We start from the raw sequence: 230,686 nt of genomic DNA on the forward strand, positions 1-230,686 counted from the left end.
TCGCTCGCCGCTCGCCGCTCGCCGCTCGCCGCTCGCCGCTCGCCGCTCGCCGCTCGCCGCTCGCCGCTCGCCGCTCGCCGCTCGCCGCTCGCCGCTGTGGCCGGACCACGTCCTGATCCCCGTGCGCATGGGTGTGGTCCGGCCGGTGCGCGGCTGTTTCGTGACCGTGCCGTCAGCCTCCGGCGGCGGGTCCGGCCGTGCCAGAGAGGGCTTCCAGGTCGCTCTTGCGGACCCTGATCACCAGGAGGGCGGTGGCCAGGGCGAGCACGGCCATCGCGACAGCCGGTATGAAGGCCGTGGAGATGCCCTGGGAGAGCACATCGTGGCTCCAGGGGGCCGGCAACTGCTGGGTCTTGGCGAACTCGGCCTTCTGTGCGTCCGTGGCCTGGGCCATGAAGAGCTGGACCTGCTTCTCAGCCTCGTCGCGGCTGGCCGTACCGAAGACCGTCGTGAGGATGGACAGGCCGAGCGAGCCGCCCACCTGCTGTGTGACGTTGAGCAGACCGGACGCCGCGCCCGCCTCGTGCGGGGCGACCCCCGAGACCGCGGTCAGGGTGAGGGTCACGAAGTTCAGGCCCATGCCGAAGCCGAACATCACCATCGGACCGAGCACGCCACCGACGTAGGAGCTGTCGGGGCTGATGAAGGTCTGCCAGGTCAGACCGAGCACCACGAGCGTGGAGCCGACCACCATGAACGGTTTCGGGCCGAGCACCGGCAGGAACCGCTGGGACAGACCGGCACCGGTGACGATCGCGACGGTCACCGGGAGGAAGGCCAGACCGGCCTCGATCGGGGTGTAGCGCAGCACGTTCTGCACGAACAGCACGATGAAGAAGAACATCCCGAACATCGCCGCAGCGAGACTCAGCATGATCACGTACGTGCCCGAGCGATTGCGGTCGGTGAACATCCGCAGCGGGGTGATGGGCTCCTTGGCGCGCCTCTCGATGAGACCGAACACCAGCAGCAGGACCACCGCGGCCGTGAAGGAACCGATGGTCAGGCCGTCGCGCCAGCCGTCCTCCGCCGCGCGGATGAACCCGTAGACCAGCGCGGCCATACCGGCGGTCGAGGTGAGCGCGCCCGCGATGTCGAACCGTCCCGGGTGTCGCTCGGACTCGCTGATGTACATCGGGGTGAGGACGGCGATCAGCACACCGATGGGCACGTTGACGAACAGCACCCACCGCCAGTCGAGCCACTCGGTGAGCATGCCGCCCGCGAGCAGACCGATGGCGCCGCCACCGGCGGAGACCGCGGCGAAGACACCGAACGCGCGATTCCGCTCGGGCCCCTCGGCGAACGTCGTCGTGATGAGTGCCAACGAGGTCGGCGACGCGATCGCCCCGCCGACGCCCTGCAGAGCGCGGGCGGCGAGCAGCTGCCAGGGCTCCTGGGCGAGCCCGCCGAGCAGCGAGGCGAGCGTGAAGACGAGGATGCCGGTCATGAACACCCGGCGGCGGCCGAGGATGTCACCGGCCCGCCCCCCGAGGAGCAGCAGACCGCCGAAAGTCAGCGTGTAGGCGCTGACCACCCATGTCAGGTCGGTGGTGCTGAACTTGAGCGCGTCTTGAATGTGCGGGAGGGCGATGTTCACAATCGTCGCGTCGAGTACCACCATGAGTTGGCAGGCCGCGATGACGGTGAGTGCGATGCCGGGGCGCCCCTCCCGGCGGGCGGCTCCCGGCTTCTGATTCTGAATCAACGGAGAGGTTGTCACTATGGGTCCCCCACAAGTGCCTTAGTGAACGCTCGCGTTCACTGACGCGTCCACGGTAGTGAGTCCCCCTTAGTGAACGCAAGCGTTCATTGAAGTCGCCGCCGCGGTCCGCGTCGTCCGTCCGCTTCCGCTTTCGGCACCTCGCCCCCTGGCTCAACGGAGAAACACAGATGGTCACTTCGCGCTGGACGACCGCTCCTGCCCCGACGGTCTCCCCGCGTCGGCGCGGCGCCGTGCTCGAGCGTGCGATCCTCGACGCCGCGCTGGAGCAGCTCAGCACGGTCGGCTGGAGCGGCCTCACCATGGAGGGGGTCGCCGCCGGCGCTCAGACGGGCAAGGCCGCGGTCTACCGTCGCTGGCCCTCCAAGGAGGACCTCGTCGCCGACGCCCTGCAGGCCGGGCTGCCGCGCTTCGAGGAGGCGCCCGACCTCGGGAGCGTGCGCGACGACCTGCTGGCGCTGTGCCGTCAGGCGCGCGAGGCGATGTTCTCCCGCCCCGGGTTCGCGCTGCGGTCGGTGATTCACGAATGCGACACCATTCAGGCCGAGCGCTTTCACGGCGTGATCATCGAGGGCGTCGTGGAGCCGACGGTCAAGCTGCTGCGCGAGGTCGTGGAGCGTGGAATCCAGCGAGGTGAGGTGCGTCCGGACGCGGCCAACGGCTATGTCTTCGACGCGATTCCGGCCATGATGATGTACCGCTCGAAGATGTGCGGGAGCGAATGGGGTGAGCGGGACATCGAGGAGATGGTCGACCAGCTGATGGTTCCGCTGCTCCGTCGTTGACGTGCCCGGGCGGCGTCTGCGAGAGGGGTGGGGTTGCCCCGGGAAACCTGGGTGTCGCGCGGGGGCGCGGGCGGCGTAGGCTAAGGGCGCCATGCCGTACGAACCACCTACTCACACCGTCGAGCGCTCCCTGCGCGCCACGACCGGAGCGAAGGTCATTGCCGGTGTCGACGAGGTGGGGCGCGGAGCGTGGGCCGGTCCCGTCACCGTCTGCGCGGCGGTCACCGGACTGCGCCGACCGCCCGAGGGCCTCACCGACTCCAAGCTCCTGACGATCAGGCGACGCGAGTCGCTCGCCCGGGAACTGCTGACGTGGGTCACCTCGCACGCCCTCGGTCATGCCTCTCCGGAGGAGATCGACGACCTGGGCATGACGGCCGCGCTGCGGCTGGCCGCCGTGCGGGCCCTGGAGGCGCTTCCGGTGCGGCCCGACGCGGTCATCCTAGACGGCAAGCACGACTACCTGGGGTCACCCTGGCGGGTCCGTACGGTGATCAAGGGCGATCAGTCCTGTGTCGCCGTCGCGGCCGCCTCGGTGATCGCCAAGGTTCAGCGCGACAAAATGATGGCCGAACTGGGTGTCGACCATGCAGACTTCGGTTTCGCGGCCAACGCCGGGTATCCGTCGCCTGTCCACAAGGCCGCGCTGGCGGAGCGGGGCCCCACCCCGTACCACCGGTTGTCGTGGGCGTATCTTGATGCGCTGCCCCAGTGGCGGCACCTCAAGAAGGCCCGCAACTGGGCGAACGGAAGCGTTCCGGAGATCGAGGGTCAGCTCGGCTTCGATTTCTGACGGATTCGTTCGCACTCATGTACCACCCGCCGACGCGAGTCGCACCGGCGTTTGATAAACATCAGCTCATGCCTCTCATTCCCGAGGAGCCTCAGATTCACGAGAGTGCCCAGGGCCCGCGTGCCACTCCGGCCAGCGGCCGGGTCGCGCCGACCCCCCGTCCCGTACCCGGTCCCCGTCCCGCGGCTCCGCCGCGTCCCGGTCGTCCGGGTCCTGCCCGGCCGGTGCCGGCCCAGCGCGCGGCTCACACCGCGGCCAAGCCCGGGCCGTCCGCTCCTGCCGCAACCCCGCAGATCCAGCTGATCCCGGCCTCGGCCGAGGGTGCGCTGGACGCCGCCGAGGAAGCCGTCGATCTGCTGTTGGAGTCGGGCCGTGCCCCCGGCGACGTGCTGGTGATCACCACCGGCCAGTCGCACCCGTGGGCCGACCACGAGCTCTCCTTCGGCGAGGCGGCCTACTGGGCGCAGCACGACGCGGGCGACGACGTCTTCTACGCCGATGCCTCGGCCGCCGACCGGGCCGCGCCGCGTCCCGTCGTCGTGGTCGCCGTCAACGGTGGAACCGATGCCGCCACCGCCCATGCGCTGCCGAAGGCCCTCGGCCGGGCCCGGGCCCTGCTGATCGTGTGCGGTGACCCGCAGACGATCAACTCGGTGCTGGGCGCCGGGGTCTGAGCGACTGCGGACCCGGCCCCGGTCGGCCCGCCAGGGCCCGCCGGGGAGCCGTGCACGCCCCGGAACGACCTGGGCAGGACTGCGGCCACACCCCGTGCAGGGGCGCTTCGGCGTGCCCGCGGGGTGTTTCGGCGTTCCCGGGGAGGCTTCGAGGGCGTCGTGGGGGTGGCCTGCGATGCCGCCGCTCAGTTGGGTGAGGTGGGGAGCCGCGCCGTGCCGTGGAGTGGGGTGAGGAGCGGTGTCGTGCCATGCCTCGCTCGCGTCGAGCTGTCCACGGGGCCACGGCGGCAGCGTGTTGCCGCACCCCCGCGGGCCGCGCGGGGGTGGGTGCGGGCGTATTCGCCGTGGTCCGGGCGGGTGCCGAAGCGGCTCGGAACGGCTTCGGACCGGAGCGGCTGTGACCGGACGTCTGCGGACCGGAGCGGCTACGGACCGGAGCGGCTGTGACCGGACGTCTGCGGACTGGAGTGGTTGCGGCTCAGCGCGCGGCGGCTCGGCGCAGTACCTCCGACGCGACGCCACCGGTGCGCGGCATGGGCGGCGGCGCGACGGCTGTGGCGAAGGGCTCGGCCGGTGAGTCCGCGTGCGGGCGTCGGCCACCTCTGCCCTCGCCGAGGACCTGCCAGCCGTCACGTGTCAGCGTGATGTACGCCCCGCAGCGCAGCCCGTGCAGCGTGCAGGCGTCCCGCAGCCCCCACATCCACGCCCCGTCCTCCTCCGTCCAACGCGCGTCGCCCTCACGGCAGTAGAGCAGCACGGCCGTCCGCACCGGGGTGCGCCGGCGCAGATCGTGCGGAATGACCCGGCGCAGCTGGGCGAGGAGGGCGTTGCGGAACATCCACCCGTCGGCCGGCGCGGGACGCCGGACGAACGAGGCGCTCGCCAGCAACCGCTCGTCCGGATCCAGGACGGCGATGACCGCCGTCGCGGGCCGGGGCTGATGCCGCGCGTGCAGCCCGTTGACGACCTCCCGGGGATTGCGCAGCAGCGGAATCCCGGCGGCGGCCCATTCCGCGGGCTCGAGCAACCGGTTGGCGGAAGTGGCGGACAGGTCGGCAGAGGTCGACACGGAAGCCGCCGACGACGGAGCGAATCCGAAGGTCACGATCCTCCCTTCGGCTACGCGCCCACACAGCGGGGCGAGGGTCGGACTTGGGGGAGCGCACGCCGCAGCAGAAGCCCTACCGATTCACGAGTGGGCCGTGCGGGGAGCGGACTCCAATTCTTCCTGGCGAACTTGGTTGCGGCAACGAGCAATTGGGGCCACTGACAGTTTTGTGGTGATCCACCGCTTATATCCCTGCGCATGGGACGGCGTCGACAACGCCCAAGCGGCACGGTGTTCACGCGTGGTTGACGGACGGTCACCCCCGGACCGCGAGCACGAGGGGCAACACCCCCTGTGCGCCCGCGCGCCGGAGTACGCGCGCGGCGACCGCGAGGGTCCAGCCGGTCTCCGTGGCGTCGTCTACCAGGAGCACGGGCCCGTTCGCCTCCTCGAGGGCGGCGGCCAGCTCGGGGGGCACGGTCAGTGCCCCGTCGAGCGCCTTGAGGCGTTGCGCGCTGTTGCTACGCGTGACCTGGGAAACCGCGCCGGTGTACGCAACCGAACCCAGCAGCGGCAGACGGCCGATCTCGGCGATCCGGGCACCGAGAGAACCGATCAACTGCGGCCGGCTGTGGGATGCCATGGTGACGACACCCACCGGACGCGGCTGTGCGTCGGGCTGCCCTGTGGCCCAGCCGCCAGGGCCCTTCGCCCAGTCGGCCAGTACGCCCACCACCGCCTTCGCGACATCGTCCGGAACCGGGCCGTCCGGGGCCTGGGGCGAGAGCATCGGCCGCAGTCGGTTGCCCCAGCCGATGTCCGACAGCCGCCCCAACGCTCGTCCCGGAGCCGCCAGTTCACCGGCCGGAATACGTCCTTTCAGATTGACGCCGACCGCCGGCAGCCCGGTCGGCCACATCTTGCGGGGCTCCACCTCGACTCCCGCCCGCCCCAGCTCGCCGCGCGCCGCGTCCAGCGCCGCCGAGGAGACGGAGTCCGCGAATCTGGGCTTCGTGCAGGTGTCGCAACGCCCGCAGGGGGCGGCCTCCTCGTCGTCCAACTGCCGTCGCAGGAACTCCATCCGGCAGCCCGACGTCGTCACGTAGTCACGCATGGCCTGCTGCTCGGCCGCGCGCTGCTTGGCTACCCAGGCGTAGCGCTCGGTGTCGTACGTCCAGGGGACCCCGGTGGAGACCCAGCCGCCCTGGACGCGGCGGACGGCGCCGTCCACGTCGAGGACCTTCAGCATCGTCTCCAGACGGGACCGACGCAGTTCCACCAGCGGTTCGAGGGCGGGCAGGGACAGCGGTCGCTCCGCGTGCGCCAGCACGTCCAGGGTCCGGCGCACCTGTTCCTCCGGAGGGAAGGCGACCGAGGCGAAGTACTCCCAGATCGCCTGGTCCTCCTTGCCGGGCAGCAGCAGCACCTCGGCGTGCTCGACACCACGACCGGCGCGGCCGACCTGCTGGTAGTAGGCGATGGGGGAGGACGGTGAGCCCAGATGCACGACGAACCCCAGGTCGGGCTTGTCGAAGCCCATCCCCAGCGCGGAGGTGGCGACCAAGGCTTTGACCCGGTTGGCGAGGAGGTCCTCCTCGGCCTGCTGCCGGTCCGCGTTCTCCGTCTTGCCGGTGTACGACGTCACGGTGTGCCCGCACTGGCGCAGGAACGCGGTCACCTCCTCGGCGGCGGCCACGGTCAGCGTGTAGATGATCCCGGAACCCGGCAACTCGTCCAGGTGGTCGGCGAGCCAGGCCATCCGGTGGGCGGCGTCCGGCAGTTCGAGCACCCCGAGGCTCAGGCTCTCGCGGTCCAGCGGCCCTCGCAGGACCAGGGCGTCCGTGCCGCCGCCGGTGCCCAGTTGCTCCGCCACGTCGGCCGTCACGCGCGCGTTGGCCGTCGCGGTCGTGGCGAGCACCGGAACCCCCGGCGGCAGATCGGCCAGCATGGTGCGCAACCGACGGTAGTCGGGGCGGAAGTCGTGGCCCCAGTCCGAGATGCAGTGCGCCTCGTCGACCACGAGCAGCCCGGTCGCGGCCGCCAGCGCGGGCAGGACCTGGTCGCGGAAGTCGGGGTTGTTGAGCCGCTCCGGGCTGACCAGGAGCACGTCGACCGTGCCCGCGGCGACCTCCTGGCGGATCGTGTCCCATTCCTCGGTGTTCGACGAGTTGATCGTCCGCGCGTGGATGCCCGCGCGGGCGGCCGCCTCCACCTGGTTGCGCATCAGGGCGAGAAGCGGGGAGACGATGACGGTGGGGCCCGCGCCCCGCTCGCGCAGCAGCGCGGTCGCGACGAAGTACACCGCGGACTTGCCCCAGCCCGTGCGCTGTACCACCAGGGCTCTGCGCTGCTCCGCGACCAGCGCCTCGATGGCGTGCCACTGGTCCTCGCGCAGTCGCGCGGCGCCCGCCGGCGCGCCGACGAGGCGGGCCAGCACGGCGTCGGCGGCCGTACGCAGGTCTTGGCGGTCCGTGGGGGGCAGGTCTTCGTCGCTCATGGCCCCATGCAACCTGATGCCTCCGACATCGCGCGAACGAGAGGAGCGAACTGTGGACAGGTTCTGACGTGGTCATGGTCGGACTTATCCACAGGCCAAAGCGGAATCTCAAGATCCGCGAGATGGTCGCCGCATGACGAATCACAGCGAAGCGGCCGGGACCTCCGGCAACAGTGACATCAGCGGCCAGAACGGATGTGGCCGCGAGGGCGAGCCCACCGCCTACCTGGGCCACGGCGCGACCACCGGACCCCTCGACGGACAGCAGGTCACCCTCCGGACCCCGGCCGAACTCGCCGACGCCCTGCCGTACCTCCTTGGGTACCGCCCCGAGGACAGCATCGTCCTCGTCGCACTGCACGACCGGGACGCCCGGGGACGGTTCGGCGGGCGCGCACGACTGGGCATCCCGGCCCAGACGGATGACTGGCCGGCGGTGGCCCAACAGCTGGCCCGGGGGCTGGTGACCGGAAGTGAGCGTCGAGGAGCCAGGCCGGAGAGCATGGTCGCCTTCCTCTGCCAGGACCCGGCGAGCGATGAGTCGCCACGTGACGTCATGGAACGCCTGCGGCCCCTCGCGCAACTGCTGCGCAGGGCCTGCGGCACCCTCGACGTGCCGGTGGTCGAGGCCCTGTGCATCTCCGACGGCCGCTTCTGGTCCTACTGCTGTCCCGGCAACGGCTGCTGTTCCCCCGAGGGAGAGTCGATGGGGCTGCCGGGCACCTCGGTGCTGGCCGCCGCCGCGACCTACGCGGGCCTCCAGGTGCGCGGCACCCTGAAGGAGCTGAGGGCGAGGCTGCTGCCCTGGGAGACCGCTGCCGCGCTGCAGCAGGAGGCCGCCCTCGACGCGGCGCAGTCCGCGCTCGTCCCACGCATTCTGCACGCGGAGAGCCGCGCGGACGTGGCCGAGGAGACCCTCGCCGTGGCCCAGCGCGCCATCGAGCGACTGGCCGCCGCTCCGGCCGTGCCCGGCACGCTGGACGCGGACCTCCACGACGACGAACTCGTGGGACACGAGGATGCGGCCGCCCTGATCCTCGGACTCCAGGACCGAGCCACTCGCGACCGCGCAGCGGAGTGGATGGAGGGCGACGAAGCCGGCCCGGCCCTCCGTCTCTGGCGCGCCCTCGCCCGCCGCTGTGTCGGTCCGTACGGTGAGCATGCCGCCGCCCCGCTGACGCTCGTGGGCTGGGTCGCCTGGTCCTCGGGGGACGAACTGGAGGCCCGCGAGGCATTGGCCATGGCCCTCGCCGCGGATCCGGACTACCTCTTCGCTCGTCTTCTCCACCAGGCCTGCAACGAAGGCCTCGACCCCGAATCCATTCGCCGCTGCCTGCGCGCCGAGCGCAGGGGACGGGGCGTGGCGGCGGCTTCTGTCCCTGTCCCTGCCCCCGCGGGTGCGGGTGCGGGTGCGGGTGCCGAGGACGAGGTCAGGGCCGGTGCCGGAGCTGGTGCCGAGGTTGATGTCGAGGGCGTGGAAGTGGGCGTAGGCGTGGGCGAAGAGACCCCTTCCGGCCAGCGTCCGGCCGCGCAGGCGACCCCGGCTGAGCCCTGCATCACGACCAGCCCTCGGCGCCGCCGCAGGTCACACCCGGACGGTAGCGCCGAGACCCGCACCATCCGGCGATCATCCGGTGCCGCTCATGCCCGGCGATCACGCTCGGGAGCCGGGAAGGCACCCGCCGGTCGACGCCCGGGGAGCCCGGCCAACGGCGCGAGCGCTCGCGCGCGGGCCCGCCGTGGTGGCGGTGGGCAGCCCACCGAGGGGGAGAGCTGAGCGCGGCGAACGGGGACGGGGCAGGCAGGGCGCTCCTGTCCCGGATCGGGACCTACCTGAGCACCATCTCCCGGATCGGGCCGCACCTGAGCATGCTCTTCTGGATCGGGGCGCACCTGAGCGTGCTGTTCCCTGTCGGGGCCGTCGCAGCCTGCTCGCCGGGCCGAGGGGCGCTCGGCTTCCCGGGCCCGGGGCGTGACCCTGAGCGGAGCCGCTCCGTTCACCTGAGTGGCGGTACCCGTGGCCTGGCCTCGCCGCCGTCGCACCCCGTCCCGCTCCGGTGCCCCACCTGGTTCCGGGCGCACCCCGAGCGCGCCGTAGACAGAAGAAGCCACCCCATGCCCCTGCCGTCCATGTCCGATGCCGACGACGTCCCGTCGTTCCTCAGGCCGTCCCAGCCCCCTGCCCAGGTCCGGGCAGGGGCCCGTGGGGAGGCAACCGGCGCCTCACGCACCGACATCCGCAGCCCGATGCCCCGCGTCACGGGCTCACGCCCAGCGGTCTGGGGCGGCCGGGCACCAGCCGCACCCGCCGCACCCCTCGCGCCGGCCGTACCCGCCACGCCCACAGCGCCCGGCGCGAGCGGCTCCGCCGGGCTGCCCCGCACCGCCGCCGGAAGCGCTTCGCCCCCACAGGTGTCGGTGCCTGCTCCCCGCCGCCCCGTGGAGCTGCCACCGGCCCACACGACGCTGATCTGCGTCGCCCTGCCGGGCCTCGCGATCTCGACGGAGCAGGGCCAACTGAACGGCCGAGGACTGGAGGGGTTCTACCGTGCCGGCCGGCGCGTACTCTCCCGCTGCCAGGTGAGGGTGGCCGGACGGGAACCGCTCGCCGTGCAGGCGCGGATGATCTCGGCCGACAGAGCCCGGTTCATGGCGACGCTGCGCATGTCCGCCGAGGCCGGGCCGGACCCGGACGTCATGGTGGAGCGCACGCGGTATGCAGACGGTACCGAGCGGATCACCCTGTACAGCACAGCCCGCCGCCCCCTGCGTCTGCCCGTCGAGGTGTCCCTGGGGACGGACCTCGCGGAACTGGGTGCCGTCGCCTCCGGCAGCGCAGGTCCGGAACTGCCGGCGAGTGTGCACGACTCCGGCCTTCGCTGGTCCAGTACGCACGGGCACGCCACGGTGACGGCACATCCACCGCCTGCCGACGCCCTGGCCTCCGCGGGGCTGCTGCGCTGGGAGTTGGAGCTGCCGCCGGGCGGCACCCGGAGCGTGGAGCTGCGGGTACGGCCGGACGGCGCGGGCCCCATCAGGCCGGTGGCACGAGGGGCCACGAGCCCGCTGTCCCAGGTCGGAGTCGCGGGCGACGACCCGACGGCACAGCCCTTGCTGCGCACCTGCCTGGAGGACCTCGAAGCCCTGCTGCTGCGGGACCCGCAGAACCCGTCCGACACCCACCTCGCGGCGGGCGCACCCTGGCGTTGCGGCATGGCCCCGGCCGACGCGCTGGTAGCGGCCCGGATGACCCTGCCGCTCGGCACTCGTCTCGCCGCGGGCACCCTGCGCACCCTCGCCCGCACCCAGGTCGTGGGCCGAAAGGCCGAGTCCGGCATGATCCCGGGCCTGCGGCGGGACGCGGGCCCGCATCTGCCGCCGGGCTGCACCGGTACCGAGGCGACCCTCCTGTTCCCCGTGCTCCTGGCGGAGGCCAGGAGGTGGGGACTCCCCGAGCAGGAGACCGAGGAACTGCTGCCCGCGGCTGAGCGCTGCCTGCGGTGGCTGCGGGGCGCTGTGGGCAGCGGTGCCTATCTGCCCGACCCGCGCCCAGGGGGCCCGCTGCGTTGCGAGACTCAGGCGCACGCCCACCGGGCCGCGCTGCTGGGCGCGGATCTCCTCGACGCGTACGGCAGGCCGGGCGGGGCGGAGCTACGAGGCTGGGCGCGAGAACTGCGAGTCCGGTTCGCGGCGGATTTCTGGGTCGAGGACCGGGGCGGTGGCAGACCCGCGGCCGCCCGAACCCCGGACGGGCGCCTCGTGCCGCAGCTGGGAGCCGGTGCCGCCCACCTCCTCGACACCGGGCTGCTCGGCGGTGGGGAGCAGGCCCCAGGACTCCTCGACAGGGTCCGGACCGAACAGCTCGCGCGGCTGCTCGGAGGGCCGGCCATGGATTCCGGGTGGGGGCTGCGGAGCCTGGGGGCGAAAGAAGCGGGATACAACCCCTTCGGCCATCGCAGCGGTGCGGTGCGTGTGCAGGAGACGGCGATCGCGGTCGCGGGGCTGGCGGCCGCCGGGTACGAGAAGGAGGCGAGCGCGCTGCTGCGCGGGGTGCTGGCCGCAGCCGAGAGCTTCGACCGCCGGCTGCCCGAGATGTACGCGGGGGAGCAGCGGACGGCGGGGAGTGCCCCGCTGCCCCACCCCGCCTCCTGCAGACCGGCTGCGACGGCGGCGGCCGCAGGGGTGCTGCTGCTCACCACGCTCGTCGGAATCCGTCCCGATGCCCCCGCCGGGACGGTGACCCTGCGTCCGGTGCGCAGTGCGCCACTGGGAGAGATCGGTATGACGGGCCTGCGCGTCGCGGGCGCTCCGTTCGCCGTACGTGTCAGTCGGCTGGGGCTCGCGATGGTCGAGGAGGCGGCTGACGGACTGCAGTTGGGCGTGTGACCTCCCGTGACATGACGAGAGAACGGCAGGCGGCGCACGGTGCGCGAGGGTGGAGGTCGATCCGCGACACCAGGCACGGGCAGAAGTGGATCAAGTGGGGAAGCGACGACGAAGGGAGTGTTTATCGTCAGGCAGACGACTATGATCGCGACATGCCCTACGACCCGTCGGACTATCCGCCCTTCGCTGTCACCGTGGACCTTGTCGTGCTGACCGTCCGTCGCCATGCGCTCTGCGCGCTGACGGTACGGCGGGGCGAACAGCCGTTCCAGGGACGGTGGGCGTTGCCCGGTGGCTTCGTCCGGCCGGACGAGGATCTGTCGCAGGCGGCGGCGAGGGAGCTGGCGGAGGAGACCGGGCTCACCGCCCACGAACCGTCCGAGCCCGCGCAGGACAACGGCGCGCACCTGGAGCAGTTGGCGACCTACGGCGACCCGAAGCGCGACCCGAGGATGAGGGTCGTCAGTGTCGCCCACCTCGCCCTCGCCCCGGACCTGCCCGCACCCAGGCCGGGCGGGGACGCCAACAGCGCACGCTGGGCGCCTGTCGAGGAGCTGCTGGAGCAGGGTGGCTACGGGCGTGACGGCGAGCCGGTGGCGCCGTTGGCCTTCGATCACGCGCAGATCCTCGCGGACGGGGTGGAGCGCGCCCGTTCCAAGATCGAGTACTCCTCGTTGGCCACGGCCTTCTGCCCGCCGGAGTTCACGGTCGGCGAGCTGCGGCGCGTCTACGAGGCTGTCTGGGGGGTGGCCCTCGACCCACGCAACTTTCATCGCAAGGTGACGGGTACGCCGGGCTTCCTGGTGCCCACCGGCGGCACCACCACGCGGCAGGGCGGCCGTCCCGCCCAGCTCTTCCGCGCCGGCGGTGCCACCCTCCTCAACCCGCCGATGCTGCGCCCGGAGGTCTGACGCACGCGGGGTCGTAGGTCTGGCGCATGCGCGCCTGGAGGCCCGGCGGGCGCGCGCCGGAGGTCTGACGCGCGCGTGGTCGGAGCCTTCTCCGTCGCGTTCGGCTGTCATGGCCGTGTGGTGAGCCCCAGGGTGCCCGAAAAAACGGACATACCGCGCTATCTTGCCTAGGGTGATCCAGGCCATCGGATTGACCAGCAATCCTCGCAAGGACTTTCCGCCCGCCGTCGACGATGTGTCCTTCGAGGCGCACTCCGGCCACGTCACCGCACTCCTCGGGGCCCCCGGAGCGGGTAAGTCGACAGTGCTGAAACTCATGCTCGAACTCCAACAAGGCCGTGGCGTCGCCTACTTCAGAGGGCGCCCCCTGCACCGCATCGCCCACCCCTCACGCGAGGTGGGAGTGCTGCTCGGCGAGGTGCCCGGCCACCCGGCCCGCACGGTCCGCGGTCATCTGCGAATGCTGTGCGCCGCCGCGGGACTGTCCACGCGGCGGGCCGACGAAGTCCTGGAGGTCGTGGGCATGGTCGGTCTGCGCGAGGCGCGGCTGGGCACGCTCTCGCGGGGCATGGATCGCCGCCTCGGTCTGGCCTGCGCGCTGCTGTCCGACCCGCACACCCTCGTGCTGGACGAGCCGGCCCACGGGCTGGCCGTCCGCGAGGGCCGGTGGCTGCACGGGATCATGCGGGCGCACGCCGAGCAGGGCGGCACGGTCCTGTTCACCACCGCCGACCCCAAGGAGGCCGCGCGGACCGCCGACCGGGTCCTCACCCTCGAACAGGGCAGGCCCGTCGCCGACCAGGACGTCGCCGACTTCTCCCGGACCAGGCTCCGGCCCAGGGTCGCCGTGCGTACGCCCTACGCCGCCCGCCTCGAGGCGCTGCTGACCAAGGAGGCCCGGACCGCGCGGCGTTCCGTGGAGATCGTGCCGGAGGGAGGCAATCGGCTCTCGGTGTACGGGAGTACATGCGCGGAGATCGGCGAGGTCGCGTTCCGGCACGGCATCCTCGTGCACCAACTCGCCGACGAGATCGGCGACATGGGCCCCGTACCGCAGATGCCCACGGAGGCGGTCGAAGACGATCCGGAGGAGTGGGCCGACGCGTCGCACGAAGCGGCCCTGGAGGCCAGGGTGCTTCTCGCGGCGCACGAGACGGTCGCCGGGATGCCTCGGGCGAGCGGGTTCGCGACGGTGGCCGAGCCGCGCACCCCGGCGTCGGCCCACAGCGCGGCGGAGGGCGATGCCGAGCCCGGAACCGCCCGCGCCGCCGCCTTCGCGGCCGATGCCGAGCCCGGAACCGCCCTCGCGGCCGATGTCGACCCCGTGGCCGATGCCGACCCCACGGCAGCACCCGAGGCCGACCCGTCCGAGACGGACCCGCTGTCGCACTCCCGGGCGACGGAGCCCGAACCAGTACCGACGCCGCCCCTGCCGGCGCTCCCGCCGCCCATCACCGTGCGGTCGGCGCCGAGCCCGCTGCGTCCGCTGCGGTACGAGCTGCGGCGGGCCTGTGGTGTCGGCACCGCCTACGTGACCGCCGCGACCGTGCTCGTCACGTCCGCCGTCATGGCGGTGGTCCTGGCCAGGATCGGACACACCCCGCAGCCGCGACTGCTGGCCGCGTGGCCGCGGGAGCTGCCGCTGCCGCCCGCCGCCATCGGCGCGGGGCTGCTGGGGGCCATCGCCTTCGGCGACGAGTTCCGCCACCCCGCCCTGGCAGCGGACCGTGGCACCGTGCCGCGTCGCCTGGGGCTGCTCGTCGCGAAGCTCCTCGTCGCAGCGGCCACCGCGCTGCTCCTAGCGGTCCTCGCCGTCGGCTGCGACCTCGAAGTGCTCTACCTCGTCTACGGGCCGGAACTCATCTCCGTCCCCGCCGACTGGCGCCCGCTCGGCGCGAGTTGGGTCGGACTCGTCGTGGGGTGCGCCTGGGCGGGGGTGCTCGCGGCGGGGGTCTTCCGGTCCACCTCTGCGGGGCTCGCCGCCGTGGTCGCCGTACCCCTCCTCGTCGTACCCCTGGTGCAGAAGGCGCTGGAGGGGGCCTCCGTGCGCAGTGCGATCGGGTTTCCGGTGCGGCTGCGCGAGCTCGTGCTGGTGCAGTGGCCGTTCGGGGGAGAGCGCTATCTGGAAGTGCTGGTGCGGGCGATCGTCCAACCCGTGGGCGGGGCGCTGCTGTTGTCGTTGACCGCGCTGCTGGGGGCCTACGTGCTCACGAACCTGCGTGGCAGGGTCCGCGGATGATCGTCGTCATCCTTTCGTGCTCACCGTCCGTGCTCTTCCGCCGACGCAATGCGCACAACTCCTCGTAGAACGCCCATTTCTTTCCGATAAGGCGTCAATTGCGACGGGGTGAGCGATCACCCTTTCGTGTGCTTTTCACCAAAGACCTCAAGGGAGTTGAGAACGCAGCCGACAAAGGATGCGTGAGTACCCTTGCGCACACCATGATGACCGCCGCCCGCTCCGCCGACTCCGGCCTCGCAGGACCGGGCGAACTCGACCGCTACCCCTACGCCGAGCACCCCGCCGTGGACCGCGTAGGCCTCCCCGCCTGGGACGGCGCGGACCCCGAGCTGGGGCGCGTGGGCCGACGCGCCGCCGGGAGCCGCGGGCGCGGACTGCACGGCCAACTCGTCCAGCAGCTCGGCCAGATGATCGTCTCCGGGGACCTGGGCGCGGATCGCCCCCTCGTGCCCGAGGAGATCGGCCAGCGGTTCGAGGTCTCCCGCACCGTCGTCCGTGAATCCCTGCGCGTCCTGGAGGCCAAGGGCCTGGTCAGCGCCCGGCCGAACGTCGGCACGCGCGTACGTCCCGTCAGCGACTGGAACCTGCTCGACCCCGACATCATCGAGTGGCGGGCCTTCGGTCCGCAGCGCGACGACCAGCGGCGCGAGCTCAGCGAACTGCGCTGGATGATCGAGCCGCTCGCCGCCCGCCTCGCCGCCGGACACGGCCGTGACGACGTCCAGCAGCGTCTCGGCGACATGGTCGAGCTGATGGGCCACGCCATGGCCCAGGGCGACCCGCTGACGTTCTCGCGCGCGGACGCCGAGTTCCACTCGCTGCTGATCCAGGTCGCGAGCAACCGCATGCTGGAGCACCTCTCCGGGATCGTCTCGGCGGCCCTCCAGGTCTCCGGCGGACCGGTCACCGCATGCGACCGGCCCACCGAATCGACGCTGACGCACCACGCCCGGGTCGTCGACGCCCTCGCCGCGGGCGACGGAGGAGCGGCCGAGGCGGCCATGCGGCAACTGCTCACCGTCCACCCCGAGGTGGAACGTGTGGTGCCCGCGCCGCGCGAGCACTGAGGGCGCGCGGAGCGGGACAGGTGTGACGCGGCCGGGGTGTAGGCCCCTCCCGTGGCGTCGCTCGCCCGGCGGACCCGTGCCGCCGGGCCCCATCGGATCCTCCCGGGATTCGGCGGGGTCCGGCGGCACGACGCCAGGGGCGAGCGGACGACCCGTCGTGCCGCCCGACCCGGCCGGGACGAGACGCGGTGTCCCCGGCCGAGACAACGATCCCCGTCAAGGCGAACTCGTCGAGGCGTCCTCGTCGAGGCGCTCCGTCGGGGCGGTGATCCACATCGAGGAGTTCATTCCGGAATCGTCCGGGTACACGTCCGAACAGAACCGGTTGTGGCCTTGATCGATTATGTCTGGCAGTATCTGATCGCTTTTGGCCGCTTACGGGGTGTGACTCGGGCCACGCAGATTGGGCGTAACGCTCGTGGGAACAGCGCGATGACCTAAGAGGTGACAGCCGCGGAGGGAATACGGACGCCGTTCACGGCGCTGTGCCTCTTCCCGGCCCCCGCCCGCACCGTCGGCCCACTCCCAAGCCGGTGGTCGGCTCCTGTCCGCAGTGGACGGGGCCGGAAGCCGTTTTCCAACGTTCCGAGAGGTTGTTCGTGTCGGCCAGCACATCCCGTACGCTCCCGCCGGAGATCGCCGAGTCCGTCTCTGTCATGGCGCTCATTGAGCGGGGAAAGGCTGAGGGGCAGATCGCCGGCGACGATGTGCGTCGGGCCTTCGAAGCTGACCAGATTCCGGCCACTCAGTGGAAGAACGTACTGCGCAGCCTCAACCAGATCCTCGAGGAAGAGGGTGTGACGCTGATGGTCAGTGCCGCGGAGCCCAAGCGCACCCGAAAGAGCGTCGCAGCGAAGAGTCCGGCCAAGCGCACCGCCACCAAGACGGTCGCGGCGAAGACGGTGACCACCAAGAAGGCCACCGCCCCAGCCGCTCCCGCGGTGCCCGCGGCCGACGCCTCCGCCGAGGACGTCGCCCCCGCCAAGAAGGCCGCCGCCAAGAAGGCTGTGGCCAAGAAGGCGGCCCCCGCCAAGAAGACTGTCGCCGCCAAGAAGACGGCGGCCAAGAAGACCACCGCCAAGAAGGACGACGTCGAGCTGATCGACGAAGAGGTCATCGAGGAGACCCCGGGCGGCAAGCCGGGCGAGGAGCCCGAGGGCACCGAGAGCGCCGGCTTCGTGCTGTCCGACGAGGACGAGGACGACGCGCCCGCCCAGCAGGTCGCCGCCGCCGGTGCCACCGCCGACCCGGTCAAGGACTACCTCAAGCAGATCGGCAAGGTCCCCCTGCTCAACGCCGAGCAGGAGGTCGAGCTCGCCAAGCGCATCGAGGCCGGTCTGTTCGCCGAGGACAAGCTGGCCAACGCCGACAAGCTCGCCCCCAAGCTCAAGCGCGAGCTGGAGATCATCGCCGAGGACGGCCGCCGCGCCAAGAACCACCTGCTGGAGGCCAACCTCCGACTGGTGGTCTCCCTGGCCAAGCGCTACACCGGCCGCGGCATGCTCTTCCTGGACCTGATCCAGGAGGGCAACCTCGGTCTGATCCGCGCGGTCGAGAAGTTCGACTACACCAAGGGCTACAAGTTCTCCACGTACGCCACCTGGTGGATCCGCCAGGCGATCACCCGCGCCATGGCCGACCAGGCCCGCACCATCCGTATCCCGGTGCACATGGTCGAGGTCATCAACAAGCTGGCGCGTGTGCAGCGTCAGATGCTCCAGGACCTGGGCCGCGAGCCCACCCCGGAGGAGCTGGCCAAGGAACTCGACATGACCCCCGAGAAGGTCATCGAGGTCCAGAAGTACGGCCGCGAGCCCATCTCCCTGCACACCCCGCTGGGCGAGGACGGCGACAGCGAGTTCGGTGACCTCATCGAGGACTCCGAGGCCGTCGTCCCGGCCGACGCGGTCAGCTTCACGCTGCTGCAGGAGCAGCTGCACTCCGTCCTCGACACGCTCTCCGAGCGCGAGGCGGGTGTCGTCTCCATGCGCTTCGGTCTCACCGACGGTCAGCCGAAGACCCTCGACGAGATCGGCAAGGTGTACGGCGTCACGCGTGAGCGCATCCGCCAGATCGAGTCCAAGACGATGTCGAAGCTGCGTCACCCGTCGCGCTCCCAGGTGCTGCGCGACTACCTCGACTAGGCAACAGCGCACCGGCACGTCCGGTCGGTCCGAAGGCCCGGTTCCCTCGAAGGAGCCGGGCCTTCGGCGTGTGTGCGGCATGCGAAAGCCGATCCGGTGGATCACTCTGGGTGTGCCATCCAAGACCCGGAGTGAGGAGCCCGCATGCGTCGATCGTTCGCCCGACTGCTGGCCGTCGCGGCCACCACGGCCGTCATACCGCTGGTGTCGCCGCCACCGGCGACGGCCGAGGTCGTCATCGGCGGTCATCCGGTCGAGATCTCCCAGGCGCCCTGGACGGTGGCTCTGTCCAGCCGTGACCGGTTCGGGGGTACGCGGGCCGGGCAGTTCTGCGGCGGGGTCGTGGTGGGCCCCACGACCGTGCTGACGGCCGCCCACTGCCTCAGCGAGGGTGTGCTGGGCGGTCCGCCGGAGAGCGTCCCCGATCTGCGGGTCATCGCCGATCGTGCCGAGCTGCAGTCGACCGAGGGGCAGGAGATCCCGGTGAGCGGCGCCTGGGTCAACCCCGAGTACGACCCCTACACGAACGCGGGCGACTTCGCGGTGGTCACGCTCGCCGCACCGCTGCCCGAGACCTCCGTCATCGGGCTGGCGGGCGCCGGGGATGCGGCGTACACGCCGGGCACGCCGGCCGCGGTCTACGGCTGGGGGGACACCACGGGCGCCGGGGACTACACACAGGGCCTGCGGGCCGCCTCGGTGGAGGTACTGGCCGACGCCGTCTGTGAGCGGGCCTATCCGGGCAGCGCGGAAGGCCGGTACCAGTCCGGCTCCATGGTGTGCGCGGGGGAGCAGAACGGCGGCCGGGACGCCTGCCAGGGGGACAGCGGAGGACCGCTGGTCGCCCGGGGGAAGCTGATCGGCCTCGTCTCGTGGGGCAGTGGCTGTGGGATCGCCGGGAATCCCGGCGTCTACACCAGAGGTTCGTACGTCGCCCGGGTACTGGTGGAAAGCCGCTGAGCGGGCGCTGAGGCGCCCTGTGCGGCCGAACCCCTTGTGGGTGCGGGACGAGAGCGGGCGGCCACCCCGTGGGTACGGGAGTGGCCGCCCGGTCACCGGCCTCGAGCCGGTGGCGGCTCGTCGTCAGGTGCGAAGCGTCAGCGCTCGTCCTCTTCTGCGGTCGCGGGAGCGGCCGTGAGTCGCTCCGTCTCGTCCTGTATCTCCGCGGCGATCTTCTTGAGCTCCGGCTCGAACTTGCGGCCGTGGTGGGCGCAGAACAGCAGCTCTCCACCGCTCAGGAGGACGACGCGCAGATAGGCCTGGGCGCCGCAGCGGTCGCATCGGTCAGCGGCCGTCAGCGGGGTCGCGGGGGTCAGAACAGTAGTCACGTCGCCTCTTCTCTAGCTCGACGAGCTGTCGTACCAGGGTCAACATCCAACCAGGCCGAAAACGTTCCCGCTCGCGGCTTTAACTCGAAAAAATCTTTCCGGGCCGGCTGTCTGCTGCCGGTTGGCGGCGAATGAGCCGTAGTGCGTGTCTTCGTGTCGTACGGGTTCGCGCTGTCTGTCAGGGGTTCTTCGGTGGTTCTGGCGGTTGTTCTTTCGGTTGTACGGTCCTCCCGGCTGGGTTGCCGGTTGTTCATGAGGACGTGCCCGGAGCCTAAATGGTTCATGCCTCGAAGGGAACGTGATATGTACTTCACCCCATCGAGGGATCGAACGTGTATGCGACGCTGGACTACTCTGAGTTTCGGACGAGGGTGGCGTCACAACGGCTCTACCAGGCCTCGGTACCCTCGGACCGGCAACAGAGCCCGGCCCCTTACCCCAATGGGCCGCACCTGAAATTCAGCGAGGAGCGAACCGCGTGACCGCCGATACGTCCGTGCCGTCCACAGCGCTGCTGACCGGAGCAGACCGGGACGGTTCCAACTACACCGCGCGGCACCTGCTCGTCCTCGAGGGGCTCGAGGCCGTGCGGAAGCGCCCCGGCATGTACATCGGGTCGACCGACAGTCGAGGCCTGATGCACTGCCTCTGGGAGATCATCGACAACTCCGTGGACGAGGCCCTCGGGGGCTACTGCGACCACATCGAGGTGATCCTCCACGACGACGCCTCCGTGGAGGTGCGGGACAACGGCCGCGGCATCCCGGTCGACGTCGAGCCCAAGACCGGCCTGTCCGGCGTCGAGGTCGTCATGACCAAGCTGCACGCCGGCGGCAAGTTCGGAGGCGGCTCGTACGCGGCCTCCGGCGGTCTGCACGGCGTGGGCGCCTCCGTGGTGAACGCCCTCTCCGCCCGCCTGGACGTCGAGGTCGACCGCAACGGGGGCACGCACGCCATCAGCTTCCGGCGTGGTGTGCCGGGCGCCTTCGCGGGCAACGGCCCGGACGCCAAGTTCGAGGCGACCAGTGGCCTGCGCAAGGGCAAGCGGATCCCGAAGACGCGCACCGGCACGCGCGTGCGCTACTGGGCCGACCGCCAGATCTTCCTCAAGGACGCCAAGCTCTCCCTGGAGAACCTGCACCAGCGCGCCCGCCAGACCGCCTTCCTCGTGCCCGGGCTGACGATCGTCGTCCGGGACGAGTTCGGTCTCGGTGAGGGCGGCAGCAAGGGCGAGGAGTCGTTCCGCTTCGACGGCGGCATCAGCGAGTTCTGCGAGTACCTGGCCTCCGACAAGCCGGTCTGCGACGTCCTGCGCTTCTCCGGGCAGGGCACCTTCAGGGAGACCGTGCCCGTCCTGGACGAGCACGGTCAGATGACGCCCACGCAGGTCACCCGCGAGCTCGGCGTCGACGTCGCCATGCGCTGGGGCACCGGCTACGACACGACGCTCAAGTCCTTCGTGAACATCATCGCCACCCCCAAGGGCGGCACCCACGTCGCGGGCTTCGAACAGGCCGTGGCCACCACGATGAACGAGGTGCTGCGCGCCAAGAAGATGCTGCGCGTGGCCGAGGACGACATCGTCAAGGACGACGCCCTCGAAGGCCTCACCGCCGTCGTCACCGTGCGCCTCGCCGAGCCGCAGTTCGAGGGCCAGACCAAGGAGGTCCTCGGCACCTCGGCGGCCCGCCGCATCGTGACGCAGGTCGTCGCCAAGGAGCTCAAGGCGTTCCTGACCTCCACCAAGCGGGACGCCGCCGCCCAGGCGCGGGTCGTCATGGAGAAGGCCGTCGCCGCCGCGCGTACGCGTATCGCCGCACGTCAGCACAAGGACGCGCAGCGTCGTAAGACGGCGCTGGAGTCCTCGTCGCTGCCGGCCAAGCTCGCCGACTGCCGCAGTGACGACGTGGAGCGCAGCGAGCTGTTCATCGTCGAGGGGGACTCGGCGCTCGGTACGGCGAAGCTCGCCCGGAACTCCGAGTTCCAGGCGCTGCTGCCGATCCGGGGCAAGATCCTCAACGTCCAGAAGTCGTCCGTGACCGACATGCTCAAGAACGTCGAGTGCGGCGCGATCATCCAGGTCATAGGGGCGGGCTCGGGGCGCACCTTCGACATCGACGCGGCCCGTTACGGCAAGATCATCATGATGACCGACGCCGACGTGGACGGGTCGCACATCCGCTGTCTGCTGTTGACGCTCTTCCAGCGGTACATGCGGCCGATGGTCGAGGCGGGACGCGTCTTCGCGGCGGTGCCCCCGCTGCACCGGATCGAGCTGGTCCAGCCCAAGAAGGGGCAGGACAAGTACGTCTACACGTACTCGGACCGTGAGCTGCGCGACAAGCTGCTGGAGTTCCAGAGCAAGAACATCCGGTACAAGGACTCCATCCAGCGCTACAAGGGCCTCGGCGAGATGGACGCCGACCAGCTGGCGGAGACGACGATGGACCCGCGGCACCGCACGCTGCGGCGGATCAACCTGTCGGACCTGGAAGCGGCGGAGCAGGTCTTCGACCTGCTGATGGGGAACGACGTCGCACCGCGCAAGGAGTTCATCTCCAGCTCCGCGGCGACGCTGGACCGGTCACGCATCGACGCGTAGCCCCCGTCGCCGGGCCGGAGGCGGGTGCCTTCGGCCCGGCGGGGTGGGCCCGGAGGGCGCCTCTTCAGCGCTTACGCGGGCGCCGGTTGGTCTCTTCTGCCGCAAGTGCGGGAGGCTGGCCGGGGTTTCACCTGATGGGGTGAACAATCGTGAAGAGGTGCGCCAGGGGTCTTTCCGTTCTGTCCATGCTTGGGCATGCAGTCAAGCACCGGCCGTCCCCGTCGACGCGGGGGTGGTTCTGAGAGCCCGGTTGAGCAGCACGAGGGGCACGGCCTCGCCAGCGCGGACGTGCGGTTCGACGATCCCTGGTACGACGCGTTGGCCTCCGGCTGGGGGGAGTTGGACGGCACCGGCGGACCGGCCCCGGTCGTGGCCGACGCCCGGGAGAGCCGGAGCGAGGGCGCGGCGGACGTCTATCTGGAGGTCCAGCGGAGCGCGGCCTTCCAGGAGGTGCGCAGCCGTTACCGCAGGTTCGTGATCCCGGGTGTCGCTGTCTTCTTCACCTGGTACGTGGCGTACGTCGTGGCGGCGACGACCGCCCCCGACCTGATGGCACGGCCGGTGGCGGGCGCGGTGAACGTGGCGATGCTCGCGGGGCTCGGGCAGTTCCTCACGACGTTCCTGTTCACCTGGGCGTACGCGCGCCACGCGAGGCTGCGCAGGGACCGGGCGGCGCTCGATCTGCGCTGGGACACCCAGGAGTTGACGCGCGGCATCACAGGGGGTGCGCGGTGACAGTCGACCATCAGACGCTGGCGCTGGTGCTGTTCAGCGCGTTCGTGGCGGTCACGTTGGGCATCACGACGTGGGTGAGCCGCAACCGGCACGGCTCCGCAGAGGAGTTCTACGCCGGCGGACGGCTGTTCTCGCCGATGGAGAATGGTTTTGCCATCGCGGGCGACTACATGTCCGCCGCTTCCTTCCTGGGCATCTCCGGCCTCATCGCGCTCTTCGGTTACGACGGGCTGCTCTACTCCGTGGGATTCCTGGTCGCCTGGCTCGTGGTGCTCTTCCTGGTGGCCGAACTGGTGCGCAACTGCGGGCGGTTCACCCTCGCCGACGTCGTCGCGGCACGGATGAACGAGCGGCCGGTGCGGATCGCCGCGGGAACTTCCTCGGTGACCGTGTCCGTTCTGTACCTGGTGGCGCAGATGGTGGGAGCGGGCACGCTCGTCGCGCTGCTGCTGGGGGGAGAGAGCGAGGCGGCGCAGGCCTGGACGGTCATCGGGGTCGGCGCGCTCATGGTGGTCTATGTGTCGCTGGGAGGGATGCGGGCCACCACCTGGATCCAGATCGTGAAAGCGGTCCTGCTGATGGGCGGGGCGATCGCCCTGACCGTGCTCGTCCTGGTGCGGTTCCACGGCGACTTCGACCAGTTGCTGCGGACGGCCGCCGAGCGCAGCGGACACGGAGACGCGTTCCTCGCACCCGGACTGAGGTACGGCGGGGACTGGACCGCGCGGTTCGACTTCATCAGCCTCGGGCTCGCCCTGGTGCTGGGCACGGCCGGGCTGCCGCACATCCTGTCGCGCTTCTACACCGTGCCCACCGCGCGGGCCGCACGGCGCTCGGTCGTCTGGTCGATCGGCCTCATCGGCGGCTTCTACCTGATGACGATCGTGCTGGGCTTCGGCGCGGCCGCCATCGTCGGCCCGGAGGCCGTGCGGGGCTCCAACGCGGCCGGGAACACCGCGGTGCCGCTACTGGCCCTGGACCTGGGCGGCGGCGCCGACTCCACCGGTGGAACGGTTCTGTTCGCGATCGTCGCTGCCATCGCCTTCGCCACGATCCTCGCGGTCGTCGCCGGGATCACCCTCGCGTCGTCGGCGTCCGTCGCCCACGACCTGTACGCGTCGCTGCGGCGCAGACGTTCGAAGCCGTACAGCGAGGTCGCGGTGGCGCGCACGGCCGCCGTCGGTGTCGGCGTGGTCGCGATCGCTCTCGGGCTGCTGGCCAAGGACCTCAACGTGGCCTTCCTGGTCGGCCTCGCCTTCGCGGTCGCCGCCTCCGCCAACCTGCCCGTCCTGCTGTACTCGCTGTTCTGGCGAGGGTTCACCACCCGGGGGGCGGTGTGGTCCGTGTACGGCGGACTGGTCCCCTCCGTGATCCTCGTCATGCTGTCGCCCGTGGTCTCGGGGAGCGCCGACTCGCTGTTCCCCGGCGTCGACTTCCAGTACTTCCCGTTGCAGAACCCCGGCCTCGTCTCCATCCCGTTGGGCTTCCTCGCCGGCTGGCTCGGCACGGTCACCTCGGCCGAACCGCCGGACGAGGCGAAGCACGCGGAGACCGAGGTGCGCTCGCTGACGGGAGCGGGAGCGGTGTGAGCGCCCGGGGCGCGGCCGCAGGCACGGCACGCCCTGCGGCTGCCACGGAGAAGCGTGTGCGCACGCCGGAGGTCCCTCAGGAGCGCGTCGCCCACTCGTAGCGGTGTTCCGGGCGGCCGGCGTCGCCGTACTTGAGGGTCAGCCGGGCCCGTCCCGTGCGTTCCAGGAGCTTCAGATAGCGCTGCGCGGTCTGACGGCTCAGGCCCGTCCGCTCGGCGATCTCCTGGGCGGACAGCGCGCCCTCGGCGGTCATCAGGGCGCGGCGCACCAACTCGGTGGTGGTGGGGGAGTGCCCCTTGGGCAGGTCCGGTTCGCCGCCCGCCGACAGCGCCCCGAAGATCCGGTCGACCTCGGCCTGTTCGGCCTCGCCGCCGCCGTCCAGGGTGCGCCGCAGCTCGGCGTACGCCTCCAGCTTCGCCCGCAGCCCGGCGAACGCGAACGGCTTCACCAGGTACTGGAGCGCGCCCTGCCGCATCGCGGCCTGGACGGTCGAGACGTCACGGGCCGCCGTCACCATGATGACGTCGGTCTCGTGACCCCGGCGACGCATCTCCTGGACGACCACGAGTCCCGTGTCGTCCGGCAGATAGTGGTCCAGGAGGATCAGGTCCACGTGGGGCAGCGTCTCCAGCAGCCGCAACGCCTCTGTCGCGCTGTGGGCCACACCGGCAACGTGGAAACCGGCGACCTTCTCCACGTAGGCGGCGTTGACGCGGGCGACCCTGATGTCGTCGTCCACGATCAGGACCTCGATCATCGCGACTCCTTGTCGGCGGCGGTGACGGTGGCGGCTTCGGTTTCCTGTGGCGGACCCGGCTCGGCGAGCGCGTCGGGCAGGACGACGGTGAACTCCGCGCCCCCGCCCTCCGCCTCGCCGACCGTGGCGCTGCCTCCCTGCCGCTCGGCGAGCCGGCGCACCAGGGAGAGCCCGATGCCGCGTTCGCGATGGGCCGGGCGCGTCTTGGTGGACCAGCCGTCCGTGAAGATCAACTCCTGCTTGTCGGACGGGACTCCGGGACCCGTGTCCCGTACCCGGAGGACAGCGGTACGGCCCTCGGCGCGCAGATCGACCTCCACGCGCGCGTGCGGTGTGCCCGCGACGGCGTCCAGGGCGTTGTCGACGAGGTTGCCGACCACGGTCACGAGCCCCCGGGGGTCGATCAGCCGGTCGGGCAGCAGGGTGCCGCCCGCGAGCGACAGGGCCACTCCGCGCTCGGCCGCGACGGTCGCCTTGCCGACCAGCACCGCGGCCAGCAACGGATCGTGGATCTTCTCGGTGACCTGCTCGGCGGTCGCGCGATGATCGCCGACCACCTCGCCGACGAACTCCACGGCCTCGTCGTACATCTCCAGTTCGAGCAGACCGAGGAGTGTGTGCATCCGGTTGGCGTGCTCGTGGTCCTGGGCGCGCAGGGCGTCCGTCAGACCGCGCGTGGAGTCGAGTTCACGGCCCAGCTGCTCCAGCTCGGTGCGGTCGCGGAGGGTGGCGACGGCGCCCCCGTCGTCCGTGGGCATGCGGTTGGCGACCAGTACGCGGTTCCCGCGCACGGTCAGCAGGTCGGTGCCCGTGACGCGGCCGGCCAGCACATCGGTCGTACGGCCGGGGCCGAGCGCGTCGTCGAGCGACCTGCCGAGCGCCTCGTCGCCGATGCCGAGGAGCCGCCGGGCCTCGTCGTTGAGGAGGCGCACGCGTCCGGCGCGGTCCAGCGCGACCACGCCCTCCCGGATGCCGTGCAGCATCGCCTCGCGCTCCGCCAGCAGCCCCGCGATGTCGGAGAAGGCCAGGTCACGAGTCTGCCGATGAACCCGCCGGGAGATCAGATACGCGGCCAGCGCCCCGACCGCCATGGCCCCGCCGGCGTAGGCCAGGAGGCCTGGGATGGCGTGGATCAGCCGGGCGCGCACATTGTCGTACTCGATCCCCACCGAGACGGCGCCGACGATCCTCCCGCCCGCGTCGCGCAGCGGCACCTTGCCCCGGGCCGAGCGTCCGAGGGTCCCCGAGTCGATCTCCATGACCTCGTTGCCGGCCAGGGCGCGGCGCGGGTCGGTGGAGACGAGCCCGCCGATCTCCGCCGGGTCGGGGTGCGACCAGCGCACGCCGTCGCGGTCCATGACCACCACGTACTCGGCTCCGCTGGCCTTCCGGATCCGCTCCGCCTCGACCTGCACGGGGCCGTTCACGGACGGCTTCGTCGAGACGAGGTCCTCCGCGATCTGCGGCTGGGCCGCCGTGGTCTGCGCTATGGCGAGGGCCCGGCGCATCGCCTGGTCGTCCAGCTGGTCGCTGAGCGGTGCGAGGAAGAGCCCGGTCGCGAGGACGGCGACACCGGCGGCGATCGCCACCTGCATCAGCAGGACCTGCGAGAACACCCGCCGCGGCATACCGAGACGCAGGCGGCGTGCGGGGGGAGTGGGGCTCATACCCATGACGGTACGTGGACGGGGTGGGCCGGTCGTAGTGGGGTGTGACGCGGATCTCACCCGCCCGGCGTTTGCGCGACGGGTCGAGGCCTGGGTGTTTCCGGGCGGGCGGCCTCGGAGGTCAGCTCGTCGGGGGTCGGCTTGCGTGGTGTGGTGTCAGCGTGCGTACGGCCAGCACGTCCATGCGTGTCGGGGAGCCCAGCGTGGAACCGCAGCTCTCCTGGCGGGGCGGCTCGGCGGTGCCCTGGGCGACGGCGACGGTCCAGTGGCGGCCGTCGGTGTGGGCGACGACGACGTCCCAGCGGGGAGCCGTGCCCTCCGTACGGACGACCGTCAGGGCGCCGGCGGTGTCCTCGCCGTACTCCGTGCGCACCGCCAGCTCGGCAGCCTGACCGGGGCGTTCCCAGGCGGAGTTTCCCCGGCACCCTTCGGTGACCACACGGCCCTCCCGTACGCCTTGGAGGACCTCCTTGACGTGGTGGGCCTCGGCGCGGCCGTAGACGTATCCGAAGGGCAGCACGAGCAGCGTCGGGGAGAAGCGGTGACCACCCAGATGGGTGACTTCCCAGGTGCCCTCGACCCCGGAGGCGGCCAGTTCGGCGGCGAGCGGTCGGCCGAGGAGCGCGCAGCAGCGGTCGCGCTTGCCGTTGGTGCAGACGAGCGCGAGAGGGTCACCGGTGTGGGGCCGCCCGCCCAGAACCGTCCCGAAGGTGTGGTGCTCGCCCCGGCCGAGCGCGGCGAGATCCAGGTCGAGCAGTCGGCGGGGGTCGGACGTCGTGGCGCTGTGCAGCCAGACGTTCCCGGGAGCGGTGTGGGCCACGTACACCTGGCGCTCGCGCACCTCGCGGCAGTCCGCGTGGCGGCCGGGGCGCCGGATGAGCGCCACGCGTACGCCGGTGCCCTCCGTCGCGGCTTCCAGGGCGCGGCCGAGCGCGGGGTCGAGATGGCTGGAGGTGAGCGCCTTGACGCCCCAGGGGCCCGGCTGTTCCAGCAGCAGCCATGTCCTCGCCGTGGCGGCGGTCCCCGCGAGAGGCTCGTCGAGGTGTCGGGACGCGGATGTGCACGTACTCACAGAGGTGAGCCTAACCTGACTTCCTCGCGACCGAATTCCGGCTGGGCCGAAGGAGGGTGGAAGCCTCTGGCTCGCTGTCGCGGGGTGGCGGCCGTGCGGGGCGGCGGCGCGCGGTGGCGACGCGAGGGGCCCGCGCTGTAGTGCAGGCGAGCCCCCGTTCAGGATCAGGCGTCGGGGATGTCCGACTTTGCCCGGATGAGAGTCTCGCGGCTGATGACCACGATCCTCTCGTAGTCAGCGCGCGAGGCGTCGGCGGGAAGCTCGGGGTCGAGTTTATCCGTCCGATCTGTCCCGATTACTGCGAAGTTACCGTCCTGCAGTTCGAAGATGTCTGGGCACGTCTGCCCCGCGGCGCTGCCCCTCTCGCGGGGCGAGGCACCGATGCGGCGCACGATTTTCAACGGGTTCGATCCTTGGGTCATGAGTAGTGATACGAGCGGGCCAATTTTGCCCCATGAGCCCGGTTGATGCGTATGCATCGAAGGTGCGATGGAGTGAAGCGTGGGGCAGGGGTCGCACCGCGCGAGACGAGCGCCGTGGGGAGTGAGGAGAGCGGGGGCGCGCCCTCATTCAGCGGGCGGTTCGCCCACGACCCACCACTCGTCGGTGTTCGCTTCCTCCAGGTCGTTGATCAAGGTGTCGACCATCCTGCCGATCTCCGACTCCTCCGAGCCCTCCTTCAGGCTCGACCGGTGGTGGCGCGTGGCGGCCCAGTAGTCGCGCATCAGCGTGCTCTGGAAGATGCCACGCAGGTGCCCGTACAGCTCGGCCCGGCTGAAGACGCCCACCCGGTACCCCTGGAGGACGTGGGTGTACAGCAGGTTGGCGAAGAGGTACTGCCGTTGCCGGTCGGTGGACAGTTCCTCCTCGTAGGCGTTCAGGACGGGCAGCAGGGTCGGGTCCGCGGCCGCCTTCATGACCAGGTCGAAGTTGTGCCGCTGGTAGGCGATCAGTGCCGCGCGCTGTTCCGTCTCGCGTTCCAGCCGTTCCAGGCGCCGAAGCAGGATGCCGACGCGCCGCTCCACGACGAACGCGCCCAGCGCGCCCACCGCGAAGGCGAGACCCGCTGCCGCGGCGGGGCCGAGTCCCCGCGCCCCATGATTCTGTGTGGCCATGTCAATCCCCGATTCAGGCGGCCGTCCGCCGGTCGTCGGGTGTGGATCGACAGGTTGGGGACCGGCGAGCGGTGGGCGGCGCTTGCCGTCTCCCAGTGTCGCCGAGAGGCGCTGGTCCACCGGGAGGCGGAGAGGAGGCGCACGGAGGGATGCGTGGGTCGCGCGACCCGGCGCCATGCCCATCGTGTGCCCCACGGGCGCCGCTGACAATCTCGCCCCCGGCGGGGTGGGGTGCCCCTCGTATCCTGGTGCCGCATGCGGTCGACGCAGGAGAGCGACGGGGTGGGAGAGGGCGCGTGGTGAGTCAGTCGTCGAGCCGGGGTCAGGGGCCGAGTCCACAGCACGCGCCGCAGATCCCCGTCGTCGTCCTCGCCGGATTCCTCGGATCCGGTAAGACGACCCTGCTGAATCACCTGCTCCACCGCAGCGGCGGCAGCCGGATCGGCGCCGTGGTCAACGACTTCGGCGCGATCGAGATCGACGCGATGGCCGTGGCCGGGGCGCTCGGGGACTCCACCGTGTCCCTGGGCAACGGTTGTCTGTGCTGTGCCGTCGACGTCGAGGAGCTGGATCGGTTTCTGGAGCGGCTCGCCGATCCCGCCACCGGGATCGACGTCATCGTCATCGAGGCGAGCGGGCTCGCCGAGCCGCAGGAACTCGTCAAGATGGTGCTCGCCAGCGAGAACCCGCGCGTGGTGTACGGCGGGCTGGTCGAGGTCGTCGACGCGGCCGAGTTCACGCGGACCCGGCAGCTGCACCCCGAGCTCGACCGCCATCTCGCGATCGCCGACCTGGTGGTGGTCAACAAGCTCGACCGGGCCGAGGACGGGGCGGGAGTTCTGGCGCTGGTCCGCTCGCTCAGCGACCGTGCCGCGGTCGTGCCCGCCACCTACGGGCGTATCGACCCCGAGTTCCTGTTCGACTGCAGGCCCTCCGAAGAGCGCATCGGCCAGCTCTCCTTCGACGACCTCCACCGGCACGACGAGGCCGGGGAGGAGCACGGGGGCCATGCCGGGCATCTGCACACCGGCTACGACAGCGTGTCCTTCGTCTCCGACGTGCCGATCGATCCCCGGCGGCTGATGGAGTTCCTGGACGGCAGGGCCGAGGGGCTCTACCGCATCAAGGGGTACGTCGACTTCGGGCCGTACGACCCCCGCAACCGCTATGCCGTGCACGCCGTCGGGCGCTTTCTGCGGTTCTATCCCGAGCCCTGGACGCCCGGCGAAGCCTCCCGGCTCACCCAACTCGTCCTCATCGGGGCGGGGATCGACGTCCCGGCCCTGACCAAGGAACTGGACGCGTGCAGGAGCGAGAAGGACGCCCCGCACACCGACGAGCACGGCATGTGGGGCGTCCTGCGCTATGTCCGGCAGACCGGGACCGGGACCGGGACTGAGCCCGGGACCGGGACCTGGGCCGAGATCGAGACCGAGATCGACATCGAGACCGGCGAACCCGACGTCACCTACGACACCTACGACGACGACGTCTGACGCGTCGCGCTCACACCGGCCCCGCCACCGCGGACACCGGCTTGCCCACGGACACCCCCGAGCCGTCGCGGCGGGGGTCCATCTCCGGGAGGTCGGCCGGGGTGCCGTTCTTCTGCGCGGCCCGAGCCGGGGCCGGTCCCGCCCAGGCGACGGACAGGCAGTCCTCGCCCTTGAGGAACCGCTGGCAGCGCACACCGCCCGTGGCGCGGCCCTTGCGCGGGTACTGGTCGAACGGGGTCAGCTTGGCCGTGGTCTGGACGGAGTCGTCCAGGGTGCCCCTCGAACCGGCGACGGTGAACACCACCGCGTCCACGGCCGGGTCGACGGCCGTGAAGGAGATCACCTTCGCGCCCTCGGTGAGCTTGATGCCCGTCATACCGCCGGCCGGACGGCCCTGCGGGCGGACCTGGGCGGCCTGGTAGCGCAGCAGCTGGGCGTCGTCGGTGATGAAGACCAGGTCCTCCTCGCCGGTGCGCAGCTCGACCGCGCCGACGATCCGGTCGCCCTCCTTGAGGGTGATGACCTCCAGCTCCCCCTTGTTGGACGGGTAGTCGGGGACCACCCGCTTGACGACGCCCTGCTCGGTGCCGATGGCCAGGCCGGGCGACGACTCGTCGAGCGTCATCAGACAGATGACCGTCTCGCCGTCCTGGAGGGAGAGGAACTCGGCGAGCGGGGCGCCGCCCGAGAGGTTGGGGGCCGCCGCCGTGTCCGGCAGCTGCGGCAGGTCCACCACGTTCAGGCGGAGCAGGCGGCCGGTCGAGGTCACCGCGCCCACCTCGCCCCGGGCCGTCGCGGGGACCGCGGAGACGATGACGTCGTGCTTGACGCGCTTGGCGTCCTCGTCGGCCGTGAAGGGCTCGCCATTGGCCGTACGGGCCAGCAGCCCCGTCGACGACAGCAGCACCCGGCACGGGTCGTCCGCGACCTGGAGCGGCACCGCGGCCACCGCGGTGCCCGAGGACTCCATCAGGACCGTACGGCGCTCGGTGCCGAACTTCTTCGCCACCGAGGCCAGTTCGCCGGAGACCAGCTTGCGCAGCTCCGCGTCGGACTCCAGGATCCGGGTCAGCTCGGCGATCTCGGCGTTCAGCCGGTCCTTCTCGGACTCCAGCTCGATACGGTCGAACCGGGTGAGACGGCGCAGCGGGGTGTCGAGGATGTACTGCGTCTGGATCTCCGACAGGGCGAAGCGCTCCATCAGGCGCTCCTTGGCCTGCGCGGAGTTGTCGCTGGAGCGGATCAGACGGATGACCTCGTCGATGTCGAGCAGCGCGGTGAGCAGACCCTCGACCAGGTGGAGCCGGTCGCGCTTCTTGCCGCGGCGGAACTCCGAGCGGCGTCGGACGACCTCGAAGCGGTGGTCGAGGTAGACCTCCAGCAGTTCCTTCAGGCCCAGGGTGAGGGGCTGGCCGTCGACCAGCGCCACGTTGTTGATGCCGAAGGACTCCTCCATCGGCGTCAGCTTGTAGAGCTGTTCCAGGACGGCCTCCGGCACGAAGCCGTTCTTGATCTCGATGACGAGACGCAGGCCGTGCGCGCGGTCGGTGAGGTCCTTGACGTCGGCGATGCCCTGGAGCTTCTTCGAGCCGACCAGGTCCTTGATCTTCGCGATCACCTTCTCCGGGCCGACGGTGAAGGGCAGTTCGGTGACGACGAGGCCCTTGCGGCGGGCCGTCACGTTCTCCACCGCCACCGTGGCACGGATCTTGAAGGTGCCGCGGCCCGACGCGTACGCGTCCTTGATGCCGGAGAGCCCGACGATCCGCCCGCCGGTCGGCAGGTCGGGGCCCGGGACGTGCTTCATCAGCGTGTCCAGGTCGGCGTTCGGGTACCGGATGAGGTGGCGGGCGGCGGCGATGACCTCGCCCAGGTTGTGCGGAGGCATGTTGGTCGCCATGCCGACGGCGATCCCGGACGCGCCGTTGACCAGCAGGTTCGGGAAGGCGGCGGGCAGCGCCACCGGCTCCTGCTCCTGGCCGTCGTAGTTCGGCGCGAAGTCGACCGTGTTCTCCTCGATCGACTCCGTCATCAGGCTCGTCGCGTCGGCCATCCGGCACTCGGTGTACCGCATGGCGGCCGGCGGGTCGTCGTTGCCCAGGGAGCCGAAGTTGCCGTGGCCGTCGACCAGGGGGAGCCGCATGGAGAAGGGCTGGGCGAGGCGCACCAGGGCGTCGTAGATCGAGGAGTCGCCGTGCGGGTGCAACTTACCCATGACCTCGCCGACGACGCGGGCGCACTTCACATAGCCGCGGTCGGGGCGCAGACCCATCTCGTTCATCTGGTAGACGATCCGGCGGTGCACCGGCTTCAGGCCGTCGCGGGCGTCGGGCAGGGCTCGGGAGTAGATGACCGAGTACGCGTACTCCAGGAAGGAGCCCTGCATCTCGTCGACGACGTCGATGTCGAGGATCCGCTCCTCGAACGCGTCGTCGGGCGGCGGGGTCTTCGTGCTGCGGCGGGCCATCGCTGCCGGCTCCTCTTTTTCTGGTCGCTCACCTACGGGCGCTCACGTCTCCAGCTCACTCTCACCGAGAGGTGAACGGGATCTGACGCGCACCATTGTGGACTGCCGCACTGACAAGCCCGACACGACCCGGCGCCGACCGCCTGGCACGCCTCCCCGAGCCGCCGCGTCAACAGCGTGCGCCGACTTTAACCAGTGACCGTCCGGCGCAACCCCCGTCTCGCTCTCGGCGTACGAGCCCCGGGAACTTCTCCGGGCGTCCGCGCGCTTGCATACAGTGGCAGGACCGGCAGGAAAACAGCGGTTTCCGCGACGATCCACGACGGACAGACCACGGATTCCGCGACCACAGCACAGCGATCGAAGGGACGTACCGCCCATGGGTCACACGGCCACAGCCGAGGCCGGCTCCGAAGGCCTGACAGTGAGGGAGCACCGCCTGGCCAACGGCCTGCGCGTGGTGCTCTCCGAGGACCACCTGACCCCGGTCGCCGCCGTGTGCCTCTGGTACGACGTCGGTTCGCGGCACGAGGTGGAGGGCCGCACGGGCCTCGCCCACCTCTTCGAGCACCTGATGTTCCAGGGCTCGGGCCAGGTCAAGGACAACGGCCACTTCGAGCTGGTCCAGGGCGCGGGCGGTTCGCTGAACGGCACCACCAGCTGGGAGCGCACCAACTACTTCGAGACCATGCCCACCCACCAGCTGGAGCTCGCGCTGTGGCTGGAGGCCGACCGGATGGGCAGCCTGCTGCTCGCGCTCGACCAGAAGAACCTGGACAACCAGCGGGCCGTCGTCAAGAACGAGCGCCGCCAGCGGTACGACAACGTGCCCTACGGCACCGCCTTCGAGAAGATCTTCCGCCTGGCCTACCCGGTGGGCCACCCTTACCGGCACACGCCGATCGGCTCGATGGACGACCTGGAGGCGGCCAGCCTGGAGGACGCCCAGCAGTTCTTCAGGACGTACTACGCGCCCAACAACGCCGTCCTGTCGATCGTCGGCGACATCGACCCGGAGCAGACCCTCGCCTGGGTCGAGAAGTACTTCGGCTCCATCCCCTCCTACGACGGCAAGCCGGCGCCCCGCGACGGCGCGCTGCCCGACGTCATGGGCGCGCAGCTGCGCGAGGTGGTCGAGGAGAACGTGCCCGCGCGCGCGTTGATGGCCGCCTACCGTCTCCCGGAGGACGGCACGCGCGCGTGCGACGCGGCCGACCTGGCCCTGACCATCCTCGGCGGCGGCGAGTCCTCCCGCCTCTACAACCGGCTCGTCCGCCGCGACCGTACCGCCGTGACGGCCGGCTTCGGCCTGCTGCGGCTGGCCGGCGCGCCCTCCATGGCGTGGATGGACGTGAAGACCTCGGGCGACGTCGAGGTGCCCGTCATCGAGGCCGCCGTCGACGAGGAGCTCGCCCGGTTCGCGGCCGAGGGCCCCACGGCGGAGGAGATGGAGCGCGCCCAGGCCCAGTTGGAGCGCGAGTGGCTGGACCGGCTCGGCACGGTCGCGGGCCGCGCCGACGAACTGTGCCGGTACGCGGTCCTGTTCGGCGACCCCAAGCTCGCCCTGACGGCCGTCGACCGGGTCCTGGAGGTGACGGCCGACGAGGTCCAGGAGATCGCCAAGGCGCGCCTGCGGCCCGACAACCGCGCGGTGCTCGTCTACGAGCCCGTCGCCAGCGAGGAGGACGCCGAAGAGGGCGCCGAAGACGAGACCGCCGCGGCCGAGGCCGCCGGAACCACCGACGAGACCGAGGAGTCGGCGAAGTGACCGAGCTCGCGACCATGGACTTCCACCCGCAGCCCCAGGCCGGCGAGGCCAGGCCCTGGGCGTTCCCGGCGCCCGAGCGCGGCACCCTGGACAACGGCATGACCGTGCTGCGCTGCCACCGCCCCGGCCAGCAGGTCGTCGCCGTCGAGGTGCTCCTCGACGCGCCCCTGGACGCCGAGCCCGCCGGCATCGAGGGCGTCGCCACCATCATGACCAGGGCCTTCTCCGAGGGCACCGACAAGCACACGGCCGAGGAGTTCGCCGCCGAGCTGGAGCGGTGCGGCGCCACCCTCGACTCGCACGCCGACCACCCGGGCGTACGCCTGTCCCTCGAAGTGCCCGTCTCGCGGCTGGAGAAGGCCCTCGGCCTGCTCGCCGACGCCCTGCGGGCCCCCGCGTTCGAGGACGGCGAGATCGAGCGGCTGGTGGCCAACCGGCTCGACGAGATCCCGCACGAGACCGCCAACCCCGGCCGCCGGGCCGCCAAGGAGCTCTCCAAGCAGCTGTTCCCGGCCACCTCCCGGATGTCACGGCCCCGCCAGGGCAGCGAGGAGACCGTCGAGGGCATCGACTCCGCGGCCGTTCGCGCCTTCTACGAGCGGCACGTGCGCCCCGCGACGGCCACCGCCGTGGTCGTCGGCGACCTCACCGGGGTCGACCTCGACACGCTGCTCGCCGACACCCTGGGCGCCTGGACCGGCTCCCCGGCCGCGCGGCGACCCGTGCCGTCGGTGAGCGCCGACGACACCGGGCGCGTGATCATCGTGGACCGACCCGGTTCCGTGCAGACCCAGTTGCTCATCGGCCGGGTCGGCGCCGACCGGCACGACCGGGTGTGGCCGGCCCAGGTGCTCGGCACCTACTGCCTCGGCGGCACCCTCACCTCCCGCCTGGACCGCGTCCTGCGCGAGGAGAAGGGCTACACCTACGGCGTGCGGGCGTTCGGCCAGGTGCTGCGGGCCGCGCCCGACGGTTCGGGCATCGCGATGCTCGCCATCAGCGGCTCCGTCGACACCCCCAACACCGGGCCCGCGCTGGACGATCTGTGGACGGTGCTGCGCACCCTCGCCGCCGAGGGCCTGACGGACGCCGAGCGCGATGTCGCCGTGCAGAACCTGGTCGGGGTCGCCCCCCTCAAGTTCGAGACGGCCGCGGCCGTGGCGAGCACGCTGGCCGACCAGGTCGAGCAGTACCTGCCGGACGACTACCAGTCGACGCTGTACCGCCAACTCGCCGCCACCGGCACCGTGGAGGCCACCGCGGCGGCCGTGAGCGCCTTCCCGGTGGACCGTCTGGTGACCGTCCTCGTCGGGGACGCCGCGCAGATCGAGGAGCCGGTCAGGGCCCTCGGAATCGGCGAAGTCACCGTCGTCCCGGCCGAGTAGGGGCGGCCGGACGGACGCGTGTCAGTGGGGCCCTGGTGACGGAAGAGTCACCAGGGCCCCTGTTTGTCCGTATTGATGGCGGAGGTTGTGTGTCTGACCTGTGGCGTAGTTAACAAATCCCGTGATCCGTTTGTTATTTCGAAGACGGCCCACTTAGCGTCGGTCCGGCTGTTCGTCAGAAGTTCGCCGCAGCCGCGGCACCGGACAGTCATCGCCGAGTCCCCATGGCGTGAGCCAGGGGAGCCGGGGACCCACCGAAGTCCCTGGGGTGAATCGGGTGCCCTTCGCGAGCGACGCGAAACGAGGGGTAGCCGTAGGAGACCTTCCTGCTCCGAACCCGTCAGCTAACCCGGTAGGCGAGAAGGAAGGAAAGGACCAGCCACTTCATGGCGTTCACCCGCGCCCCCGGGAAGCACCGCCGTCCCGGCCGTGTGCAGCGCACGACCACGAGGAACGTGGGCGTTGCCGCTCTCACCACCACCGGTGTCCTCGGCACCCTCGCCGGCCCCGCGCTCGCTGCGGAGGAGCCCGCCGTCGAGCAGACCGGCCTGAACCAGATCATCATCCTCGGCGACACGGTCGCCGACCAGGTCGACGCCCAGGCCGTGGCCCAGCAGCAGGCCGCCGAGGTCGCCGCCGTCAAGAAGAAGGCGCAGGAGGAGGCCAGGAAGGCCGCCGCCGAGAAGGCCGAGCAGGAACGTGCCGCCGCCAAGGAGCGCGAGGAGATCAAGGCCCGTGCCGCCCGCGCGGCCGAGCGCGAGCGCCTCAACGCCTACGTCGCCCCCATCAGCGGCTCCTACATCTCCACCGGCTACAAGGCCGGCGGTGCCGTCTGGTCCTCCGGCAGCCACACCGGTGTCGACTTCCACGCCGCGTCCGGCACGGCCGTCCACGCGGTCGGCTCCGGCACCGTCGTCGAGGCGGGCTGGGGCGGTGCCTACGGCAACAACATCGTCATCAAGATGAACGACGGCACGTACACCCAGTACGGCCACCTGTCGTCCATCGGCGTCTCCGTCGGTCAGACGGTCACCCCCGGCCAGCAGATAGGCCTCTCCGGGGCCACCGGCAACGTCACCGGCCCCCATCTGCACTTCGAGGCCCGGACGTCGGCCGAGTACGGCTCGGACATCGACCCCGCCGCGTACCTGCGCTCGCACGGCGTGAACGTCTGACGCGCGCCCCCGCTTCCCAGGAGGCCCCGGCTCACCGAGCCGGGGCTTTCCTTGTTGTGGTGACCCACCACTTGTGACGCACCTCCTGTCCAAAAAATATCCCTGGATTCCGGTCCGCCGTCGGAAATTCCGTCTTCCTGCAATAGAGTCGCTGGAACACACGTCAATCATCGACGTTTCACGGGGATTAAGGCGGAGGTCGGTCATGCGTATTCCGGCGCACTCGGTATGCACGGCGATCCGTGATGACATCGTCGCGGGTGTCTACGAGCGCGGCAGCCGGCTCACCGAGGAACTGCTCGCCCGCCGGTACGGCGTCAGCCGGGTGCCCGTGCGCGAGGCGCTGCGCACGCTGGAGGCCGAGGGGTTCGTGGTGACCCGCCGGCACGCGGGCGCGTGCGTCGCCGAGCCGACCGAGCAGGAGGCCGCCGACCTGCTGGAGATGCGCATGCTGCTGGAGCCCCTGGGGGCCGCCCGCGCCGCGCAGCGCCGCACAGAGGCGCACCTCAAGGTGTTGCGGGGACTGGTCAGGTTGGGCCAGGAGCGGGCCAGGAGGGGCAACAGCGAGGATCTGCGCTCGCTGGGCGGCTGGTTCCACGAAACGCTCGCGCAGGCCTCCGGCAGCCCCGCCCTGACCTCGACACTCGCCCAGCTCCGGCACAAGATCGCCTGGATGTACGTGGTCGATGCGCCGGCCGACCCCGGGGAGTCCTGGGCGGAGCACGGCGGCATCGTGGACGCGGTCGCGCGCGGCGACGGCGACCGGGCCCGCGCGATCACGTCCCTGCACACCGAGCGGGCCACCGCCGCGCACCGGCTCCGATTTCCGGCCGGGTCCGGCGGGGCGGAGCGCCCGGAACGTGTGAGGACTTCGCAACACCCCGTAAACATGCCGAGCCTGCGGCATTAACACGGGCGCCGTATACAAAGAGGGAAGAATTCCGAGGGGCATTTTTCCTGCTGCCCGCAGAACGGAAAAATGATGGAATGCGAAGGGCCCGCCCGATAAATCGGACGAGCCCTTCGATGTGTGTGCGGGGCGGCTTTTCAGGCCTTTCCGCTTCGGTGGTCCGCTCGCTCTCAGACCGTCTCGGGGAGCTCTTCGAGCCCCTCGGCGACGAGCTTCGCCAGACGGTCGAGCGCGGCGTCCGCGCCCTCGGCGTCGGAGGCGAGCACGATCTCCTCGCCGCCCTGGGCGCCGAGGCCCAGGACCGCGAGCATGGAGGCCGCGTTGACGGGGTTCCCGTCGGCCTTGGCGATCGTCACGGGGATACCGGAGGCCGTGGTGGCCCGGACGAAGATGGATGCGGGTCGGGCGTGAAGGCCCTCGGCCCAGCCGACGTTGACGCGGCGCTCAGCCATGTGATGCTGCCCTTCAGGTGTCTCGGGTGGTGCAGAGAGGTCTAGACCGGTTGTCTAGACCAGTTTTCCATATGGCGCGACGCACCGGAACGGGCCCACGGCCTGACCGCGAACCGGCTGTCGAGCTTGGGGTCGTGCTTCAGTTGTGCCTCCCCAGACTGCCCCGCGCCGTTGTCGGACGCGAGCCGTACTCTGGGGCCCATGCAGACCTCGTCGGACCGGCACGAGTACCCCGCCCACTGGGAGGCCGACGTGGTGCTGCGCGACGGCGGCACCGCACGCATCAGGCCCATCACCGTCGATGACGCCGAGCGTCTGGTCAGCTTCTACGAGCAGGTCTCGGACGAGTCGAAGTACTACCGCTTCTTCGCGCCGTACCCTCGCCTGTCCGCCAAGGACGTCCACCGCTTCACGCACCACGACTTCGTGGACCGGGTGGGGCTCGCCGCCACGGTCGGCGGCGAGTTCATCGCCACCGTACGCTACGACCGCATCGGCGCCGACGGCATGCCCGCGTCCGCCCCCGCCGACGAGGCCGAGGTCGCCTTCCTCGTGCAGGACGCCCACCAGGGCCGCGGGGTCGCCTCCGCCCTGCTCGAACACATCGCCGCCGTGGCCCGGGAGCGCGGCATCAGACGCTTCGCCGCCGAGGTGCTCCCCGCCAACAGCAAGATGATCAAGGTGTTCACCGACGCCGGGTACCAGCAGCAGCGCAGCTTCGAGGACGGCGTCGTCCGGCTGGAGTTCGACCTGGAACCCACCGACCGTTCCCTCGCCGTCCAGCGCGCCCGGGAGCAGCGCGCCGAGGCCAGGTCCGTCCAGCGGCTGCTCGCGCCCGGCTCGGTCGCGGTCGTCGGCGTCGGGCGCGCACCGGGCGGAGTGGGCCGCAGCGTGCTCGCCAACCTCCGCGGCGCGGGCTTCACCGGGCGGCTGTACGCGGTGAACAGGGCGCTGGGGGAGGACGAGAAGGAACTCGCCGGGGTGCCCGCGCACAGGTCCGTCACCGACATCGAGGGCCCCGTCGACCTCGCGGTCGTCGCCGTCCCCGCCGCCCACGTCCCCGAGGTCGTCGCCGAGTGCGGTGAGCACGGGGTGCAGGGCCTCGTGGTCGTCTCCGCCGGGTACGCCGAGAGCGGACCGGGCGGGCGCGAGCGTCAGCGCGAACTGGTGCGCCAGGCCCGCACGTACGGCATGCGCATCATCGGGCCGAACGCCTTCGGCATCATCAACACCGCCCCCGACGTACGGCTCAACGCCTCGCTCGCCCCCGAGACCCCGCGTTCCGGGCGCATCGGCCTCTTCGCCCAGTCCGGCGCCATCGGGATCGCCCTGCTCTCCCGGCTGCACCGGCGCGGGGGAGGGGTCACCGGGGTCACGGGCGTCTCCACGTTCGTCTCCTCCGGCAACCGTGCGGACGTGTCCGGGAACGACGTCCTCCAGTACTGGTACGAGGACCCGGACACCGATGTGGTGCTGATGTATCTGGAGTCCATCGGCAACCCGCGCAAGTTCACCCGCCTCGCCCGGCGCACGGCGGCGGTCAAGCCGCTCGTGGTGGTGCAGGGCGCGCGCCATGGCTCCGCTCCCCTGGGCCACGCCGTGCGCGCCACCCAGCTGCCGCACACCACCGTGTCCGCGCTGCTGCGGCAGGCCGGGGTGATTCGGGTCGACACGATCACGGAACTGGTCGACGCGGGGCTGCTGCTGGCCCGGCAACCGCTACCGGCGGGGCCGAGGGTGGCGATCCTGGGCAACTCCGAGTCGCTGGGGATGCTCACGTACGACGCCTGTCTCTCCGAGGGGCTGCGGCCGCTGCCGCCGCTGGACCTGACGACCGGCGCCTCGGCGGAGGACTTCCACGGGGCGCTGTCGCGGGCGCTGGCGGACGACGCGTGCGACGCGGTGGTGGTGACGGCGATACCCGCGCTGGGGGAGACGTCGCCGGGGGACGCGGCCTTGGCGGAGGCGCTGAGGTCGGCCGCCGCCGCGAACCCGTCGAAGCCGGTGCTGGTCGTCCACGTCGAGCTGGGCGGGCTCGCGGAGGCACTGTCGGCCGCGGCGAGCACCGCACCGCGGGTCGCGGAGGCGGCACCCGACACCGGCCCCCGCCACCCGGCGGAACGCTCGGCCACGACGGGGGAGGCTACGGGCCCGGGCGGGCCGACCTCTGGCATGCCGATCTCAGGAGTGCCGATCTCGGACATGCGGGGCCCTGGTGTGCCCGGCGCCGGCGCGGCAGGCCCCAGCGGACCGGCGGCCCAAGTCGTCGAGGGGGCGCAGCGCGGGCCGGCAGCCCCTGCGGAGCCGGCCGGCGCCCGGCTCATCCCCGCCTACCCCGCCGCCGAGCGAGCCGTCCGGGCGCTGTCCGAGGCCGTGAACTACGCCCAGTGGCGGCGGGACGCGGCGGAGCCGGGGCGCGTCCCCGAGTACGAGGACATCGACGAGAAGGGCGCGGCCGAGCAGATCGACGCGCTGCTGGCCAGGGGCGAGGGGCTCACCCTCGGGGCGGAGGAGACGGGCGCGCTGCTCGCGCGGTACGGCATCCACCTGCGGCAGGCGCGCCCCGCGCCGACGCCCGACGAGGCCGCGAGAGCGGCGCGGCTCATCGGCTATCCCGTCGCGCTCAAGACCACCGCCCCGCACCTGCGGCACCGGGCCGACCTGGGCGGCGTACGGCTCGACCTGGCGGACGAGGAACAACTGCGGCGGGCGTACGCGGAGTTGACGGAACTCTTCGGAGGGCCCGACGAACTGCGCCCGGTCGTGCAGGGCATGGCTCCGCGCGGGGTCGACACGATCGTGCGGACGGTGGTGGACCCCGCGGCCGGAGCGGTGCTCTCGTTCGGGCTCGCCGGGCCCGCGTCGCAGCTGCTCGGGGACATGGCGCACCGCCTGATCCCGGCCACCGAGCGGGACGCGGCCACACTGGTCCGCTCGATCCGGACGGCCCCCCTCCTCTTCGGCTGGAGGGGCTCGGCACCCGTCGACACGGAGGCGCTGGAGGAGCTGCTGCTCAGGGTGTCCCGGCTGGTCGACGACCACCCCGAGGTCGTGGCGGTCTCCCTGGAGCCCGTGGTCGTCGCCCCGCAGGGTCTCAGCGTGCTCGGCGCCACCGTCCGGCTCGCGCGCCCGCCCGCCCGCGACGACCTCGGCCCCCGGACCCTCCCGGTGTACTGAGCGCGCCGCTCCCGGCCCACCGGAGGCGGCGCGCGGTCACCGTACGGACGGCGCACGAGCCCGTGCATTGAGCCGTCCACGACAGAACAGAGACCGCAGAGCGGTCCCTCGCAGTCAGTGCGCCCCCGTAGGATGGACGTCATGGCCAAGACCAGTACGACGACCCAGGGGCTGCGTGCGGCGATCGAGCGCAGCGGCTACTACCCGGCCCTCGTGGCCGAGGCGGTGGAGGCCGCCGTCGGCGGCGAGGCCATCAAGTCGTACCTGGTCCACCAGGAGACGACGTTCGACGCGAACGAGGTGCGGCGGCACGTCACCGTCCTCGTCCTCACGGCCAACCGCTTCATCGTGAGCCACACCGACGAGCAGGCCGCGGACAGCACCTCCCCGACGCCGTACGCCACGACGTCGACCGAGTCGGTGAAGATCGGCCGGATCTCCTCGGTCGTCCTCAGCCGGGTCGTGGCCAACCCCGAGTCGTACGCTCCGGGCACCCTGCCCCGCGAGGTCGTCCTGACCATCGGCTGGGGCGCCGTCTCCCGCATCGACCTGGAGCCCGCCGCCTGCGGCGACCCCAACTGCGAGGCGGACCACGGGTACACCGGCAGTTCGACGGCGGACGACCTCAGCCTGCGGGTCAGCGAGGCCGGGGACGGCCCGGAGACCGTGCGCCAGGCTCTCGCCTTCGCGCAGTCCCTCTCCGAGGCGACCGCGGACACCGCCCGCTGATGGCGCTGCCCACCTGGGACCACCCGGAACCCCTGGCCCTCGGCTCCGCCCCCGTTCCCGAGTACGGCGTCGGCTCGCTCGCCGACCTGCTGCCCACCCTCGCGGCGGGCATGGGGGTTCCCGGTACGACCGCCTCGATACCGGAACTGACGGCGACCGACCGTGCCTGTGTGTTCCTGGTCGACGGCCTGGGCTGGGAGCAGCTGAAGGCGCACCCCGACGAGGCGCCCTACCTGACGGCCCTGCTGGCGTCCTCGCGCGGTGGCACCGGCCGCCCCATCACCGCGGGGTACCCCGCCACCACCGCGACCTCCCTCGCCTCCGTCGGCACGGGTCTGCCCCCCGGCGCACACGGCCTGCCCGGCTACACGGTCCGCAACCCGCAGACCGAGGAGCTGATGAACCAGCTCCGCTGGCAGCCCTGGACGTCGCCGCAGGTATGGCAGCCGTACCCCACGATCTTCCAGCTCGCCGACCGGGCGGGTGTGCACACCGCCCAGGTCACCTCCCCGGCCTTCCAGAACACGCCCCTCACCCAGATCGCGCTGAGCGGCGGCACCTTCCACGGCCGCCTCTCCGGCGAGGACCGCATGGACCTGGCCGCCGCGCAACTGGCGGCCGGGGACCGCGCGTTGATCTACACCTACTACTCCGAGCTGGACGGCGCGGGACACCGCTTCGGGATCGACTCCGACGCCTGGCGCGGCCAGCTCATGCACGTCGACCGGCTGGTCCAGCGGCTGGCCGAGCAACTCCCGCCGCGCACCGCCCTGTACGTCACCGCCGACCACGGCATGATCGACATCCCGTTCGACGAGCAGCACCGCATCGACTTCGACGAGGACTGGGAGCTGCGCGCCGGGGTCGCCCTGCTGGGCGGCGAGGGCCGGGCCCGCCATGTCTACGCGGTGCCGGGTGCCGCGTCGGACGTCCTGACCTGCTGGCGCGAGGTGCTCGGCGAGCAGTTCTGGATCGCCTCGCGCGACGAGGCCATCGCGGCGGGCTGGTTCGGCCCGCACATCGACGAACGCGTGTACGCCCGCCTAGGCGATGTGGTCGCGGCCGCCCATGACGACGTCCTGATCGTCGCCTCGGAGCGGGAGCCCAAGGAGTCGGCGATGGTCGGCAACCACGGTTCGATGACCCCCGTCGAACAGCTGGTGCCGCTCCTCGAAGTACGCTCCTGAGAGGTCCCGCCGCCGCTCGCCCCATCCTCCCGCCGGACCCGCCGTCCTCGTCCTCCTCGCCGAAAGGTGCTCAACTCCACATGCCCGAGCTCGTGTTCTTCTCCGGAACCATGGACTGCGGGAAGTCGACGCTGGCGCTCCAGATAGAGCACAACCGCTCGGCGCGCGGCCTTCAGGGCATGATCTTCACGCGTGACGACCGTGCCGGTGAGGGCAAGCTGTCGTCGCGGCTGGGCCTGGTCACGGACGCCGTCGAGGTCGAGGACGGCCAGGACCTCTACGCCTATCTCGTCGACCACCTCTCCCAGGGCCGCCGGGCGGACTATGTGATCGCCGACGAGGCCCAGTTCCTCGCCCCCGGGCAGATCGACCAGCTCGCCCGCGTCGTGGACGACCTGGGCCTGGACGTCTACGCCTTCGGCATCACGACCGACTTCCGCTCCAAGCTCTTCCCCGGCTCCCAGCGTCTGGTCGAGCTGGCCGACCGGGTCGAGGTCCTCCAGGTCGAGGCCCTGTGCTGGTGCGGCGCCCGTGCCACCCACAACGCCCGCACCATAGGCGGCCAGATGGTCGTCGAGGGGGCCCAGGTCGTCGTCGGCGACGTCAACCAGCCCGACGACATCGGCTACGAGGTCCTCTGCCGCCGTCACCACCGCCGCCGGATGACGGCCGCCACGGCCCACGCGGGCGCCCTCTCCCCGGACGTCCTCCCGGTCGAGACGGTCTGACCCCTACGTCGGACGCCACGCTCGGCCCCCACGCTCGGCCCCTGTGCTGCCCGACGCGTGTCTGCGCCCTGCCCCTGGTGCCCCGATCCCGGGCCCCGGTTCCGCGCCCCCGGTTCACTCGACCGAGCGACCGTCCCCGCCCGCGCTCCGGTGTTCCGTGCGCACCACCGCGAACTTCGCGCCCTCCGGGTCGGCCAGGGTGGCCACCGGACCGTGCGGGGTGTCGTGGGCCGGTTCGAGGACATGGCCGCCGAGTTCGATGACGCGGTTGGCGGCCTCGTCGGGGTCGCTCACCTCGAAGTAGGTCAGCCAGTGGGGGCCCCGGTCCCGGGGGAGCGCGCTGCCGACGCCGTGGATACCGGCCACCGGGCGGCCCCCGACGCGCAGGGTGACGTAGTCGAGGTCGGCGGAGACCACCGGCTCCTCCTCGTAACCGAAGGCCGTCTCGTAGAACTTGGCGACCAGGGAGCTGTCGACGGTGAGGAGTTCGTCCCAGGCGGGCGTGCCGGGGACGCCGGTGATGTCCGCGCCGAGGTGCTCCGCCGCCTGCCAGATGCCGAAGACGGCGCCCGCGGGGTCGGAGGCGATCACCAGCCGGCCCGCCTCACCGGCGTCCAGCGGACCCACGCCGACGGTGCCCCCGCAGTGCCGCACGGTCTCCGCCGTCCGGTCCGCGTCGGGCGAGGCGAAGTACGGCGTCCAGGCGATGGGCAGATGACGGTCGGGCGGCAGCTGGCCGATCCCCGCCACCTGGCGCCCGTCGAGCAGTGCCCGCACATACGGGCCGAGCTGCTGGGGGCCGGGCTGGAACTCCCAGCCGAACAGCGCCCCGTAGAACTCCTGGGTCGTGGCCATCCCGTGCACCATCAGACTCACCCAGCAAGGGGTGCCCGGTGGAAACACCGCGCCGTTCAGGCCGGTCGACCCCCGTGCCTCGGTCATCGTCACTCTCTCCTCGGCCCCTCGCGGTGGCCGTGTCCGTCGCCCTCGGTACGCGTGTACCGCGTCCACGCGCGATCACGCCCCGTGCCGATGCTCGCACCACCGGTAGCGCGACGGGCCCGCGCCGCACCGCCGCGCGACGCGTACGTGTGCGAGGGTGCCCGGGTCGCCGGTCCCGGTCCCGTCCGCGCCGCTGCCGTGTGGTGTCCGTCCGTTGTACGGCTCGTGCCCGACCCCGTACGCCCGGTGATCGGCACCGCCCGGCGGGCAGAGTAGCCCGAGCCGGGCGAGGCGGCCACCCCGTGCGCGAGGATGGGGCCATGAACGCCATCATCTCGGCCCCCGACCTCGTCAGCGAGCTGGCGGGAGCCCGCCCGCCGGTGCTCCTGGACGTCCGCTGGCAGTTGGGCGGCCCGAACCTGCGCACCGAGTACGAGAAGGCGCACATCCCGGGTGCCGTCTTCGTCGACCTGGACGCCGAACTCGCCGGTCCCGCGGGTTCCGGCGGCCGCCATCCGCTGCCCGACCTCGACACCTTCGGTGCGGCGATGCGCGCGGCCGGCGTCTGCGCCGACCGCGCCGTCGTCGTGTACGACGGCGGGCTCAACTGGGCCGCGGCGCGTGCCTGGTGGCTGCTGCGCTGGTCCGGCCACCCCTCGGTACGGGTCCTGGACGGCGGCCTGGCAGCCTGGGAGGGCACGCTGACGGCCGAGATCCCGGAGCCCGACCCCGGCACCTTCGTGCCCGTCCCCGGCACGCTGCCGCTGCTCGACGCGGACGGCGCCGCCGCGCTGGCCCGCACCGGACTGCTCCTGGACGCACGGGCCGCCGAACGCTACCGGGGCGACGTGGAACCCATCGACCCGGTCGGCGGGCACATCCCGGGCGCGGTGTCGGCCCCGACCACGGAGAACGTGGCCGAATCCGGTCTCTTCCGGACCGCCGCCGAACTGACCGACCGTTTCAAGGGACTCGGCGCGACCGCCGACTCCGAGGTCGGCGTGTACTGCGGCTCCGGTGTCTCCGGCGCCCACCAGGTGCTGGCGCTGGCCGTGGCGGGCATCCCGGCGGCCCTGTACGTGGGCTCGTGGTCGGAGTGGTCCCGGGACGCCGACCGTCCGGTGGCCACCGGACCCGACCCCCAGTGATCCGGCGCTGACGACAGCCGTGGGGCCCGTGTCTGAACGACGCGGGCCCCACACACGTATGAATGACCGATCCTGCACCCGAGAGAAACGGAACCGCTGGACGGAGTGGAACGAGTGACCGCTCCGATTCCCCGCCACCGTGGGGCCGTTACTCCTGCTTCTTGCGTCTCGTCCCGAACACGATCTCGTCCCAGCTGGGTACCGCCGCGCGCCGCCCCGGCCGGACGCCGTCCGCCTCGGCCTGGCGGTCGGTGGCGCCGATCAGCCGGTCGCGGTGGCCGTTGACCGAGCGCGGCATGAGGACGTCCGCGTAGGCGGAGCCGGCCGAGGCCGCGGGGGCCGCCGACTCCTCCTCCGCCACCTCCTCGACGGAGGCGGACTCCTCCTGCGGTTCGGCGGACGGCAGTTCGGGCACCACCAGGTCGCCCCGGTAGCTGGGGACGGCCTCCAGGATGCTGGTGAGCGAGTCGCGCTCGCTCACGATCTCCTCATCGGCCTCGGGCGGCGCGGGCAGGACGGGACGTTCCGCCTGGCGGTCCAGGGGGCGGTCACGGGGCAGCCGCGCGATCCTCGGCACGAACGGGAAGCTCGGCTCGGGCGTCCCGAGGTCGTCGGACTCGCCGATCAGGGAGCGCGCCTCGTCGTCCACGGCCTGGACGAGCCGCCGAGGCGGGTCGTAGGTCCAGCTCGCCGAGTGCGGTTCACCCGCGACGCAGTACACCAACAGCACTTCCCAGGTGCCGTCGTCGCGGCGCCACGAGTCCCACTGGACGGTGTCCTTCTCGGCGCCGCGCAGCAGCAGGCGCTCCTGGACGGCCTCCCCGAGCTGGGGCCCCGCGGCGTTCTCACCGGGGCGGCGGACCGGGGTCTTGCGTGCCCGCTCGGCCATGAAGGCGCGCTCGGCGAGGACGGGGCCCTCGAACCGGCGGACCCGGTCGACGGGAATGCCGGCGAGCTGCGCGACCTCCTCGGCCGTGGCACCCGCGCGTATCCGCGCCTGGATGTCACGGGGGCGGAGATGGCTCTCCACCTCGATCTCGATCTGGCCGAGGCGGGGCCGGTCGCCGCGCACGGCGGCACGCAGCCGCTCGTCGATCGGCAGCGTGTACTCCGTGGAATCGGCAGCCTTCAGCACCAGCCGTGTGCCGTCATTGGAGACGGCCACGACACGCAGTTCGGGCATGGGGACCTCCCGGGTGGTGCCTGCCGACGTCACGTGCGTCGCTGCTTCCGCTAGTCGAGTGTGGCCTGCCCGGGTGCAGCCTGCCACAACCTTGCCGAGTTGCCCGGCGTGTCGGGCCTGAGCCCGAGGCCGCCGTTATGGCACGGTTATCAATTCGCAACGCTAAGTGACGAACCTCATCACCCTGTGCAACGATCCCCCTCCCGGCGGTCCTCTAAGGCCCCGGACACCCTGGCGGGAGTCCGGACCCAGGGCTCGCAACAGTACTCCATTCGGGCCACTTGCGTGGATCGGCACGCCGCCCAACTTCTCATGGGAGACGTCGATCCGCTGCCGGAACAGACCTTTTCGCGACCCCGGGACGGGGGTGCTTCACATGATCACCAGAACCGCCCGCCCGGCTACGCCCCGAGCACCCGGCGCAAGTAGTCGTTCTGGAAACGCCGTTCGGGGTCGAGCCGGTCACGCAGCGCGGTGAACTCGCCGAAGCGCGGGTAGACCTTGGCGAAGTAGTCGGTGTCGCGCGTGTGCACCTTGCCCCAGTGCGGCCGTCCCTCGTGCGCGGTGAAGATCCGCTCGGCGGCGGTGAAGTACGCCTGATAGGGCGTCCCCTTGAACATGTGCACGGCGACATAGGCGCTCTCGCGGCCGGAGGCGGTGGAGAGCGTGATGTCGTCGGCCGGCGCGGTGCGCACCTCGACGGGGAAGCTGACGCGCAGGTTCGACCGGTCGACCATCGCCTTGAGTTCACGCAGCGTGTCCACCACGGCCTCGCGCGGGACGGCGAACTCCATCTCCACGAACCGGACTCGGCGCGGAGAGGTGAAGACCTTGTAGGGGATGTCGGTGTAGGTCCGCGCGGACAGGGCGCGGCTGGAGATCTGCGCGATCGTCGGGATGGTGGCGGGGACCGCCTGGCCGACCCAGTTGGCCACCTGGAAGACGCCGTTGGAGAGGAACTCGTCCTCGAACCAGCTGTTGAGCTGCGGCACCGGCTTCTCGGGTCCCGCGCTGCGGTTGTTGCGCTTGGTGTTGGTGTTGCCGGTGTGCGGGAACCAGTAGAACTCGAAGTGCTCGTTCTCGGCGTGCAGTTCGTCGAACTCGGCCAGCACCCGCTCGAACGGCATCGGTTCCTCGCGCGCCGTGAGCAGGAAGATCGGCTCCACGGCGAAGGTGATCGCGGTGACGATGCCGAGGGCGCCGATGCCGACGCGGGCGGCCGCGAAGACGTCGGGGTTCTCCGTGGCGGAGCAGGTGAGGATCGAGCCGTCGGCGGTGACCAGTTCGAGCCCTCGGATCTGGGCGGCGATCGACGCCGAGTCGCGGCCGGTGCCGTGGGTGCCGGTGCTGGTGGCGCCGGAGACCGTCTGCTCCATGATGTCGCCCATGTTCGTGAGCGAGAGCCCCTCGCGCGCGAGGGCCAGGTTGAGCCTCTTGAGCGGAGTGCCGGCGGCGACCGTGACCGTCATTGCCTCACGGTCGATCTTGCGTATGCCCGTCAGCAGTTGAGGGCGGATCAGCACGCCGTCGGTCGCGGCGGCCGCGGTGAACGAGTGGCCCGTCCCCACGGCCTTCACCCGGAGGTCGTCCTCGGCGGCCTGCCGTACGGCCGCGGCGAGTTCCTCGACGGTGGCCGGGGTGACCTCCCGTACGGGGCGGGCGGTGACGTTCCCCGCCCAGTTACGCCACGTGCCGCTCTTCCCGATCACTGTGGTGCTCATGGGGCCCTCCCCGCCTTGGAGCCGGCCTGCGCAGCCGGCGGTACCCGAGAAAACCGACCGCGACCGCGACGGCTCCGGAGGCCGCCGGAACCACGTACCCCGCCTTCGCCCCGGCCGCGTCGATCACCCAGCCGGAGACCGAGGACCCGAGCGCGACCCCGACCGCGAGCCCGGTGCCCACCCAGGTCATGCCCTCGGTCAGTTGCGTGCGTGGTACGTGCTCTTCGATGAGGGACATCGTCGTGATCATCGTGGGTGCGATGGACAGTCCCGCCACGAAGAGCGCCACGGCCAGAAACGGCAAGTTTCCGACCAGTAGGAGGGGGATCATACTCACGGCCATGCCGCACACGCCCAGCAGCCACCGGCGTTCCGCCGCACCGGAGAAGCGCAGCAACCCGAAGACGATGCCCGCGGCGCACGAACCGGCCGCGTAGAGGGCCAGGACCACGCTCGCGGCGGCCTTGTGGCCCCGCTCCTCGGCGAAGGCCACGGTGACCACGTCGACGGCTCCGAAGATCGCTCCGGTCGCCACGAACGTGGCCACCAGGACCTGTAGTCCGGGCGAACGCAACGCGGAGCGGCCCTTGTCGTGGCGCGCACGCGGATGCGGCGCCGGCTCGGTGGCGCGCTGGGCGGTCAGCCAGAAGACCCCGGCCGCCAGGAAGCAGGCGGCGAGCAGCGGACCGGCCTCCGGGAACCACGCCGTGGACAGCCCGATGGAGATGATCGGCCCGAAGATGAAGCACACCTCGTCGACGACGGACTCGAAGGAGTACGCGGTGTGCAGTTGCGGGGTGTCCCGGTAGAGGGCCGCCCAGCGCGCCCGGGTCATCGCCCCGAGGCTCGGCACACAGCCGATGCCCGCCGAGCAGAGGTACAGCACCCAGTCCGGCCAGCCGTAGTGCGCGGCGACCAGGAGTCCCGCGGCGGCGGCCAGTGCCACGAGCGTCGCCGGGCGCAGCACCCGCCGCTGCCCGTACTGGTCCACCAGACGCGAGATCTGCGGGCCGAGCACGGCGGCGGACAGGGCGATGGTCGCCGAGAGCGCGCCGGCCAGGCCGTACCGCCCGGTGAGCTGGGAGATCATCGTGACCACGCCGATGCCCATCATGGACAGCGGCATCCGGCCGAGGAGACCCGCGGCGGTGAAGCCCTTGGTGCCGGGGGCGGCGAACAGGGCGGTGTAGGGGCTGGGCACGGGGGCTCCGGTCGTTCCGGGAAGCGGAGGGATGAGTTCCGCGTAAGGCGCGAACTCGGTCGGTACAGCTTACGAGTGAGGTCACCCTAAGTCATCCTCGGGCATGGGCCGGGATCCCGCCCGTCGGTGCCGGGTGGCAGGATCGACGACATGCCACACGCGCACGACGCCACCCCCTACGACGCCCTGCTCCTGCTCTCCTTCGGCGGCCCGGAAGGCCCGGACGACGTGGTCCCGTTCCTGGAGAACGTGACACGGGGTCGCGGCATCCCCAAGGAGCGCCTCAAGGAGGTCGGTCAGCACTACTTCCTGTTCGGCGGGGTCAGCCCCATCAACGACCAGAACCGCGCCCTGCTGGACGCCCTCCGCAAGGACTTCGCCGAGCACGGCCTGGATCTGCCGGTCTACTGGGGCAACCGCAACTGGGCGCCCTACCTGACCGACACCCTGCGGGAGATGGTCGGCGACGGCCGCCGCCGCATCCTGGTCCTCACCACCAGCGCGTACGCCTCGTACTCGGGCTGCCGCCAGTACCGCGAGAACCTGGCCGCCTCGCTCGCCGCCCTGGAGGCCGAGGGCCTGGAGCCGCCGCGGATCGACAAGATCCGGCACTACTTCAACCACCCCGGCTTCCTGGAGCCCATGATCGACGGCGTCCTGGAGTCGCTCGCCGACCTCCCCGAGGACGTCCGCGACGGCGCCCACCTCGCCTTCTGCACGCACTCCATCCCCGTCGCCTCGGCGGACACCTCCGGCCCGGTCGAGGACCACGGGGACGGCGGCGCGTACGTCGCCGAGCACCTGGACGTCTCACGGCTCATCGCCGACGCCGTGCGCGAGCGGACCGGCGTCGAGCACCCCTGGCAGCTCGTCTACCAGTCCCGTTCCGGCGCCCCGCACATCCCCTGGCTGGAGCCGGACATCTGCGACCACCTGGAGGAGCGGCACGCGGCCGGCGTCCCGGCCGTCGTGATGGCACCCATCGGGTTCGTCTCGGACCACATGGAGGTCCTGTACGACCTCGACACCGAGGCCATGGCCAAGGGCGAGGAACTGGGCCTGCCCGTCCGCCGCTCGGCCACGGTGGGCGCCGACCCCCGGTTCGCCGCCGCGATCCGCGACCTGGTCCTGGAGCGGGCGGCGGCCGAGCGCGGCGAGGACGCGGTCACCCCCTGCGCCCTCGGCGCCCTCGGCGCGAGCCACAACCTGTGCCCGGTCGGCTGCTGCCCGGCCAGGACCCCGCAGCCCGCCGCCGCGGGCGCCGACAGCCCGTACGCGTGAGGAGCACCGTGACCGACCAGCCCGAGCGACCGGACGGCCTGAAGGCCGAACTGCTGGAGATCGCCCTGGACGCCGCCCGCCGCGCGGGGGACTTCCTGCGCGACGGCCGGCCCGCCGACCTGGGCGTCGCCGCCACCAAGTCCAGCGCGGTCGACGTCGTCACCGAGATGGACATCGCCTCCGAGAAGCTGATCACCGGCCTGCTGGCCGAGCGCAGGCCGCACGACGGCGTGCTCGGCGAGGAGGGCGCCAGCGTCGCGGGCACCAGCGGCGTCCAGTGGGTGATCGACCCCCTCGACGGCACCGTCAACTACCTCTACGGGCTGCCCAGTTGGGCCGTGTCCATCGCAGTCCGGGTGGACGGCGAGACGGTCGTGGGCGTGGTCCACGCCCCGGTGCGCGGCGAGACCTTCCGGGCCGTCCTCGGCGAGGGGGCGTTCCTGAACGACCGTCCCGTGCGCGTGAGGCCCGCCCCGGAGCCGGAGCTGGCCCTCGTCGGCACCGGCTTCGGCTACCTCGCCGAGCGCCGGGCCAGGCAGGCCGACGTGCTGCGCGAGCTGATCCCCCACGTCCGGGACATCCGGCGCGGCGGCTCGGCCGCGATCGACCTCTGCGACGTGGCCGTGGGGCGCCTGGACGCGTACTACGAGCGCGGCCTGAACGCCTGGGACTACGCGGCGGGCGACGTCATCGCCCGGGAAGCGGGCGCCCTGACCGGTGGCCGCCCCGGAGAGCCCCTGTCGACCGACCTGACCATCGCGGCCCCACCCGGCCTCTTCGAGGCCCTCCAGACCCGCCTGGACGCCTTGGGCGCCTGGCACGACTAGGACCACCACAGCGTCACCCAGCCACAGCAGCAGGCGGCGCCCCTGAGGCGAACCGAGCCCCAAAAAAAGCAGCCCCCGGACTGGATCTGCCGGGGGCTGCTGTCATGCGTATGCGCTGGATCAGACGCTGAACGCCCCGACCTCCACACCGTGGTCGGCGGCGAGGCGGCGCAGGTCGTCGAGTTCGCCCTGCTCCACCTCGACGAGGAAGTCGTCGCCCTCGTCGAGAGCCCTGGTCAGGTCGCTCTCGGTCGCCCTTATGCGCTGCAGAAGTCCTGCGGTGAATGCGTCCATGCTGCGCCCCCTCGTCCTGGGTCGTGGGTCGTTGGCACGGGGGTGTGCCGTTCGGAAGGGGCGATCACGTCTCCTGGGATGCCCAGCGCCACCCTGGCCGGGCGGCGACGGTGCCGGACACCCACGCCCACTCTGCGGAAAAGCGGTTGGCCCGTACCGCATGGTGGTGCGGCACAAGCAGAGCGTGATCGCGGGGTGTAAAGCCGTCCTCCCCCCGCTCTCTCTGACGGAAACCTCAACCGGACGAAAAACTCCCGCATTCCCGGTTCCCCGCCCTCGCTCTTCCTGCCCGGGGGTCGTCTTACAGCCGACTTACGGCCGAAAAAGGCAGGATGGAGGTCACACACCCACGAACACCCTGCCCGTGCGCGCCTGTGACGCGCTACGCGGGTGGACAGAGGAAGGACAAGCGACGTGCGCGTACTCGTCGTCGAGGACGAGCAGCTGCTCGCCGATGCGGTGGCCACCGGACTGCGCCGGGAGGCCATGGCCGTCGACGTCGTGTACGACGGTGCGGCCGCCCTGGAACGCATCGGCGTCAACGACTACGACGTGGTCGTCCTCGACCGCGACCTCCCCCTGGTCCACGGCGACGACGTCTGCCGCAAGCTGGTCGAGCTGGGCCTGCCCACGCGCGTGCTGATGCTCACCGCGTCGGGCGACGTCAGCGACCGCGTCGAGGGTCTGGAGATCGGCGCCGACGACTATCTGCCCAAGCCCTTCGCGTTCAGTGAGCTGATCGCACGCGTGCGTGCCCTCGGCCGGCGTACGAGCGTGCCCCTGCCGCCCGTCCTGGAGCGCGCCGGCATCAAGCTCGACCCCAACCGCCGCGAGGTCTTCCGCGACGGCAAGGAGGTCCAGCTCGCGCCGAAGGAGTTCGCGGTCCTGGAGGTGCTGATGCGCAGCGAGGGCGCGGTCGTCTCGGCGGAACAACTGCTGGAGAAGGCCTGGGACGAGAACACCGACCCGTTCACCAACGTCGTACGCGTGACGGTCATGACGCTGCGCCGCAAGCTGGGCGAACCGCCGGTCATCGTCACCGTGCCCGGTTCCGGCTACCGGATCTGATCCGCCATGGCCACGACCCCCGCGCCCCCGCTGGCGCCCCCGAAGCCCACCTGGGACCCCAGGCGGCCCCAGAACCCGCTCCCGTGGCTGCGCCCGACCATCCGGATACGGCTCACGCTGTTGTACGGCGGCATGTTCCTGATCGCCGGGATCCTGCTGCTGTCGATCATCTATCTGCTGGCCGCCCAGGCCGTGAACACGGGAAACGCGCCGCTGTTCAAGATCGTCGGCGGTACGGACATCAGTGTCACCAGCGAGAAGTGCCCGGCGGTCGACGCCGGCTCGACCAATGTGCGGCTCTCGGACTTCAACGCCGCGATCTCCGCCTGCATCGACGCCCAGCGCCAGGTCGCTCTGGACACCCTGCTGAGCCGGTCGCTGCTGGCCCTGCTCGGGCTCGCCGTGATCGCCTTCGCCTTCGGGTACGCGATGGCGGGCCGGGTGCTCGCGCCGCTGGGCCGGATCACCCGCACCGCGCGCGCGGTGGCAGGCTCGGACCTGTCGCGCCGCATCGAACTGGACGGTCCGGACGACGAGCTGAAGGAGCTCGCGGACACCTTCGACGAGATGCTGGAGCGGCTCCAGCGGGCCTTCACGGCCCAGCAGCGCTTCGTGGGGAACGCCTCGCACGAGCTGCGGACCCCGCTCGCGATCAACCGCACGCTCCTCGAGGTGCACCTCTCCGACCCGAACGCGCCGACCGAACTGCAACAGCTGGGCAAGACGCTGCTGGCCACCAACGAGCGCAGCGAACAGCTCGTCGAGGGTCTGCTGCTGCTGGCCCGCAGCGACAACCAGATCGTCGAGCGCAAGCCGGTGGACCTCGCCGAGGTCGCCTCCCGGGCCATCGACCAGGTGCGCTCCGAGGCGGATGCCAAGAAGGTGGAGCTCCGCGGTGAGCGGGCTCCCGCGGTCGTCCAGGGCAACGGCGTCCTGCTGGAGCGGATCGCGCTGAACCTCGTCCAGAACGCCGTCCGGTACAACGTGCAGGGCGCGGGTGGCTGGGTGGAGGTCACCACGGAACTCCAGCACGGTCACGCCCTGCTGGTGGTCACGAACACCGGGCCGGTGGTCCCGGCATACGAGATCGACAATCTTTTCGAGCCGTTCCGGCGGTTGCGCACGGAACGCACGGGCAGCGACAAGGGGGTGGGCCTCGGCCTGTCGATCGTCCGGTCCGTGGCCCGCGCTCATGGCGGTCACATCGCCGCCCGCCCACGTGAAGGAGGCGGGCTGGTGATGCGAGTGACCCTACCCGTCTGAGAAAATGACCCCCGGTTCCGGGACGTGTTCGCTTTGCGCGGAATTTCCCGGCGCCTGATCGAAACGGTCGTGCACGACCGATGTGTGATCGATCACAGGGGCGATTTTCCAGCCATCTACCGAGCGTGATCATGTAGCCGCCCTAAAGCCGGGAAAATCCGGGTTTTCGGGGGTTGAGATCACGGGAAGTACATGCTGAGGCGCCTTTGAAATGCAGCCTCAGGACCGTGTACGGTCCCGTTCGCCATCCAAGCCGATCACTCTTGAGGAGTCCGGTTGGGTGTCGATTGAGTAACAGACCTTGATGTGAGGCAAAATCTCCGCCTCAGGTCGGGCACAAGTCCGGCCTCTCACGCGTTACGTGCGCTGGAGACACCGCAGACACCCAGAGGGGGAGAGCGACATGGCAACGGATTACGACACCCCACGCAAGACCGACGACGACGTCGACTCGGACAGTCTTGAAGAGCTCAAGGCTCGCCGGAACGACAAGTCGACCTCCGCCGTGGACGTCGACGAGTTCGAGGCCGCCGAAGGCCTGGAACTGCCCGGGGCCGACCTCTCGAACGAGGAGCTGGCCGTCCGGGTGCTGCCCAAGCAGCAGGACGAGTTCACCTGCATGAGCTGCTTCCTGGTGCACCACCGCAGCCAGCTGGCCCGCGAGAAGAACGGTCAGCCGATCTGCCGCGACTGCGACTGAGGCAGGGTCGGCCGTGACTGGCTCGACCCCTCCTTGGAAGCGCCGCTCCCGCAAGGGGGCGGACCAGGGGCCGCAAGGCCCCGACGGCGTGCGTGACGACGAGCGGGGCTCCTCCGAACAGGGAGCGGCCTCGCTCGAGCGTGCGTCCGGCACGGCGTCGGGGAGTGCCACGGACGAGCAGGGACGCCTGCCCGTCCCGGTGCAGAATCCGGCGCCGGTCGCCAGACGGCGTGCGGCCGCCGTCGCCGCCGTCCGGGACGGAGTGAGACAGGGCCTCAAGGTCGGGGCCCGCAAGAGCGGTGACCGGGCCCGAGCAGGGCTCGCGTACATCACCGACCGTGTCATCGAGATCGCCCCGCGGATCCCCGTACGCGATCTCGGGACCCTGCGCGCCCAGTTCCCGGGGCTGGGGCCCGAGCAGATCGCCGACAGGCTGGTGGCGGGTGCCGCCAACGCCACCTCGACGGTCGGCGCGGGCGTCGGGGCCGCAGCGATGCTGCCGGCGCCGCCCGCCATGCCCGCGGAGCTGGCCGCCGAGATCACCGGCGTCGCCGCCATCGAGCTGAAGCTCATCGCCGAGCTGTACGAGGTGTACGGGGTGCGGCCGCCGGGGAATCTGCGCCAGCGCAGCACCGCGTATCTGGACTCCTGGTCCGGTGAGCGCGGGATCGACGTGATGAAGCCGTCGACGATCAACTCGGCGCTCGGCGGGCAGATGAAGCGGCAGCTGCGGCAGCAGATCATGAAGCGGATGGTGCGGAATCTGCCGAACCTGATGCCGTTCCTGGTCGGCGCCGCGGTCGGGGCGGTCATGAACCGCCGGGACACCAAGCACCTCGCCGAGCGGATCCGTAAGGACCTGCGGCGGATGCAGGTGCCGTGGGAGGCGCTGCCGGAACTGCCACCGCTGGAGAAGCCGACGGACCCGGTGCCGGTGGGGGAGCTGCCGGAGGAACTCGGCGGGGGCCGGGACGAGCCGTAGCGCCGCCGGACCGGATCGCCGGGGCCGGGCGTCGATCGATGGTGCGGGCGGGCCCGGGTGAGTGGTGACCGAGCGCGCCTGAGTTCGGCACCGCCGGGTATGAGCCGCTGCGGCTGATCGCCGTCGCGGCGGGAGGAAGCCGCTCGGCGGCGAGCAGCTGGGGCGCCGGCTCGGCAGCGCGGAGCCGGTGAGCGGTAAGAGTTCAGCTAGAGAACCGGGCCGCCGCCGGACGGGTGCGCCGCCCGCATCGGCTCCGCCGCAGCGGGTGGTTCAGCGCCGCCGAGCGCCGCCGAGCGTCGCCGACCGAGAGGCCGTACCGCAGCGGGGCTGTCTCGCGGCGCAGTGCGGCTGACCGCGTGCTCCGTCGCCGGTCGAAGGCGCACGTCGTGTCGGCGTGCGTGGCCGTCGGGCCGCGCTATGCCGTCGTCTTCTTCGCCGCTTCCAGGGCCGCTGCCACGCGTTCCGGGGAGCGGGTCGACAGGTAGACGTACGGGGTCGGGTCCGCCGGGTCGGTGACCGGGATACGGAGGGCCGTGGGGATGTAGGCGCGCAGGAGCATGAAGGCGTGCGGGTTGGCCTTGTGGGTGCGCCAGGCCTGGGCCTCCTCCCGGTCCAGGATCTCCGGCTCGCCGAGGGCGGTCACCGGGATCTTCGCCTCGCCCGCGATCAGGGAGTCACCGACGACGCGGATCCGGACCGAGCCGTACGAGCTGGTGACGACCGCCGCGACCGCGGTCCCGCCGACGAGACCGCCCAGCAGGGGGAGCGTGCCGAACGGCAGCAGGATGAGGGCCATCGAGACGCCGACCAGGAAGCACACCAGCCACCACGTGCGGGGAGCGGTGAGGCGTTCTTCGTACGGCGGGACGGAGAGCTGCATGGCGTCAAGCTTGGCATGCGGACCCTCCGGCCCCCGAGGTAGGGGCGTCCGAGGGGAAACCCTGTCCGCAGGGGCGATGGCCGGACGCTGACGGACGGGTAAGGTCTGCGGCTGTGAGAGGTACTTCCGCGGCCCTGCGGCCCCCGGCGGACGCCACGGCGCCCGTACGCCATCCCGAGGCACCCGCCCCCGGTGAGCTGCTCGGCGCGCACTACGGGCAGTGTTTCGGCTGTGGTGACGAGCAGCCCCACGGGCTGCACCTGGAGGCGAGGGCCGGTGAAGGCGTCACTCTCACCGCCGAGTTCACCGTGCGGCCCGCGCACCAGGGGGCTCCGGGGCTCGCCCACGGCGGGATCCTGGCCAGCGCCCTCGACGAGACCCTCGGCTCCCTCAACTGGCTGCTGCGCACCATCGCGGTGACCGGACGGCTGGAGACCGACTTCATGCGGCCCGTCCCCGTGGGCGCCGTGCTGCATCTGAGGGCCGAGGTCACGGCGGTGGCCGGGCGGAAGATCTTCGCGACCGCCGAGGGGCGCATCGGCGGCCCCGACGGACCGCTCGCCGTCCGCGCCGACGCCCTCTTCGTCGAGGTCAAGGTCGACCACTTCATCGACCACGGCCGCGAGGAGGAGATCCAGGCGGCCATGAACGACCCCGACCAGGTCCGGCGGGCCCGCGCCTTCGAGGTGAACCCGTGAGCGGCGGCCGTCCCCCTCTCGACGTCCTGATCCGGCGCGTCGACCCCGACGTGCCGCTGCCGGACTACGCGCGGCCCGGCGACGCGGGCGCCGATCTGCGCACCACGGAGAGCCGGGAGTTGAAACCCGGCGAGCGGGCCGTGCTGCCCACGGGAGTGTCCATCGCGCTCCCCGAGGGGTACGCGGCCTTCGTGCACCCACGGTCGGGGCTCGCCGCCCGCTGCGGCGTCGCCCTGGTGAATGCCCCGGGGACGGTTGATGCCGGGTACCGTGGGGAGATCAAGGTGATCGTGGTGAATCTCGACCCGTATGAAGCCGTACGGTTCGAGCGCTTCGACCGGATTGCCCAACTGGTCGTCCAGCAGGTCGAGAAGGTGCGCTTCCAGGAGGTGGCGGAGCTTCCCGACTCGGCGCGGGCCGAGGGGGGCTTCGGGTCCACCGGCGGTCATGCCGCCGTGGACGGCGCAAGAGGCACAAGCAGCACAAGCGGCACAACGGGTGGGAATCGATACGCTTCGGTCGTATCCGACCGGGAAGGACAGTGACGTGTTCGGACGTCGCAAGAAGAAGGGTTCCGCTGAGGACGCGGCGGACGCGGCGAGCGAGGCCGAGCAGGTCGACGGCGTTGCCGGGGAAGCCGACGACGAGGCGGGCGTGGAGCGGGAGCGCGTGCGGCTCGAGCCCGAGCCCCGGCCGGACGGGCCGTGGGACAGCACCGAGGTGCGCGAGCCCGGCGAGGGCCGGGTGGATCTCGGCGGCATCTTCGTGCCCGGAGTCGACGGCATGGAGCTGCGGGTCGAGGTCGCGGGTGACGCGATCGTCGCCGCCACCGTCGTGCTGCGCGACAGCGCGGTCCAGCTGCAGGCCTTCGCCGCGCCCAAGCGTGAGGGCATCTGGGGCGAGGTCCGTGAGGAGATCGCCTCCGGCATCACCCAGCAGGGCGGTGTCATCGACGAGGTCGAGGGCCCGCTGGGCTGGGAGCTGCGCGCGCAGGTGCCGGTGCAGCTGCCGGACGGCACGGGCGGCTTCCAGGTGGTCCGCTTCGTCGGTGTGGACGGGCCCCGCTGGTTCCTGCGCGGAGTGATCTCCGGGCGGGGCGCGGTGGAGCCGCAGACCGCCGGGCTGCTGGAGCAGATCTTCCGGGACACGGTCGTCGTCCGCGGCGAGGGCCCCATGGCTCCGCGCGACCCGATCGTCCTGAAGCTGCCGAACGACGCGCAGATGGTCCCCGAGGGGGTCCAGCAGGAGGAGCAGGCCGGTTCCCGCTTCTCCGGCGGCATGGGGCAGCTGCAGCGCGGACCGGAGATCACCGAGGTCCGCTAGCCGTTCCGGCCGAGGCCGTACGGGAACCGCGTCGGCCCCCTGGCTGGTTGCGCGGTTCCCGGTGCCCTCGCGGGGCGTCGGCGTCAGGGTTCTGTCAAAGAGGCGGCCTCCGGTCGCCTCTGCCCGTTTTGCCGTGATTATTGGCCGTAAGGTCGACGCCGCGTAGGCAGTGGTCACGGGAAGACAATGGGGACATGGGACGCGGGAAGCTTCGGATCTACCTCGGTGCGGCGCCGGGCGTCGGCAAGACGTACGCGATGCTGTCCGAAGCGCACCGCCGGATCGAACGCGGCACCGACTGCGTGGTCGCCGTGGTCGAGCACCACGGCCGGCCGCGCACCGAGGTGATGCTGCACGGGCTGGAGCAGATCCCGCGCCGGACGCTGGAGTACCGGGACACGGTCTTCACCGAGATGGACGTGGACGCCGTCCTCGCCCGGCGGCCCCGGGTGGCCCTCGTGGACGAGCTGGCCCACACCAATGTGCCCGGCTCCCGCCACGACAAGCGCTGGCAGGACGTCGAGGACCTGCTCGCCGCCGGCATCGACGTGATCTCCACCGTCAACATCCAGCACCTGGAGTCGCTCGGTGACGTCGTCGAGTCGATAACCGGCGTACGGCAGCGCGAGACCGTCCCCGACGAGGTGGTGCGGCGGGCGGACCAGATAGAGCTGGTCGACATGTCGACGCAGGCCCTGCGGCGGCGGATGGCGCACGGCAACGTCCACCAGCCGGACAAGGTCGACGCCGCGCTGTCCGACTACTTCCGCCCCGGGAACCTGACCGCGTTGCGGGAGCTGGCCCTGCTCTGGGTCGCGGACCGGGTCGACGAGTACCTCAACGCCTACCGCAGCGAGCACCAGGTGTCGCGGATCTGGGGCTCCCGCGAGCGGATCGTGGTCGGCCTGACCGGCGGCCCCGAGGGGCGGACCCTCCTCCGAAGAGCCGCCCGGCTAGCCGAGAAGGGCGCCGGCGGCGAGGTCATGGCCGTCTACATCGCACGCAGCGACGGGCTGACCTCCGCCTCGCCCAAGGAACTCGCCGTCCAGCGCACCCTGGTCGAGGACCTCGGCGGCACCTTCCACCACGTCGTCGGCGACGACATCCCCGCCGCGCTGCTGGCCTTCGCGCGCGGGGTGAACGCCACCCAGATCGTGCTGGGCGTCTCGCGCCGCAAGAGCTGGCAGTACGTCTTCGGGCCGGGCGTCGGCGCCACCGTCGCCCGGGACTCGGGACCCGACCTGGACGTCCACCTGATCACGCACGACGAGGCGGGCAAGGGACGCGGACTGCCCGTCGCCCGGGGCGCGCGGCTCGGCCGGGCCCGCACGATCTGGGGCTGGTCGGTCGGGACGGTGGGGCCCGTCCTCCTCGCGCTGCTGCTGGCTCGCTCCGGGGCCGACCTCGGTCTCGCCAACGACCTGCTGCTCTTCCTGACGCTGACGGTGGCCGCGGCCCTGCTCGGCGGTCTGCTGCCCGCCCTGGCGGCGGCCGTCCTCGGTTCGCTGCTGCTCAACTGGTTCTTCACCCCGCCCGTGCACACCCTGACGGTCGACGACCCGACGAACATCGTCGCCATCGCGGTCTTCATAGGGGTCGCGGTGGCGGTGGCCTCCGTGGTGGACCTCGCGGCCCGGCGCACCCACCAGGCGGCCCGGCTGCGCGCCGAGTCGGAGATCCTGTCCTTCCTCGCGGGCAGCGTGCTGCGCGGGGAGACCAGCCTGGAGGCACTCCTCGAACGCGTGCGCGAAACCTTCGGGATGGAGTCCGTGGCCCTGCTGGAGCGCGAGAGCGATGTCGCCCCGTGGACCTGCGCGGGCAGCGTGGGGCCGCGGCAGATGGACCGCCCCGAGGCCGCGGACGTGGACATGCCGGTCGGGGACCACATGGCCCTCGCCCTCTCCGGCCGCGTCCTGCCCGCCGAGGACCGTCGGGTACTGGCCGCGTTCGCCGCCCAGGCCGTCGTCGTCCTGGACCGCCGCCGTCTCCAGCAGGAGGCCGACCAGGCCAAGGCGCTGGCCGAGGGCAACCGCATCCGCACCGCGCTGCTCGCCGCCGTCAGCCACGACCTGCGCACCCCGCTGGCCGGGATCAAGGCCGCCGTGTCGTCCCTGCGCTCCGACGACGTGGCCTGGTCGCAGGAGGACGAGGCGGAACTTCTCGAAGGCATCGAGAACGGCGCCGACCGGCTCGACCACCTGGTCGGCAACCTCCTCGACATGTCCCGGCTCCAGACGGGCACGGTCACCCCGTTGATCCGCGAGATCGACCTCGACGAGGTCGTGCCGATGGCGCTCGGCGGCGTCCCCGAGGGCAGCGTCGGCCTGGAGATCCCCGAGAGCCTGCCCATGGTCGCCGTCGACCCCGGGCTGCTGGAGCGCTCGGTCGCCAACATCGTCGAGAACGCCGTCAAGTACAGCCCGCCCGGCACACCCGTCCAGGTCTCCGCGAGCGCGCTCGGCGGCCGCGTCGAGGTCCGGGTCACCGACCGCGGCCCCGGCGTCCCCGACGAGGCCAAGGAGCGCATCTTCGCCCCCTTCCAGCGCCACGGCGACGCCCCGCGCGGAACCGGTGTGGGCCTGGGCCTCGCCGTCGCCCGCGGTTTCGCCGAGGCCATGGGCGGCACGCTCGCCGCCGAGGACACCCCCGGCGGAGGACTCACCCTGGTGCTCACCGTGCGGGCCGCACGGAACGGCTCCGGGCCCGGTACGACCCCGTCCTCGGGCACCGCCCCGGCCGCGGACACGTCTACGTCGGCAGAGGCCGCCCCGTCGGCGGAGACGGCCACCGTCGCACCGGCCGGCACGGCCACCACGGCAGAGAGGCGAACCACATGAGGCGGACCCCATGACCAGGGTGCTCGTGGTCGACGACGAGCCGCAGATCGTGCGCGCGCTCGTGATCAATCTGAAGGCCCGCAAGTACGAGGCCGACGCGGCCCACGACGGGGCGAGCGCGCTCGCCCTCGCCGCCGCCCGGCACCCCGATGTCGTCGTCCTCGACCTCGGACTGCCCGACATGGACGGCGTCGAGGTGATCAGGGGACTGCGCGGGTGGACCCGGGTGCCGATCATCGTGCTCTCCGCCCGGCACACCTCCGACGAGAAGGTCGAGGCCCTGGACGCCGGCGCCGACGACTACGTCACCAAGCCGTTCGGCATGGACGAGCTGCTCGCCCGGCTGCGGGCCGCCGTCCGTCGCGCGGAACCCGTGGGCGGGGAGGAGGGCGACGTCATCGTGGAGACGGACGACTTCACCGTCGACCTGGCCGCGAAGAAGGTGAACCGGGACGGCAGGGACGTCCGGCTGACCCCCACCGAGTGGCACCTCCTGGAGGTGCTGGTCCGCAACACCGGGCGCTTGGTCAGCCAGAAGCAGCTGCTCCAGGAGGTGTGGGGGCCGTCGTACGGGACGGAGACCAACTACCTGCGGGTCTACATGGCCCAGCTGCGGCGCAAGCTGGAGGGCGACCCGTCACGGCCCAGGCACTTCATCACCGAGGCGGGGATGGGGTACCGCTTCGAGAAGTGAGACGACGCCCGGGGTGCGCGCGGGCTCGTGGCGATGTGGGGCGTGCGCACCCCCGTGCACGGACACCCGTGCACGGGGGTGCGGGACTGTCGGCGGGCCCCGGTACGCTTTTTGTCATGAGTGCTGTTCCTCGTTCCGAGAAGCCGGCGGGCCGGTTCCGGCGCATGCTCGACCGGCTCTCCTCCTCCCAGACGGACCTGGAGTCGGAGGAGCTGCGCGAGGACGCGGTGACCGCGGGCTGCACGCGTATCTGTGACTGCCACGACCGACAGATAGTGACCGTTACTGGTACCTTGCGCACGGTCACGCTGCGCCCCAGGGCTGGAGTCCCGGCCCTGGAGGCAGAGCTGTTCGACGGTTCGGCCGCCCTGGACGTGGTGTGGCTGGGCAGACGCTCCATCGTCGGCATAGAGCCGGGGCGCAAGCTGATCGCGTCCGGGCGGATCTCGATGAGCCGGGGCCGTAGGGTGCTGTTCAATCCGAAGTACGAACTCAGACCGCTCGGACGGGAGTAGCCGGTGACGTCGCTCGACAAGCCGACGGAAGACGCCCAGCGCGGCGTCCAGGACGCCCAGGGCGAAGAGGACGGCTCGCACGACTCCAGGGCGGTGACCGAGGCCGCGCTGTTCGAGGCGTTCGGCGGCGTACGCGGCATGGTCGAGACCGTGCTCCCGGGCCTGCTCTTCGTCTCCATCTTCACGATCAACAAGGACCTGCACTCGGCGGCCCTCGCGGCCCTCGGCGTCTCCGTCCTGCTGGTCGTGGTGCGGCTGGTCATGAAGGACACCGTCAAGCACGCCTTCAGCGGTGTCTTCGGGGTCGCCTTCGGCGTGGTCTTCGCGATGATGACCGGCAACGCCAAGGACTTCTACCTGCCGGGCATGCTCTACACACTCGGCCTCGGATGCGCGTACATCATCACGACGCTGGCCGGTGTGCCGCTGATCGGTCTGATGCTCGGCCCGGTCTTCAAGGAGAACCTGTCCTGGCGGACCCGCAACCCCGGACGCAAGAAGGCGTACGCGAAGGCGAGTTATGCCTGGGGCGCGATCCTGCTCGGCAAGTGCGCGATCCTCTTCCCGCTCTACTGGTGGGCCGACACCACACAGCTGGGCTGGGTCCTCATCGCCCTGAAGATCCCGCCGTTCCTGCTCGCCGTCTGGCTGACCTGGATCTTCCTGGCCAAGGCGCCGGCCCCGATCGACGTGTTCGCGGAGATGGAGGCGGAGGAGCGCGCGGAGGAGGAGCGGAAGGCCGCCGCTCGGGCGGGCGAGTAGGCACAGGCACCCCGCACGTGACACGAAGGGGCGCCCCGCATCGCGGGGCGCCCCTTCGCTGTCGTACCGTCCCGCGTCAGCTCGTCGCGTCCTCGCGGCGGACCGACAGCAGGTCCTCCAGCTGCTCCTCGCGGGCCTGGGCGGCCACGAAGAGGAGCTCGTCGCCCGCCTCCAGGGAGTCGTCCGCGGTCGGGGTGAGGACCCGGGTGCCGCGGATGATGGTGACCAGGGAGGTGTCCTCCGGCCACTCGACCTCACCGACCTGGGTGCCGGCCAGCGCCGACTCGGGCGGCAGGGTCAGCTCGACCAGGTTGGCGTCTCCGTGGCTGAAGCGCAGCAGCCGGACCAGGTCGCCGACGCTGACGGCCTCCTCGACCAGCGCCGACATCAGCCGGGGGGTCGACACGGCCACGTCCACGCCCCAGGACTCGTTGAACAGCCACTCGTTCTTGGGGTTGTTGACGCGGGCGACGACCCGCGGAACGCCGTACTCCGTCTTCGCCAGCAGCGAGACGACCAGGTTGACCTTGTCGTCGCCTGTCGCGGCGATGACGACGTTGCAGCGCTGGAGCGCCGCCTCGTCCAGCGACGTGATCTCGCAGGCGTCGGCCAGCAGCCACTCCGCCAGGGGGACGCGCTCGACCGAGATGGCGGTCGGCGCCTTGTCGATGAGGAGGACCTCGTGACCGTTCTCCAGCAGTTCACCCGCGATGGAGCGGCCGACCGCTCCGGCTCCGGCAATGGCGACCCTCATCAGTGACCGCCCTCCTCGTCGGGGCCCTCGGCGAAGGACGCCTCGACCTTCTCCACGTCGTCCGTCCGCATCATCACGTGCACGAGGTCGCCCTCCTGCAGCACCGTCTGCGAGGTCGGCAGGATCGCCTCGCCCAGGCGGGTCAGGAAGGCGACACGGACACCGGTCTCCTCCTGCATCTTGCTGATCTTGTGGCCCACCCAGGCCGACGAGGCGTGCACCTCGGCGAGCTGCACCCCGCCGGTGGGGTCGCGCCACAGCGGTTCGGCACCGGACGGCAGCAGCCGGCGGAGCATCTGGTCGGCGGTCCAGCGGACCGTGGCGACCGTCGGAATGCCCAGACGCTGGTAGACCTCGGCGCGGCGCGGGTCGTAGATCCGTGCCGCCACGTTCTCGATGCCGAACATCTCGCGGGCGACCCGGGCGGCGATGATGTTGGAGTTGTCGCCGCTGGAGACGGCCGCGAACGCGCCCGCCTCCTCGATGCCCGCTTCCCGCAGGGTGTCGCGGTCGAAGCCGATCCCGGTGACGCGCCGGCCGCCGAAACCCGAGCCCAGACGACGGAAGGCCGTGGGGTCCTGGTCGATCACGGCGACCGTGTGCCCCTGTTGCTCCAGGGTCTGGGCGAGGGTGGAACCCACTCGCCCGCAGCCCATGATGACGATGTGCACGACCGTCCTTCCGGTGTCAATAGCTACTGTTCAGCCGAAACGTCGAAAACAGGGTCTCAGACCGTGGCCCAAGCTACACACGCGCGGTCCGCCGGGGGCACCCCCGTGCACTCCCGGGTCACATCGTGGGACGTCGACGACTGATCCGGCGGACGCTGATCCCCGTCAGCAAGCCGAGTCCGACGAGGGAGGCGAGAGCGCCGATCAGCTCAGCGGTCGCGGCCTGCATGGGGCCTCCAGGAAGTGAGAGGGGTGAGAGGGCAAGAACGTCACGGGTTCCGTCGGGCGCCCGGTGTACACGCGGCACGAGCACGGGATCGACGGGATGTGTCATCGGGATGCGTCATCGGGATTCGTCATATAGACGTGAGGACGCAGCCCATCACACCGGAGGATGCGTGACGTGACGCACTTCGCAGTCGTCGGCTGACCGATTTCACCCCGGGGCCCGCCGGGATTTCACCCGGATGTGCCCAGAACCAGTCGGGGGCTTACGATCCTCTGCGTGTCCAAACTGACCGACGTGCCCAAACGGATTCTGATCGGGCGCGCTCTGCGCAGCGACCGGCTGGGCGAAACGCTCCTGCCGAAGCGCATCGCACTCCCCGTCTTCGCCTCCGACCCGCTCTCGTCCGTGGCGTACGCACCCGGCGAGGTACTGCTGGTCCTCTCCATCGCGGGCGTGTCGGCCTACCACTTCAGCCCCTGGATCGCCGTCGCGGTCGTCGTGCTGATGTTCACCGTGGTGGCGTCCTACCGTCAGAACGTGCACGCCTACCCGAGCGGCGGCGGCGACTACGAGGTGGCGAACACCAACCTCGGCCCCAAGGCCGGCCTCACCGTCGCCAGCGCGCTCCTCGTCGACTACGTCCTCACCGTCGCCGTGTCGATCTCCTCGGGCGTGGAGAACCTCGGTTCGGCCATCCCCTTCTTCGTCGAGCACAAGGTGCTGTGCGCGATCGGCATCATCGTGCTGCTCACGCTGATGAACCTGCGCGGGGTGAAGGAGTCCGGGAAGCTCTTCGCGATCCCGACGTACGTCTTCGTCGTCGGCGTCTTCCTGATGATCGCGTGGGGCGCGTTCCGGGGCCTGGTCCTCGACGACACCATGCGGGCGCCGACCGCCGACCTGGAGATCAAGCCCGAGCACCAGGGACTGGCCGGGTTCGCGCTGGTCTTCCTGCTGCTGCGGGCCTTCTCCTCCGGCTGCGCCGCCCTCACCGGCGTCGAGGCGATCTCCAACGGCGTCCCGGCCTTCCGCAAGCCCAAGTCGAAGAACGCGGCCACCACGCTCGCCGCGATGGGCCTGCTCGCCGTCACGATGTTCTGCGGCATCATCGGCCTCGCCATGGCCACCGATGTGCACATGGCCGAGAACCCGGCGGTCGACCTGGTGCGCGACGGCACCCCGGTCGGCGACTCCTACGTCCAGAACCCGGTGATCTCCCAGGTCGCGGCGGCCGTCTTCGGTGACGGCACCTTCCTCTTCGTCGTCCTGGCCGCCGCCACCGCGCTGGTCCTGTTCCTGGCCGCCAACACCGCCTACAACGGCTTCCCGCTGCTCGGCTCGATCCTCGCCCAGGACCGCTACCTCCCGCGCCAGTTGCACACCCGCGGCGACCGCCTCGCCTTCTCCAACGGCATCGTGCTCCTCGCGGGCGCCGCCGTGCTCCTGGTGTGGATCTACGGCGCCGACTCCACGCGCCTCATCCAGCTCTACATCGTGGGTGTGTTCGTCTCCTTCACGCTCAGCCAGACCGGCATGGTCCGGCACTGGAACCGGCACCTGCGGACGGAGAAGGACCCGGCCAAGCGCCGCCACATGATCCGCTCGCGGGCGATCAACACCTTCGGTGCCTTCTTCACGGGCCTGGTGCTGATCGTCGTCCTCGGCACCAAGTTCACGCACGGCGCCTGGGTCGCCCTGCTCGGGATGGTGATCTTCTACGCGACGATGACGGCCATCCGTAAGCACTACGACCGGGTCGCGGCGGAGATCGCCGCGCCGGAGGGCCCGAGCGACGACGTCGTACGGCCGTCGCGGGTCCACTCCGTGGTGCTGATCTCCCGGATCCACCGGCCCACCCTGCGCGCCCTCGCCTACGCCAAGCTGATGCGCTCGCACACGCTGGAGGCGCTCAGCGTCAACGTCGACGCGGTGGAGACCAAGGCGCTCCAGGAGGAGTGGACGCGGCGCGGCATCGACGTCCCGCTGAAGGTCCTGGACTCGCCGTACCGCGAGGTCACCCGGCCGGTCATCGAGTACGTCAAGGGGCTGCGCAAGGAGTCCCCGCGCGACGCGGTGTCGGTGATCATCCCCGAGTACGTGGTCGGCCACTGGTACGAGCACCTGCTGCACAACCAGAGCGCGCTCCGGCTCAAGGGCCGGCTGCTGTTCACGCCGGGTGTCATGGTGACCTCCGTGCCCTACCAGCTGGAGTCCTCCGAGGTCGCCAAGCGCCGGGCGCGCAAGCGGCAGGAGTGGAGCGCGCCGGGCTCGGTACGGCGCGGTCCGGCGCACGAGCGGCCCAAGGAGTCGGCGGCGAAGTCGGCCAAGTCGTCGACCGGTTCGTCGGCCGGTGCGTCGAATGCGTCCACCGGTTCGTCCACCGGTTCGTCCTCCGGTTCCTCGTCGGGTTCATCGGCCGACGAGGGCTGACGCTCGCACCAGGCCGACGTTCGTGGTCAACGGCCGGACCGCACCCACGTAGACTGGTGGGCTGTTGTCCGGCCGTTGTCGCGTTCCTCATCTCCTGGAGTCACCCCACCATGCAGGCAGAACCGAAGAAATCGCTGGTGGGGGAGGAGTACGAGGTCGAGGTGGGCCCCGTCGCCCACGGCGGCCACTGCATCGCCCGTACGTCCGAGGGACAGGTCCTCTTCGTCCGGCACGCGCTGCCCGGCGAGCGGGTCGTGGCCCGGGTGACCGAGGGCGAGGAGGGCGCGCGCTTCCTGCGGGCGGACGCGGTCTCGGTCCTGTCGGCCTCCAAGGACCGCGTCGAGGCCCCCTGCCCCTACGCCGGCCCCGGCCGCTGCGGCGGCTGCGACTGGCAGCACGCCAAGCCGGGCGCCCAGCGCCGCTTCAAGGGCGAGGTCATCGCCGAACAGCTGCAGCGCCTCGCGGGTCTCACCCCCGAGGAGGCGGGCTGGGACGGCACCGTGATGCCCGCCGAGGGCGACAAGCTGCCGGCGGGCGAGGTCCCGGGGTGGCGGACGCGGGTGCAGTACGCGGTGGACGAATCGGGGCGGGCGGGGCTGCGCAAGCACCGCTCGCACGAGGTCGAGCCGATCGACCACTGCATGATCGCGGCGCCGGGGGTGTCCGAGCTGGGCATCGAGAAGCGCGACTGGACGGGCATGGCGTCCGTCGACGCGATCGCGGCGACCGGTTCGCAGGACCGTCAGGTCATCCTGGAGCCCCGGCCGGGCGCGCGGCTGCCTCTGGTGGAGCTGGACAAGCCGGTGTCGGTGATGCGGGTCGAGGAGAAGGACGGGGGCGTGCACCGCGTCCACGGGCGCCCCTTCGTCCGGGAGCGCGCGGACGACCGTACGTACCGGGTGGGCAGCGGTGGTTTCTGGCAGGTGCACCCGAAGGCCGCCGACACGCTCGTCAAGGCCGTGATGCAGGGTCTGCTGCCGCGCAAGGGCGACATGGCGCTGGACCTCTACTGCGGCGTGGGGCTGTTCGCGGGCGCCCTCGCCGACCGAGTCGGCGACAAGGGCGCGGTGCTCGGCATCGAGTCGGGCAAGCGCGCGGTCGAGGACGCGCGGCACAACCTCGCCGACTTCGACCGGGTGCGGATCGAACAGGGCAAGGTCGAGGCGGTGTTGCCGCGCACGGGCATCGAAGAGGTCGACCTCATCGTCCTGGACCCGCCGCGCGCCGGCGCGGGCAGGAAGACGGTCCAGCACCTGTCGTCCCTGCGCGCCCGCCGCATCGCCTACGTGGCCTGCGACCCGGCGGCGCTGGCCCGGGACCTGGGGTACTTCCGTGAGGGCGGGTACCGGGTGCGGATGCTGCGGGCGTTCGATCTGTTTCCGATGACGCATCACGTGGAGTGTGTGGCGATTCTGGAGCGCGCGGAAAAGGGGCTCTGACCTGCTGGATCTTGTAGATTCCTCAGGCGCGGCCGGTGCGCTCGATCTGATTCCCAAAATGCATGGCGTGAACTACGTCCGGTGTGCCTGAGCATCCCTGACCTGCTGTTTTGCGAGCACTACGGGGACGGCGGCTGTGCCTCGTTCGGTGCGGGCCAGCACGGCGGCAGTTGTTTGACGCTCGGGAGGGCGCCATGCGCGTCGCTGTCACTGGGTCCGCCGGACTGGTGGTCGCGGTCGTGGCCGTCGTCGCCTATCGGCGCGTCCTGCCGCTGCCTGTCCCCTGACGCGACCGTGCCGGCTACCGGCTACCGGCTGCGGGCTACCGGCTACCGCTGCGGGCGGCGTCCTGGGGGCCGGGACGACCGCCTCCGGGCCACCGTTGCTCGCGCGCAGGAACAGCCGTGCACGCCTTCCGTCTGCGTGACGGTGCCCATCCCATCCACCGCGTGGATAACCCGGATACGGGATTCGGATTGCGCTGGGGATGGCACCGGCGCCTCGGCGCCCCCATAGTCGTCGCTACCGCACGCCGCTGTCCGGATGCTGCCGGCGCGCGAGTTCCCCCAGCATGCCGGGCGCCGTCGGTGCCCGCGAGGCATGCCCGCTCCCTTACGCCGTCCCCTGGAGTCGCCATGCCCGGTTCCGTGCCCCCGCCGCCTCCCGCCGCGATCGATGCCACCGCCCCGTCGGCCGTCGCCGTGTCGGGCCCGGACCATCTGCTGCGGGTGACCCTTCTGATGGCGGGCAGCTGCCTGCCGATCCTGGGGGCGGTGCTGATCGCCCCCGTGCTGCCGAAGATGCAGGACCACTTCGCGGCGGTCCCGGGGGCCAAGGCGCTGGTGCCCCTCGCACTGACCGTTCCGGCGCTGGCGCTGGCGCTGCTGGCCCCGTTCGCCGGTGTGATCGTGGACCGGGTGGGCCGCAAGCGCCTGCTGGTCGTGGCGACCCTGCTGTACGCCGCGTTCGGCACCGCCCCGCTCTGGCTGGACTCGCTGGGCGGCATCATCGCCAGCCGCGCCCTAGTCGGCGTCGCCGAGGCCGCGATCATGACCTGCTGCACGACCCTGATCGGCGACTACTACAGCGGTCACCGGCGGGTGAAGTACCTCGCCCTGCAGACCATGTGCGCCTCCGCGTCGGCCACCGTCTTCTTCGTGCTCGGCGGCGCCGCCGGATCGGCGGGCTGGCGCGTGCCCTTCTGGTTCTACGCCGTGAGCCTGGCGCTGGCCCCGCTGATGGCCACCGTCCTGCCCAACCCGGCGGGTCGCGCGGCCGGCGACGAGGTTCCGGCCGCGGCTCCGGCCGAGGTGGAGGCCCGCCGCCCGTTCCCCTGGCGGCAGCTGGCGGGCATCTGCGCCCTCACCTTCTTCGGGGCGATGGTCTTCTACACCGTCCCGGTGGAGATGTCGTACCTGCTCGACGACCTCGGGGTGGAGAACACCGGCGTGATCGGACTGGCCACCGCGATCGCCAGTGCCGCCACCGTGGGCGGAGCGGTCACCTTCGCCCGGCTCAAGCGTTCTCCCGACCCGATGCTTCCCGTCGTTCTCGCGGTCTGCGCGGTCGGCTTCGGGGTGATGTTCCTCGCGGGCAACGCCCCGCTGCTGGTCATCGGGGCGGTCGTCAACTGTGTGGGCACCGGCATGCTGCTGCCCGCCCTTCTCACCAGTGCCATGTCCCGTCTCGCGTTCGAGGACCGCGGCCGTGGCACGGGGCTGTGGACGGCGGCCTTCTTCGGCGGTGAGTTCGTCTGCCCGCTGGTGCTGCTCGCCGGGGAGTCCGCGGTCGGCAGTCTCGCCGGTGCGGTGGGCATGCTGGGGCTGGCCACCGCCCTCGTCGCGGCGGGGCTGTGGGCGGCCCGCCGCCGGGTGGGCGTCGTCGGACGCCGGCCGTTGCCGGAGCAGTTGGCCTGAGGGTGCGCAGGGCTGCCGCCGGGAGCGCGTCGATCACGGGCCGCCGCCGGGCCCGGTCAGAGCCGGCCCGGCGGCAGCCCCGCGCTCTGGCCGGCGGGCACGGCCGTCCCTTGGCCCTTGCCGTAGCCGTTGCCGTTGCCCGCCAGCGTCGCGCCCACCTCCGCGGCCTTCTGCCGCAGCCAGATGTGGCCCGCGTCCTGAGCGTGCACGGGGTGCCACCACATCGCCTCCCGCACCGGTACCGCCTCGAACGGGCAGGGCAGGACGCGCACCGCCGCGGATCGGACCGCCTTGCGCGCAAGGCGCTCCTGGATCATCGCGATCCGGCGGGTGCCCTCGACCATGTGGGGAAGCAGCTGGAAGGTCTGCACGGACACCTCCACCTGGGGACTGATCCCTATCATGCTGAGCTGGCGGGCGGCCGGGGCGTCGTAGGGACGCTGGTAGACGGCCCAGGGCAGACGCCCCAGCTGGTCCAGGGTGAGTTCGTCACCGATCTCGGGGTGATCGTCGGCGACCAGGAACAGCCAGCGGTCCTGGTGGAGGTCGACGGCGGGCAAGCCGTCGATGACGCCGTGCGGCATCAGCAGTCCGTCGACGGTGCTCAGCACCGCGGCGGTGTTCTCCACGACGGACGGTGCCGGGTGCTGGAAGGTGAGCCGGATGCCGGGCGCCTCCTCGTGCAGGGTGCGGGCGAGGACGGCACCGAACACGGCCGCTCCGTAGTCGGAGGCGAGCAGGGTGAATTCTCGGCTCTCTGCGGCCGGGTCGAAGTCGGCCTGGCTGGCGAAGACCCGTTCCAGCAGGTCGCACGCGGTGGCGCTGCGGTCGCGCAGGGCGGCGCCGAGCGGTGTCAGCTCGTAGGCGTTGCCGGTTCGGGCGAGCAATTCGTCGTCGAAATGGCGGCGCAGCCGGGACAGCGCCGCGCTCATGGCGGGCTGGCTCAGCCCGATGCGCTCGCCGGCCCGGGTGACATTGCGCTCTTCCAGCAGCGCGCGCAGGGCGAGGACCAGATTGAGGTCGAGTCGGGACAGGTTCACCGGGCAACCACCTAGCAACGAGAGCCATCCATGGCATGGATTCGACGCATCCACAGGATTAATTTCCGTGATCGGCTGATCGGGGTCAGAGTAGACCCCAACCCCGCAGGAGGAAATCTGATGGCAATGCTCGCGCAATCAGCCGGCCCGTTCGCGCTCGGCACGTTCTCCGCTCCGGACGGGGAGCCGTTTCCCGGCCTCTTGGTCGAAGACCGGGTACTCGATCTGCGTAGCGCCCTGGACTGGGCGCCATCGGATCTGCGCGCCGTGGTGGAGCGGTGGGAGGAGACCCTCCCCCTCCTGCACACCCTGGCAGACGACGACGCCCTCGGCCGGCGGCCACTGGAGGGCCTGCGGGTGCACGCCCCCATCGAGCCGCGGCAGATCTTTCAGTCCGGCGCCAACTACCGGCAGCACGTGATCGACCTGGAGGTCGCCCACCGCTCCCCGGACGACCCGCGCACGGTCGAGGAGGCCCGCGAGGAGATCGCCGCGGTCATGGACCGCCGGGCCGCCGAGGACCTGCCGTACGTGTTCATCGGTCTGCCGAGCGCGATCACCGGCCCGTACGACGACGTGGTCCTGCCCGCCTGGGCCGAGAAGCCGGACTGGGAGCTGGAGTTGGCGGCCGTCATCGCCAAGCCCGCCTACCAGGTGACGGTCGAGGAAGCCCTGGAGTACGTCGCCGGGTACACCATCGCCAACGACCTCACCGACCGCGCCACCGTGTTCCGCCGGGACATGAAGGCCATCGGCACCGACTGGCTGCGCTGCAAGAACGCGCCCGGTTTCACGCCGCTCGGCCCATGGCTCGTACCTGCTGAGTCGATCGCGGACACCGGAGACCTGCGGGTCACGCTCAAGCTGAACGGCGACACCATGCAGGACGAGTCCACCAAGGACATGCTCTTCGGAGTCGCCCGGTTGGTGTCGTACGCCTCGCAGACGGCTCAACTCCTGCCCGGTGACCTGGTGTTGACCGGCAGCCCGGCCGGCAACGGCATCCACTGGGGACGCCTGCTGCAGGGCGGCGACGTCATGGAGGGCTCCATCACCGGTCTGGGCGTGCAGCGCACCCGCTGTGTCGCGGAGGGAACGACATGAGCCCGGAGCGTCGCGACCCGGAGGGCGCGATAGCCGAGGCCGCCAAGGCGTACTCCAACTGGGGGCGTTGGGGTGAGGACGACGTGCTCGGCACGCTGAACTTCCTCGACGAGGCCAAGCGGCGCGAGGGAGCGGCGCTCGTGCGCCGCGGCGTCAGCTTCTCGCTGTCGCAGCGGTTCGACATGAACGGCCCGCAGAAGGGCTGGCGCCGGCGGACCAACCCGGTGCACACCATGCTCGACACGGGCACCGACGCGGCGCTGGGCAACCAGGGTTTCCCGCACGGCATCGGCGGCGCCGACGACGTGATCGCCATGCCGCTGCAGTGCTCGACCCAGTGGGACGGACTCGGGCACATCTTCGACCACGGCAAGGCGTGGAACGGACGGGCCGCCGAGAAGGTGGTCACCTCCGACGGAGACCTCGTCACCGGCATCGAGCACATGGCACCGTACGTCGCCGGCCGTGGCGTCCTGCTCGACGTGGGCCTGGTCGTCGGCACGGACGGCGAGCTGCCCGACGGGTTCGCCATCACCGAGGAGCACCTCACCCGGGCCGCCGAGGCCCACGGGGTGACCGCCGGCCGCGGCGACATCGTGCTCGTCCGCACCGGACACCTCGCCCGCGCAAGGCGCGACGGCTGGGGCGACTACGCGGGCGGCCCCGCGCCCGGCCTGTCGTTCACCACCGCCGGCTGGCTGCACGGCAGCGAGATCGCCGCCATCGCCACCGACACCTGGGGTTTCGAGGTCCGTCCCAACGAGTTCGACCACGCCTTCCAGCCGCTGCACCAGGTCGTCATCCCCAACATGGGCCTGCTGATCGGCGAGATGTGGGACCTCGACGCACTCGCCGCCGACTGCGCCGACGACGGCGTGTACGAGTTCTGGCTCACCGCCGCCCCCCTCCCCATCACCGGAGCCGTCGGCTCCCCGGTCAACCCGATCGCCGTCAAGTAACCCGCACAACTGCCGGATGCGCCGTTCCCCGGACAGTCGCGACGCATCCGGCCCGCACCGCTCCACCCGCTTCGCCGGGTGACCCGTCCCCATCCCCACCTCTGGCCCGCACTCGCAGCGGGCGAGCCGCAGCCCCCGCCGCCCGAAGTCGCGCGGCCCAACCCCGGGAGGAATCCCCGACATGGCTGACAGCCGCACTCACTCCCAGCCTCCGGCCGGGGGCACACCCACCGTCCTGGTCATCGGCGGGGGCGCCTCAGGCAACGCCGTCACCATCCTGCTGCGCCGCGCCGGCATCGCCGTCGACCTGATCGAGGCCAAGCCCGATTGGAACGCCACCACCGGCTCCGGCATCACCCTCCAGGGCAACGCCCTGCGGGTCCTGCGCGAACTGGGCGTGTGGGAGCAGGTGAAAGCCTCCGGATACGCCTTCGGTTCGCTGGGCGTGACCGCCCCCGACGGCACGGTCCTGTTCGTCGCCGAGGACATCCAGACCGGCGGCGAGGACCTGCCCGCCACCCTCGGCATGCAGCGCCCCCAGCTGCAGCAGATCCTCATCGACACGGTCCGTGCCTCCGGCGCCGACGTCCGCCTCGGCACCACCGCCGAAGCGCTGGAGCAGGACGCCGACGGCGTGTCGGTGCGCTTCAGCGACGGCAGCGAAGGCCGTTACGACCTGGTGATCGGCGCCGACGGACTCAACTCCGCCACCCGCGCCGCGATCGGCATCACGGACAAACCCGAGCCGACCGGCATGGCCATCTGGCGCGTCGCAGTCCCGCGGCCCGAGAGCGTGACGCGCACCGACCTCGCCTACGGCGGCCCCGCCTACATCGCCGGCTACTGCCCCACCAGCGAGAACACCATCTACGCGTACGTCGTCGAAGGGTGCCGCGACCGCGCCTCCATCGACCCGGCCACCTACGCCGACGAGATGCGCCGCCTGGCGCAGAGCTACGGCGGGGTCTGGCCGGAGATCACCGAGCACATCACCGACCCGAAGAAGGTCAACTACACCTGGTTCGACCACCTGCTGGTCGAAAACTCCTGGCACCGGGGCCGGGTCGTGCTGATCGGCGACGCCGCCCACTGCTGCCCGCCCACCATGGCCCAGGGCGCGGCGATGTCCCTGGAGGACGCCCTCGTCCTCGCCGAGCTGCTCACCGGGGCCTTGGCCGACAGCCGGGACTGGGACGACCAACTGCTCCAGGCCTACCACGACCGCCGTATCCCCCGGGTGCGCACCGTCGTCGAGGCGTCCATGCAGATCGGCCAGTGGCAGCTGGACGGTGTGCGCGACGCCGACATGGCCGGGCTGGTCGGCCGCACCATGAACCTCCTCAAGGAGTGCCCGTGACCACCACGGCATCCTCCGCGCCGACCATCGACGTCCACGCCCATCTCCTGCTCCCGGAGGTCGAGGAGGCCGTCGCCGGTCATCCCGGTCTCGCCGAGGCCCGTGCCCTCGACGCGCGCCGCAACGGCCCGGCGGCCCTGACCGTGAACGGTCCGATGGTCGGCGCGCGCGTGCCGAAGCTGACGGACGCCGCGGTGCGCCTGGCGGCCATGGACGCGCAGGGCGTGGACATCCAGCTGGTCAGCCCCTCGCCGTCCCACTACCACTACTGGGCCGAGCCCCAACTGGCCGAGACGGTCTGCCGGCTGGCCAACGAGGGCACCGCCGCACACTGTGCGAAGGCTCCAGACCGCCTGCACGGCCTGGGCCTGGTCCCGCTCCAGCATCCCGACCTCGCGGTCGGCCTGCTCGACCACGCCCTGGACCAGGGGCTGCGGGGCGTGGAGATCTCCTCGCACGCGCCCGGCCACGAACTGTCGGACCCGGCGTACGAACCCCTCTGGTCCCGAGCGGAGGAGACAGGCGCCTTCATCTTCTTGCACCCGTTCGGCTGTACCCTCGACGAGCGCCTGGACCGGTGGTACCTGTCCAACACCGTCGGCCAGCCCACCGAGAACGCGGTCGCCCTCTCCCACCTGATCTTCTCCGGTGTCCTGGACCGTCATTCGGGTCTGAAGCTGATCGCGGCGCACGGCGGCGGCTACCTGCCCACCCACATCGGCCGCTCCGACCACGCCTGGCGGGCCCGTCCCGACGCCCGGGGCTGTGAGCGGGAACCGAGCAGCTATCTGAATCAGCTGTACTTCGACTCCCTCGTCCATGACCCTCAGGTGCTGCGGGAGCTGCTGCGAGCGGTCGGCCCGGAACGGGTCCTGCTCGGCTCCGACTTCCCCTTCGACATGGGCACCGACGACCCGCTCGGCGCGCTGCGCGCCGCGGACCTGCCCGACACCGACTTCCACGCCGTCCGTGGCGGAAACGCCGCCGCTCTGTTCAACCTCGTCTGAGGAGGACCCCCATGAGTAACCGCCTGCTCACCCACCTCCGCCACGTCGATCTCGCCGTACCGGACTACGACAAGCAACTCGACTTCTACGCCGGCGTCTGGGGCCTGACCAAGGTCGCCGAGGACTCCGGCATCTCCTTCCTGGCCGCCGAGGGCTCCCCCGAGCAGTACGTCGTCCGGCTGCGCAAGGCCGACGAGAAGCGCCTCGACCTCGTCTCCTACGGCGCCGCGAGCCCGGCCGACGTGGACACGCTCGCCGAGCAACTCCTCGCGACCGGCGTGCAGTTGATCTCCCAGCCGGGCAAGGTGGACACCCCCGGGGGCGGGTACGGCTTCCGGTTCTTCGACGTGGACGGGCGCACCATCGAGGTCTTGGCCGACGTCGAGGTGCGGCAGCACCGCAGGATCGAGGAGAAGGAGTCGATCCCGGTCAAGCTGTCGCACGTCGTCCTCAACTCGCCGGATCTGGACAAGACCAAGGCGTGGTACGAGGAGCACCTCGGCTTCCGGCTGTCCGACACGCTCGGCCATCCGCACATCGGCGACGTCATGCACTTCATGCGGATCAGCAACCAGCACCACTCCATGGCCATCGCCAAGGGCCCGCACACCTCGCTGCACCACATCTCCTTCGAGATGCGCGGGATCGACGAGTACATGCGCGGCTCCGGCCGCGTCATCCGCTCCGGCGCCCGCAAGATCTGGGGTCCGGGCCGGCACATGGCGGGCGACAACACCTTCACCTACTTCCTCGACCCGCACGGCAACACCGTCGAGTACACGACGGAGTTGGAGCTGCTGGACGAGGACACCTGGCACCCGCACGTCTACGACTTCTCGAAGCCCGAGGTCACCGACCAGTGGGGCACCGCCAACCCCATGAACGAACTGGTCACCAAGGAGTCCTTCAACGACGTCGACCGCGGCGTCTTCGTCGCCCCGCCGGTCTGATCGGCGAAGCCCCGATTCCCCGAGGGCGCGGCAGCCCTGTCATGCCCTGTCTCCCCGCCGCGCCCCCGGCCCACCTCCGTACGCCCTCCCGCCGACAGGACCATCCCATGCGTTTCGCCACGTACGAGTACCGCAACCGACGCCAGGTGGCCGTCGTCGAAGAGGACGGCACGCTCCACCCCCTTCCCGGCGTCACCTCGCTGACCGGCCTGCTCGCCGAGGGCGGCGGTCTGCCCGAACTGCTCGAGGCGGGCTCCGCGATGCTGGACGTACCGGCCGGCCCCCATGTCTCCGACGTACGACTGCTGCCTCCGCTCCAGCCGCCCACCGTGCGGGACTTCGTCACCTTCGAGGAACACGTCGAGGGCGTACGGCGGTCCGTGGACGGCGCCGCCGGGGTACCGGAGCGGTGGTACGCGGCCCCGACGTTCTACTTCGGCAACCCCTACGCCATGTACGGGCCCCACGACGACATCCCCATGCCCCCGGGGTCGAGCGTGCTCGACTTCGAGCTGGAGGTCGCCGCCGTGATCGGGAAGGAGGGCCGCGACCTCACCCCCGAGCAGGCCCGCGACCACATCGTCGGCTACACCGTCTTCAACGACTGGTCCGCCCGCGACCTGCAGTCCGCCGAGATGAAGGTCGGCCTCGGCCCCTGCAAGGGCAAGGACACCGCCACCACGCTGGGTCCGTACCTGGTCACCGCCGACGAGCTGGGGAAGTACCGCGACACGGACGGCTTCCTGCGGCTCGCGCTCACCGCCTCGGTGAACGGCGAGGTCGTGGGCAAGGACCTGCTGTCCAACATGAGCTGGACCTTCGAGGAGATGGCCGCCTACGCCTCACGCGGCACCGTCGTCCGTCCCGGCGACGTCCTCGGTTCCGGGACCTGCGGCAACGGCGGCTGCCTCGCCGAGCTGTGGGGCGTACGGGGTGAGCAGTCCCCGCCGCCCCTGAAGCCCGGCGACACGGTCACCCTCACCGTCGAGGGCATCGGCTCCGTCTCCAACACCGTGGTGGCCGGCCCGGACCCCATGACCGTTCCCGTCGCCCGACGCCGCACGAGGCAACGGCCGTGACCGATCTCCATCCCAAAAGGCTCCTCGGCAGGGTCGTCGTGGTCACGGGCGCGGCCGGTGGCCAGGGCGCCGCGGAGGCCGAGGCGCTGACCTGCGAGGGCGCCCGGGTGATCGCCACCGACGTCACGCAGGCACCCGGCTGTCGCCGTCTCGACGTCACGAGCGAGAAGGACTGGGCGGAACTCGCCGCCGACCTGCGTGAGGCGTACGGGCAGGTGCACGGCCTGGTCAACAACGCGGGCGTCACCTGGCGGGCCCGAATCGACGACGTGCGCCCCGAGGACATGGCCCGGGTCCACGCGGTCAACGTCACCGGCCCGCTGCTGGGCATCCAGCACCTGGCCCCGCTGATGCCACCCGGCTCCTCGATCGTGAACGTCGGCTCGTCCGCCGCGCTCACCGGCCACTACCCGGTCGCCTACACGGCCAGCAAGTGGGCGCTGCGCGGCCTGTCGCGGACCGCCGCCATGGAACTGGGGCCCGTCGGCATCCGCGTGAACATCGTCCACCCCGGCTTCATCGAAACGGACATGACCGCCTCCGCGGCGCCCGCGTTCCGAGAGGCGAACGTCCGCGAGACACCGCTCGGCCGCACCGGCACGGTCGAGGAGGTCGCCCCGCTCGTGGTCTTCCTCCTGTCCGACGAGTCGTCCTTCATCACCGGCGCCGAGATCCCGGTCGACGGCGGCCTCACCACACACGGTGGCGTCAAGTCGATCTCGGACGCCCTGCGCGTGGACATCTGAGCCGGCGACCACGCACGACAGACACGACAGAAAGGCCCTCCCTCCCATGGACAAGGTCTGTGCGAGCGCCGCCGAGGCGGTCGCCGACATCCCCGACGGCGCGTCGCTGGCCGTCGGCGGCTTCGGCCTCAGCGGCATCCCCGACGTGCTCATCCAGGCACTCCACGCCCAGGGCACCACCGGCCTGGAGGTCGTGTCGAACAACTGCGGTGTGGACGGGCGCGGACTGGGAGTCCTGCTGGCCGACGGCCGGATCGCCCGTGTCACGGGCAGTTACGTGGGCGAGAACAAGGAGTTCGCCCGTCAGTACCTGTCGGGCGAGCTGGAGGTGGAGCTGGTGCCGCAGGGCACGCTGGCCGAACGGCTGCGCGCCGGGGGAGCGGGCATCCCCGCCTTCTACACCCCGGCGGGGGTGGGCACCCAGGTGGCCAGGGGAGGGCTGCCCTGGCGCTACCGGCCCGACGGCACGGTCGCGGTGGCTTCCCCGCCCAAGGAGACGCGCGACTTCGCCGGCCGTACGTACGTTCTGGAGCACGGCATCACCACCGACTTCGCCCTCGTACGGGCCTGGCGCGGCGACCGTCACGGCAACCTCGTCTTCCGCAAGTCCGCCGCCAACTTCAACCCGCCGGCCGCGATGGCGGGCCGCATCGCCGTCGCCGAGGTGGAGGAACTCGTGGAGCCGGGCGCGCTGAGCCCGGACGAGATCCACCTGCCGGGGATCTTCGTCCAGCGGATCGTGGTCCTCACCTCGGCCGAGGCCGCCGACAAGCAGATCGAGCACCTTTCCATTTCCGCGTCTTCGACACGAGGGACCGTACGCACATGAGCTCCACCCCCGGAACGCAGCCGGGCTGGACCCGGGAGCAGATGGCCGCCCGCGCCGCCGCCGAACTCGTCGACGGCTCCTACGTCAACCTCGGCATCGGCCTGCCCACCCTCATCCCCGGCCACCTTCCCCCGGACGTCCATGTGGTCCTGCACTCCGAGAACGGCATCCTGGGCACGGGCCCGTACCCGACCGAGGCCGAGGTCGACCCTGACCTGATCAATGCCGGCAAGGAGACCGTAACGGTGCTGCCGGGGGCCTCCTTCTTCGACTCGGCCCTGTCATTCGGCATGATCCGGGGCAGCCACATCGACACCGCCGTGCTCGGTGCGATGCAGGTCTCCGCCGTCGGCGACCTGGCCAACTGGATGATCCCCGGCAAGATGGTCAAGGGCATGGGCGGCGCGATGGACCTCGTCCACGGCGCCCGCCGCGTCATCGTCCTGATGGAACACACCGCCAAGGACGGCAGCCCGAAGATCCTCACCGAATGCACCCTGCCGCTCACCGGCGAACAGTGCGTCCACCGCATCATCACCGACCTCTGCGTCCTCGACGTCACACCCGAGGGCCTCGCTCTCGTGGAATGCGCGCCGGATGTCACCGCCGAGGACATCGCCGCCCGTACCGATGCACCTCTGATCCGGAAATCATGAACCATGGACGCGTCGGGCGGGCAGGGACCACAGTCCCTGCCCGCCCGACGTTCCGCGTCCTGTTCTCACCACCCCTTGTCGCTGTTCTTCGCTCAGGGCACTGCCCGCCGGACGTGGGGGAGTACTTCAGTTTTCGCCGCCGTCCCGCCGTCGCGGTGGCCGCCGTGTTCGGGGCGACGTTCCTGCCCGAGGCGGCCCGGATGTCGTGGGTCAGGTGCGCGCGACGTTGCCGACCGAGGCGCGCAGGTCGTCGTTTCCGGCGAGCAGCGGGGGCAGGGGAGTGGCGTTGGCCGGGTCGAGTGAGTCGAAGAGCAGGGCGATGAAGCGGGCGCGTAGAGAGGGCGTGGTGCCGGGGAGTGCGAGGCCGGCGACCGCCATGACGAGGAAGTGAGGGATGTCCTCGGCGGTGAGGTCGGCGCGGATCTCACCGGCTTGCTGTGCGCGCACCAGGAGCGGGTGGAGCGAGGCGCTGAAGCGCTGGAGAACGTCCACCGCGACGTCGGCGAAGTTGCCGGCGAAGGGGACCAGGCCCCGCTCCTCGGTGATGAGGTCCAGCAGATGTGTGGCGATGTCCTGAAGGGCCTGGCGTGTGTGCGGGGAGTCGGCGGCTCGCTCGATGAGAGGGAGGAGGTCGGTTTCGAGGATGTCCTCCAGGACGGCCCGGACGATGGCCTCACGATTGGGGAAGTGGCGGTAGAGCGTGGCGATGCCCACGCCGGCTTCTGCCGCGATCTGCTCCAGAGAGGCTTCGCCTCTGCCCAGTACCGTCCGTCCTGCGGCGGTGATGCGCTCCCTGCTGGAGCGGGCGTCGACCCTGCGCCGGGGCACGCGGCCGTCCGTCGTTGCCATCTGTGACTTCCCTGATCTCGGATGAGCCGCTTCGATAGCACCCTACCGCATCGATAGTCTACTCTCGTTTTGATAGTACCCTCTCGCTTCGTCGTGCGACCTGGCTCGTCAGATCGCCTGATCAGGTCGCCTGAACGAGAGGGAGAAATCTGTGTCCGTTCTGCTGTATCGGCTGGGCAAATTCGCCTACGGCAAGCCGTGGTACGTCATCGGAGGATGGTTGGCGGTGCTGGCGGCGGTCGTCCTTCTGCTCGTGACCCATCCGGTCAAGCTCAGCAACGAGGTCCGCATCGACGGCACCCCGTCCCAGCAGGTCATCGACGGCTTGGCCACCTCCCTGCCGGAGGCGTCCGGCGGCCAGGGCATGCTGCTCTTCGCCGCTCCGAAGGGTGCCCGGATCGACGACGAGAAGGTGCGGTCCGCCCTGGTGGCCGCCGTCGACGCCGTCTACCGCCACGACCACGTCGTCGACGCGAGGAAAGTGCTGGCCCGGGAAGCCGCCAAGGGCGCGAACAGTCCACTGCTGCGGGCTCAGGCAGCGGTCGCCCAGGCCGCTGGAAAGCCGTCCTCCGGCAAGACACCCGCCCCCTTGCAACACGGTGGTCAGCCGGTGCCGGGAGTCGTCGTCTCCGCCGACGGCTCAACGGCACTGATGCAGTTCCAGTTCGACCAGCAGACCTTCGAACTTCCTGCCGGGACGATCGACAGCACCATCCGGGCCGCCGAGGAGCAGGCCGCACCCGGAGACCTGGAAGTCCTGCCGTCGGCGGCCATGATGGAGATCCCCGACATCATCGGCGTCGGGGAGATCGTCGGCGTCGTCGTGGCGGCCCTCGTCCTGCTGATCACCCTGGGATCGGTCATCGCGGCGGGTCTGCCACTGGTCATCGCTCTGGCCGGCGTCACGGTGGGAGTCGGCGGCGCCTTCACCCTCTCCACCGTCTTCGAGATCCACTCACTCGCAGCGGTGCTGGCGCTGATGCTGGGGCTGGCCGTCGGCATCGACTACGCACTGTTCATCGTCAACCGGGAACGCCGGCTGATCCTCGACCAGGGCATGGACCCCCATGAAGCGACCGGCCGTGCGCTCGGCACCGCCGGGAGCGCGGTCTTCTTCGCCGGCAGCACCGTCATCATCGCTCTGGCCGGGCTCCTGGTCATCGGCATCACGCTGCTCAGCACCATGGCCCTCGTCGCGGCCGGCACGATCGCGATCGCTGTCCTGCTCGTCCTGACCCTGCTGCCCGCCCTGCTGGGCCTGGTCGAAGGACGCATCTGCCCCGCCCGCACCCGGCGAGGGGAACAGGGGCGGACCGGAGGTGCCGAGCACACCCGGGCCGCCCGCTGGGGAGCCTTCCTGGTCCGCCACAGGTACGCCGCCCTCGCGGCCTCGATCCTGATTCCGGCGATTCTGGCGGTGCCGGCCGCCGGCATGAATCTGGGCCTGCCCTCCGGCGCCAGCTACAACACCGACACCGGGCAGCGGCGCAGCTACGACCTGGTCAGCGACGCGTACGGGGCCGGCTACAACGGCCCCCTCCTGATCGCCGTCGATTCCACCACGAACGGACAGCCGCTCACCCCCGCGACTCTCGCCGCGGTGACCTCGGACCTGCGAAGCGTCAAGGGCGCCACGTCGGTCTCCCTGGCCGGCATGAACCAGGCCGGCACCACCGCCATCCTGAGCCTGATCCCCGGCAGCGGCCCGAACGACGACGCCACCAAGGACCTCGTCACCGCCGTACGGGACGAGAGCGCCCAGATCCGTGAGACCCGCGACGCCGACATCGGCATCGCCGGTTTCACCGCCCTGGCGATCGACGTCTCCGACCGGCTCGGCGACGTCCTTCCGCTCTACGTGGCCACCGTGCTCGGGCTGTCCCTCATCGTCCTGCTCCTGGTCTTTCGCTCCCTCATGGTCCCGGTGATGGCCACCCTCGGCTTCCTGTTGAGCATCGCCGCCACCTTCGGCATCACCACGGCAGTCTTCCAGTGGGGCTGGCTGCAGAGCCTGATCGGACTCGACGCCACCGCACCGGTCGTGAGCCTGCTGCCCATCATCATCACCGGCGTCCTCTACGGGCTGGCCATGGACTACCAGATGTTCCTGGTGACCTCCATACGCGAAGCCCACGTCCACGGTGCCACCGCCGTCAACGCCACCGTCACCGGGTTCGCCCGTGCCAGCTCCGTCGTCCTGGCGGCGGCCACCATCATGGTCTCGGTCTTCGCCGGCTTCGTCTTCAACGCCCAACCCATGATCAAACAGGCCGGCTTCGCACTGGCCGCAGGCATCCTCATCGACGCCTTCGTCATCCGCATGACCTTCATCCCGGCCACCATGGCACTCGCCCAGGAGAAAGCCTGGTGGATTCCCGCCCGGCTGGACCGCCTGCTTCCCGACCTCGATGTCGAGGGCGACAAGCTCGCACGGAAGATCCCGCTGCCCCACCCCGCCGCAGCCCAACAGGCCCAGACGGTCAGCTGACCGGCGGCACCGTCTCCTCGCCCGCAACCTTGCCGACTGTCTCGGTGCGATCGGCGCGCGGCCGCTCTCGACGTCGGCTGGGAGAGCTTCCACCGTCCGGGCGGGCTTCGTCCTCACCATCGCCGGCCTGCTCAGGGCGCTGTGCCGCGACGGTCACGAAGGCGGTACCGAGCATCCCGGTGAGCCGAACAGAGCAGTGAGGGGCCCAACCGGCGCGCGCCGGTAGGGCCCCTCACTGTGCGCCGTGCCGCTTGCGTCGCGGCGGTGGGTCAGTGGGTCAGTGGGTCAGTGGTCGGAGTAGCTGAAGTCGCCCACGGTCCAGGCGCAGACGTCCTCGATCGCGACGCGGTACATCCCGCCGGTCTCCGGAATGCCCACAGTGCCCTGAAGGATCCGGGCGACATGGAAGTGCAGATGTGTGGGCGGCCCGTCCCTCTTCACGGGGGTGTCGAAAACAGCGGCGAACTCGCCCAGTCGTTCGGAGTCCTTCAGTACCTCAGACACCCTCTGCCTCCACATGGCTTCGGGAGCCAGGCGACCGGTGATGACGGTGCCACCGGTGACCACGGTCAGGGACATCTGATTGCTCTGCCCCGACTCCACTAGGGCGGCGATGTCGAGGATCAGCTCGTCAGGCTTCGGCATGAGAGCGAATTCTATGCGCCGACCCGTCGGGACGGCTCGTGTGGTGGCACCACCGGGGAATTTGAGCGCACACGGCTACGTCGGCGCCGCGGCGCAGGGCAGAGGGCGCACATGCGTGGCGCATGCGAGCCGGGGCGTCGCGGGAAGTTCGGCGGGTGGATCCCGGGCCCATCCGTGCGTCGAACCTGCGCTGCCGCCGGTCCCAAGGCTCCGCGGATCGGCTGATGGAGTGCCTCATTGCCGAGCGCACTAAATCTATGCTCGCCGGAGTAGACATTCGGTGCCCGCATGCTTATGGTTTCTCTTGTAGACGAGATCCAGCAAGGCCCGGCAGACACGAACTGCCGGGCAGCAGTACACGCAGAACGGTCCGGTGGTGGAGTCTCGAAGCCAGATTCGCTGTACGACGGCGACGGGACTGACGACCGGAACGGGTGGCCCGCAGTGATGAGGGGCTGCCGAGACGAAAGCCACGGTTGACGCGGTTGCAGCAGTTCGCGGTATCAGCAGTACAAGCAGTACGCAGTCCCCCGTTTGGCACGTGATTGATCCAGAGGGAAAGAACGGAGGAGTCGAGCGCCATCAGGATCGCCCGGGTGAGAAAAACGAGCCTGGGTACCGCAGGACATCGATAGGTAGGTGGTCTCCGGTCACGCATCCGCGATCCCCGCACTCCCGTCGGCGTATCAGACGGCCGTGCGGAAACAGAAGGCCGGCGCAGTACTAGGGTCGGCAGATGGTGTTGATGTTCCTTCGGGGCCCTGGTGCCGTACGGCACCAGGGCCCCTCGACGCGTTCCACAGAGAGGTGAGATGACAGCAGACCAGTCGCTAGGCCGTCTTGACGACGAGGACTACCCCGCCTACACGATGGGCCGGGCCGCCGAGATGCTCGGTACCACCCCCGGCTTCCTCCGTGCCATCGGCGAAGCACGACTGATCACACCACTGCGGTCCGAGGGCGGTCACCGCCGCTACTCCCGCTACCAACTGCGCATCGCGGCCCGCGCTCGCGAACTCGTCGACCAGGGCACCCCGATCGAGGCCGCATGCCGGATCATCATCCTCGAAGACCAGCTCGAGGAAGCCGAGCGCATCAACGCCGAGTACCGCCGTGCCGGCGGATCGGCAGATCCAACGGCCGCCGGGGCCTGAGGTGAGCCGGCTCGCCGGTTCGGCGGGCCCTCACACCCGTGCACGGCGTGGCTGAGGCACGCGCAGGGACGGCCCTCGTGTCCGAGCATCCCCCTGGCGCTCGCCTCCGACGGGGGCTCGGTGTGACCGGTTGCAGCTCTCCTTCAGGCCATCCCCCTTTCGGCGCAGTCGCTGATCGGGCCGCGAGTGCCGAATGGAAGCCGAACCAGCGGGGCGACGGGGCGAGGCACCGGACGGCCTGGCCACCGCGCCCGCGCTGGGACCGCGCGCGACGCGACGCGGCGGGACGTGCCCTTGGATGGCCCGCCGGACTGCCGCACGCCGCAAACCCCGCGGCGCTGGGCCCCACCGGCAAGGCCTTGCGCGGACGACGGCACGCACCCGGGATTCCCGTGTCCCCGCCGTCGTCGCTGCGCATGATCACCATCGGAGATGCCGAGGTCAGGGTCGGAAGCCACCAGCTCTGGTCGGGGCCCGTCCCGTGTTCGGGTCAGGCAGGGGTTGGTTGGGCCGGGAGTACGTGGTCGGCGAGTTTGTCCGTGCTCAGGCACAGGGAGCAGACCGTCGCGTCGTGGGTGGTGCAGGCGGTCAGGTCGGGGCGCTCGTAGGGCTGGTGGCAGACGTGGCAGTCGTATGTCGTGGCGCTGGGGTTGCCGTCGGCGTCGAGCAGTGGCTCGTCGATGCCGTCGTCGGTGCGGCGCAGGTAGTACTTGCCCTTGGTGGCGACGGCCATCAGCGGGGTGAGGACGAAGGCGATGACGGCGGCGGCCACGGGGGAGTAGGGCTGGAGGGTGTCGCCGAGGCCGTGGAAGTACATGGCGATCGACAGGCCGGACGCGGCGAGGAAGGCGACGACACCGACCGGGTTGACGGCGTACAGCATGCCGCGGCGGAACTCGGGCTGGAGCGGGGAGAGTTTCAGCAGGTACTTGTTGACGCCGATGTCGGTGGCGACGGTGACGACCCAGGCGATGGCGCAGTTCGAGTAGAAGCCCAGGATGCTGTTGAGGAAGCTGAACATGTCGGCCTCCATCAGGGCCAGCGCGAAGGCCAGGTTGACCAGCACGAAGACCATGCGGCCGGGATAGCGCCTGGTGACGCGGGTGAAGGAGTTCGTCCACGCGAGCGAGCCCGAGTACGCGTTCGTCACGTTGATCTTGATCTGGCTGATGACGACGAGTGCCACGGCGAGCGGGACGACCGTCCAGGACGGCAGCATCGCGTCGAACGCGCCACGGAACTGCTGGATCGGCTCGGGCGCCGCCTCCGGGCCGACCTCGGCCAGGATGTAGACGGCGAGGAAGACACCGATCGCCTGCTTCAGGGCGCCGAGTACGACCCAGCCGGGTCCGGCCATGATCACGGCCGTCCACCAACTGCGCTTGTTCGCCTCGGTCCTGGGCGGCATGAAGCGCAGGTAGTCGATCTGCTCGCCGATCTGCGCGATGAGGGAGAGGCACACGCCCGCGCCCAGCAGTACGGAGGCCGTGTTGACGCCGCCCTCGCCGTCGGTGCCGGCGTAGGACAGGAAGCGGTCGACCGTGCCGGGGTCGGTGGCGACCAGGTAGACCAGCGGGGCGACCATCAGCACCAGCCAGATCGGGGTCGTCCAGACCTGGAGCTTGCTCAGCGCCTTCATGCCGTAGATGACGAGCGGGATGACCATCAGGGTGGACACCAGATAGCCCAGCCACAGGGGCATGCCCAGGCCCAGTTTCAGCCCCTGGGCCATGATCGAGCCTTCGAGGGCGAAGAAGATGAAGGTGAAGCTGGCGAAGATGACGCTGGTGATGACCGAGCCGTAGTAGCCGAAGCCGGAGCCGCGGGTGATCAGGTCCAGGTCGATGTTGTAGCGGGCGCCGTAGTAGGCGAGCGGGAAACCGGTGACGAAGATGACGACGGCCGCCACCGCGATGGCGATCAGCGCGTTGCCGGTGCCGTGGGCCAGGCCGATGCCGGCGCCGATGGAGAAGTCGGCCATGTAGGCGATGCCGCCGAGGGCCGTGGTCGCCACGACCATCGGGGTCCAGCGGCGGTAACTGCGGGGCGCGAAGCGGAGGGTGTAGTCCTCCAGCGTCTCCTTGGTCGCCTGGCTCTTCGCGGAGTCGGGGGACGTGGCTGGGGTCAGCCGTGGCTCGGTCGTGCTCATGGGCAACCCTTCGGTTCTGCGGGGAGCGGGGGGCCTGCGTACGGGACGGGGGCGGGGATTCACAGGCGGTCGGTGTGCAGTGCCATCTGGGTCATGGCTCTCCGGGCGCGTTCGAGCACCACGGCCATCGAGTCGCCGACGTGGGCGCGCAGGGCGCGGTGGCCGTCGTCGAGCCGTCCGTCGCGCACGAACTCCATGATCTCGATGTGTTCGGAGATGGTCGTCTCCACCCGGTCCTGGGTGAGGAAGTCGTACATACGGACCCGGCGGATGCGTTCGCCGACCGCCACCAGGGCATCGGTGAGCGCGGGGTTGCCGGAGGCGCGGGAGAGTTCGGCGTGGAAGCATTCGTCCTGGACGACGAAGCGCGGGTCGGGTGCGGGTGGTTGTGCGCGCATCGCGTACCAGCGCTCCAACTCGGCGCCGACGACCGCCGGATCGTGCCGGACGGAGGGGTCCTCGATCGCGCGGGCCACACCTCGCAGTTCCAGGGTGACCCGGAGTTCGTAGAGGTCCTTGAGCTGGGCGAGGTTGGGGATCGTGACGAAGAATCCGCCGTCGCCGCGCTCGATCAATCCGTCCGTCAGCAGCCGTGCCAGCGCCTCGCGCACGGGGGTGCGTGACACCCCGAACCGCGTCGCGAGCCGCATCTCGGCCAGCCGCTCACGGGGGCCGAAGTCGCCGTCGAGCACGGCGGTACGCAGCCGCGCGTAGACCGCCTCACGCAGCGAGGCCACGCCGGACGTGGTTCGGTTCGGGGCGGTGCCCGGGTGTGGATCCGGGATCGCATCCGGCTGCGTATACAGCGTCGAATCCATGAGCGGACACGCTAGAAAACGCTTGTTTCCCAGGCCGCCCTCGTTCGGTGAACGGCGGGTTTCCGGCACCGTTCCCCCCGCTCCCGACGGTCAGCCGGGTCGGCGGTCAGCCCTTTCCGGTCGAGGCGTGGGGCTCGTTGCGCGGTGTGCGTGGCAGTACGGTGGAGCGGTGACCCCGTTACCGGAAGGCCCGTCGTCCTCGATCGGAGACGGCGACCGTGATGCGGCCGTGCGGCGCCTGCGGGAGGCGTACGCCGAAGGGCTCGTCCCGCACGAGGAGTTGGACGGGCGCCTCCACCAGGTGCTCACCGCCGAAACGCGCGGCGAGCTCGTGTCGGCTCTGGCCTCGCTCCCGGCGGAGGACCCGGCCACCACGTCGACGATCGCCGTCGCCGGCGGGCTGATTAAGCGGCGCGGCGCGTGGCGGGTACCTCGGATCCTCAAGGTCGGGTCCGCCTTCGGCAGGGTGCGCCTGGACCTGTCCCGGGCGATCATCGAGCACCCGGTCGTCGACATCGAGCTGCGACTCGGAACCGGCGGAGCCGCCCTCACCGTGCCTCGCGACGCGGTCGTCGATGTCGAGGGTCTGGAGACGGGGTGGAAGGACCTGCGCTACCGGCCCCCGCGCCGCTCCCGGCCCGGCGGACCGACGATCCGCGTCTCCGGAGCCATGGGCTTCGGCCGGCTGAAGATCCGCCACGGCCGGCGTTGACCCGGCACGGTCGGCGTTGACCCGCCGCCCCGCGGAGGGTGCGTGGGTCAGTGGTACGCGTGGACGACCGCGTGGCCCTTGCCGCGGCCGATCATCCACTTGTTGACCGGCGTGGTGATCAGGAAGGCGACCGCGAAGCCGCCGAGGAGGGCTGACCAGAAGAGGGCGTCGTCGAGGTGGGCGTCCATCGCGCCGGGGGTGAGGGCGATGATGGCGTTGTCGACCAGTTCCATGACGGCGATCGACACGGTGTCGGCGGCCAGGGCCACCTTGATCGCGCTCCTGAGGTCCAGGCCGGCCCGCCGCACCGCGAACAGGGTGAACGAGTAGCCGAAGAGGAACGCGAGCGCGATGGCCAGGATCATGGTCGGTACGTTGCTCCATCCCAACGCCGTGCCGATGACCATGCCCAGGATCTCGCCGATGGCGCACCCCGTGAGGCAGTGCAGGGTCGCCTTCGCCGCCATGGCCCAGGACGCTCCGCCATGTTCTCCATGGGACCCATGGTTCGTGTGGTGCGTGTGCTGCGTGTGGTCCATGGCCTCTCGGTCCCTTCTCGTCCATGGTGGCCCGTCTCCCCGTGCGGTGCCATGCTATACCCCTGGGGGGTATGTGGCGAGGAGTGTGGCAGAAGTGTGTCCGGATACCCCGGGTGCCCGCTGGGGGCGGCTGTGACGCGCCCCTCTGAGTCGGAGCGGCGGCCGCTACGTACTAAGCGGGTACGTAGTGGTCGACGATCGGTGAGCCGGATCCCCGGGTCCCGTGAGGGGTGGCGACGTGGCTGGACACCTTCTTGGCTGGGTCCTGGTGGTGCTGGGCGCCGGGACGGCCGTCGGGAACCTCGTGCGGCTGGCGCTGGTCAGAGGCTGGGGCCGGTTCGAGGCGGGGGTCGAAGTGGCCATGGGCGTGGGGATGGCCGTGATGGCGGCGCCTCCGACCACGACCCTGTACGGCACCTACGGCATGTGGTGGGCGGCCGTGTTCGGAGCGCTCTGTCTCGGGGGCGTGGCCCTGTCCGTACGGCATGCCGCACGCGGCGGTGTGCGGCAGGTGCGGCACGGCGCCCATCTCGTGATCGGCAGTGCCGCCATGGTGGTGATGACCCTGGCCATGCCCGGCGCCGCCTCGGGACCCACGCTCGCCCTGGCCGGCGCCTCCGGGCACGGGCACGGCGGAGCGGGCCCGGCGGAGGGCATGGGTGCCGCCCACGGTGTCACCGAGGCGGCCGCCACCTCCGGCTCGGCGCTCCTGTGGCGCGTCGCCTTCTGGGCCCTCGCCGCCTACTTCCTGGCAACCGTGGCTCTCGCCGTCCGCGCGTGGATGCGGGAGACCGGCGGCTCGTCCGCCGGGCCGGTCACCGAGGCCCGCCACCGTCGAGCGACCCGGACCCCGGCGGTGCTGTCCGTGTCGAACGCGCGCCTGGCCGGCCACGTAGGCATGGGCGGTTCGATGGCGACGATGCTGCTGATGATGACCGTCTGAACCGAACGGGCCCTGGGTGGCGGGTCGTTGATGTCCGAGGGCGGCCGGAGGGGGCCTGGGGGTTGGGGCCCGAGGGTGGCCCCAGGGCGGTCCGACGGCGACCCCGGGGCGCTGAGTGTCGTCGAGGTCGCCCTCGGCGTCACGCGGCGCCGAGCGGGCAGGCGACGAGGAGCGGCAGCAGCGGAACCGTCGCGGTCACGGCGGCGACGCAACCCCAGAAGGCGCGGTGCGGGGGACGGCGCGGCCCGAGGACCCGCCGGATCCGGATCAGCACCGCCGGGCCGCCCGCCGCGAACGCGCCCTTCGGGGTCCGGGCCGTCGCCATCTCGTACATCGCGCTCGCCAGCGCCCCGTCGGAGTGGGCGCGCAGGGCGCGGTCGTCGGCGATCATCTCCAGCAGGAGCGCCGTCTGGGCACGGGCGTGACGGGCCAGGGGAAGCAGCGGGAAGACCGATCCGAACGCCGCGGCGGCGGCGATCACCAGATGGTGGCGGCCCGCGATGTGCGCCCGCTCGTGTTCCAGAACCGCCGCGAGCTGCTCGGGAGCCAGCTCCCGCACGGCCGCGTCGCTGATCACGATCCTCGGCCGGTGGCCCGGCAGACAGTAGGCGGCCGGCACGTCGTACGGCAGGACGGTGGCCCCCAGCCGTACGGAACGGCGGCCGACCAGATCCACCGCCTCCCGGTGCCGGGCCCGGGCGCGACGCGCGCGTACGACATGGAAGGCGAAGCTTCCCGCGAGGGCGGCCCCGAGCGCCGCCGGAACGGCGACGGCGAGTCGGCCCGCGGTGTCGTGGCCGGGCCCGCTCGCGCCCAGGTCGAGCCCGCAGGAGTGCAGCAGGCCCAGGAGTCCCTCGTGCGTGTGGGCGGCGGGCATCAGCAGGTGATACGCCGTCAGCGCGGCCCCGAGGGCGAAGGAGGCCGTCAGGGTGTGCCAGACCGCCAGGGCCAGGGCGGGTGCCCGGTGCGGCCATGCGGCGCGCAGCACCAGGGGCGGGGCGACGAAGCCCACCGTCGCCGTGTAGGCGAGCAGGAGGGGCGCCGCGTTCACGGCTTCGCCTGCCGTCCCACCGCGCGCAGGGCCTTGCGCAGGGCGGCCTGCTCCTCCTCCGTCATGTTCTCGACGAAGTGGACCAGTGCGGCCGGCCGGTCCTTGCTCGCGTCCAGACCGTCCTCCATCAGCGCGGCGGCGTACGCCTCACGGCTGCGCACAGGGGTGTAGAGCCAGGCGCGGCCCTGCTTGCCCCGCAGCAACCAGCCTTTGTTGTAGAGGATGTTGGTCACGGTCATCACCGTGGTGTAGGCCAGCGGACGGGTCTTGTTGAGGTCGTCCACGACCTCGCGCACCGTCGCCGGACGGTTCCATGTCCAGAGGCGGTCCATGATCTCCGCTTCCAGTTCCCCCAGCCGTCGCATGGCCCTGACTCCTTCCGGCTGTTGACGCGCACGCGTATACGCAGAGGCATAGTAGATGGCTCGCTGGTCGCGGCTCATCGGCGGCGGTGGGGTGGGTTCGTGAGGGGGGCGGCGCGGGCCGGGTGTGGGCCCGCGCCGGGGGTGCTCAGAGTCGGTCGAGGACGGCGTCGAGCTGCTCCACCTCGGCGGACTGGCTCTTCACGATGTCGCCCGCCATCTTCACGGCGGCGTCGTTCCTGCCGTTCTTCCGCTCGTCCTCGGCCATGGCGATGGCGCCGTTGTGGTGCTCGATCATCAGCTGGGCGAACAGCTTGTCGAACTCGGTGCCCTTCATGCCTTCGAGCCGCCGCATGTCCGCGTCGGACATCATGCCGTCGGCGCCGCCGTCCTCGCCGCCGTGCCCCATGCCGGGCATGGACTCGACGGCGGTCGGCCGGTCCCAGGAGCGCAGCCATCCCTTCATGGTCGCGATCTCCGGGTCCTGGGCCTTCTCGATCTGCTCGGCGATGTCCTTCAGCTCGGCGTCGGACGCCCGACCGTCGGCCAGTTCGGCCATCTCCAGGGCCTGCTCGTGGTGCGGGATCATCATCTGCGCGAAGGTGACGTCGGCGTCGCCGAAGTCGGCGGATCCGGCGTCGCCGGACGCGGACGCGGACGGAGAGGCCTTGCCGCTGCCGTGCTCCATACCGTCCATGTCGTCGCCGCAGGCGGTCAGGAACAGGGCGCCGACGGCGACGACGCTCACGGTGGCGGCGGCGCGGCGGAGGCGGGTACGGCGCGAGGGGCGCGTGGGGGCTGTCATGGTCTCGATTCACCTCGTGGTGTGCGTTCTGGGGCTGTTCGTGGGCAGGCGAAGCCGCGGGGCCGCGCAGGGCGCGCGCCCGCGTGAGCGGTTCGGCCTACAGCCGCAGAACTGACAGACGGGTGAGATCGGGCCCGCGTGGCGGCGGGCGGGGTCGCGTGAACGCGGCGACCTGGGCGAGGAGTTCCGCCCACTCCTCATGGCGACGGGTGAACGCCGGTGTGAGCAGGGCGGTGAGCACCCACGCGCCGAGCAGGACCGCCACGCAGAGGGACTGCATGTCCATGGTCGGGGCCGGTTCGTGCGAGGACCGAGGCCCCGAACCGGCCGTATGCGCATCCGCCGCATCCGCTGAACGCGTGGCATCCGCTGAACGCGTCGCATCTGCTGTACGCGTCGCATCCGCCATGTCAGTCGTCGTCGGCGGCGTATGGGAGACGGTGCTCATGGCGTGCGCGGACTCGCCGGGGTGCCCCGTGCCGTGCATCGCGAGGACGCCGAGGGCGAGCACGGCGACGAGCAGCAGTTGGCCGAGCGTGCCACCTGCGCGTACGCGCCGAATCGCCTGCATGCGGGGCTCCGTCACCGACCGTTCTGGATCTGCTTCCCCGACCGTAGCCGGGAAACGAGCGCCGCGCCGGGCGAAGGGGCGTTTTCTACTGTCTTACTAAGTGGTTTCGTGGTGAAGGTCACGCGGTCAGGGCGTGCCGGGGGTGCTGTCCGGGACGGCCGAGGCCTCGGAGACCTGGGTCGGGGTCACCGACGGGGCGGTGGTGTCGGTGGCGCTCTTGGTGGGCGGGGCCGAGGGGACCGGGGTCGCGGGGCTGTCGGAGGGCGACCGGGTGTCGTGGGTGCCGGAGGGCGGCGGCGTCGGCGAGGTACTGCTCGCGGGGGGCGGGGCCAGGGGGACCGAGGGGGGCGCGGGGGCCTCGTCCCGGCCGAGGTACAGGGGGAGGGCGACGAGTGCGACGGCGGCGCAGGCCGCGGCGGCACCGGCGGCGGCGCGGGCCAGCCGGCGGCGGGCGGCGCCGCGGCGGATCGTCTCGTAGCGGCCCGGCGGTGGGCCGAGACGGTCGGTGGGGGGACGCAGGAGGACGGTGAGCGGGTCGTCGGGCTCGAAGTCCGGGTCGTCGTCAGGGCGTGTGATCAAGGCTTCTCCTCAGATGGGCGCGGAGCAGTTCGCGGGCCGCGTGGAGGTCGGCCTTGACGGTTCCTTCCTTGCGTCCGGTCAGCTGGGACACCTCACGGATCGGCATGTCAGCGTAGTAGTGCAGCAGGATCGGTACGCGCAGCCGTTCCGGCAGCGACTGCACGAGCAGCCGGACCGAGGGGTCGGACCCGGCGTCGTCGTACCGCGGGAGCACCGCGGCCTCGGCGGTCGCCCGGTGCATCGCCTTGCGTTCGCGTTCGAGTTTGCGCCAGTGGTCCCGTACGAGGTTGGCCGCGGTGACGTAGAGGAAGCCGTGCGGCTCCGCCACGGACGTCCACCGGGCCCAGAGCCGGGTGAACGCCTCCGACGCGATCTCGTGGGCCGTCTCGTCGTCGTCGACCAGCCGACGGCACCAGCCGGCGAGGCGTGGGTAGAGGGCGGCGAACAGTTCGGACGCGGCCTTCTCACGGGACCGTTTCAACGCTCTCCATGGTCGTGACGGTGCGACAAGAGGCAAGGGGGACGGGGCGGTCGGGGTGCGGCTCACCGGGCCGTGGAGCTCAGTGTCGCGAAGACGATCACGTTGTCCCGGTACTCCTCGCCCGTGCGCGGGCCGCCGCAGGTGATGAGACGCAGCGCGGGACGGTTCACGTTGCCGTAGACCTCGTCCGCGGGGAAGTCGGCCTTGGCGACCGTGCGTACCGAGTCGACGGTGAACTCCGCCGCCGTGCCGTTCTCCAGGCGCGCCTCGATCCGCTCGCCCCGCCGCAGCCGGGCGAGTCCGCGGAAGACGCCGTCGCCGTGGCGCCCGACCGTGACATGGCCCAGGATCACCGACGGGCCGGTCTGGCCCGGCGTCGGCGAGTGCCGGTACCAGCCCGCCCTGTCGTGCTCCGTTACCGGCGGCACCTCCACCGTGCCGTCCGGGGCCAGCCCCAGCCGGATGACCGGGGTGTCGACCCCGATGGCCGGGATCAGCAGCCGCACCGGGACCGAACGGCCCAGGGGGCGCACGGCGCCACCGGCCGACGACGAGGACGACGGGTGCGGTGCGGACGGGGGCGCGGGCGTGTCGGCCTCGGGAGGCGCGGTCGTGGCGCGGTCGGCGCGGCGGTCGTCGCAGCTCACCAGCAGTGAGGCCGCCGCGGCGACGGCGAAGGCGCGCCTGGAGAGCGGTGTCACGCCTCGTTCGCCCGCTTGCGACGGACGAGCACCACGGCCGCACCGCCGCCGAGGAGCAGCGCGGTGGCGCCCGTGCCCGCCAGCACGGCGGCGCCGCCGGACTCCTCCGACTTCGGCGCCGTACCGGTGTCGGGGGCGCCGCTGGGAACGACGGAGACCTGGCTCGGTACCGGGCTCGCGTCGCCGGGGGTGGGGGCCTTGGTGGGTTCGGTTTCCGCCGGGTGGTCCGAGGCGGGGGCGGACGGGACCGGGCTCGGCGCCTTGGAGGCCTCCTGCGGTGCGGTGGTCGGGCTGGTGTCGTCGGCGAACGCGGGCAGCGCGGTCGCCAGCACGGCGGTGAGCGCGAATGCCGCGGCACTGAGGACGGTTCGTCGCATGGGTGGCTCTCTCTCGTCGGGTTCGGCGCGCCGCCGTCCCGGCCGGGTTCGGCGGAGGGACAGCGGCGTGGAACGGGTCTGTGGCCGCCGCCCGGTCGGTTGCCCGGCATGCGGCGGCGTCACGTACCGAGCGAAGAGACGAGGCAGCGGTGGAACGCGTTGTAAAGAGATGGCAAAGTCGTCAGGGGGGAGGGGAGTTGGGGGCAGCTGCCGGAAGTCCGGTGTCGCGCTGACGTCGGGTCACACGAGGAACAGCAGCTCCACGGCGACCACCACGTCCACGACGGCGCACCATTCGGCGAAGGTGGGGGCCACGACGCCCTGGAGCCGCCGCAGTCGCAGATGGGCGAAGTCCCACACGCCGTGGCAGAACCAGCCGGCCGCGATCACATAGCGGCCCAGGTCCGCGTCCAGGACCAGCCCGGTCACGGCCAGCGCCCCGAACACGACCGCCCCGAGGGCCTGGACCCCGAACACGACCGTCCCGGCGGCCCGCGCCCCGAGGGCGGCCGGGCCGTCCGGCGTCGGTCCCCCGGCCGCGTCCTCGACCGCGCCCCGGCCGGCCTGACGCCTCCCGCCCCGCAGCGCTCCGCGGAGCGCGCCCCACAGCAGCACCGCCAGCGCGGCGCCCACCAGGACGCCGGCCGGTGAGACGAGGTCCAGGGCCTGAAGGGCGAACGCGAACGACGCGCCCGCCGCGAGCACCGGCCAGGTCGCCCGGGGGTTCCCGATCTGGTGGATGACCACGTACAGCAGGGGGAGCAGCGGCAGGAACTGGGCGTAACCGTCCACCGTCGCGGCGGATTCGGCGGGGCCCGGCTCGGCCGACGCGCCCAGGACCAGACCCGGGACCGTCAGCGCGAGAGCGAGCAGCGTGGGCCAGCGGCGCGACAGCGCACGGACGGTGTCGCGCCCTGCGGAGGCGCTTGTGGAGGACGTGGAGGACGTGGCAGACATGGCTGTTCTCCCGAGGGACGAGGAGGAGGACGAACCGCCGAGGAGGCGGTACGGCCGTAAGCCTGCTGGTGGAGAGGGGGCGTCAGTAGTGCCGTATGCGCACGTCCCGGTGTGGCGATGTCATGTCCCGGCATGACATCTGTCATGGGCGTGGGGTCGGTTCGACCGCCACCCGTTGTCCTCTCGAAGTCGTCGTCCTCTCGAAGTCGGACGACGGCAGGCGCGACACCGACGTGGCGCCTGCCGCGTTCTGGACCTTCAGTCCCGCGGTGCGACGCGGATGCGGTTCCCGTCAGGATCGGAGGCGAGGAAGGTCGGCCCGAACCCCGCGTCATGAGGCTCGTGCAGGATCGTGACGCCCTTGGACCGCCACTGCTCGAAGATCGCGTCGATCTCGTCGGGCCCGCCGTCGACGGCCAGGCAGACCTCACTGGTACGCGGGACGTCCGGTGACAGATCCTCGAACCGGCCGGACCACACAGCGAGGTCGGCGCCGGGCCCGAGGTCGAAGGTGATGTATCCCGGAGTCTCGAACGAAGGGCTCCTGCCGAGGAGGCCGCCGTAGAAACGAGCTGCGGCGGGCGCGTCGTTCACATAGACGATGGACACGACGGATGTGGTCATGGCTGTTCCTTCTCACTGGTCGTAGGTACGCATCCACCAGCCTGATCCGCATATGCGCCGCATCCTGTCGTCGTTCCTGAAAAACTTGGGGGGTGACGCCGGACCGCTTCTTCACCCTGATGCTGCTCCTCGAATCGAGGGACACGGTGACCACACAGGAGCTCGCCTCGGCGCTCGGGGTCTCCCTTCGGACCATCAACCGGGACCTGAACTGGCTCCGCGACGCCGGTCTGCCGGTGACCGCGCACCGGGGCCGCCTCGGAGGCGTGACCATGCTGCCCGGGTCCGGGCTCGATCTCACGCGACTCACGCCTGGCGAGCGTGATCATCTCTCGCTCACGGGGCTGGATGAGAGGCAACGTGCGGAGCTCGACGCATCGGTCGAGAGCCGGCGCGCGCTCTCCAAGATCGCCGCCGGACCGTCACGTCGAGGTCATGAGCTGCTGCCGCTCACCGACGTCGTGCACGTCGACAGCCGACCCTGGCACCGGACGGGCTTCCGGCACGACTCCGGCCGCGCTGATCGGCTCGGTGCGGCGACGTCGCCGGCTACGGATCGAGTACGACAGCCCACGCGCGTCATGCCCACGCGACCTGGTCGTGGATCCCTACGGGCTGTTCGCCAAGGCCGGCATCTGGTATCTCGTCGCCGACTGCGCCCGAGTGCCGCAGATGTACCGGCTCGAACGGATCACGACGTGGAAGGAAGTCGACCAGCCACGGCGGATCCGCGAGAACCAGACCCTGGCCGCCGTCGCCGCGGCGCTCATCGATCAGTGGGAACACAACCATCCGACAGAGGTCAGCGCCACCATCGACCAGGCCCAGATCGAGCGAGCGCGACGGATCTTCGGCCAACGGCTCGTCCTGGACGACCACGAGGCATCCGCCACCGGCCACAAGGTGACGATCCGCTTCCCGCAGCTGGAGGACGTGCGAGCACTCCTGCCGTTCGGGAGCGCCATCACCGTGCACGGCCCCGCCGAAGCCAGGGCTCACCTCCGCGCCCTCGCCACCGACCTGGCCCAGCACTATGCGCCGACACCGACGGCCTGACCCGCACCGGCCGGTGCGATGCCCCTGGCCCCGGGAGCCTGGGCTGCGACAATGGCCGGATGCGTGAGGGGGCGGGCGAGCACGGGGCGGGGCTGACGAGTCTGCGCCGTCTCACCTGGTGGACGGTGCCGGGGACCAGCGTGTGTCTCCTGGTGCTGTTCTACGGCGAATGGATCCTGGACCCGGATGTGCCCGTCCGGCTCCGCGTCCCCGCCGCCGTGGCCCTCGTCGTCGACACGGTCGCGAGCGCGGTGCTGCTGGGCGGCCGGCTGACGCTGCCGGACACCGGCGACGACGCACGTCCCGTACGGCCGCCGAGGGTATGGACGGCGGTCGCGGTCGCCGCCACGCTCGTGCTCGCGGTGCTGCCCCTGACCCGGCGCGACTACGAACTCTGGGCGGTCGCGCCCGCCGTGACCGTCGCGATCTGCGCGGCCCACCTGGGCCCACGGCACCGCCGGACGCTGATCGTCGGCGCGGTGGCCCTCGCCCCGGTGCCGGGTGGTGCCGTCAGTCTGGCCACGGGCGACGGGGAACCGGCATATGCCGCGCTCTTCCCGGCCGGGCTCGTCGCCTTCACCGTGTGGATGGTGCTGGGCCCGCTGTGGGCGTGGCACATCGCCCGACGACTGGACCGGGCACGGCGGCTGGAGGCCGAGTCGGCGGTCAAGGACGAACGGCTCCGCTTCGCCGCCGACCTGCACGACATCCAGGGCCACCACCTCCAGGTCATCGCGCTGAAGAGCGAGTTGGCGGCGCGGCTGGTGGAGCGGGACCCGGTGCGCGCGGCTGCCGAGATGCGCGAGGTACGGCAGTTGTCGGCGGACGCCCTGCGGGACACCCGGGCCGTGGTGCGGGGCTACCGCCGTACCGCGCTCGACGACGAGATCGCCAACGCCGGCAAGGTGCTGGCCGCCGCCGGCATCGACACCCGTACGGTCCTCGAACCGGCCTCGCTCCCCGCCGACCTGACCGACACCGGACGGCATCTCCTCGGGCTGGTGATGCGGGAGGCCACCACCAACGTGCTGCGCCACAGCCGGGCCCGGTACGCCGAGGTCGACTGCCGTGTCGTCGACGGGCGGGCCCGGCTGCGCATGACCAACGACGGTGCCGACGCGCATCCCGTCGGCACGGACGGTACGGGGCTCATCGCGCTCGACGAACGACTGCGGGCCGCCCAGGGCGAGTTGACATGGCGCCGCGACGGCGACCGCTTCGAGGTGACGGCCTCGCTGCCGCTCGGACCCACGAAGGGGGCGGCACGATGATCCGGCTGCTCGTCGCCGACGACGAGGACCTCCTCAGAAGCGCCCTCGCCGCGCTGCTCGCGCTGGAGGACGACCTGACGGTCGTCGCCGAGGCGTCCACGTCCACCGAGGCGGTGCGGCTGGCCCGCGAGTTCCGCCCGGACATCGCGGTGCTCGATCTGGAGATGCCGCCGACGGACGGGCTGCGCGCCGCCGAGGAGATCGTGGCCGAACTGCCCACCCACGTCGTGCTGGTGACCCGGCACGCCCGTCCGGCGGTGCTGCGGCGGGCGCTCTCCGCCGGGGTGCGCGGCTTCGTGCCCAAGACCACCCCGGCCGCCCGGCTGGCGGAGATCCTCCGCGATGTCGCCGCCGGACGCCGCTACGTCGACCCCGACATCGCCGCGTCCGCCCTCACCGAGGACGACTGCCCGCTCAGCGACCGCGAACTGCAGGTGCTGCGCGCGGCCCGCACCGGCGCCTCGGTCGCCGAGATCGCCGCCGAGGTCCACCTGGCCCAGGGCACCGTCCGCAACTACCTCTCGGCCGCGATGGCCAAGCTGGGCGCCCCCACCCGGCACGCGGCGGCGCACCACGCGTGGCAGCAGGGCTGGATCTGAGCGGGAGACCGGGAACCGCTCAGTACACGTCCCGCACGTACCGCTTCTCCGTGGCCAGTTGCTTCACGTACGCGGCCGCCTCGTCCTCGGTCATCCCGCCGTGGGTGATCGCGACGTCCCGCAGGGCCCGGTCGACGTCCTTCGCCATCCGGGAGGCGTCGCCGCACACATAGAAGCGGGCGCCGTCCTGGAGCCAGTGCCACAGCTCGGGTCCGTGCTCGCGCATCCGGTCCTGGACGTAGACCTTGGCACGCTGGTCACGGGAGAAGGCGGTGTCCAGCCTGCTGAGCACACCCGACTCCTGAAGGTCGGCCAGCTCCTCCTGGTAGTAGAAGTCCGTCGCCCGGTGCTGCTCCCCGAAGAACAGCCAGTTGGGCGCCCGGTGGCCGAGGGCCCGCCGTTCCTGGAGGAAGCCCAGGAAGGGCGCGACACCGGTGCCGGGACCGACCATGATCATGGGGGTCACCGGGTCGGCCGGCGGCCGGAAGTGCGGCGAGCGCTGGACGAAGACCGGCACCTCCAGGTCCGCCTCGCCGTCCGCGAGGAAGGGGGAGCAGACCCCGCCGCGCGGGGTCCCGCGCAGGTTCTCGTACCGCACCACCGACACCGTCAGCGAGATGTGGTGCGGGTCGACGAGCGGGCTCGACGAGATCGAGTACAGACGCGGCTGGAGCTTCTTGAAGACACCGGCCCACTCCTGCGCGGAGGCCCGTACGGCGAACTCGGCGACCACGTCGACGGCCTGTCGGCCCCACGACCACTGGGCCAGCCCGTCCTTGTTGTCCGGACGCATGAGCTTCTTCAACTCCCGGTTGTCCCGGGTGCGTTCGGCGACGAAGCGGAGCAGGTCCGCGGTGATCCGGGTGATGTCGAGATGCCTGTGCAGCGCCTCGGCGAACGGCACCTCGCCGAGCCCGTCCAGCGTCACGGGAGCCGAACCGTCCAGGCCGGTCACCGCCAGCCACTCCGCGACCAGGCCGAGGGAGTTGACCGGCCGCACACCGAGCGCGTCGCCCGCCTCGTACGACAGTGTCGTCCCGCTGGTGTCGAAGGTGAACCGGCGCACCTCCTTGCCCGCGCCGGGCAGGCTCAGCAGCCGGTTGCCGACCAGCCGGGCGATGGTGGGCGCGGGCCTCGCGGAGCGCGGGGCGGCGGGCGTGGACCCGGGCGCGGCGGTGACCGGGGGAGCGGTGAGGGTGGCGGAGCCCAGCGGCGTCGTAGCCGAGGTCGTGAGCCCGCCTGCGCCGTCGTCCCCGTCCGTGCCCGTGCCGAGCGCGGTGATGACCTGGCCCAGCCAGGCGTCCGCCGACGGTTCGTAGTCGGGCTCGCAGTCCGTGCGGGGCGCCAGACGCACCGCGCCCAACTCGTCGAGCCGGGCGTCCAGCCGACGGCCGTGCCCGCAGAAGTCGTCGTACGAGGAGTCCCCGAAGGCCAGCACGGCGTAGCGCACGCCGTCCAGGCGGGGGGCCTCCTGCCGGGACAGCGCGTCCCAGAACCCGGAGCCGTTGTCGGGCGCGTCGCCGTCCCCGAAGGTGCTGGTGATCAGCAACAGGTCGGCGCCGTGCGGCAGTCGGTCCGGCGCGGCCTCGTCCATGCCGACGAGCGTCGCCCGGTGCCCCGCCGCCCCCAGGTGCTCGGCCGCCGCCATCGCGTACTCCTCGGCCGTCCCGGTCTGCGAGGCCCACAGCACGACGACCTCGCGTCCGGCCGGTTCGGCGGCGGGCGGCGCGCTCGGCGCCGCCGACGACCGCGAGTACATCCCGGCGAGCACGCCGTTCACCCACACCGCGTGCTCGGGCGCGAACGGCGCGTCCGCCGGCAGCACGGGCACCCCCTGCACTCCTGACCCGAGCCCGGCGAGGAACCCGGTGAGGTACTGCCGCTCCTGGGCGGAGAGGACGGGCGGCGGCGAGGGTTCGAGACCGAAGGGGTTGGTACCCGGGACGACGGCGGACGGCACGGTCACCGCCGCCGGGACCGGGGACGCGGGTGCGGGGGCCGCCACCGGGGCGGGCACCGGCGCGGACGTCCCCGTGGGCTCGTCGCCGAAGGGTGCCGGAACCCTCGCCGGCGCGGCCACCTTCGCCAGGGACACCGCGCACACCTTCAACTCCGGCTGGAACGACAGCGGATCCACCGCGTCGCTCGTCACCGCGTTGATGCTCAGGTACTCCCCGAACAGGTCGTTCCAGTGGAACGGCGCGAACACGCACCCGGGCATCACCCGGTCGGAGACCACCGCCGGAAGGACGGCCCGCCCCCGCCGTGACGCGACCTCCACCGAGTCCCCGTCCTCGACGCCCAGTTCACGCGCGTCCTGCGGATGCACCTCCACGAACGGGCCGGGGTTCAGCTTGTTGAGCTTGGCGACCCTGCCCGTCTTCGTCAGCGTGTGCCACTGGTGCTGGAGCCGCCCGGTGTTGAGCACGAACGGGTAGTCGTCGTCCGGCATCTCGGCGGCCGGCAGGTGCGGCCGCGCGTGGAACACGGCCCGCCCACTGGCCGTGGGGAAGAGCAACCCCCGGCCCACGGCGCCGTCGACTCCCTCGGCGCCGTCACCGCTCGCCGCGCCGTCACCGCTCGCGTCGCCGTTCCCCGTCATGTAGCGGATCGGATTGCGCGCGGGGCCGTCCTCCGAAGCCGCGGGCCACTGCACGGACCCCGACCGCAGCCGGTCGTAGGTCACGCCCCGCAGGTCCCACCCGGTCTTCGGGTTCCACGCCCGCTTGATCTCCTCGAAGACCTGCTCGGCGCTGTCGTACGCGAAGCCCTTCTCGAACCCCATCTCCCGGGCGACGGCCGCGATGATCCGCCAGTCGGCCATCGCCTCGCCCGGCGGGTCGGCGGCGGGTGCGGCCAGCGTGAGGTTGCGCTCGCTGTTGACGAGGACGCCCTCGGACTCGGTCCACAGCGCGCCGGGCAGCACGACATCGGCGTACGCGTTGGTCTCGGTGTCGGCGAAGACGTCCTGGGTGACGACGAACTCCGCTGCCTCCAGCCCCTCGATGACGGTCCTGCGGTTGGCGACCGAGGCGACCGGGTTGGTGCAGATGATCCAGCAGGCCTTGATCTCCCCGTCGGCCATCTTCTGGAACATCTCGACCGTGCCCTTGCCGACGCCGTCCGCGCGCAGGGAGTCCGGCGCCAGCTCCCACAGCTCCTCGACGAACGCCCGCTCCTCGGACACGAGCACGGACCGCTGACCGGGCAGCCCCGGCCCCATGTAGCCCATCTCGCGTCCGCCCATCGCGTTGGGCTGGCCGGTGAGCGAGAACGGGCCGCTGCCGGGACGGCAGATCGCGCCGGTCGCCAGATGCAGATTGACGAGCGCGTTGGTGTTCCAGGTGCCGTGCGTGGACTGGTTGAGCCCCATCGTCCAGCAGCTCGTCCACTCGGCGGCCTCACCGATCAGCCGCGCGGCCGCGCGGATGTCGTCCGCCGGGATGCCGGTGATCTCGGCGACGACGTCCGGCGCGTAGTCGGCGAGGAAGTCGGGCATCGCCTCCCAGCCCTCGGTGTGGGCGGCGATGAAGTCCGGGTCGGTGTGCCCGTTCGCGTGCAGCAGGTGCAACAGTCCGTTGAGGAGGGCGAGGTCCGTGCCCGGGCGTATCCGCAGGAAGAGGTCGGCCTTCTCGGCCGTGGCCGTGCGGCGCGGATCGACGACGATCAGTTTCGCGCCCGCCTTGACCCGGTCCATCATCCGGAGGAAGAGGATCGGATGGCAGTCCGCCATGTTCGAGCCGATGACGAGGAAGACGTCCGCCCTGTCGAGATCGTCGTAGGAGCCGGGCGGCCCGTCGGCGCCCAGCGACAGCTTGTAGCCGGTGCCGGCGCTCGCCATGCACAGCCGGGAGTTGGACTCGATCTGGTTGGTGCGGATGAAGCCCTTGGCCAGCTTGTTCGCGAGGTACTGGGCCTCCAGGCTCATCTGGCCGGAGACGTAGAACGCGAACGCGTCGGGTCCGTGCTCGTCGATGATCGCGCGCAGCCGCCGGGCGGTCTCCGCGATCGCGTCGGAGACGGGCGCGGGGACCGGTTCGTCGCCCCGGTCGTCGCGCACGAGGGCGGTGGTGAGGCGGCCGGGCGCGGCGAGCATGTCGGCGGTGGTCGCGCCCTTGGTGCACAGGCGGCCGAAGTTCGCCGGGTGGGACTTGTCGCCGGACGCCTTGAGGACCGTGCGCCGGCCGTCGGGACCCATCCCGACGTCCAGGAGCATGCCGCAGCCGACACCGCAGTACGAGCACACGGTCCGCACCTGGGTGGTGGTGCTCTGCGGGCCCTGTGCGGCCACGGGCGGCCCCTCTCTGTCGGCGTCCGGGGTCTCCGGTCGGTCGTCCGTGCGGTCGTCCGGTCGGTCCACCGGTCGCTGTCGGTGCGCTGTCGCTGTTGCTGTCGCCTTCGGTGCGGCGGCCCGCGCTGTCCGGCGTGACAGCCGTGCACCGCCCGGCGCGATGGCCGGTCGCCGTCCGACAGGCAGTCGGTCGCCGTCCGATACGCAGCCGGTCCTCATCCGATACGGCAGCCGGTCGGCTTCCGCTCAGCTTCCGGATCGCGCCCGGCAGGCTCGATCGTACGAATTGCCCGTTACGCCTGTGTCACATGATCTGATCATGAGGCGTTACGCCCGCCACACACGGCCGCGCAAGGGGTTGTGAGGGCGGGTTCCGGCCGACCTCCCGGACGCGGGAGTCGCGGTCCGTGTCGCTGTTGGGCCGAACGGGTGAGCTGCGTAAGAATTGCCTGATGCAGTCATTCAGTGCGAGCCAGGGGGAAGGCCGGTGAACAGGGTGAACAGCCACGACGTCACCGACGAACAGTGGGAGGGGCTCGCCCAGGTCGTGCCGCTGCGGGGCCGGGACGCCTGGCCGTCCGCGGTCGGCCATCGGACCATACCGGAAGCCGAGACGGAGGCCCGGCGCCGCTTCGTGGTGCTGCGCGTCAACGTCTTCGCGGACGCCCGCGAGGTGGCTGAGACGCTGATGGCGGGCGTTCCGGTGCTCTTGGACCTGTCGGGGGCGGAGAGCGACACCGCCAAGCGGGTGCTCGATTTCAGTACGGGTGTCGTCTTCGGTCTGGCTTCCGGAATGCACCGGGTCGACCGGAACGTGTTCCTTCTCACGCCGCCGGGCACCGAGGTGCGGGGGCTGATGGAGGGCGTCGGGGTTCCCGGCGCGTGAGGCGCGGCGCCCCGGGGTTGCCGCGCCTCGGGGTGCGGGGCGCTTCCAGGCGGGCGGGCGCTCTCGTCCAGGGTGGGGCGCCCTCCTCCCGGGCGGGGCGCTCCCTCGATCGTAGGAAGATCCACTCGGCGGAACGGTTTGCCTGTCGGGCGGGCCCCTAGTGTCCGCATATGACCGTGTCATCCCTTTCTTCGGTGGTGCCCGGCGTGGACACCGGGGCGCGTCCGGAGCGGCCGAGCGTCACCGAACTCCGGCTCTCCGCCTTCGCCGGGCACCGCAACACCTTCCTCCCGCTCGGGCCGCTGACCCTCCTCGCGGGGCGCAGCGGCAGCGGCAAGACGACCGCGCTCAGGGCGTACGAGGCGCTGGCCGGGCTCGGTGGCGGCGCCCGCCTCGCCGAGGCCTTCCCCGACCCGCGGGGCTGTGTCCCCGAGCGGGCCCGCCCCGACGCCCAACGGCGCCGGGGCTTTCGCATCGGCTGCACGGCCGACGGCCCCGAAGGGCCCGTGCACCTCGACGTCGCCGTCCAGGCCGAGCCCGAACTCCGCGTGGTGGGCGAGCGGTTGACGTGCGGCGGGCTCACCCTGCTGGAGACGGCGCTCGTCGACCCGAGCCGCCCCGTGGTCCAGGCCGCCTGGCACACGGCCGGCACCTCACCGGTCACCCGCGGCCCCCTGCCCGACGACCGCCTCGGCACCGCGCTGCTCCCGCTCCGCGTCGCCGGCAAGACGGACGGGCAGCGCCGGGTCCTCGCCGCCGCCGAGCAGATGGTGGTGGCCCTCCGCTCGGTCTACGCCTGTGATCCGAGCCCCGGCCGGATGCGCGCCGCCGTGCCGCTCGGCTCCGGCCGGCTCCTGCGGGGCTGCGACAACCTCGCCGACGTGCTGTGGCGCACACGGACGGAGTGCGGGCGGCGGCACGCGCTGCTCGTCGGTGCCGTGCGCGACGGCTGCGTGGGACCGGTCCTCGATCTGCTCGCCGAGCCCCTGCGGGGCGGCGCGGTACGGGCGGTGCTGGACCGGGGGGACGGTGTGCGGACGGCCCTGGGTCTGCTGGGGGACGGCGAGTTGCGGTACCTCGCGCTGGCGCTCGTGCTGTTCACCGGCCCCGGCGTGCTGGAGGTCGACCAGGCCGCGGAGGTGCCGGCGGCTCTCCAGACGCTGACCGTCCTCGCCGACGGCTTCGACCGGGCCCTGGACCCCCGGCAGACGGGGGAGTTGGTGCGGCTGGCGGCCCGGATGTGCGAGCGCGGGCACATCCGGCTCGTCGGCGCGGTGAGCGACGCCTCCTGGGCCGCCGGAGTGGCGGGGGTGACGGTGGTAGACCTGAACCGTGAGAGATCCTGAGACCGAGCCGGGGCAAAGTCCTGAGACCGAGACGGGGCGAAGTCCTGAGACCGAGACGGGGCAAGGTCCAGAAACCGGGCCGGGGCACGGCCCCGAAGCCGAGCCGGGGCACGGCCCTGGCCCCGAGCCGGAACGCGGCCCTGGCCCCGAGCGGAAGCCGGACGTGGCGGCGCTGCAGCGGCGGCTCGCCGAGTTCGCCGCCGCCCGTGACTGGCAGCCGTACCACACCCCCAAGAACCTGGTCTCGGCGCTGAGCGTCGAGGCGTCCGAACTGGTCGAGATCTTCCAGTGGTTGACGCCGGAGGAGTCGGCGCGTGTGATGGCGGACCCGGAGACCGCCCACCGGGTCACGGACGAGGTGGCCGACGTCCTCGCCTATCTGCTCCAGCTCTGCGAGGTGCTGGGGATCGATCCGTTGTCAGCCCTGGATGCGAAGATCGACCGCAACGAACGGAGATTTCCGGCGCCGGGGCGCCCCTGAGGCGGCTCGACGCTGAGCCTCTCCGTCCGGTTGTCACTCTCCGGAGTTGAAAAGTTGTCCACAGCCGACTTGTTATCCACAGATTTCGGGCTTCCTCTGGCTTTCTGTCTCAGCCGCCCTCACTGTGGGTAATGAACAGGCAGGAGTTCGGGCGGACGTGTGAGAGCGCGTCGGGGAAAGTCGGGGGCAGCGCATGGATGCGGTGCGGCTCATCTTCGCGAGTGGGCGTGCTCTGGCGGGCAGCGTCGAGGGACCTCAGATCATGGCGGAGGCGTGGCAGTCCTATGCCCTCGCCCAGGCGATCGGGAGCCGCCTCGCGGTCTCGGGACCTCCCGAACTGCGCGGTGAGGCACTGGGGTTGACCGAGCTGGCCGGCAGCGGCTGCGGCATACTCGGCGCCCCGCCGCTCGGCGTGGGCGATTTACGCGCCGCCCAGCTCACCGAGTTGGGCGACGCCCACGAGTCGCTGCTGCGGCTCGGAGGTCTGCTGGGCGAGGTCGGTATCGCGCTCGTGGGCCTGGCGAGCGGGGCGGACGACGAGGCGACGTACTGGCAGTGCATGGAGGCGATCGACGCGGCGGACGAGGCGCGGGACCGGGTGCTGGAAATGCTGCGGCGCCTGGCGGTGAGAGACCAGGTCCTCTCGGAGAGAGACGCGGCGGCGGGCTGAGCCGTCCGGGGGCGAGTGGTTCGTGGCTGCGCACGAGGTTTCCGGCGGGCCTGAAGGACGGGGTGCCCCCTGTTCTTCGAGTTCTTCGAGGGGCGCAGCCCCCGAACACGGCGAACGCCCGGCCGGGAAGGCACGGCCGGGCGTCGGGGTTCGTGGCTCGGAGAGCCCTGGCTCAGGCGGGTTCGCTCTCCTCCGCGGCGGCGGCACGCGGCGCGGAGAACTCCGCGTCGAGCTGGGACAGGTCCGCGTTCAGGGCAGCCATCAGCTCCTCCATCTGCTGGAGCAGACCCTTCGGCTGCGCAGGCACGGCAGCCTGCTCCGGCACGGCTTCCTGGGACATGTGACGGCCTCCTCGGCCCTCGCCCCCGAGGGGGCACGTGGTGCGCTCGCGCCGGCAGCGGACGCCGGCGACGGGTGCCGGGCGGTCCGGCTCCTCCCGAGCAACGATCACCGTTCCGGCCGGTCACTGACCCCGTCCGTGCCGGGCGCCGGGTTGACGGATTTTCACCCGACCGTGGCCCCAAGGCACCGGTGGAACCGGTGCCGTTGACCGGGGGTCGAGCGTGCAGGATGGAGGCATGGATCTTCGCATCTTCACCGAGCCCCAGCAGGGGGCGACCTACGACACCCTCCTCGCCGTCGCCAAGGCGACCGAGGACCTCGGCTTCGACGCGTTCTTCCGCTCCGACCACTATCTGCGCATGGGTTCGTCGGACGGCCTGCCGGGCCCCACCGACGCCTGGATCACCCTGGCCGGACTCGCCCGCGAGACCAAGCGCATCCGCCTCGGCACCCTGATGACTGCAGGAACCTTCCGCCTGCCGGGTGTGCTCGCCATCCAGGTCGCGCAGATCGACCAGATGTCCGGCGGCCGCGTCGAACTCGGCCTGGGCGCGGGCTGGTTCGAGGAGGAGCACAAGGCGTACGGCATCCCGTTCCCCAAGGAGAAGTTCGGACGACTGGAGGAGCAGCTGGCCATCGTCACCGGCCTGTGGGCCACCGAGGTCGGCAAGACGTTCTCCTTCGAGGGCACCCACTACCAGCTGACCGACTCGCCCGCGCTGCCCAAGCCCGCGCAGGCCAAGGTGCCGGTCCTCATCGGCGGCCACGGCGCGGTCCGCACCCCGCGGCTCGCCGCGCGGTACGCCGACGAGTTCAACATGCCGTTCGCGTCGATCGAGGACAGCGAGCGCCAGTTCGGCCGGGTCCGTGCGGCCGCCGAGGAGGCCGGCCGCAAGGGCGACGACCTCGTGTACTCGAACGCCCTGGTCGTCTGCGTGGGCAAGGACGACGCCGAGGTCGCCCGGCGCGCCGCCGCGATCGGCCGTGAGGTCGACGAGCTCAAGGCCAACGGCCTCGCCGGCTCCCCGGCCGAGGTCGTCGACAAGCTCGGCCGCTACCGGGCCATCGGCTCCCAGCGCGTCTACCTCCAGGTCCTCGACCTCGACGACCTGGACCACCTGGAGCTGATCTCCGCCCAGGTGCAGTCCCAGCTGTCCTGACGTGTGACGCCTCCCGCGCCGGGCGCGGGAGGCGGTCGTCCACGGCGATCACCGTCCCGGCCCGCATCCTGGGACGTCGCGATATCCGAAGAGTCTCGTTGTTGTGCAAAACGTTTTGGATATCTAGCTTGTGCCGCATGAGAGACGACACGTCCCCTTCCGTCACCCGCCACCGCCTCCTGGTACGCGGCTGTGACGTGCTGCGCGTCCCGGTGGAGGGCGAGTGCGACGTCCTGCCCGGGCGGGACATCGTGGTGGCCGACGGCGTCATCGTGGACGTACGGCCGACGGGCCCGGAGCGGCCCGCGGAGCCGGGCACGGAGGTCGTCGACGGGCGGGGGCTGCTGGCCCTGCCCGGACTGGTGAACGCGCACACGCACAGCCCGATGGTGCTGATGCGGGGCGCGGCCGAGGACGTCACGGTCGAGGGGTGGTTCAACGACCGCGTCTGGCCCATGGAGTCCAACCTGACCGCCGAGGACGTACGGGCCGGCGCGCTGCTGGCCTGCGCGGAGATGATCCGGTCGGGCGTCACCACCTTCGCCGACCACTACTTCTTCCCCGACCGGATCGCCGAGGCGGTGGCCGCGACGGGGCTGCGCGCCGACATCGCGCCCACCTACTTCAGCAGCGGTGGCGCGGCGGCGCTGGAGGCCGGCGTCGCCTTCGCCGAGAGCTGGCACGGCGGGGCCGACGGCCGGGTGACCGTCTCGCTCGGGCCGCACGCCCCGTACACCGTCGAGGACCGGGATCTGCGGACCCTGGCCGACCACGCCCGGCGGCTCGGGCTGCGGATGCACATCCACGCCGCCGAGCACCTGGAGCAGACGCGGTCCAGCCTGGAGCGGCGGGGGATCACCCCGATCCGGGTGCTGCACGACACCGGTGTCCTCGACGCGGGTGCCCTCATCGCGCACGGCTGCGGGATCGTCGAGCGGGACCTGCCACTGCTCGCCGAGTACGCGGACCGGACCGCCGTGGCCTGCTGCCCCAAGGTGTATCTCAAGCACGCGCTGTCCCCGCTGACGCCGGTCCGCGACCTGCTCGGCGCCGGGATCACGGTCGCCGTCGGCACGGACGGGGCCGCCGGGCACAACACCCTGGACGTCTGGGAGGCGCTGCGGCTGGTCGCGCTCACGCAGAAGCAGGCGGTGCGGGACGCGACGTGGATGACGGTGTCCGACACCCTGCGCACGGCCCTGCGGGGCGGGGCCCGGGCCCTGGGGCTCCAGGACCGGATCGGTGCGCTGGAACCGGGCATGCGCGCCGACATCGTCCTCACCGATCTGTCCGGCCCGCACTGCCGTCCGCTGCACGACCCGCGGGCCGCCCTCGTCTACAGCGCCCGCGCCGCCGACGTGCGCACGGTGGTCGTCGACGGGCGGGTCCTGATGCGCGACGGGCGGCTCCTCACCGTCGACGAGCCCGCGCTGCTCGCCGACGTCGACGCACGCGTGGCCCGGATCCTCGACACCTCCCACGGGAGAGCGGTGCAGCACTATGACCCGTGACCTGACCCGTGACACCGCCCACGACCGCTCCGCCGTGCGCCGGGCCGCCTCCATCAAGGACGTGGCCGCGGCGGCCGGGGTCAGCCCCACCACCGTCTCGCACGTGCTGAGCGGCAACCGGCCCGTCAACGAACAGACCGCCGCCCGGGTGCGGAGCGTCGTCAACCGGCTGGGGTACGTGCCCGCCTCGCTGGCCCGCAGCCTCCAGGCCGGCGCCACCTCCGTGATCGGCCTGCTGATCCCGGACATCAGCAACACCTTCTTCGCCGAGCTGGCCAAGGGTGCCGAGGACGCCGCCCACGACCTCGGGTACGGGCTGATCCTGTGCAACACCGAGTTCGACGCCGACCGCGAGGACCGCTATCTCGGCATGATCCGCAGCCGGTTCATCGACGGCATGGTGTACGCCTCCGGATCGCCCCCGTCGCGGAGGCGGCTGGAGGCGCTGATGGGCAAGTTCCCGATCGCGCTCGCCGACGAGGAGGTCGAGGGCCTGAGCGGGGCGCTCATCGCCAGCGCCGACCACGAGGCGGGCGGGCGGCTGGTCGGCGAGCACCTGCGGGCCCTCGGCCACCGCCGGGCCCTGATGCTGACCGGCCCCCGCGACCTGCGCAGCGGGGCGGCCCGCGCGCACGGCTTCCGCCAGGCCTTCCACGGCGACGTCGTCGAGCGGACGGGCGACTTCAAGGAGGAGTCCGGATACCGCCTGGTCGCCGAACTGCTCGACGACGGCGGACTCGCGGACCGCACCGCCGTGTTCGCGGCCAACGACCTGATGGCGTTCGGCGCGCTCGCCGCGCTGCGGGAGGCCGGGCTGTCCGTTCCGGAGGACCTCTCCGTCGTCGGCTTCGACGACATCCGGGCCGCCTCGCTGGTCAACCCGTCGCTGACCACCGTCCACCAGCCCGCCTACGACGTCGGGCGCACCGCCACCGCGCAACTCCTCCAGTACGTCTCCCGGGGCGAGGTCCCGCCCGCGTCCCGGCACACCCTCCCCGTCGAGCTGAAGGTACGGGGGAGCACGGCGCCGCCCCCCGCGCGCTGAACCACGCCCCTCGTCAGTACCGCCGCCGCGCCACGCGGCCATGTCCCCGTGCCCCGAAACCCCCCTGAGAGAAAGGCGGTTCGCCCATGCCCCGAGTCCTCGTCGTCGGCGAGTCCTGGTTCACGTACACGGTCCATCAGAAGGGCTTCGACGCCTTCCACACCGCCGAGTACACCGAGGGCGGCGGCGTCTTCCTCGACGCGCTGCGCTCACGCGGCCACGAGGTCACGTACGTGCCCGCGCACGAGATACCGACGCGGGTCCCGGACACCCCCGAGGGCCTCGACGCGTTCGACGTCGTGGTCATCAGCGATGTCGGCGCGAACAGCTTCCAGCTGCCGCCGGAGACCTTCAACCGGTCCGAGCCCGCGCCCGACCGCACCGAGCTGGTGCGGGACTTCGTCGAGCGGGGCGGAGGCGTGCTGATGATCGGCGGCTATCTGACGTTCAGCGGTATCGACGCCCGCGCGCGCTGGGGGCGTACGCCGCTGGCGGCCGCCCTGCCGGTGGCGATGCTCGACCGCGACGACCGGGTGGAACTGCCGGCCGGCGCCGCCCCCGAGGTGGTGGGCCCCCACCCGGTCCTCGCCGGACTCGACCGGACCTGGCCCGCGCTCCTCGGCCTCAACGAGGTCGCCGTACGAGCGGACGCCGCGCTGCTCGCCGAGTGCGCCGGGCATCCGCTGCTGGCCGTCGGCGCCCACGGCACCGGCCGCTCGGCCGCCTTCACCTCCGACGTCGCGCCGCACTGGGCCCCGCCCCCGTTCCTGGAGTGGGACGGCTACCCCGACCTGTGGGACCGCCTCGTCCGCTGGCTCGCGGGGGAGGAGCTGTGACGGCCGCCGAGGCCGCCGCCGGTGCTCCCGTGTCCGCCGGCACGCCCCACATCTCCGCCGCCCCCGGCGACTTCGCGCCGCTCGTGCTGATGCCCGGGGACCCGCGGCGGGCCCGGCGGATCGCCGAGACGGTGCTGGCGGACGCGCGGCTGGTCACCGAGGTGCGCGGCATCCTCGGGTACACCGGCACGTACCGGGGCGTGCCGATGTCGGTGCTCGCCTCCGGCATGGGCATCCCGTCGGTGTCGATCTACGCGACGGAGCTGTTCCGGCACTACGGGGTCCGTCGGATCGTCCGCGTCGGCACGGCGGGCGCGCTGCCCGTCTCGGTCGCCCTCCGGGACGTCGTCATCGCCTCCGCCGCGCACACCGACTCCAGCGTCAGCCGACTCCTGGTGGACGGGGTGACCCTGTCCCTCGCCGCGTCCTACCGGCCGTTGCGCGCGGCCGTCGACGCCGCGGACTCCTCCGAGGCGGAGGGACCGGGCGCACCGTGCGGCTCTCGGCGCCCGGTCGTGCACATCGGGCCGGTGTTCTCCAGCGACCACTTCTACCTCGACCGGCCCGCCGTCCTCGACGCCCTCGAACGCCGGGGCACCCTCGCCGTCGAGATGGAGGCGGCCGGGCTGTACGCCGTGGCCGCGGCGGAGGGCGCCGAGGCGCTCGCCGTCCTGACCGTGTCGGACCACGTCCGCACCGGTGAGGCCCTGTCCGCGGCGGACAGGGAGACCGGGTTCGACCGGGCCGTCCGCGTCGCCGCGGCCGCGCTGTCGGCCGACGGCTGAAATTCCCACGGAAGAAATCAAACAGAAACCGTTCGGCGTAGCCAAAACGTTTTGCACTTCTTACTGTCGCTGTCAGCGAGGACAGGGAAAGCAGGGAAAATGATCAGGAGGTCGAAGGCGATGAGAACGTACGGACCGGGAGCCGCCGTCGCGGTGGCGGGAATGCTTGTGCTGAGCGCGTGCGGAGGATCGGGCTCCGACGATTCGGGTGCGGACTCCTCCGGAAAGACCCGGATCAAATTGGTGGTCAACGGCGGGCTCGGCGACAAGTCCTTCTTCGACTCCGCGTACGAGGGCCTGAAGCGGGCCGAGAGCAAGCTCGGCTACGAGCTGAAGGTGGTGGAGCTCGGTTCGGACCGCACCAAGTGGGAGCCGGGATTCGAGGACGCGGCGGCGGCCGACGACTACGACATTCTCGCGGCCGGCACCTTCGACGTCACCGACTACATCGGTGAACTCGCCCCGCAGTACCCCGACAAGAAGTTCTGGGTGTTCGACTCCGCGGTCGACTACACCGGAAAGAACGGCTGTTCCAACAAGTGTGAGAACGTCTACTCGGTGACCTTCAAGCAGAACGAGGGCGGATATCTCGCCGGATTCCTCGCCGAGAAGCTCGTCGCCGAGAAAGCCCTCAAGGGCGCCGAATCCCTGAACAAGGTCGGAGTCGTCGGCGGTGTGAAGATTCCCGTCATCGAGGACTTCATCGTCGGATTCAAGGCCGGATTCAAGGCGGCCGGCGGGAAGAACTCCGACGTCCTCACCCAGTACGTCGGCGGCGACAAGCCCTTCGGCGACCCCGCGAAGGGCAAGGAGATCTCCACCGCGATGTACGGACAGGGCGCCGCCCTCGTCTGGCCGGTCGCGGGGCTCTCCGGACTCGGCACGTTCGAGTCGGCCGCGAGCGCCGGCCGCTACACCTTCGGCGTCGACTCCGACCAGTACCAGACCCTCACCGACAACGCCCAGCAGAACACCGTCGTCACCTCGATCCTGAAGAACGTCGGCAACGCCCTCTACCAGGCCGCCGAGGACGACAAGAAGGACGCCGTGAAGTACGGCGCCGTGGAGAGCGTCGGACTCGCCGAGGACGCGGTCGGATACGTCGACGACGCCCACTTCCAGGAGATCGTGCCGGAGAGCATCCGCACCGAGCTCCAGGAGGCGGCCGACCGTGTGAAGTCCGGTTCCCTCACGGTCCCCAGCGCCTTCTGACCCCCGACCCCACCCCGAACGGCCTTGAGATGAACGAGTCATGGGACCCGGCCGGGCCCGCCGTCGCCACCCGCGAGGTCACCAAGACCTACGCCAACGGCGTACGCGCGGTCCGGGGCGTCGCCCTCGACGTACCGGTCGGTGAGATCCGCGCGGTCGTCGGCGAGAACGGCGCGGGCAAGTCCACGCTGATGAAGCTGTTCTACGGTCTGGAGCAGCCCACGTCCGGCGAGATCCTGATCGGCGGCCGGCCCCGCGTGCTGCGCGGCCCGGCGGCCGCGATCGCGCTCGGCGTGGGCATGGTCCACCAGAACCTGATGCTGGTGCCGTCCTTCACGGTCGCCCAGAACGTCGTCCTCGGCGTCGAACCCGGCCGGCGGGGCCTGGTCGACGCCGGTGCGGCGGTCGAGGCGACCGCCCGGCTGGCCGAGGAGGCCGGCCTCGCCGTCGACCCGCTGGCTCGCATCGACGAGGTCTCGGTCGGCATGCGCCAGCGCGCCGAGATCCTCAAGGCCCTGCACCGCCGCGCCCGGATCCTGATCCTGGACGAGCCGACCGCCGTCCTCACCCCGCAGGAGGCGGAGGATCTCTTCGCCGCCGTACGCCGCCTGCGCGACGGCGGGATGACGGTGCTGTTCATCTCCCACAAGCTGCGCGAGGTGCGGGAGATCAGCGACCGGGTGAGCGTGATGCGGGCTGGCGCCCTCGTCGGGACCGTCGCCACCGCCGACACCTCCGAACGCGACCTCGCCGCGATGATGGTGGGCCGCGAGATGTCCCTCGACGTGGACCGGGCCCCGGCCCGGCGCGCCGGGACCACCCTGCGGGTGCGGGACCTGGGCTACGCCGCCCCGACCGGGCAGTCCCTGCACGGCCTCGACTTCGACGTCGCCGCCGGCGAGATCGTCGGCGTGGCCGGGATCGAGGGCAACGGGCAGACCGAACTCGCCGAGATCCTCGCCGGGTTGCGGCGGCCGGGCACGGGCACCGTACGGGTCGGCGACACCGACACCGCCGGGCTGGACGTCGCGGGACACCGCCGGGCCGGCATCGGCTACGTCCCCGAGGACCGCCTCCACGACGGGGCCGCGCTGGACGAGTCCATCGCCGACAACCTCGTCGTCGACCGGCACGACCGCCCGCCCCTCGCCCGCCGGGGCGTCCTCAGCCCGGCCGCGGTGCGCGCCCACGCCGAACGACTCGTCGCGGACTACGCGATCCGCACCCCCGACCCGTCCGTCCCGGTGCGCGCCCTGTCCGGCGGCAACATGCAGAAGGTCGTCGTCGCCCGTGAACTCTCCGCCGGACCACTGCTGTTGATCGCGGCTCAGGTCACCCGGGGTGTGGACATCGGCGCCATGCGCTTCATGTACGAACGGCTCGTCGCCGCCCGCGACGAGGGCGCCGCGATCCTGCTCGTCTCCGCCGACCTCACCGAACTCCTCGCCCTCTCCGACCGGTTGCTCGTCCTCAAGGACGGCCGGCTCGTCGGCCGCTTCGACGACACGACGGGCCTCACGGAGAAGCAGGTCGGCCTCTACATGCTCGGCGTCGAACAGCACGCGCCGGAACGGCTGAGAGCCGGGCTGACCGATGACTCCGGCCCAGGCGATTCCCACTCAGACTCCGGCTCCGACGACTCCGGCTCCGACGACTCCGGCTCCGGCCGCTCCGGGAAGGCGGCCTCCTCATGACCGGCACCCTCATCGAGAGCGAGGACCGCAGGGAGTACCGGGCCACCCGGCGCCGCGGCCTCGTCGTCGACCTCAGCATGACCCTGGCGACCATCCTGGCCGCCCTCGTCATCGGCTTCCTCGTGATGCTCGCCACCGGCAAGGACCCGGTCGCCGCCTACGAGGCCCTGCTCACCGGCCCGTTGGAGCGCTCCTTCCGGGTCGGCCGCTGGCTAGAGGACGCCACCACGCTCATCCTGCTCGGCCTGTCGGTGGCCATCCCCTTCCGGGCCCGCCAGATCAGTCTGGGCGCCGAGAGCCAGCTGTACGCGGGCGCGTTGGCGGCGGCCACGGTCGCGATCTTCCTGCCGCTGCCACCCGTCGCCGCCGTGATCGTCCCGCTGGTCGCCGCCGCGGCGGCCGGGGCCGGCATGGGCTTCGTACCCGGCTCGATGAAGGCACGGCTCGGCGCCAACGAGATCGTCGCGACGCTGATGCTCAACGCCATCGTCGTCCGCGTCTACGACTACCTGGTGAACGGCCCGTTGAAGGAGCCCGGCAGCAGTGCCGTCCACTCGGAGCGCATCCAGCCGGACTCCGCGCTCACCCCGCTCACCGAATGGCTGGGCATCCCCTTCGGCCGCGCCAACGTCGGCTTCCTGCTGATGCTGCTCGCCGCCGTCGCCCTGTGGCTGCTCATCTCCCGCACCCCGCTCGGCTACCGCATCCGGATGACCGGGTCCAATCCGCACTTCGCCGAGTACGGCGGTATCCGGGTGCCCCGGGCCATCGAGTGGAGCTTCGTGATCGGCGGGGCCGTCGCGGGTCTCGCCGGAGCCCATCTCGTGCAGGGCGTGTACGGGCGCCTCGAACCCGGGCTCGCCGGCAGCCTCGCCTTCGAGGGCATCGTGGTGGCGCTGCTCGCCCGGAACAACCCGCTGGTCGTCGTGGTCGCCGGCCTCTTCTACTCCTACCTGCGTGCCGGGGGAGACATCATGGAACAGCAGACGGACGTCGGCACGGAGATCGTCGTCGTGATCCAGGCGGTCATCGTCCTCCTGGTCACCGCCCAGGCCCTCCCGGACCTCCTCAAACGCCGTCTCGCACGCCGACCGGCGACCGCCCCGCAGGGTGAGGGGGCCACCCGATGAGTTCCGTCGTCGACGTCGTCCTCAGCAGCGCCTTCCTCGCCGCCGTGCTGCGCGTGGCCACCCCGTATCTCCTCGCCGCCATGGGCGGACTCGTCGCCGAACGCGCCGGCATCAGCAACATCGCCCTGGAGGGCCAGATGCTGAGCGCCGCCTGCACGGGCGCGCTGGTCGCCGGCTACAGCGGATCGGTCGCGGCCGGCGCCCTCGCCGGGGTGGCGGTGGCCGTCCTGCTCGGCCTCCTCCTCGCCGCGCTCAGGCTGGAACTGGGCGCCGACGCGATCATCGCCGGCATCGGCCTCAACCTGCTCGCGTCCGGCGGCACCGCCTACGCCGTCTTCACCCTCCTCGGCGACAAGGGCGGCACGTCGGGCCTGAAGAGCGGAACCCTGCCCACGGTCACCCTGCCCGGCATCGAGGACATCCCAGTGCTGGGGGACGTACTGAGCGGCCAGAACATGCTCACCTGGCTGGCCTTCCTCTCGGCGCCCTTCGTCGCCTGGCTCTTCTACCGCACCCGCTTCGGCTTCCACCTCCGCGCGGTCGGCGAGATGCCGGACGCCGCCGCCTCCGTCGGCATCGCGGTACGGCGCGTGCAGTACGCCGGCCTCGCCCTCAGCGGCGCGCTCGCCGGCCTCGCCGGGGTGTTCCTCAGCATGGGATACGTCTCCTTCTTCGTCCGGGACATGACCGCCGGCCGCGGCTTCATCGCCCTCGCCGCGGTCTTCCTCGGCGGCCTGCGGCCCTGGGGCGTCTTCCTGGCCGCCCTCGGCTTCGGCGCGGCCGAGGCCCTGGCGGTCCAGCTCGGCACCCTCGACGTCCCCCCGCAACTGGTGTCGACCATCCCGTACGCCATGACCCTGGTCGCGCTGGCGCTCTACGCGTGGCGAAGGAAGCGCCGGGGCGCGGGGCAGGTGGCCCCGGCGTCTCTCTGACCGGCCCGCTTCCGGGCGGGGCGGGCCTGGAAAGCACGGGGCGCCGCCCCTGCTTTCCAGGGGCGCGGCGAACTGCGCGACCAGCCCCCACCGGACCCGCACCCCGCGACGCAACACATCGGACCCCACCCTCCCCGGAAGGAACACCCATGCCCGGACACAGACGGCTCGTCGGCAGGCACAGACGCAGACGCGCCGCCCTCGCCGCCCTCACCACCTCCGCCCTCCTCGGCGGCCTGGCCCTCACCAACGGTCTCGCCGCCGAAGCCACCCCCGAAGCGGACGGCATCCCCACGAAGACCCAGAACGGCATCACCCTCCTCGACACCCTCACCGTCCCCGCCGGAACCACCGAACTCGGCATGCCCTTCGGAGGGCTGTCCGGCATCGACTACGACCCGAGGTCCCACACGTACGCCGCCCTCAGCGACGACCGCTCGGAGAACGGCAAGGCACGCTTCTACACGCTCCGACTCCCGCTCGACGGAAGGAAGTTCGCCGAGGACAAGCCCGCCCTCGATGCCCTGACGGTCCTCGACGACACCACCGGCGCACCCTTCGCCGCCAAGGCCGTCGACCCGGAGGCGATCCGCTGGAACCCCGGCGGCAAGGGCCTGCTGTGGACCAGCGAGGGCGCCTCCGCCTCCGGGCAGCCGGCGTTCGTCCGCGAGACGTCCACGGCCGGCGCGTACGTCCGCGAACTGCCGCTGCCGAAGGCGTACGCCCCCGTCCGCTCGGAGTCGGGCACCCTCACCGCCGGTGTCCGTAACAACCAGGCCCTGGAAGGGCTGACCCTCTCCCCGGACGGCCGGGAGGCCGTCACGATCACCGAGAACGCGCTCGTCCAGGACGGCCCCGCGGCCGGACTGACCGCGAAGAGCCCCTCCCGCCTGCTGGTCATGGACCGCCGCACCGGCAGGCCCGAGGCCGAGCACGTCTACGAGGTCGACCCGATCTCCGCCGCGCCCACGGCCCCGCTGCCGGCCCCCGTGGGCACGTACTCGGCCGACCGGGGTGTCTCCGAGATCCTCGCGATCAACAGCACCGACTACCTCACCGTCGAACGCTCCTTCGCCTCCGGGGTGGGCTTCGCGATCCGCCTGTACTGGACGACCACCCGCGGCGCGACGGACGTACGCGGCGAGCCGAAGCTGTCCGGCACGGAGCGGCCCATGCCGAAGAAGCTGCTCTACGACTTCACCCTCTCCGGCACGGACGCCGACAACGTCGAGGGCATCACCTGGGGCCCGACCCTCCCCGACGGCTCCCGCACCCTCGTCCTCGTCGCCGACGACAACTTCGGCTTCAACGGCAGCGTCACCAAGTTCCATCTGCTGTCGGTCCGCCCCGGCGCCCTGACCGGCGTCCCCGCCGTCCCGAAGCGGCCGGACACCGTCGACGTCCAACTGCTCTCCTTCAACGACTTCCACGGCAACCTGGAGCCGCCCACGGGCCGCGACGCCACCCTCGGCTCGAAGCTGGACGCGAAGGCCACCCCGGTCGGCGGCTCCGAGTACCTGGCGACCCGGCTCGCACAGCTCCGACAGGGCACCGATGCCTCCCTGACCGTCGCCGCCGGCGACATCATCGGCGCCAGCCCCTTCCTCTCCGGCCTCTTCCACGACGAACCGACCGTCGAGGCCATGGAGAAACTGCGCCTGGACGTCACCGGTGTCGGCAACCACGAGTTCGACGAGGGCACCGGGGAACTGCTGCGCATCCAGCACGGCGGCTGTCACCCCGAGGACGGCTGCTACCTCGACGGCGAGCCCTACGACGGCTCCGCCTTCCCCTGGCTCGCGGCCAACGTCCTGGACCGCACCACCGGCGAGCCGCTCCTCGCGCCCACCTGGGTCAAGAAGGTCGACGGCGTCAAGGTGGGCTTCATCGGCATGACCCTGGAGGGCACACCCGCGGTCACCGGACAGTCCGGCATCACCTCCGTGCGCTTCGCCGACGAGGTCGAGACCGCCGACGCCGCCGCCCGCGCGCTGCGCCGCCAGGGCGTCGAGGCGATCGTGGTCCTGCTCCACGAGGGCGGTGTCCAGGCCGGCTCGTACGGACAGTGCGACGGCATCTCCGGTCCGATCGTCGACATCGCCGAGCGCCTGGACCCGGCCATCGACGCCGTCGTCACCGGCCACACCCACCAGCCCTACGTCTGCACCCTGCCCGACCCGGCCGGTCACCCCCGCACGGTCACCTCGGCCTCCTCCTTCGGCCGGGTCGTCACCGAGACACGGCTCCCCGTGGACCGCCGCACCGGCGACGTCGTACGGGAGAGGGTCGCCGCCATGAACCACCTCGTCACCCGCACCGTCCCCAAGGACGCCGACCAGACCGCCGTCATCGACAAGTGGAAGGCCCTCTCGGCCCCCCTCGCCCACCGTGTCGTCGGCAGCGTCACCGCCGACATCACCCGCTCCGAGACCCGCGACGCCGAGTCGGACCTCGCGAACCTCGTCGCCGACGCCCAGCTCGCGGCGACCTCGGCGCCCGAACGGGGCGGCGCGCAGATCGCGTTGATGAACCCCGGCGGCGTACGGGCCGACCTCGTCCACGCCTCCTCCACGGGCGGTGAGGCACCCGGCGAGATCACCTACGCCGAGGCCTTCGCCGTACAGCCCTTCGCCGGGTCCCTGGTGTCGGTGGACCTCACCGGAGCACAGATCGAGCGGATCCTGGAGGAACAGTTCGACGACTCCGGCACCCGCGCGCCCACCCTGATGCTGGGGATCTCCAAGGGCCTGACCTACTCCTTCTCCCGCAGTGCCCCGGTCGGCGAACGCATCGACCCCTCGTCGATCGAGCTCGACGGCCGGCCCCTGGACCCCGGCGCCACCTACCGGGTGACCGCCAACACCTTCCTCGCGGCGGGCGGTGACGGCTTCACCACCTTCGCCGAGGGCACGCACACCGTCGGCGGCGGCGACGACATCACCGCCCTCACCGACTACCTCACCGCGCGGAGCCCCGTCGCCCCGCCGGGCACCGACCGGGTCACCGAGCTGCCCTGACGTCCGGGCGCACGTCGTGGCCGCGGGCCGACCGCGGCCACGACGTGGGGAAAATGCCTGAGTGCGCCCTGATCCTTCGCTGTACGTTGGGCGTCCATCACAGACACCCACGACGAGGCAACCCCACCGTGTTCCTGACGATCAGTACCACCGGCACCCCAGAGCGCCCCGCGACCGATCTCGGTTTCCTGCTCCACAAGCATCCCGACAAGGCGCAGGCGTTCTCCACCTCCTACGGCAAGGCGCACGTCCTCTACCCCGAGGCGGACGTCGAGCGGTGCACGGCCGCGCTGCTGCTGGAGGTGGACGCGGTGGCACTGGTCCGCCGGGGCAAGGGCAAGGGCCGCGGCGGCGCCCCGGACGCGGCGCTCGCCCAGTACGTCAACGACCGCCCGTACGCGGCCTCCTCGCTGCTCGCCGTCGCGCTGAACGACGTCTTCTCCAGCGCCGTGCGCGGCCAGTGCAAGGCCCGCCCCGACCTCCCGGCGCAGGTCCGCCCGCTGCGTGTCGAGATACCGGCGCTGCCCGCCCGCGGCGGCTCCGACCTCGTCGTCAAGCTCTTCGCGCCGCTCGGCTGGACCGTCACCGCCGAGGCGGTGCCGCTGGACACCCAGTTCCCCGAGTGGGGCGCCTCGCGCTACGTACGGCTCGTCCTGGAGTCGGAGTCGCTGACCCTGGCCGAGGCGCTGCGCCACCTCTACGTCCTGCTGCCGGTCCTCGACGACGCCAAGCACTACTGGGTGTCGTCCGACGAGGTCGACAAGCTGCTGCGGGCGGGCGAGGGCTGGCTCCCGGCCCACCCGGAGCACCAGCTGATCACCAGCCGCTATCTGTCCCGCCGCTGGTCGCTGACCCGGCAGGCCATGGAGCGCCTGGAACTCGTACGGCTGGCCGAGGCCGACGACAGCGAGGTCGAGGACATCGACAACGCCGTCGAGGAGCCCGCGGACGGGGAGGACGAGTCCGCGGAGAAGTCGACTCCGCTGGCCGTGCAGCGCCGGGACGCGATCATCGCCGCGCTGAAGGACTCCGGGGCCGCCCGCGTCCTCGACCTGGGCTGCGGCCAGGGCCAGTTGGTGCAGGCGCTGCTCAAGGACGTCCGCTTCACCGAGATCGTCGGTACGGACGTGTCGATGCGCGCGCTCACCGTCGCCTCCCGCCGCCTCAAGCTCGACCGCATGGGCGAGCGCCAGGCCTCCCGCGTGCGGCTCCTCCAGAGTTCCCTCGCCTACACCGACAAGCGCCTCAAGGGCTACGACGCCGCCGTGCTCTCGGAGGTCATCGAACACCTCGACCTGCCGCGGCTGCCGGCCCTGGAGTACTCGGTGTTCGGCTTGGCCCGCCCCCGCACCGTCCTCGTGACCACGCCGAACGTCGAGTACAACGTCCGCTGGGAGTCCCTCCCGGCCGGGCACGCCCGGCACGGCGACCACCGCTTCGAGTGGACCCGTGAGGAGTTCCGCACCTGGGCGACCACGGTCGCCGAACGGCACGGCTACGACGTCGAGTTCGTCCCCGTCGGGCCCGACGACCCCGAGGTGGGGCCGCCCACCCAGATGGGTGTGTTCAAGCGGCGCGACACCGACAGGACCGACGAGAAGGAGGCGAAGGCGGCATGAGCGAGACCACCCAGCAGACCGGCAAGGGGCGCACCCTGCCCGTCACCGACCTCTCCCTCGTCGTGCTGATCGGCGCCTCCGGCTCGGGCAAGTCCACCTTCGCCCGGCGCCACTTCAAGCCCACCGAGATCATCTCGTCCGACTTCTGCCGGGGCCTCGTCTCGGACGACGAGAACGACCAGAGCGCGACGAAGGACGCCTTCGACGTGCTCCACTACATCGCCGGCAAGCGCCTCGCGGCCGGCCGCCGCACCGTCGTCGACGCGACCAGCGTGCAGCAGGAGTCGCGCAGGCAGCTGATCGAACTGGCCCGCGCGCACGACGTGCTGCCGATCGCCATCGTGCTCGACGTGCCCGAGGAGGTGTGCGCCGCGCGCAACGCGGCCCGCACCGACCGCGCCGACATGCCGCGCCGCGTCATCCAGCGCCACACCCGCGAACTCCGCCGCTCCCTGCGGCACCTGGAGCGCGAGGGCTTCCGCAAGGTGCACGTCCTGCGCGGCGTCGAGGAGGTCGACCGCGCCACGATCGTCACCGAGAAGCGCTTCAACGACCTCACCCACCTCACCGGCCCGTTCGACATCGTCGGTGACATCCACGGCTGCGCGAGCGAACTGGAGGCGCTGCTCGGCAAGCTGGGCTACGTCGACGGCGTCCACCCGGAGGGCCGTACGGCCGTCTTCGTCGGCGACCTGGTCGACCGGGGCCCGGACAGCCCGGGCGTGCTGCGCCGCGTGATGTCGATGGTCGGCTCCGGCAACGCGCTCTGCGTGCCCGGCAACCACGAGAACAAGTACGGCCGTCACCTCAAGGGCCGCAACGTCCAGCACACCCACGGGCTCGCCGAGACCATCGCGCAGATGGAGGGCGAGAGCGAGGAGTTCAAGCAGGAGGTCCGGCGGTTCATCGACGGGCTCGTCAGCCACTACGTCCTCGACGGCGGGAAGCTGGTGGTCTGTCACGCCGGTCTGCCGGAGAAGTACCACGGCCGCACCTCCGGCCGGGTCCGCAGCCACGCGCTGTACGGCGACACCACCGGCGAGACCGACGAGTTCGGACTGCCGGTGCGCTACCCGTGGGCGGAGGACTACCGGGGCCGCGCGGCCGTGGTCTACGGCCACACCCCGGTGCCCACCGCCACCTGGCTGAACAACACCATCTGCCTCGACACGGGCGCCGTCTTCGGCGGCAAACTCACCGCGCTGCGTTGGCCGGAACGCGAACTCGTCGACGTACCGGCCGAGAAGGTCTGGTACGAGCCGGCCAGGCCGCTGGCCACCGAGGCGCCCGGCGGGCACGAGGGCCGGCCACTGGACCTGGCGGACGTGCACGGCCGCCGGGTCGTCGAGACCCGGCACGCGGGCCGGGTGTCGGTGCGCGAGGAGAACGCGGCCGCCGCCCTGGAGGTCATGAGCCGCTTCGCGGTCGACCCGCGGCTGCTGCCGTACCTGCCGCCGACCATGGCCCCGACCGCGACCTCGCACGTCGAGGGCTACCTGGAGCACCCGGCGGAGGCGTTCGCCCAGTACAAGGAGGACGGTGTCGCGCGGGTCGTGTGCGAGGAGAAGCACATGGGGTCGCGGGCGGTCGTCCTGGTCTGCCGTGACGCGGACGCGGCCCGCGCCCGCTTCGGCGTCCAAGGGCCCACCGGCTCCCTCTACACCCGCACCGGCCGCCCGTTCTTCGACGACGAGGCGCGCACCGAGCTGGTCCTCGCCCGGATCCGCGAGGCCGTCACGGCGGCCGGTCTGTGGGACGAACTCGACACCGACTGGCTGCTGCTGGACGCCGAGCTGATGCCCTGGTCGCTGAAGGCGTCCGGGCTGCTGCGCACCCAGTACGCGGCCGTCGGCGCCGCCTCCGGCGCGGTGTTCCCGGGCGCGCTGACCGCCCTGGAGGGCGCGGCGGCCCGCGGTGTCGACGTGGGCGACCTGCTGGGCAGGCAGCGCGAGCGGGCCGCCGACGCGGCCGCGTTCACCGAGGCCTACCGGCGCTACTGCTGGCCCACCGAGGGCCTGGACGGCGTCCGGCTCGCCCCCTTCCAGATCCTCGCGGTCCAGGGCCGCAGCCTCGCCGCGCTCCCGCACGACGAGCAGTTGGCCCTCCTCGACCGGCTCGTCGAGTACGACGTCAGCGGCCTGCTGCAGACCACCCGGCGCCTCTTCGTCGACACCGGGGACGAGGCCTCGGTACGCGCGGGCATCGACTGGTGGCTGGAGATGACGGGCCGGGGCGGCGAGGGCATGGTCGTCAAGCCCGTCGGGGCGGTCGTACGCAGCACCCAGGGGCGGCTGGTCCAGCCGGGCATCAAGTGCCGGGGCCGGGAGTATCTGCGGATCATCTACGGCCCGGAGTACACCCGCCCGGAGAACCTGGCCCGGCTGCGCGGCCGGTTCCTCAACCACAAGCGGTCCCTCGCCCTGCGCGAGTACGCCCTGGGGCTGGAGGCGCTGGACCGGCTCGCCGAGGGGGAGCCGCTGTGGCGGGTGCACGAGGCGGTGTTCGGGGTACTGGCCCTGGAGTCGGAGCCGGTCGACCCCCGGCTGTGAGACCGGCGCCCGCCGCGGACAAGCCCTCGTCCGTGGCGGGCGGACCCGTGCCCGTGACGCGACATTGCGGCTGATAATGTCGCGAGCAGGCGTGGCCGTGTTCCGCGTTCGAGAGGTTCCGGCGGTGCTCGGGGGGACAGCGATCGCAGCCGATCGCAGGCGACCGCTGTCACCCGAGTCGGTCCCATCGGTCCCAGTCGAAGGTATGTGGGGTTTCCCATGCGTCGCACCACCACGCGGTTCGGAACGCGGTCCGCAACCCGATCCGGAACGCGGTCCGGGCGAGAGCGATCGGCCCTCGACGCCGCGTACGACGAGTGCCGCCGCCTGGTCCGCACGACCAGGCCCACCGAGTACGCCCTGATGCAGTTGATGCCGCCGACGGTGCGCCCCGCGTGCTGGGCCCTGTACGCGGCCCTCGCCTCCGCCGACGACCTGCTCGACTCCACCGAGGGCACCCCGCAGGAGCGCAGCAGACGGCTCCAGGAGTGGCGGACCGCGCTGGAGGCCGACCTGGCCGGCGGTACCAGCGACGACCCGGTGCGGCTGGCGCTGACCGACGCGGTCTGGCACTGGGGGCTCGACCCCGGGGATCTGCTGGGCGCCCTGGACGCCGTCCAGGGGGACGAGGCCCGCACGGGTGTCGCGACCTGGCAGGAGTGGCGGGAGCGGGCCCACGCCCAGAACGTCAGCTGGCCCGAACAGCTGATGCGGATGCTGGTGCGCTCCGGACTGCCCGTCCCCGTGCGGCTGCGCGACCTGCCGGGCTTCACCCGGTTCGTGGACGGCCTGTTCCTCGCCGACATGCTCCGTGACCTCCCGGAGGACCTCGACGGCGGACATGTGTGGTTTCCCGCCGAGGTCCTCGACCGTTTCGGCGTCACCCCGGCCGACCTGATCTCCCGCGCGTGGACCCCCGCCGTCCGCCGGCTGGTCGCCCATCTCGTGGGCCAGGCCCGGCAGTGGCTGGAGAGTTCCCGCCGGGCGCTGCGGAACACGCTGCCGCTGGGCCCCGCCATCGTGCTCGACACGGCGGTCGAACTCTTCGGCGCGGAGCTGGACGCGCTCGCGCGCTCCGGCTCTGCCGTCCTGCACCGCCCGGTACGCGTCCCCCGGCACATCGAGTGGCGCATCGTCGGCCCGGCCCGGGCGAGGGCCGCCCTGGTGTGGCGGCTGACGCTGCCGCCCGGCAGGGACGAGACCCCGGTGCGGACGGCCTCGGGCGCGCCGACGCCCGGCGCCACCGACGACGGCTCGGCACCGCTCGCGTTCACCGGCCCCGAACGGCTCGTCACACGCGTCGCCGAACCGCCGCTGCCGCCGCGCCCGCACCGCGACGGCGCCCGCCCACCGGCCATAGCCGAGGCGCACCTTCCCCACCACGTGGCGATCGTCATGGACGGCAACGGCCGCTGGGCCACCGGCCTCGGGCTGCCCCGTGACGAGGGCCACCGGGCCGGCGCGGTCGCCCTGCGCGACGTCGTCCAGGGCGCGCTGGAGATCGGCCTCTCCCATCTGACGGTGTACGCCTTCTCCACCGAGAACTGGAAGCGGTCGCCCGACGAGGTCTCCAAGCTCTTCGCGATCATGCGCGCCGAACTCCTCGACGGCGAACTGCTCGACCACGACGTATGCCTGCGCTGGGTGGGGTCCCCCGACGGACTCCCGGAGGACGTGGTGGAGGTCCTCCGCGCCCAGGAGCACGCCACCCGCAACCGCACCGGTCTCACCCTCAACGTCTGCGTCAACTACGGCGGCCGCGCCGAACTCGCCCAGGCGGGAGCGGCGTTGGCCCGCGCGGCCCTCGCGGGTGAGGTCGATCCCGCCCGGGTCTCCGAGCAGCTCTTCGCCGCGCATCTGCCGCACCACGCCCTGCCTGACGTCGACCTCCTCTGGCGCACCAGCGGCGAGATCCGCACCTCCAACTTCCTCCCCTGGCACGCCCACTACGCGGAACTCCACTTCACCGATCAGCCCTGGCCCGAGGTCGACCGCCGCGATCTGTGGGAGGCGGTGGTCGCCTACACCCACCGCAAGCGCCGCAAGGGCGCGGCGTCGGTCGCCGCGGAGGGGACCGAGTAGCAGCTCGGGCCCCGCGGGTGCGTTGTCGGCTGCGGGTCCGGTGGGGGCTTCTCGCGCAGTTCCCCGCCCCCTGAAAAAGCAGGGCGCAGCCCGCTTTCCGGGGGGCGGGGGAACCCCCGCGACCAGCCCCCACCGGACGGACGCCTGGGGGTCGAAGGGGCGCAGCCCCTGGGATGGGACGGGTAGGGGCGGCGGGGGCGAAACCCCGCGTCAGCCCACCAACCGCAACCGAACCCCCGCCACCCCCACCCGCACCGTCTGCCCCCACATAAGCTCCAGCGCATCCCCCTCCATCCCGTCCCCGAACACGATCAACCGATCCGACTCCACCGTCAGCCGAAGCCGGCCCCCCGCCCCCAACTCCCCCGCCACCAACGACGTCCCGGTAGCCGGAGACGGCCACGCCTCGCGCACGAACCACAGCAGACGGCCCTCCGCGGGCCCCGGAAGGGGCAAGGCACTCGCCCGCTCCTGCCAGACGGACCGGATCCACCCGCTCGCCCCGGTCCCCGTCCCGACGAGCACCCCGGACGAGGCCTGGGACTCGACGACACCCCTGTCGCCGTCGAGCCCCAGACGGTACCGGGCGGTCTGGTGCCCCGCCGCGCCGAGATAGATCTCGTTGAGCGCCACCAGCCGCTGTGTGTCGTCCGCGACGGCCTCGACCATCGTCAGCTCGTCCACCGAGCAGTCGCTGCGGAGCGAGGAGTTCAGCAACGTCCCCGCGTGCGAGGGCCGATGCCGCACCAGCACCCCCGGATTGCGCCGGGGGTCGGGGTTGATCCCGACCACCGGCTGCCCCGCGAGGTACTTCGCCGCATTGGCCACCAGCCCGTCCTGCCCGACCACGACCACCACGTCCTCGGGGGCGAACAGGAACCGGTCCAGGTCGCCCCGCTCCACCCGGGCCTGACGCCACGTCAGTGGCACCGAGGAGGTGACCTCGGCGAGGGCCCCACGCTCCCGCCGGTGCCGCTCGGCCACGTCCTCGATGTCCCGCCCGCGGGACCGCAGGAAGAAGGCGGCCTGCCCGTGCGTACCGTGCCGGGCCACCAACTCCTCGTACTCGGTGGTGCGATGGACCAGCACCACCCGCGGCGCGAGACTCACGCGGAGTCCCCGCCGCTCCCCGACCCACCGCTGCCAGCCGCGCCGCCGAACCTGGCCAGCAGCCCGGTCAGCACATCCGGCGACACCGTCACGCTCTCGATCCGTGGCAGGTTCTCCGCGAGCCGCGTCCCGGTCAGCGCGTGCAGCGTCGCCGCGTCCACCTCGGCGTGCACCCGCAGCCACGCCGCCTGCGCCTCGGCCCGCGCCGCACCGACCTCCCGCTCGGCCCGTGCCTCCGCCTCGGCCAGCTTGACCTGCCGCGCCGCCTCCGCCTCCGCGAGCTTCACGCTCCGCGCCGCCTCGGCCTCGGCCAGCCGCACGCTCCGCGCCGCCTCGGCCTCCGCGAGCTTGACGGTCCGCTCGGCCTCCGCCCCGGTCAGCCGTACCGTCCGGGCCGCCTCCGCGCCAGCCCTCACCGCGTCCGCGGCGGCCTTCTCCTCCGCCTCCCGGCGCGCGTTGGTGCCCCGCTGCTCGACCAACTGCTCCTCGCGCCGGGCGAGTTCGATCTGGCTGGCCAGCTCGTTCTCGGCGATGGCCCGCTCCCGCTCGACGGCCACCGCCCGGCGCTCGTACGTCGCCCGGTCGGCCTCCTGCTGGATCTGCTCCCGGGCCGGTGTGCGCAGCGCCCGCTCCACCTCCGGCTCGGGCCGCAGCGCCACCACGCGGACGGCCACGATCTCGATGCCGGTGGCCGGCAGCCGCGGCTCGGCCGCCAGCCCGCTCGCCACCCGCTCCCGGACCGCCGCGACCCCGTCGACGAGGGCCGAGGCCAGCGTCGTCCGGGCCAGCACGTCCAGCGCGTGCTGCTGGGCCGTCTCCGTCAGCAGGGTCGACAACTGCTCCAGGGGAGCGCCGCGCCAGACCCCCGTGTCGGGGTCGATGGAGAAATCGAGCCGGGCGGCGGCGGTCGCCGGGTCGCTCACCCGGTACGTCACCGTCGCCTGCACCGCCACGTCCTGGAAGTCGGACGTACGGGCGTGGAAGGTCATCGCCAGCTCCCGGTCGTCCACCGGGATCTCGGAGAGCGCGGCGCTCAGCGACCGGTACCAGAAGCTCAGCCCCGGGCCGTCGTGCGCGAGCCGCCCGGAGCGGTGGTGGCGGATGTGCGCGGTGGGCGCCCCGCGCAGATGCCGCCAGCCGAGCCGTCTGGTGATGTCGGCCATGGATGATCCCCCTCCTGCGATTAATGTCACTTAGACGATAATGGCGGGGCCTGCTTATCGTCAAGAGGACGCAATGGAAGTGGCGTGCCGATTCCGATTCGGCCGACCGGCGGGTGAACACGCGCCCGAATGGTCAGGATGAGGGCATGGGATTCCATGTCGACTCCGAGGCCGGGCGCCTGCGCCGCGTCATCCTGCACCGGCCGGATCTTGAGCTCAAAAGGCTCACCCCCAGCAACAAGACCGCGCTGCTCTTCGACGACGTGCTGTGGGTGCGCCGGGCGCGCGCCGAACACGACGGATTCGCCGACGTGCTGCGTGACCGAGGCGTCGCCGTCCACCTCTTCGGCGACCTCCTCACCGATGTCATGCGGATTCCCGAGGCCCGGCAACTCGTCCTCGACCGGGTCTTCGACGAGAAGGAGTACGGCCCGCTCGCCACGGACCACCTCAGGGTCGCGTTCGAGTCGCTGCCCGTGGGCGAGCTGGTCGAGGCGCTGATCGGCGGCATGACCAAACGCGAGTTCCTCGACGCCCACATGGAGCCGGCCTCCGTCCGCTTCCATGTGATGGAGCTGGACGAGTTCCTGCTCGACCCGCTCCCCAACCACCTCTTCACCCGCGACACCTCCGCCTGGATCTACGACGGGGTCTCCATCAACGCCATGCGCTGGCCGGCCCGGCAGCGCGAGACTGTCCACTTCGAGGCGATCTACCGGCACCATCCGCTGTTCCGCGCCGAGACGTTCCACACCTGGTCGGAGGGGCAGGCCGACTACCCGTCCACCATCGAGGGCGGCGACGTCCTCGTCATCGGCAACGGGGCCGTCCTCATCGGGATGAGCGAGCGCACCACCCCGCAGGCCGTCGAGATGCTCGCGCACAAGCTCTTCGCCGCCGGCTCCGCGCAGACCATCGTGGCCCTCGACATGCCCAAGCGCCGGGCCTTCATGCACCTCGACACCGTCATGACCATGGTCGACGGCGACACCTTCACCCAGTACGCCGGACTCGGCATGCTCCGCTCGTACACCATCGAACCCGGCGTCGGCGAGAAGGAGCTCAAGGTCACCGACCACCCGCCGGAGCACATGCACCGCGCGATCGCCGCCGCGCTCGGCCTCGACGCGATCCGGGTGCTCACCGCCACGCAGGACGTCCACGCCGCCGAACGCGAGCAGTGGGACGACGGCTGCAACGTCCTCGCCGTCGAGCCCGGCGTCGTCGTCGCCTACGAGCGCAACGCCACCACCAACACGCATCTGCGCAAGCAGGGCATCGAGGTGATCGAGATCCCGGGCAGCGAGCTCGGGCGGGGGAGGGGCGGGCCGCGCTGCATGAGCTGCCCGGTCGAGAGATCGGCGGTGTAGGGAGCCGCGGATCCCCGGATCCCGGTGGAGCCGGCGGGGAGGGTGCCCGTATAGAAATGTGGAACATCGTATAGACTTCCAGTCTTCCTTTCGCTGACCCTGTCCCGTCGACCCAGGAGCGCCCCATGGCGACCGTTCCCCACGCCCTCGCCGGGCGCCACTTCCTCAAGGAGCTGGACTTCACCGCGGAGGAGTTCCGCGGGCTGATCGAGCTGGCCGTGGAGCTGAAGGCGGCCAAGAAGGCCGGGACGGAGACCCAGCACCTGCGGGGCAGGAACATCGCGCTCATCTTCGAGAAGACCTCGACGCGCACCCGCTGCGCGTTCGAGGTCGCCGCGGCCGACCAGGGCGCCCGGACCGTGTACCTGGACCCGTCCGGCTCCCAGATGGGCCACAAGGAGTCGGTCAAGGACACCGCACGGGTGCTCGGCCGGATGTTCGACGCGATCGAGTACCGGGGCGACAGCCAGGCGAACGTCGAGGAGCTGGCGGCGTACGCCGGAGTGCCGGTCTACAACGGCCTCACCGACGACTGGCACCCCACGCAGATGCTGGCCGACGTGATGACCATGACCGAGCACAGCGACAAGCCGCTGGACGAGATGGTCTTCGCCTACCTCGGTGACGCCCGCTTCAACATGGGCAACTCCTACCTGGTCACCGGGGCCCTGCTCGGCATGGACGTCCGGATCGTCGCCCCGCAGGCCTACTGGCCGGCCGAGGACATCGTCACCCACGCCCGCAAGCTCGCCGAGATCAGCGGCGCGCGGATCACCCTCACCGAGCACATCCACGACGGGGTCGAGGGCGCCGACTTCGTCGCCACCGACGTCTGGGTCTCCATGGGTGAGCCGAAGGAGGTCTGGGACGAGCGCATCGGCGCGCTCTCCCCGTACGCCGTGACCATGGACGTCCTGCGGGCCACCGGCAACGCGGACGTCAAGTTCCTGCACTGCCTGCCGGCCTTCCACGACCTCGGCACCAAGGTCGGGCGCGAGATCCACGAGCTGCACGGACTGGACTCGCTGGAGGTCACGGACGAGGTGTTCGAGTCGGCGCACTCGGTCGTCTTCGACGAGGCGGAGAACCGGCTGCACACCATCAAGGCCGTCCTGGTGGCGACCCTGGCCTGAGGCCGCCGCCGGGCGACGCCGGGCCGACGGCCACGCCCACGCGCGCTGACGGCTACGGGCTGACGGCTACGGGTGGCGGCGCTGCGGCGGCACCGTCGGCAACCGGAACCACACCGCCTTGCCCGAATCCGTGGGACGGTGGCCGCAGGCCGAGCTGAGGGCGCGGATCAGCAGCAGACCGCGGCCGTGCTCCTGCCAGGGGTCGGGGTCGAGGTGTCCCGGGGTGGTGAGGTCGCCCGGGGGAGCGGGGTCGGGGTCGTGGACCTCGACCTTGCAGCCGCTCGGCACCAGCTCGACGACCAGCTCTATCGGACCCTCCCCGGCGGCGTGCTCGATCGCGTTCGCGACCAGCTCCGCCGTGAGCAGCTCCGCCGTGTCGCAGTCCGCCCCGTGCTCCAGCTCGGTCAGCGCCGTCCGCACCAACGCACGGGCCACGGGCACGGCCGCGGCGGTGTGCGGCAGCGCGATGCGCCAGGAGGCGGGGGTGGAGGGTTCGTGCAAGGCGGCGGATCCGTTCATGGAGCAGGTCATGGCTCGTCCTGCTTTCAACGTGATGAATGGTACGGCGCGGACCGGCGAAACCGCTCGGCGGGCGCCGCGGGGGACCGTCGGCCCCGTTGACGGCGGTCTACCCACGCCAACGCCCGGCCGCGCCCGGCCGAGCCCGTCGTTACCGCCTTGTCGAACGTCCGTGACCGAGTCACGGAGCCCTGCCCGCCCTCCGCTCCGTGGTCCGATCGGCCTATCGCGTACTCGTGACGACAGTCAGATAACGGTGATAAATTCATGGGGTGGGGAAGGAGCCGCGGCACCGCGGCAGCCCCCGAGGAGGCCTCCCGAATGAGTCCCTTCACCGGCTCCGCCGCCCGCACCTCCGACTGGCGGCATCTGCGGTGCGAGATCACCGACGGCGTCGCCACCGTCACCCTCGCCCGCCCCGAGAAGCTGAACGCCCTCACCTTCGGCGCCTACGCCGACCTGCGCGACCTGCTCGCCGATCTCTCCCGGGAGAGATCCGTACGGGCCCTGGTGCTGGCCGGCGCCGGCCGCGGCTTCTGCTCCGGCGGGGACGTCGACGAGATCATCGGCGCCACACTCGCCATGGACACCGCCCGGCTGCTCGACTTCAACCGGATGACCGGACAGGTCGTACGCGCCGTCCGCGAATGCCCCTTCCCCGTGATCGCCGCCGTGCACGGCGTGGCGGCGGGCGCCGGCGCGGTCCTCGCCCTGGCCGCCGACTTCCGGGTGGCCGACCCCACCGCTCGCTTCTCCTTCCTCTTCACCCGCGTGGGCCTCTCCGGTGGTGACATGGGCGCCGCCTACCTCCTGCCCCGCGTCGTCGGCCTCGGCCACGCCACCCGCCTCCTCATGCTCGGCGACCCCGTCCGCGCCGCCGAGGCCGAGCGCATCGGCCTCATCAGCCAGCTCACCGACGAGGGCAGCGCCGACGAGGCCGCGCACACCCTGGCCCGCCGCCTGGCCGAGGGCCCGGCCCTGGCCCACGCCCAGACGAAGGCCCTGCTGACGGCCGAGCTGGACATGCCCCTGTCGGCCGCCGTGGAACTCGACGCGTCGACCCAGGCCCTCCTGATGACCGGCGAGGACTACCGGGAATTCCACGCGGCGTTCACAGAAAAACGCCCCCCGAAGTGGCAGGGCCACTGATGCGACCCCCCTCCCCCTCAGGGGCGCGGGGAACTGCGCGACCGGCCCCCACGAACCCGCAGCCGCCCAAAAACCCCACCCACCCCACCCGTATCGCGATCATCGGCGGCGGCCCCGGCGGCCTCTACGCCGCGGCGTTGCTCAAACGCCTGAACCCCACCCGCGAGATCACCGTCTGGGAACGCAACGCCCCCGACGACACCTTCGGCTTCGGCGTGGTCCTCTCCGACGAAACCCTCGGCGGCATAGAACACGCCGACCCGACCGTCCACGAGGCCCTGCAAGCACACTTCACCCGCTGGGACGCCATCGACATCGTCCACCGAGGCACCCGCCACACCTCCGGAGGACACGGCTTCGCCGCCCTGGGCCGCCGCACCCTCCTCCGCATCCTGCACGACCGCTGCCGCGCCCTCGGCGTGGACCTCCGCTTCGGCACCGAGGCCCCGTACCCCTCCTGGCTCTGCGAGACGTACGACCTGGTCATCGCGGCGGACGGGGTGCACAGCGCGACGCGCGAGGCGTACGCGCAGGTGTTCCGGCCGACCGTCGAGACGCACCGCTGCCGCTACATCTGGCTCGCCGCCGACTTCGCCTTCGAGGCGTTCCGTTTCGAGATCGCCGAGACCGAGCACGGCGTGGTGCAACTGCACGGCTACCCGTACGCCCGCCCGTCACCCGACCACCACCCCTCGACGAGGCCCTCCGGGCCGCAGGATCAATTCGGAGCCTCCACCGTCATCGTGGAGATGCGCGAGGAGGTGTGGCGGGCCGCCGGGCTGGACCGGGCCGACGAGCGGGAGTCGGTCGAACGGTGCGCGAAACTCTTCGCCGACGCGCTCGGCGGCAGGCCCCTGCGCTCCAACAACTCCACCTGGACGACCTTCCGCACGGTCGTCAACGAGCGCTGGTCGCACGGCAACCTGGTCCTGCTCGGCGACGCCGCGCACACCGCGCACTTCTCCATCGGCTCGGGGACCAAGCTGGCCGTGGAGGACGCGCTGGCGCTGGTCGCCTGTCTGGAGGAACAGCCCGACCAGGAAAGGGCGTTGAGGGCGTACGAGGAGGAGCGGCGCCCGGTGGTCGCCTCCACCCAGCGTGCCGCGCGGGCCAGTCTGGAGTGGTTCGAGAACATCGCTCTCCATCTCGACCAGCCCTCCCGGCAGTTCGCCTTCAACCTCCTCACCCGCAGCCGCCGCGTCACCCACGACAACCTCCGCCTGCGCGACGCGCACTTCACCGGCGCGGTGGAGCGGGAGTTCGGCTGCCCGCCCGGCACACCCCCGATGTTCACCCCCTTCCGGCTGCGCGGGCTGACCCTGCGCAACCGGGTCGTGGTCTCCCCGATGGACATGTACTCGGCGACCGACGGTGTCCCCGGCGACTTCCACCTCGTCCACCTGGGCGCCCGTGCCCTCGGCGGCGCCGGGCTGGTGATGACGGAGATGGTGTGCGTCAGCCCCGAAGGGCGGATCACCCCGGGCTGCGCCGGACTCTGGAACGCCCGGCAGGCCGACGCCTGGCGGCGCACGGTGGGCTTCATGCACCGGCACGCACAGGGCACCGCCGTCGGCGTGCAGCTGGGGCACTCCGGCCGCAAGGGCTCGACCAAGCTGATGTGGGAGGGCATCGACGAGCCGCTGGACACCGGCAACTGGCCCCTGACGGCGGCCTCCCCGCTGCCGTACAAGCCGGGCAGCCAGACCCCGCGTGCGCTCTCCCGCGCCCAACTCACCGACATCCGCGAGCAGTTCGCCTCGGCCGCGCTCAGGGCGGCCCGCAGCGGGTTCGACCTCCTCGAACTCCACTGCGCCCACGGCTACCTGCTCTCCGGCTTCCTCTCACCGCTGACGAACCGCCGCACCGACCGCTACGGCGGCCCGCTCGAACACCGGCTCCGCTTCCCGCTCGAAGTCTTCGACGCCGTACGGGCGGTGTGGCCGGAGGAGCGGCCCATGACCGTCCGTATCTCGGCGACCGACTGGGCGGACGGGGGCACCACCGCCGAGGACGCCGTCGCGATCGCCCGTGCCTTCGCCGCGCACGGCGCCGACGCGATCGACGTCTCGACGGGACAGGTCGTCGCCGACGAGCACCCCGAGTACGGCCGCTCGTACCAGACCCCGTACGCCGACCGCATCCGGCACGAGGTGGGGGTGCCGGTGATCGCCGTCGGCGCCATCTCCTCCTGGGACGACGTCAACTCCCTGCTCCTGGCGGGCCGTACCGACCTCTGCGCCCTGGCCCGCCCCCACCTCTACGACCCCCACTGGACCCTCCACGCCGCCGCCGAACAGGGCTACGAGGGTCCGGGCGCACCCTGGCCCGCCCCCTACCTCGCCGGCAGCCGCCGCCCCAACACGGGCCGCACCGACGCCCCCAAACCCCGCCTCACCCTGTCCTAGGGGGCGACGAGAGGTCCACCATGCCCGCCGTCGGTGTCGTCCAGGAGCGACAGGGCGGGGAGGGTCATACGAGGCCCCGTTCCGCCAGCATCGCGTGCACGGCCGCGGCCGACTCGTCGGGGGTCTGGTCCTGCGTGGGGAGCTGGAGCGCGGGGTCGACCGGCGGCTCGTAGGGGTCGTCGACGCCGGTCAGGCCCTTGAGGCGGCCCGCGGCCTGCCGGGCGTACAGCCCCTTCACGTCGCGTCGGCTGCACACCTCGACGGGGGTGGCGACATGCACCTCGAAGTACGGCGTGCCGCTCGCGTCGTGGCGCTTGCGGACGGCCTCCCGGCTGTCGGCGTACGGCGCGATGACCGGCACCAGCGCCAGCACGCCGTTGCGGGCGAGGACCTCGGCGACCAGGCCGATGCGCTGCACGTTGGTGTCGCGGTCCGCGCGGGAGAAGCCGAGGCCGGCGGAGAGGAAGCGGCGGACCTCGTCACCGTCGAGGACCTCCACCCGGTGCCCCTCGGACCGCAGCCGGCCGGCGAGCACGCGGGCGACCGTCGTCTTGCCCGCACTCGGCAGTCCGGTGAGCCAGACCGTGGCTCCCTGGGCCCGGGAGGCCCTGGACGAGGTCGTCATGCGTGGGTTCCTTTCGCGGCACCGGCCGTGACGCCGTGCCGTTGCTCGTGGAGGGAGGTGAAGAGGGACTCCCAGCGGTGGTGGACGGAGTCCGGGCCGTAGGAGGCGGCCGTGAGGACCGCGGCCACCCCCATGTCGGCGCGCAGCACCTCGTCGGCCATCAGCCTGGCCATGGCGTCGGCGAGCGCGTCGGGGTCCTCGGGTGCGACGAGCAGCCCGTCCACGCCGTGCGTCAGTACGTCGGCGGGGCCGGTCGGGCAGTCGAAGCTCACCACGGGGAGGGCGTGGCTCATCGCCTCGATCATCACCATCGGCAGCCCCTCGAAGCGCGAACTGAGCACATAGAAGGAGGCCTTGGCGAGTTCGTCGTCCAAGCGGTCGGTGTGTCCCATGAGGAAGACGTGGTTGTAGAGATGGTGTTCCTCTATGAGGCGGCGCAGTTCCGACTTCTTCTCGCCGCTGCCGTAGATCCTCAAGTGCCAGTCGGGGTACGTCTCGACGAGCTTGGCCCAGGCCGGGATCAGCAGGTCGAAGCCCTTCTGCGGGAAGAGCCGGCCGGCCGCCACCGCGATCTTCGACCTGGGGTCCGCGGGCACCTGGTCCAGGGAGTGCACGGCGTTGGGGATGCGGACGACCCGGGTGCCGGGCAGCAGTTCGGCGTACTCGTCGCGGTCGCGTTCGGTCAGCACGGCGACCGCGGCGAAGCGCGGGTAGGTCTCCTGGATGCGCCGCCGCACGTCCCGCTTGTGGGTGCCGAGGTTCATGTGTTCCTGGGCGACCCGGACCACACCGTCGGTGGCGTGCTCGGCGGCCAGGAAGTTCAGCGCGGGGCGGGTGGTGACGAGGACACCGTCGGTCAACGACCGCAGATACGCGATGAGCCGGTCCTCCACGTACCGGTTGAAGTGGCGGTAGCCGAACTCGCCCTCGGGGATGTGCCGGGCGGGTCTCTCCAGCTCTTCGCCGCGCCTGCGGTCGCGCAGGCGGGCGAGCAGCCCGGTCGGCGGGGTGTGGGCGCCCTCGCGCAGGTCGACGACGGTGGAGACCCGCACCCGGGGGTCGAGCGGGAACTGGAGGTCGTCGCGGCGGCGCAGGGCACTGACGATCTCCACGGTCCAGCCCGCCGCCACCAGGGAGTTGGCCTGGTTCATCACCGTGCGGATGGTCCCGCCCCGGCCGTACGCGTGCAGCAGCAGATAGCGGACGCGGGGACGCTCCGGGAGAGGTCGGCGGTCGGTCATGCGGAGCCTTTCGTACGGCACTCCAGGGACAGGTTGTCCTTGATCGTGTAGTAGGGCCGCACCCGGAGGTCTCCCACGCGCTGTTCCGGGTACACGAAGATCCTCTTCTTGCCGCGCACGTCGTCGAGGTGCCGCCCGGCGCGCAGTTCGACCTCGCCGTCGCTCAGGTGGACGTCCCACTCCTCGACGGACGCGTAGTCGGCGGCGGCGAGGTCGCCGACGGGCAGCCCGGTCTCGAAACGGCCGCCCTCGACGGCGGTGTCGTAGCGCAGCGTCCGGCCGGTGTGCGCGCGGCGGGTGAGGACGAGCCGCCAGGTCCCGGCCGCCGGGACCCCGTGGATGCGTCCGAGGAGTCTGATGTGTCCGTCGCGCGGCCAGATCTCGGCCATCTCGGCGTGCGGCCTCATGCGGCGTAGCCCCATGCCTCGCACATGGGCCGGAGCGATCCGGGGATGTCGTCCTCGCCGGGCAGCGCCCGCCCGGCCTGCACTCGACCGGTCCTGATCTTGTCCCGCCAGTCGCCGAGGCCCTTGACGACCTGGGCGTCGTCCTTCGCGCCGTAGTCGAGCATGTCGGGCTCGAAGTCGACGTCGAGGTACGCGCACAGCCGCCGCAGCTCCCTCTCGGCGTCGGCGGTGAGGTCCTCGTAGCGCACGGTGTACCCGCCGGTGGTGCCCTCGCGCGCCTTCTCGACGGCCTTCATGTAGCGCAGCGCGTCGGCGGCGGCCTCGTCGTAGGTGCGCCTGCCGGGGTCGCCCTCGTGCCAGGACCGGGCGATGGAGACCGGGTGGCGCAGCAGGAAGACGAAGCGGGCGTCCGGCCAGCAGTCCCGGATGCGCTCGTACACGAAGGCGTTGCTCGGGGTCTTCTCGACGATGAAGTCCTTGCCGGACCTGACCAGTTCGCGGTGCATGACCCGGTCCCAGAGCAGATGCTCCAGGTCACCGCGCTCCAGGTCGAGGGCGCTCATCGCCTTCCGGGAGAGCTTGCTGCCGTAGCCGACCTCCAGACGGCGTATGTGCAGCTCGTGCGGGGAGTGCAGCCGGGAGTGCGCGTTCAGGAGCATCCGCAGCAGGGTGGAGCCCGAGCGCACGGGCGACATGATGAAGACCGGCCGCCTGAGCAGCCGGTCCGTGGCGAGGTCCTCGGGAGCCGGACATCGGTACACCGCCGTGGGCTTCTTCGCGGCCTGCTTCGGCGCCGTGGCCCTGGGGACGGGCACGACCGGGGCGGCCTTGCGTACGTGCAGACCGGTGGTGGCGGTGAGGGCACGGTTCAGGGTGCGCATGAGGCTCATGCGTCAGGATGGTAAGTAAAGATTCTGAGAAGACCGAAGCAGGAAGCTGAGGGTTCTCTGGGTGAACGAATCCCTCGCGGGGCCTTACGTTCCGGCGTCCACGAAAGCGGCTCCCGCGTCCCTCAACCGGGCGTGCAGAGCCCGGAACACGGCCGCCGAACGCACCCCCGGCCAGTCGGCGGGCAGCAGTTCGGCGGGCAGTCCCGGGTCGACGTACGGCAGCTGGCGCCAGGAGTCCAGGGTCAGCAGATAGTCGCGGTACGCCTCCTCCGGCCGGGTCTCCTCGCGCCGCTCCCAGTCGTGCAGCACGGGCGCGTGCCGGTCGAGGAACGCCTCGTGCTGCTTGGCGATCCCGGCCAGGTCCCACCAGCGCGCCACCGCCTCGGCGGTCGCCGCGAACCCCAGGTGCTCGCCCCGGAACAGGTCCACGTACGGGTCGAGCCGCAGTCGTGTCAGGGTGTGCCGGGTCTCCTCGTACAGCCGGGCCGGGGCGATCCACACGCCCGGCGCCGCCGTACCGAAGCCCAGGCCGGCCAGCCGGGAGCGCAGCACGTGCCGCTTCTGCCGCTCCGACTCCGGCACCGAGAACACGGCCAGCACCCAGCCCTCGTCCCGCTCGGGCGCCGTCGCGTAGATCCGCCGGTCGCCGTCCTCCAGGAGCTGGCGCGCGTCCTCCGACAGGGCGTACCCGGCCGCCCCCGTCGCGGCGCGGGCCGGCAGCAGCAGACCGCGCCGCTTCAGCCGGGACACCGAGGAGCGGACGGAGGGCGCGTCGACACCGACCGCGGCGAGCAGCCGGATCAGCTCGGAGACGGGTACGGGGCCCGGCACCGAACGGCCGTAGGCGCCGTAGAAGGTGACGATGAGCGAACGTGGTGCGTGCTGTTCGGACACGTTGATCATTTTAGGTCTTCGCTATCACTGCTGGTCACCTAGGGTACGCAGCCGGAACCGCTGGAGTTTGCCGGTCGCCGTGCGCGGCAGCGCGTCCAGGAACACGAATTCGCGCGGACATTTGTACGGCGCCAGCCGCGCCTTCAGGAACGCGCTCAGCGCCTCGCCGTCCCGGCGCGCGCCCGCCGCGACCACCACATAGGCGACCACGACCTGGCCGCGCGCCTCGTCCGGCCGCCCCACCACGGCCGTCTCCACCACGTCCGGATGGCGCATCAGCGCCTCCTCGACCTCGGGGCCCGCGATGTTGTACCCGGCCGAGATGATCATGTCGTCGGCGCGCGCGACATAGCGGAAGTACCCGTCCGGCTCACGGACATAGGTGTCGCCCGTGACGTTCCAGCCGTCGCGCACGTACTCCCGCTGCCGCTCGTCCGCCAGATAGCGGCACCCGACCGGGCCGCGCACCGCGAGCAGCCCCCGCCGCCCGTCGGGCACCGGCCTGCCCTCGGCGTCCTGCACCCGCGCCCGCCAGCCCGGCACGGGCACACCGGTCGTCCCCGGCCGTACGGCGTCGTCGGCCGCCGAGATGAAGATGTGCAGCAGCTCGGTCGCGCCGATGCCGTTGATGATCCGCAGCCCGGTCCGCTCGTGCCAGGCCCGCCAGGTGGCCTCCGGCAGGTTCTCGCCCGCCGACACGCACCGCCTGAGCGACGAGAGGTCGTACCGGCCCGCCCCGGCCGAACCGGTCGCTCCGGTCGATCCGTCCGCCCCGGCCCCTCCGTCCAGCTCGGCCAGCATCGCCCGGTAGGCGGTCGGCGCGGTGAACAGCACCGACACCCCGTGCTCGGCGATGGCCGGCAGCAACTGCCTCGGGCCCGCCTGTTCGAGCAGCAGGGCGCTGGCGCCGGCCCGCATCGGGAAGAGGACGAGACCGCCGAGGCCGAACGTGAAGCCCAGCGGGGGAGAGCCCGTGAACACGTCGTCCGCCCGGGGCCGCAGCACATGCCGGGAGAAGGTGTCCGCGACCGCCAGCAGATCCCGGTGGAAGTGCACACAGCCCTTGGGGCGCCCGGTCGTCCCGGAGGTGAACGCGATCAGCGCCACGTCGTCGGCCGCCGTGTCCACCGCCTCGTACGAGCCGCGCGCCCCGTCCGCTGACGGCAGCCCGAACAGGTCGTCGGGCCCGTCCCCGCCGAAGGTGGCGATCCGCAGCCCCGGGACGTCCGCCTTCACGAGGTCGTCGACGTACCGCAGGTCGCACAGCGCGAAGGAGACCCGCGCCAGTTCGCAGACGGTCGCCAGCTCCCGCGGCCGCTGCTGCGCCAGGACCGTCACCGCGACCGCCCCCGCCTTGAGCACCGCCAGCCAGCACGCGGCCAGCAGGGGCGTGCTGGGCCCGCGCAGCAGGACCCGGTTGCCGGGCACCACCCCGAGGGCGGACGTGAGGGCGTGGGCGATCCGGTCGACACGGGCCCGAAGTTCGCCGTAGGTCCAGGTCTCCCCGCCGGGCGCGCGGAACGCCGGCCGCCCGGACTCACCGCCGTCGAGCAGCTCGGCGGCGGCGTTCAGCCGGTCCGGATAGCACAGCTCGGGGAGGTCGAACGTCAGCTCCGGCCACTGGTCCGGCGGCGGGAGACAGTCCCGGGCGAAGGTGTCGACATGAGCGGTGAGCCTGGAGTTCATGACGTTCGCCCCCTGCTGTGGTCCCTGCCGAAGTGGGCTCGCACGGAGTGCCGGACCGGCCCGGCGTGGGTGGGCTCGCACCAGCGAGCGTATCGCCTTGGTGACGGCAGTCAACAGTTCGCGATAACCTCGGCAGTGGCCCCCCTGGGGGAGAAGGGACGGGCAATGACCGCATTCTCGCTCGAACCGGAACGACTCGCCTGGTGTGCGGAGCTGCGCGCGCTGGCCGCCGAACGCCTGCGCCCCCTGGCCGACAAGGGCGAGCCAGGCCACGTCAACCGCCCCCTTCTCGCCGAACTCGGCCGACTGGGGCTGCTCACCCGCCTGTTCACCTCCGGCGCGCTCGACCTCTGTCTGATGCGCGAGTCCCTGGCCTACGTCTGCACCGAGGCCGAGACGGCGCTGGCCCTCCAGGGGCTGGGCGCCCACCCGGTGCACGCCCACGGCACCGAGGCGCAGCGCGCCCGTTGGCTCCCCCGGGTCGGCGACGGCGACGCGGTCGCGGCCTTCGCGCTCAGCGAGCCGGGCGCCGGTTCGGACGCGGCCGCCCTCTCCCTGCGCGCGGAACCCGACGGCCCCGGCCGCTGGCGGCTCACCGGCGAGAAGTGCTGGATCTCCAACGCCCCCGAGGCCGACTTCTACACCGTCTTCGCCCGCACCACCCCGGACGCCGGCTCCCGCGGGGTGACCGCCTTCCTGCTCCCGGCCGACCGCCCCGGTCTGACCGGCACGGCCCTCGACATGCTCTCGCCGCACCCCATCGGCGCCCTCCGCCTCGACGCCGTCCCCGTCACCGCCGACGACGTCCTCGGCACACCCGACCAGGGCTTCCGGGTCGCCATGGCCACCCTCAACCTCTTCCGCCCGAGCGTCGGCGCCTTCGCCGTCGGCATGGCCGAGGCCGCCCTGGACGCCACCCTCGCGCACACCGCCCGACGGGACGCGTTCGGCGGCAAGCTGCGGGACCTCCAGGCCGTCTCCCACCAGGTCGCCGAGATGGCGCTGCGCACGGAGGCGGCCCGGCTCATGGTCTACGCGGCGGCGACGGCGTACGACGCGGGGGACCCGGACTTGCCGCGACGGGCGGCGATGGCGAAGCTGCTGGCCACGGAGACCGCGCAGTACGTCGTGGACGCGGCCGTCCAGCTGCACGGCGCACGGGCGCTGCGCCGCGGCCATCTGCTCGAACACCTCTACCGGGAGGTGCGGGCGCCCCGGATCTACGAAGGGGCGAGCGAGGTGCAACGGACGCTCATCGCCAAGGAGTTGTACCGGCGGGCCGTGCCGGAGGGGAGGCCGTCATGAGCGTCGAGCGGGTGAACCCGGCCGGGCTGTCGCCGCCCACCGGCTTCTCCCACGCCGTCGTCGCCACCGGGAGCCGGGTCGTGTTCCTGGCGGGCCAGACCGCGCTGGACGCCGACGGCAAGGTCGTGGGGGAGACGCTGGACGAGCAGTTCGAGCGGGCCCTGGCCAATCTGCTGGCCGCACTGGAGGCCGTCGGCGGTGCGCCGGCCGACCTCGCCCGGGTCACGGTCTACGCGACGGATGTCGCCGACTACCGGCACCGCGCGCCCCGACTGGGCCGTATCTGGCGGAGGTTGGCGGGCCGCGACTATCCCGCCATGGCGGTCGTCGGCGTCGTACGGCTCTGGGACGAGCGGGCGCTGGTGGAGCTGGACGGATTCGCGGTCCTGCCGTAGCCCCGGTGCGCGGTAGGTGTCAGGCCGCGACCGCGAGCCGGCTCGGCGCGACGATGCTGCCGTCGGGCAGGATCTCACCGGTGTCGTCGAAGACGATCGCCCCGTCGCACAGCAGGTTCCAGCCCTGCTCGGGGTGGAAGGCGACGATGTGCGCGGCCGTACGGTCGGTGCTGTCGGCCGAGGGGCACAGGGGCTGGTGTGAACACATGGCGCGCCTCCACGTCGTGGTGAGTGCCGGCGGTGCGTCACCGCCTCGCACTACAGACCATGCCCGCGCCCGCAACTCATCGCCACACCCGCGCGCGAGACGTGACAGCACCCGGACGTGCCGTGACAGGACGCGGACATAGCCCCGTCCGCGCGGCTCGTGCGCGGTGGTGAGGACGGCGGAACGGCGCGCCGACAGAAGGGTGATGATCACAAGATCGGACGGGGTCGGCCGGTACCTCTGGAACCCCGCTGGAACCCCGTCCAAGGAGGTACCCCCATGCCCTCGTCCCCGGCCCTCGCGCGCGTCCCCCGGCTGCTCGGCGCGGCCGTCGGCGCAGCGCTGCTGACGCTCGGCGCCGCCCCGTCCGCCGACGCCACGGTCGAGCCGTTCGAGACGGTGACCGTCGACCCCACCGGCCTCGTCGCCCCGGACGGCACCCTCACCCTGTCCGGCACCTACCGCTGTCTCGGCGGCAACGGCCCCGTCTTCGTCTCGTCCTCGCTCCAGCAGGGCGAGAGCAAGGTCCGCAAGGGGGTCGGCGGCACCTCGGCGGTGTGCGACGGCGCCGAGCACGCCTGGACCAACACGGACCGGGCCGAGCCGGGCCGCTATCTGCCCGGCCCCGCCCGGGTGGAGGCCACCGTCACGGAGCTGTCCGGCGGCGGTCTGCCGCTGCCCAGGTTCCACGCCGTGCGACAGCAGGACATCACCCTCGTCGAGGGCTGAGCACCCGCCCGGACGCGGCCCGGCGACGCGAAGGCGGCCCCGGTGGTGGATGGTGCACCGGAGCCGCCTTCTCCCTGCCGGGGCCCGCTACTTGAGCAGGTGCACCCGCTGTGTCGTCAGGTCGTAGCGGGCGCCGACGACGGCGACCTCGCCCGCCTTCAGCTTGGCGGCGATGTCGGGGTCCGCCTCGAGCTTGGAGCGGACGAGCCGGACGTTCGCGTCGATGGTCGCCGCGACCCGGGCGTCGCCGGTCACGCTGTGGTCGATGGCCGGAGCGATCTCGTCCGCGATGTACTGGATGCCGCTCGGCAGTTCCTCACCGCTCTCGTCCACCGCCACGGCCGCCTTCACGGCGCCGCAGGACTGGTGACCGAGCACCACGACCAGCGGGATCTTCAGTTCCAGGACGCCGTACTTGACGCTGCCGAGCACGGACTGGTCCAGTACCTCGCCCGCGCTGCGCACGGTCATCAGGTCGCCGAGGCCCTGGTCGAAGACCAGCTCCGGGGGGACGCGGGAGTCGATGCAGCCGAGGACGAGCGCGAAGGGGTGCTGACCGGTCGTCAGGGCCTTGCGCACGGCGTAGTCCTCGTCGGGGTGCCGCTCGTGGAAGGTCCGCCAGCGGCGGTTGCCCTTCGACAGTTCCTTCAGCGCCTCGTCCGCCGTGGCCGGGCGGGTACGGGTGGGGGCGGACTGCCCGGGGGTGGCGCGGGTGGAGCGTGACACGGGCTCGGCGTCGGCCGGGAAGGCGCCGACCGCGAGGCCGCCGCCGATGACGGCGGTACCGGCCAGCGCGGCGCGCAGGAGTGAGCGTCGGCCGCGCGGCTTGGCGTGGGATATCGCGGCGTCCGCGCCGGTGGCGGTCGCCTCGGCGCCGTCGCCTCTGTGGGGTGTTGCGTCAGAGTTCACGGGCAGGAACGTACGTCCGGTCTAAACGCTCAAACGTTCAAGTTGCGCAATCATGGACGTGCGTTGATCAATCATGGCCGTCCCTTGAATCGTTCTTGGCCACTTCGGGACGGGTTTTTGGACAGCCCGTTCCCTGTTGTTCGCCTACGGCGCGCGGGAGGGGGGTGGGCGTCCGGTCTCAGGTCCGGTGCGCGAAGACCACCAGGTTCTCCGTGTAGTCCATGACCTTGCGGTCGTAGTCGCCCGCGCAGGTGATCAGCCGCACCTCGGGCCGGTCGGCGTCGGCGTACACGCGCTCGTCGGGGAAGTCGTCCTTCTCGAACGTCTCCAGGGCGTCGACCACGAAGGAGACCCTGGTCCGGTCGGAGCGGACCACGTGGAAGACATCGCCCTTCTCCAGTTCGCCGAGCCCCGCGAAGACCGCCGGTGAGGTCGCCGTGTCGACGTGCCCGGCGATGATCGCGGTGCCCGTCTCCCCGGGGACGGCACCCTCGGCGTGCCAGCCGACGAGGTTCACGTCGTCGGCGGGCGGGGCGTCGAGCTGCCCGTTGCGGCCGACGGAGAGGGGGACGAAGGGGGCGCTCACCCGGATCTCGGGGATGAGCAGACGGACCGGCCTGGCCCCGGGCGCCCGTTGCCGCCGGTCCGCCGGCCGTTCGACGGGCGCGGCCTCCTCGGCGGGGGAGGCGGGCGCGGCCTGCGGGGCGTGCCGGGCGTTCGGCGGGCGGGAGGTGTCGGACGAGGAGTCCTCGCCGCCGAACAGGCTCACCGCCAGGAGCAGCAGGACCACGGCGCTCAGCACGGTCAGATTGACGCGGGCGCCGGGGGGAGCAGGGTGGGCTGCCATCGGAAACCACCTCACAGGTACGGCAGCAGAACGAACAGACGGAAGGACGGGCGGGCAGGCGCCGCACACCGGCACGCCGACGGGGCGCTCGTCGGCACGCCGGCCGGGCCGCACTCCGCGACGCCGGCCGGGCCGCACTCCGCGACGCCGGCAGCGGCGCACTCCGCGACACCGGCCGGGGACGCTCCGGCACGCCGGCCGGGCCGCCACACGACACACGGTGTGGCGGCCGCGGCCGCTATCGCGCCAGGTATCGCGCCCGGCATGGGCTCAGGCCACGCTTCCGGCGGTCTTCCTGCGGCGCAGGGCGTACATGCCCGTACCGGCCACCGCGAGGACCGCCATCCCGCCCGCGGTCACCGCCGGTGAGGCGAGCGCGCCGCCACCGGTGTGCATCCCGCCGTGCGGCTTGTCGTGGTCGCCCTTCCAGGCTCCCGCCTCCTCGTCGTCCTTCCAGGAGCCCTTCTCGTGCTCGTCCTTCCAGGACTCCTTGTCGTTGCCGCCCTTCCACGAGTCCTTGGCGTGGTCGCCGTTCCAGGACTCCTTGGTGGACTCCTCCTTGTCGTAGCCCCCGGCGCCGGGCTTGCCCGCCCGCTCGGAGTCCCACTGCCCCGTGTCGGCCGGAGCGGTCAGCGCACCGCCACCCGTGTGAATCCCGCCGCGCGGGCCGTCGTGGCTGCTGTCCTTGCCGTGTTCCTTGCTGTAGCCATTGTCCTTGTGCTCCCACTCGTCACCGTCGGCGTAGGCGCCGGGAGCGGTGACGGCGAGGGCGGCGGCCGCCGCCCCGGTGACGAGCAGCATGCGGGCAGAACGCATCTGATGGTCCTTCCGCCGCAGCCGGGCAGCTGGTGCTTCGTCAGCTGACTTGACCCGACTCCGACGTGATCCACCGTCAGTCGGATCGCACGCCGCCACCACTCAGGACGCTCAGCCGGGTGAACCGGCGGACCCGTCCCCGAACGCCTCCAGGATCCGCTCGGCGGCCAGTGTCGCCGTCAACTCGCCGTCCCTGACGCGCTGTTCGAGGCCGGGTGCCAGGGAGCGGACGCCGGGGTGGGTGCGCAGCCGGCCGAGGAGCTCGTCGCGGACCATCGACCAGGTCCAGTCGATCTGCTGGTCCCGGCGCTTGGCGGCGAGGCGGCCGGTGGAGTCCAGGAGCGTGCGGTGCTGCTCCAGGCGCTCCCAGACGGTGTCCAGGCCGGTCGACTCGCGGGCGCTGCAGCTCAGCACCGGCGGCGTCCAGACCGCGTCCTTGCCGTGCATCAGCCGCAGGGCCCCCGACAGCTCCCGTGCCGCCGTCCGGGCGTCGCGCTCGTGCGGGCCGTCCGCCTTGTTCACGGCGAGCACGTCCGCCAGCTCCAGGACGCCCTTCTTGATGCCCTGGAGCTGGTCGCCGGTGCGGGCGAGGGTGAGGAGGAGGAAGGAGTCGACCATGTTCGCGACGGCCGTCTCGGACTGGCCGACACCGACGGTCTCCACCAGCACCACGTCGTAGCCGGCCGCCTCCATCACCACGATCGACTCACGGGTGGCCTTGGCGACCCCGCCGAGCGTGCCGGCCGTGGGGGAGGGGCGGACGAAGGCCGCCGGGTCGACGGCCAGCCGCTCCATCCGGGTCTTGTCGCCGAGGATCGAGCCGCCCGTACGGCTCGACGACGGGTCCACCGCCAGCACCGCCACCCGGTGCCCGAGCGAGGTCAGCATCGTGCCGAACGCGTCGATGAACGTGGACTTGCCCACGCCCGGCACCCCGCTGACCCCGATCCGCCGGGCCCGGCCGCTGTTCGGCAGCAGCGCCGTCAGCAGCTCCTGCGCCAGCACCCGGTGCTGGGGCCGGGTGGACTCGACGAGGGTGATGGCACGGGCGACGATCGCCCGCTTCCCGTCGAGCACGCCCTTGGCGTAGGCGTCGACATCGATCACAGGTCGAGCCCGAGGTCGGCCCCCAGCCGCCGCACCAGGTCGTACGCCGCGTCCGGGATGACCGTGCCGGGCGGGAACACGGCCGCGGCGCCCATCTCCAGCAGTGTGGGCACGTCCTGGGGCGGGATCACCCCGCCGACCACGATCATGATGTCCTCGCGCCCCTCCTCGGCCAGCTGCTCCTTCAACGCCGGTACGAGGGTGAGGTGCCCGGCGGCCAGCGACGACACCCCGACGATGTGCACGTCCGCCTCGACGGCCTGACGGGCCACCTCGGCCGGGGTCTGGAACAGCGGACCGACGTCCACGTCGAAGCCGAGGTCGGCGAAGGCGGTCGCGATCACCTTCTGGCCCCGGTCGTGGCCGTCCTGGCCCATCTTGGCGACCAGGATGCGCGGCCGGCGGCCCTCGGCCTCGGCGAAGGCGTCCACCAGGCTCCGGGTGCGCTCCACGTTCTCGGACTCCCCTGCCTCGTTGCGGTACACGCCGGAGATCGTACGGATCTGGCTCGCGTGCCGGCCGTACACCTTCTCCAGGGCGTCGGAGATCTCGCCGACCGTGGCCTTGGCGCGGGCCGCGCGCACGGCCAGCTCCAGCAGGTTGCCCTCGCCGCCGGCCGCCCGGGTCAGCGCGTCCAGGGCGTCCTGGCAGGCCCGCTCGTCGCGCTCCGCGCGCAGCCGCCGCAGCTTCTCGATCTGCTGGGTCCGCACGGAGGAGTTGTCGACCTTGAGCACGTCGATCTGCTCGTCGGTCTCCACGCGGTACTTGTTGACGCCGATGACCGGCTGTCGCCCGGAGTCGATGCGGGCCTGGGTGCGGGCCGCGGCCTCCTCGATGCGCAGCTTGGGGATGCCAGCGTCGATGGCCCTGGCCATGCCGCCCGCCTGCTCGACCTCCTGGATGTGCTGCCAGGCGCGGCGGGCGAGGTCGTACGTCAGCTTCTCCACGTAGGCGCTGCCGCCCCACGGGTCGATGACCCGGGTGGTGCCGGACTCCTGCTGGATGAGGAGCTGGGTGTTGCGGGCGATCCGGGCGGAGAAGTCGGTCGGCAGCGCCAGCGCCTCGTCGAGGGCGTTGGTGTGCAGCGACTGGGTGTGGCCCTGGGTGGCCGCCATCGCCTCCACACAGGTGCGGGTGACGTTGTTGAAGACGTCCTGCGCGGTGAGCGACCAGCCCGAGGTCTGCGAATGGGTGCGCAGGGAGAGCGACTTGGCGTTCTGCGGATCGAACTGCTTCACCAGTTTGGCCCAGAGCAGGCGGGCCGCGCGCAGCTTGGCGACCTCCATGAAGAAGTTCATGCCGATCGCCCAGAAGAACGACAGCCGGGGCGCGAACGCGTCCACGTCCAGGCCCGCCTCCCGGCCCGCCCGGATGTACTCGACCCCGTCCGCGAGCGTGTACGCCAGCTCCAGGTCGGCCGTCGCGCCCGCCTCCTGGATGTGGTAGCCGGAGATGGAGATGGAGTTGTACCGCGGCATCCGCTGCGAGGTGAAGGCGAAGATGTCGGAGATGATCCGCATCGACGGCTTCGGCGGGTAGATGTAGGTGTTGCGGACCATGAACTCCTTGAGGATGTCGTTCTGGATGGTCCCCGCCAGCTTCTCGGCCGGCACCCCCTGCTCCTCGGCCGCCACGATGTAGAGCGCGAGCACCGGCAGCACGGCGCCGTTCATCGTCATCGACACGGTCATCCGGTCCAGCGGGATGCCGTCGAAGAGCTGGCGCATGTCGAGGATCGAGTCGATCGCCACGCCCGCCATGCCGACGTCACCCGTCACGCGCGGGTGGTCGCTGTCGTAGCCCCGGTGGGTGGGCAGGTCGAAGGCGACGGACAGGCCCTTCTGCCCGGCCGCCAGGTTGCGGCGGTAGAAGGCGTTGGACTCCTCCGCGGTGGAGAAGCCCGCGTACTGGCGGATCGTCCAGGGCTGGTTGACGTACATCGTCGGGTACGGGCCGCGCAGATACGGGGCCATGCCCGGGTAGGTGCCCAGGAAGTCCAGGCCCTCCAGGTCCTGACCGGTGTAGAGCGGCTTGACCCCGATGCCCTCCGGGGTCTCCCACAGCGGCTCGCCGCCGGCCGCCTTCTCGACCGCCGTACGCCACTCGTCGGCGCCGCCGTCCACGGACGGTGAACCCAGCTCGATCCCGGAGAAGTCGGGGACGGAGGGACCGGAGGGGGAAGGGGCGGTCATCAGGACACTCCCATGCGGTCGAGGGTGGCGGTCAGGACGGCCACGGCGTCGCAGCCCGCGAAGACGTAACCGTCGACGTCGGCGTACTGCCCGGGACGCCCGGCGAGGAACACGTGCGAGGCGCCGGAGGCCCTCAGCCCGGCTGCCTCGGTCGCGGCCCGCTCCTCGTACAGGGCGTCGCTGGAGCACAGGCACACCTCGGTGGCGCCGCTCTCCTCGAACGTGCCCTCGGTGACGGGCTCGATGCCGCCCGCCTGGAAGAGGTTGGCGGCGAAGGTGAGCCGGGCGGTGTGGGCGGCGGCCGGGCCGAGGGCGGCCAGGTAGATCCGGGGGCGGGAGCCCGTCGCGGCGAGGTGGGCGTCCGAGCGGGCCCGCAGCGCCTCGTACGTCTCGTCGCGGGTGACGCGGGGCAGACCGCCGGACGGCGGCTCGGGCGCGGGTCGGCGGACGACCGGCTTCTCCGCCAGGTGCGGGAACTCGCTGACCCCGGTGATGGGTTCGCGGCGCTTCGCGAGCCTGCCGGTGCGGGCCTCCCAGGTGTCGGCGAGGTCGCGGCCCAGGTCACCCGAGCGCAACGCGGCCGCCTGGCCGCCGAGCCGCTCGATCCGCTGGAAGAACTCCCAGCCCGCGTGGGCGAGTTCGTCGGTGAGCCGCTCCACGTACCAGGAGCCGCCCGCCGGGTCGATCACCCGGGCGAGGTGGGACTCCTCGATCAGGATCGTGGAGGTGTTGCGGGCGATGCGCCGCGCGAACGCGTCCGGCAGGCCCAGTGCGTGGTCGAACGGCAGGACGGTGACGGAGTCGGCGCCGCCCGTGCCGGCGGCCAGTGTGGCGATGGTCGTGCGCAGCATGTTCACCCACGGGTCGCGGCGCGTCATCATCACCGTCGAGGTGACCGCGTGCTGCGTCTGCGCCCCGGCGGCGGGCGCCCCGCAGACCTCGGCGACCCGGGCCCAGAGCCGGCGTGCGGCGCGCAGCTTGGCGATCGTCAGGAACTGGTCGGCGGTGGCCGCGTACCGGAACTCCAGCTGGCCGCAGGCCTGTTCGACGCTCAGCCCGGCCGCGGTCAGCTCCCGCAGGTACGCGACACCGGTCGCCAGCGAGGCGCCCAGTTCCTGCGCCGCCGAGCCGCCGGCCTCGTGGTACGGCAGGGCGTCCACGGTCAGGGCCCGCAGCCCCGGGTACTCCTCGGCGCACCGCCGCGCGAGGTCGACGACGGGGGCGACGTCGTAGCCCTGTCCGGTGCGGGCCTCGTGGCCGAGGGGGTCCGCGCCCAGATTGCCGCGCGCCGCCGCCTTGGCGACACCGCGCTCGGCGTACAGCCGCAGCAACTCCCGTGCGGCGGACTCCGCTTCGGCGCCCGCGTCCAGCACGACGGGCGCGAGGTCGAGGTACACGCCGTCGAGGAGCGAGCCGAGGGACGCCACCGGGAGGCCGGCCTCGCCGAGCACCAGCCACAGGGAGGTGACGCCGTTCTCCAGGTCCGCGAGCACGGCTTCGCCGTCCGCCGCCGTGTGCCGCTGGCGTACGTCCCAGCCGCCGACGGAGGTGCCGGCGGCCCGCCCTCCTCGTACGAAGGGCGCGAAGCCGGGGTGGCCGGAGGGGGGCGCGGTGTCGTGCGCGGTGTAGAGAGGACGGGTGCGCAGCCCGTCCTCCAGCGCGGTGGACAGGGCTTCCTCGGCCTGAGCGCCCTCGACGTCCTTGCCCGACTTGCGCAGCACGCCCGCAACGAGGCGCTGCCACTGCTCGTGGGTTGCGTCAGGGAACTCGGCGGCCAGCTCAAGCCCGTCGTCAGGCAGGACCGTCATGCTCGGATGCTAGGCCAGAGCGACAAAGGAGCAGCAGGGGGAACGGCTGTGACCTTGCCCTCCCTGGGGTGACCTTGAAATCGGGCGGGTTACCTGCCGGTCACTTACGGGCCGAGGATGAACGTCGTGGGATGGTCCGTCGTACCTGGTGCCACGCGGCCCGTGCGCCCCACGGCACAGTCACCGGGCCGACCGAGGACAGGAGCGTCCCATGGCCGAGAAGTACTTCACCGTCTCCGGCATGAGCTGTGGCCACTGTGCCGCGAGCGTCACCGAGGAGGTCGTCGCGGTGCCCGGCGTCACCGAGGTCGACGTCGACGTGCGGGCCGGCCTGGTGACCGTACGCGGGGAGAGGGTCGACGACGCGGCCGTGCGCGCGGCGATCGTCGAGGCGGGCTACGAGGTCGCGGAGGTCGTCCGGCAGGCCGCTGCCTGAGCCGCCCCGTGCTGTGCGTGGCAGCAAGGAAAGGCACGGGAACATTGCCGGAACACGGCAATGAACCGGCCCGGCGGCCCGTGTGAGGATTTCGTCAAGCCGGAGACCGGCGGCGGGACGGGAAAGGGGGACGGCGCGTATGGCCTGGTTCTTCGGACTCGGCATCACGGGGGTCGTGCTGCTCGTCCTGTCGCTGGTCCTCGACGGGGTGCTGGAGGGCGCGTTCGAGGGCGGGCCGGTCGGCGCCCTGGCGGGATGGCTGTCGTTGCCGGTCGTCGCCGGGTTCCTGGCGGCGACCGGTTTCGGCGGCGTCCTCGCGACGGAGCTGCTCGACGCGGGGCCCGTCCTCGCCGGCGGGTGCGGTGCGGTCCTCGGGGCCGGCACGGCCTGGCTGACGTACCGCTTCGGCCGGGCCCTGATGCGCGATCAGACGGCGGTCACACCCCGGGGCTCCGCCCTGGTGGGCACCGCGGGCAGTGTGGTGACCGCCATTCCGGCGGGCGGCTTCTGAAGGGTGTCAGGCGGAAGAACGCGGCGGTGCGGGCCGGTGACAACGGCAGGGTGGAGATCGGCGAGTGACGGGATGAGCCTGGGGCGAAGGGAAATGGGTAGCGCTTTACCGATTGTGTGATTTTGCCTTTTCGGTGTGCGCTAGAATCCTTTACCGAGCCCCGACGCTTTGTTGAGCGTTCATTTGCTCATTCGTTCGAGTGGTGGTCGGTGATACGCCGACGGCGTGTGGGGGAGGCGTGACATGGGTCGAGTCATCTTCGTGCGCGTCGTGAACGCCGCTCGCGATGCCGTTCCCGATACCGGCCGCGCCGCGGGTCCGAGCGAACACCCCGCGTACTGACGCCCCCCTCCGCCGTCCGCGGAGGGGTCTGCCCGGCATGCCTCGCGTGCCCTCGCACCCGTGCGCGCGGCCGAACTCCCTTCAGGCACAGACGCCGTCACCGCACTCGTCAACGGAGGACAGACGCCCGTGCATCACACCACAGCCATGCTCATCGAACTCGGGGCGATCATCCTCGCCCTGGGCATGCTGGGCCGCCTCGCCGGACGGGTGGGCTTCTCGCCCATACCCCTCTACCTGCTCGCCGGGCTCGCCTTCGGCCACGGCGGCATCCTCCCCCTTCAGGCCAGCGAGGAGTTCGTCGCCACCGGCGCCGAGATAGGCGTCATCCTGCTGCTGCTCCTGCTCGGTCTGGAGTACAGCGCCTCCGAACTCGTCACCAACCTCAAGTCCCAGTACCCCTCCGGCGCGGTCGACTTCGTCCTCAACGCCACCCCCGGCGCCGTGATGGCGCTGCTGCTCGGCTGGGGCCCGGTCGCCGCGGTCGCCCTGGCCGGCGTCACCTGGATCTCCTCCTCCGGCGTCATCGCCAAGGTCCTCGGCGATCTGCGCCGGCTCGGCAACCGTGAGACCCCGGTCGTGCTGAGCATCCTCGTCCTCGAAGACCTCTCGATGGCCGTCTACCTGCCGATCCTCACCGCCCTGCTCGCCGGGGTGAGCCTGGCGGGCGGCACCCTGACCCTGCTGATCGCCCTGGGCACGGTCGGCGCCGTCCTCTATGTCGCCCTCCGCCACGGGCGGTTGATCAGCCGGGCGGTCTCCTCCGACAGCGCCGAGATGCTCCTCCTGGTCGTCCTCGGCCTCACCCTCGTCGTCGCCGGGATCGCCCAGCACCTCCAGGTCTCGGCCGCCGTGGGGGCCTTCCTGGTCGGCATCGCGCTGTCCGGTGAGGTCGCCGAGGGGGCCAGCAGCATCCTGACCCCGCTGCGGGACCTCTTCGCCGCCGTGTTCTTCGTCTTCTTCGGCCTGCACACCGACCCCGCCGACATCCCGCCCGTCCTCCTCCCGGCCCTCGCGCTGGCCGCCGTCACGACCCTGACGAAGATCGCCACCGGGTACTGGGCCGCGCGCCGGGCCGGGATCTCGGCGAAGGGCCGGTGGCGGGCGGGCGGAACCCTTGTCGCGCGGGGTGAGTTCTCCATCGTCATCGCCGGGCTCGCCGTCGGGGTCGAGCCCCGCGTCGGTCCTCTCGCGACGGCGTACGTGCTCCTCCTGGTCCTCCTCGGCCCGCTCACCGCCCGCTGGACCGAACCCCTCGCCACCCGCCTCACCCGCCGCCGCCCCGCGGTCGCGGCCCGGGAGACGCCGACGGCGGAGCCCGAGCCCACCACCGAGGCGGTGCACGTGAACGCCTGAACAGACGGGCACGCGCTCGCACACTGGTCGAACGGAGAGCAGACGGGGGAGGACATGAACAGCGGGCGCACGGACGACGGATTTGTACGGGGGAGACGAGGGAGACGGGGGAGATCGTGGACGGCGTGGACGGCATGGTCGTGCGGGGGAGCATCGTGAACGGCGGGAGCGGCACGGACGGACGGAACGCGCCCGCGGACCACCGGACCGAGCGGCCTTCGACCGCCCACGCTCCGACCGAGGCCCCCTCGACCGCCCACGCTCCGGTTGACGGGACTGCGGTTGCCGGTGGTCTGGCCGGTGGTGCTTCGGTTGACGGGACTGCGGTTGCCGGTGGTCTGGCCGGTGGCGCTGGGGCCGACCGCGTCCCGAGCGATCGGTCCCCGGCCGACGGTGGCTTGACCGGTAGTGCTCCGAGCGGCGGGGCCCCGGGTGGCGGTGGCCCGGGTGACCGTGGCCCAGGTGACGGTGGCCCGACCAACCGCGCTGGGGCCGACCGGGCCCAGAGCGACCGTGCCCCGGCCGACCGCGCCCCCTCCGACCGCGTCCGGAATGACCGCACCCCAACCGACCGCACCCCCTCCCACCCTGCCCCCGGCGACGGTTTCCTCGACGGGTTCGAGAGGATCCTCGCGGATGCCGCGGTCACCGGGCGGCGGCTGACGCGGGACGAGATCGAGTCGCGTCGGGCGCTCGGGGCGCGGGCGGCCGAGGCCGGGCACGGCTGGCGTTCGCTGGTGCGGGCGCACCTCGTGGCCGGGCGGGAGAACTGGCCCCGGGGGGCCGACCCGGCCCGCGTCCTCGCCGTCGTCGAACAGGCCGTCGACGCCTTCGCCGACGGCTACGAACGCGCCCAACGACTCGTGGTGCGCAAGGAGGAGGCCGCCCGCCGGGAGTTCATCGACGACCTCCTGCACGGCCGCGGCGATCCGGGCCAACTCGCCGCCCGCTCCGAACGGTTCGGCCTGCGCCTGTCCCGTGCCCACGCGGTCGCCGTGGCCGAGGGTCCGGAAAAGTACGACGAGACCGACCCGGTGCCCCGGCAAGTGGCGAGCGACCTGTTCGCCCGCTTCGAGAACCGCCGCATCCTGTTCACCACCAAGGACGGCCGCATGGTCTGCGTCGCCCCCGGCGACCAGGACGACGTCCTCGCCCACTTCGCCAAACGCTCCTACGCCGCCACCGGCCGCGCCCAGGTCGCCATCGGCCGCTCCCGGCCCGGCACCGTCGGTATCGGCCACAGCTACGAGGAGGCCCTCAACGCCCTGGACGTGGCCCAGCGGATGGGCCTCGACGAGCCCCTGCTGCGCGCCTCCGACCTGCTGGTCTTCCCCGTACTGGCGCGGGACCGGCAGGCCCTCGTCGACCTGGTGAGCAGCACACTCGGCCCGCTGGAACAGGCGCGCGGCGGTGCGCGCCCCCTGCTCGACACGCTCACGGCGTACTTCGACACCGGCTGTGTGGCCGCCTCGACCGCCCGGCGGCTCTCCCTCAGCGTGCGCGCCCTCACCTACCGGCTGGCCCGCGTCCGTACCCTCACCGGCACCGACCCGACCGACCCCGCCGACCGCTACACCCTCCAGACCGCGGTGATCGGCGCCCGCCTCCTCGACTGGCCGACCAGACCCCTGAGTTCCACGAAGACGACACCCTAGGGACGCCTGTTCCGGCCGCCGGCCGTCCGTCCCCTTCGCCGGAATCACCCGGCACGCACAGGAGAACGACCTGTCGCACGGCTGTCACGTGGCTGTCGCATGGCCGTCGTCGGCCAATTCATCTGATGAAGCAGATACTGTTTCATCAGATGTTCCGGTCCGCTCGGGCAGACCCCCATGCCCCTCCGGCCCGCGTTCATCGAGCCCCTACCCCCACAGCGAAAGGGCACCCCCGTGACCAGCCTTCCCAGCCGACGGCGTCTCCTGGTGACCGGAGCGGGCACCGCGCTCGGTCTCGGCGCGCTCGGCGCCACCGCGTCACCGGCCTCCGCCGCCCCCGCCGAGTCGCGCGGCTCCCTGGCCGAGGACACCCGGACCCTCGACGAGCTGTATCGGGACGCGATCGCCGAGGGCGGCAAGCTCGTCGTCTACGCGGGCGGCGACCTCGCCGACTCGGGCAGTGGTGCAAACGCCCGGGCCGCCTTCCGCCAGCGGTTCCCCGAGATCGACCTTCAGCTGATCGTCGACTACAGCAAGTACCACGACGTCCGCGTGGACAACCAGTTGGCCACCGACACCCTGGTCCCCGACGTCGTACAGCTCCAGACCCTGCACGACTTCACCCGCTGGAAGCGCGAGGGACGGCTGCTGCGCTACAAGCCCGCCGGGTTCGGCAAGCTGTACAAGAAGTTCCGGGACCCCGACGGCGCCTGGGTCGCCGGCGCGGTCATCGCCTTCAGCTACGTCTACGACGTGGCGGCGGCCGGCGCGAACGCGCCGAAAACTCCGCTGGACCTGGTCGACCCGCGCTGGAAGAACGCGATCGCCTCCTCCTACCCGCACGACGACGACGCGGTGCTCTACCTCTACGCCCTCTACGCGCAGACCTACGGCTGGGACTGGGTGGCCGCACTCGCCGCCCAGCAGCCGCAGTTCGCCCGGGGCTCGTTCTCGCCCAGCACCGCGATCAACAACAAACGCGCGGTCGTGGGGGTCGGTACGGGCGGCAGCCCGACCAGCACCGGCCCGATACGCATGGGGTTGCCCGAAGGGCACCCGTTCATGGCGTGGGGTCAGCGCATCGCGATCCTCAAGCAGGCCGCCCACCCGACGGCGGCCAAGCTCTTCCTGAGCTGGCAGATCTCCACCGAGCGCCAGACCTCCAACGCCTGGTCGGTACGCACGGACATCGCCCCGCCCGCCGGGCTGAAGCCGATCTGGGAGTACCCCGAGGCCCACGTGGACGGCTTCCCCCGCTTCATGGAGGACCGCGCCGCTGTCGAGCGATGGAAGCAGACGTTCGCCCTCTACTTCGGCGAGGTCAAGGGCGACCCGACCCCGGGCTGGCCCGGCCTGCACCCCGGCGCCTGACCCGCTCGCCGCCCGCTCGGCGCGGGAAGCGCCGGACGGCGAAGCGCCCGGATCCGTTCGGACGGATCCGGGCGCCCGCTCGGCTCAGCGCACCTCCTTCGCGTACGGCGCGACCGTGATCCGGTCGATCAGCGGGGCGAACCGGGAGCGGAGCAGCACGTCGGGGAAGGTGTCAGAGGCGTAGGTCGTGCCGTCGAAGTTCGGCAGTTCCTCGGAGCGGAAGGTGAGCGTGTTCAGCCCCTTCTTCAGCCGGACGGGGACGGTCAGTTCCCAGAAGTTGTTCTCGTGGAAGGTGTGCGGGAAGGTCACCCGCCGTGTCCCGCCGCCGTTCACGGTCAGGTCGGCGTGGCGCGCGAGCGGGTCCGGGTTGTAGTGCGTGGCCGGCGACTGCTCGGGGTTGGAGTAGCGGATGCGCAGCGCGTGCGTGCCCGCCCGGTCCGCGGTGACGGTGAACGTCGCGGTGTTGCCGTTGCCCGGCTCGCCGCCGATCCCGGTGATCGCGGTGCCGCCCGTGGCCAGGGAGAGGGGACTGAGCGCGGCCGAGCCCGAGAGTTCGGCGTCCTTCCCCTCGTACGTGCGCGTCGGGAGTACGCCCTCGGTCGGGGTGACCGTGAGGCGGTCGACGAGCGTGGCGGACGAACCCCCGGTCACCGTCACCTTGTTGACGCCCCCGGAGAGGGAGACCGCGACGCTGCTCCCGCCCTTGTCCAGCCGCAGGACGTCCTGGCCGTTGACGGAGAGACGGGCGCCCGAGCCCTTCAGGGTGTCGACCTCCAGGGTGGCCTCGCGATCGGCGGGGGAGTAGACCCAGAACGTGGCGGTCCCCTTCTTCGGGAGCCGGGCCGCGCCCGAGCCGGTGGCCGCCCGCTTCGGCAGGTCGTAGACGGGCCGTGCTCCGCCGCCCAGCCAGGCGAGTTCGCCCTCGTACACCTGGGTCCGGGCGGAGGCGTCCGGCAGGGTGAGGGTGAGACGGTCGACGATGGCGTCACCCTTGGTGGCGCGCTCGCCGTCGGCGCTCCTCGCGGCGAGCGTCAGGGTGTGCCTGCCCTTGGTCAGCCGCACCGTGGTGTCCGTGTGGTCCCAGACCACCCACTTGTAGCCCAGCGGGAGATACAGCTCCCGCTCGCTGTCCGCCTTGCCGTCGACGCGGAGGAAGACGTTGGTGGGACCCTGCTCCTTGACCTTGTCGAAGGTGTTGAGGGAGTTGGCGAAGACGCTCAGGTCGTAGGTGCCGTCCTCGGGCACGTCCACGGTGAAGTCGAGCGTCATGTCCGAACCGGTGCGCAGACCGCCGACGTTGTAGCCGCCTGATGTGTAGAACTTCGACACGTCACGCGGGGAGCCCTCGGGCCCGTTCTTCGAGTAGCCGGACCCGGTGTGGGCGGCGTCCTCCGCCTCGTACGACTGCTGCCAGCGCGCGGGTGAGTCCTGCGTGGCCCTGGCCTTCCCGGCGGGGCTGAGCACGATCTCGTACGCCGAGGACTCCTTCAGCGTCGGCAGGGTGCCGTCGCCGAAGTCGACGGAGACCGTGCCGTCGTCGGAGACCTTCAGGTTCGTCTCGGTGAGCAGCTTCGGGCCGGCGCTGTCGCCGAGTTGTCCGCTCCACTCGATCTCACGGACCCAGGCGTGGACGCGCTTGCCGAAGACCTTCTTCGGGACGCCGGCGAAGGTGATGTGTCCCTTGCCGGTGGAGCCGCCGAAGATCAGCCGGGCCTGCTTCTTCTTCTCGTCGAGCGTACCGACGCCCTGCATGGTGTAGTTCTCGCCCGGGAACGGCGGGTCCACCTTCACCGTGTGCCCGGTCATCGAGGCGTACGCGTTGAGCAGCCACCACTGGCCGTTGCCGCGGTTGGACTGCACGGCCGAGTCGGAGAGGTTGCCGTCGATGTTCCAGTACGCGATGTCGGCGTCCACCTTGGACTCCTCGATCGCGGACACCCACTGGATCATCTGGCCGGGGACCGAGGTGTGGTAGTTGAAGGCGTACTCGTTGATGTTGACGGGCAGTCGGGTGCCCTCGCGCGAGGTGCCCTCGAACAGCTCCTTCTCCCAGCCCCGGTACTTGGCGACGCTGTCGCGCACCGCCTCCGGGTGGCTCAGCTCGTGCCAGGTGATCACCTCGGGGAGCGTGCCGGCGGCCAGGGTGTGCGAGAGGAAGCCCTTCACCTGGTCGTACAGGACACTGGTGTTGGGGCCGGCGATCCGGGCGTCCGGCATCTTCTTCTTGATCAGCCGGTACGCGGAGTCCCAGGCGGCGAAGAAGTCGTCGGGGTCGTCGAGCCAACTGACCTTGTCGTAGCTCCACTCGCCGGTGCCGAACATGTTGCCCTCGGGCTCGTTGTACGGCACGAAGACGATGTTGTCCTGGTACTCCTTCGGCAGCTTCAGGACCTGGTCGACCTGGTCGGCGATCTTCTTCTCGTAGAGCCCGAGCTTCTCCTGCGGGGTGTCACCGGGCCACTGGTACGGGAAGCCGCGGTGGATGTCGGTCATGTAGATGTACACGTCGCCGTCGGTGGAGTCCGCCAGCGGCTTCACCACCTCCAGCGCGTCGGCCCCCGGGTGCTGCGGGCCGTCCTGCGCCTTGGTGGAGACCGTGCGCAGGCCCATGCCCTCGATGAGGTTGTTGGTGGGCACGTCCGGCCCGTACACGCCGTAGAGGGTGCCGGAGGCGCCGCCGTGGAACGCGCCGGTGTCCGAGGCGAGGTCGACGGTGAGCTGGCCCTCCCGGACCACGGTGACGGTCGCCTGCACGTCCTGTCCTGCCGCGCGCCCGGCCACCGTGAACGTGCCGGGCCGGGCGTACTTCTCCTCGGGCACCGCGTCCCACACGACCGGCGTGTCACGGTCGTAGTCGTCGGACCAGGAGGAGCGGACCGCCGCGGGCAGGGACGGGGCGGTCCCCGTGGTGGTGCGCACCTCGAAGGACGTCCGCGACAGCGCCCGGAGGGTGGGCACGTCGCCGACCACCCGCGCCACCTGCTCGGCGCTCAGCGCCGAGTGCCACACCGTGAAGTCGTCGATCGCGCCCTTCAGCAGCGGGTCCGGCCAGAAGGACTTGCCGATGTAACCGGCCGCGGAGGCCGAGGCGTCCAGCAGCTCCCTGGCCTTGACACCGGTCTTCGCGGAGGAGACGGCCACGCCGTCGAGGTAGGTGGTGACCCGTCCGGCGGCGGTGTCGAGGGTGACCGTGACCGTCCGCCAGGCGTCGGCGGGGAGCGCCGCGTACCCGGAGACCTGCGACTCCGCGCCCCCGCCGCCGGTGGTCACGGCGGTGCGCAGCACCCCGCCGTTGTTGGACGGGGTGGTGAAGAGGTACTTCGAGGTGTCGGTGCCCAGGTCGAAGATCCGCTGCCAGGACGACTTGTCGCCGTCCCACTTCAGACGGGCGGACACCGTGAGGTCGGTCGCGTCGCCGACCACCGCCCGGGGCAGACGCACGTACGCGCCGTCGGAGGTGGGCGCTCCGCCGGGCAGGGCGAGCGCCCTGCCGCCGCCCGTGCCCTCGACGGACCGCGCGGTGGAGCCGTTGACCAGGCTCGCCGTCAGACCGTTGCCGGAGACGTCCGTGATCTTCCCGGACGCGAGGTCGTCCTCGTCGAAGGTGTAGCGGGCCGTGGGCTCTGGCGCGTCGGCCGCCTGCGCGGGAACGGCCGGCGCGACCAGGACGCCCGCGCCGAGGGCCAGCGCCACGGCGGCCGGGGCCCGGCGCCGGGCAGATCTGTCAGCGGATGACATGGAGTGCGTCCTCGATCCTGTGAGTAACGGGTCCCGGTCGCCATGCCCGGGCCCCGGCCGTGCGTCCGTGTGCCGGGGGCGATGAGGCGGGTCCGAGGGGGCGGCGATGCGGAATCGGTTCGATCGGCTGTGCTCCGGGGCCGGGGGCGGCTGATCCGTGCGGCCATGGCGGTGCTCCGCGGACCAGGAGTTGCGCGGAATCGGGTCCCGGCCGCCGGAAGGATCACTTCGTCGAACCGGTTCGCAGGAAGCTAGCACCGGGGAATTGAGGCAGCAATACCCCGGACGCGAGCGGGGCCGGTGAAGGCCGTGAAACGTCCAGATTGCCGTGCTGTGACGAGAAGTGCCGTTTGAGGTGTTGACAGCCGTCCGTCTTGTTCCTACCTTCACTTCACGCGAACCGGTTCGACGACCGGGAAGCGAATCCTCCTCACCCTCCTCAACACCCGGCCCACGCGGCTCGGACGCTCCGCTACCGTGGAGCGCCGAACCGGTTCGAGCAAGGAGTCTCCGTGAACATCGGTGAGATCGCCCGGCGAGCCGGTGTCTCGCGGAGCACCGTGTCCTACGCGCTGAGCGGCAAACGCCCCGTGTCGGACGACACCCGCCGGAAGATCCAGCAGGTCATCGACGAGCTGGACTACCGGCCCAACGCCAGCGCCCGCGCCTTGGCCAACGGGCGGACCAACACGATCGGCCTGGTCTTCCCACCGGCGGGCAACCACTACACGGGCATGCAGCTGGACTTCATCGGCAGCGTGGTCGAGGCCGCCGCGGCCCACGACTACGACGTGCTGCTGTCGCCCAGCGGCGTCGACAGCGACCGTTCCTTCCAGCGGCTGCTGGGGGAGCGGCGGGTGGACGGCGCGATCCTCATGGAGATCAGACTCCAGGACGACCGGGTCGATCACCTGGCCGAAGTGGACTTCCCCTCCGTCGCCATCGGCCGTACCGCCCGGCCGGAGGGCGGCTGGTGGGTGGGTCTGGACCACACCGCGCTGGCGGCGGCGTGCGTCCACCACCTCGCGGACCTCGGCCACCGCAGGGTCGCCTTCGTCAACCGGCCCGAGCAGCTCCTGCGGGCCGGGTACGAGTCCGCGCACCGGGGCCTTGACGGCTTCACCAAGGCCGCGGCCGAGCGAGGGCTGACCGTCCGGTCGTACACCTGCGGGGACGACGCTGGCTCCGGGCAGGCGTGCCTGGAGCGAATCCTCCGGGACGACCCGGCGACCACGGGCCTGGTCACGCTGAACGAGGCGGCGCTGGGCGGCCTGTACCGGGGGCTCGCCCAGGCCGGCCGCCATGTGCCGCGCGACTTCTCCGTCACCGGGGTGGTCGCCGGCCGGTGGGCGGAGACGGTGACCCCGCAGCTCACCGCGGCGGACGTACCGGCGGAGGAGATGGGCCGCCTCGCCGTCGACCTCCTCGTCGAACGGCTGGACGCGCCCGACGCGACGCCCCGGAACCACCTGCTCGTACCGCCGATCTCCCTGCGCGCCAGCACCGGCCCCGCCCTCGGCGCCACCTGAGCCCGAAGGCCCGGGCCGGCCGCCCCGACGACAACTCCACCCGTCTGCCCCGACGACAACGCCAACCGTCTGCCCTGACGACAACTCCACCCGTCTGCCCTGACGACAACGTCGACCGTCTCCCCTGACGGCGGCCCCGACCTCCCGACCAGCCGGGCGTCCTCGTCCCGGCCCGGCCCACCGGGCACCCGAATCCCTCACCGCCGCCGTTCGGCGTGCCCGGCTCCCCCCGTCATCCCTCCCTCTCACGGCACACCCATGCCAGAAACTAAGGAACCCGCCATGCACAGCACCTCCAGACAGCGCCGTCTGACCGCCGCGGCTCTGACGGCCCTGGCCGTGGCCGTCAGCGCCACCGCCTGCTCCTCCGGCTCGGGCAGCACCGGCGCCAAGGACGCGGACAGCGGCACCTACACCGTCTGGGACCCGTACCCGCAGTTCGCCAAGGGCTCGGCCTGGACGAAGCTGCTGGACAAGTGCGGCACCGACGCGGGCGTGAAGATCAAGCGGACCGGCTTCGACACCAGCGACCTGCCCAACAAGACCCTGCTGGCGGCCCAGCAGGGCAACTCCCCGGACGTCCTCATCGTCGACAACCCGGTGGTCTCGACCCTGGCCGAGGCGGGCGTGCTCACCACGACCGACGACAACAAGCTCGACACCTCGGCGATGGACCCCAACCTGCTCGCGGCCGGCCAGTCCGGCGGCAAGACCTACGGCATGCCGATCGGCGCCAACACCCTCGCCCTCTACTACAACAAGGAGGTGCTGAAGAAGGCGGGCGTCGACATCGCCTCGGTCAAGGACTGGAAGTCGCTGACGGCGGCGCTGGCGAAGGTCAAGAAGGCCGGCAAGAAGGGGATCACCTTCTCGGCGATCGGCACGGAGGAGGGCAGCTTCCAGTTCCTGCCCTGGTTCTGGGGCTCGGGCGCACAGCTCACCGCACTCGACTCCGCCGAGGCCGCCTCCGCGCTGTCCCTCTGGAAGGGCTGGCTCGACAAGGGCTACGCCCCCAACTCGGTCATCAACAACACCCAGACCACCAGCTGGCAGGAGTTCGCCACCGGCGACTACGCGTTCAGCGAGAACGGCACCTGGCAGCTCGCGGGCGCCGACAAGGCCGGCTTCGACTACGGCGTGATACCCGTCCCGGCCGCCAAGGGCGGCAACGCGGCGGCCCCGACCGGCGGAGAGTTCGTGACCGTCCCGGTCCAGAAGGACGCCGCCCGCTACGCCACCTCTCAGAAGCTCGTCACCTGCCTCACCAGCACCGACAACCTCTACGACACCGACACCACCCTGTCCTACGTCGCTCCCACCACCGAAGTCCAGGACAAGCAGGTCGCGGCGAACGCCGGCCTGAAGCCGTGGGTCGAGGCGGTCAGGGCGGCCAAGGGCCGTACCAGTGACGACCTGGGCACCAAGTACCCCAAGATCTCCGAGCAGATGTGGAAGGCCGTCCAGTCCGCGCTCAGCGGTGCCGAGTCGCCGAAGGACGCGCTGGCCAAGGCCCAGTCGGCCGTCAAGTAACCAAGGATTCGCGGGCCGACGATGAACGACACGAAACAGCTCTCGGACCGCCGGTCCGCGCACGACCTGAGCGGGGCGGCCACCGCCGCCCCGCCACGGGCCCGCGCGCGAGAGAGGCGCCGTCCGACCTCCTCGCAGTGGGCCGCCTGGGCCTTCCTCGCCCCGGTCACCCTCTACCTCGTCCTCTTCTACGCCTATCCCCTCTACCGCAACCTCGACCTGAGCCTGCGCGACTACACCGTCCGCTCCTTCGTCGACGGCGACGCGCCCTTCACCGGCCTGGCGAACTACCAGAAGGTCCTCGACGACCCGACCTTCGCGCCCGCCCTGCTGCACACCGTCGTCTTCACCGCCGTGTGCCTGGTCTTCCAGTACGCCATCGGCCTGGCGCTCGCGGTCTTCTTCAACCAGCACTTCCGGCTCTCCACCACCCTGCGGGCCCTGTTCCTGGTGCCCTGGCTGCTGCCGCTGATCGTGTCCGCCTCCACCTGGTCGTGGATGTTCAACAGCGACTCCGGCATCGTCAACACCGCCCTGCACGCCGTCGGCATCGGCCCGGTGAACTGGCTGACCTCACCGGACTGGTCACTGCCCTCGGTGATCATCGCGAACATCTGGATCGGCGTCCCGTTCAACCTGGTGGTGCTCTACAGCGGTCTGCAGTCCGTCCCCGGATCGCTGTACGAGGCCGCGGCCCTCGACGGGGCGAACGCCTGGCAGCGGTTCTGGCGCATCACCTTCCCCCTGCTGCGCCCGGTCTCCGCCATCACCCTGCTGCTGGGCCTCGTCTACACCCTCAAGGTCTTCGACATCATCTGGATCATGACCAAGGGCGGCCCGGCGGACTCGTCCACCACCTTCGCCACGTGGTCCTACCAACTCGGCTTCGGCAACCTCCTGCCCGCCTTCGGCCCCGGCGCGGCCGTCGGCAACCTGCTCGTGGTCGCCGCCCTGGTCTTCGGCCTGGTGTACGTCCGGGTCCAGCGAAAGCAGGCACTGTCATGACGATCGCCCAGGCGGCCCCGAGGCGGCGCCGCGGCAGCGCGGGAAAGACGGCCCTCGGCCTGCTGCTCACCGGAGTCATGCTCTTCCCGGTCTACTGGATGGTCAACGTCTCCTTCACCCGCGACCAGGACATGCGCAAGAGCCCGCCGGACCTGTTCCCGACCCACGGCACCCTGGCCGGCTACCGCACCGTGCTCGACGAGCAACTGCCCTACCTCGGCACCAGCCTCGTCGTCGCCCTCGGCACCGTCGTCCTGACCGTGGCCCTGGCCGCGCCCGCCGGATACGCCCTGGCCAAGCTGCGCCCACGCGGCGGCGGCCTGCTGAGCTTCGTCCTGCTGGCCGCCCAGATGATCCCCGGCATCATCATGGCGATGGGCTTCTACGCCATCTACCTCCAGCTCGGCCTGCTCCAGTCCGTGCCCGGCCTGATCGTCGCCGACTCCACCCTGGCGGTCCCCTTCGCGGTGCTCATCTTCACCGCGTTCATGTCCGGCATCCCCGGCGAACTGCTCCAGGCCGCGCAGATGGACGGAGCGCGGGCCCTGCGCACCTTCTGGTCGATCGTCCTGCCGATGAGCCGCAACGCCGTCGTCACGGTCTCGCTGTTCGCGTTCCTGTGGTCCTGGTCCGACTTCGTCTTCGCCAACACCCTGGTCAACGGCGGCGTCCACGAACCGATCACCCTCGGCATCTACCACTACATCGGCAACAACAACCAGGAGTGGAACGCCATCATGGCCACCGCCGTCGTGGCCTCCCTGCCCGCGGCGGTCATCCTCGTCCTCGCCCAGCGCTATGTGGCGGCCGGTGTCACCACCGGCGCCGTCAAGGACTGAGCCACCGTCAAGGACTGAGCCCCCCGACCCGCCACGACGACCGGCGCCCTGCCGCGCCGGCCGGTCGGCACCCCCTGCTCCAGAAACGAGTCACGCCACATGACCGCCGCCCGATCCGGCCCGGCCTTCTCCGTCCACGACATCCCGTTCAGCGCGTACGGATCCTGGTTCGACATCTCCCCCGTGGTGGCGGAGAAGACCTACGCCGAGGACCTCCACCTCGTCTCGCACCAGAACGGCATGCACGGCGTGCTGCGCCTGGTCCCCCTGGACCCGGCGACGGGCGAGCGGGCCGAGACCCGCGTCGAGGCGGTACCGGGCCTGCTCACCTGGACCGACGGGAAGGGACGGGTCGAACTCGCCTACGAGACACCGGACACCGTACGCCTGCGGGGCAGCGGCCCGGACTTCGCCGTCCTCGCCGCTGTCCGGACCCTGACCCCGTTCAGCGGCACGTACTTCTTCCACGACCCGGCGGCGGACGCGCACGTGTTCACCTCGTACGAGACCGGGCGCCGCTACCGCGTCACCCTGCTGTCCGGCGTCCTCGCCGACACGGCCGGGGACCAGGCCCTGGGCGGCGCCGACCGAGGCGTCACCGTCTCCGGGCGGGGGGACGACGGCTGGGAGATCGCGATCGAGGAGTTCGACACCGCCCGCGCCCCGTACGTGTCCTCGGCGCCCTTCGACGCCGTCGCGGCCGCCGCGTGCGCCGCCTTCGCGGACTTCGTCGACGCCGTGGCCCCCTGGCGCTCGGCGGCCACCCCGGCCGCCGAACTCGCCGCCTACGTCGTCTGGTCGGCGACCGTCGCGGCGAAGGGCCTGGTCACCCGGCCGGGCGTGCTGATGTCCAAGCACTGGATGGACAAGGTCTGGAGCTGGGACCACTGCTTCAACGCCCTCGCCCTCGCGCCGGGGCGCCCCGGACTGGCCCTGGACCAGTTCCACCTTCCCTTCGACCACCAGGACGAGAGCGGCGCGCTGCCGGACTCGGTCACCCACTCCGAGGTGCTGTACAACTTCGTCAAGCCGCCCATCCACGGCTGGGCCTTCGGCCATCTGCGCCGCACCCTGCCGACACCTCCCGACCGGACCGAACTGGCCCTGGTGTACGAGCGTCTGGAGCGCTGGACCGACTTCTGGCTCACCGCCCGACGCGTCCCCGGCGCCGACCTGCCCCACTACCAGCACGGCAACGACAGCGGCTGGGACAACGCCACCACCTTCGACCCCGAGCGGGTGGTCGTCACCGCCGACCTCGCGGCCTTCCTCGTCCTCCAGCTCCACGAACTCGCCTCATTGGCAGGCGAGTTGGGCAAGGAGGACGAGGCCGCGCGGTGGACGCGGACGGCCGAGGAGATCCGGACCGCGCTGCTCGACCAGCTCTGGACCGGGGACAGGTTCGTCGCCCGCTCGGCCCGCACCGGGGACACCTGGGGCAGCGCCGGCCTCCTCGACCTGATGCCCATCGCGCTGGGCGAGCACCTGCCCGCCGAGGTCGCCGGCGCGCTCGCCGACCACATCGAGGCCCACCTGACCCCGTACGGCCTCGCCACCGAACTGCCCACGTCCCCGCACTACCTCGCCGACGGCTACTGGCGCGGTCCGATCTGGGCCCCCGCCACCGTCCTGGTCGAGGACGGCCTGCGCCGCGCCGGCCACGAACGCCTCGCGGACGACATCAGCGCCCGCTTCCGCGCCCTGTGCGAGACCCATGGGTTCGCCGAGAACTTCGACGCCCTCACCGGCACCGGCCTGCGCGACCGCGCCTACACCTGGACCGCGAGCAGCTACCTCCTCCTCGCCCATGACCACCACCTGCGCGCGCAGGCCGCGACCGGCGACACTCCCGTCCGACCCGCGAACTAGCACCCACCCACACGTCCGGCACGGGGGCCGGCGCAGCACAGACAAGCCCCATCCTGAAGGAACGTGAGCACATGCGAAGACTCGGGCAGAGCCGCTCGGCCTCGAGACGGCTTCTTCACGGCATCACCCGGACACTGCTTCCGCTGACCGTCCTGGCCGGCCTCACCACCGCGGTGGCCGCGCCGGCCGCCGCCGCGGACCCCACCCTCACCGTCGACCTGGGCACCACCACCGGAGCCTTCCGCGGTGGCGCCTCCGGGGTGCTGTACGGCCTGTACGGCCCGGACGTGCCGACCAACAACCTCATCGAGGGGATGGGGGTGCAGACCACCAACACCAAGTACCAGGACGGACAGCAGCACCCCGGATCGGACGCCCTGGAGATCGCCGATCCGTTCGTGGACAGCGGCGGCGGGGACGTCCTCATCTATATGACGGACGTCTACCGGGCCAACTACGAGCGCACGAGCTACGCGGCCTACCAGGAGACGATGCGCACCCAGGTGGAGCAGGCGAAGGCCAGCCCCCACGCGAGCCACATCGTCTTCGTCCCCTACAACGAGCCCGACCTGAACTGGTTCAGCGGCATGCGCACCAACTCCACCGCGCTGAACAACTTCAACGCGGAGTGGCGCCAGACGTACAACTTCATCAAGGGCATCTGGCCCGAGGCAAGGCTGGCGGGGCCCAACACCTCCAGCTACACCTCCTCCTCCCTCAGCGGCTTCCTGAACTACTGCAAGACCAACAACTGCCTGCCCGACGTGGTCACCTGGCACACCCTGGGCAGCCCGGCGGACGTCCGCAGCACCGTCGACTCCTACCGCGCGGCGGAGACCGCCGCCGGCATCACCTCACCGATCACCGTCAACCTCAACGAGTACGCCCACCGCTACCACCTGACCGACCCCGGTCAGATGGTGCAGTGGATCTCGGCCATCGAGGACAAGAAGATCGACGGCAACCTGCCCTACTGGAACATCAACGGCAACCTCGGTGACTCCGCCGCCGCCCAGAACACCCCCAACGCCCAGTGGTGGCTCTACAACTGGTACAGCTCCATGAGCGGCAACACCGTCAAGGTCACCAGCTCCGGGAACAACGCCGCGTACACCCTGCAAGGCCTGGCGAGCCTGGACACGGGCAAGAAGCAGGCCCGCGTCATCCTCGCCGGGGGCGGCACCAGCGGAGCCTCCGACACGGTCATCAAGAACATCGATCCCGCGGTCTTCGGCACCACCGTGCACGTCAGTGTCTTCCAGGACCGCTACAGCGGCTACCTCGGCGCGGCGGCCACCCCGACCCGGCTCTCCGACGCCGACGTCGCCGTGGGCTCCGACGGTTCGATCACCGTCCCCCTCACCCTCGACGCGATGTCCGCGTACCAGGTGGTCGTCTCCCCGGGCGGCACCGGCAGCGCCACCCCCTCCGACAGCACCTGGACGGGAACGTACGAGGCCGAGAACGCCACACTCAGCGGCAGCGGCTACAACATCAACACCGAGGGCACCACCGGCAACGTCAGCAAGTTCCCCGCCTCGGGAACGAAGGACGTCGGCGGTCTGCGCACCGGCTCCACCACGGTGATCTCCTTCCCCGTCTCCGTCCCCACCACCGGCGACTACGACCTGTCCGTGTTCGGCAGCAGCTACGCCAAGGACGCCGAGGTCAAGGGCCCGACCGACGTGTACCTGCGGGTCGACGGCGGCGCCTCGAAGAGGGTCGACATCCCGGTGGGCTTCCAGTGGGTGGTGTGGGGCCACAGCGACACCACCGTGCACCTCACCGCCGGCAGCCACACCGTCACCCTGGCCACCACCGGTGACAACGGCGCGAAGACCGACGGTGACGCCATCATCGACAAGATCGACCTCCGGTACCGGGACGCCGACGTCCAGGGCACCACGCTCCACGAGGCCGAGCAGGCCACCCTCTCCGACAACGGCAGCACCACCTACACCTCCCAGGGCCAGTCCGGCGCGGGCGCGGTGAACCTCACCTCCGGCAAGTCGGCGACGTTCTGGGTCTACTCGGCGCGTGACGGATACGCGGACCTCACGGCCCGCTTCCGCAACACCGGCCGGGCCGACCTCACCGTCAACGACAGGACCGCCGACGACCAGACCCTCTCCGGCGCGACGCCCGACGCCTGGTCCACCTCCACCAACCGGGTGTACCTGAAGGCCGGCATCAACAAGGTCGAGGTGACCGGCACCGGCGGCACCCTCGCCCTGGACGACCTGGCGGTCACCCCGTTCAGCGCCGGCTCCGCCGTCACCACCGGCAACGTCGTCACCTACCAGGCCGAGGACGGCACCCTCACCGGCACCGCCGACGTCTCCACCAGCTACAGCCAGGCCGACGGCGGCGTCGTCACCGGCATCTCCGACGGCACCGCCAACTCCCTCACCCTCGACGTCGACGCGCCCTCGGCCGGCACCTACGCCATGACGATGCGCTACGCCAACGCCGAGGAACTGCCCTCCAACCACTACAACCCCGACCTGTACGCCGAGCACGCCGACGTCAGCGTCAACGGCGGCGACGCCACCCGCGTCCACTTCGCCAGCACCCTGCACTGGAACCAGTTCCAGGACTACACCGCCCACGTCACCCTCAAGAAGGGTGCCAACACGGTCAAGTTCACCTCCTCACAGCTCTACAACTGGGACGGCACCACCATCGGCAAGGTGTACTCGGGCGGCGGCAGCGACATCGGAGAGCCCATGCGCTCCAGCTCCGCCCCGCACCTCGACCAGGTCTCCTTCGCACCGGCGAGCCTGCACATCGGCGCCCCGGCCGCCTTCTCCTCCACCGCGGTGGCCCAGCACAGCGGGCTCTGCCTCGAAGACCCCGCCAAGTCCACCGCGGACGGCACCCAGTACCGGCAGAACACCTGCGGAAGCGGTCAGGAGCAGGTCTTCGACTTCCACCGTGTCTCCGGCACGACCGACACCTACACCGTCGTCAACCACTCCAGCGGCAAGTGCCTGGACGTCGCGGGCATCTCGACGGCCAACGGCGCCGCCGTCCAGCAGTGGACCTGCCACGGAGGCACCAACCAGCGGTTCAGACTGGCGGCGGTGACCGCGCTCGGCAACAGCCACGACTACCAGCTCGTCGCCGTCCACAGCGGCAAGTGCGTCGACGTCAGCACCATCTCGACCGCACCCGGCGCCCTCGTCCACCAGTGGCCGTGCGACACGGGGAGCACCCTGACCACCAAGAAGAACCAGATCTGGAGGCTCACCGGCAAGGACTGACCCGACGACGCTCCTGCAACGTCGAAGTGCCGCCGCACCCGGTTCGGACGGGGTGCGGCGGCACTCGCACATCAGATGTCCCGGAATGGTCCTCCGGATGTTTCACGCTGTACGGACTCCGCAGAGGGGGAGAAGTCAGCGAAGGGTCTCGCCGGAGGTGTCGATCACGGTGTGCGCGAGCTCCTCGAAGATCGCCCAGTCGGCCTCGGCCGCGTACTCGGCCAGAGCCCGCAGGGCCGACGCCGGTTCGGGGCCCTGGGGCCACATGGGATACCAGGCGTCCCCGCACCGGGCGGGGTGGAGCTGGACTGCGGTCACCTGGTGGTGTTCGAGCGCGCGCCCGAAGTGGTGCGGCTCATCCAGGACTTCATCGACGGCCGACCGCCGGGGCCTGCACGACCCCGGCGTCGATGACCGTGTCCAGCATGGCGCGGGACGCCTCCAGGTCGTCGATGGAGCGGGTGATCCGCTCCCGCTCCTGCCGAAGCTGGGCGATCAGGTCCGAACAGACCGGGACCAGACGCTCGTCCTCCTCCCGCACACACGGCAGCACCCTCGCGATGGTGTCCGTGGTCAGTCCGGCGGTGAGCAGCACCCGGACCCGGCGCACCGTCTCCACGTCCTTGTCGCAGTACACCCGATAACCGCTGGGCAGCCGCTCGGGCGTCAGCAGTCCCTGCTCCTCGTAGTAGCGCAGCAGCCGCTCGCTGACCCCGGTGCGTCGCACCATCTCGCCCATGCGCATGGATCCGCCCCCTCACCGACTTGACTCTGACACTGATGTCAGACTTTAGCGTTCCCGCATGCAGAAGAGTTCCGTGATTCTCGCGGCCCTGTGCGTGAGCGTGTTCGTCGTGGGCACCTCCGAGTACCTCACCGCCGGACTGCTGCCCCAGGTGGCCGAGGACCTGGACGTCTCCGTGGGCGCGGCCGGCCAGACCGTCACGGCGTACGGCCTCGGCGTGGTCATCGGCGGCCCCATCGTCACCCTCCTCACCGCGCGCATGCCACGCAAGGGTCTCGCCCTGTCGTTGATGCTGCTCTTCGCCGTCGGCAGTGCCGTCAGCGCGTGCGCCGGCTCGTACGAGGTGCTGCTGGCCGGCCGTGTGCTGTCCTCGCTCAGCCACGCGGCGTTCTTCGCGCTCTCCCTGGTCGTCGCCAGCCAGGTCGTCCCCGAGGACAAGGTGGGCCGGGCGACCGCCGCGGTCGTCTCCGGCCTGACCGTGGCGACGCTCCTCGGCGTGCCGCTGGGGGCGCTGCTGGGTGAACGGACCAACTGGCGCACGCCGTTCGTCGTCCTCACGGTGCTGACCCTGCTCGGCGTGGCGCTGCTGGCCGCCGTCCTGCCGCGTCGCCACGCCGAGTCGGCGGGCGCCCGCGCCGAGATCAGGGTCATGGCCCAGCGCCCCGTCCTGCTCGCCATCGCCACCACCGCCGTCGGTTTCGCCGGCGTCGCCACCGTCTTCACCTACATCGCGCCGCTGCTCACCGAGGTCACCGGATTCCCCGCCTTCGTCGTCTCCATCCTGCTGCTCGCCTACGGCGGCGGCAGTTTCCTCGGCAACATCATCGCGGGGCGCCTGACCGACAGGGCCCCGGCCGCCACCCTGCGCGGCGTCTTCGCGGCGCTGGCGCTGCTGCTCGCCTGCACGCCCTTGGCGGTGACGTGGAAGCCGACGGCGGTTCTGGCCGTGCTGCTGCTGGGGCTGCTCGCCACCGCGACGATCGCCCCGCTGCAGGGCCTGATCCTGCGTCACGCGCAGCAGGCGCCCACCCTGGCGGTCTCGGTCAACGTCGGTGCCTTCCAGTTGGCCACCGCCATGGGGTCGGCGGTCGGCGGCGTCATCGTCGCGGCCGACGCGCTGCGCTGGACCGGTCTCGCCGGTGCGGTCCTCAGCGCTCTCGGCCTCGTCGTCTCCTGCTACGCGCTTCCGCTGCGGCCCAGGGCGGAGCCCGAGGCCGCCGGCACCGCCGTGGAGACCAGCTCCGCCACCGCTGCCTGATCCCGCTTCACCGCCCGACTCGCTGTCCGAACCATCGCTCCGACCCACAAAAGGAGAGTTCCCACCATGCTCGCTGTGCAGATCGACGTCCACGGAGGCCCGGAGGTGCTTGAGGTCCGGGAGATCGCCGAACCGGTGCCCGGCCCGGGAGAAGTGCTGGTCCGGACGGTCGCGAGCAGCCTCAACCCGGTGGACTGGAAGACCCGCGCCTGGGACGTCGGCCCGGAGTTCCCGATGACCCTGGGCTGGGACCTGGCCGGCGTCGTCGTCGCGAGCTCGTCCGCCGAGTTCGCCGTGGGCGACCGGGTGATCGCCATGTCCGCGCAGATCGCCACCGGACGCGGCACCTGGGCCCAGCTGGTCGCCCTGCCGGAGCACCTCCTGACCCACGCGCCGACCACGCTCAGCCTCGCGGAGGCGGCCACGCTGCCGCTGGCCGGCACCACCGCGGTGCAGGCCCTCGCCAAGCTGAGGCTGGTGAGCCGCGGCCGTCTTCTGGTCACCGGGGCGGCCGGCGCGGTCGGCGGACTGGCGGTCCAACTCGCGCGGCGGGCCGGCGTGGCCGTCGACGGGCTGGTGTCTCGTTCCGAACACATCGACGTGGTAAGGGAGTTGGGCGCCGATACTGTGGTGGACCTCGCCACGGACCTGCCCAAGGAGACATACGACGCGGTACTCGACACCGCGGGCGTGGACGTGTCCTCGTCGCTTGTCGAGGGAGGGCTGTACGTCTCGATCTCCGACGAGCCCCTGCCCGCCGTGCCCGGTGCCGCCAAGAGCTATGTGCAGGAGAGCAAGAAGGATCTCGCCGAGCTGGTGGAGCTGGCGGAGGCCGGCCGGCTTCGGGTGCGGGTGGCGGAGCACCACCCGGTGACGGCGGTGCGCACGGCCCACGAGCGCTTCGAGGCCGGGGGGTTGTCCGGCAAGGTCGTCCTTCTCTTCTGAGCCCTTCGGGTCGGCGCCGGCACCGCCGAGCCCGTGGTGGGTCCGCCTTCTGGGCGGGCCCACCACCGGTGTCACTCAGGCGGTGTCACTCGGCTTGTGCCACCGCGGGAAGAGACCGGCGGGCCACGTGAGCCGTGTGGACGGGCAGTCGTGGATTGCTGATCCGCGTGAACGGCCGTTCGGTTGTTGCACGCTCATGTCCGTTGATGCATCCGGAAGGTCGACCCAGGGAACTCCCGCAGGCGGCAGCCGCTCTTCCGGCTGACTGCCCCGTGCGTGTCCGCTGGAGGGGCTCCGTGCGTGATCGCCGTAGGCCGTTCGTCCCGCGGAGTGAGATCGTGCGTGGAGTGGATTACCTGCGGCCGCGGCTGTACCGGCGCCTGCCGCCGCTCCGCCCGCTCATGGCGAAGCCGGCGATCCAGAGGACCAGCAGGACGGCGGCGACCCACCACAGAACCTGCATGGCGAAGCCGAACCCGAAGACCACCAGGATCAGCAGAAGGAGAAGAATCCAGAACATCGCCGGGCCTCCAGATCGCGGGGATTTCCTTGATTCCGCGGGGTCCGGGCGAAGCGGGAAGGTGAAATGCCGCTCGCGAACGATCCGGAGTGGCTTTGCCCTGCACCGTGCTGTCAGTCAACGCCTGGCAACGCTCCTTGTCAACGCGGTGTCGACGCTGTGGAGTTCTGGGAACCGGGTCGGGCCGCCGCGGTGAACGGGGGCCTCGGCGGGTTCCTCGGCCGGCTCGACCGGTGGCGCCGGCAGGATGCGGTCCTCCCACCAGGACAGGGCCATCACGGTGGCGAGCAGAACGAAGGGGGTCGAAGCGGGAACGATCAGCACGTACATGTGTGCCGCCTGGTGTGGACGCGTGCGATGCGGCGGGCAGCAGAGCGGTGCCCGCTTGGGGCGCATCGGGCGTGTGGGGATTACGTGACGATGGGTGCCTGCGGGAACAGCCTCGCTCGTGACGCGGCGGGCCCGGCACCGATGCGCAGGTGCGCCCCCCGGGGAGCGCGCTGGCGGTGCGACGCTGCCGGGGGCAAGGGCGGCAGGTCGCACGCTAGCCCTCTCCGCACTTCTCCGACAGATGCGAAGCAGCCATCCATGTCGGACAGAACATACTTTCACCGCACGGGTATCCGCAGTCTTTGAGCAGGACTAGGCTGGGGGATGAGGCCCGAGTCCCCGGTTTTGACGCAGTGTTCCGCTCCCGGGGAGGCCCGCCGTGTTCGTCCTGCTGCTCATCCTCATCGTGGTTCTGCTCGGCTTCGGCTTCCTCCCTCCCCTCTGGTGGGTGGCCGCGGCGGTGCTGGCCTACGCCATCACCCGACACGGCCGCGATCGTGGCGGAGGCCAGGGCCCTGGCGGCGGTTCCGATCTCGGGGAGTACCGGGGCTACCGGGAGCGCCGGGACCGTGAGGAACGCTGGAACCACCGCTACAGCCGCCAGAACCGGGCGCGCTGGAGGCGCGAGGACCGTCGGGACCGCGAACACCGTGGATGACCCGTGTAGTTGCGCGGCAGCCAGAGGTTCCGGGACGGCTTCAGCCAGGCCGGACACGTCGAGTTCGTCAAGAGGTGCATGCCATGCGACGTACAACCGTGGTCCATGAGGAATGGTGGGAGGTCGGCCGTGTGGTCATCGACCAGGCCTGCGGCATGGTGATGGTCCTGGCCCCCTGCCGCCGTGGGCCGGCCAGGAGGCTGCTCGTGAACATGCTCCGAGACGGCAAAGCCGAACTTCCGGAGGTGGCTGCTGCCGTGGTCGCCGCCTGGGAGGAGGAGCCGCTCTCGTGCTGGATGCGGCGTGCGCCGCGGCGGCTCCACGCGGAAGACCGGGCGTGCGCTTCACCACCGGCGGAGGAGCTGTCCGGAAGGGGAGGGTCATGATTCGCGCAGCCGACGTCCGAGAATGGCGCAACCGTGATGTCGTCGACACGGAGTCGCACAAGATCGGTGTCCTCGAGGCGGTCTATGTGGACACCACCACCGACGAGCCGGCCATGGCCACGGTACGGACCGGACTGCCCACCCGGCGCCGTCTGGTCTTCGTGCCTCTCGACGATGCGATCGTCGGGCCGGACTATCTCAGGATCGGCTATGTCAGAGCGCTGGTGAAACAGGCCCCTTCGATCGGGACCGACGATGTGCTGCCCGCCGAGCAGGAGGAAGCGGTCTTCAAGCACTACGGACTGGCCTACAAGCCCGGTGCGGCCGGCGAACGGCAACTGGCGCGCCGCTGACCGCCTACGGACAGGATGACTGCCCGGTGAGGTGCGCACCGTGCACCGGGTGACCCCGCCCCATGAGGCTTCGCGTACACCCCATGGGCCACGGCTGAGGCGAGGGCCTCCGCCGCGCGCCTGGGGAGGCTGCGAGCAGGACAACCTGGCCGAGCACCACCCCAGCAGTGGCCGCGCACCGCAACAGCTGGCCGGAGACGCTCACCAAGGAGTCGCAACCCAGGACCAACGCCGAGCTGACGCGGGCGATCCATGTCATGACCACGGAACTGTACCGTCGTCTGACCGAGGACGGCACAGAGCAGTAGCGGGCCGCAGCCGGGGATGGGGTCAGGCCCCCAGGCCGGCCAGGGGTTCGGAGCCGTCGATGAAGGCGCGGGCGACATCGGCCAGGCGCCGGTTGTGGGAGCGGGCGTAGCGGCGCAGCGCGCTGAACGCCTGCTCCATGTCGATGTCCTGGCGTTCGGCGAGCTTCCCCTTGGCCTGCTCGATCAGCACACGGCTGCTCAGAGCCGTCTGCAGCTGCTCGTTGAGGACCGTGCTGCGGTGGGCCGTGCGTTGTTGCAGCAGGCTGATGGTGGCGACGTCGGCCAGCGCCTGGGCGATGAGTGTGGAGGTCGGCTCGAAGGGGCCGGGCGCGGCGCGGAAGAGGTTCAGGGCGCCCACGGTCTCGTCCCGCAGGCGCATGGGCAGGGCCTGGACGGCCCCGAACCCGCTGCGGTGGGCCGCTGTGACGAAGCGCGGCCAGCGATCGACCTCACGGGTGAGGTCGTGGATGATCACCGGTGCGCCGGTGTGGAAGCACTGGAGGCAGGGGCCTTCGTCGTTCTGGAGCTGGAAGAGCTCCAACAGCCGCACCTGTTCGTCGGAGGCGGCCATGACGCGGAGTCTGCCCTCCCGGTCGGCGAGCAGTACCCCGGCGGCGCTCGCGTCGAGCATGCCGACGCAGCGGTCGGTCAGCAGGCGCAGGAAGTCGATGAGGTCGAAGTCGGCGACCAGGTTGTCGGCCAGCTCGACGAAGGTCTTGGCCAGAAGCTGTTGGTCCATGGCGGGCACCCTTGATTGAGGCTAGTCCCCGCCCGAAGGGGCGGGAAGTACGGCACGTTCCTCGGCCGGCACCGATGGGTCAGGTTTCCTCCTCGGCCTGATCCGGCTCCGCGTCCGGTGAGAAACGAAGCCGACGGGCCACCACGTCGGCGGCCACGTCGGTGAGTCGGCGTCCCTGCGCATAAGCGTGGGCACGGAGCCGCACGAAGGCTTCTTCGATGCCGATTCCGAGCTGGACCGTGAGCATCCCGCCGGCCTGGTCGATCTCCGCCCGGTATGAGCCCAGGTCCTCCAATCCGCGGTCCGGCACAGGTCCGCCGGTCGGTGCGCCCCTCTCGTCGATCCTGGTACTGAGTAGGAGGAGAGTCGCGAGATCGGCGAACGCCAGCGCGTCGGCCAGTTCCTCCGCGTCGAGCACGGTCGGAATGCCGGCGTACAGGTCGAGAACTCCCGGGCTGATCGCCCCCATGCGGAGGGGGAGAGAGAAGACCGCGCGGGCTCCGGCTTCCAGGGCCGCATCGGCGAACACGGCCCAGTGATCCTGTAGTTCGACGGTGAGCAGATCGGGTGTCAGGACGGCCGAGCCGCGTGCGAAGGCGTCCACGCAGGGTCCCTCACCCAGCGTGAGCTGGAGCTCTTCCAGTTGCTCGCTGATGTCGTCGGTGCTGCACAGTGGGTGGCTCGCCGCGGCCGTGGACATCGCCGACAGCCCGGCCCCGCCGACCGGCAGCGCGGCCACGGCCGCGGTGCACACGTCCACCACACCGATCCGGGCACCGCGTCGGGCCGCCTGCTCGGCGACCAGTAACCGGATGCGGGCCGACCGGCTGTCAGGGCCCACCCGGGCCACCGCCTCCAGGCATCGTGACAAGGCCCTCCGGCCTCGGCGTGGTGTGTTCCCCGAGGGGAAACACCAGCGCGCGGAACGTGGTGGTGCCCAGTGACCTGCGAAGCTCTCCGATGTCCAGCCACCCCCATGAGCGGAGTGCGACGAGTGCCTGGCGATCGGCCCGGTCCACCAAGGTGGAGCCGAGTGATGCCTGGCGGTCGCTCAGCAGCCGCTTTTGCAGAAGACGGGCGAGACCCCGGTCCTGCGAGTGCGGCCGGACCATGATGTCGTCGAACGCGAAGACGCTGCCGGACACGGTGAGTTGCCCGACGTCGCGCGGCAGTACTCCTTCGTAGCCGAGCCACCAGGAGCCATCGGCGCGTACCGGGAATCCGAAGGCGCATCCCGTCAGACGGTCCGTCTCGGCGATCACCAGGGCGAACCCCGGACGGCGCATGTCCGCGGTGAGACGGTCCAGGAAGTTCTGCTGACCGGGACGGCGGTGTGCATCACCGGCCGCCGTTGCGTGGAACTCCGCATACAGATCCGCCAGTTCCTCACGCAGGCTGTCCACCAGCCCACGGTTCAGGCGACGCAATCGCACCGGAACCGTGGCGCACGGCTCGCTGTCCTCCGGCTTCTGTGACTGCCCCTGCCAAGGGTCGGCCGTCATCATGCATCGCCCGAGAGGAGGGGAACCAGCGGGACGTGTACCGCCGGGGTGTCGCCGAGCGGAGAGGGCAGCGGGCCGAAAGGAAGGCCGAGGAGGAGGAATCCGCAGCCGGTGAGGTCGAGCATCCGAGCCAGCATCGCCGGAGGATGGTGCAGTCGCAGGGTCCTGCCGGCCAAGGTGGTCCGCTTCGAAGCGAAGAGGAGGGCGTTGAGGCCGCTGCAGTCGCAGAAGCTGACGGAGGTGAGGTCGATGTCGATGATGCGGATGCCGTCGCGCAGGCACCGTTCCACGGATGCGCGTACCAACGGCGCGGAGTCGAAATCGATCTCACCGGACAGGGTGATCAGCGCCCGATTCCTTCGGACACGGCGGTACACGGTGAGCTGAGGAAGGAGCATGACGCCTCGGTTCGGAAGGCCATCCGGCAATGGGTGCGCTGGTGCCGGTGTCCCGGTTCCCTGGGTGCGCTGCCGGCAGGGGCGTACGTTCGGCGGAGGCAGAGCAACGGCCGGTCCGACAGCCTGCACAGCAGGACGGTAGGCCCACCCGGTTCCCTCCAGGGATGCGCCGGGTGACAGACGAAGAGTCCGCACCCCGCAGCCATCTGTGTTGAGCAACGGCATGCCGCCGGGGTCTGGGACGTCTGCACAACAGCCTAGTCCTCGCGTCATGTGATGGACCGTCCGAAGCAGCCAATCCCAGGATGTGGACAGTTCGAAGACGGGGTCACGAGGAGCCGAACGGTTCAACCCGGCGCCAGGGGAGGGTTTTCACGGGGGCCGCCAGGCGTGCGGAAGCCCGATCCGGATGCGTCCCGCACCGGCCCTGGGGCGCGATACCGCCGGGTGCGGCCTGGGTGTCCTGTCCGCGGGGCGGGCGACGGACGGCTGCAGTGTCGTGGAGAAGGCGGCGGCCGCGGCTTCCCGGGCGGGACGCCGAGTTCGCCGATGGTGCTCGTCAGGGCTCACGCCGGCTCGGGTGATGACGCCCTGGGACTGGATCGGCATGGCCACGACCCGAAGCGCGGCGTGGAGGCGGGTCGCCAGGCGTTCCTCCAGTCGTTCGGCGATGTCGCCGATGACCAGGCGAATGGTCTGCCTGGGCGGACCGGTCTGTTCCGGCTGGGCCGCGGACACCGCGGACACCGCGGAGGCGCCGCCCTCGTCCGACACGGCGCGGGCCCGTCCCCGGGCCGCCTCTGCGGCGGTCCGGGGTTCGTCTCCCGCCGAGAGCGAACCGGCGTGGAAGCCGGTGTGCGGGCACGGTCTGTAGCGGGGGGTGGTCGGTGGTCGCGGATCGCGCGAATCCGTCTCCGGACCTCTGCGTGTGCACAGTCGACGGAAGCAGCTCACGTGCGGTCCAGAGGCCCAGAGAAGTCCCACAGGTGCCGCCGCACCCCCTCCGGCCCAACATTCGTGCAGGTCAAAGGGATTGCGACGACCTTCCTCCGGAGGGCCCTCAGATGTCCCGGAAGATCTCGATCTGCGCCCCCACGGTGTTGAGGCGCTCCGCGAGGTCCTCGTAGCCCCGGTTGATGACGTAGACGTTGCGGAGCACGGACGTGCCCTCGGCGGCCATCATCGCGAGGAGGACGACCACGGCGGGGCGCAGGGCGGGCGGGCACATCATCTCGGCGGCGCGCCAGCGGGTGGGTCCCTCGACCAACACGCGGTGGGGGTCGAGGAGTTGGAGGCGGCCGCCGAGGCGGTTGAGGTCGGTCAGATAGATCGCGCGGTTGTCGTAGACCCAGTCGTGGATGAGGGTCTGGCCCTGCGCGGCGGCGGCGATGGCCGCGAAGAACGGGACGTTGTCGATGTTCAGGCCGGGGAACGGCATGGGGTGGATCTTGTCGATGGGGGCCTGGAGCTTCGAGGGGCGGACGGTGAGGTCCACCAGGCGGGTGCGGCCGTTGTCGGCGACGTACTCCGCCGAGCGGTCGTGGTCGAGGCCCATCTCCTCCAGGACCGCCAGCTCGATCTCCAGGAACTCGATCGGCACCCGGCGCACGGTCAGTTCGGACTCGGTGACGACCGCCGCGGCGAGCAGGCTCATCGCCTCGACCGGGTCCTCGGAGGGCGAGTAGTCGACGTCCACGTCGATGTGCGGCACCCCGTGCACGGTGAGCGTGGTGGTGCCGATGCCCTCGACCCGTACGCCGAGGGCCTCCAGGAAGAAGCAGAGGTCCTGGACCATGTAGTTGGACGAGGCGTTGCGGATGACGGTGACGCCGTCGTGGCGGGCGGCGGCGAGCAGCGCGTTCTCGGTCACCGTGTCGCCGCGCTCGGTCAGCACGATCGGGCGGCCGGGGACGACGGAGCGGTCCACCTCGGCGTGGTAGAGCCCCTCGGTGGCCGTGATGTCGAGGCCGAACCGGCGCAGGGCGATCATGTGCGGCTCGATCGTCCGCGTCCCGAGGTCGCAACCGCCCGCGTACGGCAGCTTGAAGTGGTCCATGCGGTGCAGCAGCGGGCCGAGGAACATGATGATCGAGCGGGTGCGGCGCGCCGCCTCCGCGTCGATCGCGTCGAGGTCGACCTCGGCGGGCGGCACGATCTCCAGGTCGACCCCGCCGTTGATCCACCGGGTGCGTACGCCGATGGAGCCGAGCACCTCCAGAAGGCGGTACACCTCCTCGATGCGGGCCACCCTGCGCAGCACTGTGCGCCCCTTGTTCAACAAGGAGGCGCACAGCAGCGCGACACACGCGTTCTTGCTGGTCTTCACGTCGATCGCACCCGACAGCCGACGCCCGCCGACCACCCGCAGATGCATCGGACCCGCGTAGCCCAGTGAGACGATCTCACTGTCGAGGGCTTCACCGATTCGGGCGATCATCTCAAGGCTGATGTTTTGATTACCGCGCTCGATACGATTCACCGCGCTCTGGCTCGTCCCGAGAGCCTCCGCCAACTGCGACTGTGTCCAGCCGCGGTGCTGACGGGCGTCACGGATGAGCTTGCCGATGCGTTCGAGGTAGTCGTCTGCCATGAGGGCAAGGTTATCTCAGATATGAGATGACGCCTCTTGGGGGGTCCGTTGGGGCCGTGACACGGGCCCGTTCGGGTGAAGGGTGTGACGAACCGTCAGCCGGGTTCAGTGGCGCCGCGCGTCACGGGTGCGGCGCCAGCCGAAGGGCCCGGGCAGGTCCATCGAGGTCGTACGCCGTCCCGTGCTGCTGTGGGTGTGACGGGGGCCGTTGCGGCCGCCGGTGGTGATGGACCAGGAGCGTTTGTTGATGTTCAGTCGCACCCCCGGCAGGATCCGGAAGCTCTTGCGGAACGTGAGCGGCATGGCTGTCTCCTTCCCGTTGCCCGACGGGTACCCCGCTCTTCGGTCCGCATCCCTCCCGCGTACGGCAACTGGGCTCTGCCGGGGGGTACTTGCCTCAGCGGGGCGGCAGCACGCAGAACTCGTGGCCGTCGGGGTCGACCAGGACCGCCCAGTCGGCCGCGCCCTGGCCGATGTCGACGGGGGTCGCGCCGAGCGAGACGAGGCGGTCGATCTCGCTTCGCTGGTCGCTGCCGGCGGACGGGACGAGGTCGAAGTGGAGGCGGTACTTCCCGACCTTCGGGGCCAGGGGCGGACCGCCCCAGGTGATCTTCGTGCCGCCGTGCGGCGACTGGATCGCGGTCTCCTCGTCCTGGTCCCAGACCAGGGGCCAGCCCAGCGCCCGGCTCCAGAAGTACCCGACCTCCTGTGAACCGTCGCTCGCGAGCGCGCCGATGAATCCGCAGCCGGCGAGGAAGCCGTTGCCCGGTTCGATGACGCAGAACTCGTTGCCCTCGGGGTCGGCGAGGACCACGTGCTTCTCGTCCGGGAGCTGTCCGATGTCGATGTGGCGTCCGCCGAGCTCCAGCGCCCGCGCCACGACCCGCCGCTGGTCGTCGAGGGAGGTGCTGGTGAGGTCGAAGTGCATCTGGTTGGGCACGGTCTTCTTCTCCTGGCTGGGCAGGAAGCGCAGCCGGAGCCCGGTGTCGTCGTCCGGGGCGAGCGCGACACCCCCGTAGGGGTCCTCGGTCGTCTCCCGGTCCAGGACACCGGCCCAGAAGTGCGCGAGACCGGCGGGGTCGTTCGCGTCGAAACTGAGCGCGTGGAGGTGGGACGTCATCGCGAGGGATCTCCGATCCGCCGGCACGGCCGCGGACAGGGCTCGTCCCCCGCCCATGAGGAACAACCATGCGAGGAACGACCATGCTAGGAAGCCCGGAAAACGCCCCGCAACGCAATAACGGGCCCGCGCGCCCGGCCCGCCAGCGCGGAGATTGGCGCACGCCACATCGGGCCGGGCATGACCAGCCCGCCCCCATGTACTACTGTTATCTCGACATCGAGATATCTGCCGAGGCGCACTGCGGCCGCCACCCCGGTAAGGGGTACCTAACTTAGCCTTACCTTAGCGGATCGGCCAAGGAGGCGTGGCGGCAGGATGCGGTGGTACGCGCACATGGAATGAAGGAGACTGTCGTGTCGGCGAACAGCTTCGACGCCCGCAGCACGCTGCAGGTGGGCGACGAGTCGTACGAGATCTTCCGGCTGGACAAGGTGGAGGGCGCCGCGCGCCTCCCTTACAGCCTGAAGGTGCTGCTGGAGAACCTCCTCCGCACCGAGGACGGCGCGAACATCACCGCCGACCACATCCGCGCCCTCGGCGGCTGGGACTCCCAGGCCCAGCCGTCGCAGGAGATCCAGTTCACGCCGGCCCGCGTGATCATGCAGGACTTCACCGGCGTGCCCTGTGTCGTCGACCTCGCCACCATGCGTGAGGCCGTGAAGGCCCTCGGCGGCGACCCGGCCAAGGTCAACCCGCTCTCGCCGGCCGAGATGGTCATCGACCACTCCGTCATCGCCGACAAGTTCGGCACGAACGACGCCTTCAAGCAGAACGTCGACCTGGAGTACGGCCGCAACAAGGAGCGCTACCAGTTCCTGCGCTGGGGCCAGACCGCCTTCGACGACTTCAAGGTCGTCCCGCCCGGCACCGGCATCGTCCACCAGGTCAACATCGAGCACCTCGCCCGTACGGTCATGGTCCGTAACGGCCAGGCGTACCCCGACACCCTGGTCGGCACCGACTCGCACACCACCATGGTCAACGGCCTCGGCGTCCTCGGCTGGGGCGTCGGCGGCATCGAGGCCGAGGCCGCGATGCTCGGCCAGCCGGTCTCCATGCTCATCCCGCGCGTCGTCGGCTTCAAGCTGACCGGTGAGCTGACCCCCGGCACCACCGCCACCGACCTCGTGCTCACGATCACCGAGATGCTCCGCAAGCACGGTGTCGTCGGCAAGTTCGTCGAGTTCTACGGCGAGGGTGTGGCCGCCACCTCCCTCGCCAACCGCGCCACCATCGGCAACATGTCGCCGGAGTTCGGCTCCACCGCCGCGGTCTTCCCGATCGACGGCGAGACCATCAAGTACCTCAAGCTCACCGGCCGCTCCGAGCAGCAGCTCGCGCTCGTCGAGGCGTACGCCAAGGAGCAGGGCCTCTGGCTGGACCCGGCCGCCGAGCCCGACTTCTCCGAGAAGCTGGAGCTCGACCTCTCGACGGTCGTCCCGTCGATCGCCGGCCCGAAGCGCCCGCAGGACCGTATCGTCCTCGCCAACGCCGCCGAGCAGTTCAAGCAGGACGTCCTCAACTACGTCGACTCCGTGGACGAGTCCGGCAAGGAGTCCTTCCCGGCCTCCGACTCCCCGGCCGTCGCCCCGAACGGCGCCCCGTCCAACCCGGTCACCGTGACCGCCCCCGACGGTTCGACGTACGAGATCGACCACGGTGCGGTGACGGTCGCGGCCATCACCTCGTGCACCAACACCTCCAACCCGTACGTCATGGTCGCCGCCGCGCTCGTCGCGAAGAAGGCCGTGGAGAAGGGCCTGACCCGCAAGCCGTGGGTCAAGACCACCCTCGCCCCGGGTTCGAAGGTCGTCACCGACTACTTCGACAAGGCGGGTCTGACCCCTTACCTGGACAAGGTCGGCTTCAACCTCGTCGGCTACGGCTGCACCACCTGCATCGGCAACTCCGGCCCGCTGCCGGAGGAGGTCTCCAAGGCCGTCAACGACCACGACCTCGCGGTCACCTCGGTCCTCTCCGGCAACCGGAACTTCGAGGGCCGGATCAACCCCGACGTCAAGATGAACTACCTGGCCTCCCCGCCGCTGGTCGTCGCCTACGCCCTCGCGGGCTCCATGAAGGTGGACATCACCAAGGACGCCCTCGGTGTCGACCAGGACGGCAAGCCGGTCTACCTCCAGGACATCTGGCCGACCGAGGCCGAGGTCAACGACGTCGTCGCCAACGCCATCGGCGAGGACATGTTCGCCAAGTCCTACCAGGACGTCTTCGCGGGCGACGCCCAGTGGCAGGCCCTGTCGATCCCGACCGGCGACACCTTCGAGTGGGACGCGGAGTCGACCTACGTCCGCAAGCCCCCGTACTTCGAGGGCATGACGATGGAGACCACCCCGGTCTCCGACATCACCGGCGCCCGGGTCCTCGCCAAGCTCGGCGACTCGGTCACCACCGACCACATCTCGCCCGCCGGCGCCATCAAGGCCGACACCCCGGCCGGCAAGTACCTCACGGAGCACGGCGTCGAGCGCCGCGACTTCAACAGCTACGGCTCGCGCCGAGGCAACCACGAGGTCATGATCCGCGGTACGTTCGCCAACATCCGCCTGCGCAACCAGATCGCGCCGGGCACCGAGGGCGGCTACACCCGCGACTTCACGCAGGAGGGCGGCCCGGTCTCCTTCATCTACGACGCGTCGCAGAACTACCAGGCCGCCGGCACCCCGCTGGTCATCCTGGGCGGCAAGGAGTACGGCTCCGGCTCGTCCCGTGACTGGGCGGCCAAGGGCACCGCGCTCCTCGGCGTCAAGGCCGTCATCACCGAGTCGTACGAGCGCATCCACCGCTCGAACCTCATCGGCATGGGCGTCCTGCCGCTCCAGTTCCCGGCCGGCCAGTCGGCCGACTCCCTCGGTCTGACCGGCGAGGAGACCTTCTCCATCACGGGCGTGACCGAGCTGAACGACGGCACCACCCCGGCCACGGTCAAGGTCACCACCGACACGGGCGTCGAGTTCGACGCGGTCGTCCGCATCGACACCCCCGGTGAGGCCGACTACTACCGCAACGGCGGCATCATGCAGTACGTGCTGCGCAGCCTGATCCGCAAGTAAGCGTCCAGGCAAGGCAGTTGAGGGCCGCGTCCCCGGAAACGGGGGCGCGGCCCTCCGCCTTGTCCGAGCCGCCGGACGACGATCGGCCGGCTGGTGGTGTCGAGGCCGTGGTCGCGGGCGGCGGCCTCACCGTGGCCGCCTGCGTCCGCGCGGTCGTCATCCGGCGCCCACCGGGCGCCCGCCGCAGCGGTACGACACGCCGCGCCGCCTCACCGTGAGCCGGCTCCGCCAGGGCGAGTCACCGGCACCGCGAAGGCCCTGCGGACGCACCCGCCGGGCGACTGAGCCGTGGCCCGTCAGCCCCGTCGCGCACGTTCCGGCCCGGCAACCCTGGCGATCGGGCGGCCGAAGGGCCAAGACTGGCACCCATGGATGCACCGATGCGCCGCCGCACCCCGCTCCCGTACGTCGACGAGCACACGATCCTCGTCGAGGCGGATGCCGACGAGGTCTGGTGGGCCCTGGCCGAGGCGCTCGACTGGGCCTTCTCCCGCCCCTCCGCGGTCCGTTACGCCAAGCTCGTGGGCTGCGCCGACCACACCGCGTCCGGGCCGCGCCCGCCCGTCGAGGGCGAGACGACGTTCCCCGGCTTCCGCACGCTGACCGCGATCCCGGGCAGTCGGCTGACCCTCCTGGGCCGCCACCGCTTCTCCTCCTACACCCTGACCTTCCACCTCGACGCGGCAGGACCGGACCACACCCGGCTGCGCGCCGAGACCCGCGCCGCCTTCCCGGGCCCGGCGGGCGGCCTGTACCGCCTCCTCGCCCTGGGCACCGGCACGCACGCGAAGCTCACCCGCCGGCTCCTGACGACCACCCGGCTCCAGGCCGAACGCCCCTGGAGAAGGTCCGGCTGAGCCGCGCGGGCGCGGGAACCGCGCGCCACGCCGTCCCCGAGCCGCCCGACGGTCACCCACAGCGGTGGGGGAGGCCCCCGCGTCGATGCGCGACAGCCGTTTACAAGCGCCGCGCCGCGCGCTAGCTTCCGAAGCAGGTGGGGTGGGAGCGCTCCCACCTGTGGCGTGGCGGACCGGAACCCGTCACCCCCGGATCCGCTCCCGCCCGCACCACCTGTCCGCACCGCCACCCGCACATCGGCACACCTCGCACCCGCGCATCGCCCCACCTCGCACCCGCACATCGGCACGCGCACGTCCCCCCACCTCCAAGCCGTACACGCAAGGAGCGCTTGTCATGCACGTGACAAAACCACGCCTAGGGCTGCCCCGACGCCACAGGGACCTTCTCCTCGTCCTGCTCGCCCTCGTGACCACGATCCCGGCACTGGGTCTCGTCGTCACCGCCGGCAGCGGCAAGGCGGAGGCGCACGGCACCCCGATGAAGCCCGGCAGCCGCACGTTCCTGTGCTGGCAGGACGGGCTGACCGACACCGGGGAGATCAAACCGATCAACCCGGCCTGTCGTTCCGCGCAGCAGGTCAGCGGGACGACGCCGTTCTACAACTGGTTCTCGGTGCTCCGTTCGGACGGCGCCGGCCGCACCCGCGGCTTCGTCCCGGACGGCCAGCTGTGCAGCGGCGGCAACGCCAACTTCACCGGGTTCAACACACCCAGCGCCGACTGGCCGTTGACCCATCTCACCTCCGGCGCGACCGTCGACTTCTCGTACAACGCGTGGGCGGCGCACCCGGGTTGGTTCTACGTCTACATCACCAAGGACGGCTTCGACCCGACGAAGACGCTCACCTGGAACGACATGGAGGCGCAGCCGTTCCTGAGCGTCGACCACCCGCCGCTCAACGGCAGCCCGGGCACGGTCGAGGCCAACTACTCGTGGCGGGGCCAGCTGCCCGCGAACAAGTCGGGTCGCCACATCATCTACATGGTCTGGCAGCGTTCCGACAGCCAGGAGACCTTCTACTCCTGCTCCGACGTCGTCTTCGACGGCGGCAACGGCGAGGTGACCGGGATCAAGGAGCCCGGCAACCCCACCGAGCCGGTCCCGGGCGAGTGCTCCGCGACCCGCCGTACGACGGGCAGTTGGACCGGCGGCTACCAGTCCGAGGTCGTCGTCAAGAACACCGGCGACGTGCCGATGCTCGGCTGGATGGTCGACTGGACGCTGCCCGCCGGGCAGAAGGTCGACAGCCTGTGGAGCGGCAGCGCGACCTACACCGGGCAGAACGTGATGGTGCACAACGCGGACTGGAACGGGTCACTGGATCCAGGTGAAACCGCGAACTTCGGATATGTGGTGCAGGGGTCGGGAGGCGATCCCGCGACCACGCTGCCCTGCCGGGTGGGCTGAGCCCGGCGCGATCGGCCCGATCCGCGGCGCCGGCCCTGTGCGGGGGCGGGCGCCGTGCTCGGGGCGGACCGGGTGGGCGGGCGGTACGTGCCCACCCGGTCCGCGAGCCGCGTCCCGGTACGGGGGAGACCGGACGCGGTGGGAGTGCGGCTGTGGGACCTCTCGGCGGGACAACGTTGTCGAGTGGTCTGGACATGACTCCATCGTTCCCTGGGGCAACCAGGTCAAGCGGGTTCGGGTCGGTGCCCCGGCCCGAACCGGGTCAGGCCAGCAGCTCCACCTCCGCGAGCGTCGCCGTGTCGTCGAGGACGAGCCGGTAGTGGTCGTACGCCCTCGGGGCCGGGACGGAGAAGGCCCGGGTCTGCCGGTCCCAGGCGAAAAACTCGCCGACGCGTCTGTCGAGGGTCTTCCAGGTCGTGCCGTCCGCGGAGCCCTGCAAGGTCCAGCCGGACGGGGCCCCGGCGTGGTCGGCCGAGGTCAGCGTGTACTGAACGGCCTTGGTCCGGGCGGGAGTCGGCAGCGGCACGGTCCCCACGGAGGCCGTCGTCGACGACGTGTCGTCGAACAGCTCCCCGTGCCCCTCGATGGCGTCCGCCCGGGGGGAGGGCACCTTGTCGTCCTTCGTGATCGACACCGGTGCGGCACTCTCACCGGTGCCCCAGCGCGAGGGCCTCGGACCCATGTCGAACTTCAGCACCCCGCCACGGGAGATCAGCGAGTGCGGCAGTGAAGTCGAGGTCCACGTCCGGCCGTTGACCTTCAAGCCCTGCACGTACACGTTCCTGGTGCTGTTCCTCGGGGCCTCGACCACCAGGTCCCTGCCGTTCTCCAGATGGACGGTGGCCTTGGTGAACAGCGGGGAGCCGACGGCGTATTCACCGCCGCCCATCACCAGCGGGTAGAACCCGAGGGCGGAGAAGAGGTACCAGGCGGACTGCTCCCCGTTGTCCTCGTCGCCGTGGTAGCCCTGGCCGATTCCGCTGCCGACGTAGAGGCGGGAGAGCACCTCGCGGACCTTCTCCTGGGTCTTCCAGGGCTGCCCGGCGGCGTCGTACATGTAGATCGCGTGGTGGGCGACCTGGTTGGAGTGGCCGTACATGCCCATCCGGACGTCACGGGCCTCCGTCATCTCGTGGATGACGCCGTTGTAGGAGCCGACGAGGTCGGGGGAGGCCGTCTCCGGGGTGGAGAAGTAGGTGTCCAGCTTCTTCGCCAGCCCGCCGCGGCCGCCGTACAGGTTGGCCAGGCCCTTGCTGTCCTGCGGCGCGGAAACGGCGTACCCCCAGCCGTTGGTCTCCGTGTAGTCGTGGCCCCAGACCCGGGGATCGTAGGCGGAGGAGTCGACCCGCCAGGCGCCGGTGCCGTCGCGGCCCTGGAAGAAGCCGGCCTTCGCGTCGAACAACTCGACATAGTTACGGGCCCTGTTGAGGAAGTACGCCGCCTCCTCCCGGTAGCGCCGCTCGCCGGTCTCCCGGTACAGCGCCCGACCCATGCGCGCGATGCCGTAGTCGTTCAGGTAGCCCTCCAGGGCCCACGACAGGCCCTCGTGGGTGTCGGTGGAGGTGTAGCCGAGGAAGGGCGAGGTGGCCATGCCCTTGCGGCCGACGCCCGCCGTCGGCGGCACGACGGTGGCGTTCTTCAGGGCCGCCTCGTACGCCGACCTCGCGTCGAAGTCCACACCCTTGACGTATGCGTCCGCGAACGCCACGTCCGACGAGGTGCCGGTCATCAGGTCCGCGTAGCCGGGGGAGGACCACCGGGAGGTCCAGCCGCCGTCCTTGTACTGCTGCACGAAACCGTCGACCAGCTCACCCGCCCGGCCGGGCGTCAGCAGCGCGTACGCGGGCCAGGTGGTCCGATAGGTGTCCCAGAACCCGTTGTTGACGTAGACCTTGCCGTCGACGATCTTCGCGCCGGTATGGGTCGGGGTGTCCGGACCGGTCATCGGGGAGAAGGGCGAGGCGTACCGATGGGCCGAACCCACCTTCTCGAAGCCGGAGTTGGGGTACAGGTACAACCGGTAGAGGTTGGAGTACAGCGTGGTCAGCTGGTCGGGGGTCGCGCCCTCGACCTCCACCTTCCCGAGGATGCGGTCCCACGCGGCCCGGGCCCGGTTCTTCACCGTGCCGAAGGAGGTGCCGTCCGGGATCTCCTGGCGCAGGTTGTCCTTCGCCTGGTCCAGGCCGATGAGGGAGGTGGCGAGGCGGAGCGTCACCGTGCGGTCCGGGCCCGCGTCGAAGCGGAGGTGGCCCTTCACCCCGGTCGCGCCGCCGTCCGTGACCGGCGCGTCGAAGACCCCGTACACGAAGAGACGGGTCGCGCCCGTCGACAGGCCGGACTTCACATCCGAGAATCCCGTGACGACCCCGCTGTCCTTGTCCAGGGTCAGCCCCGCCTGGTCGGTCACATTGTCGAAGATCACGCTCGCGTCGTCCCCGGGGTAGGTGAAGCGCAGCGCCGCCGCGTGGTCCGTGGGCGCCATCTCGGCCCTGACGCCGTTCTCGAAGCGCACCCCGTAGTAGTACGGCCGGGCCGTCTCGTTCTCGTGCCGGAAGGCCAACGCCCGGGAGGCGCGGCTCAGTTCGGGTGTTCCGGTGGCCGCCGAGGGCATCACCTGGAAGGTCTGCCGGTCTCCCATCCAGGGGCTCGGCTCATGACTGGCGCTGAACGCCTGGATGGTCGGCAGGTTGTCCGCGTTGTTGGCGCGCGCGTAGTCGTACAGCCAACTCAGCGAACCCGCGTTGGTGACCGGCGTCCAGAAGTTGAAGCCATGGGGCACCGCCGTCGCCGGGAAGTTGTTGCCGCGGGAGAAGCCGCCGCTGGAGTTCGTTCCCCTGGTGGTCACCGCGTAGTCGGAGAGGTGTGCCTTCGGCCGCTCGGGCGCCCGGACGCGCAGGGTCACGTCGTCGAGCCAGCCGCGGAACCGCGCCGGGCCCTCGGGGGAGTCGTAGGCCACCAGGATCCGGTCCACGGTCCGCCCGGCCGCGACCGACCCGATCCGCGCGACCACGTCGTTCCACTGGTTGACGTACAGCGCCTTCGCAGCGCCCTGCCCGCGCGGCGAGAGCGGGAAGCCGTGGCTGTCCACCGCCCCCAGCTCGCTGAGCGAGGTGCCGTCGGTGAAGGCCAGGTCGACCGAGACATGGGTCGCGTCGTAGTCCAGGTCGCCGTCCGCCATCGACGGGAAGATCCGGTAGGCCAGCTCCGTGTCGCGTTCGACGGCGACGTGCACGTCGAAGATCTTGTTGTACGAGTGGGCCGGTCCGTCCGCGGTGTGGCGGCCCGCGTACCGCAGGGCCCGCTTGCCGGTGAAGCCCGCGCCGGCCTTCGCGGTCGCCGAGCCGCTCGGACCCCGGTCGACCAGCGACAGCATCTCCTTCGGTGCGGGCGTCTGTCCGCCGCCCGTGGAGAACTGCACATCGGCGAGCTGGGTGATCATCGAGGCGCCGTTGTTCCGGGTGATGTCGAGCCGGAAGTGCCGGTAGCCGGCCACCGCGTCGCGGGGGATGTCGTACGACTTCGTCCGGAACCGTTCGTCGAAGGACTCGCCGGAGCGGGTGTCGAGGGTCTTCCACTCCTTGCCGTCGGTGGAGCCCTTCAGGGTCCAGTCCTTCGGGTCACGGGTCTCGAAGTCGTTTGCCGACGTCAACGCGTAGGTCACCACCTCGGCCGGTCCGGCGAGGTCGAACTCGGCCCAGCCGGTGGGCTGGAAGGTGAGCCACTTGGTGCCGGACTCGCCGTCGACGAGGTTCTCCTTCACCTCTCCGCCGGCGGCGTTCTCGCCGCTGGCCCGGACCTCGGTGACCCGGTCGGTGATGTTGCCCGGTATGCCGGTGGTGTAGCCGCCGTCGACACCGGAGGCTCGGGCCGAGCCGTCCGGAGCGGTGTCGACCGTGCTGATCCAGTCCGGGGCCGGATCGTCCGGCTCGAACGAGGAGCCGAACTCCCGCGCACCGGCCGCCGCTCGGTCCGGTAACGCGACGGCCGGGCCCTGCGAGGCCATCACCAGAGCGAACGCGACGGCGCCGAGCACCGCCGTGGAACTCCGTCTGTGCCGCATCGGCGAGCACCCTCCCTACGTCCCGCAAACTGTTTCCGATCAAGAAGTGATCGAAAGAGGACAACGTTGTCGACTCTGCAACGCGGGGACCAGTAGGGGTTGAAGTGACGAGCGATGTCAAGGGTGTTGGCTGCGTCATCCAGGCCGAATGGCGGGGATTTTCCGGTCAGGTGGCGCAAGGTCGCTCATATTTCCGAGAGGTCTCAACTCGGAAAAGACCGAAGGCGAACCTTGCATTCGATCTTGCCCCTCTGGCGGGAAGTGGACTATACCTGTCGGCGTCCGCATAGTGGTCGCACAACCGTGGACGGCACTACCTGGGGGGAATTACCGGTGGTCGCGGACGTGTCCGCGCGCCGACCGCCGTCCTCCCCCTGTTGAATCCTCACGCACGACCCCAGCTTGAACCGACCGCGGTGCCGGGAGGATCCGGTTCACCGCCTGAGTCCTGGAGAAGGCGAGGACTTGAGCATGGGATCCACTACCGCTGAGCACGACCACGGCCCCGACGGCGTCGACACCACCCGGCCCGAGGGCGTCGGCCGCCGCGATCTGATCAAGCGCTCCGCCGCGCTGGGCCTGATCACCGTTCCCACGATGAGCTTTCTGTCCGCGTGTGCCAGCGGAGGCGGCGGGGACGACACCGCCGAGGACAGTCAGGGCAAGACCTCCGAGTCGAACCCCTTCGGCGTGAAGAAGGGCAGCAAGCTCGACGTCGTCATCTTCAAGGGCGGCTACGGCGACGCCTACGCCAAGGCGTGGGAGGCCGCCTTCCAGAAGAAGTGGGGGGTCACCTCCACCCACACCGGCACCCAGGAGATCACCGGCAAGCTCCAGCCCCGGTTCAACGCGGGCAACCCGCCGGACATCGTCGACGACTCCGGCGCCCAGCAGATCCCGATCGACGTTCTCTACAAGAACGACCAGCTCCTCGACCTCGCCGCGGTGCTGGACGCCCCCTCGATCGACGACCCGGCCAAGAAGGTGCGCGACACCCTCATCCCCGGCACGCTCGACGCGGGCATGCAGGAGGACAAGATCGTCGCCCTCAACTACATCTACACGGTGTGGGGCCTGTGGTACTCCGGCAAGCTCTTCAAGGAGAACGGCTGGGAGGAGCCCAAGACCTGGGCCGACTTCCTGACCATCTGCAAGGAGGCCAAGGCCAAGGACATCGGCGGCCTCGCGCACCAGGGCAAGTACCCGTACTACATCAACGTCGCCATCATGGACCTGATCGCCAAGACGGGCGGACTGGACGCCATGAAGGCGATCGACAACCTCGACCCGAAGGCGTTCGTCGGCTCCGACGCCGCGAAGGCCGCGGTCGAGGCGATCTACGAGGTCGTCGAGAAGGGCTATCTGATGCCCGGCACCAACGGCCTCACCCACACCGAGTCGCAGACCCGCTGGAACCAGTACAAGGCCGTGTTCATCACCTCCGGCTCCTGGCTGGAGAACGAACAGCTGAAGCAGACACCGGACGACTTCGACATGAAGTTCATGCCGATGCCGCTGCTGCCGGACAGCGTGATGCCGTTCGAGGCGATCCGGGCCGGCTCCGGCGAGCCGTTCATCATCCCCGCCAAGGCCAAGAACCTCCCGGCCGCCAAGGAGTTCATGCGGATGATGCTCTCCAAGGAGTGGTCGACGCTGTTCGCCAAGGAGGCCAATTCGCTGACCATCCTGAAGGACGGCGTCGACACCGGCGTACAGCTGCGCCCGGGCACGCAGTCCACGGTCGAGGCCTCCAAGGCGGCCGGTGACAACACGTTCCGTTACCTGTACACCGAGTGGTACAGCGAGATGGACACGGCGATCCAGAACGCGTCGAACGAACTGATGGCTAAGCGGATCCAGCCGGCCGAGTGGCTCAAGCGGGCGCAGGCCGCGGTGGACAAGCAGGCGAAGGACCCGGAGTCCAAGAACAACCGCCGGGACTAGTGGGGCGTCGGAGCGCCGTGGGAGCTGCGCACTGTGGTGAGCTGCGGGTTCGTCGTGGCTCGTCGCGCAGTTCCCGCGCCCCTTGCAGGACGGGGCGCGCCTTTCCTCTCATGGAACCCGAGGCAGGAAAACGCCAATGCGTAAAGGGCAGAACCGGTTCGTCGCGGGGTTTCTCCTGGTCCCCGTGGCGCTTTATCTGATCTTCGTGATCTGGCCGTACATCCAGACGTTCGGCTATTCGCTGACCGACTGGAAGGGACAGTCCCAGACCTTCTCCTTCATCGGCCTGGACAACTACACCGCGTTGTTCGAGGACGACATCTTCCTCCAGGCGATCTGGCACAACATCCTGTTCCTGGTGTTCATCCCGGTCATCACCATCCTGCTCGCGCTGTTCTTCGCGTTCATGCTGAACGCGGGCGGGCGCGGCCGGGCCGGCGGGGTCTCGGGGGTCGCCGGGTCGGGCTTCTACAAGATCGTCTACTTCTTCCCGCAGGTGCTGTCGCTGGCGATCCTCGCGGTGCTGTTCGGCGCCGTCTACCGCAGCGACAGCGGCGGCATGCTCAACGGTCTCCTGATGAAGCTGGGGCTGGTCGACGAGAGCAGCCCCGTCGAGTGGCTGAACGAGCCGAACATGGTGCTCTGGGCCCTCATCCTGGTCGTCGTCTGGCACGGCGTCGGCTTCTACCTGGTCCTGTTCTCCGCCGCCATGCAGGCCATCCCGCGAGACATCTACGAGGCCGCCCTGATCGACGGCGCCGGCCGCGCCCACACCTTCTTCCGCATCACCCTGCCCCTGCTGTGGGACTCCGTGCAGACCGCCTGGGTCTACCTCGGCATCGCGGCGATGGACATGTTCATCCTGGTCTCGACCATGACCGCGGGGGAGTACGGAGGCGGCCCCGACCACCACAGCGAGGTCATGGCGACCGTGATGATGCGGAACTTCCTGCTGTACGGCAGGAGCGGCTACGCCTGCGCGATGGGCGTCGTGATGCTGCTCCTCACCCTGATCGTGTCGGTGGTCATGCTGCGGGCCACCCGGCGCGAGCGCGTCGAGTTCTGAGCGGGAGAGACGACAGAAGATGAGTGCACCCCTCAAGACCGCCTCGCGCGGCGACTCGGTCCCCACCGGCCCGACGGTGGACAAGGGCCGGACCGGACCCGGCGACGAGCGCGGCGAAGGCGTCGTCCTGAACGTCTTCTCGCACGGGTTCCTCGCCCTGTGGGCCCTGCTGATCGTGCTGCCGCTGCTGTGGCTGGTGCTCAGCTCCTTCAAGACCGACGCCCAGATCGGCGGCTCGGCCTTCGGCTGGCCCGAGAACTGGTCCCTGGACGTCTTCTCCCGCGCCTGGGACAAGGGCATCGGCGACTACTTCGTCAACACGGTCATCGTGCTGGTCTTCTCCGTGCCGCTGACCATGCTGTTCGGCTCGATGGCCGCGTACGTCCTGGCCCGCTACCCGTTCCGGGGCAACCGGCTGCTGTACTACTTCTTCGTCGCCGGCGCGATGTTCCCCGTGTTCCTGGCCCTGGTGCCGTTGTTCTTCATGGTCAAACGGCTGGACATGCTGAACACCTACCAGGGGCTGATCCTGGTGTACGTCGCCTACTCGCTGCCGTTCACCGTGTTCTTCATGCACGCGTTCTTCCGCACGCTGCCCACCGCGGTGTTCGAGGCGGCCATCCTCGACGGCGCCTCGCACACCCGGACGTTCTTCCAGGTCATGCTGCCGATGGCGAAGCCCGGGCTGATCAGTGTCGGGATCTTCAACACTCTGGGGCAGTGGAACCAGTTCATCCTGCCCACGGTGCTGATGCAGCCGCAGAGCGGCGACGATCCCGAGCGGTACGTCCTCACCCAGGGCCTCATCCAGCTCCAGCAGCAGCAGGGCTACGCGTCCGATCTGCCCGTCCTCTTCGCCGGGGTCACCATCGCCATGGTCCCCATGCTCGTGGTCTATCTCTCCTTCCAGCGGCAGGTCCAGGCGGGCCTCACCTCCGCCACGCTCAAGTAGCCGGTCCCGGGACCCCAAGTAGCCGCAGAGTGACATTTAGTGGTCATTCGGCGACCCCAGTTTCCCTCAAGGACTTGACTGCGGTAACCCGTTCAGCGGAGCTTGGAGTTCACAACTTGTAAGTGGGCCGGGTCTTATGGCTGTGACCCGGGTCACCCGGGCGGCGTGCGGGCCGCCCGGTCCGGGACGGGAGTGGATGAGTCGATGGAGACTCCGGGGTCGCAGTCGTCGCTGCACCGAGCAAATCTCGAGCGCGTCGTACGGGCGGTGCGTCTCGCCGGGTCGCTCACGCAGGCGGAGATCGCCAGGACCACCGGCCTGTCCGCGGCCACGGTCTCCAACATCGTGCGCGAACTCAAGGACGGTGGAACCGTCGAGGTCACGCCCACGTCGGCGGGTGGCCGCCGGGCGCGCGCGGTCTCGCTGAGCGGGGACGCCGGCATCGTGATCGGCGTGGACTTCGGGCACACGCATTTGCGCGTCGCGATCGGGAATCTCGCCCATCAGGTGCTCGCCGAGGAGTCCGAGCCGCTGGACGTGGACGCCTCCTCGACCCAGGGTTTCGACCGGGCGGATCAGCTGGTCACCCGGTTGGTCGAGGCCACCGGGGTGGACCGTACGAAGATCGCGGGGGTGGGCCTCGGCGTGCCCGGCCCGATCGACGTGGAGTCCGGGACGCTCGGCTCCACCGCGATCCTGCCGGGCTGGACCGGCACCAAGCCCGCCGCCGAGATGCAGCACCGCCTGGGCGTCCCGGTGCACGTGGACAACGACGCCAACCTCGGCGCCCTCGGTGAGCTGGTCTGGGGCAGCGGCCGGGGGGTGCGGGACCTGGCCTACATCAAGGTCTCCAGCGGCGTGGGGGCCGGACTGGTGATCGATGGCAAGATCTACAGGGGCCCGGGTGGCACAGCGGGAGAAATCGGGCATATTACTCTTGATGAATCCGGCCCTGTCTGCCGCTGCGGCAACCGCGGCTGCCTGGAGACCTTCGCTGCCGCGCGCTATGTGCTGCCGCTTCTCCAGTCCAGCCACGGCACCGACCTGACCATGGAAGGGGTCGTACGGTTGGCGAGGGACGGGGACCCGGGCTGCCGTCGGGTGATCGCCGACGTCGGCCGACACATCGGAAGTGGAGTCGCCAATCTCTGTAATCTGTTGAACCCGAGCCGCGTGGTCCTCGGTGGCGATCTCGCCGAGGCCGGAGAGCTGGTTCTCGGACCCATAAGGGAGTCGGTCGGCCGGTACGCGATCCCGAGTGCCGCACGTCAACTCTCAGTGCTGCCAGGGGCACTTGGCGGCCGTGCCGAGGTCCTCGGGGCCCTGGCGCTGGCCCTCAGTGAGATGGGTGATTCCACCCTTTTGGACGGGACCCTCACCGCGGCAACCCCTGTCTTCACTTAGAGAACGAAACACGCCGTTGCCAACCCGTTAAGGATTTACTTCTTGACGTCGCACGTGTGGCCGAGTTGACTTCCAGCCACCTCGGCCGCAGTGCTGCGGCCCGTGTCAGGGAGGCACAACCCAAAATGAACGCAACGATGCGTAGAGTCGTGATCGGCGCCACCGCGGTTTCGCTGGCGCTCTCCGTGGCCGCCTGTGGCAAGGCCGGCGACGACGACTCGGACAGCGGCAGCACCGGTGGCGGCGACAGCAAGACGATCGGTCTGCTCCTGCCCGACAACGTCACCGCGCGCTACGAGAAGTTCGACCGTCCGTACTTCGAGGACAAGGTCGAGGAACTCTGCTCCGACTGCAAGGTCGAGTACGCGAACGCCGCCGCCGACCCCACCAAGCAGGCTCAGCAGATGAGCACCATGGTGACCAAGGGCGTCAAGGTCATCGTCGTCTCCGCCCAGGACTCCGCCGCCATCAAGTCCTCCATCCAGTCCGCGGTGGACAAGGGCGTCAAGGTCGTCGCCTACGACCGTCTGGCCCAGGGCCCGGTCTCGGCCTACGTCTCCTTCGACAACGTCAAGGTCGGCGAGCTGCAGGGCGAGGCCCTCCTCGCCGCCCTCGGCGACAAGGCGACCCCGAAGGCCAAGGTCGTCATGATCAACGGCGACGACGCGGACCCGAACGCCGGTCAGTTCAAGGAGGGCGCGCACAAGGCCCTCGACGGCAAGGTCGACATCGCCTACGAGCAGTCCGGCCTCTGGAAGGACACGGTCGCCGCCCAGAAGATGTCCGCGGCCATCACCCAGCTGGGCGCCAAGAACATCGCGGGCGTTTACGCCGCCAACGACGGCATGGCCGGTGGCATCGCCAACACCCTCAAGGGTGCGAAGATCAGCGGCATTCCGCTGACGGGCCAGGACGCCGAACTCGCCGCCATCCAGCGGATCGTCGCCGGCACGCAGTCCTCCACGGTCTACAAGGCCTACAAGCCGGAGGCCGACACGGCCGCCGAGCTCGCGGTCAACCTGCTGGAGGACAAGGACATCAAGTCCCTGGCCGACACCGAGGTGACCAGCGGGTCCGGCGACAAGGTCCCCGCGAAGCTGCTGACCCCGGTCTCCGTGACCAAGGACAACATCAACGACACGGTGGTGAAGGACGGCCTCTACAAGGTCACCGACATCTGCACCGCCGAGTTCGCCAAGGCCTGCAAGGAGGCCGGCCTCGAGTAGTCACTCGGGCCCGGGCCGCGGGCGGTCACCGCGTCACGACCGCTCACGGCCCACCTGAACCTGTCCGGCGCCCGCCCCGACCTCAGACCCCGCTTCCGGGGCGGGCGCCGGACGGAACCGCTGCCGAGAGAGCAGCGGCCATACGCATGTTCACCTTGTAAGCCTTGTGCGACGGCCCCTCACCCCCGGGGCCGGCACATCCTCCGCGCCGGTTTCCGGCGCGGCATCCCCGCCGGTCAGGCGGCGAAGGAGATGGTTCACGTGTCCGCTACGCCCGTGCTGGCGTTGCGCGGAGTCTCCAAGCGGTTCGGTGCGGTGCAGGCACTCACCGACGTCGAGCTGGAGGTCCACGCCGGTGAAGTGGTCGCCCTGGTGGGCGACAACGGCGCAGGAAAGTCCACCCTGGTCAAGACCATCGCGGGTGTCCACCCCATCGATGAGGGCGTCATCGAGTGGCAGGGCGACCCGGTCAAGATCAACAAGCCGCACGACGCCCAGGGCCTCGGTGTCGCGACGGTCTACCAGGACCTCGCGCTCTGCGACAACCTCGACGTCGTCGGCAACCTCTACCTCGGTCGCGAACTGCTGCACCGGGGCGTCATCGACGAGGTGACGATGGAGAAGAACTCCCGGGAGCTGCTGTCCACGCTCTCCATCCGGATCCCGAGCGTACGGATCCCGATCGCGAGCCTCTCCGGCGGTCAGCGCCAGGTCGTCGCCATCGCCCGCGCCCTCATCGGTGACCCCAAGCTCGTCATCCTGGACGAGCCCACCGCCGCCCTCGGCGTCGAGCAGACCGCGCAGGTCCTCGACCTGGTCGAACGGCTGCGCGAGCGCAACCTCGCCGTCATCCTCATCAGCCACAACATGGCCGACGTGAAGGCGGTCGCGGACACCGTGGCCGTTCTGCGGCTGGGCAAGAACAACGGCTCCTTCTCCGTGAAGGACACCAGCCACGAAGAGATCATCGCCGCGATCACGGGTGCCACGGACAACGCCGTGACCCGTCGCGCGGGGCGGCGCACCACGGAGGCGGCAAAGTGAGCGACACGTCCAAGACCGTGAAGAGCGATTCCGCGACGGACACGGGGGCAGGCGGCCAGACCACGGTCGCGCCCGCCGACGACCCCACGGCCGCGCCGGTCACCGTCGTCGACCCGCGTCTGCTGGTCCGCGAAGAGGGCCTCAAGGGCTACGTCACCGAGTTCAAGCGCAAGGTGAAGGGCGGCGAGCTGGGCTCGCTGCCGGTGGTCATCGGCCTGATCGTCATCTGGACGATCTTCCAGCTCCAGAACGATCGTTTCCTCAGCGCCGACAACCTCTCGAACATCAGCTACTTCCTCTCGGCCACCGGCATGCTCGCCATCGGCCTGGTGTTCGTGCTGCTGCTCGGCGAGATCGACCTGTCCGTGGGCTCGGTCAGCGGCCTGGCCTCCACTCTGTTCGCCGTGTTCGCGGTGAACGAGGGCATGAACTCCTGGTTGGCGCTGGTCCTGGCGGTCATCACCGGTCTCGCCATCGGCGCGCTGCACGGCTGGTTCTTCGCCAAGATCGGCGTACCCGCGTTCGTCGTCACCCTGGCCGGTTTCCTCGGCTGGAACGGCCTGATGCTGTGGCTGCTGGGCGAGAGCGGCACGATCAACATCCCCTCCGACGAGGGTCCGGTCCGTCTGCTCGGCCAGAGCTCCTTCTTCATGGACCAGGCCATCATCGGCGCGTACATCCTGGCCGGCCTCGCCGTGGTGCTGTCGCTCGTCGGCAACTTCAACGAGCAGCGCCGTCGTTGGGCCGCGGGTGTGCCGTTCCGGCCGACCAGCGAGATCCTGCTGCGTGTCGGCGCGCTCGCCCTCGTCTCCTTCGCCGCCGCCGCCGTGCTCAACAACGCCTCCGGTGTCTCCAACGCGCTGGTGATCTTCCTGGCGGCGCTGGTGGTCGTGGACTTCGTGCTGCGCCGTACGACCTACGGCCGTCAGGTGTTCGCGGTCGGCGGCGGCATCGAGGCCGCCCGCCGTGCCGGTATCAACGTGCCGATGATCCGGATCACCGTGTTCGCCATCTCCGGTGGCTTCGCGGCGATCGGCGGCATGTTCTTCGCCGGCCAGACCGCGAGCGCGACGCTGTCCGCCGGTGGCGGCAACACGCTGATGCTCGCGATCGCCGCGGCCGTCATCGGCGGCACCAGCCTCTTCGGCGGACGCGGGTCGGTGTGGTCGGCGCTGCTGGGCATGCTGGTGATCCAGTCGATCCAGACCGGTCTCGACCTGCTGAACATGAACACCTCGATCCAGTACATGATCACGGGTGCGGTGCTGTTGGGTGCGGTCGTCATCGACTCCGTCAGCCGTCGGAGCCAGAAGGCCGCGGGTCGCGCGTAGCGATCTGACGGGGGCGCCGTCGGGGTGTCTGTCCGTCGCCGACTGCGGGTTGTTCGTGGCTGGTCGCGCAGTTCCTCGCGCCCCTTCAGGGCGCTCATGTGCCCGGTGCCATAAGGCGCCGGGCACTTCCGCTTGTTGTCGGACGTTTCGTACGGGTACGTCTGCGCAGGATGGTTTACGGCCGTTTGCGTGACACGGGACCCGACCGCCCGGCGGTCGGCCCGGTGCGCGGAAGATTAGACTTCGTCGAGCCCGGTAACGCTCGAACAGCACTATCGCAAGGAGGCACGGGTGCCGCTGCTGACCCGCATCAGGGGACCGCGCGATCTGGACCGGCTCAGCCTGGAGGAGTTGGACCAGCTGGCGGAGGAGATCCGGACCTTCCTCGTGGAGGCGGTGTCGAAGACCGGCGGTCACCTCGGCCCGAACCTCGGAGTGGTCGAGCTCACCATCGCACTGCACCGGGTCTTCGACTCGCCCAAGGACAAGGTGCTGTGGGACACGGGCCACCAGTCCTACGTCCACAAGCTGCTGACCGGCCGCCAGGACTTCTCCCGGCTGAAGATGAAGGGCGGCCTCTCCGGCTACCCCTCGCAGGGAGAGTCCGAGCACGACGTCATCGAGAACAGCCACGCCTCCACCGTCCTGGGCTGGGCCGACGGCCTCGCGAAGGCCAACCAGGTGCTGAAACGCGACGACCACGTGGTCGCGGTCATCGGCGACGGCGCGCTGACCGGCGGTATGGCCTGGGAGGCGCTCAACAACATCGCCGACGCCAAGGACCGCCCCCTGGTCATCGTCGTCAACGACAACGAGCGCTCGTACGCGCCGACCATCGGCGGCCTCGCCAACCACCTGGCCACCCTGCGGACCACTGACGGCTACGAGCGCTTCCTCGCCCGCGGCAAGGACCTGTTGGAGCGCACCCCGGTCGTCGGCCGGCCGCTCTACGAGACGCTGCACGGCGCCAAGAAGGGGCTGAAGGACTTCATCGCCCCGCAGGGCATGTTCGAGGACCTCGGCCTGAAGTACGTCGGCCCGATCGACGGCCACGACATCGAGGCCCTGGAGTCCGCGCTGTCCCGCGCCAAGCGGTTCGGCGGCCCGGTCATCGTGCACTGCCTCACCGAGAAGGGCCGCGGCTACCAGCCCGCCCTCCAGGACGAGGCCGACCGCTTCCACGCCGTCGGCAAGATCCACCCGGACACGGGGCTGCCCATCGCCTCCTCCGGCGCCGACTGGACCTCGGTCTTCGGCGAGGAGATGGTGAAGCTCGGCAAGGAGCGCGAGGACATCGTCGCCATCACGGCGGCCATGCTCCAGCCGGTCGGCCTCGACAAGTTCGCCAAGGCCTTCCCCGAGCGCGTGTACGACGTCGGCATCGCCGAGCAGCACGGCGCGGTCTCGGCGGCGGGCCTGGCCACCGGGGGTCTGCACCCCGTCTTCGCGGTGTACGCCACCTTCCTCAACCGGGCCTTCGACCAGGTCCTGATGGATGTCGCCCTGCACAAGTGCGGTGTGACGTTCGTCCTGGACCGGGCCGGTGTCACCGGCACCGACGGCGCCTCGCACAACGGCATGTGGGACATGTCGATCCTCCAGGTCGTCCCGGGCCTCCGGCTCGCCGCGCCGCGCGACGCCGACCAGGTCCGCGCCCAGCTCCGCGAGGCCGTCGAGGTCACCGACGCGCCGACCGTGGTGCGCTTCTCCAAGGGCGCCGTCGGCCCCGCCGTGCCCGCCCTGCGCCGCGTCGGCGGCATGGACGTGCTGCGCGAGCCCGGCACCGACACCCCCGATGTGCTCCTCGTCTCCGTCGGCGCCCTCGCGCCGATGTGCCTGGAGATCGCCGACCTGCTCGACAAGCAGGGCATCACCACGACCGTCGTCGACCCGCGCTGGGTCAAGCCGGTCGACGAGCACATGGCGCCCCTCGCGGACAAGCACCGCGTGGTCGTCACCGTCGAGGACAACTCCCGTGTCGGCGGCGTCGGCTCGGCCGTCGCCCAGGCCCTGCGGGACGCCGGCGTGGACCTCCCGCTGCGCGACTTCGGCATCCCGCCGCGCTTCCTCGACCACGCCACCCGCGCCGAGGTCCTGGCCGAGATCGGGCTCACCGCGCCCGACATCGCCCGCCAGGTCACCGGGCTGGTCTCCAAGCTCGACGGCCGCCTCGACGGAGCGCCCGCCGAGGCGGAGCCGGCGCGCGACTGACGTACCCCTTTGGTCCGTTCGGGCCGGTGTCGCCATTCTTTACGGTGGTGATACCGGCCCGTTCGCGTGAAACCGCTCCCGTCCGGGCAAACGCACCCCCAGTCTCGGCTTCGCTCGACCGAGGGGACCCCCATCGCCCCCTCCCCATCATGTCGAGGACGCCCAGCGTGGGAGGTACGCCCGTGAGCAGCACACTCTTCCGGACCAAGAAGGTCGAGCAGTCCATCCTCGACACCGAGGAGCCAGAGCACGCCCTCAAGAAATCCCTGTCCGCGCTGGATCTGACGGTCTTCGGCGTCGGTGTCATCATCGGCACCGGCATCTTCGTCCTCACCGGCACGGTGGCCAAGAACAACGCCGGTCCCGCCGTCGCCCTCGCCTTCGTCGTGGCCGGTGTCGTCTGCGCGCTCGCCGCCCTCTGCTACGCGGAGTTCGCCTCCACGGTCCCGGTCGCCGGATCCGCGTACACCTTCAGTTACGCCTCCCTCGGGGAGCTGCCCGCCTGGATCATCGGCTGGGACCTGGTGCTGGAGTTCGCGCTGGGCACGGCGGTGGTGGCCGTCGGCTGGTCCGGCTACATCCACTCGCTGATGGACAACGCGGGCTGGGACCTGCCGGCCGCGCTCGGCACGCGGGACGGGGCCGACGGCTTCGGCTTCGACATCCTCGCCGCCGCGCTCGTCCTGATCCTCACCGCGATCCTCGTGGCCGGCACCAAGCTCTCCGCGCGGGTCACCTCGGTCGTCGTCGCCATCAAGGTGACGGTCGTCCTCACCGTGATCATCGCGGGCGCCTTCTTCGTCACCTCCGACAACTACGACCCGTTCATCCCGAAGGCGCAGGAGGTCCCGGCGGGCGACAGTCTCCAGTCCCCGCTGATCCAGCTGATGTTCGGCTGGGCGCCCGCCAACTTCGGCGTGATGGGCATCTTCACGGCCGCCTCCGTCGTCTTCTTCGCGTTCATCGGCTTCGACGTCGTCGCCACGGCCGCCGAGGAGACGCGGAACCCGCAGCGCGACATGCCCCGGGGCATCCTCGGCTCCCTCCTGATCTGCACCACGCTGTACGTGGCGGTCTCGATCGTCGTCACCGGCATGCAGCACTACACCGAGCTGTCGGTGACCGCGCCGCTCGCCGACGCCTTCAAGGCCACCGGGCATCCGTGGTTCGCGGGCTTCATCAGCTTCGGCGCCGCCGTCGGTCTGACGACCGTGTGCATGATCCTGCTGCTCGGCCAGACCCGGGTCTTCTTCGCGATGAGCCGCGACGGACTGCTGCCGCGCTTCTTCTCCCACGTCCACCCCCGGTTCAAGACCCCGCACCGGCCGACCATCCTGCTCGGGGTGGTCATCGCGATCGTCGCGGGCTTCACCCCGCTGAGCGAGCTGGCCGAGCTGGTGAACATCGGCACCCTGTTCGCGTTCGTGGTCGTCGCGATCGGTGTCGTCATCCTGCGCCGGACCCGCCCCGACCTGCACCGGTCGTTCCGCACCCCCTGGGTGCCGGTCGTCCCGATCCTGTCGGTGTGCGCCTCGCTGTGGCTGATGCTCAACCTGCCCACCGAGACCTGGCTCCGCTTCGCCGTCTGGATGGTCCTCGGCATCGTCGTCTACCTCGTCTACGGCCGCACCCACAGCCGGCTCGCCCGCCACAAGGAGACGCCGACGGCCGAGACCGGCGGGCCGGGACGCGGCACCCGCTGACCCGGAGGGGGAGCGAGTCGGGGCACTTGACCTCAAGACCAGTTGAGGTTCGAGACTTCCCTGTGTCGGCCGCCCGGCCGATGGGGCTGTGGAATCTGGTGCTCACCATCGTGGGCACCCTTCCCTTCGCCCTCTCCGGCACGCGCCCCGACGATCTGCTGCTCGGCGCGGCGCTGGTGCTGCGCGGGGCTCGCCTCCCTCTCCATCCCGTTGGCGGCCGCCCTCTACAAGAGCGATCTGCCGCGCGAGGCGATCCCGCACATCACCACGATCAGCGCCGTCGCGCAGCGCGTCGGGGGCGCGTTGGGCGGGGCCATGGCCGCGGTGAGTCTGCAACTGCTGTCGGAGTCGGGCGAGGAGTTCGACGGATCCGCGTTCACCGCCACGTTCTGGTGGATGACCGCCCTCCTCCTCGTGCCGTTCGCGCTCGCCCTGCTGCTGCCTCGCGGGGCCGCGCGCCAGCACGGTCGAGGCCGGCCGCCGGCCGGTGCGCGGCAGTTCACGAACTGCCGCGCACCGTCCGTGGTCCGGTCACCTCGGCGCCCAACTCGGCCACCCTGCGGCGCAGTTCGCGGTCGGCGGTGACCACGAGACAGGGGCGGTCGGCGCCCTCCTCGGCGACGAGTTCCACGATGCGGTCGTCACCGCTGCGGGGTGCCGCCTCGACCCGTACACCCGGCACTGGCTCCACCCCGCGGGCCGCGCCCTCCACGACCATCACCAGCTCGACGGGCTCGTCGCGGCCGGGGACCCCGTCGCGGGCCAGGCGGTCGCGCAGGCGCTCCGCCGCGCCGCGCCGGTCGCGCCACCAGCCGTCGGGGACGGAGCCGATGACGTTGGCGGCGTCGACGATCACGAGCAGCGGGGCGTCCATGGGGGACAGGGTCGCACGCCGGGCGGTCACGCCGGGCGGGTGAAACGTTCATCTTATGATGGGGGCCGCTCGGCCTTCCGTGTCCTGTGCGAGAGGGCGGCCGGGGAGCCGCGCCGAGCGTCATCGGAAAGGGCGGGTCACGTCATGCGGACCAGATCCGGGCGCGCCGCCGCCCAGGGGACGGCGGCCGACACCTCGGCGAACGGCGGGAGCGGGCGGCACAGGGCCGAGACCACGCTCGCCGGTTCCTGGCTCGTCCTCGGCAAGGACGGCAGGCTCACCGCGTACGCCCGCGCGCGTGCGGGGCTGCTGCGCTGGACGCAGACGCGGCCCGGGGGCGCCGAGTGGACCGGTCCCGACCTCTTCCCCGTGGCGGGGCTGACCGACCTCCATGTCGTGCAGGGCGCGGACACCTATGTGCACTTCCTCGGCCGCCGTGAGGTCGCCGAGGGTGACGGCCCGCCCGCCGTGGACGTCGTGCACGCCATCCAGTACCAGACCGGCCGACCGGTCACCGAGTGGCGTTCGCTGGGCAATCCGCACAAGGACGCGGCCAAGGCGGCGCGCTTCGGGACGCCCACCGGCGCGGTGAGCGCAGGCGGCAACGTCCATGTCCTCGCGCGCAACGCGGGGGGCGGCGTCATGCTGCGCCGGGAGCTGGCGGGCGGCAAGTGGAGCGCGTGGACCGACCTCAAGGGCCGCCTGGTGCAGGACCCGGTGGCCGTGGTCGCCTTCGCTTCCGGGCACGTCGAGGCGCTGGCCGGCGGTCAGGACCTCGTCATGCGCTGGACGCAGGAGAAGCCCGACGGGGCCTTCGCCCAGGCGCCGACCGTTCCGCTGTCGGTGGCCCGTGGCAGCGTGGTGGGTCTGGAGACCGCGCCGGACCGGGCGACGTACTACTGGACCGACCCGGCGACCGGTGGCGTCGTCGCCCACCGGCCGGACGGCCCCGTGATCCCGCTCGGCGGGACTCCGGCGGAGGGCCCGGTGGCCGTGCTGCGGGTGCCGCTCGACGGGTACGACTGCACGGTGCTGGCCCATCGCGACGTCGGGGGACAGGTCGTGCTGGCGGCCTGCGGCACGGAGAACGAGCAGGCCGGGGTGTGGTGGTCGCCGACCCGTGAGCGCGGTGTGGGGGCGCCGGCGCTGGCCCGGGACGCGTACGGGCGGGTGGTGCTCGGGGTGATCGACGCGGGGGGCGCGTTGCGCATAGCCCGGCAGAACGACGAGGCGGGCTTGGCGTTGGCGCCGTCGGTCGCCGTCTGACGGTGCGTGTGCGGCTACGCGTCCGCCGGGGCAGGTGATGCGGGCCGTGCGGGGTGTGTGGGGTTGCTCGCGCAGTTCCCCGCTCCCCTGAGGGGGCGCGGCCGTCCGCCCCCCGACCGACCACGCCATGAGGGCCCCCGCCCGCAGGCGGAGGCCCTCATGTGGTGCACTCGGTCACGCGGGGACCGAGGCCACCCCGGTCTCCAGGAACTTCTTGCCGTTGACGCGCTCGCTGACGCCCTCGCGGTCCAGGTACGGCGTGATGCCGCCCAGGTGGAAGGGCCAGCCGGCGCCGGTGATCAGGCAGAGGTCGATGTCCTGGGCCTCGGCGACGACACCCTCGTCGAGCATGAGCCCGATCTCCTGGGCGACGGCGTCGAGCACCCGGGCCCGCACCTGCTCCTCGGACAGGACGGAGTCGCCCTGCTTGAGGAGCGCGGCGACCTCGGGGTCCAGCTCCGGCTTGCCGGAGTCGTAGACGTAGAAGCCGCGCTTGCCGGCCTTGACGACCGCGGCGAGGTTCTCGGAGACGGTGAAGCGGTCCGGGAAGGCCCGGTTGAGGGTCTCCGAGACGTGCAGACCGATCGCGGGACCGACCAGCTCCAGCAGGACGAGGGGAGACATCGGCAGGCCCAGGGGCTCCACCGCCTTCTCCGCGACCTCGACCGGCGTGCCCTCGTCGATGACGTTCTGGATCTCGCCCATGAAGCGGGTCAGGATGCGGTTCACGACGAACGCCGGGGCGTCCTTCACGAGCACCGCGGTCTTCTTCAGCTTCTTGGCGACGGCGAAGGCCGTGGCGAGGGAGGCGTCGTCGGTGGCCTCGCCCCGGACGATCTCCAGCAGCGGCAGGATCGCGACCGGGTTGAAGAAGTGGAAGCCGACGACCCGCTCGGGGTTCTTGAGCTTCGACGCCATCTCGGTCACCGAGAGGGAGGAGGTGTTCGTCGCCAGGATCGCGTGCGCCGGGGCGACGGCCTCGACCTCCGCGAACACCTGCTGCTTGACACCGATCTCCTCGAACACGGCCTCGATGATGAAGTCCGCGTCCGCGAAGCCCTCGGCCTTGTCCAGCACACCGGTGACCAGGGCCTTGAGGCGGTTGGCCTTGTCCTGGTTGATACGGCCCTTGCCGAGCAGCTTCTCGATCTCGGCGTGGACGTAGCCCACACCCTTGTCGACGCGCTCCTGGTCGATGTCGGTCAGCACGACCGGCACCTCCAGGCGACGCAGGAAGAGCAGCGCGAGCTGGGAGGCCATCAGACCGGCGCCGACGACACCGACCTTGGTGACCGGACGGGCCAGGTTCTTGTCCGGAGCGCCGGCGGGGCGCTTGCCGCGCTTCTGCACCAGGTTGAAGGCGTAGATGCCGGCGCGCAGCTCGCCACCCATGATCAGGTCGGCGAGCGCCTTGTCCTCGGCGTCGTAGCCCTGCTGGAGGTCGCCGTTCTTGGCGGCGGCGATGATGTCCAGGGCGCGGTAGGCGGCCGGGGCCGCGCCGTGCACCTTGGAGTCGGCGATGAACCGGCCGCGCGCGACGGCCTGGTCCCAGGCCTCACCGCGGTCGATGGCCGGACGCTCGATGACGATCTCGCCCTTGAGGACGGACGCTGTCCACAGCAGGGACTGCTCCAGGAAGTCCGCGCCCTCGAACAGCGCGTCGGCGATGCCCAGTTCGTAGACCTGGGCGCCCTTGAGCTGCTTGTTCTGGTTGAGGCTGTTCTCGATGATCACCGAGACGGCCTTGTCGGCGCCGATCAGGTTCGGCAGGATCGTGCAGCCGCCCCAGCCGGGGACCAGACCGAGGAAGACCTCGGGGAGCGAGAAGGCGGGCAGGGCCGCGGAGACCGTGCGGTAGGTGCAGTGCAGACCGACCTCGACGCCACCGCCCATGGCGGCACCGTTGTAGTACGCGAAGGTCGGCACCGCGATGCCGGCGAGGCGCTTGAAGACCTCGTGGCCGCCCTTGCCGATGGCGAGCGCGTCCTCGTGCTTCTTCAGCAGCTCGACACCCTTGAGGTCGGCGCCGACCGCGAAGATGAACGGCTTGCCGGTGATGCCGACGCCGACGATCTCGCCGGCCGCGGCCTCCTTCTCGACCTGGTCGATGGCGGTGTTCAGGTTCGCCAGCGACGCCGGGCCGAAGGTGGTCGGCTTGGTGTGGTCGAAGCCGTTGTCCAGCGTGATGAGCGCGAAGCGCCCGGCACCGAACGGCAGGTCGAGGTGGCGTACGTGCGCGGACGTCACGACCTCGTCGGGGAACAGCTCGGCCGCGCCCTTGAGAAGCTCAGCGGTGGTGCTCACTTGTCGCCTCCGGCGTCCTTGTGGTGCGGGTTCTCCCAGATGACGGTGGCGCCCATGCCGAAGCCGACGCACATGGTGGTGAGGCCGTAGCGGACCTCCGGCTGCTCCTCGAACTGGCGGGCGAGCTGCGTCATCAGACGCACACCCGAGGAGGCCAGCGGGTGACCGAAGGCGATGGCGCCGCCGTACTGGTTGACGCGCGCGTCGTCGTCGGCGATGCCGTAGTGCTCAAGGAAGGCGAGCACCTGCACGGCGAAGGCCTCGTTGATCTCGAACAGGCCGATGTCGGAGATCGACAGGCCCGCCTGGGCGAGCGCCTTCTCGGTGGCCGGGATCGGGCCGTAGCCCATGACCTCCGGCTCCACACCCGCGAAGGAGTACGACACGAGGCGCATCTTCACCGGGAGGTCGTTCTCGCGGGCGAAGTCCTCGGACGCGATGAGCGAGGCGGTGGCGCCGTCGTTGAGACCGGCCGCGTTACCGGCGGTGACCCGGCCGTGCACGCGGAAGGGGGTCTTCAGACCCGTCAGGTTCTCGATGGTCGTGCCCGGCCGCATCGGCTCGTCGGCGGTGACCAGGCCCCAGCCCGTCTCACCGGCCTCCGGGTTGGTGCGGCGCACCGAGATCGGTACCAGGTCGGCCTGGATCTTGCCGTTGGCGTACGCCTTGGCGGCCTTCTCCTGGGAGCGCACGGCGTACTCGTCGGCGCGCTGCTTGGTGATCGTCGGGTAGCGGTCGTGCAGGTTCTCGGCGGTCATGCCCATGAACAGGGCGGACTCGTCGACCAGCTTCTCGCTGACGAAGCGCGGGTTCGGGTCGACGCCCTCACCCATCGGGTGGCGGCCCATGTGCTCGACACCACCGGCGATGGCGATGTCGTAGGCACCGAAGGCGACCGAACCGGCGACCGAGGTGACGGCGGTCAGGGCGCCGGCGCACATCCGGTCGATGGAGTAACCGGGCACCGACTGCGGCAGACCGGCGAGGATGCCCGCCGTACGGCCGATGGTGAGGCCCTGGTCACCGATCTGCGTGGTCGCGGCGATGGCGACCTCGTCGATCTTCGCGGGCTCCAGACCGGGGTTGCGGCGCAGCAGCTCCCGGATCGCCTTCACGACGAGGTCGTCGGCGCGGGTCTCGTGGTAGATGCCCTTCGGGCCCGCCTTGCCGAACGGGGTGCGGACGCCGTCGACGAAGACGACTTCCTTGACGGTACGAGGCACGATGGCTCTCCTCCAGAGGTGCGGGACGGCACTGCTGCGACGCGCAACCGCTGAGCGCGCGCTCAGGCCCATGCTACTTGCGGGTAACAGCGCTGCCCACCCCTGGGCGAGGGAGCGGCGAACGTCACACGGGTTCTGCATGTTACCGACGGTTACAGTAGCCATCCTAGGGGCGCGGGGAACTGCGCGACCAGCCACCACGCACCCGGCAGCCTCGTACGGCGCTCAAGGGGCAGTCGCAGTGGACCCTCTGGGAACCAGCACAGGCGTAGCCACCGGATGCGAAGCCCCACCCCCACCAATCACCTCGAACAGGGTTCGCCCCACCTCCGCCCCGAACCCGTACACGTCATGACTCATCGCGGACAGGGTCGGCCGCGTCAGCCGGCACAACTGCGAGTCGTCCCACGCCAGCAACGACACCTCCTCCGGCACCCGCACCCCCATCTCCGCCGCCACCGACAACCCCGCCACCGCCATGATGTCGTTGTCGTAGACGATCGCCGTAGGACGATCACCCCGCGCCCCGGTCAGCAGCGACCGTGTCGCCCGCGCCCCCGCCTCGCCCGAGAAATCGGTCGCCACCTGCAACGCACCGGCCAGCCGCAACTCCCGCGCCACCTGATCGAACGCCGCCGTACGAATGGCCGTGTGACCCAGCGCGGCAGCGCCACCCACCCGCGCGATCCGCCGGTGCCCCAGCGCCGCCAGATACCGCACCGCCTCCGTCACGGCGGTCGCGTCGTCCGTCCACACGGAGGTGAGCCCGCCGGTCAGCGACGGATGCCCGACGGCCACCACCGGCACCCCCAGCCGCTCCACCGCGGCCACTCTCGGATCGTCCGCGCGGAAGTCGACGAGGATCGACCCACTGACCTGCCGCCCCCGCCACCACGCGTCCTGGAGCCCCACCTCCTCCTCCAGATTCCGCACCAGCCGCAGCAGCAGCGAGCAGGACCGCTCGGTCAGCACGCTCTCCACGCCGGAGATGAACTCCATGTAGAACGGTTCGAGCCCCAGCTGCCGGGCGGGCCGGCAGACCGCCAGCCCCACCACGTCGACCCGCTGGCTCGACAACGACCGCGCCGCCAGGTTCGGCGCCCACCCGAGCTGCCGGGCCGCCGCGAAGATCCGGTCCCGCGTGGCGTCGGCCAGCCCCGGCTTCCGGTTGAACGCGAGCGACACCGCCCCCTTGGACACCCCGGCGAGCGCGGCGACGTCCTTGATGGTCACGCGCGAGGCCGGGCGCGGACCCGACGACGGACCCGGGCCCGGCGACGGAGGTGGTGGCGGAGTCGGCGAGGCGCTCACCGGGCGGGCTCCACGCAGTACAGGGCCCGGCGCACGTCCGCCGCGTCCGGCACGGCCGCCAGCCCGCGCACCCCGATGGTCACCCGCTCACCCGGCAACAAGGTGACCAGCCCGGTGTCGGCCCGCGCCGCCGGCCCCAGCCGGTCCGCCTGGAGCAGCAGGTCCCGCACCAGCGTCCGGGCCGTCACCGTCACCGCACCCGGCCCGACCTCGACGTCGAACTCCGGCGCCGGATACGGCACTTCACGGTCCGGCACCGGGAAGTGCACCGCCCGCAGCGGCCCCGTGCCGTCATGCCCGTCGGCCACCAGGAACTCCTTCGCCCCCACGGGCTCCACCTCGCGCGGCACCCGTACCTCGGCCACCGTACGCGCGGCCGCGGACACCTCCACCGCCACCTCGGCGACGACGCTCCCCTCCACGGACATCCGCCGCAACCGCAGCCCACCCGGGACCCAGGGCTCACCCGCCTGGTTCACGACGGCCAACACCAGCCCCTCGCCCCGGACTTGCAGCGTCAGCAGCCGGTCCGCGTACAGCCGGCGCAGCTCGTGGTACAGCGGCTTCTCCCGGCCGTCCCCGTCGACCGCCGCCCACGAGGTCACCGGCCAGCAGTCGTTGAGCTGCCACACGACCGTGCCCGCGCACACCGGCCAGTGGGACCGCCAGTGCTCGATCCCGGCGGCGATCGCCCGCGCCTGGTTGACCTGCGTCAGATAGTGCCAGCGGTCGAAGTCCCCCTCCGGCACCACGAAATGGCGCGCGAGACCCCGCTCCAGCTTCCCGTTGCCGTCCTCGGCCTTCTGGTGGTGCAGCATGCCGGGGGAGTCGGGCGTGAGTTCCTCACCGGGCAGCGCCCGCCGCAGCGTCGCGTACGCGGGCGGCGCCTGCCAGCCGAACTCGGCCACGAACCGCGGCACGGCCGCCCGGTACTCCGCGTAGTCCTCCCGGTTCCATACTTCCCAGGAGTGGTGCGTGCCGTGCGCCGGGTCGTTCGGATGCCGGTCCCACGAGCCCGACCACGGACTGCCCGCCGTGTACGGCCGGGTCGGGTCCAGCTCCGCGACCACCCGCGGCAGCAGCCCCAGGTAGTACCCCTCGCCCCACGACTCCCCGGCGAGCCGCTCCTCCCAGCCCCAGTCCCGGAACCCCCACAGGTTCTCGTTGTTGCCGTTCCACAGCACCAGCGACGGATGGGGCATCAGCCGTACGACGTTCTCCCGCGCCTCGGCCTCCACCTCGCCCCGCAGCGGCTGCTCCTCCGGGTACGCCGCGCACGCGAACGGGAAGTCCTGCCAGACCAGCAGCCCCGTCTCGTCGCAGACGTCGTAGAAGTCCTCGCTCTCGTAGATCCCGCCGCCCCAGATCCGCACGAGGTCGACACCGGCCCCGGCCGCCTGCCGCAGCCGCTCCCGGTACCGCTCGCGCGTGACGCGGGAGGGGAAGACGTCGTCCGGGATCCAGTTCACCCCGCGCGCGAACAGCCGCTCCCCGTTGACGACGAGGGTGAACCCGGTCCCGTGCTCGTCGGCGCCCCGGTCCAGCTCCACGGTGCGGAACCCGACCCGTCGCCGCCACACGTCGAGCGCGTCACCCTCGGCATACAGCGTCAACTCCACCTCGTACAAAGGCTGTTCACCGTACCCGCGCGGCCACCACAGCTCCACGCCCGGCACCTCCAGCCGTACGGTGCCGCTCGTCCCCTCGACCTCCGCGGCCGCGGTGACCCCGCCCACCCGAGCCTCCAGCCGCAGCCCCGCCTCGACGGCCGCCCGCTCCACGTCGACGAGCAGCTCCACGTGCCCGGTCGTGCCGTCGACGGTCACCAGCGGCCGTACGCGGGCGATCCGGGCAGTGGACCACCGCTCCAGCCGGACGGGCCGCCAGATCCCGGCGGTCACGAGGGTCGGCCCCCAGTCCCAGCCGAAGGAGCAGGCCATCTTCCTGATGAACTGGAACGGTTCGGGATAGGCGTTGGGCCGGTCGCCGAGCCGTTCGCGCACCGCCTCGGCCTCGGTGTACGCGGAGGCGAAACGCACCGAGAGCAGTCCGCTCGTCCCGGTGATGTCGAAGCGGTACGAGCGGTGCATGTTCCGTACCGAGCCGAGGAGCCGGCCGTCGAGCCGGATCTCGGCGGCGGTGTCGAGCCCGTCGAAGACCAGGTCGGTCTGGTCGTGCCCGCCGGCCGCGCCGCCCCCGGGCAGCTCGACCTCGTACGTCCACTCACGGCGCCCCACCCACGCCACCTCGGCCTCGTTCCGCCCGAGGAAGGGGTCCGGGATCAGCCCGGCCGCCAGCAGATCGGTGTGCACGCACCCGGGCACCACGGCGGCGAGCGGTCCCCGCTCGTGCCGGAGGATCCAGCCCTCGGTGAGCGGTGTGGCGTCCAGCATGCGCACTCCCTAAACCGGTCCAGTCAGCGAGCCGACACGATCGCGAAAGCTTTCGCCAGCCTTGGCGAAATAGGGACTTTACCGGTTCAGTGAACGGCTGCCAGAGTGCCGAACCAGCCATCCACCCATCCATCCCACCCGTGCTCGTCCGTCCCGAACGGAGCTGGTGCACATGAACCACCGGAAGACGCTCACCGGAACACTGCTGGCGGCCGCGCTTCTCGCGTCGGGCTGCACCGGCGGCGGAGGAAGCTCCAAGGGCGCCGACGCCGAGGCGGCCGACGACCCGGCGCAGGTGTCCGGATCCATCACGGTCCTCACCCACCGGACGGACATCGTGCAGGACGGCACGATGCAGAAGTACGCCGACGCCTTCAACAAGACCTATCCGAAGGTGAAGGTCAAGTTCGACGCGATCACCGACTACGAGGCCGAAGTCAAGATCCGGATGAACACGGACAACTACGGCGACGTGCTCATGATCCCGGCCGTCATCAAGAAGAACGACTACCCCAAGTTCTTCGCCTCGCTCGGCACCCAGAAGGAGCTGAGCGAGAAGTACCGCTTCACCGACTTCACCGCCGTCGACGGCAAGGTCTACGGCCAGAGCCCGATGGGCGCGGCCCCCGGCTTCCTCTACAACAAGCGGATCTGGGCCGAGGCCGGCGTCACCGACTGGCCCACCACCCCGGCGGAGTTCCTCACCGCGCTGAAGGCCATCAAGTCCAAGACCGACGCCGTCCCGTACTACACCAACTTCGCGGCCCAGTGGCCGCTGACCCAGTGGACGTACATCAACGGCTCGGTCAGCTGCGACACCGAGGCCACCACTCGCCTCGCCGAGGGCAACCCCTGGGGTGAGGACGGCGAACTGCGTGTGGGCGACCGTCTGTTGTACGACATCGTGGACCAAGGCCTGATCGAGAAGGACCCGGCGACCACCAACTGGGAGAACTCCAAACCCCAGTTGGCCAAGGGGGAGATCGCCACGGCCTGGCTCGGCAGCTGGGCGGTCATCCAGTTCCGGCAGGCCGCCGAGAAGGCCGGCGCCGACCCCGACGACATCGGGTTCATGCCCTTCCCCGCCCGGGTCGACGGCAAAGCCTGCGCGACTGCCAGCCCCGACTACAACCAGGCCGTCAGCATCCACTCGAAGCACAAGGCGGCGGCCCGCGCCTGGATCGACTGGTTCACCGACAAGTCTGGCTACGCGGCCGACAACCTCTCCATCTCGACCCTGAAGGACGCCCCGCTGCCCGAGGTGCTCAAGCCCTACGAGGAGAAGGGCGTCGAGTTGATCGAACTCGACGACACCGCCGGCGGCACGGTCAAGGAGATCGACAACGCCTCCGAGGTCGGCATCTACGGCCCCGCCTACCGCCAGGAACTGGTCGACATCGCCCGGGGCGCCAAGGACGGCGACATCGACGCCTTCCTCGACGACCTCGGCAAGCGCTGGACCGAGGCAGCGAAGACCGTGGGGTCCTGATGCCCCAGGCGCGTACGACATCCCCCTCGCACGCGACGGAGAAGGTGGCGCGGCCCTCGAAGGCCGCGCCCCGGCCCCCCACGCCACGGCGCGCCCCTCGCGGGGTGCGTCTGTGGCGCACGCTCACCCCCTGGCTCTTCCTGGCCGTCCCGCTGGCCCTGCTGATCACCTTCACCTACGCACCGGTCGCCAACATGCTGGCGTACAGCTTCACCGACTGGGACGGCGTCAGTCCCGAGCTGAACTACACCGGCACCGACAACTACGTCGAGATCTTCACCCGCCCCGAGCTGTTCCGGGTCTTCTTCGTCAGCGGCTACTACCTGGCCGCGTCCGCCGTGCAGATCGTGGCCGCCCTCTACTTCGCGACGATCCTCAGCTTCAACCTCCGCTTCCGGAACGTCTTCAAGGGCATCCTCTTCTTTCCGTACCTGATCAACGGCGTCGCGATCGGCTTCGTCTTCCTCTACTTCTTCCAGGACGGCGGCACCCTCGACTCGGTCCTCGCCCTCTTCGGCCACGAGTCCGACCGCGCCTGGCTCGGCACGGAGACCTCCGCGAACGTCTCGCTCGCCGGGGTCTCGATCTGGCGCTACATGGGGCTGAACTTCGTGCTCTTCCTCGGCGCGATCCAGTCGATCCCGGGGGAGCTGTACGAGGCGGCCGAGATCGACGGCGCCAACCGCTGGCACCAGTTCCGGTACATCATCGCGCCCGGCATCCGCCCGGTGCTGAGCCTGAGCGTGATCCTCTCGATCTCCGGCTCGCTCTCGGTCTTCGAGATCCCGTACATCATGACCGGCGGCGCCACCGGTACCGAGACCTTCGTGATCCAGACCGTGAAGCTCGCCTTCCAGTTCAACAAGACGGGCCTCGCGTCCGCCGCCGCGGTCGTCCTGCTGCTGATCATCCTGGCGGTGACCTGGCTGCAACGCCGACTGGTCCCGGACGAGAGGGTGGACCTCGTATGACGACGCTGACGACCCCAACCCCGGTGACCCGCAGGCGAGTCGCCCGCACGCTCACCTATCTGTCCCTGGTCGGCGCGTCGGTCGTGGTCCTGCTGCCCCTGCTCGTGGTCCTGCTGACCTCGCTCAAGACCGAACGGGAGATGGCCGACGACAGCGGCGCCCTCACCCTGCCGGACAACGTCCTGAACCTGGAGAACTACGTCACGGCCTTCCGCGACGGCGAGATGCTCGCCGCCTTCGGCAACACGGCCTTCATCCTCTTCTTCGCCATCACCGGCACGGTCCTCATCGGCTCGATGGCGGCCTACGCGATCGACCGCTTCACCTTCCGCTTCCGCAGACCGGTGGTCGCCCTCTTCCTCGTCGCCACCCTGGTCCCCGGCGTCACCACCCAGGTCGCGACCTTCCAGATCGTCGACAGCTTCGGCATGTTCGACACCCTCTGGGCGCCGATCGCCCTCTACATGGGCACAGACATCGTCTCGATCTACATCTTCCTGCAGTTCGTGCGGTCGATCCCGGTCTCCCTCGACGAGGCCGCCCGCCTGGACGGCGCCAACGCCTTCACGATCTACCGAAAGATCATCTTCCCGCTGCTCAGACCGGCGATCGCCACGGTCGTCATCGTCAAGGGGATCACCGTCTACAACGACTTCTACATCCCCTTCCTGTACCTGCCCTCGGACGACCGCGGCGTCATCTCCACGTCCCTCTTCCGCTTCAAGGGCCCCTTCGGAGCGCACTGGGAGACGATCTCGGCAGGAGCGGTCCTGGTGATCCTGCCGACCCTGATCGCCTTCCTGCTGCTCCAGAGGTTCATCTACAACGGCTTCATGAGGGGGGCGACGAAGTAGCCACCGGGGCGGGGGAGGGTCGCCCCCCACGGGCGGCGCCTAGGCCTCTTTCGCCTTCGCCACCGCGGACATCGCCCCCACCAGCACCGGCGTCACCAGCTCCACCTGCCAGGCCCGCGCCCCGTACCCCGCGAGCGCCGCGCTCACCGCCTCCGCGTCCAGCGACCTCGGCGGCTCCCAGCAGAGCCGCCGGACGGTGTCCGGGGTGATGAGGTTCTCCTGCGGCATGTTGAGCTGCTCGGCGAGCGCGGACACCCCGGCCCGCGCGGCGGACAGCCGGGCCGCCGCCGCCGGATCCTTGTCGGCCCACGCCTTCGGCGGCGGCGGCCCGGTCACCGGCTGCCCGTGCGCCGGCAGCGCGCTGTCCGGCAGGGCCCTGGCCCGGTCCACCGCCGCCTGCCACTGCTCCAGCTGCCGCCGCCCCATCCGGTGCCCGAACCCGTTCAGCGCGGCCAGCGCCTGCGCGTTCACCGGCAGGGCCAGTGCCGCCTCCACGATCGCGGCGTCGCTCAGCACCTTCCCCGGCGAGACGTCCCGCCGCTGCGCGATCCGGTCCCGGGCCTCCCACATCTCACGCACGACCGCCATCTGCCGGCGCCGCCGCACCTTGTGCATCCCGGACGTGCGCCGCCAGGGGTCCTTGCGCGGTTCGGCGGGCGGCGCGGACGCGATCGCGTCGAACTCCTGCCGCGCCCACTCCAGCTTCCCCTGCCGCTCCAGCTCCTTCTCCAGGGCGTCCCGCAGGTCCACCAGCAGCTCCACGTCGAGCGCGGCGTAGCGCAGCCACGGCTCGGGCAGCGGGCGGGTGGACCAGTCGACCGCGGAGTGGCCCTTCTCCAGGACGTAGCCGAGGACGCCCTCGACCATCGCGCCGAGGCCGACCCGGGGGAACCCGGCGAGCCGCCCGGCCAGCTCGGTGTCGAAGATCCGCGTCGGCACCATGTCTATCTCGCGCAGACAGGGCAGGTCCTGGGTGGCCGCGTGCAGCACCCACTCCACGCCGGAGAGCGCCTCGCCGAGGCCGGAGAGGTCGGGGCAGGCGACGGGATCGATGAGCGCGGTGCCCGCGCCCTCGCGGCGCAGCTGCACCAGATAGGCCCGCTGGCCGTAGCGGTAACCGGACGCGCGTTCGGCGTCGACGGCGACGGGGCCGGAGCCGGCGGCGAACGCGGCGATCACGTCGGCGAGCGAGGACTCGTCGGCGATCACGGCCGGAATGCCGTCCCTCGGCTCCAGCAGAGGGATCGGCGCCCCCGCTTCAGAGGATCCGCCGTCGTCCGGAGGGGCGCCTCCGGTGGTTCGCAGGGTCCTGTCTGCTGCGGTCTCTTGGGCGTCGGTCACCTGTCAAGGGTATCTGTGTATGGACATGGCCCGCCGACGGAACGTTCCGCCGACGGGCCTTGCGGGGTCGTAAACCGGTCACGTGTCACACGTGTCAGTGAATGTTCCCGGCGAACAGGGAGGGACCGGACGAGCGGGAGGAATCCCGGTCTCTCGCCGCTCCGGCACCCCCGACGTCAGTGGATGATCCCGGTGCGCAGGGCCACCGCCACCATTCCGGCACGGTCGCCGGTGCCGAGCTTGCGTGCGATTCGGGCCAAGTGGCTCTTGACCGTGAGTGCGGACAGGCCCATGGAGACGCCGATCGCCTTGTTCGACTGCCCCTCCGCGACCAGGCGCAGTACCTCGACCTCCCGTCCCGACAGCTCCCGGTAGCCGCCCGGGTGGCTCGGGGCGCCCGGGGGACGGCGGTGCATACGGGCCGCGGAGCCGATGGGAGCGGCCCCCGGGCGGGTGGGCAGTCCGATGTTGGTGCGGGTGCCGGTGACGACGTATCCCTTCACACCACCCGCCAGGGCGTTGCGTACGGCACCGATGTCGTCGGCGGCGGAGAGGGCGAGGCCGTTGGGCCACCCCGCCGCGCGGGTCTCGGAGAGGAGTGTCAGGCCGGAACCGTCCGGCAGGTGGACGTCTGCGACGCAGATGTCACGGGGGTTCCCGACGCGGGGGCGGGCCTCGGCGATGGACGAGGCTTCGATCACGTCGCGGACCCCGAGGGCCCACAGGTGGCGGGTCACGGTGGACCGGACCCGGGGATCCGCCACCACCACCATCGCGGTCGGCTTGTTCGGACGGTAGGCGACCAGGCTTGCGGGCTGCTCGAGGAGAACGGACACCAGGCCTCCTGGGTGCGGGACGGGGGCCGGCTCGCTGGGCTCGTGGGGTCGAAGCCGGGACGAACCGTGCTTTCAAGGTCACAGAGGTCTTCGGCACCAAACCTCTGCTCCTTTAGAGAATGATCACGATCTGGTGAGTAACAATACGTTCAATTCGGACAAATCTTCGATCATTCGAAGATCGAACGGTGTCGCTTCATGTCGATACGAGGCCGAAAGTGGCCGTATCGACAAAGTGACGAGAGGGAGGGCCGACGAAAAGGACCGTGCTCCGCGGAGCACGGTCCTTGAGGAAGAGCTTGAGGGGGAGAGGGCTCAGCGGGACTGCGGCCCCCGCCGCTGCGGCAGCGACACCACCGCCGCGTCCCCGGGGTCGACGGCCGGGGGCAGACCCGCGATCTGGGCGAGCAGATCGCACCACGAGGCGAGATGCGCGGCGGTGTCGGGAACCCCGCCCAGGACCTCGCGCGGGGTCCACGACGCCCGGATCTCGATCTGGGACGCGGCCGGCCGCGACGCCAGTCCGCCGAAATAGTGCGAGCCGGCCCGCGTCACCGTCCCGCTCGGCTCCCCGTACGACAGCCCCCGGGTCTGCAGCGCGCCGGTCAGCCACGACCAGCACACCTCCGGCAGCAGCGGATCCGCCGCCATCTCGGGCTCCAGCTCCGCCCGGACCAGCGTCACCAGCCGGAACGTGCCCTGCCAGGCGTCGTGTCCCGCCGGGTCGTGCAGCAGCACCAGCCGGCCGTCGGCCAGATCCTCGTCGCCCTCGACGACCGCGGCCTCCAGGGCGTACGCGTACGGGGCGAGCCGCTGGGGCGGCTTGGTCGACTCGATCTCGATCTCCGGCCGCAGCCGTGTGGCTTTCAGCGCTTCGACGGCGGAACGGAACGGCAGCGGTGCCGTCTCCCTCGCATCGCGCTCCCCCTCCTTCGCGTCGTCCATCCCGCCAGCGCCGTCCGACAGTCGTCCCTGAGCCGCAGCCATGCCGGAACATTAAGGGGAACGGGGCCCCGGCGCAGGGCAAGACACCCGTGCGCTGGGTCACGGTCGCATCGCGCTCAGCGAACGCGGGCCCCGCCGACGGCCGCGGGAGCCGACCGCGGAGGCGTGGGTCCCGGCCGTCCCCGACCCGGGCCGTCGCTGTCAAGTGGGCGTGGGAGACTTTGCCTCGTGAGTGCCAACGCCAGCCCCTCGGGCCACCAGCCGACCGCCACGTACAACTCAGCCTTCCTGAAGGCGTGCAGGCGCGAGCCCGTGCCGCACACACCGGTGTGGTTCATGCGGCAGGCCGGGCGCTCGCTCCCCGAGTACCTGAAGGCACGCGAGGGCATCCCCATGCTGGAGTCGTGCATGCGGCCCGAGCTGGTCACCGAGATCACCCTCCAGCCGGTCCGCCGGCACCGGGTGGACGCGGCGATCTACTTCAGCGACATCGTCGTCCCGCTCAAGGCCATCGGCATCGACCTCGACATCAAGCCCGGCGTCGGACCCGTCGTCGAGAAGCCGATCCGCAGCCGCGCCGACCTCGCCCAGCTGCGCGACCTGACCCCCGACGACGTCTCCTACGTCACCGAGGCCATCGGGCTGCTCACCGCCGAACTCGGCGAGACCCCCCTCATCGGCTTCGCCGGCGCCCCCTTCACCCTCGCCAGCTACCTCGTCGAGGGCGGCCCGTCCCGCACGTACGAGAACGCCAAGGCGATGATGTACGGCGACCCCGAGCTCTGGGCCGACCTGCTCGACCGCCTCGCCGGGATCACGTCCGCGTTCCTCAAGGTGCAGATCGAGGCCGGCGCCTCCGCCGTCCAGCTCTTCGACTCCTGGGCCGGAGCACTGGCCCCCGCGGACTACCGCCGCTCGGTGCTGCCCGCCTCCGCGAAGGTCTTCGACGCCGTCGCCGGTTACGGCGTCCCGCGCATCCACTTCGGCGTCGGCACCGGTGAGTTGCTGGGCCTCATGGGCGAGGCCGGCGCGGACGTCGTCGGCGTCGACTGGCGCGTCCCGCTCGACGAGGCCGCCCGTCGCGTCGGCCCCGGCAAGGCGCTCCAGGGCAACCTCGACCCGACCGTCCTGTTCGCCGGCACGGACGCCGTCGAGACCAAGACCCGCGAGGTCCTCGACACCGCCGCCGGTCTGGAGGGCCACATCTTCAACCTCGGCCACGGCGTCATGCCCAGCACCGACCCGGACGCCCTGACCCGCCTCGTGGAGTACGTCCACACGCGGACGGCGCGCTAGGGACCGTGCGCGGTTGCGTGTCCGGCGGTCGCGGGTGCCGAACGCCGTGCCGGAGTTCGTCAGGCGGCCGTCCGTGGCCGTTTCTCCAGCGGCGCACGCAGTGCTTCGCCGTAGGCCGCGAGGCGGCTCGTTCGGCCGATGGTCAGGGCTCCGACGAGTCGGCCCGCCCGGTGGTAGGCGATCTCGAGGCGGCGAGCTGCGAGGTCGTACTCGACGACGCGGGCCTCGTCCGCCGCGGCCGGCAGACCGACCGAGCGGATCCTGACGGCGTGCAGATCGGACCAGAAGAACGGCACGCCCGTGTAGGGCCGCGACGCCGCCGGATCGAGGAGCGTGCGCGCGGCGGTCGCCGCGTGTTCCACGGCGTCGGCCCAGTGCCCCAGCGCCAACACCGCACCGTCGGCCAGCGGTTGCGGCACCTTGGCGACGTCTCCGGCGGCGACCACACCGGGCACGACCGTCCCGTCGGGGCGCAGGGCGCGCAGATACGGATCGCAGCGCACCCCGTCCTCGGCGGCGAGTGTGGAGCCGGCCAGCCAGCCGGTCGCGGGAACCGCTCCGAGGGCGAGCACGGCACTGTCGGCCGGCAGGTCGGTGCCGTCCGAGAGCCGGACGCCCGCGAGCCGGCCGTCGGAGGACGAGCGGAAGTCCGTGACCGTGGTGCCGGTACGCAGGTCGATGCCCGACTCGCGGTGCAGCGCGGCCATGTACGCGCCCCCCGCCGAGCCGATGGCACGTTCCAGCGGCTGGGAGCCCGCCTCGACCAGAGTGACGTCGAGGCCCCGGCCACGGGCGGCGGCCGCGATCTCGCCGCCGAGGAAGCCCGCACCGACGACGACGAGCCGGCGCCCCGGCAGGAGTTCGGCCCGGAGCGCCAGCGCGTCCTCCCGGCCCCGCAGGGTGAACACACCCCTCGGCGGCGCCGGCCGGTCCGAGGGCCAGCCGCGGGCGGCCGAACTCGCGGAACACGTACCGCCGCTCTTCCCGACGGAGGACAGCGCCGCGAAGCCGCCACCGTGAGCCCTGGCCGACGCCGGTCGGCGCCTCGTCCCGACCGGTCCCGCCGTGTTCACCACCCCGGCCGCGCCCGTCTGCCGAACAGCAGGCCGCGCGGCTCGGGCGGGGGCGGGGTCCCCGGGCGCAGGGGCCAGGCGAGGAGCATGCCGGCGACGAAGCCGACGAGATGGGCCGCGTACGCCACCGAGCCGACGTCGGCGACACCCTCGCCGGAGGAGTGGACGGCCTGGAGCACGAACCAGGAGCCCAGCACCAGCCACGCCGGCAGTCTCAGCGGCAGGAAGAGCAGGAACGGGACGAGGATCCAGACCCTGGCCTTCGGGTAGAGGACGAGATACGCGCCGAGCACCCCGGCGATCGCCCCGGACGCGCCGATCAGGGGCTCCCCGGAGTCGGCGTTGAGGAGGGCGTAGCCGTACGACGCCGCGTACCCGCAGGCCAGGTAGAACAGCGCGAAGCGGATGTGGCCCAGCCGGTCCTCGATGTTGTTGCCGAAGATCAGCAGGAACAGCATGTTGCCCAGCAGATGCAGCCAGCCGCTGTGGAGGAACAGCGCGGTGAGGACGGACAGCGCGGGCGACTTGTCGTAGCCCGGCGGGCCCAACGCGCAGCCGCCGGAGGGGGCGAGTTCGCCGGTCGGCACCAGCCGCGGCAGCTGATGGCGGATCAACTCCTGCGGTATCGCCGCGTACTGCTCCAGGAACGCCTGCGTGTGGCACAGCCGGACCGCCGCGCTGTCGCCCGGCACGGTGCCGGCGAGACCCGGCATGAAGACGAAGACGAAGACGTTCGCGGCGATGAGTGCGTAGGTCACGTAGGGCGTGCGGCCCGCGGGGTTCACGTCATGGACGGGGATGACCACACCGGACGTGTGCCCGCGATACGGGGCCGGAATCAGGCGGGTCGGTGGCCGGTGAACGTACGGGGTGGGTGGTGCGTATGAGTTCTCAACCGCGGATCTATGTATCTACGTAAGGAACAGGCGATGAACGACCGAGTTGCCCCGGCGATGCACGCCACCCCTGATGGTGAGGCCGAGATCTCGTTGGTGGTGCGGCTGCCCTGGGAGGACGTGGCCGCGCTCGGCCAGGAGGCGGGGCGGCTGGCCGCGCGGATGCAGCGGCCGGTGACGCTGGACGAGGCCGTGAGCCATCGCCTGCGGTCGGCCCGGCCGGCGGCGGCCCACGCGAAGCCGGCCGCCGCTCCTACGGCGCCGCCGGCGGTGACGTCCGCCGCGTCGGTGTCCTCGTTGCCGTCGCGGCCGCCGACGGAGCAGGCTCGGCAGGCCATCGATCGGATCACCGGTACGTCGGCTGTGTAAGGGGGAGCGCCGTGCGGGTGCTGTGCGTTGCCGGGTGCGGGTGATGCGTGGCTGGTCGCGCAGTTCCCCGCGCCCCTGAAAAGCCCAGCGGGCCCCTGATATCCAGGCCCCGAAAAGCATCGAGCCCCTCGTTCCAGGCGCCGCACGTCTAAGCGCTGCCGGACCTCACCGCCGCCGTCGCCTTTCGCGCCGCCACCAGGATCGGGTCCCAGACCGGGGAGAAGGGCGGGGCGTAGCCGAGGTCGAGCGCGGTCATCTGTTCCACCGTCATGCCCGCGGTGAGGGCCACCGCCGCGATGTCGACGCGTTTGCCCGCGCCCTCCCGGCCGACGATCTGGACGCCGAGGAGACGGCCGGTGCGGCGTTCGGCCAGCATCTTCACGGTCATGGGGGCGGCGCCCGGGTAGTAGCCCGCGCGGCTCGTGGACTCGACGGTGACGGTGACGTACTGGAGCCCGGCCCGGTCGGCGTCCTTCTCGCGCAGCCCGGTGCGGGCGATCTCCAGGTCGCAGACCTTGCTGACGGCGGTGCCGACGACGCCGGGGAACGTGGCGTAGCCGCCGCCGACGTTGGCGCCGATGATCTGGCCGTGCTTGTTGGCGTGGGTGCCCAGCGGGATGTGCCGCTCGCGGCCCGAGACCAGGTCGAGGACCTCGACGCAGTCGCCGCCGGCCCAGATGTTCGCGTGGCCCCGCACGCGCATCGCGAGATCGGTGAGCAGGCCGCCGTGGTCGCCCACGGGCAGCCCCGCCGCCCGCGCCAACTCCGTCTCCGGGGTCACGCCGATGCCCAGCACCACCACGTCCACCGGGTACTCGGCGTCCTCGGTGGCGACCGCGCGGACGCGGCCGTCGTCGCCGGTGCGCAGGGCGGTGACCTCGGCGTCGTCGACCATGGTGATGCCCATGCCCTCCATGGCCTGGTGCACCAGCCGGCCCATGTCCGGGTCCAGGGTCGACATCGGCTCCTTGCCGCGGTTGACGACCGTGACCTCGTACCCCCGGTTGATGAGCGCCTCGGCCATCTCCACGCCGATGTATCCCGCGCCGACGACCACCGCGCGACGGCCCTCGGTGGCGGTCAGCGTGTCCAGCAGGGCCTGGCCGTCGCCGAGGGTCTGCACGCCGTGCACCCCCGGCGCGTCGACGCCGGGCAGGTCGGGGCGGACCGGACGGGCGCCGGTCGCGATGACGAGCTTGTCGTACGCGGTCCAGGACTCGGTGCCCGCTTCGAGGTCCCGCGCCCGCACGCGGGAGCCCTCGACGTCGATCTCCACGACCTCCGTGCGCATCCGCAGGTCGATGTCCCGGGCCCGGTGCTCCTCGGGTGAGCGGGCGATGAGGTGGTCCCGCTCGGGGACGGCGCCGCCCACCCAGTAGGGGATGCCGCACGCCGAGAAAGAGGTGAAGTGGCCGCGCTCGAACGCCACGATCTCCAGGGTGTCGGGGCCCTTCAGCCGACGGGCCTGCGACGCGGCGGACATGCCCGCCGCGTCGCCCCCGACGATCACCAGGCGTTCCCTCGAACGTTCTTCAGCGCGGCTCGTGTTCATGGGAACACGCTACGGGGGAACGTCCGCCGCGCTCGCGTCACTCCCGCTCCTGCCGCCCCTGCCCCTCCTCGCGCGACTCCGGCTCCTGCTGCTCCTTCTCGTCCGGCCCGGCGGCCGGGAGCGAGACGGCCCCTCCCGCCGTCGCCGGCGCGGGCCGGCGGGAGCGGGTGAGGCGGTACCACACGAACAGCACCAAGGCGGTCGTCACCGCGAAGGGGAGGATCGCGGCGAGGGCCATGGCCAGCCAGCGGAAGACGGCGACGAACGCGTTCCAGCCGCCCGAGAGCGCGTCCGCGAAACCGGGGTCGTCGTCCTTGGGCGCCTTCTTCACCGCGGTCTCGGACAGGGAGAGCGTGATGGTGGCCAGGCTGGTGCGGTCCTTCAGGGACTTCTGCTGGGCCAGCAGGGACTCCAGGTCGGCCTGACGCGTGCTCAGCTCGCCCTCCAGGGTGACCACGTCGCCGAGCTTGGTCGCCCGGTCCATCAGCTCCCGGATGCGGGCCACGCTCGCCCGCTGCGTCTTGATGCGGCTCTCCACGTCGACGACCTGGTCGGTGACGTCCTCGGCCTTCGTCTTCCGCTCGATCAGCTTGCCGGTGCCCTCCAGCTCCGTCAGGACCTCCTCGTACCTCTCGGCGGGCACCCGCAGGACGACCCGGGTGCGCTCGCGGTCCTCGCCGTCCCGGGTGGTGGACTCGCTGCCCACGAACCCGCCCACGCCCTCGACGGCGGTGCGGGCCTCGTCCAGGGCCTTCGGCACGTCCTTGACCCGCACGGTCAGGGTGGCGGTGCGGATGATGTGGCTCGGGCTGACGCTCGGCGCGTCGGAGGGCTTGTCCTTGCCGGAGTAGCCGCTGTCGCCGCTCTCGTCGGCGAGGGCGCCCTCCTGCTGGGCCATGCTGTCGTCGGCCCGGCCGTCGCGGGCGGCGCTCTTGCTCCCGTCGCTCGACTCGTCGCCGGCGCCGCAGCCCGTGAGCGCCAGGGCGGCGGCGAGGAACAGGGCTGCCAGGGCCCCTGCGGGCCGCCGGGAACGTCGTCCACGTGTTTCTGCCATTGCGGTGTGCCCCCCGAGGGTCGAGAACTGCCTGTCTGCCTTGCTGACGGTCCTTTGACGCCGGAGCGGGCCGGAACGTTGGGCGGAAGCAGTCGCGAAGCGGTCACGGTCGGGACTCGGCGGGGCCACGGCGGCGCTGTCCGGCCGACGGGACCGGCGCCATGACTGTCAGTGACGTCTGAGAGGGTGGAACCATGAGCGGATCGGGTACGGAGGCCGGGCGCGACGCCGGGCATGTCGTCGTCATCGGGGCCGGTGTCGCGGGGCTGGCCGCCGCGCACGGGCTGCTGGACCGGGGTGCGCGCGTGACCGTCCTGGAGGCCACGGACCGGGTCGGCGGCAAGCTGCTCCCAGGTGAGATCGCGGGCGCCCGCGTCGACTTCGGCGCCGAGTCGATCCTGGCCCGTCGGCCCGAGGCGGTCGCCCTCGCCCGGGAGGTCGGCCTCGCCGACCGGCTCCAGCCGCCCGCCACCGCCACCGCCTCCCTCTGGACCCGGGGCGCCCTGCGCCCCATGCCCAAGGGCCACGTCATGGGCGTTCCCGGCACCGCGTCCGCCCTGGCCGGGGTGCTGTCCGACGAGGGCCTCGCCCGCATCGAGCGCGACGCCGACCTGCCGCGCACCGAGATCGGGGACGACGTCGCGGTGGGCGAGTACGTGGCCGCCCGCCTCGGCCGTGAGGTCGTCGACCGCCTGGTGGAGCCGCTGCTCGGCGGGGTCTACGCCGGCGACGCCTACCG

General features: G+C 71.2%; 193 protein-coding genes, 2 pseudogenes and 1 riboswitch (1 of these 196 only partly in view). Of the genes and pseudogenes, 115 read left to right on the plus strand and 80 right to left on the minus strand.

Translation table 11 applies throughout. From position 1 onward, the window contains the following. Positions 1 to 172: 172 nt before the first annotated feature. Positions 173 to 1,723, minus strand: coding sequence for an MFS transporter (locus ACZ52C_RS21450; RefSeq protein ID WP_469076223.1), 1,551 nt, complete (start codon positions 1,721 to 1,723; stop codon positions 173 to 175). A gap of 170 nt (positions 1,724 to 1,893) precedes the next feature. Between ACZ52C_RS21450 and ACZ52C_RS21455 the strand changes: the two genes are divergently transcribed. The 3 genes from ACZ52C_RS21455 (at position 1,894) to ACZ52C_RS21465 (ending at position 3,975) form a co-directional block, all read left to right on the plus strand. After that, entirely contained in the window at positions 1,894 to 2,508 is a 615-nt protein-coding gene (locus ACZ52C_RS21455; RefSeq protein WP_469076224.1) for a TetR/AcrR family transcriptional regulator, read from the plus strand. A gap of 91 nt (positions 2,509 to 2,599) precedes the next feature. Further along, entirely contained in the window at positions 2,600 to 3,301 is a 702-nt protein-coding gene (locus tag ACZ52C_RS21460) for a ribonuclease HII (protein ID WP_469076225.1), read from the plus strand. Positions 3,302 to 3,369: 68 nt separating this feature from the next. Further along, positions 3,370 to 3,975, plus strand: coding sequence for a hypothetical protein (locus ACZ52C_RS21465; protein ID WP_469076226.1), 606 nt, complete (start codon positions 3,370 to 3,372; stop codon positions 3,973 to 3,975). A gap of 478 nt (positions 3,976 to 4,453) precedes the next feature. On the opposite strand, the gene ACZ52C_RS21470 is transcribed toward ACZ52C_RS21465, so the two are convergent. Beyond that, the gene (locus ACZ52C_RS21470; protein WP_045561095.1) at positions 4,454 to 5,080 is read right to left on the minus strand and encodes a hypothetical protein; all 627 of its coding nucleotides are present in this window, start codon (positions 5,078 to 5,080) and stop codon (positions 4,454 to 4,456) included. A 259-nt stretch (positions 5,081 to 5,339) separates the two neighbouring features. After that, complete coding sequence (locus tag ACZ52C_RS21475) at positions 5,340 to 7,520, minus strand: RecQ family ATP-dependent DNA helicase (RefSeq protein ID WP_469076227.1); 2,181 nt, start codon at positions 7,518 to 7,520, stop codon at positions 5,340 to 5,342. Positions 7,521 to 7,653: 133 nt separating this feature from the next. On the opposite strand from ACZ52C_RS21475, the gene ACZ52C_RS21480 reads away from it, so the two are divergent. From ACZ52C_RS21480 to ACZ52C_RS21510, 7 genes are all read left to right on the plus strand, one after another. Beyond that, positions 7,654 to 9,297 carry a DUF4192 domain-containing protein gene (locus ACZ52C_RS21480; RefSeq protein ID WP_469076228.1) on the plus strand — a complete coding sequence of 548 codons (1,644 nt, stop codon included), beginning with the start codon at positions 7,654 to 7,656 and terminating at the stop codon, positions 9,295 to 9,297. Positions 9,298 to 9,767: 470 nt separating this feature from the next. Beyond that, entirely contained in the window at positions 9,768 to 11,906 is a 2,139-nt protein-coding gene (locus ACZ52C_RS21485) for a glycogen debranching N-terminal domain-containing protein (protein ID WP_469076502.1), read from the plus strand. Positions 11,907 to 12,058: 152 nt separating this feature from the next. Next, complete coding sequence (locus ACZ52C_RS21490; RefSeq protein ID WP_005481548.1) at positions 12,059 to 12,817, plus strand: NUDIX hydrolase; 759 nt, start codon at positions 12,059 to 12,061, stop codon at positions 12,815 to 12,817. Positions 12,818 to 12,989: 172 nt separating this feature from the next. Beyond that, complete coding sequence (locus ACZ52C_RS21495) at positions 12,990 to 15,056, plus strand: ABC transporter ATP-binding protein (RefSeq protein ID WP_469076229.1); 2,067 nt, start codon at positions 12,990 to 12,992, stop codon at positions 15,054 to 15,056. A gap of 182 nt (positions 15,057 to 15,238) precedes the next feature. Then, a complete protein-coding gene (locus tag ACZ52C_RS21500) occupies positions 15,239 to 16,126 on the plus strand; it encodes a FadR/GntR family transcriptional regulator (protein ID WP_469076230.1) in 888 nt (295 codons plus the stop codon). 593 nt (positions 16,127 to 16,719) lie between these two features. Next, on the plus strand, positions 16,720 to 18,270 hold the full coding sequence (locus ACZ52C_RS21505) for an RNA polymerase sigma factor (protein ID WP_469076231.1): 1,551 nt from the start codon (positions 16,720 to 16,722) through the stop codon (positions 18,268 to 18,270). A gap of 144 nt (positions 18,271 to 18,414) precedes the next feature. Continuing rightward, complete coding sequence (locus ACZ52C_RS21510) at positions 18,415 to 19,230, plus strand: S1 family peptidase (protein ID WP_469076232.1); 816 nt, start codon at positions 18,415 to 18,417, stop codon at positions 19,228 to 19,230. Positions 19,231 to 19,367: 137 nt separating this feature from the next. Here the strand turns inward: ACZ52C_RS21510 and ACZ52C_RS21515 are convergent, their stop codons facing one another. Continuing rightward, positions 19,368 to 19,598 carry a DUF7455 domain-containing protein gene (locus ACZ52C_RS21515; protein ID WP_013000244.1) on the minus strand — a complete coding sequence of 77 codons (231 nt, stop codon included), beginning with the start codon at positions 19,596 to 19,598 and terminating at the stop codon, positions 19,368 to 19,370. Positions 19,599 to 20,076: 478 nt separating this feature from the next. Between ACZ52C_RS21515 and ACZ52C_RS21520 the strand changes: the two genes are divergently transcribed. From ACZ52C_RS21520 to ACZ52C_RS21530, 3 genes are all read left to right on the plus strand, one after another. After that, on the plus strand, positions 20,077 to 22,200 hold the full coding sequence (locus tag ACZ52C_RS21520) for a DNA gyrase/topoisomerase IV subunit B (RefSeq protein WP_469076233.1): 2,124 nt from the start codon (positions 20,077 to 20,079) through the stop codon (positions 22,198 to 22,200). 195 nt (positions 22,201 to 22,395) lie between these two features. Next, positions 22,396 to 22,935 (plus strand): DUF485 domain-containing protein, encoded by a 540-nt coding sequence (locus ACZ52C_RS21525; protein WP_079158125.1) that lies wholly within the window; start codon positions 22,396 to 22,398, stop codon positions 22,933 to 22,935. Continuing rightward, complete coding sequence (locus ACZ52C_RS21530; RefSeq protein ID WP_469076234.1) at positions 22,932 to 24,524, plus strand: solute symporter family protein; 1,593 nt, start codon at positions 22,932 to 22,934, stop codon at positions 24,522 to 24,524. The genes ACZ52C_RS21525 and ACZ52C_RS21530 overlap by 4 nt, the downstream gene beginning before the upstream one ends. A gap of 76 nt (positions 24,525 to 24,600) precedes the next feature. On the opposite strand, the gene ACZ52C_RS21535 is transcribed toward ACZ52C_RS21530, so the two are convergent. The 5 genes from ACZ52C_RS21535 to ACZ52C_RS21555 all read right to left on the minus strand — a co-directional run bounded on the left by ACZ52C_RS21535 (position 24,601) and on the right by ACZ52C_RS21555 (position 29,135). After that, positions 24,601 to 25,281 carry a response regulator gene (locus ACZ52C_RS21535; protein ID WP_469076235.1) on the minus strand — a complete coding sequence of 227 codons (681 nt, stop codon included), beginning with the start codon at positions 25,279 to 25,281 and terminating at the stop codon, positions 24,601 to 24,603. Beyond that, the gene (locus ACZ52C_RS21540) at positions 25,278 to 26,948 is read right to left on the minus strand and encodes an ATP-binding protein (protein ID WP_469076236.1); all 1,671 of its coding nucleotides are present in this window, start codon (positions 26,946 to 26,948) and stop codon (positions 25,278 to 25,280) included. The genes ACZ52C_RS21535 and ACZ52C_RS21540 overlap by 4 nt, the downstream gene beginning before the upstream one ends. 121 nt (positions 26,949 to 27,069) lie before the next feature. Then, positions 27,070 to 28,020, minus strand: a complete 951-nt coding sequence (locus ACZ52C_RS21545) for a sucrase ferredoxin (protein WP_469076237.1) — start codon at positions 28,018 to 28,020, stop codon at positions 27,070 to 27,072. A gap of 164 nt (positions 28,021 to 28,184) precedes the next feature. Next, on the minus strand, positions 28,185 to 28,421 hold the full coding sequence (locus tag ACZ52C_RS21550; RefSeq protein ID WP_319236750.1) for a hypothetical protein: 237 nt from the start codon (positions 28,419 to 28,421) through the stop codon (positions 28,185 to 28,187). A 165-nt stretch (positions 28,422 to 28,586) separates the two neighbouring features. Further along, positions 28,587 to 29,135 (minus strand): DUF6082 family protein, encoded by a 549-nt coding sequence (locus ACZ52C_RS21555; protein ID WP_319100616.1) that lies wholly within the window; start codon positions 29,133 to 29,135, stop codon positions 28,587 to 28,589. Positions 29,136 to 29,434: 299 nt separating this feature from the next. Here ACZ52C_RS21555 and ACZ52C_RS21560 point away from each other — a divergent pair, with 299 nt between their 5' ends. Continuing rightward, entirely contained in the window at positions 29,435 to 30,631 is a 1,197-nt protein-coding gene (locus ACZ52C_RS21560; RefSeq protein ID WP_469076238.1) for a CobW family GTP-binding protein, read from the plus strand. A gap of 10 nt (positions 30,632 to 30,641) precedes the next feature. Here the strand turns inward: ACZ52C_RS21560 and ACZ52C_RS21565 are convergent, their stop codons facing one another. Further along, on the minus strand, positions 30,642 to 33,098 hold the full coding sequence (locus tag ACZ52C_RS21565) for a DNA gyrase/topoisomerase IV subunit A (protein WP_469076239.1): 2,457 nt from the start codon (positions 33,096 to 33,098) through the stop codon (positions 30,642 to 30,644). A gap of 379 nt (positions 33,099 to 33,477) precedes the next feature. On the opposite strand from ACZ52C_RS21565, the gene ACZ52C_RS21570 reads away from it, so the two are divergent. The 4 genes from ACZ52C_RS21570 to ACZ52C_RS21585 all read left to right on the plus strand — a co-directional run bounded on the left by ACZ52C_RS21570 (position 33,478) and on the right by ACZ52C_RS21585 (position 38,336). Further along, on the plus strand, positions 33,478 to 34,866 hold the full coding sequence (locus tag ACZ52C_RS21570) for a M16 family metallopeptidase (RefSeq protein ID WP_469076240.1): 1,389 nt from the start codon (positions 33,478 to 33,480) through the stop codon (positions 34,864 to 34,866). Continuing rightward, positions 34,863 to 36,251, plus strand: a complete 1,389-nt coding sequence (locus tag ACZ52C_RS21575) for a M16 family metallopeptidase (protein WP_469076241.1) — start codon at positions 34,863 to 34,865, stop codon at positions 36,249 to 36,251. Before ACZ52C_RS21570 ends, ACZ52C_RS21575 begins: the two co-directional genes overlap by 4 nt. 202 nt (positions 36,252 to 36,453) lie before the next feature. Beyond that, a riboswitch (cyclic di-AMP (ydaO/yuaA leader) is annotated at positions 36,454 to 36,624 on the plus strand. 13 nt (positions 36,625 to 36,637) lie between these two features. After that, positions 36,638 to 37,426 carry a M23 family metallopeptidase gene (locus tag ACZ52C_RS21580; protein ID WP_469076242.1) on the plus strand — a complete coding sequence of 263 codons (789 nt, stop codon included), beginning with the start codon at positions 36,638 to 36,640 and terminating at the stop codon, positions 37,424 to 37,426. 205 nt (positions 37,427 to 37,631) lie between these two features. Further along, positions 37,632 to 38,336 carry a GntR family transcriptional regulator gene (locus tag ACZ52C_RS21585; RefSeq protein ID WP_469076243.1) on the plus strand — a complete coding sequence of 235 codons (705 nt, stop codon included), beginning with the start codon at positions 37,632 to 37,634 and terminating at the stop codon, positions 38,334 to 38,336. Positions 38,337 to 38,506: 170 nt separating this feature from the next. Here ACZ52C_RS21585 and ACZ52C_RS21590 read toward each other — a convergent pair whose 3' ends face one another. Further along, entirely contained in the window at positions 38,507 to 38,788 is a 282-nt protein-coding gene (locus ACZ52C_RS21590) for an HPr family phosphocarrier protein (protein WP_013000229.1), read from the minus strand. A 201-nt stretch (positions 38,789 to 38,989) separates the two neighbouring features. Between ACZ52C_RS21590 and ACZ52C_RS21595 the strand changes: the two genes are divergently transcribed. The 4 genes from ACZ52C_RS21595 (at position 38,990) to ACZ52C_RS21610 (ending at position 44,609) form a co-directional block, all read left to right on the plus strand. Then, positions 38,990 to 41,965, plus strand: a complete 2,976-nt coding sequence (locus ACZ52C_RS21595) for a bifunctional acetate--CoA ligase family protein/GNAT family N-acetyltransferase (protein ID WP_469076244.1) — start codon at positions 38,990 to 38,992, stop codon at positions 41,963 to 41,965. A gap of 141 nt (positions 41,966 to 42,106) precedes the next feature. Beyond that, positions 42,107 to 42,694 (plus strand): DUF5998 family protein, encoded by a 588-nt coding sequence (locus ACZ52C_RS21600; RefSeq protein WP_469076245.1) that lies wholly within the window; start codon positions 42,107 to 42,109, stop codon positions 42,692 to 42,694. Continuing rightward, on the plus strand, positions 42,694 to 43,881 hold the full coding sequence (locus ACZ52C_RS21605) for an alkaline phosphatase family protein (protein ID WP_469076246.1): 1,188 nt from the start codon (positions 42,694 to 42,696) through the stop codon (positions 43,879 to 43,881). Before ACZ52C_RS21600 ends, ACZ52C_RS21605 begins: the two co-directional genes overlap by 1 nt. A gap of 80 nt (positions 43,882 to 43,961) precedes the next feature. Beyond that, positions 43,962 to 44,609: a thymidine kinase gene (locus ACZ52C_RS21610; protein WP_045561074.1), complete on the plus strand. Its 648-nt coding sequence runs from the start codon at positions 43,962 to 43,964 to the stop codon at positions 44,607 to 44,609. 114 nt (positions 44,610 to 44,723) lie between these two features. Here the strand turns inward: ACZ52C_RS21610 and ACZ52C_RS21615 are convergent, their stop codons facing one another. Further along, a complete protein-coding gene (locus tag ACZ52C_RS21615; RefSeq protein ID WP_469076247.1) occupies positions 44,724 to 45,551 on the minus strand; it encodes a VOC family protein in 828 nt (275 codons plus the stop codon). A 320-nt stretch (positions 45,552 to 45,871) separates the two neighbouring features. Here ACZ52C_RS21615 and ACZ52C_RS21620 point away from each other — a divergent pair, with 320 nt between their 5' ends. Further along, complete coding sequence (locus ACZ52C_RS21620; RefSeq protein ID WP_469076248.1) at positions 45,872 to 46,699, plus strand: sulfurtransferase; 828 nt, start codon at positions 45,872 to 45,874, stop codon at positions 46,697 to 46,699. 148 nt (positions 46,700 to 46,847) lie between these two features. Here ACZ52C_RS21620 and sepH read toward each other — a convergent pair whose 3' ends face one another. The 3 genes from sepH to ACZ52C_RS21635 form a co-directional block, all read right to left on the minus strand. Then, entirely contained in the window at positions 46,848 to 47,882 is a 1,035-nt protein-coding gene (gene sepH / locus ACZ52C_RS21625; RefSeq protein WP_469076249.1) for a septation protein SepH, read from the minus strand. Positions 47,883 to 48,283: 401 nt separating this feature from the next. Next, positions 48,284 to 49,603, minus strand: coding sequence for a D-arabinono-1,4-lactone oxidase (locus ACZ52C_RS21630; RefSeq protein ID WP_469076250.1), 1,320 nt, complete (start codon positions 49,601 to 49,603; stop codon positions 48,284 to 48,286). Beyond that, the gene (locus tag ACZ52C_RS21635; RefSeq protein ID WP_469076251.1) at positions 49,563 to 50,804 is read right to left on the minus strand and encodes an MFS transporter; all 1,242 of its coding nucleotides are present in this window, start codon (positions 50,802 to 50,804) and stop codon (positions 49,563 to 49,565) included. Before ACZ52C_RS21635 ends, ACZ52C_RS21630 begins: the two co-directional genes overlap by 41 nt. Before the next feature lie 150 nt (positions 50,805 to 50,954). On the opposite strand from ACZ52C_RS21635, the gene ACZ52C_RS21640 reads away from it, so the two are divergent. Both ACZ52C_RS21640 and ACZ52C_RS21645 read left to right on the plus strand, forming a co-directional pair. Beyond that, entirely contained in the window at positions 50,955 to 52,085 is a 1,131-nt protein-coding gene (locus ACZ52C_RS21640) for a ferrochelatase (RefSeq protein ID WP_469076252.1), read from the plus strand. Positions 52,086 to 52,093: 8 nt separating this feature from the next. Then, on the plus strand, positions 52,094 to 52,912 hold the full coding sequence (locus ACZ52C_RS21645) for an inositol monophosphatase family protein (protein WP_469076253.1): 819 nt from the start codon (positions 52,094 to 52,096) through the stop codon (positions 52,910 to 52,912). A gap of 120 nt (positions 52,913 to 53,032) precedes the next feature. Here ACZ52C_RS21645 and ACZ52C_RS21650 read toward each other — a convergent pair whose 3' ends face one another. Next, on the minus strand, positions 53,033 to 53,206 hold the full coding sequence (locus ACZ52C_RS21650; protein ID WP_393623521.1) for a hypothetical protein: 174 nt from the start codon (positions 53,204 to 53,206) through the stop codon (positions 53,033 to 53,035). Positions 53,207 to 53,620: 414 nt separating this feature from the next. On the opposite strand from ACZ52C_RS21650, the gene ACZ52C_RS21655 reads away from it, so the two are divergent. The 4 genes from ACZ52C_RS21655 (at position 53,621) to ACZ52C_RS21670 (ending at position 57,219) form a co-directional block, all read left to right on the plus strand. Then, the gene (locus tag ACZ52C_RS21655) at positions 53,621 to 54,274 is read left to right on the plus strand and encodes a response regulator transcription factor (protein ID WP_009340866.1); all 654 of its coding nucleotides are present in this window, start codon (positions 53,621 to 53,623) and stop codon (positions 54,272 to 54,274) included. A 6-nt stretch (positions 54,275 to 54,280) separates the two neighbouring features. Beyond that, complete coding sequence (locus tag ACZ52C_RS21660; protein ID WP_469076254.1) at positions 54,281 to 55,537, plus strand: sensor histidine kinase; 1,257 nt, start codon at positions 54,281 to 54,283, stop codon at positions 55,535 to 55,537. 403 nt (positions 55,538 to 55,940) lie between these two features. Further along, complete coding sequence (locus ACZ52C_RS21665; protein ID WP_005481602.1) at positions 55,941 to 56,237, plus strand: DUF4193 domain-containing protein; 297 nt, start codon at positions 55,941 to 55,943, stop codon at positions 56,235 to 56,237. 13 nt (positions 56,238 to 56,250) lie between these two features. Further along, positions 56,251 to 57,219, plus strand: a complete 969-nt coding sequence (locus ACZ52C_RS21670) for a hypothetical protein (RefSeq protein WP_469076255.1) — start codon at positions 56,251 to 56,253, stop codon at positions 57,217 to 57,219. Positions 57,220 to 57,634: 415 nt separating this feature from the next. Here the strand turns inward: ACZ52C_RS21670 and ACZ52C_RS21675 are convergent, their stop codons facing one another. After that, a complete protein-coding gene (locus tag ACZ52C_RS21675) occupies positions 57,635 to 58,099 on the minus strand; it encodes a DUF3093 domain-containing protein (protein ID WP_469076256.1) in 465 nt (154 codons plus the stop codon). Between the two features lie 113 nt (positions 58,100 to 58,212). Between ACZ52C_RS21675 and ACZ52C_RS21680 the strand changes: the two genes are divergently transcribed. From ACZ52C_RS21680 to ACZ52C_RS21710, 7 genes are all read left to right on the plus strand, one after another. Next, positions 58,213 to 58,797: a PaaI family thioesterase gene (locus tag ACZ52C_RS21680; protein WP_469076257.1), complete on the plus strand. Its 585-nt coding sequence runs from the start codon at positions 58,213 to 58,215 to the stop codon at positions 58,795 to 58,797. Next, entirely contained in the window at positions 58,794 to 59,342 is a 549-nt protein-coding gene (dut, locus tag ACZ52C_RS21685) for a dUTP diphosphatase (protein WP_469076258.1), read from the plus strand. The genes ACZ52C_RS21680 and dut overlap by 4 nt, the downstream gene beginning before the upstream one ends. Before the next feature lies 1 nt (position 59,343). Further along, positions 59,344 to 60,120, plus strand: a complete 777-nt coding sequence (locus ACZ52C_RS21690) for a DUF3710 domain-containing protein (protein WP_469076259.1) — start codon at positions 59,344 to 59,346, stop codon at positions 60,118 to 60,120. Between the two features lie 194 nt (positions 60,121 to 60,314). Beyond that, positions 60,315 to 62,957, plus strand: a complete 2,643-nt coding sequence (locus tag ACZ52C_RS21695) for a sensor histidine kinase (RefSeq protein ID WP_469076260.1) — start codon at positions 60,315 to 60,317, stop codon at positions 62,955 to 62,957. 10 nt (positions 62,958 to 62,967) lie between these two features. After that, a complete protein-coding gene (locus ACZ52C_RS21700) occupies positions 62,968 to 63,651 on the plus strand; it encodes a response regulator (RefSeq protein WP_060886564.1) in 684 nt (227 codons plus the stop codon). Between the two features lie 116 nt (positions 63,652 to 63,767). Continuing rightward, positions 63,768 to 64,166, plus strand: coding sequence for an OB-fold nucleic acid binding domain-containing protein (locus ACZ52C_RS21705; protein WP_078853766.1), 399 nt, complete (start codon positions 63,768 to 63,770; stop codon positions 64,164 to 64,166). Positions 64,167 to 64,169: 3 nt separating this feature from the next. Continuing rightward, positions 64,170 to 64,928, plus strand: coding sequence for a DUF3159 domain-containing protein (locus ACZ52C_RS21710; protein WP_469076261.1), 759 nt, complete (start codon positions 64,170 to 64,172; stop codon positions 64,926 to 64,928). 76 nt (positions 64,929 to 65,004) lie between these two features. Here the strand turns inward: ACZ52C_RS21710 and ACZ52C_RS21715 are convergent, their stop codons facing one another. Continuing rightward, a complete protein-coding gene (locus tag ACZ52C_RS21715; RefSeq protein ID WP_469076262.1) occupies positions 65,005 to 65,682 on the minus strand; it encodes a potassium channel family protein in 678 nt (225 codons plus the stop codon). Next, positions 65,682 to 66,353: a potassium channel family protein gene (locus ACZ52C_RS21720; protein WP_220646141.1), complete on the minus strand. Its 672-nt coding sequence runs from the start codon at positions 66,351 to 66,353 to the stop codon at positions 65,682 to 65,684. The genes ACZ52C_RS21715 and ACZ52C_RS21720 overlap by 1 nt, the downstream gene beginning before the upstream one ends. Before the next feature lie 505 nt (positions 66,354 to 66,858). Here ACZ52C_RS21720 and ACZ52C_RS21725 point away from each other — a divergent pair. The 3 genes from ACZ52C_RS21725 (at position 66,859) to ACZ52C_RS21735 (ending at position 72,367) form a co-directional block, all read left to right on the plus strand. Further along, a complete protein-coding gene (locus tag ACZ52C_RS21725; protein ID WP_469076263.1) occupies positions 66,859 to 69,012 on the plus strand; it encodes an APC family permease in 2,154 nt (717 codons plus the stop codon). A 110-nt stretch (positions 69,013 to 69,122) separates the two neighbouring features. Then, positions 69,123 to 70,451, plus strand: coding sequence for a class I SAM-dependent RNA methyltransferase (locus tag ACZ52C_RS21730; RefSeq protein WP_469076264.1), 1,329 nt, complete (start codon positions 69,123 to 69,125; stop codon positions 70,449 to 70,451). A gap of 635 nt (positions 70,452 to 71,086) precedes the next feature. After that, positions 71,087 to 72,367: an MFS transporter gene (locus ACZ52C_RS21735; protein WP_469076265.1), complete on the plus strand. Its 1,281-nt coding sequence runs from the start codon at positions 71,087 to 71,089 to the stop codon at positions 72,365 to 72,367. Positions 72,368 to 72,423: 56 nt separating this feature from the next. Here the strand turns inward: ACZ52C_RS21735 and ACZ52C_RS21740 are convergent, their stop codons facing one another. Then, a complete protein-coding gene (locus ACZ52C_RS21740; RefSeq protein WP_469076266.1) occupies positions 72,424 to 73,407 on the minus strand; it encodes a LysR family transcriptional regulator in 984 nt (327 codons plus the stop codon). 120 nt (positions 73,408 to 73,527) lie between these two features. On the opposite strand from ACZ52C_RS21740, the gene ACZ52C_RS21745 reads away from it, so the two are divergent. The 9 genes from ACZ52C_RS21745 (at position 73,528) to ACZ52C_RS21785 (ending at position 82,094) form a co-directional block, all read left to right on the plus strand. Next, the gene (locus ACZ52C_RS21745; protein ID WP_469076267.1) at positions 73,528 to 74,511 is read left to right on the plus strand and encodes a fumarylacetoacetate hydrolase family protein; all 984 of its coding nucleotides are present in this window, start codon (positions 73,528 to 73,530) and stop codon (positions 74,509 to 74,511) included. Continuing rightward, positions 74,508 to 75,470: a cyclase family protein gene (locus ACZ52C_RS21750; protein ID WP_469076268.1), complete on the plus strand. Its 963-nt coding sequence runs from the start codon at positions 74,508 to 74,510 to the stop codon at positions 75,468 to 75,470. The genes ACZ52C_RS21745 and ACZ52C_RS21750 overlap by 4 nt, the downstream gene beginning before the upstream one ends. A 181-nt stretch (positions 75,471 to 75,651) precedes the next feature. Then, complete coding sequence (locus tag ACZ52C_RS21755; protein ID WP_469076269.1) at positions 75,652 to 76,827, plus strand: FAD-dependent oxidoreductase; 1,176 nt, start codon at positions 75,652 to 75,654, stop codon at positions 76,825 to 76,827. Beyond that, the gene (locus ACZ52C_RS21760; protein ID WP_469076270.1) at positions 76,824 to 77,834 is read left to right on the plus strand and encodes an amidohydrolase family protein; all 1,011 of its coding nucleotides are present in this window, start codon (positions 76,824 to 76,826) and stop codon (positions 77,832 to 77,834) included. Before ACZ52C_RS21755 ends, ACZ52C_RS21760 begins: the two co-directional genes overlap by 4 nt. Positions 77,835 to 77,845: 11 nt before the next feature. Further along, complete coding sequence (locus ACZ52C_RS21765) at positions 77,846 to 78,784, plus strand: VOC family protein (RefSeq protein ID WP_469076271.1); 939 nt, start codon at positions 77,846 to 77,848, stop codon at positions 78,782 to 78,784. 107 nt (positions 78,785 to 78,891) lie between these two features. Continuing rightward, positions 78,892 to 79,863, plus strand: a complete 972-nt coding sequence (locus tag ACZ52C_RS21770) for a fumarylacetoacetate hydrolase family protein (protein ID WP_469076272.1) — start codon at positions 78,892 to 78,894, stop codon at positions 79,861 to 79,863. Continuing rightward, a complete protein-coding gene (locus ACZ52C_RS21775) occupies positions 79,860 to 80,609 on the plus strand; it encodes an SDR family oxidoreductase (protein WP_469076273.1) in 750 nt (249 codons plus the stop codon). The genes ACZ52C_RS21770 and ACZ52C_RS21775 overlap by 4 nt, the downstream gene beginning before the upstream one ends. Positions 80,610 to 80,655: 46 nt before the next feature. Next, positions 80,656 to 81,438: a CoA transferase subunit A gene (locus ACZ52C_RS21780; protein ID WP_469076274.1), complete on the plus strand. Its 783-nt coding sequence runs from the start codon at positions 80,656 to 80,658 to the stop codon at positions 81,436 to 81,438. Then, on the plus strand, positions 81,435 to 82,094 hold the full coding sequence (locus ACZ52C_RS21785; protein ID WP_469076275.1) for a CoA transferase subunit B: 660 nt from the start codon (positions 81,435 to 81,437) through the stop codon (positions 82,092 to 82,094). Before ACZ52C_RS21780 ends, ACZ52C_RS21785 begins: the two co-directional genes overlap by 4 nt. A 210-nt stretch (positions 82,095 to 82,304) precedes the next feature. Here ACZ52C_RS21785 and ACZ52C_RS21790 read toward each other — a convergent pair whose 3' ends face one another. Next, positions 82,305 to 82,943 (minus strand): TetR/AcrR family transcriptional regulator, encoded by a 639-nt coding sequence (locus ACZ52C_RS21790; protein ID WP_469076276.1) that lies wholly within the window; start codon positions 82,941 to 82,943, stop codon positions 82,305 to 82,307. 151 nt (positions 82,944 to 83,094) lie between these two features. Between ACZ52C_RS21790 and ACZ52C_RS21795 the strand changes: the two genes are divergently transcribed. Next, positions 83,095 to 85,431 (plus strand): MMPL family transporter, encoded by a 2,337-nt coding sequence (locus ACZ52C_RS21795; RefSeq protein ID WP_469076277.1) that lies wholly within the window; start codon positions 83,095 to 83,097, stop codon positions 85,429 to 85,431. Positions 85,432 to 85,716: 285 nt separating this feature from the next. On the opposite strand, the gene ACZ52C_RS21800 is transcribed toward ACZ52C_RS21795, so the two are convergent. Next, positions 85,717 to 86,076 (minus strand): hypothetical protein, encoded by a 360-nt coding sequence (locus ACZ52C_RS21800; RefSeq protein ID WP_469076278.1) that lies wholly within the window; start codon positions 86,074 to 86,076, stop codon positions 85,717 to 85,719. 812 nt (positions 86,077 to 86,888) lie between these two features. Here ACZ52C_RS21800 and ACZ52C_RS21805 point away from each other — a divergent pair. Beyond that, the gene (locus tag ACZ52C_RS21805) at positions 86,889 to 87,230 is read left to right on the plus strand and encodes a MerR family transcriptional regulator (RefSeq protein WP_469076279.1); all 342 of its coding nucleotides are present in this window, start codon (positions 86,889 to 86,891) and stop codon (positions 87,228 to 87,230) included. 490 nt (positions 87,231 to 87,720) lie between these two features. Here ACZ52C_RS21805 and ACZ52C_RS21810 read toward each other — a convergent pair whose 3' ends face one another. Beyond that, positions 87,721 to 89,379, minus strand: a complete 1,659-nt coding sequence (locus ACZ52C_RS21810; RefSeq protein ID WP_469076280.1) for an allantoin permease — start codon at positions 89,377 to 89,379, stop codon at positions 87,721 to 87,723. A gap of 59 nt (positions 89,380 to 89,438) precedes the next feature. Next, entirely contained in the window at positions 89,439 to 90,116 is a 678-nt protein-coding gene (locus tag ACZ52C_RS21815) for a GntR family transcriptional regulator (protein ID WP_469076281.1), read from the minus strand. A 250-nt stretch (positions 90,117 to 90,366) separates the two neighbouring features. Between ACZ52C_RS21815 and ACZ52C_RS21820 the strand changes: the two genes are divergently transcribed. Continuing rightward, a complete protein-coding gene (locus ACZ52C_RS21820) occupies positions 90,367 to 90,909 on the plus strand; it encodes a DUF1707 SHOCT-like domain-containing protein (RefSeq protein ID WP_469076282.1) in 543 nt (180 codons plus the stop codon). Between the two features lie 47 nt (positions 90,910 to 90,956). Here ACZ52C_RS21820 and ACZ52C_RS21825 read toward each other — a convergent pair whose 3' ends face one another. Then, entirely contained in the window at positions 90,957 to 91,448 is a 492-nt protein-coding gene (locus tag ACZ52C_RS21825; RefSeq protein WP_469076283.1) for a DUF4396 domain-containing protein, read from the minus strand. A 238-nt stretch (positions 91,449 to 91,686) separates the two neighbouring features. Here ACZ52C_RS21825 and ACZ52C_RS21830 point away from each other — a divergent pair, with 238 nt between their 5' ends. Next, a complete protein-coding gene (locus tag ACZ52C_RS21830; protein WP_469076284.1) occupies positions 91,687 to 92,391 on the plus strand; it encodes a DUF5134 domain-containing protein in 705 nt (234 codons plus the stop codon). 139 nt (positions 92,392 to 92,530) lie between these two features. On the opposite strand, the gene ACZ52C_RS21835 is transcribed toward ACZ52C_RS21830, so the two are convergent. From ACZ52C_RS21835 to ACZ52C_RS21880, 10 genes are all read right to left on the minus strand, one after another. Beyond that, entirely contained in the window at positions 92,531 to 93,442 is a 912-nt protein-coding gene (locus ACZ52C_RS21835) for a M56 family metallopeptidase (protein WP_469076285.1), read from the minus strand. Then, entirely contained in the window at positions 93,439 to 93,807 is a 369-nt protein-coding gene (locus ACZ52C_RS21840) for a BlaI/MecI/CopY family transcriptional regulator (protein WP_045562083.1), read from the minus strand. Before ACZ52C_RS21840 ends, ACZ52C_RS21835 begins: the two co-directional genes overlap by 4 nt. A gap of 145 nt (positions 93,808 to 93,952) precedes the next feature. After that, a complete protein-coding gene (locus ACZ52C_RS21845; RefSeq protein WP_469076286.1) occupies positions 93,953 to 94,609 on the minus strand; it encodes a DUF305 domain-containing protein in 657 nt (218 codons plus the stop codon). Between the two features lie 97 nt (positions 94,610 to 94,706). After that, positions 94,707 to 95,180 (minus strand): DUF6153 family protein, encoded by a 474-nt coding sequence (locus ACZ52C_RS21850; RefSeq protein ID WP_469076287.1) that lies wholly within the window; start codon positions 95,178 to 95,180, stop codon positions 94,707 to 94,709. 126 nt (positions 95,181 to 95,306) lie between these two features. Beyond that, positions 95,307 to 95,759: a hypothetical protein gene (locus ACZ52C_RS21855; RefSeq protein ID WP_469076288.1), complete on the minus strand. Its 453-nt coding sequence runs from the start codon at positions 95,757 to 95,759 to the stop codon at positions 95,307 to 95,309. Next, a complete protein-coding gene (locus ACZ52C_RS21860; RefSeq protein WP_469076289.1) occupies positions 95,743 to 96,240 on the minus strand; it encodes an RNA polymerase sigma factor in 498 nt (165 codons plus the stop codon). Before ACZ52C_RS21860 ends, ACZ52C_RS21855 begins: the two co-directional genes overlap by 17 nt. Before the next feature lie 62 nt (positions 96,241 to 96,302). Then, positions 96,303 to 96,941: a class F sortase gene (locus ACZ52C_RS21865; RefSeq protein ID WP_469076290.1), complete on the minus strand. Its 639-nt coding sequence runs from the start codon at positions 96,939 to 96,941 to the stop codon at positions 96,303 to 96,305. After that, complete coding sequence (locus tag ACZ52C_RS21870; RefSeq protein WP_469076291.1) at positions 96,938 to 97,318, minus strand: sortase-dependent protein; 381 nt, start codon at positions 97,316 to 97,318, stop codon at positions 96,938 to 96,940. Before ACZ52C_RS21870 ends, ACZ52C_RS21865 begins: the two co-directional genes overlap by 4 nt. A 240-nt stretch (positions 97,319 to 97,558) precedes the next feature. Continuing rightward, positions 97,559 to 98,275, minus strand: coding sequence for a hypothetical protein (locus ACZ52C_RS21875; RefSeq protein ID WP_469076292.1), 717 nt, complete (start codon positions 98,273 to 98,275; stop codon positions 97,559 to 97,561). A gap of 258 nt (positions 98,276 to 98,533) precedes the next feature. Then, positions 98,534 to 98,899: a VOC family protein gene (locus ACZ52C_RS21880; protein ID WP_469076293.1), complete on the minus strand. Its 366-nt coding sequence runs from the start codon at positions 98,897 to 98,899 to the stop codon at positions 98,534 to 98,536. Between the two features lie 92 nt (positions 98,900 to 98,991). On the opposite strand from ACZ52C_RS21880, the pseudogene ACZ52C_RS21885 reads away from it, so the two are divergent. From ACZ52C_RS21885 to ACZ52C_RS21895, 3 genes and pseudogenes are all read left to right on the plus strand, one after another. Beyond that, positions 98,992 to 99,955 (plus strand): annotated as a pseudogene (locus tag ACZ52C_RS21885) (helix-turn-helix transcriptional regulator). Positions 99,956 to 100,014: 59 nt separating this feature from the next. Beyond that, the gene (locus ACZ52C_RS21890; protein WP_469076294.1) at positions 100,015 to 101,226 is read left to right on the plus strand and encodes a sensor histidine kinase; all 1,212 of its coding nucleotides are present in this window, start codon (positions 100,015 to 100,017) and stop codon (positions 101,224 to 101,226) included. Next, the gene (locus ACZ52C_RS21895) at positions 101,223 to 101,825 is read left to right on the plus strand and encodes a response regulator transcription factor (protein WP_469076295.1); all 603 of its coding nucleotides are present in this window, start codon (positions 101,223 to 101,225) and stop codon (positions 101,823 to 101,825) included. The genes ACZ52C_RS21890 and ACZ52C_RS21895 overlap by 4 nt, the downstream gene beginning before the upstream one ends. A gap of 19 nt (positions 101,826 to 101,844) precedes the next feature. Here ACZ52C_RS21895 and ACZ52C_RS21900 read toward each other — a convergent pair whose 3' ends face one another. Continuing rightward, positions 101,845 to 106,116 carry a molybdopterin-dependent oxidoreductase gene (locus tag ACZ52C_RS21900; protein ID WP_469076296.1) on the minus strand — a complete coding sequence of 1,424 codons (4,272 nt, stop codon included), beginning with the start codon at positions 106,114 to 106,116 and terminating at the stop codon, positions 101,845 to 101,847. 496 nt (positions 106,117 to 106,612) lie between these two features. On the opposite strand from ACZ52C_RS21900, the gene ACZ52C_RS21905 reads away from it, so the two are divergent. From ACZ52C_RS21905 to ACZ52C_RS21920, 4 genes are all read left to right on the plus strand, one after another. Next, positions 106,613 to 107,002: a cell division protein SepF gene (locus tag ACZ52C_RS21905; RefSeq protein WP_469076503.1), complete on the plus strand. Its 390-nt coding sequence runs from the start codon at positions 106,613 to 106,615 to the stop codon at positions 107,000 to 107,002. A 170-nt stretch (positions 107,003 to 107,172) separates the two neighbouring features. Then, on the plus strand, positions 107,173 to 108,348 hold the full coding sequence (locus ACZ52C_RS21910) for an AAA family ATPase (RefSeq protein WP_469076297.1): 1,176 nt from the start codon (positions 107,173 to 107,175) through the stop codon (positions 108,346 to 108,348). Between the two features lie 163 nt (positions 108,349 to 108,511). Next, positions 108,512 to 108,829, plus strand: coding sequence for a nucleotide pyrophosphohydrolase (locus ACZ52C_RS21915; protein ID WP_469076298.1), 318 nt, complete (start codon positions 108,512 to 108,514; stop codon positions 108,827 to 108,829). A gap of 193 nt (positions 108,830 to 109,022) precedes the next feature. After that, complete coding sequence (locus ACZ52C_RS21920; protein WP_316725309.1) at positions 109,023 to 109,499, plus strand: DUF6099 family protein; 477 nt, start codon at positions 109,023 to 109,025, stop codon at positions 109,497 to 109,499. A gap of 172 nt (positions 109,500 to 109,671) precedes the next feature. On the opposite strand, the gene ACZ52C_RS21925 is transcribed toward ACZ52C_RS21920, so the two are convergent. Further along, entirely contained in the window at positions 109,672 to 109,839 is a 168-nt protein-coding gene (locus ACZ52C_RS21925) for a hypothetical protein (RefSeq protein WP_177261818.1), read from the minus strand. A 238-nt stretch (positions 109,840 to 110,077) separates the two neighbouring features. Here ACZ52C_RS21925 and ACZ52C_RS21930 point away from each other — a divergent pair, with 238 nt between their 5' ends. The 13 genes from ACZ52C_RS21930 (at position 110,078) to uppS (ending at position 129,413) form a co-directional block, all read left to right on the plus strand. Beyond that, positions 110,078 to 111,001, plus strand: coding sequence for an LLM class F420-dependent oxidoreductase (locus ACZ52C_RS21930; protein WP_469076299.1), 924 nt, complete (start codon positions 110,078 to 110,080; stop codon positions 110,999 to 111,001). Between the two features lie 137 nt (positions 111,002 to 111,138). Then, positions 111,139 to 112,512: an amidohydrolase gene (locus tag ACZ52C_RS21935; RefSeq protein WP_469076300.1), complete on the plus strand. Its 1,374-nt coding sequence runs from the start codon at positions 111,139 to 111,141 to the stop codon at positions 112,510 to 112,512. Continuing rightward, positions 112,502 to 113,557 carry a LacI family DNA-binding transcriptional regulator gene (locus tag ACZ52C_RS21940; RefSeq protein WP_469076301.1) on the plus strand — a complete coding sequence of 352 codons (1,056 nt, stop codon included), beginning with the start codon at positions 112,502 to 112,504 and terminating at the stop codon, positions 113,555 to 113,557. Before ACZ52C_RS21935 ends, ACZ52C_RS21940 begins: the two co-directional genes overlap by 11 nt. An 86-nt stretch (positions 113,558 to 113,643) precedes the next feature. Continuing rightward, the gene (locus ACZ52C_RS21945; protein ID WP_469076302.1) at positions 113,644 to 114,393 is read left to right on the plus strand and encodes a glutamine amidotransferase; all 750 of its coding nucleotides are present in this window, start codon (positions 113,644 to 113,646) and stop codon (positions 114,391 to 114,393) included. After that, positions 114,390 to 115,178, plus strand: coding sequence for a purine-nucleoside phosphorylase (gene deoD / locus ACZ52C_RS21950; RefSeq protein WP_469076303.1), 789 nt, complete (start codon positions 114,390 to 114,392; stop codon positions 115,176 to 115,178). Before ACZ52C_RS21945 ends, deoD begins: the two co-directional genes overlap by 4 nt. 120 nt (positions 115,179 to 115,298) lie before the next feature. Continuing rightward, positions 115,299 to 116,390 (plus strand): BMP family lipoprotein, encoded by a 1,092-nt coding sequence (locus ACZ52C_RS21955; RefSeq protein ID WP_469076304.1) that lies wholly within the window; start codon positions 115,299 to 115,301, stop codon positions 116,388 to 116,390. Between the two features lie 29 nt (positions 116,391 to 116,419). Then, on the plus strand, positions 116,420 to 118,084 hold the full coding sequence (locus tag ACZ52C_RS21960; RefSeq protein ID WP_469076305.1) for an ABC transporter ATP-binding protein: 1,665 nt from the start codon (positions 116,420 to 116,422) through the stop codon (positions 118,082 to 118,084). Beyond that, positions 118,081 to 119,214 carry an ABC transporter permease gene (locus ACZ52C_RS21965; protein ID WP_469076306.1) on the plus strand — a complete coding sequence of 378 codons (1,134 nt, stop codon included), beginning with the start codon at positions 118,081 to 118,083 and terminating at the stop codon, positions 119,212 to 119,214. The genes ACZ52C_RS21960 and ACZ52C_RS21965 overlap by 4 nt, the downstream gene beginning before the upstream one ends. Further along, on the plus strand, positions 119,211 to 120,146 hold the full coding sequence (locus tag ACZ52C_RS21970; RefSeq protein ID WP_469076307.1) for an ABC transporter permease: 936 nt from the start codon (positions 119,211 to 119,213) through the stop codon (positions 120,144 to 120,146). Before ACZ52C_RS21965 ends, ACZ52C_RS21970 begins: the two co-directional genes overlap by 4 nt. A 149-nt stretch (positions 120,147 to 120,295) precedes the next feature. Continuing rightward, positions 120,296 to 123,163 carry an esterase-like activity of phytase family protein gene (locus ACZ52C_RS21975; RefSeq protein WP_469076308.1) on the plus strand — a complete coding sequence of 956 codons (2,868 nt, stop codon included), beginning with the start codon at positions 120,296 to 120,298 and terminating at the stop codon, positions 123,161 to 123,163. Between the two features lie 128 nt (positions 123,164 to 123,291). Continuing rightward, positions 123,292 to 124,782: a 3' terminal RNA ribose 2'-O-methyltransferase Hen1 gene (locus ACZ52C_RS21980; RefSeq protein ID WP_469076309.1), complete on the plus strand. Its 1,491-nt coding sequence runs from the start codon at positions 123,292 to 123,294 to the stop codon at positions 124,780 to 124,782. Then, complete coding sequence (locus tag ACZ52C_RS21985) at positions 124,779 to 127,331, plus strand: polynucleotide kinase-phosphatase (protein ID WP_469076310.1); 2,553 nt, start codon at positions 124,779 to 124,781, stop codon at positions 127,329 to 127,331. Before ACZ52C_RS21980 ends, ACZ52C_RS21985 begins: the two co-directional genes overlap by 4 nt. Positions 127,332 to 127,550: 219 nt before the next feature. Continuing rightward, the gene (gene uppS / locus ACZ52C_RS21990) at positions 127,551 to 129,413 is read left to right on the plus strand and encodes a polyprenyl diphosphate synthase (RefSeq protein WP_469076311.1); all 1,863 of its coding nucleotides are present in this window, start codon (positions 127,551 to 127,553) and stop codon (positions 129,411 to 129,413) included. 210 nt (positions 129,414 to 129,623) lie between these two features. Here the strand turns inward: uppS and ACZ52C_RS21995 are convergent, their stop codons facing one another. Both ACZ52C_RS21995 and ACZ52C_RS22000 read right to left on the minus strand, forming a co-directional pair. Continuing rightward, complete coding sequence (locus tag ACZ52C_RS21995; protein ID WP_469076312.1) at positions 129,624 to 130,523, minus strand: NAD(+)/NADH kinase; 900 nt, start codon at positions 130,521 to 130,523, stop codon at positions 129,624 to 129,626. Continuing rightward, on the minus strand, positions 130,520 to 131,686 hold the full coding sequence (locus ACZ52C_RS22000; RefSeq protein WP_469076313.1) for an SPFH domain-containing protein: 1,167 nt from the start codon (positions 131,684 to 131,686) through the stop codon (positions 130,520 to 130,522). The genes ACZ52C_RS21995 and ACZ52C_RS22000 overlap by 4 nt, the downstream gene beginning before the upstream one ends. 146 nt (positions 131,687 to 131,832) lie before the next feature. Here ACZ52C_RS22000 and ACZ52C_RS22005 point away from each other — a divergent pair, with 146 nt between their 5' ends. Both ACZ52C_RS22005 and argF read left to right on the plus strand, forming a co-directional pair. Continuing rightward, positions 131,833 to 133,056 carry an arginine deiminase gene (locus tag ACZ52C_RS22005; protein ID WP_469076314.1) on the plus strand — a complete coding sequence of 408 codons (1,224 nt, stop codon included), beginning with the start codon at positions 131,833 to 131,835 and terminating at the stop codon, positions 133,054 to 133,056. Positions 133,057 to 133,181: 125 nt separating this feature from the next. Beyond that, a complete protein-coding gene (gene argF, locus ACZ52C_RS22010; protein ID WP_469076315.1) occupies positions 133,182 to 134,189 on the plus strand; it encodes an ornithine carbamoyltransferase in 1,008 nt (335 codons plus the stop codon). Between the two features lie 66 nt (positions 134,190 to 134,255). Here argF and ACZ52C_RS22015 read toward each other — a convergent pair whose 3' ends face one another. Continuing rightward, positions 134,256 to 134,708 (minus strand): ATP-binding protein, encoded by a 453-nt coding sequence (locus ACZ52C_RS22015; RefSeq protein WP_045562123.1) that lies wholly within the window; start codon positions 134,706 to 134,708, stop codon positions 134,256 to 134,258. A gap of 321 nt (positions 134,709 to 135,029) precedes the next feature. Here ACZ52C_RS22015 and ACZ52C_RS22020 point away from each other — a divergent pair, with 321 nt between their 5' ends. Together ACZ52C_RS22020 and ACZ52C_RS22025 are read left to right on the plus strand one after the other, a co-directional pair. Continuing rightward, entirely contained in the window at positions 135,030 to 135,857 is an 828-nt protein-coding gene (locus ACZ52C_RS22020) for an enoyl-CoA hydratase family protein (RefSeq protein WP_469076316.1), read from the plus strand. Next, a complete protein-coding gene (locus ACZ52C_RS22025) occupies positions 135,857 to 138,262 on the plus strand; it encodes a bifunctional salicylyl-CoA 5-hydroxylase/oxidoreductase (RefSeq protein WP_469076317.1) in 2,406 nt (801 codons plus the stop codon). The genes ACZ52C_RS22020 and ACZ52C_RS22025 overlap by 1 nt, the downstream gene beginning before the upstream one ends. 64 nt (positions 138,263 to 138,326) lie before the next feature. Here the strand turns inward: ACZ52C_RS22025 and cysC are convergent, their stop codons facing one another. The 6 genes from cysC to ACZ52C_RS22055 form a co-directional block, all read right to left on the minus strand. Next, complete coding sequence (gene cysC / locus ACZ52C_RS22030; protein WP_469076318.1) at positions 138,327 to 138,887, minus strand: adenylyl-sulfate kinase; 561 nt, start codon at positions 138,885 to 138,887, stop codon at positions 138,327 to 138,329. Next, a complete protein-coding gene (locus ACZ52C_RS22035) occupies positions 138,884 to 140,128 on the minus strand; it encodes a glycosyltransferase family 4 protein (protein ID WP_469076319.1) in 1,245 nt (414 codons plus the stop codon). Before ACZ52C_RS22035 ends, cysC begins: the two co-directional genes overlap by 4 nt. After that, complete coding sequence (locus ACZ52C_RS22040) at positions 140,125 to 140,535, minus strand: hypothetical protein (protein WP_469076320.1); 411 nt, start codon at positions 140,533 to 140,535, stop codon at positions 140,125 to 140,127. The genes ACZ52C_RS22035 and ACZ52C_RS22040 overlap by 4 nt, the downstream gene beginning before the upstream one ends. Then, a complete protein-coding gene (locus tag ACZ52C_RS22045) occupies positions 140,532 to 141,425 on the minus strand; it encodes a sulfotransferase family protein (protein ID WP_469076321.1) in 894 nt (297 codons plus the stop codon). Before ACZ52C_RS22045 ends, ACZ52C_RS22040 begins: the two co-directional genes overlap by 4 nt. A gap of 84 nt (positions 141,426 to 141,509) precedes the next feature. Beyond that, positions 141,510 to 142,328 (minus strand): PaaX family transcriptional regulator, encoded by an 819-nt coding sequence (locus tag ACZ52C_RS22050; protein ID WP_469076322.1) that lies wholly within the window; start codon positions 142,326 to 142,328, stop codon positions 141,510 to 141,512. Between the two features lie 15 nt (positions 142,329 to 142,343). Then, positions 142,344 to 144,005 carry an AMP-binding protein gene (locus ACZ52C_RS22055; RefSeq protein ID WP_469076323.1) on the minus strand — a complete coding sequence of 554 codons (1,662 nt, stop codon included), beginning with the start codon at positions 144,003 to 144,005 and terminating at the stop codon, positions 142,344 to 142,346. Positions 144,006 to 144,170: 165 nt separating this feature from the next. Between ACZ52C_RS22055 and ACZ52C_RS22060 the strand changes: the two genes are divergently transcribed. Further along, positions 144,171 to 145,310 (plus strand): acyl-CoA dehydrogenase family protein, encoded by a 1,140-nt coding sequence (locus tag ACZ52C_RS22060; RefSeq protein ID WP_469076324.1) that lies wholly within the window; start codon positions 144,171 to 144,173, stop codon positions 145,308 to 145,310. Then, entirely contained in the window at positions 145,307 to 145,705 is a 399-nt protein-coding gene (locus ACZ52C_RS22065; RefSeq protein WP_469076325.1) for a RidA family protein, read from the plus strand. Before ACZ52C_RS22060 ends, ACZ52C_RS22065 begins: the two co-directional genes overlap by 4 nt. A 19-nt stretch (positions 145,706 to 145,724) precedes the next feature. Here ACZ52C_RS22065 and ACZ52C_RS22070 read toward each other — a convergent pair whose 3' ends face one another. Then, positions 145,725 to 145,913, minus strand: coding sequence for a DUF5999 family protein (locus tag ACZ52C_RS22070; protein WP_469076326.1), 189 nt, complete (start codon positions 145,911 to 145,913; stop codon positions 145,725 to 145,727). 279 nt (positions 145,914 to 146,192) lie between these two features. On the opposite strand from ACZ52C_RS22070, the gene ACZ52C_RS22075 reads away from it, so the two are divergent. Beyond that, positions 146,193 to 146,642: a DUF6299 family protein gene (locus ACZ52C_RS22075; protein WP_469076327.1), complete on the plus strand. Its 450-nt coding sequence runs from the start codon at positions 146,193 to 146,195 to the stop codon at positions 146,640 to 146,642. A gap of 87 nt (positions 146,643 to 146,729) precedes the next feature. Here ACZ52C_RS22075 and ACZ52C_RS22080 read toward each other — a convergent pair whose 3' ends face one another. The 6 genes from ACZ52C_RS22080 to ACZ52C_RS22105 all read right to left on the minus strand — a co-directional run bounded on the left by ACZ52C_RS22080 (position 146,730) and on the right by ACZ52C_RS22105 (position 154,321). Beyond that, positions 146,730 to 147,551: a carbonic anhydrase gene (locus tag ACZ52C_RS22080; RefSeq protein WP_469076328.1), complete on the minus strand. Its 822-nt coding sequence runs from the start codon at positions 147,549 to 147,551 to the stop codon at positions 146,730 to 146,732. 178 nt (positions 147,552 to 147,729) lie between these two features. Next, positions 147,730 to 148,398 carry a class F sortase gene (locus ACZ52C_RS22085; RefSeq protein ID WP_469076329.1) on the minus strand — a complete coding sequence of 223 codons (669 nt, stop codon included), beginning with the start codon at positions 148,396 to 148,398 and terminating at the stop codon, positions 147,730 to 147,732. A 270-nt stretch (positions 148,399 to 148,668) separates the two neighbouring features. Beyond that, entirely contained in the window at positions 148,669 to 149,214 is a 546-nt protein-coding gene (locus ACZ52C_RS22090; RefSeq protein ID WP_469076330.1) for a hypothetical protein, read from the minus strand. A gap of 111 nt (positions 149,215 to 149,325) precedes the next feature. After that, a complete protein-coding gene (meaB, locus tag ACZ52C_RS22095; protein ID WP_469076331.1) occupies positions 149,326 to 150,321 on the minus strand; it encodes a methylmalonyl Co-A mutase-associated GTPase MeaB in 996 nt (331 codons plus the stop codon). Further along, positions 150,318 to 152,513, minus strand: a complete 2,196-nt coding sequence (gene scpA, locus ACZ52C_RS22100) for a methylmalonyl-CoA mutase (RefSeq protein WP_469076332.1) — start codon at positions 152,511 to 152,513, stop codon at positions 150,318 to 150,320. The genes meaB and scpA overlap by 4 nt, the downstream gene beginning before the upstream one ends. Further along, positions 152,513 to 154,321, minus strand: a complete 1,809-nt coding sequence (locus ACZ52C_RS22105; RefSeq protein WP_469076333.1) for a methylmalonyl-CoA mutase family protein — start codon at positions 154,319 to 154,321, stop codon at positions 152,513 to 152,515. The genes scpA and ACZ52C_RS22105 overlap by 1 nt, the downstream gene beginning before the upstream one ends. A 211-nt stretch (positions 154,322 to 154,532) precedes the next feature. On the opposite strand from ACZ52C_RS22105, the gene ACZ52C_RS22110 reads away from it, so the two are divergent. The 5 genes and pseudogenes from ACZ52C_RS22110 to ACZ52C_RS22130 all read left to right on the plus strand — a co-directional run bounded on the left by ACZ52C_RS22110 (position 154,533) and on the right by ACZ52C_RS22130 (position 159,992). Further along, positions 154,533 to 154,757, plus strand: coding sequence for a heavy-metal-associated domain-containing protein (locus ACZ52C_RS22110; protein WP_469076334.1), 225 nt, complete (start codon positions 154,533 to 154,535; stop codon positions 154,755 to 154,757). Between the two features lie 139 nt (positions 154,758 to 154,896). After that, positions 154,897 to 155,265, plus strand: a pseudogene (locus ACZ52C_RS22115) (hypothetical protein); the annotation flags it as partial. Positions 155,266 to 155,739: 474 nt separating this feature from the next. Next, positions 155,740 to 156,966 (plus strand): cation:proton antiporter, encoded by a 1,227-nt coding sequence (locus tag ACZ52C_RS22120; RefSeq protein WP_469076335.1) that lies wholly within the window; start codon positions 155,740 to 155,742, stop codon positions 156,964 to 156,966. 626 nt (positions 156,967 to 157,592) lie between these two features. After that, positions 157,593 to 158,621 (plus strand): PucR family transcriptional regulator, encoded by a 1,029-nt coding sequence (locus ACZ52C_RS22125; RefSeq protein WP_469076504.1) that lies wholly within the window; start codon positions 157,593 to 157,595, stop codon positions 158,619 to 158,621. 234 nt (positions 158,622 to 158,855) lie between these two features. Continuing rightward, on the plus strand, positions 158,856 to 159,992 hold the full coding sequence (locus ACZ52C_RS22130; protein ID WP_469076336.1) for an ABC transporter substrate-binding protein: 1,137 nt from the start codon (positions 158,856 to 158,858) through the stop codon (positions 159,990 to 159,992). Between the two features lie 84 nt (positions 159,993 to 160,076). Here the strand turns inward: ACZ52C_RS22130 and ACZ52C_RS22135 are convergent, their stop codons facing one another. Then, positions 160,077 to 163,730, minus strand: a complete 3,654-nt coding sequence (locus tag ACZ52C_RS22135) for a LamG-like jellyroll fold domain-containing protein (protein WP_469076337.1) — start codon at positions 163,728 to 163,730, stop codon at positions 160,077 to 160,079. Positions 163,731 to 164,242: 512 nt separating this feature from the next. Between ACZ52C_RS22135 and ACZ52C_RS22140 the strand changes: the two genes are divergently transcribed. The 6 genes from ACZ52C_RS22140 to ACZ52C_RS22165 all read left to right on the plus strand — a co-directional run bounded on the left by ACZ52C_RS22140 (position 164,243) and on the right by ACZ52C_RS22165 (position 173,765). Further along, entirely contained in the window at positions 164,243 to 165,259 is a 1,017-nt protein-coding gene (locus ACZ52C_RS22140) for a LacI family DNA-binding transcriptional regulator (RefSeq protein WP_469076338.1), read from the plus strand. 282 nt (positions 165,260 to 165,541) lie between these two features. After that, complete coding sequence (locus tag ACZ52C_RS22145; RefSeq protein ID WP_469076339.1) at positions 165,542 to 166,789, plus strand: sugar ABC transporter substrate-binding protein; 1,248 nt, start codon at positions 165,542 to 165,544, stop codon at positions 166,787 to 166,789. A 21-nt stretch (positions 166,790 to 166,810) separates the two neighbouring features. Further along, entirely contained in the window at positions 166,811 to 167,794 is a 984-nt protein-coding gene (locus ACZ52C_RS22150) for a carbohydrate ABC transporter permease (protein ID WP_469076340.1), read from the plus strand. Then, a complete protein-coding gene (locus tag ACZ52C_RS22155; protein ID WP_469076341.1) occupies positions 167,791 to 168,633 on the plus strand; it encodes a carbohydrate ABC transporter permease in 843 nt (280 codons plus the stop codon). Before ACZ52C_RS22150 ends, ACZ52C_RS22155 begins: the two co-directional genes overlap by 4 nt. Before the next feature lie 99 nt (positions 168,634 to 168,732). Next, on the plus strand, positions 168,733 to 170,502 hold the full coding sequence (locus ACZ52C_RS22160; RefSeq protein ID WP_469076342.1) for an amylo-alpha-1,6-glucosidase: 1,770 nt from the start codon (positions 168,733 to 168,735) through the stop codon (positions 170,500 to 170,502). 71 nt (positions 170,503 to 170,573) lie between these two features. Continuing rightward, positions 170,574 to 173,765 (plus strand): RICIN domain-containing protein, encoded by a 3,192-nt coding sequence (locus tag ACZ52C_RS22165; RefSeq protein ID WP_469076343.1) that lies wholly within the window; start codon positions 170,574 to 170,576, stop codon positions 173,763 to 173,765. Between the two features lie 135 nt (positions 173,766 to 173,900). On the opposite strand, the gene ACZ52C_RS22170 is transcribed toward ACZ52C_RS22165, so the two are convergent. After that, a complete protein-coding gene (locus tag ACZ52C_RS22170; RefSeq protein WP_469076344.1) occupies positions 173,901 to 174,083 on the minus strand; it encodes a hypothetical protein in 183 nt (60 codons plus the stop codon). Between the two features lie 49 nt (positions 174,084 to 174,132). Beyond that, positions 174,133 to 174,510, minus strand: a complete 378-nt coding sequence (locus ACZ52C_RS22175) for a MerR family transcriptional regulator (RefSeq protein WP_469076345.1) — start codon at positions 174,508 to 174,510, stop codon at positions 174,133 to 174,135. 58 nt (positions 174,511 to 174,568) lie between these two features. Between ACZ52C_RS22175 and ACZ52C_RS22180 the strand changes: the two genes are divergently transcribed. After that, a complete protein-coding gene (locus ACZ52C_RS22180; protein ID WP_469076346.1) occupies positions 174,569 to 175,768 on the plus strand; it encodes an MFS transporter in 1,200 nt (399 codons plus the stop codon). A 66-nt stretch (positions 175,769 to 175,834) separates the two neighbouring features. Then, positions 175,835 to 176,713 carry an NADP-dependent oxidoreductase gene (locus tag ACZ52C_RS22185; RefSeq protein WP_469076347.1) on the plus strand — a complete coding sequence of 293 codons (879 nt, stop codon included), beginning with the start codon at positions 175,835 to 175,837 and terminating at the stop codon, positions 176,711 to 176,713. A gap of 352 nt (positions 176,714 to 177,065) precedes the next feature. On the opposite strand, the gene ACZ52C_RS22190 is transcribed toward ACZ52C_RS22185, so the two are convergent. Together ACZ52C_RS22190 and ACZ52C_RS22195 are read right to left on the minus strand one after the other, a co-directional pair. Continuing rightward, positions 177,066 to 177,233: a hydrophobic protein gene (locus ACZ52C_RS22190; RefSeq protein ID WP_469076348.1), complete on the minus strand. Its 168-nt coding sequence runs from the start codon at positions 177,231 to 177,233 to the stop codon at positions 177,066 to 177,068. A gap of 117 nt (positions 177,234 to 177,350) precedes the next feature. After that, on the minus strand, positions 177,351 to 177,563 hold the full coding sequence (locus ACZ52C_RS22195) for a hypothetical protein (RefSeq protein ID WP_469076349.1): 213 nt from the start codon (positions 177,561 to 177,563) through the stop codon (positions 177,351 to 177,353). 379 nt (positions 177,564 to 177,942) lie between these two features. On the opposite strand from ACZ52C_RS22195, the gene ACZ52C_RS22200 reads away from it, so the two are divergent. The 4 genes from ACZ52C_RS22200 (at position 177,943) to ACZ52C_RS22215 (ending at position 179,268) form a co-directional block, all read left to right on the plus strand. Next, positions 177,943 to 178,221, plus strand: coding sequence for a hypothetical protein (locus ACZ52C_RS22200; protein ID WP_469076350.1), 279 nt, complete (start codon positions 177,943 to 177,945; stop codon positions 178,219 to 178,221). An 83-nt stretch (positions 178,222 to 178,304) separates the two neighbouring features. Then, positions 178,305 to 178,607, plus strand: a complete 303-nt coding sequence (locus tag ACZ52C_RS22205) for a hypothetical protein (RefSeq protein WP_469076351.1) — start codon at positions 178,305 to 178,307, stop codon at positions 178,605 to 178,607. Then, complete coding sequence (locus ACZ52C_RS22210) at positions 178,604 to 178,960, plus strand: PRC-barrel domain-containing protein (RefSeq protein ID WP_469076352.1); 357 nt, start codon at positions 178,604 to 178,606, stop codon at positions 178,958 to 178,960. The genes ACZ52C_RS22205 and ACZ52C_RS22210 overlap by 4 nt, the downstream gene beginning before the upstream one ends. A gap of 167 nt (positions 178,961 to 179,127) precedes the next feature. Continuing rightward, complete coding sequence (locus ACZ52C_RS22215) at positions 179,128 to 179,268, plus strand: hypothetical protein (RefSeq protein WP_469076353.1); 141 nt, start codon at positions 179,128 to 179,130, stop codon at positions 179,266 to 179,268. Positions 179,269 to 179,290: 22 nt separating this feature from the next. Here ACZ52C_RS22215 and ACZ52C_RS22220 read toward each other — a convergent pair whose 3' ends face one another. The 8 genes from ACZ52C_RS22220 to ACZ52C_RS22255 form a co-directional block, all read right to left on the minus strand. Further along, a complete protein-coding gene (locus ACZ52C_RS22220) occupies positions 179,291 to 180,007 on the minus strand; it encodes an ANTAR domain-containing protein (protein WP_469076354.1) in 717 nt (238 codons plus the stop codon). A gap of 79 nt (positions 180,008 to 180,086) precedes the next feature. Continuing rightward, positions 180,087 to 180,857, minus strand: coding sequence for a GAF and ANTAR domain-containing protein (locus ACZ52C_RS22225; protein ID WP_469076355.1), 771 nt, complete (start codon positions 180,855 to 180,857; stop codon positions 180,087 to 180,089). After that, on the minus strand, positions 180,838 to 181,512 hold the full coding sequence (locus ACZ52C_RS22230; protein ID WP_469076356.1) for a GNAT family N-acetyltransferase: 675 nt from the start codon (positions 181,510 to 181,512) through the stop codon (positions 180,838 to 180,840). Before ACZ52C_RS22230 ends, ACZ52C_RS22225 begins: the two co-directional genes overlap by 20 nt. After that, a complete protein-coding gene (locus tag ACZ52C_RS22235; RefSeq protein WP_469076357.1) occupies positions 181,509 to 181,907 on the minus strand; it encodes an STAS domain-containing protein in 399 nt (132 codons plus the stop codon). The genes ACZ52C_RS22230 and ACZ52C_RS22235 overlap by 4 nt, the downstream gene beginning before the upstream one ends. Positions 181,908 to 182,279: 372 nt before the next feature. After that, positions 182,280 to 182,681: a hypothetical protein gene (locus ACZ52C_RS22240; RefSeq protein WP_469076358.1), complete on the minus strand. Its 402-nt coding sequence runs from the start codon at positions 182,679 to 182,681 to the stop codon at positions 182,280 to 182,282. 286 nt (positions 182,682 to 182,967) lie between these two features. Further along, entirely contained in the window at positions 182,968 to 184,497 is a 1,530-nt protein-coding gene (locus ACZ52C_RS22245) for a helix-turn-helix domain-containing protein (protein ID WP_469076359.1), read from the minus strand. A gap of 105 nt (positions 184,498 to 184,602) precedes the next feature. Next, complete coding sequence (locus tag ACZ52C_RS22250; RefSeq protein WP_045559905.1) at positions 184,603 to 184,800, minus strand: DUF4236 domain-containing protein; 198 nt, start codon at positions 184,798 to 184,800, stop codon at positions 184,603 to 184,605. A gap of 94 nt (positions 184,801 to 184,894) precedes the next feature. Next, positions 184,895 to 185,617, minus strand: coding sequence for a VOC family protein (locus ACZ52C_RS22255; protein WP_469076360.1), 723 nt, complete (start codon positions 185,615 to 185,617; stop codon positions 184,895 to 184,897). A 356-nt stretch (positions 185,618 to 185,973) separates the two neighbouring features. On the opposite strand from ACZ52C_RS22255, the gene acnA reads away from it, so the two are divergent. The 3 genes from acnA to ACZ52C_RS22270 all read left to right on the plus strand — a co-directional run bounded on the left by acnA (position 185,974) and on the right by ACZ52C_RS22270 (position 190,959). Next, positions 185,974 to 188,691: an aconitate hydratase AcnA gene (acnA, locus tag ACZ52C_RS22260; protein WP_469076361.1), complete on the plus strand. Its 2,718-nt coding sequence runs from the start codon at positions 185,974 to 185,976 to the stop codon at positions 188,689 to 188,691. A gap of 368 nt (positions 188,692 to 189,059) precedes the next feature. Next, the gene (locus ACZ52C_RS22265) at positions 189,060 to 189,548 is read left to right on the plus strand and encodes a hypothetical protein (protein ID WP_469076362.1); all 489 of its coding nucleotides are present in this window, start codon (positions 189,060 to 189,062) and stop codon (positions 189,546 to 189,548) included. 337 nt (positions 189,549 to 189,885) lie between these two features. After that, positions 189,886 to 190,959: a lytic polysaccharide monooxygenase auxiliary activity family 9 protein gene (locus ACZ52C_RS22270; protein ID WP_469076363.1), complete on the plus strand. Its 1,074-nt coding sequence runs from the start codon at positions 189,886 to 189,888 to the stop codon at positions 190,957 to 190,959. Positions 190,960 to 191,221: 262 nt separating this feature from the next. On the opposite strand, the gene ACZ52C_RS22275 is transcribed toward ACZ52C_RS22270, so the two are convergent. Further along, on the minus strand, positions 191,222 to 195,019 hold the full coding sequence (locus ACZ52C_RS22275; protein ID WP_469076364.1) for a GH92 family glycosyl hydrolase: 3,798 nt from the start codon (positions 195,017 to 195,019) through the stop codon (positions 191,222 to 191,224). 471 nt (positions 195,020 to 195,490) lie between these two features. On the opposite strand from ACZ52C_RS22275, the gene ngcE reads away from it, so the two are divergent. The 9 genes from ngcE (at position 195,491) to ACZ52C_RS22320 (ending at position 207,900) form a co-directional block, all read left to right on the plus strand. Continuing rightward, a complete protein-coding gene (ngcE, locus tag ACZ52C_RS22280; RefSeq protein ID WP_469076365.1) occupies positions 195,491 to 196,963 on the plus strand; it encodes an N-acetylglucosamine/diacetylchitobiose ABC transporter substrate-binding protein in 1,473 nt (490 codons plus the stop codon). Positions 196,964 to 197,099: 136 nt separating this feature from the next. Further along, positions 197,100 to 198,029, plus strand: coding sequence for a carbohydrate ABC transporter permease (locus tag ACZ52C_RS22285; protein ID WP_086801846.1), 930 nt, complete (start codon positions 197,100 to 197,102; stop codon positions 198,027 to 198,029). Between the two features lie 19 nt (positions 198,030 to 198,048). Continuing rightward, complete coding sequence (locus ACZ52C_RS22290; protein WP_469076366.1) at positions 198,049 to 198,981, plus strand: carbohydrate ABC transporter permease; 933 nt, start codon at positions 198,049 to 198,051, stop codon at positions 198,979 to 198,981. Positions 198,982 to 199,185: 204 nt separating this feature from the next. Further along, entirely contained in the window at positions 199,186 to 200,385 is a 1,200-nt protein-coding gene (locus tag ACZ52C_RS22295; RefSeq protein ID WP_045559896.1) for an ROK family transcriptional regulator, read from the plus strand. A 137-nt stretch (positions 200,386 to 200,522) separates the two neighbouring features. Beyond that, positions 200,523 to 201,611: a sugar ABC transporter substrate-binding protein gene (locus tag ACZ52C_RS22300; RefSeq protein ID WP_469076367.1), complete on the plus strand. Its 1,089-nt coding sequence runs from the start codon at positions 200,523 to 200,525 to the stop codon at positions 201,609 to 201,611. Between the two features lie 252 nt (positions 201,612 to 201,863). Then, the gene (locus tag ACZ52C_RS22305) at positions 201,864 to 202,655 is read left to right on the plus strand and encodes an ATP-binding cassette domain-containing protein (protein ID WP_078853670.1); all 792 of its coding nucleotides are present in this window, start codon (positions 201,864 to 201,866) and stop codon (positions 202,653 to 202,655) included. Further along, positions 202,652 to 203,986 (plus strand): sugar ABC transporter permease, encoded by a 1,335-nt coding sequence (locus tag ACZ52C_RS22310; RefSeq protein WP_469076368.1) that lies wholly within the window; start codon positions 202,652 to 202,654, stop codon positions 203,984 to 203,986. The genes ACZ52C_RS22305 and ACZ52C_RS22310 overlap by 4 nt, the downstream gene beginning before the upstream one ends. A gap of 291 nt (positions 203,987 to 204,277) precedes the next feature. Further along, positions 204,278 to 206,197, plus strand: coding sequence for a 1-deoxy-D-xylulose-5-phosphate synthase (dxs, locus tag ACZ52C_RS22315; RefSeq protein WP_469076369.1), 1,920 nt, complete (start codon positions 204,278 to 204,280; stop codon positions 206,195 to 206,197). A 182-nt stretch (positions 206,198 to 206,379) separates the two neighbouring features. After that, positions 206,380 to 207,900, plus strand: coding sequence for an amino acid permease (locus ACZ52C_RS22320; protein WP_469076370.1), 1,521 nt, complete (start codon positions 206,380 to 206,382; stop codon positions 207,898 to 207,900). Positions 207,901 to 208,124: 224 nt separating this feature from the next. Here the strand turns inward: ACZ52C_RS22320 and ACZ52C_RS22325 are convergent, their stop codons facing one another. Then, positions 208,125 to 208,286, minus strand: a complete 162-nt coding sequence (locus ACZ52C_RS22325; RefSeq protein ID WP_469076371.1) for a hypothetical protein — start codon at positions 208,284 to 208,286, stop codon at positions 208,125 to 208,127. A gap of 113 nt (positions 208,287 to 208,399) precedes the next feature. Next, complete coding sequence (locus ACZ52C_RS22330) at positions 208,400 to 208,774, minus strand: NYN domain-containing protein (RefSeq protein WP_469076372.1); 375 nt, start codon at positions 208,772 to 208,774, stop codon at positions 208,400 to 208,402. 144 nt (positions 208,775 to 208,918) lie between these two features. On the opposite strand from ACZ52C_RS22330, the gene ACZ52C_RS22335 reads away from it, so the two are divergent. Next, on the plus strand, positions 208,919 to 210,040 hold the full coding sequence (locus ACZ52C_RS22335; RefSeq protein WP_469076373.1) for a PLL family lectin: 1,122 nt from the start codon (positions 208,919 to 208,921) through the stop codon (positions 210,038 to 210,040). 174 nt (positions 210,041 to 210,214) lie between these two features. Here ACZ52C_RS22335 and ACZ52C_RS22340 read toward each other — a convergent pair whose 3' ends face one another. From ACZ52C_RS22340 to ACZ52C_RS22355, 4 genes are all read right to left on the minus strand, one after another. After that, the gene (locus tag ACZ52C_RS22340) at positions 210,215 to 212,344 is read right to left on the minus strand and encodes a 3-hydroxyacyl-CoA dehydrogenase NAD-binding domain-containing protein (RefSeq protein ID WP_469076374.1); all 2,130 of its coding nucleotides are present in this window, start codon (positions 212,342 to 212,344) and stop codon (positions 210,215 to 210,217) included. Next, positions 212,341 to 213,567 carry a thiolase family protein gene (locus ACZ52C_RS22345; protein ID WP_469076375.1) on the minus strand — a complete coding sequence of 409 codons (1,227 nt, stop codon included), beginning with the start codon at positions 213,565 to 213,567 and terminating at the stop codon, positions 212,341 to 212,343. The genes ACZ52C_RS22340 and ACZ52C_RS22345 overlap by 4 nt, the downstream gene beginning before the upstream one ends. A 225-nt stretch (positions 213,568 to 213,792) precedes the next feature. Beyond that, the gene (locus ACZ52C_RS22350) at positions 213,793 to 214,800 is read right to left on the minus strand and encodes a LacI family DNA-binding transcriptional regulator (protein WP_469076376.1); all 1,008 of its coding nucleotides are present in this window, start codon (positions 214,798 to 214,800) and stop codon (positions 213,793 to 213,795) included. A 74-nt stretch (positions 214,801 to 214,874) separates the two neighbouring features. Next, the gene (locus tag ACZ52C_RS22355; protein ID WP_469076377.1) at positions 214,875 to 217,271 is read right to left on the minus strand and encodes a glycoside hydrolase family 2 protein; all 2,397 of its coding nucleotides are present in this window, start codon (positions 217,269 to 217,271) and stop codon (positions 214,875 to 214,877) included. Between the two features lie 172 nt (positions 217,272 to 217,443). On the opposite strand from ACZ52C_RS22355, the gene ACZ52C_RS22360 reads away from it, so the two are divergent. From ACZ52C_RS22360 to ACZ52C_RS22370, 3 genes are read left to right on the plus strand one after another with little or no spacing between them, the layout of a single operon-like run. Next, entirely contained in the window at positions 217,444 to 218,760 is a 1,317-nt protein-coding gene (locus ACZ52C_RS22360; RefSeq protein ID WP_469076378.1) for an ABC transporter substrate-binding protein, read from the plus strand. Next, complete coding sequence (locus ACZ52C_RS22365; protein WP_469076379.1) at positions 218,760 to 219,731, plus strand: carbohydrate ABC transporter permease; 972 nt, start codon at positions 218,760 to 218,762, stop codon at positions 219,729 to 219,731. Before ACZ52C_RS22360 ends, ACZ52C_RS22365 begins: the two co-directional genes overlap by 1 nt. Continuing rightward, positions 219,728 to 220,585: a carbohydrate ABC transporter permease gene (locus ACZ52C_RS22370; protein WP_469076380.1), complete on the plus strand. Its 858-nt coding sequence runs from the start codon at positions 219,728 to 219,730 to the stop codon at positions 220,583 to 220,585. The genes ACZ52C_RS22365 and ACZ52C_RS22370 overlap by 4 nt, the downstream gene beginning before the upstream one ends. A 39-nt stretch (positions 220,586 to 220,624) precedes the next feature. Here ACZ52C_RS22370 and ACZ52C_RS22375 read toward each other — a convergent pair whose 3' ends face one another. From ACZ52C_RS22375 to ACZ52C_RS22385, 3 genes are all read right to left on the minus strand, one after another. Further along, entirely contained in the window at positions 220,625 to 221,926 is a 1,302-nt protein-coding gene (locus ACZ52C_RS22375; RefSeq protein ID WP_469076381.1) for a ribonuclease D, read from the minus strand. 176 nt (positions 221,927 to 222,102) lie between these two features. Further along, the gene (locus ACZ52C_RS22380) at positions 222,103 to 222,762 is read right to left on the minus strand and encodes a helix-turn-helix transcriptional regulator (protein ID WP_033529424.1); all 660 of its coding nucleotides are present in this window, start codon (positions 222,760 to 222,762) and stop codon (positions 222,103 to 222,105) included. Positions 222,763 to 223,077: 315 nt separating this feature from the next. Then, positions 223,078 to 223,749 (minus strand): DUF3000 domain-containing protein, encoded by a 672-nt coding sequence (locus tag ACZ52C_RS22385; protein WP_469076382.1) that lies wholly within the window; start codon positions 223,747 to 223,749, stop codon positions 223,078 to 223,080. Positions 223,750 to 223,935: 186 nt separating this feature from the next. On the opposite strand from ACZ52C_RS22385, the gene hemE reads away from it, so the two are divergent. After that, complete coding sequence (hemE, locus tag ACZ52C_RS22390; RefSeq protein ID WP_469076383.1) at positions 223,936 to 225,003, plus strand: uroporphyrinogen decarboxylase; 1,068 nt, start codon at positions 223,936 to 223,938, stop codon at positions 225,001 to 225,003. 59 nt (positions 225,004 to 225,062) lie between these two features. On the opposite strand, the gene ACZ52C_RS22395 is transcribed toward hemE, so the two are convergent. Both ACZ52C_RS22395 and ACZ52C_RS22400 read right to left on the minus strand, forming a co-directional pair. Continuing rightward, positions 225,063 to 225,911, minus strand: a complete 849-nt coding sequence (locus ACZ52C_RS22395) for an NAD(P)/FAD-dependent oxidoreductase (RefSeq protein WP_469076384.1) — start codon at positions 225,909 to 225,911, stop codon at positions 225,063 to 225,065. 161 nt (positions 225,912 to 226,072) lie between these two features. Beyond that, complete coding sequence (locus ACZ52C_RS22400; protein WP_469076385.1) at positions 226,073 to 226,882, minus strand: rhomboid family intramembrane serine protease; 810 nt, start codon at positions 226,880 to 226,882, stop codon at positions 226,073 to 226,075. Between the two features lie 123 nt (positions 226,883 to 227,005). On the opposite strand from ACZ52C_RS22400, the gene ACZ52C_RS22405 reads away from it, so the two are divergent. Then, positions 227,006 to 227,341, plus strand: a complete 336-nt coding sequence (locus ACZ52C_RS22405; protein WP_179202201.1) for a hypothetical protein — start codon at positions 227,006 to 227,008, stop codon at positions 227,339 to 227,341. Between the two features lie 148 nt (positions 227,342 to 227,489). Here ACZ52C_RS22405 and ACZ52C_RS22410 read toward each other — a convergent pair whose 3' ends face one another. Together ACZ52C_RS22410 and ACZ52C_RS22415 are read right to left on the minus strand one after the other, a co-directional pair. Beyond that, entirely contained in the window at positions 227,490 to 228,893 is a 1,404-nt protein-coding gene (locus ACZ52C_RS22410) for an FAD-dependent oxidoreductase (protein ID WP_469076386.1), read from the minus strand. A 37-nt stretch (positions 228,894 to 228,930) separates the two neighbouring features. Further along, entirely contained in the window at positions 228,931 to 229,947 is a 1,017-nt protein-coding gene (locus ACZ52C_RS22415; RefSeq protein ID WP_469076387.1) for a DUF4349 domain-containing protein, read from the minus strand. Positions 229,948 to 230,141: 194 nt separating this feature from the next. On the opposite strand from ACZ52C_RS22415, the gene hemG reads away from it, so the two are divergent. Next, positions 230,142 to 230,686, plus strand: the 5' portion of a protein-coding gene (gene hemG / locus ACZ52C_RS22420; protein WP_469076388.1) for a protoporphyrinogen oxidase. The gene runs 958 nt beyond the window's last position; 545 of the gene's 1,503 nt are visible here — the first part of the coding sequence; it begins with the start codon at positions 230,142 to 230,144; the stop codon falls past the right edge of the window.

The organism is Streptomyces sp. NPDC034049, assembly GCF_055575575.1.

Bases quoted from the DNA above. Each gene is read 5' to 3' on its own strand.
- ACZ52C_RS22070 (WP_469076326.1), bottom strand. From the start codon at position 145,913: ATGTGTTCACACCAGCCCCTGTGCCCCTCGGCCGACAGCACCGACCGT.
- ACZ52C_RS22300 (WP_469076367.1), top strand. From the start codon at position 200,523: ATGCGTAGAGTCGTGATCGGCGCCACCGCGGTTTCGCTGGCGCTCTCC.
- ACZ52C_RS22285 (WP_086801846.1), top strand. From the start codon at position 197,100: ATGCGTAAAGGGCAGAACCGGTTCGTCGCGGGGTTTCTCCTGGTCCCC.
- ACZ52C_RS21780 (WP_469076274.1), top strand. From the start codon at position 80,656: ATGGACAAGGTCTGTGCGAGCGCCGCCGAGGCGGTCGCCGACATCCCC.
- ACZ52C_RS22185 (WP_469076347.1), top strand. From the start codon at position 175,835: ATGCTCGCTGTGCAGATCGACGTCCACGGAGGCCCGGAGGTGCTTGAG.
- ACZ52C_RS22295 (WP_045559896.1), top strand. From the start codon at position 199,186: ATGGAGACTCCGGGGTCGCAGTCGTCGCTGCACCGAGCAAATCTCGAG.
- ACZ52C_RS22150 (WP_469076340.1), top strand. From the start codon at position 166,811: ATGAACGACACGAAACAGCTCTCGGACCGCCGGTCCGCGCACGACCTG.
- ACZ52C_RS21985 (WP_469076310.1), top strand. From the start codon at position 124,779: ATGAGCGAGACCACCCAGCAGACCGGCAAGGGGCGCACCCTGCCCGTC.
- ACZ52C_RS22195 (WP_469076349.1), bottom strand. From the start codon at position 177,563: ATGTACGTGCTGATCGTTCCCGCTTCGACCCCCTTCGTTCTGCTCGCC.
- ACZ52C_RS21455 (WP_469076224.1), top strand. From the start codon at position 1,894: ATGGTCACTTCGCGCTGGACGACCGCTCCTGCCCCGACGGTCTCCCCG.
- ACZ52C_RS21870 (WP_469076291.1), bottom strand. From the start codon at position 97,318: ATGCGACGAACCGTCCTCAGTGCCGCGGCATTCGCGCTCACCGCCGTG.
- ACZ52C_RS22355 (WP_469076377.1), bottom strand. From the start codon at position 217,271: ATGCTGGACGCCACACCGCTCACCGAGGGCTGGATCCTCCGGCACGAG.
- ACZ52C_RS21490 (WP_005481548.1), top strand. From the start codon at position 12,059: ATGCCCTACGACCCGTCGGACTATCCGCCCTTCGCTGTCACCGTGGAC.
- ACZ52C_RS21875 (WP_469076292.1), bottom strand. From the start codon at position 98,275: ATGTCTGCCACGTCCTCCACGTCCTCCACAAGCGCCTCCGCAGGGCGC.
- ACZ52C_RS22155 (WP_469076341.1), top strand. From the start codon at position 167,791: ATGACGATCGCCCAGGCGGCCCCGAGGCGGCGCCGCGGCAGCGCGGGA.
- ACZ52C_RS21975 (WP_469076308.1), top strand. From the start codon at position 120,296: ATGCCCGGACACAGACGGCTCGTCGGCAGGCACAGACGCAGACGCGCC.
- ACZ52C_RS22050 (WP_469076322.1), bottom strand. From the start codon at position 142,328: ATGATCAACGTGTCCGAACAGCACGCACCACGTTCGCTCATCGTCACC.
- argF (WP_469076315.1), top strand. From the start codon at position 133,182: ATGGCGACCGTTCCCCACGCCCTCGCCGGGCGCCACTTCCTCAAGGAG.
- ACZ52C_RS22145 (WP_469076339.1), top strand. From the start codon at position 165,542: ATGCACAGCACCTCCAGACAGCGCCGTCTGACCGCCGCGGCTCTGACG.
- ACZ52C_RS22245 (WP_469076359.1), bottom strand. From the start codon at position 184,497: ATGGCAGACGACTACCTCGAACGCATCGGCAAGCTCATCCGTGACGCC.
- ACZ52C_RS21675 (WP_469076256.1), bottom strand. From the start codon at position 58,099: ATGCAGCTCTCCGTCCCGCCGTACGAAGAACGCCTCACCGCTCCCCGC.
- ACZ52C_RS22045 (WP_469076321.1), bottom strand. From the start codon at position 141,425: ATGAGCCTCATGCGCACCCTGAACCGTGCCCTCACCGCCACCACCGGT.
- ACZ52C_RS22105 (WP_469076333.1), bottom strand. From the start codon at position 154,321: ATGACGGTCCTGCCTGACGACGGGCTTGAGCTGGCCGCCGAGTTCCCT.
- ACZ52C_RS21610 (WP_045561074.1), top strand. From the start codon at position 43,962: ATGCCCGAGCTCGTGTTCTTCTCCGGAACCATGGACTGCGGGAAGTCG.
- ACZ52C_RS21565 (WP_469076239.1), bottom strand. From the start codon at position 33,098: ATGGCCCGCCGCAGCACGAAGACCCCGCCGCCCGACGACGCGTTCGAG.
- ACZ52C_RS22025 (WP_469076317.1), top strand. From the start codon at position 135,857: ATGCGACCCCCCTCCCCCTCAGGGGCGCGGGGAACTGCGCGACCGGCC.
- ACZ52C_RS22360 (WP_469076378.1), top strand. From the start codon at position 217,444: ATGAACCACCGGAAGACGCTCACCGGAACACTGCTGGCGGCCGCGCTT.
- ACZ52C_RS22060 (WP_469076324.1), top strand. From the start codon at position 144,171: ATGACCGCATTCTCGCTCGAACCGGAACGACTCGCCTGGTGTGCGGAG.
- ACZ52C_RS22165 (WP_469076343.1), top strand. From the start codon at position 170,574: ATGCGAAGACTCGGGCAGAGCCGCTCGGCCTCGAGACGGCTTCTTCAC.
- ACZ52C_RS21965 (WP_469076306.1), top strand. From the start codon at position 118,081: ATGACCGGCACCCTCATCGAGAGCGAGGACCGCAGGGAGTACCGGGCC.
- ACZ52C_RS21705 (WP_078853766.1), top strand. From the start codon at position 63,768: ATGAGTGCTGTTCCTCGTTCCGAGAAGCCGGCGGGCCGGTTCCGGCGC.
- ACZ52C_RS21955 (WP_469076304.1), top strand. From the start codon at position 115,299: ATGAGAACGTACGGACCGGGAGCCGCCGTCGCGGTGGCGGGAATGCTT.
- ACZ52C_RS21850 (WP_469076287.1), bottom strand. From the start codon at position 95,180: ATGCAGGCGATTCGGCGCGTACGCGCAGGTGGCACGCTCGGCCAACTG.
- ACZ52C_RS21800 (WP_469076278.1), bottom strand. From the start codon at position 86,076: ATGCCGAAGCCTGACGAGCTGATCCTCGACATCGCCGCCCTAGTGGAG.
- ACZ52C_RS21585 (WP_469076243.1), top strand. From the start codon at position 37,632: ATGCGTATTCCGGCGCACTCGGTATGCACGGCGATCCGTGATGACATC.
- ACZ52C_RS22210 (WP_469076352.1), top strand. From the start codon at position 178,604: ATGATTCGCGCAGCCGACGTCCGAGAATGGCGCAACCGTGATGTCGTC.
- ACZ52C_RS22085 (WP_469076329.1), bottom strand. From the start codon at position 148,398: ATGGCAGCCCACCCTGCTCCCCCCGGCGCCCGCGTCAATCTGACCGTG.
- ACZ52C_RS21695 (WP_469076260.1), top strand. From the start codon at position 60,315: ATGGGACGCGGGAAGCTTCGGATCTACCTCGGTGCGGCGCCGGGCGTC.
- uppS (WP_469076311.1), top strand. From the start codon at position 127,551: ATGCGTCGCACCACCACGCGGTTCGGAACGCGGTCCGCAACCCGATCC.
- ACZ52C_RS22205 (WP_469076351.1), top strand. From the start codon at position 178,305: ATGCGACGTACAACCGTGGTCCATGAGGAATGGTGGGAGGTCGGCCGT.
- ACZ52C_RS21485 (WP_469076502.1), top strand. From the start codon at position 9,768: ATGCCCCGCGTCACGGGCTCACGCCCAGCGGTCTGGGGCGGCCGGGCA.
- ACZ52C_RS21805 (WP_469076279.1), top strand. From the start codon at position 86,889: ATGACAGCAGACCAGTCGCTAGGCCGTCTTGACGACGAGGACTACCCC.
- ACZ52C_RS21570 (WP_469076240.1), top strand. From the start codon at position 33,478: ATGGGTCACACGGCCACAGCCGAGGCCGGCTCCGAAGGCCTGACAGTG.
- ACZ52C_RS21790 (WP_469076276.1), bottom strand. From the start codon at position 82,943: ATGGCAACGACGGACGGCCGCGTGCCCCGGCGCAGGGTCGACGCCCGC.
- ACZ52C_RS21510 (WP_469076232.1), top strand. From the start codon at position 18,415: ATGCGTCGATCGTTCGCCCGACTGCTGGCCGTCGCGGCCACCACGGCC.
- ACZ52C_RS22405 (WP_179202201.1), top strand. From the start codon at position 227,006: ATGAACGACCGAGTTGCCCCGGCGATGCACGCCACCCCTGATGGTGAG.
- ACZ52C_RS21460 (WP_469076225.1), top strand. From the start codon at position 2,600: ATGCCGTACGAACCACCTACTCACACCGTCGAGCGCTCCCTGCGCGCC.
- ACZ52C_RS21555 (WP_319100616.1), bottom strand. From the start codon at position 29,135: ATGGCCACACAGAATCATGGGGCGCGGGGACTCGGCCCCGCCGCGGCA.
- ACZ52C_RS21715 (WP_469076262.1), bottom strand. From the start codon at position 65,682: ATGAGGGTCGCCATTGCCGGAGCCGGAGCGGTCGGCCGCTCCATCGCG.
- ACZ52C_RS22220 (WP_469076354.1), bottom strand. From the start codon at position 180,007: ATGGACCAACAGCTTCTGGCCAAGACCTTCGTCGAGCTGGCCGACAAC.
- ACZ52C_RS21605 (WP_469076246.1), top strand. From the start codon at position 42,694: ATGGCGCTGCCCACCTGGGACCACCCGGAACCCCTGGCCCTCGGCTCC.
- ACZ52C_RS22410 (WP_469076386.1), bottom strand. From the start codon at position 228,893: ATGAACACGAGCCGCGCTGAAGAACGTTCGAGGGAACGCCTGGTGATC.
- ACZ52C_RS22180 (WP_469076346.1), top strand. From the start codon at position 174,569: ATGCAGAAGAGTTCCGTGATTCTCGCGGCCCTGTGCGTGAGCGTGTTC.
- ACZ52C_RS21735 (WP_469076265.1), top strand. From the start codon at position 71,087: ATGCCCGGTTCCGTGCCCCCGCCGCCTCCCGCCGCGATCGATGCCACC.
- ACZ52C_RS22265 (WP_469076362.1), top strand. From the start codon at position 189,060: ATGGATGCACCGATGCGCCGCCGCACCCCGCTCCCGTACGTCGACGAG.
- ngcE (WP_469076365.1), top strand. From the start codon at position 195,491: ATGGGATCCACTACCGCTGAGCACGACCACGGCCCCGACGGCGTCGAC.
- ACZ52C_RS21745 (WP_469076267.1), top strand. From the start codon at position 73,528: ATGGCAATGCTCGCGCAATCAGCCGGCCCGTTCGCGCTCGGCACGTTC.
- ACZ52C_RS22135 (WP_469076337.1), bottom strand. From the start codon at position 163,730: ATGTCATCCGCTGACAGATCTGCCCGGCGCCGGGCCCCGGCCGCCGTG.
- sepH (WP_469076249.1), bottom strand. From the start codon at position 47,882: ATGCCCGAACTGCGTGTCGTGGCCGTCTCCAATGACGGCACACGGCTG.
- ACZ52C_RS21660 (WP_469076254.1), top strand. From the start codon at position 54,281: ATGGCCACGACCCCCGCGCCCCCGCTGGCGCCCCCGAAGCCCACCTGG.
- ACZ52C_RS22110 (WP_469076334.1), top strand. From the start codon at position 154,533: ATGGCCGAGAAGTACTTCACCGTCTCCGGCATGAGCTGTGGCCACTGT.
- ACZ52C_RS21765 (WP_469076271.1), top strand. From the start codon at position 77,846: ATGAGTAACCGCCTGCTCACCCACCTCCGCCACGTCGATCTCGCCGTA.
- ACZ52C_RS22190 (WP_469076348.1), bottom strand. From the start codon at position 177,233: ATGTTCTGGATTCTTCTCCTTCTGCTGATCCTGGTGGTCTTCGGGTTC.
- ACZ52C_RS22270 (WP_469076363.1), top strand. From the start codon at position 189,886: ATGCACGTGACAAAACCACGCCTAGGGCTGCCCCGACGCCACAGGGAC.
- ACZ52C_RS21960 (WP_469076305.1), top strand. From the start codon at position 116,420: ATGAACGAGTCATGGGACCCGGCCGGGCCCGCCGTCGCCACCCGCGAG.
- ACZ52C_RS22365 (WP_469076379.1), top strand. From the start codon at position 218,760: ATGCCCCAGGCGCGTACGACATCCCCCTCGCACGCGACGGAGAAGGTG.
- ACZ52C_RS21540 (WP_469076236.1), bottom strand. From the start codon at position 26,948: ATGAGCCCCACTCCCCCCGCACGCCGCCTGCGTCTCGGTATGCCGCGG.
- ACZ52C_RS22335 (WP_469076373.1), top strand. From the start codon at position 208,919: ATGCGGACCAGATCCGGGCGCGCCGCCGCCCAGGGGACGGCGGCCGAC.
- ACZ52C_RS21755 (WP_469076269.1), top strand. From the start codon at position 75,652: ATGGCTGACAGCCGCACTCACTCCCAGCCTCCGGCCGGGGGCACACCC.
- ACZ52C_RS21620 (WP_469076248.1), top strand. From the start codon at position 45,872: ATGAACGCCATCATCTCGGCCCCCGACCTCGTCAGCGAGCTGGCGGGA.
- ACZ52C_RS21700 (WP_060886564.1), top strand. From the start codon at position 62,968: ATGACCAGGGTGCTCGTGGTCGACGACGAGCCGCAGATCGTGCGCGCG.
- ACZ52C_RS21480 (WP_469076228.1), top strand. From the start codon at position 7,654: ATGACGAATCACAGCGAAGCGGCCGGGACCTCCGGCAACAGTGACATC.
- cysC (WP_469076318.1), bottom strand. From the start codon at position 138,887: ATGACGACCTCGTCCAGGGCCTCCCGGGCCCAGGGAGCCACGGTCTGG.
- ACZ52C_RS21535 (WP_469076235.1), bottom strand. From the start codon at position 25,281: ATGATCGAGGTCCTGATCGTGGACGACGACATCAGGGTCGCCCGCGTC.
- ACZ52C_RS21580 (WP_469076242.1), top strand. From the start codon at position 36,638: ATGGCGTTCACCCGCGCCCCCGGGAAGCACCGCCGTCCCGGCCGTGTG.
- ACZ52C_RS21945 (WP_469076302.1), top strand. From the start codon at position 113,644: ATGCCCCGAGTCCTCGTCGTCGGCGAGTCCTGGTTCACGTACACGGTC.
- ACZ52C_RS22385 (WP_469076382.1), bottom strand. From the start codon at position 223,749: ATGGCTGCGGCTCAGGGACGACTGTCGGACGGCGCTGGCGGGATGGAC.
- ACZ52C_RS21770 (WP_469076272.1), top strand. From the start codon at position 78,892: ATGCGTTTCGCCACGTACGAGTACCGCAACCGACGCCAGGTGGCCGTC.
- ACZ52C_RS21910 (WP_469076297.1), top strand. From the start codon at position 107,173: ATGACCGTGTCATCCCTTTCTTCGGTGGTGCCCGGCGTGGACACCGGG.
- ACZ52C_RS22055 (WP_469076323.1), bottom strand. From the start codon at position 144,005: ATGAACTCCAGGCTCACCGCTCATGTCGACACCTTCGCCCGGGACTGT.
- ACZ52C_RS21750 (WP_469076268.1), top strand. From the start codon at position 74,508: ATGAGCCCGGAGCGTCGCGACCCGGAGGGCGCGATAGCCGAGGCCGCC.
- ACZ52C_RS22020 (WP_469076316.1), top strand. From the start codon at position 135,030: ATGAGTCCCTTCACCGGCTCCGCCGCCCGCACCTCCGACTGGCGGCAT.
- ACZ52C_RS21650 (WP_393623521.1), bottom strand. From the start codon at position 53,206: ATGGACGCATTCACCGCAGGACTTCTGCAGCGCATAAGGGCGACCGAG.
- ACZ52C_RS22075 (WP_469076327.1), top strand. From the start codon at position 146,193: ATGCCCTCGTCCCCGGCCCTCGCGCGCGTCCCCCGGCTGCTCGGCGCG.
- ACZ52C_RS21970 (WP_469076307.1), top strand. From the start codon at position 119,211: ATGAGTTCCGTCGTCGACGTCGTCCTCAGCAGCGCCTTCCTCGCCGCC.
- ACZ52C_RS22005 (WP_469076314.1), top strand. From the start codon at position 131,833: ATGGGATTCCATGTCGACTCCGAGGCCGGGCGCCTGCGCCGCGTCATC.
- ACZ52C_RS21785 (WP_469076275.1), top strand. From the start codon at position 81,435: ATGAGCTCCACCCCCGGAACGCAGCCGGGCTGGACCCGGGAGCAGATG.
- ACZ52C_RS22250 (WP_045559905.1), bottom strand. From the start codon at position 184,800: ATGCCGCTCACGTTCCGCAAGAGCTTCCGGATCCTGCCGGGGGTGCGA.
- ACZ52C_RS22040 (WP_469076320.1), bottom strand. From the start codon at position 140,535: ATGAGGCCGCACGCCGAGATGGCCGAGATCTGGCCGCGCGACGGACAC.
- ACZ52C_RS21730 (WP_469076264.1), top strand. From the start codon at position 69,123: ATGCAGGCAGAACCGAAGAAATCGCTGGTGGGGGAGGAGTACGAGGTC.
- ACZ52C_RS22305 (WP_078853670.1), top strand. From the start codon at position 201,864: ATGGTTCACGTGTCCGCTACGCCCGTGCTGGCGTTGCGCGGAGTCTCC.
- ACZ52C_RS22015 (WP_045562123.1), bottom strand. From the start codon at position 134,708: ATGAACGGATCCGCCGCCTTGCACGAACCCTCCACCCCCGCCTCCTGG.
- ACZ52C_RS22255 (WP_469076360.1), bottom strand. From the start codon at position 185,617: ATGACGTCCCACCTCCACGCGCTCAGTTTCGACGCGAACGACCCCGCC.
- ACZ52C_RS22415 (WP_469076387.1), bottom strand. From the start codon at position 229,947: ATGGCAGAAACACGTGGACGACGTTCCCGGCGGCCCGCAGGGGCCCTG.
- ACZ52C_RS22160 (WP_469076342.1), top strand. From the start codon at position 168,733: ATGACCGCCGCCCGATCCGGCCCGGCCTTCTCCGTCCACGACATCCCG.
- ACZ52C_RS22175 (WP_469076345.1), bottom strand. From the start codon at position 174,510: ATGCGCATGGGCGAGATGGTGCGACGCACCGGGGTCAGCGAGCGGCTG.
- ACZ52C_RS21845 (WP_469076286.1), bottom strand. From the start codon at position 94,609: ATGACAGCCCCCACGCGCCCCTCGCGCCGTACCCGCCTCCGCCGCGCC.
- ACZ52C_RS21940 (WP_469076301.1), top strand. From the start codon at position 112,502: ATGACCCGTGACCTGACCCGTGACACCGCCCACGACCGCTCCGCCGTG.
- ACZ52C_RS22330 (WP_469076372.1), bottom strand. From the start codon at position 208,774: ATGGACGCCCCGCTGCTCGTGATCGTCGACGCCGCCAACGTCATCGGC.
- ACZ52C_RS21935 (WP_469076300.1), top strand. From the start codon at position 111,139: ATGAGAGACGACACGTCCCCTTCCGTCACCCGCCACCGCCTCCTGGTA.
- ACZ52C_RS22370 (WP_469076380.1), top strand. From the start codon at position 219,728: ATGACGACGCTGACGACCCCAACCCCGGTGACCCGCAGGCGAGTCGCC.
- ACZ52C_RS22000 (WP_469076313.1), bottom strand. From the start codon at position 131,686: ATGGCCGACATCACCAGACGGCTCGGCTGGCGGCATCTGCGCGGGGCG.
- ACZ52C_RS22275 (WP_469076364.1), bottom strand. From the start codon at position 195,019: ATGCGGCACAGACGGAGTTCCACGGCGGTGCTCGGCGCCGTCGCGTTC.
- ACZ52C_RS22090 (WP_469076330.1), bottom strand. From the start codon at position 149,214: ATGCGTTCTGCCCGCATGCTGCTCGTCACCGGGGCGGCGGCCGCCGCC.
- ACZ52C_RS21895 (WP_469076295.1), top strand. From the start codon at position 101,223: ATGATCCGGCTGCTCGTCGCCGACGACGAGGACCTCCTCAGAAGCGCC.
- ACZ52C_RS22235 (WP_469076357.1), bottom strand. From the start codon at position 181,907: ATGCTCCTTCCTCAGCTCACCGTGTACCGCCGTGTCCGAAGGAATCGG.
- ACZ52C_RS21880 (WP_469076293.1), bottom strand. From the start codon at position 98,899: ATGACCACATCCGTCGTGTCCATCGTCTATGTGAACGACGCGCCCGCC.
- ACZ52C_RS22035 (WP_469076319.1), bottom strand. From the start codon at position 140,128: ATGACCGACCGCCGACCTCTCCCGGAGCGTCCCCGCGTCCGCTATCTG.
- scpA (WP_469076332.1), bottom strand. From the start codon at position 152,513: ATGACCGCCCCTTCCCCCTCCGGTCCCTCCGTCCCCGACTTCTCCGGG.
- ACZ52C_RS21890 (WP_469076294.1), top strand. From the start codon at position 100,015: ATGCGTGAGGGGGCGGGCGAGCACGGGGCGGGGCTGACGAGTCTGCGC.
- ACZ52C_RS21590 (WP_013000229.1), bottom strand. From the start codon at position 38,788: ATGGCTGAGCGCCGCGTCAACGTCGGCTGGGCCGAGGGCCTTCACGCC.
- ACZ52C_RS21525 (WP_079158125.1), top strand. From the start codon at position 22,396: ATGCAGTCAAGCACCGGCCGTCCCCGTCGACGCGGGGGTGGTTCTGAG.
- ACZ52C_RS21810 (WP_469076280.1), bottom strand. From the start codon at position 89,379: ATGAGCACGACCGAGCCACGGCTGACCCCAGCCACGTCCCCCGACTCC.
- ACZ52C_RS21465 (WP_469076226.1), top strand. From the start codon at position 3,370: ATGCCTCTCATTCCCGAGGAGCCTCAGATTCACGAGAGTGCCCAGGGC.
- ACZ52C_RS21640 (WP_469076252.1), top strand. From the start codon at position 50,955: ATGCCACACGCGCACGACGCCACCCCCTACGACGCCCTGCTCCTGCTC.
- ACZ52C_RS21475 (WP_469076227.1), bottom strand. From the start codon at position 7,520: ATGAGCGACGAAGACCTGCCCCCCACGGACCGCCAAGACCTGCGTACG.
- ACZ52C_RS21840 (WP_045562083.1), bottom strand. From the start codon at position 93,807: ATGCGACGGCTGGGGGAACTGGAAGCGGAGATCATGGACCGCCTCTGG.
- ACZ52C_RS21930 (WP_469076299.1), top strand. From the start codon at position 110,078: ATGGATCTTCGCATCTTCACCGAGCCCCAGCAGGGGGCGACCTACGAC.
- ACZ52C_RS21825 (WP_469076283.1), bottom strand. From the start codon at position 91,448: ATGGACCACACGCAGCACACGCACCACACGAACCATGGGTCCCATGGA.
- ACZ52C_RS21665 (WP_005481602.1), top strand. From the start codon at position 55,941: ATGGCAACGGATTACGACACCCCACGCAAGACCGACGACGACGTCGAC.
- ACZ52C_RS21615 (WP_469076247.1), bottom strand. From the start codon at position 45,551: ATGACCGAGGCACGGGGGTCGACCGGCCTGAACGGCGCGGTGTTTCCA.
- ACZ52C_RS21925 (WP_177261818.1), bottom strand. From the start codon at position 109,839: ATGTCCCAGGAAGCCGTGCCGGAGCAGGCTGCCGTGCCTGCGCAGCCG.
- ACZ52C_RS22065 (WP_469076325.1), top strand. From the start codon at position 145,307: ATGAGCGTCGAGCGGGTGAACCCGGCCGGGCTGTCGCCGCCCACCGGC.
- ACZ52C_RS22290 (WP_469076366.1), top strand. From the start codon at position 198,049: ATGAGTGCACCCCTCAAGACCGCCTCGCGCGGCGACTCGGTCCCCACC.
- ACZ52C_RS22230 (WP_469076356.1), bottom strand. From the start codon at position 181,512: ATGATGACGGCCGACCCTTGGCAGGGGCAGTCACAGAAGCCGGAGGAC.
- ACZ52C_RS21600 (WP_469076245.1), top strand. From the start codon at position 42,107: ATGGCCAAGACCAGTACGACGACCCAGGGGCTGCGTGCGGCGATCGAG.
- ACZ52C_RS21920 (WP_316725309.1), top strand. From the start codon at position 109,023: ATGGATGCGGTGCGGCTCATCTTCGCGAGTGGGCGTGCTCTGGCGGGC.
- ACZ52C_RS21595 (WP_469076244.1), top strand. From the start codon at position 38,990: ATGCAGACCTCGTCGGACCGGCACGAGTACCCCGCCCACTGGGAGGCC.
- ACZ52C_RS21630 (WP_469076250.1), bottom strand. From the start codon at position 49,603: ATGAGCACCACAGTGATCGGGAAGAGCGGCACGTGGCGTAACTGGGCG.